151 protein-coding genes, 1 tRNA gene and 2 pseudogenes (1 of these 154 cut by a window edge) are annotated in these 173,175 nt (G+C 41.7%); 70 read left to right on the top strand and 84 right to left on the bottom strand.

Annotation, left to right across the window (positions count from 1 at the left end; translation table 11 throughout):
- Positions 1-591: 591 nt before the first annotated feature.
- A complete protein-coding gene (locus NH153_RS06875) occupies positions 592-1,449 on the bottom strand; it encodes a tetratricopeptide repeat protein (protein ID WP_063702274.1) in 858 nt (285 codons plus the stop codon).
- Between the two features lie 83 nt (positions 1,450-1,532).
- On the opposite strand from NH153_RS06875, the gene NH153_RS06870 reads away from it, so the two are divergent.
- Positions 1,533-2,846: a M20 metallopeptidase family protein gene (locus NH153_RS06870; RefSeq protein WP_063702272.1), complete on the top strand. Its 1,314-nt coding sequence runs from the start codon at positions 1,533-1,535 to the stop codon at positions 2,844-2,846.
- 1 nt (position 2,847) lies between these two features.
- Here the strand turns inward: NH153_RS06870 and NH153_RS06865 are convergent, their stop codons facing one another.
- The 4 genes from NH153_RS06865 to pomA all read right to left on the bottom strand — a co-directional run bounded on the left by NH153_RS06865 (position 2,848) and on the right by pomA (position 7,125).
- On the bottom strand, positions 2,848-4,758 hold the full coding sequence (locus NH153_RS06865; RefSeq protein WP_063702270.1) for a DNA topoisomerase III: 1,911 nt from the start codon (positions 4,756-4,758) through the stop codon (positions 2,848-2,850).
- A 66-nt stretch (positions 4,759-4,824) separates the two neighbouring features.
- Entirely contained in the window at positions 4,825-5,301 is a 477-nt protein-coding gene (locus tag NH153_RS06860) for a hypothetical protein (protein ID WP_063702268.1), read from the bottom strand.
- Positions 5,302-5,430: 129 nt separating this feature from the next.
- Positions 5,431-6,354: a flagellar motor protein MotB gene (locus NH153_RS06855; protein ID WP_063702266.1), complete on the bottom strand. Its 924-nt coding sequence runs from the start codon at positions 6,352-6,354 to the stop codon at positions 5,431-5,433.
- A 3-nt stretch (positions 6,355-6,357) separates the two neighbouring features.
- Complete coding sequence (gene pomA, locus NH153_RS06850; protein ID WP_063702264.1) at positions 6,358-7,125, bottom strand: flagellar motor protein PomA; 768 nt, start codon at positions 7,123-7,125, stop codon at positions 6,358-6,360.
- A gap of 272 nt (positions 7,126-7,397) precedes the next feature.
- On the opposite strand from pomA, the gene xseB reads away from it, so the two are divergent.
- From xseB to dxs, 3 genes are all read left to right on the top strand, one after another.
- Entirely contained in the window at positions 7,398-7,640 is a 243-nt protein-coding gene (xseB, locus tag NH153_RS06845) for an exodeoxyribonuclease VII small subunit (protein WP_054552565.1), read from the top strand.
- A 4-nt stretch (positions 7,641-7,644) separates the two neighbouring features.
- Entirely contained in the window at positions 7,645-8,532 is an 888-nt protein-coding gene (gene ispA / locus NH153_RS06840) for a (2E,6E)-farnesyl diphosphate synthase (RefSeq protein WP_063702262.1), read from the top strand.
- Positions 8,533-8,621: 89 nt separating this feature from the next.
- Positions 8,622-10,484 (top strand): 1-deoxy-D-xylulose-5-phosphate synthase, encoded by a 1,863-nt coding sequence (dxs, locus tag NH153_RS06835; RefSeq protein ID WP_063702260.1) that lies wholly within the window; start codon positions 8,622-8,624, stop codon positions 10,482-10,484.
- 60 nt (positions 10,485-10,544) lie between these two features.
- On the opposite strand, the gene NH153_RS06830 is transcribed toward dxs, so the two are convergent.
- The 10 genes from NH153_RS06830 to glyA all read right to left on the bottom strand — a co-directional run bounded on the left by NH153_RS06830 (position 10,545) and on the right by glyA (position 20,934).
- On the bottom strand, positions 10,545-13,631 hold the full coding sequence (locus NH153_RS06830; protein WP_063702258.1) for a ligand-binding sensor domain-containing diguanylate cyclase: 3,087 nt from the start codon (positions 13,629-13,631) through the stop codon (positions 10,545-10,547).
- Between the two features lie 33 nt (positions 13,632-13,664).
- Positions 13,665-14,150: a phosphatidylglycerophosphatase A family protein gene (locus tag NH153_RS06825; protein WP_063702255.1), complete on the bottom strand. Its 486-nt coding sequence runs from the start codon at positions 14,148-14,150 to the stop codon at positions 13,665-13,667.
- On the bottom strand, positions 14,147-15,121 hold the full coding sequence (gene thiL / locus NH153_RS06820) for a thiamine-phosphate kinase (RefSeq protein WP_063702253.1): 975 nt from the start codon (positions 15,119-15,121) through the stop codon (positions 14,147-14,149). Before thiL ends, NH153_RS06825 begins: the two co-directional genes overlap by 4 nt.
- A gap of 44 nt (positions 15,122-15,165) precedes the next feature.
- Positions 15,166-15,576 (bottom strand): transcription antitermination factor NusB, encoded by a 411-nt coding sequence (gene nusB / locus NH153_RS06815; protein ID WP_063702251.1) that lies wholly within the window; start codon positions 15,574-15,576, stop codon positions 15,166-15,168.
- Positions 15,577-15,591: 15 nt separating this feature from the next.
- Positions 15,592-16,056: a 6,7-dimethyl-8-ribityllumazine synthase gene (gene ribH, locus NH153_RS06810; protein ID WP_036966328.1), complete on the bottom strand. Its 465-nt coding sequence runs from the start codon at positions 16,054-16,056 to the stop codon at positions 15,592-15,594.
- Positions 16,057-16,161: 105 nt separating this feature from the next.
- Entirely contained in the window at positions 16,162-17,277 is a 1,116-nt protein-coding gene (ribBA, locus tag NH153_RS06805) for a bifunctional 3,4-dihydroxy-2-butanone-4-phosphate synthase/GTP cyclohydrolase II (protein ID WP_063702249.1), read from the bottom strand.
- Positions 17,278-17,319: 42 nt separating this feature from the next.
- The gene (locus tag NH153_RS06800) at positions 17,320-17,973 is read right to left on the bottom strand and encodes a riboflavin synthase (RefSeq protein WP_063702246.1); all 654 of its coding nucleotides are present in this window, start codon (positions 17,971-17,973) and stop codon (positions 17,320-17,322) included.
- Positions 17,974-17,977: 4 nt separating this feature from the next.
- Positions 17,978-19,117, bottom strand: coding sequence for a bifunctional diaminohydroxyphosphoribosylaminopyrimidine deaminase/5-amino-6-(5-phosphoribosylamino)uracil reductase RibD (gene ribD, locus NH153_RS06795; RefSeq protein ID WP_063702244.1), 1,140 nt, complete (start codon positions 19,115-19,117; stop codon positions 17,978-17,980).
- A gap of 2 nt (positions 19,118-19,119) precedes the next feature.
- On the bottom strand, positions 19,120-19,569 hold the full coding sequence (gene nrdR / locus NH153_RS06790) for a transcriptional regulator NrdR (RefSeq protein ID WP_054552576.1): 450 nt from the start codon (positions 19,567-19,569) through the stop codon (positions 19,120-19,122).
- A gap of 108 nt (positions 19,570-19,677) precedes the next feature.
- Positions 19,678-20,934: a serine hydroxymethyltransferase gene (glyA, locus tag NH153_RS06785; RefSeq protein ID WP_063702242.1), complete on the bottom strand. Its 1,257-nt coding sequence runs from the start codon at positions 20,932-20,934 to the stop codon at positions 19,678-19,680.
- Between the two features lie 292 nt (positions 20,935-21,226).
- On the opposite strand from glyA, the gene NH153_RS06780 reads away from it, so the two are divergent.
- Positions 21,227-21,595, top strand: a complete 369-nt coding sequence (locus tag NH153_RS06780) for a hypothetical protein (RefSeq protein ID WP_063702240.1) — start codon at positions 21,227-21,229, stop codon at positions 21,593-21,595.
- A gap of 56 nt (positions 21,596-21,651) precedes the next feature.
- Here NH153_RS06780 and thrC read toward each other — a convergent pair whose 3' ends face one another.
- The 4 genes from thrC to NH153_RS06760 all read right to left on the bottom strand — a co-directional run bounded on the left by thrC (position 21,652) and on the right by NH153_RS06760 (position 26,909).
- Positions 21,652-22,935, bottom strand: coding sequence for a threonine synthase (gene thrC / locus NH153_RS06775; RefSeq protein WP_063702238.1), 1,284 nt, complete (start codon positions 22,933-22,935; stop codon positions 21,652-21,654).
- An 18-nt stretch (positions 22,936-22,953) separates the two neighbouring features.
- Positions 22,954-23,880: a homoserine kinase gene (gene thrB, locus NH153_RS06770; protein ID WP_063702236.1), complete on the bottom strand. Its 927-nt coding sequence runs from the start codon at positions 23,878-23,880 to the stop codon at positions 22,954-22,956.
- 9 nt (positions 23,881-23,889) lie between these two features.
- Positions 23,890-26,307: a bifunctional aspartate kinase/homoserine dehydrogenase I gene (thrA, locus tag NH153_RS06765; RefSeq protein ID WP_063702234.1), complete on the bottom strand. Its 2,418-nt coding sequence runs from the start codon at positions 26,305-26,307 to the stop codon at positions 23,890-23,892.
- A gap of 227 nt (positions 26,308-26,534) precedes the next feature.
- The gene (locus NH153_RS06760; protein ID WP_063702232.1) at positions 26,535-26,909 is read right to left on the bottom strand and encodes a response regulator; all 375 of its coding nucleotides are present in this window, start codon (positions 26,907-26,909) and stop codon (positions 26,535-26,537) included.
- Between the two features lie 236 nt (positions 26,910-27,145).
- On the opposite strand from NH153_RS06760, the gene NH153_RS06755 reads away from it, so the two are divergent.
- Positions 27,146-28,909: a sensor histidine kinase gene (locus NH153_RS06755; protein ID WP_063702230.1), complete on the top strand. Its 1,764-nt coding sequence runs from the start codon at positions 27,146-27,148 to the stop codon at positions 28,907-28,909.
- Between the two features lie 90 nt (positions 28,910-28,999).
- Positions 29,000-29,908 carry a recombination-associated protein RdgC gene (gene rdgC, locus NH153_RS06750; protein WP_063702228.1) on the top strand — a complete coding sequence of 303 codons (909 nt, stop codon included), beginning with the start codon at positions 29,000-29,002 and terminating at the stop codon, positions 29,906-29,908.
- Between the two features lie 57 nt (positions 29,909-29,965).
- Here the strand turns inward: rdgC and NH153_RS06745 are convergent, their stop codons facing one another.
- The gene (locus NH153_RS06745) at positions 29,966-30,808 is read right to left on the bottom strand and encodes an HDOD domain-containing protein (protein WP_063702226.1); all 843 of its coding nucleotides are present in this window, start codon (positions 30,806-30,808) and stop codon (positions 29,966-29,968) included.
- Positions 30,809-31,079: 271 nt separating this feature from the next.
- Between NH153_RS06745 and NH153_RS06740 the strand changes: the two genes are divergently transcribed.
- Complete coding sequence (locus NH153_RS06740; protein ID WP_063702224.1) at positions 31,080-32,780, top strand: DUF8614 domain-containing protein; 1,701 nt, start codon at positions 31,080-31,082, stop codon at positions 32,778-32,780.
- A 72-nt stretch (positions 32,781-32,852) separates the two neighbouring features.
- Here NH153_RS06740 and NH153_RS06735 read toward each other — a convergent pair whose 3' ends face one another.
- Entirely contained in the window at positions 32,853-33,602 is a 750-nt protein-coding gene (locus NH153_RS06735) for a substrate-binding periplasmic protein (protein WP_063702222.1), read from the bottom strand.
- A gap of 63 nt (positions 33,603-33,665) precedes the next feature.
- Entirely contained in the window at positions 33,666-34,070 is a 405-nt protein-coding gene (locus tag NH153_RS06730) for an HIT domain-containing protein (protein WP_063702220.1), read from the bottom strand.
- A gap of 112 nt (positions 34,071-34,182) precedes the next feature.
- Here NH153_RS06730 and NH153_RS06725 point away from each other — a divergent pair, with 112 nt between their 5' ends.
- On the top strand, positions 34,183-36,408 hold the full coding sequence (locus NH153_RS06725; protein WP_063702218.1) for a S9 family peptidase: 2,226 nt from the start codon (positions 34,183-34,185) through the stop codon (positions 36,406-36,408).
- Between the two features lie 149 nt (positions 36,409-36,557).
- Complete coding sequence (locus NH153_RS06720; protein WP_063702216.1) at positions 36,558-38,195, top strand: methyl-accepting chemotaxis protein; 1,638 nt, start codon at positions 36,558-36,560, stop codon at positions 38,193-38,195.
- A gap of 63 nt (positions 38,196-38,258) precedes the next feature.
- Here NH153_RS06720 and NH153_RS06715 read toward each other — a convergent pair whose 3' ends face one another.
- The 4 genes from NH153_RS06715 to NH153_RS06700 form a co-directional block, all read right to left on the bottom strand.
- Positions 38,259-39,782 carry a M17 family metallopeptidase gene (locus NH153_RS06715; protein ID WP_063702214.1) on the bottom strand — a complete coding sequence of 508 codons (1,524 nt, stop codon included), beginning with the start codon at positions 39,780-39,782 and terminating at the stop codon, positions 38,259-38,261.
- 103 nt (positions 39,783-39,885) lie between these two features.
- Positions 39,886-41,568 (bottom strand): carbon starvation CstA family protein, encoded by a 1,683-nt coding sequence (locus NH153_RS06710; protein ID WP_063702212.1) that lies wholly within the window; start codon positions 41,566-41,568, stop codon positions 39,886-39,888.
- Between the two features lie 106 nt (positions 41,569-41,674).
- Entirely contained in the window at positions 41,675-42,727 is a 1,053-nt protein-coding gene (dinB, locus tag NH153_RS06705; RefSeq protein WP_063702209.1) for a DNA polymerase IV, read from the bottom strand.
- Between the two features lie 61 nt (positions 42,728-42,788).
- Positions 42,789-42,995, bottom strand: a complete 207-nt coding sequence (locus NH153_RS06700; protein WP_054552594.1) for a hypothetical protein — start codon at positions 42,993-42,995, stop codon at positions 42,789-42,791.
- A gap of 153 nt (positions 42,996-43,148) precedes the next feature.
- Here NH153_RS06700 and NH153_RS06695 point away from each other — a divergent pair, with 153 nt between their 5' ends.
- From NH153_RS06695 to NH153_RS06685, 3 genes are all read left to right on the top strand, one after another.
- Positions 43,149-43,577 carry an acyl-CoA thioesterase gene (locus tag NH153_RS06695; RefSeq protein ID WP_054552595.1) on the top strand — a complete coding sequence of 143 codons (429 nt, stop codon included), beginning with the start codon at positions 43,149-43,151 and terminating at the stop codon, positions 43,575-43,577.
- Between the two features lie 12 nt (positions 43,578-43,589).
- A complete protein-coding gene (locus tag NH153_RS06690; RefSeq protein ID WP_063702208.1) occupies positions 43,590-44,642 on the top strand; it encodes an aldo/keto reductase in 1,053 nt (350 codons plus the stop codon).
- A gap of 136 nt (positions 44,643-44,778) precedes the next feature.
- Positions 44,779-45,705 (top strand): hypothetical protein, encoded by a 927-nt coding sequence (locus NH153_RS06685; protein WP_082874007.1) that lies wholly within the window; start codon positions 44,779-44,781, stop codon positions 45,703-45,705.
- On the opposite strand, the gene NH153_RS06680 is transcribed toward NH153_RS06685, so the two are convergent.
- Entirely contained in the window at positions 45,656-46,267 is a 612-nt protein-coding gene (locus NH153_RS06680; RefSeq protein ID WP_063702205.1) for a fumarylacetoacetate hydrolase family protein, read from the bottom strand. The genes NH153_RS06685 and NH153_RS06680 overlap by 50 nt on opposite strands.
- Positions 46,268-46,569: 302 nt before the next feature.
- Between NH153_RS06680 and NH153_RS06675 the strand changes: the two genes are divergently transcribed.
- From NH153_RS06675 to NH153_RS06660, 4 genes are all read left to right on the top strand, one after another.
- Positions 46,570-49,518 carry a TonB-dependent receptor gene (locus NH153_RS06675; RefSeq protein ID WP_063702203.1) on the top strand — a complete coding sequence of 983 codons (2,949 nt, stop codon included), beginning with the start codon at positions 46,570-46,572 and terminating at the stop codon, positions 49,516-49,518.
- A 90-nt stretch (positions 49,519-49,608) separates the two neighbouring features.
- Complete coding sequence (locus NH153_RS06670) at positions 49,609-51,150, top strand: tryptophan halogenase family protein (protein WP_063702289.1); 1,542 nt, start codon at positions 49,609-49,611, stop codon at positions 51,148-51,150.
- Between the two features lie 20 nt (positions 51,151-51,170).
- Positions 51,171-51,896, top strand: coding sequence for a SapC family protein (locus tag NH153_RS06665; RefSeq protein ID WP_063702201.1), 726 nt, complete (start codon positions 51,171-51,173; stop codon positions 51,894-51,896).
- Positions 51,881-52,906 carry a cupin-like domain-containing protein gene (locus NH153_RS06660; protein WP_063702199.1) on the top strand — a complete coding sequence of 342 codons (1,026 nt, stop codon included), beginning with the start codon at positions 51,881-51,883 and terminating at the stop codon, positions 52,904-52,906. Before NH153_RS06665 ends, NH153_RS06660 begins: the two co-directional genes overlap by 16 nt.
- Positions 52,907-53,000: 94 nt before the next feature.
- Here NH153_RS06660 and NH153_RS06655 read toward each other — a convergent pair whose 3' ends face one another.
- The 3 genes from NH153_RS06655 to NH153_RS06645 form a co-directional block, all read right to left on the bottom strand.
- Positions 53,001-54,038, bottom strand: a complete 1,038-nt coding sequence (locus tag NH153_RS06655) for a glycoside hydrolase family 16 protein (RefSeq protein WP_063702197.1) — start codon at positions 54,036-54,038, stop codon at positions 53,001-53,003.
- Positions 54,029-56,491: a glycoside hydrolase family 3 protein gene (locus NH153_RS06650; protein ID WP_370626073.1), complete on the bottom strand. Its 2,463-nt coding sequence runs from the start codon at positions 56,489-56,491 to the stop codon at positions 54,029-54,031. Before NH153_RS06650 ends, NH153_RS06655 begins: the two co-directional genes overlap by 10 nt.
- Positions 56,492-56,553: 62 nt before the next feature.
- A complete protein-coding gene (locus tag NH153_RS06645; protein WP_063702193.1) occupies positions 56,554-57,813 on the bottom strand; it encodes a sugar MFS transporter in 1,260 nt (419 codons plus the stop codon).
- Positions 57,814-58,045: 232 nt separating this feature from the next.
- Between NH153_RS06645 and NH153_RS06640 the strand changes: the two genes are divergently transcribed.
- From NH153_RS06640 to NH153_RS06630, 3 genes are read left to right on the top strand one after another with little or no spacing between them, the layout of a single operon-like run.
- Complete coding sequence (locus tag NH153_RS06640; protein ID WP_063702191.1) at positions 58,046-59,374, top strand: GH1 family beta-glucosidase; 1,329 nt, start codon at positions 58,046-58,048, stop codon at positions 59,372-59,374.
- 24 nt (positions 59,375-59,398) lie between these two features.
- The gene (locus NH153_RS06635) at positions 59,399-60,730 is read left to right on the top strand and encodes a glycoside-pentoside-hexuronide (GPH):cation symporter (protein WP_063702188.1); all 1,332 of its coding nucleotides are present in this window, start codon (positions 59,399-59,401) and stop codon (positions 60,728-60,730) included.
- Between the two features lie 21 nt (positions 60,731-60,751).
- Complete coding sequence (locus NH153_RS06630) at positions 60,752-61,750, top strand: LacI family DNA-binding transcriptional regulator (RefSeq protein WP_063702186.1); 999 nt, start codon at positions 60,752-60,754, stop codon at positions 61,748-61,750.
- Here NH153_RS06630 and NH153_RS06625 read toward each other — a convergent pair.
- Genes NH153_RS06625 through NH153_RS06605 form a run of 5 tightly spaced genes read right to left on the bottom strand, consistent with a single transcriptional unit; the run spans position 61,737 to position 67,279 of the window.
- Positions 61,737-63,704, bottom strand: coding sequence for a response regulator (locus tag NH153_RS06625; protein WP_063702184.1), 1,968 nt, complete (start codon positions 63,702-63,704; stop codon positions 61,737-61,739). The two genes, NH153_RS06630 and NH153_RS06625, sit on opposite strands and share 14 nt — an antisense overlap.
- A gap of 50 nt (positions 63,705-63,754) precedes the next feature.
- A complete protein-coding gene (locus NH153_RS06620; RefSeq protein WP_062566100.1) occupies positions 63,755-64,216 on the bottom strand; it encodes a response regulator in 462 nt (153 codons plus the stop codon).
- Positions 64,216-65,694 (bottom strand): sensor histidine kinase, encoded by a 1,479-nt coding sequence (locus tag NH153_RS06615; RefSeq protein WP_063702182.1) that lies wholly within the window; start codon positions 65,692-65,694, stop codon positions 64,216-64,218. The genes NH153_RS06620 and NH153_RS06615 overlap by 1 nt, the downstream gene beginning before the upstream one ends.
- Positions 65,695-65,716: 22 nt before the next feature.
- Positions 65,717-65,926: a hypothetical protein gene (locus NH153_RS06610; RefSeq protein WP_063702180.1), complete on the bottom strand. Its 210-nt coding sequence runs from the start codon at positions 65,924-65,926 to the stop codon at positions 65,717-65,719.
- Between the two features lie 12 nt (positions 65,927-65,938).
- Positions 65,939-67,279, bottom strand: coding sequence for a sigma-54-dependent transcriptional regulator (locus NH153_RS06605; protein WP_063702178.1), 1,341 nt, complete (start codon positions 67,277-67,279; stop codon positions 65,939-65,941).
- Positions 67,280-67,495: 216 nt separating this feature from the next.
- On the opposite strand from NH153_RS06605, the gene NH153_RS06600 reads away from it, so the two are divergent.
- Positions 67,496-68,008, top strand: coding sequence for an NUDIX hydrolase (locus NH153_RS06600; RefSeq protein ID WP_063702176.1), 513 nt, complete (start codon positions 67,496-67,498; stop codon positions 68,006-68,008).
- Between the two features lie 81 nt (positions 68,009-68,089).
- Positions 68,090-68,623 carry a cytochrome b gene (locus NH153_RS06595; RefSeq protein ID WP_063702174.1) on the top strand — a complete coding sequence of 178 codons (534 nt, stop codon included), beginning with the start codon at positions 68,090-68,092 and terminating at the stop codon, positions 68,621-68,623.
- Between the two features lie 7 nt (positions 68,624-68,630).
- Here NH153_RS06595 and NH153_RS06590 read toward each other — a convergent pair whose 3' ends face one another.
- Genes NH153_RS06590 through NH153_RS06580 form a run of 3 tightly spaced genes read right to left on the bottom strand, consistent with a single transcriptional unit; the run spans position 68,631 to position 70,775 of the window.
- Entirely contained in the window at positions 68,631-69,125 is a 495-nt protein-coding gene (locus NH153_RS06590; protein ID WP_063702172.1) for a YgjV family protein, read from the bottom strand.
- Between the two features lie 49 nt (positions 69,126-69,174).
- A complete protein-coding gene (locus NH153_RS06585; RefSeq protein WP_063702170.1) occupies positions 69,175-69,741 on the bottom strand; it encodes a Crp/Fnr family transcriptional regulator in 567 nt (188 codons plus the stop codon).
- Complete coding sequence (locus NH153_RS06580; RefSeq protein ID WP_063702167.1) at positions 69,738-70,775, bottom strand: NAD(P)H-dependent flavin oxidoreductase; 1,038 nt, start codon at positions 70,773-70,775, stop codon at positions 69,738-69,740. The genes NH153_RS06585 and NH153_RS06580 overlap by 4 nt, the downstream gene beginning before the upstream one ends.
- A 166-nt stretch (positions 70,776-70,941) precedes the next feature.
- Here NH153_RS06580 and NH153_RS06575 point away from each other — a divergent pair, with 166 nt between their 5' ends.
- Positions 70,942-72,318, top strand: a complete 1,377-nt coding sequence (locus NH153_RS06575) for an NAD-dependent succinate-semialdehyde dehydrogenase (RefSeq protein ID WP_063702165.1) — start codon at positions 70,942-70,944, stop codon at positions 72,316-72,318.
- A 198-nt stretch (positions 72,319-72,516) separates the two neighbouring features.
- Here NH153_RS06575 and NH153_RS06570 read toward each other — a convergent pair whose 3' ends face one another.
- The 3 genes from NH153_RS06570 to NH153_RS06560 form a co-directional block, all read right to left on the bottom strand.
- Complete coding sequence (locus NH153_RS06570) at positions 72,517-73,599, bottom strand: endonuclease/exonuclease/phosphatase family protein (RefSeq protein ID WP_063702287.1); 1,083 nt, start codon at positions 73,597-73,599, stop codon at positions 72,517-72,519.
- A gap of 17 nt (positions 73,600-73,616) precedes the next feature.
- On the bottom strand, positions 73,617-73,937 hold the full coding sequence (locus tag NH153_RS06565; protein ID WP_063702163.1) for a hypothetical protein: 321 nt from the start codon (positions 73,935-73,937) through the stop codon (positions 73,617-73,619).
- A 100-nt stretch (positions 73,938-74,037) separates the two neighbouring features.
- Positions 74,038-74,469 (bottom strand): hypothetical protein, encoded by a 432-nt coding sequence (locus NH153_RS06560; RefSeq protein ID WP_063702161.1) that lies wholly within the window; start codon positions 74,467-74,469, stop codon positions 74,038-74,040.
- A gap of 251 nt (positions 74,470-74,720) precedes the next feature.
- Here NH153_RS06560 and rhlP point away from each other — a divergent pair, with 251 nt between their 5' ends.
- The 3 genes from rhlP to NH153_RS06545 all read left to right on the top strand — a co-directional run bounded on the left by rhlP (position 74,721) and on the right by NH153_RS06545 (position 78,960).
- Positions 74,721-75,533, top strand: a complete 813-nt coding sequence (gene rhlP / locus NH153_RS06555; RefSeq protein WP_063702159.1) for a rhombotarget lipoprotein — start codon at positions 74,721-74,723, stop codon at positions 75,531-75,533.
- An 88-nt stretch (positions 75,534-75,621) separates the two neighbouring features.
- Entirely contained in the window at positions 75,622-77,679 is a 2,058-nt protein-coding gene (locus NH153_RS06550; RefSeq protein WP_063702155.1) for a TonB-dependent receptor, read from the top strand.
- Between the two features lie 66 nt (positions 77,680-77,745).
- Positions 77,746-78,960 (top strand): MFS transporter, encoded by a 1,215-nt coding sequence (locus NH153_RS06545; RefSeq protein WP_082874006.1) that lies wholly within the window; start codon positions 77,746-77,748, stop codon positions 78,958-78,960.
- Between the two features lie 14 nt (positions 78,961-78,974).
- Here the strand turns inward: NH153_RS06545 and NH153_RS06540 are convergent, their stop codons facing one another.
- The 5 genes from NH153_RS06540 to NH153_RS06520 form a co-directional block, all read right to left on the bottom strand.
- Positions 78,975-79,385, bottom strand: coding sequence for a GFA family protein (locus NH153_RS06540; RefSeq protein WP_063702152.1), 411 nt, complete (start codon positions 79,383-79,385; stop codon positions 78,975-78,977).
- A 1-nt stretch (position 79,386) separates the two neighbouring features.
- Positions 79,387-80,400 carry a fatty acid desaturase gene (locus tag NH153_RS06535; RefSeq protein WP_063702151.1) on the bottom strand — a complete coding sequence of 338 codons (1,014 nt, stop codon included), beginning with the start codon at positions 80,398-80,400 and terminating at the stop codon, positions 79,387-79,389.
- A 46-nt stretch (positions 80,401-80,446) separates the two neighbouring features.
- Complete coding sequence (locus NH153_RS06530; RefSeq protein ID WP_063702150.1) at positions 80,447-82,618, bottom strand: putative bifunctional diguanylate cyclase/phosphodiesterase; 2,172 nt, start codon at positions 82,616-82,618, stop codon at positions 80,447-80,449.
- 786 nt (positions 82,619-83,404) lie between these two features.
- Positions 83,405-83,489 (bottom strand) — tRNA-Leu (locus NH153_RS06525).
- A gap of 177 nt (positions 83,490-83,666) precedes the next feature.
- Positions 83,667-85,319 (bottom strand): acyl-CoA dehydrogenase family protein, encoded by a 1,653-nt coding sequence (locus tag NH153_RS06520; RefSeq protein ID WP_063702148.1) that lies wholly within the window; start codon positions 85,317-85,319, stop codon positions 83,667-83,669.
- Between the two features lie 140 nt (positions 85,320-85,459).
- Here NH153_RS06520 and NH153_RS06515 point away from each other — a divergent pair, with 140 nt between their 5' ends.
- Positions 85,460-85,960 (top strand): RDD family protein, encoded by a 501-nt coding sequence (locus tag NH153_RS06515; RefSeq protein WP_063702146.1) that lies wholly within the window; start codon positions 85,460-85,462, stop codon positions 85,958-85,960.
- Positions 85,961-86,035: 75 nt separating this feature from the next.
- Here the strand turns inward: NH153_RS06515 and lptG are convergent, their stop codons facing one another.
- A complete protein-coding gene (gene lptG, locus NH153_RS06510; protein ID WP_063702145.1) occupies positions 86,036-87,103 on the bottom strand; it encodes an LPS export ABC transporter permease LptG in 1,068 nt (355 codons plus the stop codon).
- Positions 87,100-88,212 carry an LPS export ABC transporter permease LptF gene (gene lptF, locus NH153_RS06505; protein WP_063702144.1) on the bottom strand — a complete coding sequence of 371 codons (1,113 nt, stop codon included), beginning with the start codon at positions 88,210-88,212 and terminating at the stop codon, positions 87,100-87,102. The genes lptG and lptF overlap by 4 nt, the downstream gene beginning before the upstream one ends.
- Before the next feature lie 322 nt (positions 88,213-88,534).
- Here lptF and pepA point away from each other — a divergent pair, with 322 nt between their 5' ends.
- From pepA to NH153_RS06490, 3 genes are all read left to right on the top strand, one after another.
- Positions 88,535-90,049 (top strand): leucyl aminopeptidase, encoded by a 1,515-nt coding sequence (gene pepA / locus NH153_RS06500; protein ID WP_063702143.1) that lies wholly within the window; start codon positions 88,535-88,537, stop codon positions 90,047-90,049.
- Positions 90,050-90,175: 126 nt separating this feature from the next.
- On the top strand, positions 90,176-90,622 hold the full coding sequence (locus NH153_RS06495) for a DNA polymerase III subunit chi (protein ID WP_063702141.1): 447 nt from the start codon (positions 90,176-90,178) through the stop codon (positions 90,620-90,622).
- 23 nt (positions 90,623-90,645) lie between these two features.
- Positions 90,646-93,501: a valine--tRNA ligase gene (locus NH153_RS06490; RefSeq protein ID WP_063702138.1), complete on the top strand. Its 2,856-nt coding sequence runs from the start codon at positions 90,646-90,648 to the stop codon at positions 93,499-93,501.
- A 166-nt stretch (positions 93,502-93,667) separates the two neighbouring features.
- Here NH153_RS06490 and NH153_RS06485 read toward each other — a convergent pair whose 3' ends face one another.
- Entirely contained in the window at positions 93,668-94,945 is a 1,278-nt protein-coding gene (locus NH153_RS06485) for an outer membrane protein transport protein (protein ID WP_063702136.1), read from the bottom strand.
- Positions 94,946-95,281: 336 nt separating this feature from the next.
- On the opposite strand from NH153_RS06485, the gene NH153_RS06480 reads away from it, so the two are divergent.
- Complete coding sequence (locus NH153_RS06480) at positions 95,282-95,605, top strand: hypothetical protein (protein WP_063702134.1); 324 nt, start codon at positions 95,282-95,284, stop codon at positions 95,603-95,605.
- Here NH153_RS06480 and NH153_RS06475 read toward each other — a convergent pair.
- The 10 genes from NH153_RS06475 to NH153_RS06430 all read right to left on the bottom strand — a co-directional run bounded on the left by NH153_RS06475 (position 95,565) and on the right by NH153_RS06430 (position 106,039).
- Positions 95,565-96,782 (bottom strand): cyclic di-GMP phosphodiesterase, encoded by a 1,218-nt coding sequence (locus tag NH153_RS06475; RefSeq protein ID WP_063702132.1) that lies wholly within the window; start codon positions 96,780-96,782, stop codon positions 95,565-95,567. The two genes, NH153_RS06480 and NH153_RS06475, sit on opposite strands and share 41 nt — an antisense overlap.
- A 270-nt stretch (positions 96,783-97,052) precedes the next feature.
- Positions 97,053-97,388, bottom strand: a complete 336-nt coding sequence (gene rraB, locus NH153_RS06470; protein ID WP_054552644.1) for a ribonuclease E inhibitor RraB — start codon at positions 97,386-97,388, stop codon at positions 97,053-97,055.
- On the bottom strand, positions 97,388-98,074 hold the full coding sequence (locus tag NH153_RS06465) for a 1-acylglycerol-3-phosphate O-acyltransferase (protein WP_082422959.1): 687 nt from the start codon (positions 98,072-98,074) through the stop codon (positions 97,388-97,390). Before NH153_RS06465 ends, rraB begins: the two co-directional genes overlap by 1 nt.
- Before the next feature lie 166 nt (positions 98,075-98,240).
- Positions 98,241-100,538, bottom strand: coding sequence for a DNA topoisomerase IV subunit A (parC, locus tag NH153_RS06460; RefSeq protein ID WP_063702130.1), 2,298 nt, complete (start codon positions 100,536-100,538; stop codon positions 98,241-98,243).
- Between the two features lie 10 nt (positions 100,539-100,548).
- On the bottom strand, positions 100,549-101,649 hold the full coding sequence (locus NH153_RS06455; RefSeq protein ID WP_063702128.1) for a PQQ-dependent sugar dehydrogenase: 1,101 nt from the start codon (positions 101,647-101,649) through the stop codon (positions 100,549-100,551).
- 52 nt (positions 101,650-101,701) lie between these two features.
- Positions 101,702-103,591, bottom strand: coding sequence for a DNA topoisomerase IV subunit B (gene parE / locus NH153_RS06450; protein WP_063702126.1), 1,890 nt, complete (start codon positions 103,589-103,591; stop codon positions 101,702-101,704).
- A gap of 33 nt (positions 103,592-103,624) precedes the next feature.
- A complete protein-coding gene (locus NH153_RS06445; protein ID WP_063702124.1) occupies positions 103,625-104,185 on the bottom strand; it encodes a YqiA/YcfP family alpha/beta fold hydrolase in 561 nt (186 codons plus the stop codon).
- Positions 104,170-104,952, bottom strand: a complete 783-nt coding sequence (locus NH153_RS06440; RefSeq protein ID WP_063702122.1) for a metallophosphoesterase — start codon at positions 104,950-104,952, stop codon at positions 104,170-104,172. Before NH153_RS06440 ends, NH153_RS06445 begins: the two co-directional genes overlap by 16 nt.
- Entirely contained in the window at positions 104,939-105,397 is a 459-nt protein-coding gene (locus NH153_RS06435; protein ID WP_063702119.1) for a DUF1249 domain-containing protein, read from the bottom strand. Before NH153_RS06435 ends, NH153_RS06440 begins: the two co-directional genes overlap by 14 nt.
- A gap of 9 nt (positions 105,398-105,406) precedes the next feature.
- Positions 105,407-106,039 (bottom strand): NUDIX domain-containing protein, encoded by a 633-nt coding sequence (locus NH153_RS06430; protein WP_063702117.1) that lies wholly within the window; start codon positions 106,037-106,039, stop codon positions 105,407-105,409.
- A gap of 150 nt (positions 106,040-106,189) precedes the next feature.
- On the opposite strand from NH153_RS06430, the gene tolC reads away from it, so the two are divergent.
- The 3 genes from tolC to NH153_RS06415 all read left to right on the top strand — a co-directional run bounded on the left by tolC (position 106,190) and on the right by NH153_RS06415 (position 109,199).
- Entirely contained in the window at positions 106,190-107,530 is a 1,341-nt protein-coding gene (gene tolC, locus NH153_RS06425; RefSeq protein ID WP_063702115.1) for an outer membrane channel protein TolC, read from the top strand.
- 107 nt (positions 107,531-107,637) lie between these two features.
- Positions 107,638-108,564: an LpxL/LpxP family Kdo(2)-lipid IV(A) lauroyl/palmitoleoyl acyltransferase gene (gene lpxL, locus NH153_RS06420; protein WP_063702113.1), complete on the top strand. Its 927-nt coding sequence runs from the start codon at positions 107,638-107,640 to the stop codon at positions 108,562-108,564.
- Positions 108,565-108,623: 59 nt separating this feature from the next.
- Complete coding sequence (locus NH153_RS06415; RefSeq protein ID WP_063702111.1) at positions 108,624-109,199, top strand: TcpQ domain-containing protein; 576 nt, start codon at positions 108,624-108,626, stop codon at positions 109,197-109,199.
- A 7-nt stretch (positions 109,200-109,206) separates the two neighbouring features.
- Here NH153_RS06415 and glnE read toward each other — a convergent pair whose 3' ends face one another.
- Complete coding sequence (gene glnE / locus NH153_RS06410) at positions 109,207-111,993, bottom strand: bifunctional [glutamate--ammonia ligase]-adenylyl-L-tyrosine phosphorylase/[glutamate--ammonia-ligase] adenylyltransferase (RefSeq protein WP_063702108.1); 2,787 nt, start codon at positions 111,991-111,993, stop codon at positions 109,207-109,209.
- 72 nt (positions 111,994-112,065) lie between these two features.
- On the opposite strand from glnE, the gene NH153_RS06405 reads away from it, so the two are divergent.
- The 6 genes from NH153_RS06405 to ruvX all read left to right on the top strand — a co-directional run bounded on the left by NH153_RS06405 (position 112,066) and on the right by ruvX (position 116,327).
- Positions 112,066-112,959 (top strand): DUF350 domain-containing protein, encoded by an 894-nt coding sequence (locus NH153_RS06405; protein WP_063702105.1) that lies wholly within the window; start codon positions 112,066-112,068, stop codon positions 112,957-112,959.
- A 28-nt stretch (positions 112,960-112,987) separates the two neighbouring features.
- Positions 112,988-113,449 (top strand): hypothetical protein, encoded by a 462-nt coding sequence (locus tag NH153_RS06400; protein WP_063702102.1) that lies wholly within the window; start codon positions 112,988-112,990, stop codon positions 113,447-113,449.
- A gap of 69 nt (positions 113,450-113,518) precedes the next feature.
- Positions 113,519-114,253 (top strand): 16S rRNA (uracil(1498)-N(3))-methyltransferase, encoded by a 735-nt coding sequence (rsmE, locus tag NH153_RS06395; protein WP_063702100.1) that lies wholly within the window; start codon positions 113,519-113,521, stop codon positions 114,251-114,253.
- A gap of 68 nt (positions 114,254-114,321) precedes the next feature.
- On the top strand, positions 114,322-115,275 hold the full coding sequence (gene gshB, locus NH153_RS06390; RefSeq protein WP_063702098.1) for a glutathione synthase: 954 nt from the start codon (positions 114,322-114,324) through the stop codon (positions 115,273-115,275).
- Between the two features lie 24 nt (positions 115,276-115,299).
- Positions 115,300-115,857, top strand: coding sequence for a YqgE/AlgH family protein (locus NH153_RS06385; protein ID WP_063702096.1), 558 nt, complete (start codon positions 115,300-115,302; stop codon positions 115,855-115,857).
- 20 nt (positions 115,858-115,877) lie between these two features.
- Positions 115,878-116,327, top strand: a complete 450-nt coding sequence (gene ruvX, locus NH153_RS06380) for a Holliday junction resolvase RuvX (RefSeq protein ID WP_063702093.1) — start codon at positions 115,878-115,880, stop codon at positions 116,325-116,327.
- Here the strand turns inward: ruvX and NH153_RS06375 are convergent.
- The 3 genes from NH153_RS06375 to NH153_RS06365 are packed head-to-tail and all read right to left on the bottom strand — an operon-like array spanning position 116,324 to position 119,385.
- Positions 116,324-117,196, bottom strand: coding sequence for a hypothetical protein (locus tag NH153_RS06375; RefSeq protein ID WP_240494356.1), 873 nt, complete (start codon positions 117,194-117,196; stop codon positions 116,324-116,326). The genes ruvX and NH153_RS06375 overlap by 4 nt on opposite strands.
- On the bottom strand, positions 117,197-118,330 hold the full coding sequence (locus NH153_RS06370; RefSeq protein ID WP_063702090.1) for a PilT/PilU family type 4a pilus ATPase: 1,134 nt from the start codon (positions 118,328-118,330) through the stop codon (positions 117,197-117,199).
- Positions 118,331-118,344: 14 nt separating this feature from the next.
- Positions 118,345-119,385 (bottom strand): type IV pilus twitching motility protein PilT, encoded by a 1,041-nt coding sequence (locus tag NH153_RS06365; protein WP_063702088.1) that lies wholly within the window; start codon positions 119,383-119,385, stop codon positions 118,345-118,347.
- Positions 119,386-119,387: 2 nt separating this feature from the next.
- On the opposite strand from NH153_RS06365, the gene NH153_RS06360 reads away from it, so the two are divergent.
- The 9 genes from NH153_RS06360 to NH153_RS06320 all read left to right on the top strand — a co-directional run bounded on the left by NH153_RS06360 (position 119,388) and on the right by NH153_RS06320 (position 127,647).
- Entirely contained in the window at positions 119,388-120,101 is a 714-nt protein-coding gene (locus NH153_RS06360; protein ID WP_063702086.1) for a YggS family pyridoxal phosphate-dependent enzyme, read from the top strand.
- 17 nt (positions 120,102-120,118) lie between these two features.
- Entirely contained in the window at positions 120,119-120,940 is an 822-nt protein-coding gene (gene proC, locus NH153_RS06355; protein ID WP_063702084.1) for a pyrroline-5-carboxylate reductase, read from the top strand.
- 23 nt (positions 120,941-120,963) lie between these two features.
- The gene (locus tag NH153_RS06350) at positions 120,964-121,497 is read left to right on the top strand and encodes a YggT family protein (protein WP_063702082.1); all 534 of its coding nucleotides are present in this window, start codon (positions 120,964-120,966) and stop codon (positions 121,495-121,497) included.
- Positions 121,498-121,555: 58 nt separating this feature from the next.
- The gene (locus NH153_RS06345) at positions 121,556-121,996 is read left to right on the top strand and encodes a DUF4426 domain-containing protein (RefSeq protein WP_063702078.1); all 441 of its coding nucleotides are present in this window, start codon (positions 121,556-121,558) and stop codon (positions 121,994-121,996) included.
- 7 nt (positions 121,997-122,003) lie between these two features.
- The gene (locus NH153_RS06340; protein ID WP_063702076.1) at positions 122,004-122,603 is read left to right on the top strand and encodes an XTP/dITP diphosphatase; all 600 of its coding nucleotides are present in this window, start codon (positions 122,004-122,006) and stop codon (positions 122,601-122,603) included.
- Positions 122,600-123,733, top strand: coding sequence for a radical SAM family heme chaperone HemW (hemW, locus tag NH153_RS06335; RefSeq protein ID WP_063702074.1), 1,134 nt, complete (start codon positions 122,600-122,602; stop codon positions 123,731-123,733). The genes NH153_RS06340 and hemW overlap by 4 nt, the downstream gene beginning before the upstream one ends.
- Before the next feature lie 34 nt (positions 123,734-123,767).
- The gene (locus tag NH153_RS06330) at positions 123,768-125,603 is read left to right on the top strand and encodes a DUF885 domain-containing protein (RefSeq protein ID WP_063702072.1); all 1,836 of its coding nucleotides are present in this window, start codon (positions 123,768-123,770) and stop codon (positions 125,601-125,603) included.
- A 99-nt stretch (positions 125,604-125,702) separates the two neighbouring features.
- Positions 125,703-126,386, top strand: a complete 684-nt coding sequence (locus tag NH153_RS06325) for a hypothetical protein (RefSeq protein WP_063702070.1) — start codon at positions 125,703-125,705, stop codon at positions 126,384-126,386.
- 4 nt (positions 126,387-126,390) lie between these two features.
- On the top strand, positions 126,391-127,647 hold the full coding sequence (locus tag NH153_RS06320) for a lipopolysaccharide biosynthesis protein (RefSeq protein WP_063702068.1): 1,257 nt from the start codon (positions 126,391-126,393) through the stop codon (positions 127,645-127,647).
- Here NH153_RS06320 and NH153_RS06315 read toward each other — a convergent pair.
- Complete coding sequence (locus NH153_RS06315; RefSeq protein ID WP_063702066.1) at positions 127,636-128,352, bottom strand: SIMPL domain-containing protein; 717 nt, start codon at positions 128,350-128,352, stop codon at positions 127,636-127,638. The genes NH153_RS06320 and NH153_RS06315 overlap by 12 nt on opposite strands.
- Positions 128,353-128,521: 169 nt before the next feature.
- Here NH153_RS06315 and NH153_RS06310 point away from each other — a divergent pair, with 169 nt between their 5' ends.
- Both NH153_RS06310 and NH153_RS06305 read left to right on the top strand, forming a co-directional pair.
- A complete protein-coding gene (locus NH153_RS06310) occupies positions 128,522-131,191 on the top strand; it encodes a bifunctional acetate--CoA ligase family protein/GNAT family N-acetyltransferase (protein WP_058586644.1) in 2,670 nt (889 codons plus the stop codon).
- A gap of 15 nt (positions 131,192-131,206) precedes the next feature.
- Positions 131,207-132,154 (top strand): ion transporter, encoded by a 948-nt coding sequence (locus tag NH153_RS06305; protein ID WP_063702064.1) that lies wholly within the window; start codon positions 131,207-131,209, stop codon positions 132,152-132,154.
- Positions 132,155-132,176: 22 nt separating this feature from the next.
- On the opposite strand, the gene NH153_RS06300 is transcribed toward NH153_RS06305, so the two are convergent.
- Genes NH153_RS06300 through NH153_RS06290 form a run of 3 tightly spaced genes read right to left on the bottom strand, consistent with a single transcriptional unit; the run spans position 132,177 to position 137,326 of the window.
- The gene (locus NH153_RS06300; RefSeq protein ID WP_063702062.1) at positions 132,177-136,682 is read right to left on the bottom strand and encodes an EAL domain-containing protein; all 4,506 of its coding nucleotides are present in this window, start codon (positions 136,680-136,682) and stop codon (positions 132,177-132,179) included.
- Between the two features lie 15 nt (positions 136,683-136,697).
- Entirely contained in the window at positions 136,698-137,123 is a 426-nt protein-coding gene (locus NH153_RS06295; protein WP_063702060.1) for a GNAT family N-acetyltransferase, read from the bottom strand.
- 2 nt (positions 137,124-137,125) lie between these two features.
- Entirely contained in the window at positions 137,126-137,326 is a 201-nt protein-coding gene (locus tag NH153_RS06290; RefSeq protein ID WP_054562754.1) for a DUF3283 family protein, read from the bottom strand.
- 149 nt (positions 137,327-137,475) lie between these two features.
- On the opposite strand from NH153_RS06290, the gene NH153_RS06285 reads away from it, so the two are divergent.
- Positions 137,476-138,180, top strand: coding sequence for a transporter substrate-binding domain-containing protein (locus tag NH153_RS06285; RefSeq protein WP_063702058.1), 705 nt, complete (start codon positions 137,476-137,478; stop codon positions 138,178-138,180).
- Here NH153_RS06285 and NH153_RS06280 read toward each other — a convergent pair.
- From NH153_RS06280 to zntR, 4 genes are all read right to left on the bottom strand, one after another.
- Positions 138,177-138,422 (bottom strand): DUF1289 domain-containing protein, encoded by a 246-nt coding sequence (locus tag NH153_RS06280; protein ID WP_063702055.1) that lies wholly within the window; start codon positions 138,420-138,422, stop codon positions 138,177-138,179. The two genes, NH153_RS06285 and NH153_RS06280, sit on opposite strands and share 4 nt — an antisense overlap.
- A gap of 99 nt (positions 138,423-138,521) precedes the next feature.
- Positions 138,522-139,652, bottom strand: a complete 1,131-nt coding sequence (locus tag NH153_RS06275) for a 1-acyl-sn-glycerol-3-phosphate acyltransferase (RefSeq protein WP_063702052.1) — start codon at positions 139,650-139,652, stop codon at positions 138,522-138,524.
- 154 nt (positions 139,653-139,806) lie between these two features.
- Positions 139,807-141,087, bottom strand: coding sequence for an SO_0444 family Cu/Zn efflux transporter (locus tag NH153_RS06270; RefSeq protein WP_063702050.1), 1,281 nt, complete (start codon positions 141,085-141,087; stop codon positions 139,807-139,809).
- Complete coding sequence (gene zntR, locus NH153_RS06265; protein WP_082874003.1) at positions 141,071-141,484, bottom strand: Zn(2+)-responsive transcriptional regulator; 414 nt, start codon at positions 141,482-141,484, stop codon at positions 141,071-141,073. Before zntR ends, NH153_RS06270 begins: the two co-directional genes overlap by 17 nt.
- Before the next feature lie 94 nt (positions 141,485-141,578).
- Here zntR and NH153_RS06260 point away from each other — a divergent pair, with 94 nt between their 5' ends.
- Both NH153_RS06260 and NH153_RS06255 read left to right on the top strand, forming a co-directional pair.
- Entirely contained in the window at positions 141,579-142,523 is a 945-nt protein-coding gene (locus NH153_RS06260; protein WP_063702048.1) for a D-2-hydroxyacid dehydrogenase, read from the top strand.
- 163 nt (positions 142,524-142,686) lie between these two features.
- Positions 142,687-143,067, top strand: a complete 381-nt coding sequence (locus NH153_RS06255; protein WP_063702046.1) for a DUF3192 domain-containing protein — start codon at positions 142,687-142,689, stop codon at positions 143,065-143,067.
- A gap of 33 nt (positions 143,068-143,100) precedes the next feature.
- Here NH153_RS06255 and NH153_RS06250 read toward each other — a convergent pair whose 3' ends face one another.
- From NH153_RS06250 to NH153_RS06240, 3 genes and pseudogenes are all read right to left on the bottom strand, one after another.
- On the bottom strand, positions 143,101-144,024 hold the full coding sequence (locus NH153_RS06250) for a diguanylate cyclase (RefSeq protein ID WP_063702044.1): 924 nt from the start codon (positions 144,022-144,024) through the stop codon (positions 143,101-143,103).
- A complete protein-coding gene (locus NH153_RS06245) occupies positions 143,993-147,421 on the bottom strand; it encodes a response regulator (protein ID WP_063702042.1) in 3,429 nt (1,142 codons plus the stop codon). Before NH153_RS06245 ends, NH153_RS06250 begins: the two co-directional genes overlap by 32 nt.
- Positions 147,422-147,483: 62 nt before the next feature.
- Positions 147,484-147,741: pseudogene (locus tag NH153_RS06240) on the bottom strand (PhoH family protein); the annotation flags it as partial.
- Between the two features lie 85 nt (positions 147,742-147,826).
- Here NH153_RS06240 and NH153_RS06235 point away from each other — a divergent pair.
- The 7 genes from NH153_RS06235 to NH153_RS21930 all read left to right on the top strand — a co-directional run bounded on the left by NH153_RS06235 (position 147,827) and on the right by NH153_RS21930 (position 155,870).
- Positions 147,827-149,317, top strand: a complete 1,491-nt coding sequence (locus NH153_RS06235) for a tyrosine-type recombinase/integrase (protein WP_063702038.1) — start codon at positions 147,827-147,829, stop codon at positions 149,315-149,317.
- Positions 149,301-152,072: a hypothetical protein gene (locus NH153_RS06230; protein ID WP_062566146.1), complete on the top strand. Its 2,772-nt coding sequence runs from the start codon at positions 149,301-149,303 to the stop codon at positions 152,070-152,072. Before NH153_RS06235 ends, NH153_RS06230 begins: the two co-directional genes overlap by 17 nt.
- Complete coding sequence (locus NH153_RS06225) at positions 152,069-154,153, top strand: site-specific integrase (protein WP_045979590.1); 2,085 nt, start codon at positions 152,069-152,071, stop codon at positions 154,151-154,153. The genes NH153_RS06230 and NH153_RS06225 overlap by 4 nt, the downstream gene beginning before the upstream one ends.
- Positions 154,150-154,614: a hypothetical protein gene (locus NH153_RS06220; RefSeq protein ID WP_016708220.1), complete on the top strand. Its 465-nt coding sequence runs from the start codon at positions 154,150-154,152 to the stop codon at positions 154,612-154,614. Before NH153_RS06225 ends, NH153_RS06220 begins: the two co-directional genes overlap by 4 nt.
- Before the next feature lie 222 nt (positions 154,615-154,836).
- Positions 154,837-155,214 carry a MerR family transcriptional regulator gene (locus NH153_RS06215; RefSeq protein WP_063702036.1) on the top strand — a complete coding sequence of 126 codons (378 nt, stop codon included), beginning with the start codon at positions 154,837-154,839 and terminating at the stop codon, positions 155,212-155,214.
- Positions 155,215-155,274: 60 nt separating this feature from the next.
- Positions 155,275-155,664: an organomercurial transporter MerC gene (gene merC, locus NH153_RS06210; protein ID WP_016708222.1), complete on the top strand. Its 390-nt coding sequence runs from the start codon at positions 155,275-155,277 to the stop codon at positions 155,662-155,664.
- Complete coding sequence (locus NH153_RS21930; RefSeq protein WP_062566147.1) at positions 155,652-155,870, top strand: GDCCVxC domain-containing (seleno)protein; 219 nt, start codon at positions 155,652-155,654, stop codon at positions 155,868-155,870. The genes merC and NH153_RS21930 overlap by 13 nt, the downstream gene beginning before the upstream one ends.
- A gap of 1 nt (position 155,871) precedes the next feature.
- On the opposite strand, the pseudogene NH153_RS06200 reads toward NH153_RS21930, so the two are convergent.
- The 7 genes and pseudogenes from NH153_RS06200 to cadR form a co-directional block, all read right to left on the bottom strand.
- Positions 155,872-156,433, bottom strand: a pseudogene (locus NH153_RS06200) (manganese efflux pump MntP).
- Between the two features lie 51 nt (positions 156,434-156,484).
- Positions 156,485-157,216: a Qat anti-phage system TatD family nuclease QatD gene (gene qatD, locus NH153_RS06195; protein WP_062566148.1), complete on the bottom strand. Its 732-nt coding sequence runs from the start codon at positions 157,214-157,216 to the stop codon at positions 156,485-156,487.
- Entirely contained in the window at positions 157,213-158,547 is a 1,335-nt protein-coding gene (gene qatC, locus NH153_RS06190; RefSeq protein WP_063702034.1) for a Qat anti-phage system QueC-like protein QatC, read from the bottom strand. Before qatC ends, qatD begins: the two co-directional genes overlap by 4 nt.
- The gene (locus NH153_RS06185; RefSeq protein WP_016708226.1) at positions 158,540-159,427 is read right to left on the bottom strand and encodes a Qat anti-phage system associated protein QatB; all 888 of its coding nucleotides are present in this window, start codon (positions 159,425-159,427) and stop codon (positions 158,540-158,542) included. Before NH153_RS06185 ends, qatC begins: the two co-directional genes overlap by 8 nt.
- Before the next feature lies 1 nt (position 159,428).
- Complete coding sequence (locus tag NH153_RS06180) at positions 159,429-161,189, bottom strand: KAP family P-loop NTPase fold protein (RefSeq protein ID WP_082079326.1); 1,761 nt, start codon at positions 161,187-161,189, stop codon at positions 159,429-159,431.
- A gap of 11 nt (positions 161,190-161,200) precedes the next feature.
- Positions 161,201-161,776, bottom strand: a complete 576-nt coding sequence (locus NH153_RS06175) for a recombinase family protein (RefSeq protein ID WP_062566150.1) — start codon at positions 161,774-161,776, stop codon at positions 161,201-161,203.
- A 131-nt stretch (positions 161,777-161,907) separates the two neighbouring features.
- Positions 161,908-162,297, bottom strand: coding sequence for a Cd(II)/Pb(II)-responsive transcriptional regulator (gene cadR, locus NH153_RS06170; protein ID WP_016708229.1), 390 nt, complete (start codon positions 162,295-162,297; stop codon positions 161,908-161,910).
- Positions 162,298-162,379: 82 nt separating this feature from the next.
- Here cadR and NH153_RS06165 point away from each other — a divergent pair, with 82 nt between their 5' ends.
- The 7 genes from NH153_RS06165 to NH153_RS06135 all read left to right on the top strand — a co-directional run bounded on the left by NH153_RS06165 (position 162,380) and on the right by NH153_RS06135 (position 170,554).
- Positions 162,380-163,033 (top strand): cation efflux transmembrane domain-containing protein, encoded by a 654-nt coding sequence (locus NH153_RS06165; protein WP_016708230.1) that lies wholly within the window; start codon positions 162,380-162,382, stop codon positions 163,031-163,033.
- Positions 163,034-163,045: 12 nt separating this feature from the next.
- Positions 163,046-163,774, top strand: coding sequence for a transglutaminase-like domain-containing protein (locus tag NH153_RS06160; RefSeq protein ID WP_016708231.1), 729 nt, complete (start codon positions 163,046-163,048; stop codon positions 163,772-163,774).
- Positions 163,767-164,666 (top strand): cation diffusion facilitator family transporter, encoded by a 900-nt coding sequence (locus NH153_RS06155; protein ID WP_016708232.1) that lies wholly within the window; start codon positions 163,767-163,769, stop codon positions 164,664-164,666. Before NH153_RS06160 ends, NH153_RS06155 begins: the two co-directional genes overlap by 8 nt.
- Positions 164,667-164,711: 45 nt before the next feature.
- A complete protein-coding gene (locus NH153_RS06150; protein WP_016708233.1) occupies positions 164,712-165,074 on the top strand; it encodes a hypothetical protein in 363 nt (120 codons plus the stop codon).
- Positions 165,075-165,143: 69 nt separating this feature from the next.
- Positions 165,144-166,472, top strand: coding sequence for a TolC family protein (locus NH153_RS06145; protein ID WP_029216105.1), 1,329 nt, complete (start codon positions 165,144-165,146; stop codon positions 166,470-166,472).
- A gap of 2 nt (positions 166,473-166,474) precedes the next feature.
- Positions 166,475-167,389 (top strand): efflux RND transporter periplasmic adaptor subunit, encoded by a 915-nt coding sequence (locus tag NH153_RS06140; protein WP_016708235.1) that lies wholly within the window; start codon positions 166,475-166,477, stop codon positions 167,387-167,389.
- A 54-nt stretch (positions 167,390-167,443) separates the two neighbouring features.
- The gene (locus NH153_RS06135) at positions 167,444-170,554 is read left to right on the top strand and encodes an efflux RND transporter permease subunit (RefSeq protein ID WP_016708236.1); all 3,111 of its coding nucleotides are present in this window, start codon (positions 167,444-167,446) and stop codon (positions 170,552-170,554) included.
- Between the two features lie 91 nt (positions 170,555-170,645).
- Here the strand turns inward: NH153_RS06135 and NH153_RS21565 are convergent, their stop codons facing one another.
- Both NH153_RS21565 and NH153_RS22045 read right to left on the bottom strand, forming a co-directional pair.
- The gene (locus tag NH153_RS21565; RefSeq protein ID WP_229677580.1) at positions 170,646-170,786 is read right to left on the bottom strand and encodes a cupredoxin domain-containing protein; all 141 of its coding nucleotides are present in this window, start codon (positions 170,784-170,786) and stop codon (positions 170,646-170,648) included.
- A 56-nt stretch (positions 170,787-170,842) separates the two neighbouring features.
- Positions 170,843-170,962: a hypothetical protein gene (locus NH153_RS22045; RefSeq protein ID WP_353683143.1), complete on the bottom strand. Its 120-nt coding sequence runs from the start codon at positions 170,960-170,962 to the stop codon at positions 170,843-170,845.
- Positions 170,963-171,660: 698 nt separating this feature from the next.
- Between NH153_RS22045 and NH153_RS06130 the strand changes: the two genes are divergently transcribed.
- Together NH153_RS06130 and NH153_RS06125 are read left to right on the top strand one after the other, a co-directional pair.
- On the top strand, positions 171,661-172,182 hold the full coding sequence (locus NH153_RS06130; RefSeq protein WP_008109672.1) for a DUF305 domain-containing protein: 522 nt from the start codon (positions 171,661-171,663) through the stop codon (positions 172,180-172,182).
- Position 172,183: 1 nt separating this feature from the next.
- The gene (locus NH153_RS06125) at positions 172,184-172,915 is read left to right on the top strand and encodes a MauE/DoxX family redox-associated membrane protein (RefSeq protein WP_016708238.1); all 732 of its coding nucleotides are present in this window, start codon (positions 172,184-172,186) and stop codon (positions 172,913-172,915) included.
- 216 nt (positions 172,916-173,131) lie between these two features.
- Here NH153_RS06125 and NH153_RS06120 read toward each other — a convergent pair whose 3' ends face one another.
- Positions 173,132-173,175: the 3' portion of a hypothetical protein gene (locus NH153_RS06120; protein WP_062566151.1), read on the bottom strand. Its footprint extends 307 nt past the window's final position; the window shows 44 of its 351 coding nt (coding positions 308-351); its start codon lies off the right edge, out of view — the gene reads right to left on this strand; the stop codon is at positions 173,132-173,134.

The following is a 173,175-nucleotide window of genomic DNA, read 5'->3' as shown; positions in this document are numbered from 1 at the left end:
TGCTCAATGAATTCTGAATTTTGATATCTTTCGATATCGAATTGACTGTGCTGAAACAAGTAAACTTGTTTCCGTTGGTCACTCAGTTCAATTGAGACTCTAAATTTGTTTGCGTCCCTACCGAAGTAGTTCTGCTGTTAGAACTCAATCTGTACGAGTGCCCACACAGATGATTGCTTTATATTGTTAAAGAACGTTGCGACGTTGTCGCTAGGGATGCGTATAATACATCCTTAAATTTTCGAGTCAACACTTAATTTTAAACTTTCTTTTTAGACCGTTTTAAACCGAAGTTTTACTTAACTCTCTGTCACCTTGTTCAGCGCTTTTCATTGCTGCCCGCCGTGTCAGTGGATGCGCATTATAGGGATGCGAAGAATTAACGCAAGCACTTTTTGTAGAAAACTACTAAAAACTTACCTTTCGCGCAAAAAACAAGCTAAAGGCAGTAAAAAACACAGTTTACTGTACAAAATACAGCCAACTTTTCTCGAGAGGATCTTAAGTATTATCGAAATTAGGTAATACGCAAGTTTTTAAATAAAAAAAGCGCCACAATTTTTAATGGCGCTTTTATCAATCAATAATGGATTAGTACAAGATACTATATAACTTACGGCGATACTTAGATGCCAAGGCATCGCCATCAGGTAAAGAAGCGATAATTTCTAGATAGCTTGGTTTTGCATCTGCGTAATTAAGATCTTTTTTAAGTACATTAAATAACATCTCTAAAGCTTCTTCTTTACGACCCGCACTATTAAGTGCATTACTTAGTTCTACTTTTATCTCTAAATCATTTGGGTATTTTTCAGCTTTCGTTTGTAGTGCTTTTATTTCAGGTGAATCTGTTGCAGCTAATGCTTGTTCACACTTTGCTTGAATATTTGTGAAATACGCATCTCGTTCATTTTCTGCAACTGAAGCTAACAATGCTTGCGCATCTTCTAATTTATGTATTTGAATACAGATATCAGCTAATACTAATTTTACACGCGTATGGCTTGGATCTAACTCGTAAGCCTGCTTTGCGTAATTAAAGGCATTATTTAAATCTTGATTAATTAACGCTTGTTTAGCTTGCTCTAATAATAACTCGTGCTGTGCTGGTAAATGTTTTGCAAGCGCATCACGAATTTGCTGTTCTGTTTGAGCACCCGGTAACATATCGACAGGTGCAGAATCTTTTAACATCACAAGTGTTGGTAATGCTTGTAAACCAATTTGTTGAGCAAGTTGCCCAGCAAGAGCTTGCTCAATATCACAATCTAATGTTGCTACCAATAAATGCTCACCATATTCATGTGCGATTTTTTCTAAAATAGCAGCTTGCTGATGACACTCAGGATTTTGCGCAGAGTAAAAAGTAAGTAACACTAATTTTTCAGCGGATGTTTCACCCAAAGCTTGCTGCAAATTTTGCGGGGTAAGATTTATCATATTATTCATTTGATTGATTGCACTATATAAGTATTTAGGTTTTTATATAGTGGCAAACATAACAATTACAAGTCCCACAGGTCGAGGTCATTATGAAATTATCTGCTATTTCTGCAGCTTTATTACTTCTTAGTCCATTCGCACAAGCAACAACACTAGATTTAAACCTTCAACAAACTATGCCTGAGATTGAAAAGCTCTATTTAGACTTGCATCAATCTCCTGAACTGTCGTACCACGAAAAACAAACAGGCCAAAAGATAGCAAAGCAATTAAAACAACTAGGCTTTACTGTTACAGATAATGTAGGGGGTTACGGCGTTGTTGGGATTTATGAAAATGGTGATGGCCCTACAATTATGATCCGCACTGATACTGACGGATTACCAATTGTTGAACAAACCGGTAAGCCTTACGCTTCTAAAGTAACCGTCACTAATGATACGGGTGCAACTGTTGGCGTAATGCATGGTTGTGGTCATGATATTCACATGAGTTCATTTATTGGCACAGCACAACAGTTAATGACCCACAAAGATCAGTGGCAAGGTACACTAATGATGGTCGCACAACCCGCAGAGGAAGTAGGCGGTGGTGCAAAAGCAATGCTTAAAGAAGGGCTCTTTACTAAGTACCCTACCCCAGACCATGTTATTGGGTTACATGTAAGTGCGAGTGTTCCAGCTGGTAAAGTCAGTATGAAAACTGAATATACGATGGCAAGTGTTGACTCTGTTGATATTACTGTAAAGGGTAAAGGCGGTCACGGTGCCTATCCTCATACAACAATAGACCCTGTTGTGATTGCTTCGCGCATTGTATTAGCACTACAAACAATTACGAGCCGTGAATTGTCACCATTAGAACCGTCTGTTATTACTGTTGGCTCAATTCATGGTGGCTCTAAACACAATGTCATTTCAGATGAAGTAAAACTACAACTGACACTGCGCAGTTATAACCCTGAAGTTCGTTTACAACAAATCGCGGCGATTAAACGAATTTCTAAAGGCATAGCATTAAGTGCTGGCCTTGATGAAAGCTTAGCGCCTGAAGTCTATGTACATGAAGACGAATCAATTCCTTCAACTTATAATAATCCAGCTCAAACCAACCTAGTGCGTTCAGCAATTGCTAACGCTATTGGTGAAGAGAATGTACTTGAAACTGAAGCTGTCATGGCAGGTGAAGACTTTGGTCTTTATGGTCGTACAGAGCAGCACGTACCAATTACTTTGTTTTGGTTAGGTGGTGTTGAACCGAGTCAATATGATGCAGCAATGCAATCTGGCGCAACATTACCTTCATTACACTCAAGTAAGTTTGCGCCTGATTACAAGAAGGCGCTTCCTACTGGCATTACAGCGATGAGTAACGCCGCGGTTGCCCTATTCAACAAAAAGTAGTTTAGGCTGACTTGGCTCTAGGCTTAGCTTTTCTTTTAAAACGTCGCTTTTGCGGCGTTTTTGGTAATTGGGCGAATACTTGACTGTCGCACTGCTTTGCTTGCTCAACTAAAGCATGCAGCTCTGCTAGTAATGGCGTTAAAAACTGCTGATAACTCATATGTTGCTCAGCTATATTCCCTAACGACGCTTCCCACTTAGCTGTTAAGTCAGGGCTAGCAAGCTGCTCTGGTAATGTACTTATGAGAGCTTTACCTGTTGCGGTAGCTAGAATGTTTTTACCCTGACGCTCTAAAAAGCGGCGTTTGAATAAAAGTTCAAGAATACCTGCCCGTGTAGCCTCAGTGCCTAAGCCATCAGTTTCTTTGAGGATCTTTTTAATTTCAGGGTCTTTCACATAGCGGCTGATACCTGTCATAGCACTTAATAAGGTAGCATCAGTAAAGTGTGCTGGCGGTGTTGTCATTTTATCTACCACTTCACCTTGATTACAATGCAGCTGCTGACCTTTTTCAAGTGGCGGTAAGGTCTGCTCATCTTTTAATTCGGTTTTGCCCATTAATGCTTTGAAGCCTAAGCTAACATCTTGCTTAGCCGCTGCTTTAAAAAGCCCACCCGCAATTTCGACCGTTACTTTGGTTTCGTTAAATAGATAGTCTGGATAAAACTGAATTAAATAATGACGGCAGATCAACCGATAGATTTTTTGTTCATCACTATTTAATGAGGCTGAGCGAAGTTGTTTTTCGGTAGGAACAATGGCGTGGTGAGCTGCAACCTTACTATCATTAAAACATTTACTCCGCTTACTCATATCGGCTTGCTTGCAAGCTTCACTTGCTTGCCCTTCATTATTCGCAATAGCAGCAATAATTTTAGCTGCATCTTTATGATGCTCTTTTGGTAAATAGCGATTATCTGAACGAGGATACGTAATTAACTTATGACGTTCATATAAACTTTGACAGGTATCGAGCACCTTTTGCGCTGGCATTGAAAATGCTTTTGCCGCATCAATTTGTAAAGCGGATAAATTATAAGGTAGCGGGGCTTGTTGCTTTTTTTGCTTTTGCTCAAGCTCAGCTACTTTAGCTGGCTGATTAGTTATTCGTGATACAACATTTTCAGCAAGCCCTCTATGCAATACTCTACCCTCTTCATCTTGATAAGGTTCGCAAGCTTTACTTGGTTGCCACTTAGCAGAAAATGTTTGCTGCTGCTCTGTTTCAAGGTGTGCTAAAACTTCGTAAAAAGGTTTTGCTACAAAATTAGCGATTTCATTATCACGATTAACGACTAAACCTAAGATAGGCGTTTGTACACGCCCAACAGATAACACATTACCAAATCCAGCTTTTTGCCCAGCAAGCGTATAAGCGCGAGTTAAATTCATGCCAAATAACCAATCGGCACGTGAGCGAGCTAAGGCTGATACGCTCAAGGGAATAAAATCGCGATTCGACTTTAAGTTATTCAGTGCTTTTTTCACCGCACTTAAGTTTAAGTCGCTGATTAATAGTCGTTGAATTTGCTGTTTCTTAGCTTGGCTTAATTTGACCTGTTCAATTACCTCATCAACCAATAACTGGCCTTCGCGATCAGGGTCGCCAGCATGAACAATTATGTTTGCCTGCTTAATTAGCTTTTTTAATACAGTAAGTTGTTTGCGTGTTTTTGCTTTAGGTTTTAATTGCCATTGTTCTGGCACGATAGGTAAGTGCTCAAATCGCCACTTTTTAAAACTTGCATCGTAATCATCTGGCTCTGCTTGTTCAAGCAAATGACCAATACACCAAGAAACACAATCACCATTAGCAAGCTCTATATAACCATCCTGTTTTTTTTGTGGTTTAGGCAATGCATCTGCAATGGCTCGCGCCAAGGACGGTTTTTCGGCAATGTAAAGTTTCATAACGCAACACTAAATACTGTTTTTATAAACAGTAGTCTAGCACAAGAATTTTAACTAAGGAATGACTTACGTCTGCGGGCTACGTCGAGTAAAAAGGTAAATGAGGGGTAGATAGCAGACGACCACAGTCCCAATATTGATTAGCGGTAGCAGGGTCTTATACATGTAAGTGCTGTATGACAAATCCCACAGATGGCGGTCAACTAAACGAAACAATTGCAAAATGGGCGCCATTATAACAACAAGTTGCCCCAAAGCACTTTGCCATAAGTAAACTTTATCTTTAATACCTAAGTAAGCAATGACAGCCATCCAAGCAATATCATTAAAAGCCCAAACGACATAGCGCCAGATATAAATGTCATCAAATGCTTTTAAAGCAGAATAAATAAGAGTCCCGTATAGGAAGAAAGCGGCTGTGATAACAGCAAAGTAAAATGCAGGCCAGTCTTTACGAAGATAAAAAATAATAATAGCTGGGCTCAAAATGAACACCCAGCTATTGCTCAAAATAACTCTAATTTGTTCAAACCAATCAGGCACAATAAAGCGTCTTAATCAGTTTTATCATCATCACCGCCATCACCATTGCCTGGCATGTAGCTATATTTATCAACTTTTTTCATTTTTATACTCCATTACATGTGTTAATGAAGTTTCACTTTAATTGATTTACGGCCTTACATCAATAGGGTCAGATTCGTGTGCTTTGCCTTGCATGATAGAGATTTCAACACGGCGATTTCGTTTACGATCTTCATCGGTCACATTCGGTACAAGGGGCCTTGTTTCAGCATGCCCTACCACGACCATTCGTGACTTATCAAAGCCTGGTGCTTTTTCCATTTCACTGGCGACTGCCACTGCGCGTTTTGATGATAAATCCCAGTTATTCGTATAAAGCTCATTCGATACTTGGAAATCATCAGTATGCCCTGACACGGTAATTTCGCCCGGCACATCTTTTAACAGCGTGGCGATATCTCGAATAATCGGTTTAAATTTTGGCTGTAAAAACGCACTGCCAGACGGGAATGAACCATTTTCTCGAATGCGAATAATAATTTGTTGGCCTAATGACTCAAGCTCAATTGCCCCATCCATTATTTGCTGTTCTAGCTGCTGGGCAATTTTCTTCACAAGTTCATTTGTTTGTTCTTGATCAGCCGCAGAAATTGACTGTTCCAAGGCTTGTTGCTGAGCCGTACTTTGTGACTCACCACCACGCTTGTTACCGCGTTGCTCTTGACGACCACCGGCAGAGCTTTCGTCGCCGGCCTGAAACTCAAGCATTTGCTGCGTCATTTCTACGGTTTGTTGTTGAATCGTTTCAATTGGAGTGGGTTCAGGCTTACCAGGCGTGAACTCCATGGCAATGACTGAGGTTCCTTTAGGAATATCTTTTACTTCTATTTTATTTTGTACACCGAAAGCAAACTTCATAGAGCCGGCAATTTGCTTGAACTTCAGTACATCCATTTCAGAGAAGGCAAGTAAGAGTACAAAGAAACACATTAATAGTGACATTAAATCTGCGAAAGTTCCCATCCAAGCAGGTAAGCCTGGTGGTGGGCATTTGCACTCTTGATCAGACATCCCCTACTCCTCGGTATCAACTTTACGTTTTGATTCAGCCAAGTAGTTTTTCAAGATACCTTCAATCACTTTCGGGTTTTGGCCATCTTGAATACCCAGTACTGCATCAAGAATTAAGCGTTGGTTAAGCGCTTCCTCATCTTTACGCAGCTCTAGTTTTACCTGAATAGGAATAGCAACAACGTTTGCTAAGAAAGCACCATAAAGTGTTGTTAAAAGAGCAACCGCCATTGCAGGACCGATTGCTTTAGGGTCATCCATGTTTGACAACATAGCAACCAGACCGATCAGTGTACCGATCATCCCCATCGCTGGAGCGATATCGGCGAGGGACTTAAATAAGCCTGCACCAATTTCATGGCGAGTAGCAGTAAGGGAAATATCTTTTTGCAGTGTAGCTCGTACCACATCAGCATCATGACCATCCACTAACATATCAACCCCTTTACGCATAAAGCCGTTAGGGATTTCGGCTTCTTCTAATGCTAAGAAACCACCTTTACGTGCTGAGTCAGCTAATTCTACTGCTTTTTCGATTAATTCTTCTGGCGATTCAATTTTGAACATAAAGGCTTTCGCAGCGACCTTACCAATGCCCAAAAATTGCCCCATAGTGAAATTCGATAATACGATAAAAATCGAACCACCAAATACAATGACCACCGAAGGCGTGTTGTAAAACATTGCAACTTGGCCGTCACTACTTAACACCATCGACATAGCAATTAAGCCTATGGCACCAAGAATACCTATTATGGTTGCTAAATCCACATACCCCTCCAGAGGAACAATTACACGACACCCATAGGCATCAAATTTTTATTATTAACTGCTTATCGGCAAGCAATTGAAATACTTAAATCATTAAATGAATTAATTTTATTTTAATGTAAGATTTTTAAGCTACAAGTTTAAGCTGTATCTAAAACCGTAAAAATAGCATATTGAAAATGGATTATGCGTAAAAAAACACATCATTCTTTGACCTAGTTTAGCATTCCCCCTAAAATTGGCCTCACTTTCTAACAGCTATCGAGGCCACAATGGCAACAAAGAAACCAGAAAACTTAAGCTTTGAAGAAGCACTGGATGAATTATCTCAAATTGTTGCACAAATGGAGCAAGGTGAACTGTCGCTAGAGCAGTCACTAAAACAGTTTGAACGCGGCATTGCGCTGGCGAATGCTTCATCTGGTAAGTTACAACAAGCCGAACAAAAGGTTGCCATTTTAATGGGCAACGATAGCCAAGCGCCTCTTAGCAATTTTGATTCAAACCTGGACTAATTAAGTGCAATTAAAAGAACAACTACAACGCGCTCGAGAAGACGTTGAAGCACATTTAAATCGCTATTTCGAACGACCACTTAATACCGAAAAAACCATCAAAGAAGCCACGCATTATGGTGTTTTAAATGGTGGTAAGCGCTTACGTCCCTACCTTGTTTATGCAACTGGCCGAATGATGGGCGCAGACAAAGCCGATCTTGATATTCTTGCCGCTGCTATTGAGTGTATTCATAGCTACTCATTAGTCCATGATGACCTACCTGCCATGGATGATGATGACTTAAGACGTGGCCGTCCTACCTGTCATATTGTTTACGGGGAAGCGCAAGCCATACTTGCCGGAGATGCATTACAAACACTGGCATTTGATTTAATCGCCAACCATCAATTTGCAGTTTCAGCTACGCAACAAGTAAAAATGATAGCCTCGTTAAGCAAAGCCTCAGGTATTGAGGGTATGGTAGGTGGACAAGCACTGGATATCGAAGCGACCGATAAACAAATTACTGTTGAACAGCTGGAGCGCATTCACCAGCTAAAAACAGGCGCATTACTTAATTGTGCAATTACACTTGGTGCGTTGTGTGCTAAAAATTGCGATGAACATACCCTCGCGCAATTAAACCTATTTGGCCAAGCAATAGGACTGGCTTTTCAGGTACAAGACGATATCCTTGATGTAGAAGCTGATACTGAAACATTGGGTAAACCACAAGGTTCAGATATTGCAGCTAATAAAGCAACTTACCCTGCTTTATTAGGTATGGCTGGCGCAAAGCAAAAAGCACAAGATTTACTGGCTCAAGCTCATCAAGCTCTTGAGGCAATTGATTACGACACCAGCGAACTGGCGAGCCTTGCTAGCTATATCGTTGAACGTAATTATTAATGCCTACAAAAGAAAGACAAAATAACTAAAAAATCAGAGCAGCAATGGGCTATAATGCACTCTGGTTAGCGAAGGATGTATAAAAAATCATGACACTTGATAGTAGCAAGTATCCATTATTAAGTTTGGTTGACGAACCAGCACAACTGCGTGATTTAGCGCAAGACAAGTTACCTGCGTTTAGTAAAGAGTTACGCGAATACCTACTTAACTCGGTTTCGCAAAGTAGTGGTCATTTAGCATCAGGTTTAGGCACTGTTGAACTAACAGTTGCGCTGCATTATGTTTATAACACTCCTGAAGATCGTTTAGTATGGGATGTGGGTCATCAAGCATACCCGCACAAAATCTTAACGGGTCGCCGTGACCAAATGCATACTATCCGTCAAAAAGACGGTTTGCACCCTTTCCCATTCCGTGAAGAAAGCCCTTACGACACTTTCAGTGTTGGCCATTCGAGCACCTCAATTTCAGCAGCCTTAGGCATGGCCATTGCCGCTGAAAAAGAAGGTAAAGATCGTAAAACTGTAGCGGTTATTGGCGATGGTGCGATTACGGCGGGTATGGCATTTGAAGCAATGAATCACATGGGTGATGTAAACCCTAACGTGTTAATTATCTTAAACGATAATGAAATGTCGATTTCAGAAAACGTAGGTGCACTAAATAATCACTTTGCTCGTATTTTATCTGGTAGTTTCTACACCAATATTCGTGAAGGCAGTAAAAAGCTGCTTTCAGGTTTACCGCCAGTGAAAGAACTTGCTAGCCGCATGGAAGAACACTTAAAAGGTATGGTCATTCCAGGCACGTTCTTTGAAGAATTAGGCCTAAACTACATCGGCCCAATTGATGGTCATGATGTAAATATGTTGGTTGATACCTTACGTAATATGCGTAACCTTAAAGGCCCGCAGTTACTGCATATTAAAACGCAAAAAGGTAAAGGTTATAAGCCTGCTGAAGCGGATCCAATTGGTTACCATGGTGTACCAAAATTTGATCCGAGCATGTCAAAATTACCAAAATCAAAACCAGGCGCTGCCACATTCTCAAATGTGTTTGGTGACTGGTTATGTGATATGGCAGCACAAGACGACAAGCTAATGGCAATTACCCCAGCGATGCGTGAAGGCTCAGGCATGGTACGTTTTTCAAAAGAGTATCCAGCTCAATACTTTGATGTGGCGATTGCAGAGCAACATGCTGTAACGCTTGCTGCTGGCTTTGCATGTGAAGGTTTGAAGCCTGTTGTTGCTATTTATTCAAGCTTTTTACAACGTGCGTACGATCAACTTATCCACGATGTAGCATTACAAAACTTACCTGTTTTATTTGCTATTGACCGTGCTGGTATTGTTGGTGCAGATGGTGAAACTCACCAAGGTGCTTATGACTTAAGCTTTATGCGCTGTATTCCTAATATGGTTATCATGGCACCAAGCGACACGAACGAGTGCCGTCAAATGCTTTATACTGGTTACCAATGCAATCAACCTGTCGCTGTTCGTTACCCGCGTGGTAGTGCAGGCACGTGTGAGGTTGAATCAACCATGAGTGCGATTGAAATTGGTAAAGCGCGTAGTATCAAACAAGGTAGCAAAGTGGCCATCTTGTCGTTCGGTACGCTTTTAGAGAACGCCAAAGTAGCTGCAGAAGCGCTTAACGCAACAGTCATTGATATGCGCTTTATCAAACCGCTTGATACTGATGCTATTAGTGAGTTACTTAATAACCATGATGTGATTGTTACCTTAGAAGACAACGCCATTGCTGGCGGTGCAGGTTCTGCTGTGAATGAATACTTAGCTGCAATTAAAGCAAATGTGACTATCTTGAACTTAGGTATTCCAGATGAATTCATTAAGCATGGTACGCAAGATGAAATGCATGCCGAAATGGGCCTAGATGCAAATGGTATCTTAACTCGCATCAAAGAGTTCATGGCTTAAGCCAAACACCATTCACAAAAAAGGAGCCTTAAGGCTCCTTTTTTAATACCAATAGAAACGCTAGCGCATCCAAATTTTAATATCGGCTAAGCCATTAGCTTGTAGTGCACTAAGTTGCTGATCAACATTGTTGCTTTGCTCGAACTCAAACGCATCTAATTGCTCATCAAAGGTAATATTTGCAACGCCATCGCCACCGCGCTTTTTAACTTGGTGCAGTGCGATATCGGCAAGGTTAACTGAGGTTTCCCAACCAATAACTTGGCCACCCAATAAAGGTAATGGGTAGAAAGACCAGCCAATCGACGCAGTAATGGTGGTCGATTCTCCATTCGGTAATCTAAATAGGTTTGCTGCAATTGCTTCACATAAATCGGCCACATAATTGTCTATCGCTGTGCGTTTGAAGTCACGTAGTAAGAGTAAAAACTCATCGCCACTCCAGCGTGCAACATAGTCAGAACCTTGAGTACGACTATTCAATAAAGTCGCCATTTGTTGTAAACAGCTATCGCCAGCAAGGGGGCCATACGCATCATTAATGCGACTGAAGTTATCAAAGTTAATTATCAATAGAACGAGCGACTTACCCTGCGCTTGCAATGACTGCGAGTTACGCTGGAAGTGTTCGATATCTTTAGGGAGCTGATCAAATAAGAAGCGGCGACTACGTAACCCTGTAAGCTCATCTGAGTGACTAACTAACTTAAGCTGTGAATTCACTTGGTTAAGCTTATCGTTGGCTTCTCGAAGCTCTACGGTTCGTTCTGTTACTAAGCTTTCAAGCGCTAATTGCTTACGTTTCTCTTGCGCTCTAAATACCCAAAATACAAGGTAGAACAGTAAAATAAAGCTACTGGTGATCAAGAGTCTAAAATAAATAGTCTCATCAAAACGGCGCGGCACTACAAAGCTGTACTCAGTACGACGTGCTTTTTGCCAATCTTCACCACGGCGCTTTGCTTCAAGTTGGAATAAAAACGACCCTGGCGGTAAGTTGGTATAAATTGCCTCACGACGAGTATTGGCATAACGCCAATCACTGTCTAAGCCACTTAAGCGATAGCGGAACTCGATACTTGAAGGGGCATAATAATCAATCGCGGTGTATTTTAACGTTACATCGCGTTCATCAATTTGCAGCTGTGGTTTATCACCTAAGGTTGCGGTACTTAAATGACGAAGCGGCGTGATCAAGCTTTCAATACGTGGCTTAAGTGCTTGAACACCAAAAAGCTCAACGCTCTTAGGTATTTCTACCACACCTTGTAAGCTTGGGTACCAAATAGAGTTACCCGTGTCTGCTACAGCATCGTGGCCAAGGCCGGCACAACATTGACTGGCTTTACCATCTAGTTGGCGGTCAAACGATGAAATCACTTGTTCTACTTTTAAGCTCTCGATATCTGTACCAAACTGCTCTACCGGCATGCGGTATACGCCTTTCATGGTGCTGACCCAGATACGTTTTAATTGCTTATCGTAAACCAGACTAAAAATAGAGCCATAAGGTAGACCATCGGTCGCATCTAACTGACGCCATTGGCCTTTGGTACTGCGATAAAATAAACCATCGTTAAGTGAGCCAATTAATATACCCACCCCTTCAATATTCAAAATACTGGTGACGTAGGCACTTTCTAAGCTAGTTTGGTCGCCAATTTTTTCAATACCGCGGTCGGTAAAGTAATACGCCCCTTTACTGGTGCCAATTAAGCCAAAGTTTTGCTCATCCAGAACATAGGTAATAAATTTACTACTTAAGAAGGCATTGTATGCAAAAGGTGTTAAACCACCATAACTTAAGCGGTACATTCCGCGGCCTGTACCTAGCCAAAAACCGCCTTTGCTAGAACGGCTAATTGCGAATACTGGGTTATCGCGCAGTGCTCGCCCCGGCACCGTATACAAGTTTTGGTTTTCGTAATAAAACACACCGCGGCCTGTTGCGATGTACAAACGATCACCATCAAATTGTAAGTCGTGTACCGCAGCTCGACCAAATTGATTACTCGGAATTTGATTTACAAAATTCTTGTTGTAATCGAAGTAGCCGACACCGCTGCGGTTAGCTACCCATAATTTGCCATCAGGTGCTTGGCTAATCGCCATCACCGCTTCGGTCATATTTGAGATAGCTGAGTGACGCTCAATACGCCCCTCGTGAGCAAGCCATAAGCCTTCACTGAAGCTTGCCAGCCAAATGTTATTTTGATTGTCACGGAAAATATCGGCAAACCAAATGCTTTGATCGAGCTGGCTTGGCTCAACCCATTGCCAATCCCCTGAGTTATCACGAAATAACAGTCGGCCGTAAGTCGAAATCCAGAGCGCCCCATCAGAGTCACTCATAAATTTATAAACGGCAGAGTTACTCGCATTGGGCAGTGGGAATGGACGCAGCTCGTCATCTAAATCAAGAAAGTAGGCACCCAGCTCTGAGGCAAGGTATAAGTTACCTTCAAGCCACGCCATATCATGAATAATGGTTTGTGCTAAACGCTCAGGTAATGAAACCTTGGCAGTAAGCTCTAATCGTAATTTAGCAAAGTCAGATGAAGTATTGGTTAAACGCAATAAATGGCGCTCATTGACCAGCCAAATGCCTTCTGGCGATAATGCCATTTGACTCACCGAACCAACAATTTGCGTAATAGCGGTGGCATTGGAGACCGGTACAATTAACGCGGAGTTTTGATTGAGTGTGACTTGATTTCGAGCAACATAATAAAGGCCATTGGCTGCAATCCAAATGCTGCCTTTGGAATCTTCGAGAATATCGCGAACCGGGCCTTTTACATTAAAGGTCTGCGACATCATGGTCTTAGGGTCCAGTGTTACCAAGCCATTTTTGGTACCAACCCAAAGTAACCCTGTGCTATCGACTAATAGTTTATTAATACCATTACTTGGCAGGAAGTCGCTGTTTTGCGTATTGAAGTTAGTGAACGTGTTACCATCAAAGCGGCTTAGACCAAACTGGGTACCCAGCCACATATAGCCTTGCTCATCTTGGGCAATACTTTTTAAGGATTGTGATGGCAAGCCATTTTGGATGTTCCACTGTTTGACCACATACTCTGTGATAGATGCAAACGCAGGCATGCTGCAAAACACCAACAAACAGACAACTAGAAATCGCATCATATACTTGCCACCAAGTAACACTTAACTCATCGTTTAAAAAGGTAAATAACCAGCTTTAAACAAGGCTTGAACACAAATTAATGAAAAAACACCTGCTAAAATATCATCAGCCATGATGCCCAAGCCACCGTGTAAACGTCTATCTAAAATTCGGATAGGACCTGGTTTAGCGATATCAAAAAAGCGGAACAATAAAAAACCCACCAACAGTGACTGCCAACTCAATGCAGCACCAATCATGGTGATATAATAACCAGCAACTTCATCCCAAACAATGGCTGGATGATCATGTACCCCTAAGTCATCTGCTGTTTTACCACATGCCCAAATACCAAACACGCTGATCACGATTGCAAACACAATCTGTAACCACAGCGGAAAGTACATCGTGGTGAAAATAAATGGCAAAGCAGCAAAAGTACCAAATGTGCCTGGCGCTTTAGGGGCAAGGCCTAAGCCAAAACCCAAACCAAAAAATTGGTGTGGGCGTTTTAAATTGAATAAACGGTTACTGCTCAAACCGGCTCCTTCGCGAAGTGCTGAAAGCCCTTTCCTTGATAGTTAAACTTTTCACCATCAAGTAATAGCTCAATCTCACCTTCGCCACTTTTAATTTGCCCAACACAACTTGCTTCAACACCATATTGGCGTAATTTCATATCAACCATGCTTTTATTGCTTTCAGGCACAGTAAACAGCAACTCGTAATCGTCACCGTAATTTAAGATATAATCAAACTGCTCGGCACGTGGAATCGACGAATTTAATGCATCAGAAACAGGCACTTTATCGACATTGATCACCGCACTAACTTGCGATAGCGCTAAAATATGGCCTAAATCTGCCAACAAGCCATCAGAAATATCGATAGCCGCAGAGGCCGCGCCTCGCAAAACCTGACCTGCTGCTACACGAGGCGTCGGATAATCAAAGCGATTATTTAAATAGCTTAAATGTTCAGGGGCAATATCAAGGCCTTGTTTACGGGCTTCAATAGCTACACCAGCATCACCTAATGGGCCTGTTACATAAATCCAATCGCCAACTTTAGCACCGCTACGGCGTAGTGCTTTGCCTTCAGGCACAATACCTTTAGCGCAGATTGTAATAGTTAAAGGGCCTTGGGTGGTATCACCACCAATGATTTGCACATTGAAGTACTCTGCAATTTCATGCATACCTTCAGTGAACTCTTCAAGCCACTCTATATTTACCTCAGGCAAGGTTAAGCCAACCGAAATCCACGTAGGTTCAGCGCCCATTGCCGCAAGATCACTTAAATTAACAGCTAACGCCCGATGCCCAAGGGCACGCGCAGAGATGTCATCAAAAAAGTGTACGCCCGCAACTAAGGTGTCTGTTGTTACCGCCAATTGACAGTTTTCAGGCACAGTTACTAAGGCACAATCGTCACCAATACCTAGGTTCACATCACGGCGAATAATGCCACGACCCTTAAAGTAACGATTGATTAGTTCAAATTCCTTCATACACAAAAAAGCCGGCCCAAGCCGGCTCTCCTTTACGGGGCTACTTACTTACGCAGCTCTTTAACTGCTTTATCAAGTACACCGTTGACAAACTTATGGCTGTCTTCAGCACCAAACATCTTCGCAAGCTCAATGCCTTCATTGATTGCCACTTTGTAAGGTACGTCTTCACGGAATTTCAGCTCATAGGCAGACAGACGTAAAATTGCTTTTTCGACCATGTCTAACTCATCTGCTGGGCGTGCTAAATGTGGCGCAACGATTTCATCTAATTGCTTACAGTTAACAACAACACCGCGTGCTAGGTCTTTGAAATATTCGACGTCGATCTTAGTCACATCATTTTCAATTAACATTTGCTGTTCAATATCAGCAATTGGGTTACCGCTTAACTGCCAAGAGTATACGGCTTGAAGTGCTAAGATACGTGCTTTACGTCTTGCTGCTGGTTTCACAGAGATTCCTTAAACTTAAATTTTGTCTAACACATTAACCATTTCAAGCGCGCCTAAAGCAGCTTCGCCGCCTTTATTACCCATTTTGGTACCTGCGCGCTCAATTGCTTGCTCAATGCTTTCAGTGGTTAATACGCCAAATGCAACCGGGATATCATACTCAAGAGATACTTGCGCAAGACCTTTGTTTGATTCGCCAGCGACTAAATCAAAGTGTGGTGTACCACCTCTGATCACTACGCCTAAAGCGATGATTGCATCGTGTTCTTTCTTTGCTGCAACGCGTTTCGCTGCTAAAGGTAATTCAACGGCACCTGGTACGTAAACAACAGTAATGTCGTCATCAGATACGCCACCTGTGCGCTTAAGCTCATCAACAGCACCTGCTAATAGGCTGCTACCAATAAAGTCATTAAAGCGAGAAATGACAATGGCAAATTTTTTGCCCGGTGCGTATTTGTTACCTTCAATAATTTTCATTTAATAACCCTAAAAAATAAGTTTAAGCGGTTGCGATTGCGCAAAAATTACGGCGCATAATACCACAAAAATATAAAAGTAGCCTAGAAAATCTGTTTTCCCTAATTAAGAGCGCGGCTCAACGTAGTCAACCACTTCTAAGTGGAAACCAGATAATGCATGGTACTTCTTAGGACGGCTCATTAAGCGCATCTTTTCAATACCTAAATCAGCCAAAATCTGAGACCCCACGCCCACTGTACGCGATGTACCTTGGAACTTTCGATGACTGACATTTTCGCCCGCATCTTCAGCAGCAAACGCTTTAACGGTTGCTTCTAAGTCTTCAGTTGATTCTTGTTTACCTAAAATAACCAGCACGCCGTTGTGCTCAGCGATATAAGCCATTGCATCTGATAAGCCCCAGCTACGATCAGCACTTCTATCTGATAATAGAATGTCGTTAAAGGTGCTTTGTAAGTGAACACGTACTAGCGTAGGTTCATCTTTCGATACTTCACCTTTTTGTAAAACATAGTGAAGCTGACCATCAATAGTGTCTTTGTAGGTCACTAAATCAAACTCACCGTGATCTGTTGGCAGTTTACATTTAGCAACGCGCTCAATGGTGGTTTCGTTTAGGTTTCGGTATTCGATTAAATCTGCAATAGTGCCAATCTTTAAGTCATGCTCTTTAGCAAATACTTCAAGATCTGGGCGACGAGCCATGGTGCCATCTGCATTTAAGATTTCAACAATTACAGATGAAGGCTCAAGACCTGCTAAACGCGCTAAATCACAACCTGCTTCGGTATGACCAGCACGTGTTAACACGCCACCTGGCTGCGCCATGATAGGAAAAATATGCCCTGGTTGTACAATATCGCTCGGCACGGCACCTTTAGCAATTGCCGCTTGCACTGTACGAGCACGGTCAGCTGCTGAAATACCCGTTGTTACGCCTTTCGCTGCTTCAATCGACATGGTGAAGTTAGTTGAAAAAGCAGCCCCGTTATTTTTCACCATTAACGGCAAATCTAACTGCTGACAACGCTCTTGTGTCATTGTTAAACAAATTAAACCACGACCATGTGTTGCCATAAAATTGATAGCATCAGCACTAATGTGCTCTGCTGCGATAATTAAATCGCCTTCATTTTCTCGGTCTTCATCGTCCATTAAAATAACCATTTTACCGGCTTTAATGTCATCGATAATTTCTTGCGCGCTGTGTAAATTCATAATGTGCCCATGAGAGTATGATTAATAGTGACGTATCTGTACTTATTTAATAAAGCCAGCTTGTGCGAGCAAGCTCATTGATATGTCTGAACGGGAAGGTTGTTCGGCCCCTTTTATTAGGCGCTCTAAATAGCGAGCAATCTGGTCAACTTCTAAGTTCACCTGAGTCCCCACCTGAAATTCTGCAATCGTAGTTTGCTCAGCAGTATGCGGAACAATCGTCAACTTAAAGCGATTTTGCTCGACCTCGTTGACCGTTAAGCTAATGCCATCAATACACACCGAACCTTTGTACGGAATATATTTCATTAAATCGCTATCTGTACTTAGCCAGTACTCTGTTGCACGAGCATTAGGGCTGATACTTTCAACGGTCGCAATACCATCAACATGGCCTGACACTAAGTGTCCACCTAAACGAGAAATAGGTTGCATGGCTTTTTCAAGATTAACTGTTTGCCCTTTTTTGTAATGAGCAAACCCAGTTAAGCTGATGGTTTCGTTTGATAAGTCAGCACTAAAACCATCGCTATGTTTAGCGACAACCGTTAAACACACACCGTTGGTGGCAATACTGTCACCGAGCTTGACGTCTTTCATATCCAAATTAGCGCTTTGAATACGAATAGCTAGATCACCTTGCTTTTGTGTTAGTTCAACAATTTTACCTGTTGCTTCAATAATTCCAGTAAACATAGTGCTACTCTTTATTTTCAATGTCTGTGGCTTGCTTTGCTTTTACCGCTGTTAGGCGGATGTCGTCACCAATCATCACTGTATCAGTAAAGGTCAGTTCAGTGATATCACTCATCATGGTGACTTCTGCAAAGTTTAGTAAGCTTTTGCCCATATCACCTATTAACTTAGGGGCAATATAAACAAAGTATTCGTCAATTAAATCTTGCTCAGCAAACACGCCAGCCAGGGTCGCACCTGCTTCGAGCCAAACGTGATTAAATTGTAGTTCAGCAAGACGCTTTAAAAGTGCCGATAAATCAACTTTATTATTAACTGCTGGCACTACTTCGTGTTTAACAAAGTGAGGCCACTTAGTTTGATTATCAAGCGACGTGGTAAAAATTATCACCGGGCTCTCGATGCTGAATAACGCAAGCTCAGGCGTTAACCTATTTTGTGAGTCAATAATGATTCGGGTTGGTTGGCGTAAAGGCAACGAGGTCGGCATGCTAAATGGCAACTCATCAACACGGACATTAAGTTTGGCATTATCGCTAATAACGGTGTCTGCACCGGTTAAGATAGCACAGCTTTGCGCACGAAATGCTTGCACGTCTTGGCGCGCTTTAGGACCTGTTATCCATTTACTTTGGCCATTATTGAGTGCGGTTTTACCATCTAAACTGCACGCCATTTTACAGGTTACATATGGCAACCCTGTTTCCATTCGCTTTAAAAAGCCTTTGTTTAAATCCCGCGCTTGTTGCTCAAGTAAACCAGATGCCACCTCAATGCCAGCATCGGCTAAAATCTGTAGGCCACGACCACTCACAGCAGGGTTTGGGTCAACCATAGCAGCAATCACCTTGCTAACACCCGCAGCTTTTAAACCTTCGGCACAAGGCGGAGTTCGCCCATAATGACTACAAGGCTCTAAAGTGACATAGGCAGTAGCACCTTTCGCTTTGTCGCCAGCCACGGCTAATGCATTGACTTCAGCATGGCCCTGCCCTGCGATTTGATGAAAGCCTTCACCGACTATTTCGCCATTTTTAACCAGTACACAGCCAACATTAGGATTTGGCGTCGTAGTAAAACGGCCGTGTTTAGCAAGCTCAATGGCACGCGCCATATAAGCAGTATCAAGCTCTGTAAATGACATGATTAATCACCTAAACGAGCGATTTCTTCACCAAACTCGCGAATATCTTCAAATGAACGATAAACCGAAGCAAAGCGTACGTAGGCCACTTTGTCGAGTTTCTTCAGAGATTCCATGATGCACTCACCAATCAAATGGCTAGAGATTTCACGTTCACCCGTGGCACGAAGTTGAGATTTAATGATGTTAACGACTTCGTCGACCTGCTCAGTGCTGACTGGGCGTTTCTCTAAAGCGCGATGCAAGCCATTCAGTAACTTGTCTTCATTGAATGGTTCACGGCTACCGTCTTGCTTGATGACTCTTGGCATAACAAGTTCAGCGCCTTCAAAGGTGGTAAAGCGCTCATGGCATTCGTTACATTCACGTCGACGTCTCACTTGATGACCACCGCCAACAAGTCGAGAATCAATTACTTTGGTATCTTTTGCTGTGCAAAAAGGGCAATGCATAGGGTTCAACTTCCGTTTATAAAAAACAAAAAAAGGCCGCTTTATAAGCGGCCTTTATAATAGCAAAAAACAACGCTATTGTTATCTTAATTACGGTTTAACCAGTAATTAAGCGTAAACTGGTAATTTTTTACAGATAGCTTTAACTTTCTCTTTTACTTCTGCTTGTACAGACTCATCGTTGATGTTGTCTAGTACGTCACAGATCCAGCCAGCAAGCTCTTTTGACTCAGCTTCTTTGAAACCACGGCGAGTAATAGCCGGAGAACCAATACGAAGACCAGACGTTACGAACGGTGAACGAGGGTCGTTTGGTACTGAGTTTTTGTTAACTGTGATGTTTGCGTTACCTAGTGCAGCGTCAGCATCTTTACCTGTGATATCTTTATCGATTAGGTCAAGAAGGAATAAGTGGTTGTCTGTTTTACCAGAAACAACTTTGTAGCCACGCTCTTGTAGTACTTCAACCATCGCTTGTGCGTTCTTAACTACTTGTGCTTGGTACGCTTTGAATTCTGGTTGTAATGCTTCTTTGAAAGCAACCGCTTTAGCAGCGATGATGTGGCATAAAGGACCACCTTGACCGCCAGGGAATACAGCACTGTTTAGCTTTTTGTAGATCTCTTCATCACCACATGCAGAAACGATTAGACCGCCACGAGGACCCGCTAATGTTTTGTGAGTTGTTGTTGTAACAACGTGTGCGTGAGGGATTGGGCTTGGGTATACACCAGCCGCGATAAGACCAGCAACGTGAGCCATATCTACGAATAAGTATGCACCTACTTTATCAGCGATTTCACGGAATTTAGCCCAGTCAACAACGCCTGAATATGCTGAGAAACCAGCGATGATCATTTTTGGCTTGTGCTCTAATGCAAGTGCTTCAACTTGAGCGTAATCAATTTCGCCTGTTTCTTCATTTAGGCCGTATTGAATTGCATTGTACGTTTTACCAGAAAAGTTAACGTGTGAACCGTGAGTTAAGTGACCACCATGAGCTAAGCTCATACCTAGTACTGTATCATGTGGCTGAAGAAGTGCTTGGAAAACAGCTGCGTTTGCTTGTGAACCCGCATGTGGTTGAACGTTAGCGTAGTCAGTGCCGAATAACTCGTTTGCACGGTCAATAGCTAGTTGCTCAACAACGTCAACATGCTCACAACCGCCATAGTAACGTTTGCCTGGGTAACCTTCAGCGTATTTGTTGGTAAGCTGAGAACCCTGCGCTTCAAGTACGCGTGGGCTACAGTAGTTTTCAGACGCGATCAGTTCGATGTGCTCTTCTTGACGAGCCGTCTCTTTAGTGATGGCTGCAAATAACTCTGGATCGAAATCCGAAATATTCATGCTACGTTCTAACATGGGGTCTCCTAAGGCAACGTGTATGGTGTTTTTTTGAAGGCTGTATTGTACGCTTAAAACGCACTTTTGCCTATCTTGTAAAGATGAACATATTTAAACAGGGATTGAATTTATTTCACAGTGTTTTAATAATGATATTTTTTTATTGATACATAATAAAAATTTATGAATTTAAAATATTTCATAGCTTTTTAAAATGTTATTTCAACAAAAAATAGCCCTGTTACATTGCGTTTTTATAGGGGCAAACTAAGCTTATAGGACTGGTCAATATCAAGGATGGTATAAGTTCATGTTAGCTAAACCAATATACGAATTAGTCCCCTACGGATACTTTTTTCTCGGCATCAGTTGTATCACATTAGCCAATGATTATGTGCCTACATTAATCGGTGTCATCTTATTTTTATTAGGTGCTAACATTTGGCGGATGCGTTCTGAAGCCAGAAGAACCGATCATTCAAGCCAGCGAGTTAAACAAAAAAAACTTCGCTATTACTATGAATTTAAACCTTTTATTATTTTTATTTCGGCATTCACTTTGATGCAATGGACACAAAATGAACTCGTCTCTGTGATCAGCATTTTGCTGTGTATTGCGGCTGGGGTCATTCTAAGTATGCGGGTTTTAAACCGTCATAGTCATTCGTTACTTCATTAAAGGCTTCACTTAAAGACTGCATTAAAAAGAGCGGCTTAGCCGCTCTTTACTTGCTGTTATGCTAATTTATTTAACAGCTCAGTGCGAAGCAATTGATAATCAAACTTAATATCTTCTGCTAAACACTGTTTTGCTAATGCATCTGCCAGTGGTTTCGGCATAGGCAATTCGATGTCTAAAATTTGCTCTACGCTGTCTTTGAATTTAGCTGGGTGTGCAGTCGCTAAAAAGATACCTGCACTGCCATCAGCTAGATTTTCTTTCAAGCCCTGATAAGCAATTGCAGTATGAGGCTCTGCGATGTAACCGGTTTGATGAATTTTTTTCATCACCTCTTTTGTTTCTTCTTCACCTACACAGCTTGAATAAAAGTCATCATAGCTAAACCATTCGTTATCTAGCATAAATTGCACTCGTGGCCAGTTATTCGGTTTACTTACATCCATAGCGTTGGATAACGACTCAAGCGTGTCATTTGGCGCCCACTCTTTGCTTTGTAAGAAACGTGGCACTGTGTCGTTTTGGTTAGTGGTAGCGCTTAATTTCGCTACTGGCATACCAAGCACAGCACCAATCATTGCAGCGCACACATTACCAAAGTTACCACTAGGTACTGAGATATGCGCTTTACTGCGCTGCTCTTTTGGTAATTGAGCAATCGCTTCAAAGTAATAGCATACCTGTGCAACTAAGCGACTGATATTGATTGAGTTTGCTGAGTTTAGACCAAGCTTTTGTTTAACTTCGTCGTCTAAAAAGGCTTGCTTTACCATGCTTTGGCAATCATCAAAGCTGCCATCAACCGCATAGCAGTGAATGTTATTACCTAAAGTAGTGAATAGCTTTTGTTGCGCTAATGAAATTTTACCTTTCGGGTATAAGATCACGACATCGATATTAGGCTTATTATAAAAAGCATGGGCAACCGCCGCCCCTGTATCGCCTGATGTAGCCGTTAAAATCGTGACTTTTTCGCCCAGATTAAATTGCGCAAGACACTCAGCCATAAAACGGCCGCCAAAGTCTTTAAACGCAAGCGTTGGGCCATGAAATAATTCAAGGCAATAAATGTCTTTTTCTACTTCAACTAATTTCACATCAAAGTTAAAGGCATTTTGCACCATCTGTGCAACGGTATCGGCAGGAAGCTCGTCACCAATAAGGTGCGATAAAATCTTGCTGCTACGGCTAACAAAGTCTAAATCAAGTAACGCATCAATATCTTGAATTGGCGTAAGACTATTAGGGAAGAATACACCTTGATTACGCCCTAAACCCGTTTTTACCGCTTCAACAAACGACACCTGTTGTGTTTCATCTTTTAAATTATGTAATTGCATGTTTATTCCTTAAATTCTTTAAAGCTGTCGTGTGCCAAGCTGATCTAGTTGACAGATGTGGCAGAAGCCCTGCTCATTGATGTAATTATCATTCAGCCACGCTGCACACTTTTGTGCAGCTTCAAGGCTCTTACACACGGTAAATAATGTTGGCCCAGCCCCCGAAATGCTGACTATCTCTGCGCCAAACTCAGGTAAAGCACTTTTAGCTTCTGCAAAGCCTTGAATAAGCGGTGCACGATGTGGCTCGGCTATTTCATCACTCATAATGGAGAGCGCTGCATCAAAGCGACCTGTTAGTAATAAACTACTAAACGCAGAAAGTCGCTGTGCAAACTCAACACTGTCATGCATTGATAATTGCTTTGGCAGTACTGAGCGCGCTTTTGCGGTATTCAGTGAAAAACCTGGAAAAGCCGCTACGTAATACCATTGATTATCAACGGGTAACGAAATTGACTTGTTCGGAATAAGTTCACCAGTTAATTGCAAGCCACCCAAGTAACATGGTGTGATGTTATCGTAATGACGGCCGCCACTAACAATAGCTTCAAAATCAGCCATCAACTCGATAAGTTGCTCTTGAGATAAATTCGTTTCAGCGAACTTATCAAGGGCTGCAAACGCAGCCACCACAGAACACGCGCTTGAACCTAAACCAGAACCAATTGGTAGGTTCTTTTTCAGCTCAAGTTTTACCGCTGGCATAGTCGGCGCAACGTGTTCTTTAAAATGAATTAAACATTGATAAGCCAAGTTTTCTTCAGCATTAGCAGGCAGTTTATGGGCATAGTCGCCAGAGCAAACAAAAGTATCTTGCTCAGCGGCACTCACCTCAACAACATCACCTAATAAGGTGCCATCGATAGGTGCTAGCGCAGCACCTAAAGCATCAAAGCCGACAGCAAAATTCCCGATTGAAGCGGGTGCATATACACGGATCATGACCAGCTCCTAACGCGTTAACGTTTTTAAAATGTCGGCAAATACGCCTGCAGCCGTTACTTCAGCACCTGCGCCATAACCACGGATCACAAACGGACGAGGTTGATAATATTGACTTAAGATGGCCAGTGCATTTTCACCGTCACGGATATCGTAAAGAGCATGGCTACTATCTACAGCTTCAATGCCTACTTTACATTGACCGTTTTCAATAGTGCCCACATAACGAAGTACTTTACCTTCACTTGCAGCGCTTTGAATGCGGTCGTTAAACTGTGCATCAAGTGATGGTAGTTTTGCCATAAAATCTGCTACAGAATCACCTTCTGCAAACCCTTTTGGTAAAACAGATTCAACTTCGATATCGCTTAGTTCTAACTCAAGACCCGATTCACGAGCAATGATCAGTAGTTTTCGAGCCACATCAGTACCTGATAAATCATCACGCGGATCTGGCTCAGTAAAACCACTTTCTTTCGCTTTTAACGTTGCTTCGCTAAGTGATAAACCATCTTGTAGCGCACCAAACATATACGATAATGAACCAGACAAGATACCGCTGAACTTAATAAGTTCATCACCGGCACCAAATAGCGATTTCAGATTATCAAGAACCGGTAAGCCGGCACCTACGTTTGTTTCGTATAAAAATTTACGATTATTCTTTTGTGTCGCTGCAACTAAATCTTGATAGTAAGCATACGAGCTAGTATTGGCTTTTTTATTTGCAGCAACGACATGGAAACCTGCATTCAAGAAATCAACATATTGCGCAGCAAGTTTATCGGCTGAGCTACAATCTACGATCACTGGATTGATTAAGTGATTTTGTTTAACAAATTGCTCAACCAGATTTAAATCAAATGCCTGCTCTGACTCGGCTAGTTTGTCTTGCCAGCCATCAAAAGCAATGCCTTCGCTATCTAGATAAAGCTGTCTTGAGTTAGCTACACCGTATAAGTTCAGTTTAATGTTACGTTTTTCAAGCCATGCTTGTTGACGCTTTAACTGCTGGATAAGTTCTTGGCCGACTAAGCCACAGCCAAGTAAAAACACATCGATTGAAGGAATGTGAGTAAAGAAGTTCTCATGGCACACTTTCACCGCGTCGTTGCATAACTCACCGTCGATAACCGCTGAAATGGCGCTTTCTGTTGAATCCTGTGCAATAGCAACAATGTTAACTTGGGCTTGTGCTAATGAGGCAAAGAACTTAGCAGCTAAGCCTTTGTGCGCACGCATGTTATCACCCACTAAAGTGACAATAGCAAGGTTACGTTGTACTTGAACTGGTTCGATTAAACCGGCTTGTGATTCCAATTCAAAAGCAACTTGAAGCGCTTCAAGCGCGAGCGTTAAATCACTTTCGTGAACACAAAAACTGATACTAAACTCACACGAAGATTGAGTGATTAGCACAATTGAAACATTGTCGTGTGCCAGCGCATTAAATACTTTTGACGCCATGCCCACTTTGCCTTTCATACCTGGACCAGACACCGTCAACATAGCCAGGTTTTGTAAGCTTGATAGCGCTTTAACAGGTTCGTTCGATACACTGTCGTTGCTGATCACAGAACCTTCAGCACGTGGGTTATGAGTATTTTTGATCTCACACGGCACGCCTGCTTTAGCACAAGGTAAAATCGTTTTCGGGTGCAATACTTTTGCACCAAAGTAAGAAAGCTCCATTGCTTCTTTATAGGATAATGAATCAACTTTAGAGGCTTTTTTGATATAGCGCGGATCCGCATTGTAAACGCCATCTACATCAGTCCAGATCTGACATACGTCGGCTTCTAAACACGCTGCAGCAATCGCAGCTGAGTAATCTGAACCATTACGACCAAGTGTTGTTAGCTCACCTTGCTCATTGGCAGCAGTGAAACCCGGCATAATATAAATAGTACTTGGTGCTGCTTTTAAGGCTTCTTGAAAACGTAGCTTACTAGCATTCAAGTCTGCTTCAGCATCAATGTAGCCACCCACTGATGCAATACAGTCTGTTGCTTCTAAATAACGAGCATTACTTTCTTTAAGCATGCACTCCATTAAAGCAACACTAACGCGTTCACCAAAGCTGATAACATAAGCACGCACTTGGTCTGGACAACACTTTAAAAGTGCAACACCATCTAGTTTATTCTTAAGTTCACTAAGATTAGGCCAACTTGCTACCTGACCAAAATCAGCTTCGACAGCAGCTTTTAATTGCTCACAACGTGCAACCAAAGCTTGCCATTGCTCACTAAACTCTTGCCCCTGCTCTGCAGCACTTGCTAATGCAACTAATGAATCTGTCATACCACCTGGTGCAGACAGTACTAACAACATTTCATCGCGTAATTCTTCTTTAACTAACTGAGCTACCTGTTGCAAACATGCGTAGTCGGCCAAGGATGACCCACCAAATTTTAATACTCGCATTATTTATGTTTCCTCATTCCATAAACGAAAAAGGCCTGTGTTCTAGTGAACACAGGCCTATAAATTTGTTGCACCGACCTATGCCACTATCCCGTAAGGATGATGGTTGTAATAATAATGGTCGTTGCGTGATTAAATGTTTTCATAGACTGTAGACTGCCTTAATTATAGCCAGCCTGTCAACCCTTAAAGAAAAGATAAATTATGCGTTTGCGTTATATAAAAGATTAATGAATACCAAATTTATGCAAAGTTGCTTTAAGACGCACAAGATCTATCGGTTTATCAATGAAGTCAATAGCACCCAATTTTACTACTCTTTGTTTCATTTCGACCTGAATATCAGCCGAAATCACTATTACAAAGCACTCTATTTTCTCTGCTTTAATCGTTTCGAGCACTGCAACGCCATCAATTTCAGGCATGGTTAAATCTAAGCACAGTAGATCAAAATTTTGCTCACGAAGTAGCGCAAGAGCTTCTCGGCCATTGGTAGCTTGCTGAATATCTGCATCCAAGCAATCACCTAAACAGCGTACTACCTGCTTACGGGCAATATTTGAATCATCACAGACTAGTACTGAAAAATTAGGATTATTCATGAAATAAAAATCTTCGCTGTAGCAAATACAACATTAAAAAAGGCTAAATTAAAGATGAAATAAATTTATAACACACTTTTTCAAGCGCAGTAAGGTTAAGTTTTTTCAAAAAATACTAACAATTTATAAATGTTCCAGTAAAAAAGGATATATTTATTTCTTTTTAACCATTTATTAGCTAACTTTAGAACTAGCTGAATGTATTACAATTGTCACCAAGGAGCTATGGATATTCCATGCTACAAAAAAGCCTGTCAAAAGAATTATTAACAAATGTACTCTCAGTCTACTTTTTACTTACTTTTGTAGTGACCTGTGGACAAGTTATTGCTGAGTACGTTAATACCAAAGATTACATTCGTGACGAGTTAACGACTTTACAAAAAACATTTAGCCGTAGTTTAACCCGCGCTATTTGGGAGTTGAACGATAAACAAACCATTACGACAGCTGAAGGCCTATTAGCGATCCCTATGATTGAAGGCATTATTGTACGTGATGACAGTGGCGAAGTGCTTTCACAACTAGGCCGTTCGCTAGATATCCATGAGCTTTACAGTCAGCAGTTAGTGCAAGAAGAAGCGATTATCGAAGATACGCCGTCAGGTTTATTCGGTTATACATTCCCACTCATTTTTGAATTCTCTGGTAAAACAACCCAAGTAGGTGACGTAACCTTATTCTCAAGTCGTGAAGTGGTATTTAGCCGCATCATGATTTCTATCTACTTTTTAATTGGTAATGCGATGATCAAAACCACCTTTTTGATCATTCTTTTCTTACTGGCATTTAGAAAACGCTTAACCGAGCCATTGGCAGAATTTACAGAACAAATTGAAGATCTTGAATTAAACGACTTAGAAGGTCGCCATATTCAGATCCATACCGTTGAGCACAACGAGCTTAAAGTAATGGAAGAGTCTTTCAACCGGCTAATCGATAAGGTGGTACTTTACCGTGAAGAGCTCGAACATACACAAAAAGAATTATTGATAAGCAATGAAAAGCTCGACCAACATAACTTACAGTTAGAACAAGAAGTGGCGCGCAAAACATCAAACTTAAGCCAAGCAATGATGGACTTGCAGCAGCAAAAATATGAGCTTGAAAAACAAAAGCTAACACTGACTGAAGAAATCGATTTACGTAAGCAAACTGAACAAGAGCTCATCACCAAACAAACTGAGTTACAACGCTACCTTGATGAACTAAATATGGCGCAAGAACGTTTAGTTGGCTCAGAAAAAATGGCAGCTTTAGGCGGTTTAGTAGCGGGTATTACGCATGATGTGAATACACCTATCGGGATTGGTGTTACTGCGACGTCATTCTTACAAGAACGCTTGGACCAAATTGAAGCGGCTTACAAGGATAAAACCCTGTCGCCAAAAGCGCTTGAAGAGTTTATTAATGACGCCAAGCAAAGTACTAGCCTACTTACTAGTAACCTAGATAGAGCTTCTGAGCTGGTTGCAAGCTTTAAGCAAATTGCAGTCGACCAAGCCAGTGAAGCGGTAAGAACGATTAACTTTAAAGAGTACTTAGGTGAAGTGATCCGCTCACTCCATCCAAAACTAAAGAAAACGTCGCATCATATTAATTTAGATTGCCCTGACGATTTAACACTTAACCTGCCTGCGGGGGCGATTAGTCAGATTTTCACAAACTTGATTATGAACTCTCTTATTCATGGTTTCGAAGGGATTGAAAGTGGCATCATCGATATCGTTATCAAAGAAGAAGATGACGAAGTCGTTATCGACTTTAAAGACAATGGTAATGGCGTATCAAAAGACCAGCTAGAAAAGCTATTTGACCCATTCTTTACAACCAAGCGCGACCAAGGCGGCAGTGGCTTGGGCACGCATATTACTTTTAACCTCGTTAAACAGACGCTTAGTGGCGATATTGAGGTATCAAGCGAAGTCGGTAAAGGCTTGCACTACCATATTAGTTTTCCGAAAAACATGCCAAAACCACTTTCAATGTTTAACTCATAAGCAATTAGCACTGATGCCGAAATGATTCATTTCGGCATCAGTTTTTTATTGTTATGATTGGGCAAATTTATTGAAAGGATTAGCCTAATTATGTGGTTTAGTAACCTTATCTGTTACCGTTTTAAACAAGACGTTTCATACGCTCAAGAAGACTTCGACAAAGCCCTAGAACAAGACCTGTTCCGCTCATGTACAGGCCAAGAGCTTTCAACTTTCGGTTGGACAAAAGCCTTTGGTAAGCACGGTCAAACTCTGTCTCATTTCTCTCAAGACAGCATTTTAGTATGCGCTAAGCGTGAAGAAAAAGTGCTGCCAGCTGCCGTTATCAACGAATTGGTTGCAGAGAAGGTTGAACAAATCGAAGCCGAAGAAAACCGCCCAGTAAAGAAAAAAGAAAAAGACGAACTAAAAGAAAATATTCTGCACACTTTACTGCCTCAAGCATTTAAAAAATCGAGCCTGCAGTTTGCATTTATTGATCAAAAGAATGGCTGGGTTGTGGTTAACAGCGCAAGCTTTAATAAAGCAGAAGAGCTTTTAGCCCTACTTCGTAAATCACTTGGTACGCTTCCTGTCGTACCTGCATTTGCGAACTATGATTTAGACGTATTTTTAACTGACTGGTTAACTAATTTCAGTACCCCTGAAGGCTTCTCTATCGGTAACGATGCAGAGCTTGAGGAAGCCGATGACAGTGGCGCTCAGGTTAAATTAAAAGGCCATGACTTATCGTGTGACGAAGTAAAATCACACTTAGAAAATGGTAAGCGCGTAACTAAGCTGGCTCTTGATTGGCAAGAACGCGTTAAGTTCATGCTACAAAACGATGGTTCAATTAAGCGTTTAAGCTACTCAGAAACATTAAAAGAAGAAAACGCCGACATTCCAAAAGAAGATATGGCGGTCAAACTTGATGCTGACTTCATCTTAGCGTCAGAAGAAATTAAACAATTACTAGAAGAGCTAACCCAAGGTTTAGGCGACGCAGAAGATTTATAAAATTAATCTGAGAGTTAGTTAATTTAAAGCGCGACTAAGTCGCGCTTTTTGCTGTAGTTAGTCAGTAAAAATTGCTTTTACTTCGTTAAGCATATCGTTATATTCATCGTCACTGAACATATCAAGTGATTCAATCACGCCTTTATCCATATAGGTTTGTAATGCCGCTGACTTATCAGAAACCTGTAAGATGCCTTCTAAAATCGCACCAATACGAATGAAATCGACATAACAAATATGCTCTGGTCGATAGTTTGGATTTGCCCAACTTTCAGCAACTTCTACAAACTCATCAGTAAATCCCCAAGCACGCATAATTGCGCCACCCACTTTACCGCCCAGCTTTTGGATAGCATGAGCAAGGAAACTAGGGTTTGCAAACACTTCAGGGTGCTTCTCAGCTTCAGTTAAAATTGGCAGCACGCCAATGTTATAAACTAATGCAGCCAAAGTAATTGTGTCACGATTCAATGATGTATGCTTGTTTCGGCGTAAAAAGAAGTCCATCAAGGTAATTGAATGGCACGCTACTTTAAGGGTTTTCTGCCATGCCTTGTCCATATAGCCTTTAATCAGCTCATTATGTGATACAAACAGCTGCTCCATTGCCATTGCCGTCGCAATGTTCTTGATTTGACGCAGGCCAATTCGTGTTACAGCTTGGTGTAGGTTTGTGACTTTAACTGAGCGCCCCATAAATGCACTATTCGCGACTTTGATCATCCGTGCCGACAATGCAGGGTCATGCGAAATGACATCTGCCATATCCATCAAGTTTACCTCGGGGTTATCCGCGGCTTGCCTCACCTTCACTGCAACTTCTGGTAAGGTAGGTAACACTAACGTGTCATTATTTATTCTGTCGACCAATATGGTCAGTAATGCATTCTCTGTTGACATATGTGTGCCATCCTCTTGGGTTAGTTTGTCAAAATAAATACAAACTAATGACTGACATTATTAGATTAGTTATAGTTTTAGTATTGTCTAACTTAGCGCTAAAGTTAAGAAATTCACAGAAATTATCTATTTTTATATTTTTTAACTCCCTAACTCATAAATAAATATTGCTTCTAGCGCTGTAAACTTGCCATATATATGTCAGGTTTGCTTTAATGCATAGACTTTTTGTTTTCTAAGCAATGACTCTCACTTTTTAACGGGCAAAAAAATGACATTAAATAAAATTAGCCAAGCACTTATCTTATCAGGTGCTGTTTTTCTTGGTGCATGTTCTGACGAGCAAGCAACCACTTCTCAAACTAAGCCTGCTGCAGAGCAAACAAAGCAAAGTACTGAACAAAACAACCCACAACTTATCAATGCAGAGAAAAGCCGTTTAGACATTTACACAGACTTCACGCTTACTTCTGATCTTAGTCACTTAAGTGACAACCAAAAACAAATGGTTGGTAAGTTGATCGAAGCCTCAAAAATTATGGATGAGCTATTCTGGCGCCAAGCATTTGGTGAGAATAAAGACGCATTTTTAGCAAAAATTAATGATGAAAAAGTTCAGAAGTTTGCAGATATCAACTATGGCCCTTGGGATCGCTTAAACGGCGACCAAGTATTCTTATCAGGTTATGAAGAAAAGCCACTAGGCGCTGAGTTTTACCCAAGCGATATCACAAAAGAAGAGTTAAACAATGCAATCGTTGATGACAAAACCGGTCTTTACTCGGTGATCAAACGCGATGAAAAAGGTCTTCTTTATAGCGTAGCTTACTCGGTTGAGTACGCACAAGAACTAGAAAAAGCAGCTAACTTATTACGCGAAGCAAGCACTCTTGCTGATGATAAAGAGTTCGCTAACTACCTAAGCATGCGCGCAGACGCATTGGTAAGTGATGACTTCCAACCTTCTGATTTTGCTTGGATGGATATGAAAAATAACCCAATTGATGTGGTTATTGGTCCTATCGAAACCTATGAAGATCAATTATTTGGTTACCGCGCAGCGTATGAAGCCTATGTACTAATCAAAGACTTAGCTTGGAGCGAGCGTTTAGCCAAGTTTGCCGCTTTCTTACCAGAGCTACAAAAAGGTTTACCTGTAGATGAAAAGTATAAGCAGGAAGTCCCAGGCTCTGATGCTGACCTAAATGCTTATGATGTTGTTTATTACGCAGGTCACTCAAATGCAGGTAGTAAAACTATTGCTATCAACCTGCCAAATGATGAGCAAGTACAGCTAGAAAAAGGCACACGTCGTTTACAGCTTAAAAATGCAATGCGTGCTAAGTTCGATAAAATCTTAGTGCCAATTTCAGAGCAGCTAATTGTTCCTGAGCAACGCAAGCACATCACCTTTGACGCGTTCTTCGCAAACACAATGTTCCACGAAGTAGCGCACGGTTTAGGTATTAAAAACACCATTACTGGTAAAGGAACTGTTCGCCAATCATTGCAAGAGCATGCTAGTGCCCTTGAAGAAGGTAAAGCGGATATCTTAGGTCTATACATGGTTGAGCAATTACTTAAGAAAGGCGAGATCACTGACGGTACATTAGAAGATTACTACATTACCTTTATGGCTGGTATCTTCCGCTCAGTGCGTTTTGGTGCATCAAGTGCACACGGTAAAGCGAATATGATCCGCTTTAACTTCTTTGCTGAAGAAGGTGCCTTCTCAAAAAATGCTGACGGCTTATACAGCGTTAACATGGAGAAGATGAGCCAAGCAATGGAAAAACTATCACGCTTAATCTTAACGATTCAAGGTGACGGTGATTACCAAAAAGTTGATCAGCTAATCGCAACCCATGGCGATATCAAAGCTGAACTAGCTAAAGACTTAGAAAAGCTAAGCCAAGCTAACATCCCTGTTGATGTTACTTTCAAACAAGGTAAAGAAGTATTAGGTCTTTAAGCCCTATTCTCCTTTAATAAAAAACGCTGCAATTGCAGCGTTTTTTATTGCCTGAAATCGAGTAAAACACGACTAGTGTGCAACGAAGTTCAAACCATATTTGGAGTTTAGTTCTACAATATCCCCGTTGATCAGCATTTTTTGAAACTCGGCATTAAAAGCATCAATAAATTCATCGAGTTCGCGTTGTTTACTAAAGCCATAGTAGCCCTGATTAATCGTGACAGGTGGCGATAACATAATCACTTTATCTGCTATGTCTAAACTGTCGATCACTGGCTTTGCTGCCCGAGGATGGGTGAGAATTAAGTCAACTCGGTTATACATCAGCTGTAAAAAACTAGCCCGCACATTGCCCACTTCAGATAGCGATAAACTTGTTTCATTACGTTTAAATTCAGGGCCATAGTTCCAGCCTCGAATGGTACCAATAATATCTTTTCGTAAACTGGCAAAATTACCAACCCAGGTCACATCATTGTTCTTCTTGGTATAAAAAACGATCGGGTCTTCGTAAAAGGGCAAGTCACTAAATTGCATATACTGCTGACGCATAGGGGATTTGTAAGGACCGATAATGGCATCAGCGTGACCTTGCTCTACCATTTTTAGTGCACGTTTTAGTGGCATGATATCAATAACCAACTCATGCCCTAAACGTCTGCAAATTTCGTGTGCGATATCGGCACCTAAGCCGACCACTGTTCCCTGCTGATCTTGTTCTAAAATGGCAGGAAAGTGACTACCAACAAAGTAATAGCTTTTTGCTAAACAAGAAAAAGAGCTCAGAATAAGCAACACGGCAAACACTGTGTGTTTCATTTATTCTGTACCCCTTCGTGCATCATCCATTTAGCTTAGTCCAATCTTGGTAGAACAAACAGTTTAAAAGTGCGCTTTTAATACCGCAATTTGTTCGTCTGTATAAGGCACTGCTGGTAATTTACCCCAGATTGGTGTTGGCCAAGCCGCATCAGTTGTGAAGCGCGCAATATGATGAACATGTAATTGCGGTACCATATTCCCTAGTGCTGCTACATTAAGTTTGTCTGGGTTGAATACCTGTTGTAATAGTTTACTCAGTTTGCCCGACTCTTGTAATAAGGTAATTTGTAGCTCTTCAGAAAGGTCGATAATCTCTTTAACACCAGCGACTCTTGGCACTAAAATAAACCATGGGTATTGGCTATCATTCATCAGTAATACTTTACACAGTGGCCAATCCGCAAGCTCAATGCAGTCGCGTTGTAGTTCTGGGGCCAGAGAAAACGGCGTATCAGTATTTTTCATCAATAAATCCTTTGATATTGGGTAAACATCCCCTACTTTATAGCATTTTGTTGCAGTTGCCTAAGCTTACCATTACCATCGTGGCAGTTTTTATTCGAGCGAAGGTACTCCTGTGCTAAAAAAAATTAAATCTCTCTCACTTGCTTTGCCGATGGTGGCAACAGCATTCAGTGTGACCGCTGAACCGCTTACTCTTGAGCGTATTTTTGACGATCCAAGCTTAGCAGGCAAAGCGCCTGTGCAACTTAAATTCTCTCCAGATGGCAGTCGTGTCACTTACCTGCAAGGTAAAACCGATGATTACAATCGCTACGACTTATGGGAATACAACTTAAAAGATAACAAAAACCGCTTATTAGTTGACTCTGCTGCACTATTCTCTGGTCCAGAGAACTTATCTGACGAAGAAAAAGCACGCCGTGAGCGCCAGCGTATTTTTGGTAAAGGGATTTTAGAATATAAATGGTCAAAAGACGGTAAAGCGCTTTTATTTCCACTTAATGGCGACCTTTACTATTATGAGCTTGCTTCAGCTAAAAGCCGTAAATTAACCGACACAGAAGCATTTGAAACCGATGCACGTTTCTCACCTAAAGGCCATTATGTGTCGTTTATTCGTGAGCAAAACCTATATGCACTTAACTTAAAAACGGGTCAAGAAATCCAATTAAGTAAAGATGGTGGCGGCGTTATTAAAAACGGCATGGCCGAGTTTGTTGCGCAAGAAGAAATGGGCCGTATGACTGGCTACTGGTGGTCTGGTGATGAATCTAAAATCGCTTATACCCGTGTTGATGAAAGCCCAGTAAAAGAAGCTATCCGTAATGAAATTTACGCGGATGAAGTAAAGCTTTTTAACCAACGCTACCCGTTTACAGGTACCGACAACGTTAAAATTCAGTTAGGTGTTGTAAGCATCAACAATCAAAAAACTGACTGGGTTGATTTAGGCGACGATCAAGATATCTATATCGCTCGTGCTAACTGGTTAAAAGATAACAAAACACTTTCTTATCAGTGGCAAGACCGCTCGCAACATAACTTAGAGTTACGTTTTTATAATAGCGACACTAAAAAACAAACCGTTGCCCTAACAGAAAGCAGTGATACTTGGATTAACCTGCACTTTGATTTGCAGTTCTTAAACGATAAAAAACATTTCGTTTGGGCATCTGAGCGCGACGGTTTTAAACATCTTTATTTATACCGCACAAACGGCGAAATGATCCGTCAAATCACCCAAGGTGAATGGGTTGTTGATAGCTTAAAAGGTATCGATGAGAAAAAAGGCATCGTTTATTTTGCAGGTCGTAAAGATACAGCACTTGAAAGCCACCTTTACAGCGTACCGCTATTCAAGAAAGGCGAAATTAAACGCGTAACTGAACTAGGCGCTTACCATAATGTGGTGATTGCTAAAGATAACAAAACCTTTATCGATAACAGCTCATCAGTTAATAAGCCAGGCTCAGCAGCATTACGTAAAATTAATGGCGAATTTATCACTTGGCTTGAAGAAAACAAGTTAGATAAGTCACACCCATTAACGCCTTACCTTGCTGATTTGATCACACCTGAATACGGCACGTTGACGGCTGAAGACGGGCAAATCATGCATTACCGTTTATTCAAGCCAACTAATTACCAAGACGGTAAAAAGCACCCGGTTATTGTTAACGTGTATGGCGGCCCTCATGCTCAGCGCGTAACAAACAGCTGGCGTAGTAAAAACTTATACTTCCAGTACATGGCACAACAAGGCTATGTTATTTTCCAACTTGATAACCGTGGTTCATACAACCGTGGTAAAAAGTTTGAAGACGTGATTTATAAGCACTTAGGTGTTGCTGAAGTGGCAGACCAAATTAAAGGGGTCGAGTTCTTACGTACCCTTGATTACGTTGACCCTGAGCGTATTGGTATTTATGGCCACAGCTACGGTGGTTACATGGCGCTTATGACCATGTTTAAAGCGGGCGACTACTTCAAAGCCGGTGTTTCTGGTGCGCCAGTCACTGATTGGGAACTTTACGACACTCACTACACTGAACGTTATGTAGGTCACCCTGCAACTAACGCGAAAGGTTACGAAGCAAGTGCAGTTTTCCCGTATGCTGAAGGCTTAAAAGGCCCACTGATGATTTACCACGGTATGGCTGATGATAACGTATTATTCACTCACGCCACTAAGTTATTCAAACAACTGCAAGATCAAGAAAAACAGTTCGAAATGATGACTTACCCGGGTTCAAAACACAGTTTACGTGGCAAGAGCGTACAAACGCACTTACACCAAACTATCACAAGTTTCTTCAACCGACACTTTAACGTTGAATAATCACGTTCAATTTCGATAACTTAGACTAAAGGCTGATTGTTAAATCAGCCTTTTTTTTGTCTCAATGTATTCTACTATTTAACTAGATTTTCGACCTATTTTGGCTACGCTTAATACATTGCTCCTATGAGCATGACGAAGGAACACACATGAATTACTTACGCCGTTTTACAATTTTTCAGCGCCTCGCCATGTTAGTGAGTGTGGTCGTGATAGGGCTGATATTTTTGAGCGTCTCGAGTTTAACGCAGCAATACAGCTCGCTAAAACATGAGCAATACATAAAAACCCAAAACCTTGTTGAGTCTGCTTACTCTATTATTGAGCATAACTATGAATTGTTTGAGCAAGGTAAGCTAAGTGAGCAACAGGCCAAACAAGCAGCCCTCGAAACAATTTCTGCACTACGTTATGACAACAACAATTACTTTTGGATCAACGATTATCAACCCGTGATGGTCATGCACCCGTTTAAGCCCGAATTAAATGGTAAATCGCTAGCGAGCAGTAAAGATCCAGATGGCGTGTTGTTATTTGTCGATATGGTCAATATTGTCAAAAAACAAGGTAAAGGCTTTATTCCCTACAAGTGGCCAAAACCTGGTAAAGACAAGCCGGTTGATAAAATTGCCTACGTAAAAGGTTTTGACAAGTGGCAATGGATTGTAGGCTCTGGTGTCTACATCGATACCATTGAAGAAGCATTCTCTTCGCTTCGTACCCATGTCATTATCACCGCTGTGGTGCTCATTGCCCTACTGGTTGCACTTAGCTACCTAATTGCCAATAGTATTCTACGCCCGACCCAACTTGCCGCAAACATGATGAAAGACATCTCACAAGGCGAAGGGGATTTAACCCAAAAGCTTGATGAAAATGGCAACGATGAAGTGTCTCGTTTGTCGCGCTATTTTAATTTGTACACCGCAAAAATGCGTGAGTCACTGAAGCATGTTGCCCACAATGCCGAGCAAGTAAATCAGTTTGCTCATAGCGTAGATGATGCCAGTAAAACCAATCACTCTTTTATTGAATTACAAAACGATAGCTCAACTCAAGTAGCAACCGCGATGGAACAAATGACTCATCAAATTCACGATGTTAGTCAAAATGCTGACCAAGCTGAACATGCCGCCAATGAAGCGGCGCAAAATGCCGAAGCAGGCAAGCAGGTTCTTAACAAGACCATTACCGCCATTGAGACCCTGTCGCATAATATTGAACAAGTGAGTAAGGTAACGGCGGATCTTGCTGCAGAGAGTAACAACATAGGCTCGGTATTAGATGTTATTCGCAGTATTGCTGAGCAAACCAACCTACTGGCACTCAATGCTGCTATTGAAGCGGCTCGTGCTGGTGAGCAAGGCCGAGGCTTTGCTGTGGTAGCTGACGAAGTACGTACATTAGCAAGTCGTACAGGTAAAAGTACCGACGAAATTCAAGCCATGATCAGTAAACTACAAACCGGTGCACAAGCTGCTGTTGATGCTGTATCAGCAAGCCAACAGTTATCAACCGAAACAGTTTCACAGGCAGGTGAAGCAAATAGTTCGCTGAGTGAGATTGAGCGACTTGTCACTATTATCAAAGATATGAACAGCCAAATCGCCCGCGCTACCGAGCAACAAACTAGCGCCGCAGATGAGGTTAATTTACGGATTAATGAGCTTTCGCAATCAACTGAGCAATCACTGTCGAATACCGAAGGACTTTCGAACGCCAGTGAAAACTTAAAACAAAGCTCGCAAGCGTTAAGTGATGTCGTTAACCGCTTCAAGCTCGACTAACACCACAAAAAAGCCCCGCACTGCTGTGCGGGGCTTTTCAAACTTAAAACTTATAACTTTAGCTTATAAACAATAACGAGCGAATAAGCTGCTTACTGTTGCTGCGGTAGGCTTACCATGTTGCCAATCACCACCTTCTACACCGCTACCTGCGATATCCATATGAACATACGGTAATGGCTTTTCAGATTCAGTGCCATGCTTATCTAAGCCACCAACAATCGCTAAGAATGCCATTGGGAACTGGTGACCACGTGCAGTTACAGCTGATGGTGCATTGTTGCTTGAAAGTACGTCATCTGCCAGTGTACGTGGTTTTACGAAATCGTAATCTTCACGGCGGCTACGAGATACTTCTGCGCCATCTGCCCATAAATCACCTAAATCAGCAATTTGGCGTGAAACATTCGCTGCACGAGCTGGACCATTTTCAACATACGCACTGTAAGGACCCATCGCACGTGCTGCGTGGCCTGTTAGCGTAGCAACAGTGAATAGCTCTGGGTTCACTTCGTTTAAAGCGCGATCTTTCATTTCACTTAGTAAGTCACCCATTGCTAAACGACCTTCAGCATCGGTGTTACCGATACGAACACGTACACCTTCACGGCAAGTGATGATTTCATCAGGAACAAAACAATCAGAACCAATTGAGTTACGAACCACGGCTAAATAGGCAATTACTTTTACGCCTTTTGGTGCAAAGTCAGCCACTGATTTCATAAAGCCAGCAACCGAAGCCGCACCGCCTTTATCGCGGCTCATGCCTGCCATAAAGCCACCCACTTTAAGGTCTGCACCACCGGTATCGTAAACTAAACCTTTACCAACAAACATTAAGGTACGCTCAACGTCGCCTTCAGGCACGTATTCTAGTTTTACAACACGTGGGTGATGACGTTCAACAGCGTAAGATGCGCGCGCTACAGTGCTCATCATTGGGTAATCTTTATCGATAGTGTTGATATCTGAAATCACTTCAACAGATACCTTGCTACCCGCAAATAACTCAACGCAGTAATCAGCAAAACGTGGTGGTGCCATACGCTCAGGTTCTGTACCACATAAATCACGTGCAGCGTATTGACCCGCAGCAATAGCATTAAGCGCTTTGCTCATTGCCTCGTCTGCGCCAACTAGGCTAATTTGGCTAATTGGTTCAATCGCTTGACCATGGTACTCACGAGCCTCAAGTGGTTGCCAAAGTGCTTGGCAAGCACCTAAATAAGCCACTTCGAGGGCGTGCTTGTAACGGCTATCTTGATTTACATTAGCAAGTAAAATTGCAGGCTGAGTGCTACCCGATGCTTTCGCTTCTAGTACACCTTGCTTTGCCGCATCAAAGTAACGACGTACATCATCATAATCACGGTTCAGAGGGCCTGTAGGCGCCAAAATAACGCGTTTAGAGTCAATTACAAGTAATGTCACTTGTTTACCAATACGTGCGTCTACGGCTTGTTGAGCGCTAATAGCTTGGCTTAAGCTTGCGTCTGCTAAAGAAGAAAAATCATCACCGATAATAATCAATGCATCGTGATTTGCATCCGCTAATTGCGGGGCTGCAACTGCATGAGGGTATGCCATAAAAAAGGTCCTGCTGTTAGAAACATAGGACCTTATTATCATTGATTTAAAGCGCTATTGCCAGCCAAGTAAGATAGCTTACGATAAGGCTGGCAAGCTAAGTTTACTGCTCTGTAATGTCTGCTGAGTCTTTACGATGCTTAACAATCACAGACCAAGCTTCAAGCATAACCAGTACGCTCACCACCAGTACTAACAAATCAAGTGTCACCAGTAACCAGTTACCTTGTTGATAGTACTCGCCAAGTTTAATAACCCCAGCAAAGAACGCCATTATCAATACAAAACTCATTGGGATCAGTGTGTATTTTGCAGGACGATTCGCCTTAATTAGCATCACTGAAATAACCAACAAGGTTAAACTTGCAAGGATTTGGTTAGTCGAGCCGAATAACGGCCAAATGATCATACCGCCGCTACCATCAGCGCCACCAGCACCAAAAGCAAGCAGTAAACAGCAAAGTACAGCAACTAACGTCGCAACCACACCGTTTCGAATAATGCTGATATTATAAATATCGCCCCATTCTTGGATGATATAACGCTGCAGACGAACGCCAGAGTCCATCGTAGTCCCCGCAAACAGCACCACCATTACGGCAAGTAATGTTGAGGCGACTTCTTGCGAAATACCCCAGCCGTTTTCAATTAGATTAGCGCCACCATTAATAAAGGCACTCACACTACCGGCACCTAAGTGGCTGTAAATTTCATGCCATTCTTCTGGAGATACCGCAAGCGCAACACCACTTACTGCAACCAATGTAATAAGCGCAAGCATACCTTCGCCTACCGCACCTAAGTAACCAACAAAGCGACCATCGGTTTCTTTGTTAAGCTGCTTAGAACTGGTACCTGAAGACACAATACCGTGGAAACCCGATACCGCACCACAAGCTATAGTCACGAATAACAATGGAATAATACTTGGTGTATCTACCGCCGTTTGGGTATTAAACGCAGGCGCTGTGATATCTGGCATTGAAATAAATACCGCACCATAAAGTAGTACTAATCCCACTAATAACTGCATACCGTTGATGAAGTCACGTGGCTGTAACAGCATCCATACCGGCAATAATGAAGCAATGGCAGCATAAATAAATAAGATGATGATCCAGTTCGCATTCGCACTCAATCCGAACATTTCATCAGGTAATGCGATTGGCATGCTACTACCTAGGTAAATTGTGTAGTAAAGAATGGCAACACCAATTAAACACAGTGGAATTAACGACACTTTACGGCGTAACAATTGACCGATGACTAAAGCCACCACAATCGCTGACCAAGCAGGGAATACCGCGTTAGGTTGAGATACAAATGATTTAGCAATGACCACACCAAATACCGCATTCACCATCAGCAGTACTAAGAACACCACAATCATAAATAACGCACGGGTGCGTTTACCAATTACGCTTTCAGATAAAGCGCCCATTGATTTGCCTTTGTTACGCGCACTGGCCCATAGAGCCCCCATGTCGTGAACACCAGCAAAAAAGATAGTACCAAATACCACCCAAAGTACCGCAGGCACCCAGCCCCAATAAACGGCAATGGCAGGGCCAACAATTGGCGCGGCACCTGCAACAGAAGTGAAATGGTGACCCCATAACACAACTTTGTTAGTTGGCACATAATCCACACCATCCTCAAGTTCATGAGCAGGTGTGACAAAATTATCATCCATTTTAAATATTTTTTCGGCGATGAATTTCGAATAAAAGAACCATCCGAACAACATACCGACTATTCCGAGCAGCACGATTACGACCGATTGCATAGTCATCTCTCTTATTAAGTTATAATGTTGTCTAAGGTGTTGAACTAGGCAGGCCTAGCACCCCAACTAGACACTAACAAACTTTCAAGCACCAAGGTGTTAACCTTTAGTCTAATATACTCAGCTGAAAATGCTCGTGAGCCTGACTCTTTATTCCGACACCTATCCCTAGCAGGCGTACTGGCTGGTTGTTACCTCGCTCATAGGCTTTGCTCATTAACTCAGCAAAAATGCGTTCGTCTAATTGATGGTGGCTTTGATCGGCACTGGTCACAACAAAATTGGCAAACTTGACCTTCACCGATAATTTATTGATGCGGTTGTTTAATTGTTGTCTATCAAGACGACGAGTTAATTCATCCATCAAGCGGGGTAACTGGCTTAAACACTCGTCTAAATTATTTTTGTTGTATTCATAGGTGTGCTCAACACTGAGCGACTTTCGCACTCGCTCTGTTGACACTTTGCCAACGTATTCGCCTGCACACTTTTGATATAAAGACACGCCAAAATTACCAATGTGCTGCTGCATCCAATTAACCCCTTTCGCACGCACATCAGCCCCCGTGTAAAGCCCTTTAAGTTGCAGCTTTTCTAATGTCACCTTGCCTACGCCAGGAATTTTGCCAAGCGGTAAACTCGCCAAAAAGTCATCAACTTGATCGGGCAATACCACAAACTGACCATTAGGCTTATTTTCATCGCTGGCTATTTTGGCAATAAACTTAATTGGCGCAACGCCCGCTGAGGCTGTTAGTCCGGTGGTGTCATAGATTTCTTGGCGGATTTGCTCTGCCATCAGAGTTGCACTGCCTTTGCATGCGGTACTGTCGGTTACATCAAGGTAGGCTTCATCTAACGATAACGGCTCAATAAGGTCAGTGTACTTTGCAAAAATGGCGCGAATTTGCGTGGAGATTTCTTTGTAAACCTGCATGCGTCCGGGCACGATAACCAGATCGGGGCACAGTTGTTTGGCGTGATAGTTCGACATCGCCGAGCGCACACCATATTTACGGGCAATATAATTAGCTGTTGATAGCACCCCGCGACGACTATTACCACCTATAGCCAGTGGCACATTGGCAAGCGCGGGGTTATCACGCATCTCAACGGCTGCATAAAAGCAGTCCATATCGATGTGAATGAATTTTTTCATCAGGAATACAACAACTGTTTATATATACAGTTATTATATTTAAACTTCCTGAGAGTGCAAGCTAAGAGGTTTGGCTTGTTTGTTGGTTTGGTTTTTTGCGACTGATAAGCCGTGCGCCAAATAACCAAAACGCGGCTTCGAATAACAAGCCCACGACAATTAAAGCGATAAATCCTGACATTGTGCCCATGCTATAACAGAGCAAAGCTAGAGCGAGTAAGATGAAAAGTGCAATCCACTTTATCACCCTCAAGGTTAGTTGCTGCATAATTAAGGTCCTTTAATGTGTGTTCATTTTGCTCACACTTTACGTAAGCGTGAACTTATAAATCTAGCACAATCTACTGAGCTTTCTAATTTCCTTGAGCTAAAAGCAGCATATTGCTAACCTAAGTTTTCTCACAATCAACGAAGATTTACTATGCAATCGTTTATAGAACAACACCCTATCAGAACAAAAATTAATGTTGCATGGGGTGAAATGGATGCCCTGCAGCACGTCAATAATGTGGTGTATTTTCGCTACTTTGAAACAGCCCGTATCGATTTTTTTACTCAACTAGGTTTTCTTAAAGATTTACAAGTAACAGGTGTGGGTCCGGTGATCAGCGAAAACAATGCTCGCTATAAACGCCCGGTGACATTTCCTGATACGGTGCATGTTGGTGTAAAGATTAGTGACATTGAACACGATCGTTTTATGATGCATTACACTGTATTTAGTGAAAGCCAAGACGCAGTAACAACCATTGGCTCATCACAAGTGGTTATGTTTAATTTTAAAACGGGTAAAAAAGCGCAGTTAAATGATGAGTTATTAACTGCACTTAAAGCCCATTCTAGCGATTAACAAGGATCTATTATGCTTTATAGCCCACTTGGTCGAAGTGGTATTGATGTATCTCGTGTTTGCTTAGGTAGCATGACATGGGGTATGCAAAACAACCAAGCCGATGCCGATGAACAAATCGCCTATGCATTAGATAAAGGCGTTAACTTTATTGATACTGCCGAAATGTATGCCGTACCACCTTCTCCAGACACCTACGGTAAGACAGAAGAGATCATCGGTAATTGGTTAGCGCGTAATAAAGACAAACGCGATGATCTTGTCATTGCCACTAAAATTGCGGGTAACGGCTTACCTTGGGTACGCGATGCAGGCGATATTACTCGCCAAGCAGTGGTTGAAGCCGTTGATGCATCTCTTAAACGCTTGCAAACTGAGGTTATCGATTTATACCAATTACATTGGCCTAACCGTACATCACCGCACTTTGGTAAACAGTGGCCAGGTAAAGTGTGCTTCTCAGAGGCTGACACTGATCAAAATATCGCGGGTATGTTAGATATTCTTGAAGGGCTGAATGACTGTATCAAGGCTGGTAAAATTAAGCACTGTGGTTTATCAGACGATACACCTTGGGGCATCAGCCAGTACTTACGCTTAAGTGAGCAGCATAACCTTCCGCGCATGGTATCGATTCAAAACGAATTTAGTTTATTGCACGCCAAAGATTGGCCGTATTTGATTGAACAATGTATTCATGAAGATATTGCTTACCTACCTTGGTCACCCCTAGGTGGCGGCATGCTAAGTGGTAAGTACTTAAATGGTGCTCGCCCTGAAGGTAGTCGTTGGACGCTAGTGCAACGTAATGGCCTATTTAGAGACACAGCACAATCACGCGCTGCGATTGCTGAATATGTTGAAATTGCTAACGCCTTTAATTTAACACCTTCACAACTTGCATTGGCTTGGTGTGATCAAGTGGATGGCGTAAGCTCAACGATTATAGGTGCAACATCAATGGCGCAGTTAAAAGAAAATATCGATGCTTTCTCGGTGCAATTAAGCGATGAAGCTAACGATAAAATCGCTGACGTATTTACCCGCTATCCTATGCCTTTCTAGGTAATATTCGAAAATATGAGTGAGTCTACCCTCTGTAGGCTCACTAGCACTAATTTATCATTTTTCTGTTTCACCTACAGGTTTATCCATACTTTAGTGTATAGTTACTCATAGCATTTAACTTTGTAGGGTGTTAATGAGTAGAGTCGTAAAACAAGTATTATGCGTGGTTGCAGGGTCGTTGTTTGCCACCATTACTCATGCCTCTGAGCAGCTCTCAATTACTTGGCTTGAAAATGATGGTAAGCCCTTCTTTATCGAGAAAAGTAACGCTTATCCCCATGGTGGGCTATGCAATGAAATTACCGATATGTTGATTGAAGCCTTACCCAACATTAACCACAACAAAGTGATGTTGCCGCAAAAACGTGGCAGTAAATATCTCGATGACGGACAAATGGCGTGCTATGCCTGCATGATCCATCGTGATAAAAAAACCAACCGCGCTACTTACTCAATCCCAACCACAGTGTACCCACCCTTTAGCGTATTAAGTACCGAAGAGAAAGCACTGAAAATTAAGCAAAAACACGGTAACCCAGTATCACTTATCTCTTTGCTCACTGATGCCAATTTTATTTATGGTCAAAATGATGCGCGTAAATTTGGCAATAAGCTTGATGCTATAGCGAAAAATACCAAGCTTTACGAAAGTGCAGCATTAAGTGGTAATGGCAGTAGTCCAAATTTTGCTTTGCTCTCGCAGTTAGAGCATGGCTACATTGATTACACCATTGATTACCCCTACGTTGCTGATTATTACAATCAACAAAACCAACAGAATATTCAAAAGCTCACCATTGTTAATCCGGCTCAGAATGTGGTATTTGGCGCCATTGGTTGCTCAACGAACGCGCCTAATAACTATGCCGAAAAAGTGCTTGCAGAAATTAATGAGGCGCTGAAGAACAAAGTACTGCCAAGTGAGAGATACCAGCAAAGCCAACGAACTTGGCTCGAACAAAGCTTTCCTGAGTTTTCAACTTATTACCAGCGCTACATTTTAGACCCGCTTAAAGAGCCTGCCACTGATGAGATAGCAACGCCTGTTGATCATCCATAAGAGTTACAGCAAAGCTTGAATTAGCGACAACCTTCCCTACCCCTTCAGGCGTGCCAGTCATAATGATATCGCCATCTTCTAGATCCATAAATTCACTGATTTCGGCTAAGATTTGCTCAGCATTATGCAGCATTAACTTCGTATCGCCAAATTGGGTCTCTTTACCATCAATCTTCAAACTAAATTGATAATGGTAACTGTCATTCACCGTGACAAACTCAGTAAAAAGCGCAGAACCATTAAATGCTTTTGCGCGCTCCCAAGGTAGGCCTTTTTCTTTAAGCGTGCTTTGTAGGCCTCGTTTGGTTAAATCAAGCCCTAGCCCAACCGCAGCCAGTTGTTTGTTTTTAACTAAAAAGCAGAGCTCAGTTTCGAAGTGGAGTGCCTCACCTAAATGCTCACTTTTAAGAGACTCTGTGATTGCGCTATTTGGTTTTGCAAACAGCACCATATTTGTTGGTGTTTCATTGTTAAGCTCCGCAATATGCGCAGTATAATTACGACCAACGCAAATGATTTTGCTTGGGGTGAATACACCTTCATTCCATTTCACTGATTGCACAAAAACACCTCTTGTTTTAACAAATGTAAAAGACTCTAATTTTCTAATTTTAGCTGAAAGGCGTTGCCTTTGTACCTAAAAAACAGAAACTTTTTGATAAAATATTTCCCATAATAACATAAACATAGATATTACCTCTGATCTTAAACCGTTATTTGTGTTGACGATTGTTTTACTTTCTAATAACTTAATGTAAGCGGTTACATTTATAAAATCGGGTTCGGCGATTTTTTTTGAAAGAAAATGTAAGCGCTTACAAAAATAGACAACAACATAAAATAAAACCAAATCTGGAGATTTGCATGAACCACACACTTTTCAAGAAAAAGCAGCTTGCTATTAGCCTGTCTATGGCAATGGGTCTAAGCGCGCTAGTTCCTCACTCAGCTGTCGCCGAAGAACAGCCCGACAAAGCAAGTGATATTGAAGTAATACAAGTATCAGGTATCCGCGGAAGCCTAGTAAAATCAATGGATATCAAACGTCAATCTGCAGGTGTTGTTGATGCAATTACCTCTGAAGACATTGGTAAATTCCCTGATACCAACCTAGCAGAATCTTTACAACGTATTACCGGTGTGTCTATTGACCGTAGTAATGGTGAAGGTAGCAAAATTACGGTTCGTGGTTTTGGTCCTGAATTTAACTTAGTAACCCTTAACAATCGTCAAATGCCAACAACTGGCGGTCGTTCATTTGATTTTGGCGACATCGCAACAGAAAGTGTAAGCGGTGTTGAAGTATATAAAACAGCGCGTTCTGATATCCCTAGCGGGGGTATTGGTGCAACAGTTAATATCACCACAGCTAAACCTCTTTCTAACCCTGGTTTACACGCTTCGATTGGTGCAAAAGCAGTTCACGACACATCAAACGAAACAGGTGATGATGTAACACCTGAGCTATCAGGTATCTACAGCAACACATTCAACGATGACAAATTCGGTATTTTAATTTCAGGCTCAGTTCAAGAGCGTGACAACCGCGAACAATCAATGGCGGTTGATAACTGGATCCCAAATGTTGATATTTCATCGTCTCCTGATTTAGCACTGACAGATAACAACCAACGCGGTGATGGCGCAACCTGGTACCCGCAAAATGCTGGTTATGCGTTTTCAGACAATTCACGTAAACGTACCAATGGTCAACTTGTGCTGCAATACGCACCGAATGACCGCATTACTGCAACCGTTGATTACACTTACTCAAAGCTAGAGTTTGAAAAAGATGGCCGTAGCTTTGGTGTGTGGTTCAACAATGGTGGTAATGTTAGCGCAGCAACGATTAATGAAAACGGTACTTACACGCAAGTAACTGAAATTGGTGGTGACTACTCAACAAACTTAAACCGCGGTGCAACAACTAACGAAAATAAATCACTTGGTTTAAACATTGATTGGCAAGTAACAGACAATTTAAACATCGAGTTTGATGCGCACAATTCATCAGCTGAAAGTGCCGGTGTGGGTATCGGCCATGATGCGTTTATGATTATTGGTAACACGTCATGTTCATGGTGTGAAAACCCAACAGTGAATATCGACGAAAAAATGGCTGACTTCAGCAAAGGCGAAATTCCACTTATCGATATGACATTAACCAATGGCCAAGCAGAAATTTTACCGAGCGACATGGGGACCCTTTTCGCCGGTGTAAACAAAGACACTAACACCAACGACCTTGACCAATACCAGTTAAAAGGTACGTGGTATAACGAAAACAGCGGCGCCCTATCGAGCATTAACTTTGGTGTATCACATACTAAAATTGATTTCCGTACGACGACAGCCTACTCAGGTCAGCTTGCTGCTGGTTGGTGGTTAATGTCAGCTGATTGGTACGATGACAGCATGTTCACTCGTGTAGACAGCTCAGGTTTACTTGATGGCTTCTCTGGTGGTGGTAGCGATAAGCTATTAAATTACTACTACGATGCTGATTTCGATGACATTGTCGCGATTGCCGAAAGCATTGACTGTGATCACCCTGATGGCGGCGTTGGCGCATGTAGCTGGCCTGCTGATGTAAACGGCATGGTACAAGCGGGTCCAATCGATGACGATCATCGTGTAAGCGAAGAAACAACTGCGGTGTACGCACAAGCTAACTTCGAAACAGAATTTAACGGTATGCCAGTGAACATCACTGCGGGTTTACGTTACGAATCAACAGATGTTACAGCAAACAGCTTAGAGCGCCCTGCTGTTGCGATGGAATGGGTTAACGGTAACGAATGGTCTTACATTTACGCTGATGAGCGTTCATTCTCAAACGGTGAAGGTAGCAGCAAAGAGTTTTTACCTAGCATCGATATGAACATCGAAGTAGTTGAAGACGTTATTGCACGCTTCTCTTACAGCCGTAGCCTTGCTCGTCCTCCTGTTGGCGCGCTTCGCTCAACAACGTCATTCTTAGGTAACCCGAAAGTGGGTCAACGTAAAGTGGCTGTGGGTAACCCGAACTTAAAACCTTATACTTCAGATAATATCGATCTATCACTTGAATACTACTACGGTGAAGGCAGCTATGTGTCTGCGGGTTACTATCGTAAGCAAGTTGATAACTTCCTTGTAAATATCACAACCGAAGAAACGATTGATGGTATTACAGACCCATTCATTGGTGATCGTGCAGAGCAAGCGCGTGAAGATTTAGCAGCAGCAGGTGAGCAACCATCTGACCAAGCAATCCACGATAAGATCAACGAAAACCAAGGCACTGAAGAAGGCACACCTATCGTTGGTAACGATACAGATCCACTGGCAAGCTTCTTCGTATCGCGTGATAACAACGTTGAAACAGCAAACCTATGGGGCTGGGAACTAGCAGCGCAACATATGTTTGGTGATTCTGGCTTTGGTATTGCCGCTAACGCGACTTTCGTATTTGGTGATGTTGAAGCAGACCGAGATGCTATTGGCTATCAATTTGCCCTACCGGGTTTAAGTGATTCAGCTAACTTCTCTGCGATTTATGATTTAAACGGTTTATCTGCTCGTATTTCTTATAACTGGCGTGATGAGTTCTTAACAGGCTTTGACCAACATGCTTCACCAATCTTTACTGAGTCTTATGGCCAGTGGGATATTAACGTGAACTATTCAGTTAACGAGAACCTAACGGTGTTTGTTGAAGGTCTAAACCTGACAGATGAAACGCAACGTACTTACGTTCGTTACTCTGAGCAGCTGTTACGTGCAAACCAATATGGTGCGCGCTACAACATCGGCTTCCGCTACTCGTTCTAGCATTTTGTTGTCAAAAAAGCCGCTCAACAGCGGCTTTTTTTTTCGTATTTATGCTAGTTTGTCTACATAGCATTTGAGATGGCCTTAAACATGCAACAGAATGAAGTAAAAAAAGTCGTCATTTTAGGTGGTGGTTCTGCAGGTTGGTTATCCGCAGGTTTAATTGCTGCCCAGCCCCATTTAACTCACAACGCACAGATCACCCTGATTGAGTCGCCCGATATTGCCACCATTGGTGTTGGTGAAGGCACTTGGCCAACCATGCGACAAACCTTAAAAACCATCGGCATTAGCGAAAGTGAATTTATTCAACGTTGTGATGCGTCTTTTAAACAAGGTTCACGCTTTGATGGCTGGTGCGACGATGAAGGCGACGCACATTATTACCACCCGTTCAGCTTACCGGTGGCGTATCAGCAATTAAATATTGCACCTTACTGGTTTGCCAACAAAGATGCTGTGAGTTTCAGCCACGCGGTGGCAAGCCAAACCTACTTATGCGATCACCATAAAGCACCGAAAAACCACTTGCATAGCGCCTATCAAGGTGAAGCAAACTATGGCTATCATTTAGATGCCGGTAAGTTTGCCATGCTGCTACAACAGCACTGCACGACCAAACTAAACGTTGAGCATATCGTCAGTCATGTTGAATGTATCAATAGTGATGAAGATGGCTATATTAGTTCATTGCAAACCCGCGATCATGGCACTATTGCAGGTGATTTATTTATTGATTGCTCTGGCACCCACGCAAAGCTGTTACATCAACATTACGGGATAGAGCTAATTGAGCAACACGATGTGTTATTTAACGATCGAGCCGTTGCCGTACAGGTGCCCTATTTAAACCCGCAGCAAGAGATCCTTTCTTATACCAAAGCCACTGCGCAAGATGCCGGTTGGATTTGGGATATCGGCTTACAAAGCCGCCGTGGTCTAGGTATGGTGTACTCAAGTCGTTTTGCCAGTAGCGAAGATGCGAAACAGGCGCTTAGCCAGTACATTGCAAAAACCCAGCCTGGTACCGCGCAAAATGAACTGACATTTCGTGAAATCAGTTTTACGCCCGGCTATAGACGCCGTTTTTGGTATAAAAACTGTTTAGCTATTGGTATGTCTGCAGGCTTTATTGAACCACTTGAAGCCTCAGCGTTAGTCATGGTGGAGCTTGGCCTGAATAACTTACTTGCTAATTTCCCAACACATCGTGCTGCAATGCCGACACTGGCAAAGCGGTTTGATGAGCAGTGCCATTATCGCTGGCAACGTATCATTGAATTTTTAAAGCTGCATTATGTGTTGTCAAAGCGCACTAGCCCCTATTGGCAAGCCCATAAAGAGGCAAACTCAGTCCCTCTGCAACTTCAAGAAAACTTAGCACTTTGGCAATATCAAAGTCCGTGGTTAAACGACTTTGACCGCGCTCAAGAGGTCTTCTCTGCAGCCAGTTACCAGTATGTACTTTATGGAATGAAGCAATTGCCACAATTTCCTGTACTTGCAATGCCAACGGCTATTATTGAGCATTTTAGTGCTAACCAACAACAAGCCAAACGCGGATTACAACAACTACCCACTAACCGCGAGCTGTTAAATCATATTCAGCAATTTGGTATACAACCTATTTAATCTCAGTATTAGGAGGCCCAATGGCCAATCATGTCTTACTTGATAACATCAGCCATAAAGACCTAAAAGTGATCACCACACGCGGTGCTAACTGGGGCGACAATATTAGCTGCGCTACCGTATTTCCAAGTGAGTTTGCTAAAGTTCAAGCAAATCAACCAATCGTATTTCGTAAGCACCCGCAAACAGGTCAATTCGAAGCCCTCGCTTTATTTGGTTTCGAAAATGGCGAAAACTTGCTGCTAAACGAGCAAGGCGAATTGCAACTGAGTTACTTACCGCTAAGTATGCAGCGCCAGCCATTTTTAATTGGCCAACAAACCCAGTATAACAATGGTATTCCTGAGCAATCTCTGGTGGTACATATTGATTTAGACAGCCCACGCATAAGCACACGTGATGGCGAAGCCATTTTCCTTGAACATGGTGGAAATAGCGAATACTTAAATCATATTGCTCAAGTACTTAACGCGTTACATCAAGAACACCAAACAATTAATCAGTTTTTTGAGCGTTTGCTTAGTGTTAATTTACTCGAAGCTTTCAGTATTGAATATGCAGATAAAAATGGCGAAAAAGTCACAGTGAGCGGCTTTTATACCATTAACCAACAGGTACTCAATGGCTTGACCGCTGAACAACTTAAGCAGTTACAACAGCAAGGCGACCTACAAGCCGTTTATATGGTGCTGGCATCAATGGAGCACATTCCTCATTTGCTCAATAAAAAATGGGCTCAGCAGTAATGTTTGCGGCTGCGCCAATAAAAGAATGCCAGGCTTCAAGCATTGCTGATCTAAAAGCATTTTTAGCTGAGCTAACTGAGCCACTTGTCATCAGAGATCTCTGCGCTAATTGGCCCCAAGTCATTGCCGCTAAACAAGGTTCTAAAAACGCCTTAGACTATCTTTTAGGGCTTTCTAATACCGCCCCAGTACGCAGTTTTAGCAGCCAAGCAATTCATCAGGGGCGCTATTTTTATAACGCTGATTTCTCGGGGCTTAATTTTTCACAGCACGCCGATAACCTACTTTCTGTGCTGCAAAAATTAGCACTAACACTCACACAAACCGACAGTGATTCACTGTATATGGGCTCTACTGCTGTGGAGTATTGCGCTCCGAGCTTTAGTGTTGAAAACCCATTAACAGTGACCGATTATAACTGCCTAACCAGCCTCTGGGTGGGAAATCATAGTCAGATTGCGGCTCACTATGACAACGCCGATAACCTAGCTTGTGTTGCTGCGGGTGAGCGTACGTTTACACTATTGCCAACTGATCAGGTCAATAACCTTTACGTTGGTCCACTCGAATTTACACCCGCTGGGCAAGCGATTAGCTTGGTTGATTTTAATAACCCCGATTTCAGCCGCTTTCCACGCTTTAAAGAGGCTATAGCAAAGACGCAATCGGCAACTCTTGGCCCTGGCGATGCTATTTATATTCCAGCGCTTTGGTGGCATCAGGTTAGCGCAACCAGTCCGTTTAATGTGTTGGTGAACTATTGGTGGCGACAAGCCCCAGAGTATTTAGCAAACCCATTTGATGCCATGCTGCACAGTATGCTGGCAATTAAAGACTTGCCAAACGAGCATAAACAGAAATGGCAGCAACTATTTAATCATTATGTGTTTGCTGATGATGTGGATTTAGCAAGCCACGTTGCTGAGCCTGCGCAAGGGATATTAGCGGATATCGACGAACTAACAGCCAGAAGAATAAGACAGCTATTACTACAAAAGCTCAACCGATAGAATGAACCAAAAGCCAGCGGATGCAACGAGTTCGGCGAAGCATCTGCAGGCTCTTGGTTCATAATTCACTTATAGCAATCCGCTTAATTAAGTACTATTGCGGATTGGTCTTACCCTTTATTTGTACTGCTGATGGCTGCTTTGTTGCACAGCCGATACCTGTTTCACTATTTTTACTACATTGAAAAACACGTACGTAATCCACCAGCATTTGCTTAGGGTAACCGGCAAAATCAACGCCTTTATCATTCACATTTGCTGGCCAGTTTCCGCCTACTGCAAAGTTAAGCAGTAAATGAAAACGCTGATCAAACGGAGCAAAGCCGGTATTTTCTATAAACGAGCCGTCTTGTTGTTGTGATGTTGAATACCACTGGTCGTGGCGAAATGTCGCATAGTGAACATCATCAACATACCAACGAATTTCATCTTGCTGCCATTCAAGGGCATAAACATGAAAGTTATCAGCCGGGTTATTAGCTTCGCTGAAACGGTACGGCGTACCGCTGTAAACATTTTTGGGTGCAGGACCACCGTAATGCAAGGTGCCGTGTACGCGCGTTTCAAGGCTGCCAGCTGGCGCTGTTTTGTCATCAGTGAGAGTCATTAGATTAACTGCTTCCATGATGTCTATTTCGCCTGATGATGCCCAGCGACCATAACGCCAATCAGTCGGTAACATCCAAATTGCTGGCCACGCGCCTTGCCCTGCTGGCAATTTAGCGCGAATTTCAAACCGGCCGTATCGCCAATCAGCTAAGTTTTTAGTGCGTAAACGTGCAGAAGTGAACGGCTGAGTCGCTTGTTTTTCTCGCTCAGCATCGCTACTCACTTCATCGCTATTATGCAATGGCCCAGTGTATTGCTCTTGGCGAGCAACAATATGCAATAGGCCATCTTTAACAAAACTGTTTTCGCTACGCGCGGTATAACATTGCAGTTCATCATTACCGCCACCTCGACAATTTACTTCGTGTTGCCACTTAGTTAGGTCGAGATCATTTTGCGAAAATTCGTCTTGCCAAACTAACTGCCAGCCTTCTCCTAGGCTGGCTTTGACAGGCGCTGGGGTTTGCTGACAGGCACTAAGCGCACCTGTTAGCAAAATAACAGCATACGATTTTACTGACATGAGACTGTTGCGTCCTCGGTGTGCGCGCTCGTTACTGATAGTTTAGCAATTGATACTTGCCATGCACCTTCAGTGGCTAATTGCCAAGGCGAGAATACTTGCCCAAGCTGCACACCTTGCTCTGCAAAGCAGCTCAAATCTACGGTTAGCGTTTGCCAATCATTTGCTGCTTTAACCTGTTTGCTAATATCAAATTGGCCATCACAATTTTCACCACATTGCATACCCAGCATTAGCGGCGCATCAGCAGCTTGATCTACCTTAATTTGCATTTGCAGTTGACCCGCTTTTTCAACGTATGAACGTAAATCCGATGGGAACGCCGCCATTAAACGAACCGCAGCCGCTTCTTTACCATTAAAGCTGATTGCGCGCGCATCTTCTTGTACGTCTTTATCAAAGGTTTTTACGCTAACAGCGTTAAGTGCTGCACGGCTACTGGTCATGGCTTGTAGCTCAGAACCACTTTGTAGTTGCAGTGACCACGGTGCTTTTACGGCACGTTCAAATAATACTAAGTCTTCTAATTTAGCCGCGACTTGTGATTTTTCGCTAAGGTTATCCGCCAAGGTGTTTTTATCTTGGTAAGTTAAACCAAAGCCATAAGGTAATAGTGGCGCGTAATCTTTGTCACCACGGTTTTGGTTACCTACCGGGTTATTTGGCCATGAGAACGATAACTTACCTTTAAAGTCATGATTGATAGAACCATCTTGCTTTTTAAAGATAACATCGCTGATTGCATCACCTTCACTACCTGGTAACCAAGTTGCGACAAACGCATCACTGGCATTCAGCTCTGCATTCACCCACATTGGGCGGCCACTAATAAATAGCGACACCACAGGAATGCCGGCATCTTTTAGCTTTTTAAGCAGGGCTAAGTCAGTTTTATTACCGCGTTGGTATTCAAGGTTATCTAAATCACCATTACCTTCCGCATAAGGTTGCTCACCAAACACCACAATCGCGACATCTGGCTTAGATTCAAATTCGCCATTCACATTGTATTGAACCTGACCACCTGCTTGCTCAACTGTATTTTTGATGCCATCAAAAATTGAAGAACCACCCGGGAAGTCACTATTTTCGTTACCTGTACCCTGCCATGTGATTGTCCAGCCACCTGACTGCATACCGATGTTATCAGCGCCTTGACCGGCAACTAATACGTTTGAATTTGCTGATAGCGGTAACAACTGTTGTTTATTTTTAAGTAGTACCAGTGATTCACGGACTGCTTGTTTTGCAACTGCGCGATGTTCTGCACTACCAATGATCTCTGTTTTACCTGAAAGCGGACGCTTAGCAGGGCTTGGCTTATCAAACAAACCTGCGCGCATTTTTACACGTAAGATACGCGTTACCGCATCATCGATGCGGCTTTGTGCAATTTCGCCACTTTTAACTTGCTTAATAAGGTTTTCGTAAAGTGGTTTCCATGCATCTGTCGGTACCATGTACACATCAAGACCGGCATTTGCTGCTTGCGCACAGTTGCCATTAGTACAACCCGGAATTTGACCGTGGCCGTTCCAGTCACCAACAACAAAACCATCAAAGCCCATTTTGCCTTTAAGTACATCGGTAAGTAGGTATTTGCTGCCGTGAATTTTTTCACCGTTCCAGCTGTTGAATGACGCCATTACGGTCTGAGCACCCGCACCTAACCCACCAACATAACCTTGCGCATGAATATCAAATAATTCTTGCTCAGATGCCGTGTTATTACCTTGGTCATCACCGCCTTCAGTACCGCCATCACCTAAAAAGTGTTTAACCGTACTTATCACGCGCTTATCAGATAAAAAGTCTTCATCAACCGCACCTTGCAACCCTTTAACAATGGCTGCCGAGTATGCTTTCACAATTTCAGGGTCTTCAGAATAGCCTTCATAAGTACGACCCCAACGGTCGTCACGAACAACTGCGACTGTTGGTGCGAACACCCAGTCGATGCCGGTTACCATCACTTCTTGCGCGGTAGCAGCTGCAATTTTTTCGATTAACTCTGGGTTGTTTGTTGCACCTAAACCAATGTTATGTGGAAATAATGTCGCACCAATAACATTATTGTGACCATGCACAGCATCGGTACCCCACATTGTCGGAATTGAGCTGCCATCAAGCGAGTCATCAATTGAGGCTTGATACATTTTCTCAGCAAGCTCAATCCAATCTGCGGCACTGGCATGTTTATCATTATTTGGGAATGCACCACCACCATTGAGGTAAGAACCAAAGCCATATTTACGCATATCTTCAACGGTAATATCGCGAATTTCTGGCTGGATCATTTGCGCAATCTTTTGCTCAAGGGTCATATTTGCCAGCATGTTTGCAATTTTTGCTTCCATTTCTGGGTTTGCAGCAATACCCGTTTCAATGTTTGGCCAAATTTCTTGCTCAGCGTTCACGTTGGTCACCTTATCTTGCCCAGTACAACCTAGCATGCTGACGCTTGCCATCATTAACGAACAGAGAGTGAATGTTTTTTTCAATTTCATTTTTGCACCTATGAAGTCTGAGTCGATACTTTTGAGCCAACCAGCGCAAAGTAAGTAATATATAAATAACAGGCGATAGGTAAGAATAACGCCATTTGTACGCCAACAGAATCGGCTAACACACCTTGTAGTAATGGGATAATTGCCCCACCTACAATCGCTAAACATAAAATGCCAGAGCCTTTTGAGGTGTATTTACCAAGGCCGTGTAAAGCAAGGCTGAAAATGGTTGGGAACATAATCGAGTTACATAAACCCACAAGTAAAATTGCCCACATAGCAAGGCTACCCTCACCTGTCATTGCAATCACAACCAGCAGTACTGCCAATAAGGCATGGCACGCCAGTACCTTACCTGCATTAAATTTTTGCATTACAGCAGCACCAATAAAGCGGCCAACCATAGCACCTGCAAAGTAGTAACTAATGTAATGAGCCGCTTCTTTTTCGGCGAGACCCGCAATGTTATCTAGGGTCAAAAAGCCGACTAAAAAGCTACCTATTGCCACTTCTGCACCCACATACACAAAAATACCAACAGCACCTAAAATAAGGTGGCGATAGCGCCAAACACTGCCTATATCAACAAAGTCTTCTAAATCTTGATGTGCGGCTTCGCTATCACTTTCTTTACCTAGTTTTGGCAGTTTTAAAAACGCAAAGATAACCGCAAGTACCAACAAGCTTAACGACAACATTAAATAAGGCAGTTTCACTTGTTCTGCTGTAGCTTGGCTAATTTCAGATAGAATTAACCAGCCACCAAAAATTGGCGCAACTGTCGTGCCTAACGAGTTAAACGCTTGTGTCATGGTCAAACGCGAAGACGCCGTTTTTTGCGGACCAAGTACACTTACATAAGGATTGGCTGATACTTGCAAAATCGTAATACCCGAGGCAAGTACAAACAAGGCGAGTAAAAATAATTCATATACATGGGCAACTGCAGCGGGGTAAAACAGTGCACACCCAACGGCTGCAACCACTAAGCCAACCACAATACCAAATTGGTAGCCAATACGACTGACCAACTTACCTGCGGGGATCGACATCACAAAATACGCACCAAAGAAGCAAAATTGAATGAGCATAGCCTGCGTATAGTTAAGTGAAAACATACCTTTTAAATAAGGGATTAAAATGTCATTCAGACAGGTGATGAATCCCCACATAAAAAATAATGTGGTCAATGATGCCAGCGCAAAGTGCTGCTTAGGCATATCTGCTTGGCTTGCAGCAGCCGACACAGGGGTTGAAACATGAGCCATAATTTTTCTTCTCTAGTTAATTATATTTATCAGTTTGTTACAGCAACGTTTGGTACTTAATCACTAACAACAAATAGCGAAATATGTTGCAACATTAAATGTAAGCGCTTACATTTATAACATATAAATCATATTTAGCAATTTATTTGCAGAAAAATTGTAAGCGCTTACAGTCGAGTCTAAGCTCTAATTAGCCAAGCCTTACACTTAACCCGAAGGACGAGTATCAACTGTGTATAAATCAATTTCACTGTTACCAGATTCATCTTTACTCAAGCCCGAGTTCACGTTCGGTGTGGCAACAGCCTCATTCCAGATTGAAGGGGCACGCGATAAGCGCCTCGATTGTATCTGGGATACATTTTGCGAAAAGCCTGGCGCTATTGCAGACCAAAGCCATGGCGATGTAGCTTGTGACCATGTTGCACGTTGGCAGCAAGATGTCGAGATGATTGCAGATTTGGCTGTCGATGCTTACCGCTTATCAATTTCGTGGCCGAGGGTCATGTTGCAAGATGGCTCGGTTAACGAGCAAGGTATGGCGTTTTATGCCCAGCTATTATCGGCGTTAAAAGCACGTAACATTAAGACCTATGTCACCTTATATCACTGGGATTTACCTCAATACCTTGAAGATAATGGCGGTTGGTTAAACCGCGATACGGCCTATAAATTCAAAGAATATACCGAACTTGTTACTCAACATTTAGGCCATTTGGTTGATTCATTCGCCACCTTGAACGAACCATTTTGTAGTGCTTACTTAGGTTATGAAGTGGGTGTACATGCACCTGGCATAAAATCACAACAAGCTGGCCGACAAGCAGCGCACCACTTACTACTCGCCCACGGCCTTGCTATGCAAGTATTACGTAAAAACTGCCCAGACACAGAAGCGGGTATCGTATTAAACTTCAGCCCAACGTATCCTTTAACAGCCGATGATAAAAAAGCCGCAGAACTTGCCGATCAATATCATAATCAATGGTATATCAAAGCGGTTTTAGAGGGGGCTTACCCTTCTTTACTGGATGATTTAGCAGATGAAGTTAAACCAACTATTATTGCTGGCGATATGGCGATTATTAGTCAAGCCGTCGACTTTATTGGCGTTAACTATTATACCCGCATACACTACAAAAATACTGCTGATGGCTGGTTTGAAGAAGCAAGCCTTACGGATGTTCGTGTTACCGATATGGGCTGGGAAGTTTACCCACAAGGTTTAACAGAGCTTTTAGTATCACTTCATCAGCAATATGATTTACCAAAAATGTATATTACTGAAAATGGCGCAGCCATGGCCGACACGCTAGAAAATGGTGAAGTGAACGACATAGAACGCGTAGATTATTATCACACTCACCTAAATGCAGTATGTGATGCAATTCGTCAAGGTGTTGATATTCAAGGCTACTTTGCGTGGAGCTTAATGGACAACTTTGAATGGGCGTATGGCTACGAAAAGCGCTTTGGGTTAGTTTATATTGATTATCAAAGCCAACAACGCATTTTAAAAGAAAGCGCAAAACAATATCGCGCGCTGCTCAAACAGCGATAAAAATAACAACAATCGAGAACACACATGCTGACAAAAAGAGAAAAAATAGCCTACGGATTAGGCGACACAGCAAGTAATATCATCTTTCAAACGGTGATGTTATTTTTAACTTTTTTCTATACTGATATCTTTGGTATTTCACCCGCGATTGTTGGCACCTTGTTTTTGGTGGTGAGAGTCGTTGATGCAATTACCGACCCATTAATGGGAGCCTTAACCGATTCAACCCGCACTAAGTGGGGAAGCTATCGTCCCTACTTACTCTGGCTTGCTTTACCATTTGGGGTGATCAGCATGATCACCTTCACCACGCCAGACCTACCTGAATCAGGCAAAGTCATTTACGCGTTTGTCACTTACACTTTGCTAATGCTGGTTTACACCGCGATCAATATTCCTTACTCAGCCTTAGGTGGGGTATTAAGTGGCGACCCGAAAGAGCGAGTATCCATTCAATCTTATCGCTTTGTGTTTGGTATGCTGGGCGGCTTAATTGTCAGTGCCTGTACTTTGCCTTTGGTAAACTGGCTTGGCAAAGGTGATAACGCTACGGGCTACCAACTCACTATGGCCCTGATGAGCGGCTTAGGTGTGATCTTATTTCTAATTTGTTTTCGCTTTACCAAAGAGCGCGTAGCTGCTCATAACAGCTCATCGTTGAGCTGGAAAACCCGCATGAATACGCTATGGCAAAATGGCCCATTTAAAGTATTGTGCTTTGCCGCATTTATGCTGTTAACCAGTATGGTACTACGCACCACCCTTGCCATTTACTATGTAAAATATGTGCTTGGTGAAGCTGAGCTGGTCACCTACTTTGTTACCATCGGCATGATAGGTAATATTTTGGGCTGCGCCTGTGCAAACCCACTCAGCAAACGTGTTGATAAGAAAACCGCCTATATTCGTTTGCAATATATTTCTGCGGCAATTAGTTGCGTGGCATTTTGGTTGCCGGGCGAACAGCTGATACTTGCCTTTGCGGTGTACTTTTTATGGTGTTTCTTCACGCAAATGGCAACCCCGTTACTGTGGGCAAAAATGGCCGACACCATAGATTACGGGCAGTGGAAAACCGGTGAAAGGCTAACAGGCCTAGTCTACGCAAGCGTGGTCTTTTTCATTAAGCTTGGTCTTGCCCTTGGCGGTGCCATTGCAGGTTGGTTACTGGCATTTTATGGCTATGAAGCCAATACCGAACTCAGTGAACACACGCTTTCGGGTATCTTAATTTCATTTACCCTTTATCCAGCAATAGGTAGTATGCTTGTCGCATTTATCATGAAAAGGTATATTCTTGATAATCAAACGGTTGAGCAGATCAGTGCCGATTTATCGTTAAAGCAGCATCCATAACTTTGTTTAAAAAGGAATAACATGGCCACCATTTACGAGGTGTCGAAACTTGCAGGGGTTTCTCTTGCAACCGTTTCACGAGTAATGAACAACAATGCAAATGTCAGCGATGCAACGCGTAAAAAAGTCACTGCCGCAATGGATGAGCTTGGCTATCGACCTAACTCTATTGCCCAGTCATTGGCATCAAATTGCTCGAACAGTGTTGGCCTACTGGTCTCTGAATTACAAGGTCCGTTTTACGGGCCTATGATGAGCGGCATTGAAAATACCTTTCGTAATCAAGGCAAACATCTGATTATTGCTGCAGGTCACAGTGATGAAGAACGCGAAAAACAAGGGATTGAATTTTTAATTAGCCGTAACTGCGATGGCCTTATTTTGCATGTTGAAGCAGTAAGCGACGACTACCTTATTAAGCTCAGTAAAGGTCGCACGCCGTTTGTTTTGATCAACCGCTATATCAGCGAACTCAGTGACCGCTGTATTTTGCTTAACAACATCAACGGTGGCTATTTAGCGGCGAAACATGTGTTAGAGCAAGGTCATAAAAATATTGCCTACATCAGCGGGCCGCTATGGAAGCAAGATGCCAAAGACCGCCTAGAAGGTCATAAGCAAGCACTGGCTGAGTTTAATCTTGAGTTTGATGAAAACCTCTTATTCCAAGGTGATTTCATGGAAGCGAGCGGTTATGAAGGGTTAAAGGCGCTGCATCAACAAACGCATCCATTCACGGCGCTTATCTGTGCCAATGATGAAATGGCAGTGGGTGCCATGGCAAGCGCGCGTGATTTAGGGCTAACTTTACCTAAGCAATTGTCGATTATGGGTTACGATAACGTGTTTTTCACCCGTCACGTTTACCCACAATTGAGCACTGTTAATTATCCAATAAATGAAATGGGCCGCATGGCAGCAGATTGGGTGTTAAGCCATGTTTATCAAAAACAAACACCACCGCTACAAACGCTATTTGAACCTGAACTTGTTATTAGGCATTCAATTAGCCGCCAATAAGCTCAGATAACAAACCAAGATTAATCGGCTTTAACAGCACTTGCTCAATCTCAAGTTGCTTGATTTTTTCTGGTTCTGGCTCGGCGCCACTAACAATGACTAACTTTAAGTCGGGGTGGCGCTGTTTTATCTGCTGGGCTAAATCAAGCCCTCCACCATCAGGCAAATGCATATCCAGTAATACTTTAGCAAAATTTTGATCGTCACTCAGCGTCGCAAGACATACAGCACAACTTGGCGCTATAACAGTTTCAACACCTAAGCTTTCAAGCAATAACTGAGTGATTTGCGCCGCATCACTGTCGTCTTCGACCAGTAAATAACGTGTACTTTGTAATGTCATTTCAGGGCTGTCGTCTTGCTCAACCACAGGTGCAGTATTGCCTTCGCAAATATAATGATTGAGCACTTGGTAAAGCAGCCCAGAATCAACCGGCTTGGCAATCATATCGTTAAAGCCAAGCGCGCTTAACTCAGTTTTCACCCCTTTCATGGTGGCAGCTGTAAGCGCGATGATTGGTCCTTGATAACCCATTTTACGAAGCTCAATAGTGGCTTCTTTGCCGCCCATAACCGGCATATGCAAATCAATAAATACAATATCAAAAGGCTTACCCGCTTGCTCTGCATTAGCTACTTTTTCAATTGCTTGTTTACCGTGCTCGGCATAATCCACTTCTGCGCCAGTGCTGGTGATCATATGGCCAACGAGATTACGTAAATCTTTTAGGTCGTCGACCACCAACACTCGCCCAGTGGTTTTTAACGTTGCTAGTTTTTGCTGGCAATCGGGGTTTGAATCAAAGCGCAGCACTTGGCGTTCAATATCTCGAATATTGCCAGGGTAAATCGAAAGGGTAAATTCAGAGCCCACGCCTTGCGTTGATTCAAGTTCAATAGAACCTTGCATACGACTAAGTAACTCTGAACAAATAGCAAGCCCCAACCCTGCTCCACCGACATCTCGTGATTCTACATCAGCAATTTGTTCAAATGGTTTAAAGATCAGTGCTTGTTTTTCAGCTGGGATACCAAGGCCTGTGTCTTTAATACTAAAAAACAGCATTTCTCGTTCATTAACCCAAGCAGTCCAAGCTCGCACTGTGATCTCGCCTTGGTTGGTAAACTTGATTGCGTTGTTGATGATGTTAATGAGGATTTGGCGTAACCGTGTAGCGTCTGTGTTTATAACTAAAGGCAAGGCTTGCTGTGACTCAAATTTAAGCGATAAACCTTTATCAAGCGCAGAAACGCGCATTAAGGTATAAACGTCAGCCATTAGGCTATCTAAGTTAACATCACTGCAATTGAGCTCCAGTTTATCGGCAGCAATCTTTGATAGGTCGAGCACATCATTAAGCAAACTCAGTAAATGTTTACCATTTCGGTAAATCACACCCAACTCATTTTGAGCATGCTGATTTTTATCACTTTGCATGAGTAACTCTGTGTAACCCAAGATAGAAGACAGAGGTGTGCGTAACTCATGACTCAAATGGGCCAAAAAGCGGTCTTTAGAGCGGTTTTCAGCTTCTGCTTTTAAACGCTCAACACGCTCATCTTCAACATCTCGGCGAGCTAAAGCGTAGCGTATAGCACGGGCAAAGCGGCTAGAGTTCATCTCGCTTTTAACCAGATAATCAACCGCACCGGCATCGAGCGCTGCAGAATCGAGAGCTTCATCTGATTGCCCGGTTAGCATGATAATCGGGCCGCGAAAGCCATTTGCCACAGCCCGTTTTAATACTTCGAGGCCATCTGATGCGCCTAAGCGATAATCTAACAAACAAATATCATGTTTGTTTTCGCTAAGCTCACTAATGGCCTCTTCAGGGCAACTTAACCACTCAACATCGAATGTATGGGAACCTAATTGGTCTAGGTAGTCGCAAGTAAGAATATAATCGTCTTCGTCGTCTTCTACTAAGAGTAATCGGGTTACCTTGTCTAACATTCTTATTCCTTATTCCAATTTGCTTAATTAAGTATTTATGCGAATTGGACTTAATCGTTCTGTGATGTTGGCAGCTCTACAAACTCTACCCAGTATTTCCCTAGTGTTTGCATTAACTCAACTAAACCTTCAAAAGTAACCGGTTTAGTGATGTATGATGCAGCGCCCAAGTCGTAGCCTTTAACCATATCTTCTTCTTGTTTTGATGTGGTTAAAATCACAACCGGTATGCCCTTCAAGTTAGGGTTGGCTTTGATGGCTTGTAAAGCTTCTCGACCATCCATACGCGGCATATTTAAATCGAGTAAAATCAAGCCCGGACGAGGCGAGTTTTCTTTTTCACTAAATTTGCCTTTACGCTCAAGGTATTCAAGCAGTTCTACACCGTCTTCAACAAAAAACAGCTCGTTCAATACACGGCTTTCGGCCAATGCGTCTTGGGTTAATAAACGATCATCTTCGTCGTCATCAGCCATTAAAATGGTAATTGGTTTAACTTTATTAAGTGGCATTACGCCTCTCCTTGTAATGTGAAAAGCGATGCTTCCACGGGTAATTTAATAGTGAAACTTGCACCCTCACCAACGCGACTGCTTGCGGTTATTTCTCCGCCGTGACGCTCAACAATACGGCGACAAACCGATAAACCTATGCCTGTGCCTTTATATTGAGAACGACCATGCAATCGCTGAAACGGAACAAATATTTTTTCGAGATACTCTTCAGAAAAGCCGATGCCGTTATCTGAAATTGTAATAACTTCCCACTCCACATCGCTATTGTGAGTTTCGCTAAATTCTGACGTTCGTTGGTATGCAATATCAATCACAGGCGCAACATTCTCACGTCTAAACTTCACCGCATTAGAAAGAATATTTAAGAACAATTGCAGCATTTGGCTTGGATCGGCTTGAATGTGCGGTAAAGTATCAAGGTTAACTGTGGTTTCAGATTCTTTTATCGCAATTTCAAGATCATCAAGAACTTCTGCAACAACTTCATTTAAATCAGTATCAGTAAAATCTTTACCCCGGGTGGTTACGCGAGAGAACTCAAGCAGGTCATTGATTAAATTAGACATACGCTGCGCCGCATTTTTCATCCGGCTAATATAGTCGATACCTTTTTCACCGAGTTCATCTTTAAACATCTTTTCAAGGCGGTCACTGAAAGCTTGGATCTTACGCAGTGGCTCTTGTAAATCATGACTTGCAACAAAAGCAAAGTCTTCAAGCTCTCTGTTAGAGCGGCTTAGTTCGTCAGAATAGATGGTTAGCTCTTGCGTGCGCTCTGCGACTTTTGCCGCCAAGTTCTCGTTTTGTTGTTCAAGCTCTGCCCTGTACTTAGTTTGGTTGCGTAGGTTAATACGAGTTAACACAAACATACCAATAATCAATAAGGTACTGGTCACAGCGGTTATCAAAAATGTGAGCTTTGCTTCGTTTTTAATTTGCGACAGCTTCGCAAACTGCTCGATTTTAAAGTTAAGCTCACGCATTTGAATTTCATCAACCGCTACACGAATGTCTTTATATAATTCGCGGCCTTGGTCTGTTAGCAACAGTTGGCGTGCTTTAAGATCTTTATTTGCAAGGGCCAGATCGGTGGTTTTAGTCATCACCGCCACTTTGTCGTTTACTAGATAAATTAACCGCGCAATGCGGTCTGCCTGACCGGGTATTTCTGAATGCAAACTTTTCACAAGCATGATTTGCGCTTGCATCGACGCAATCGCATCATTGTAAGGGAGTAAATAGTCTTTACGATCGGTTAATAGATAACCACGCTGACCAGACTCAGCTTGCACCACAGATAAGTGCAAACGCTCAATCGCAGTGTTGAGTGAGTTGGTATTATCAAGGCTACTTTGTGTTTCAGTGAGTGAGCGAATGCTATTAAGGGCTAAAAACGCATTAGCCACCACAATACAAAGCACCACGGCAATAAAGCCAGCCCAACTGACTGCTATTTTTCCTTTTTGTTTTTGCATTTACTTCTCAATCTATGAGTGCTTAATCAGCTGCGTGAGCGTCGCTTATTTCCTGTAAGTGCTCACTACACTGCTGACAATTAGCAATAATTTTATTCAATGCCTCAAGTGCTTTTTGTTTTGGCATATCATTTTCTAATACGAGCTTAACTAACTCAGCATTCATCGAAATACGGTTTAGTGGCGCACGTGCATCATGCACCATTTTTCGTAAAGACTCGTTATTATTCATAGTTATCCTTTGTTATTTGTATTCGCCAATGCCTCCATAAGCATTTAAACGGTTATAAAGTGTTTTAGTACTGATCCCCAGCATTTGTGCTGCAATCGTCTTATTACCTTGTACTTTGTCTAAGGTCGCGTGGATCAATTCTTTTTCAACTTCTTCAATAGTTTGCCCAGCAACAACTTGGTTTGCTTGACTCTCTTTATTCACTTTAGAAAATGGCGACTCTAATGAATCAGGTAATGTAATAACGGAGCCTTTCGGGTCACTCATAATAAAAGCACGGTGAATAGCGTGACGAAGCTCACGTACGTTACCCGGCCAATCATGGGCCTCAAGCTCTTTGATTTGCGCCGCTTGCCATTTAAAGTCAGTGCCGTTTTCTTCATTAAGCTGCTCTAAAAAGGCATTGGCAAGCAGTGGAATATCTTCTTTGCGCTCACGAAGCGGTGGAATATCAATGGGGAATACCGCTAAACGAAAGTAAATGTCTTCACGTATAACATTGTTTTGCGCAAGGTCGGTCAAGGTGCGATTTGTTGCAGAAATAACACGGCAATTCACTGCTTGCTCTTTGGTGCCACCCACTCGAGTTACTTTTTTGCTTTCAAGCACACGCAGTAAATTTGGCTGCATATCAATTGGCATTTCGGTCACTTCATCTAAAAATAAAGTACCACCCGCAGCTTGCTCAAACACCCCCTCTTTACGAGCAATCGCGCCTGTAAATGCGCCCTTTTCATGGCCAAAAAGCTCGCTACCAATCAGCTCTTTTGAAAATGCACCACAGTTGGTTGCTACTAACGGACCATCACAGTCAGTCGCATTATGAATCGCCTGCGCCACCACTTCTTTACCTGCACCACTTTCACCCATCAACATCACATTAGCAGAAGTGGCAGCGACGCGTTCAATCATAGTGTAAAGCTTTTGCATCACTTCAGATTCACCTATTAGAGTGCCGAAGTGGCGCTTTATTGCTGGCGTTGCTTTTTTCTTAGGGGCTGCTTTTTTAGGGTTAAGTACACGCTCAATGTCTTCACGTTGCAGTGGCTTAACTAGATGGCCGACATTTGGCTCACACATTTCAGCCAGCTTACCTTTTACTGAAGGGTGACCTGAAATTAACGTAACACGAGGCGATTGACCGATTGCTTTTAAGTGCTCAAGTAAATGAAGGCCGCTGCCATCTGGCAACATAAAATCTAAAAAGACATGATCAAACGTATTGTTTTCAAACCATTGCTCCGCTTCAGCAAGGTTCGCTGCAGTATTTATATTGTGCCCGAGGAACTCAACAATGTGACAAACTACATCACTAAATTCACTGTCATCATCAACCAAAAGTACGTTTAACATATTCATTCCCTAAGCTTTTTTAATCATTTTACGCACAGTTATATTGAAATGAAAACTATATGCGCTAGATACCTAAATAGTTCTTAATTCCAGTTATATTACCTTATTAGTTTCAATTTGGGGTAAGCATAATGAATTAAATGCGAAAAAAAAGTTATTATGGCACGTTCAATATTAAGCTAAGCTGTACTTGCATTAATTTAAAGTTGTAATCCTATGAAGTTATTAAGAAAAGTAGTTCACCCAAGTTTAAGTAATGACTATGGCACGGTGTTTATTCGTAACACTGCCCGCGCCATTGTTTTAAAAGGTGAACAAATACTACTTTTATACACCGCCCGTTATGATGACTACAGCCTACCTGGTGGTGGCGTTGATGAAGGCGAAAGCATTGAGCAAGGGCTTCTACGAGAGTTACATGAAGAAACAGGCGCACAACAAATTCAAATAAAGCAGCCACTAGGATTATACGAAGAAGTTAGGCCTTGGTATAAAGACGACTTTGATTGTGTTCATATCAAATCCTATTGCTACTTCTGTGAAATTAGTGATGAATTTGCAGACCCAAAAATGGAGCACTACGAAGTGCAAAATGGTATGCACCCTAAGTGGGTGAATATTTTTGATGCCATTGCACATAACGAAACCACCATGGCAATGAGTGAGAAACAGGGCCTATCGATTCAGCGCGAAACGTTTTTATTAAAGCTGATTGCTGACACTCTTTAAGTTACTTTACATTACTTTACGCAACCCTCAGCCATTGTGGCAGTCTATACTTATAATTAAAGCCAATTATAAGAGTAAACCATGAGTAAAGTAGCTGCCCTTTCAAAACCAACCATCCTGTTACATTGGACCGTTGCCATTTTGTTTATCGGCGTATTTGCGATGGGCATTTATGTTGCTGATTTTGCCGAGCCCCCCGCTAAATTTACCTATATGGGTTGGCATAAATCAATGGGCTTAGTGGTATTGGTTTTTGCCATTGCAAGACTCATTTGGCGTATTAAAGAAGGCGCATTACCTGCAACATCTGCAATGCCTAAATGGCAAACAGCAGTTGCTCACCTCACTCATGGCTTATTGTTACTTGCGACCCTAGCTATGCCGCTTTCTGGCTTTATCATGAGCTATGCGGGCGGTCGTGCAATTAGCTTCTTTGAGTTTGAGCTATTGAGCGCACCAGAGAAAACACCTTGGCTTGCTGATGCAGGCAGCTTTGTACACCACAGTTCAGTGCTTATTATCGTGGTGATTTTAGCCTTACACATTGCTGCTGCACTTAAACACCAGTTTGTTGATAAAGATGGCATGTTGAGCCGCATGCTAGGTAAGTCTTAAATCAAATTTAAGCGGGCTTAGGATGAGCATAAAAGCGCCATAAGCCCACTAAATTACTTATTAAAAACACCGTTTCCATTACCACTGCTAGTGGTGAAAAAACCAAAATGTTATGGACTATCCAACCAATCGTGCCAACAATCATCAGTATGCGTAAGGTAAAATCTTTGCCTTGGAATGAAGCATAAGTTTGCAGTAACGTTGCCGACAGCGCGATAAAGCTAATCCAGCTTTGCCAAGTAAGTAGTACTGCGCTAATACTCAAAAGCATAAAAGCTATCATCACCCAGGTTTTGCGGGCAAAAATACAATAGCCATAACGTAGTGCTGCAATCAGCATTAAACATGCAGCGCTGAAGTTATCGAGCAGCATAAAGTGCACAGATGTCAGTAAAACCGAGCTAAACAAACAAGCTAAAATTGCCTGCCTTTGTTTAAACTGAAATGAAGCCAAATCGAGTAATGTGGCAATGGCAACTAGGCTCTGAGATAAAATAAACATAACAACTCCTGAAAAATCAGCAGTGTAATGTTCACTATTTTGCTACGCCTTAACTTAAGTTAAGACGCCGTCTAATTCGCGATAAAGAAATCGCAGAAATCCCTAAATACATAGCAACCTCGGTTAAACTCAGTTGTTCAAGCCAATGCGGTTTTTGTTCCAGTAAATATTGATAACGCTGCTCAGGGGTATTGAGTAATAAAAACGCTTCTTTTGCTTCTTTAAACAATAATTGCTGACTAACTAACTGATGTTTAATTGCTTGCCAGTCAGCACTATCAAGTAAAACCAAAGGCACCTTAATAAGCTCAGCATCACGTATCACTTTGAGCTGGTAAAGCGCTGGGGTTTTGGTTAACCAGTTACCATATAGCAGTGCAAATTCATCTTGAAAGTAGAACTCTTTACACTTTTGCGCACCTTGCGATGATGCATGTAATGCCCCAAGCACCCCAGATATAATTAAGTAACCTGCATCTTGTTCGTCGCCTTGCTGCAATAAAACATCACCTTTAGCGTAACGCTTTATAGCGCATTGCCCAGCAAGCTTGTTACGAAATTCACAGGCTAGTTGATGGTAACTATCACCGAGCGGAAGTAACTGGGTATCTATCAAGATTGCCAACCTTGCATTAGTAATTCCGTCATTTGCTTGGCGTTTATACCTTCTCGAACCACAAAGCGCTCACCACACCAAAGCGGTGAAAAACCACTGTCACCTTTAGCCTCTGCTTTTGCACGTAATGCCGTCATCGCAATCGACGCATACGGAAAAGGCGGCGCTTGCTCTGGCATCGCGCCTAACTCTTGCATCACTCTGTTGCGTATTCCTCGTGCCGGGCGGCCAGAAAACAATGTCGTCAATTCGGTTGAGTTTGGTGCTACTGTTTTTAATACTTCACGATGCAAAGCACTTGTTGTCGCTTCTTCACAAAGTAAGTAAGCGCTCCCTACCTGCACTGCTGCTACACCTAATGCTTGATAGTGTGCTACATCTTCTGCTGTACAAATTCCACCAGCTGCAATAACGGGAATATCAAGCTTTACACACTCTCGCACCAATTGCGCTGTGGTTGGTTGCAGCGATAAATCCATCGATAAAAAATGACCGCGGTGGCCGCCTGCTTCAATCCCTTGTGCGATAACCGCATCGGCACCATTTGCTTGTAACCAACGCGCTTCATCTAACGTTGTGGCTGATGAAAGAACGACCCCGCCCCATGCTTTTATTTGAGAAACAATCTCTTTACTTGGCAGACCAAAGTGAAAGCTCACAACAGCAGGCTTATAAGGGGCGATAATATCGATCACTTGCTGATTAATTGGCTGGCGTGAGGCGTTACGGGTAAATTGTGAGACATCGACAGCAAACTCATCAAAATAAGATGTAAGCACATTATGCCAAGCAGTTTGCTGAGCCAGTGAATAGTCAGGTGTTTGATGGCAAAAGAAATTAAGATTGAACGGCTTATCCGTCTGCTGACTAATGTAATCAAGCTCTGAGACAAGCTGCTCAGCCGAGAGCATAGCGCAAGGTAACGAGCCAAGCCCCCCAGCTTCACACACAGCCACTGTCAGCTTGGCATTTTGCACACCCGCCATCGGTGCTTGAATAATCGCAAGTTCGGTATTTAACACTGAGTTTGTCATTACGTATTCCTTGTAAGTTTTGCAGCCTGTTGCAGTTTTTACAGAAAAAAGAGTGCCTAGTTAAGATTAAATAAAAATAAAAGGCATTTAAATCATATAGATAAAATATCGAAAATTAGGTATTAGCCTTGCAAACCTTTTCCTACAATTTTGTGAGGAGATAATGATGACTGATACTGTTACTACAATCAATCCAGCCAATGAGCAAACCTTAAATACGTATAATTTATTGTCATTGCAACAAGCACAGAGTGAAGTTGACCAATGTCATCAAGCTTTTTTAAAGTGGCGCACCACATCCCATAAACAGCGCGCTAAATTACTCAATCAACTTGCACAAGTGATTGAGTCTAATCAACAAGAATTAGCCCAATTGATGACCGATGAAATGGGCAAGTTATATCAACAAGGCCTACAAGAAGTTGAGCTTTGCGCTGCAATTTGTCGCTATACCGCTGAGCAAGGGCCCAAAGTGCTTGCTGATGAAAGCCGTGATATGCAAGACGGGCACGCAATTATTAGCTATCAACCAATCGGTGTCATTTTAGGTATCCAACCTTGGAACTTCCCGCTTTATCAAGTTATTCGCTATGCTTGCGCGAATATCATGGCGGGTAATACCACGGTGCTAAAACATGCTGGTAATGTATTTGGCATGGCCGAAAAAATTGAGCAGTTATTTACTCAAGCAGGTTTTGATGACTATTGCTTTAAAAACTTACTGATTGACGGCAAAACCGCAAGCAAGCTTATTGAGCACTCAGCTATTCGTGGCGTGACATTTACTGGTAGCGACGAAACAGGCAAAAAAGTGGCTGAGCTTGCGGGTAAACAGGTTAAGAAAACGGTACTCGAACTTGGCAGTAACGATGCCTATGTTGTACTCGATGATGCTAACTTAAATACGGCGATTACCGCATGTACGCAAGGGCGCTTGATCAATAACGGGCAAACCTGTGTTGCAGCAAAACGCTTTATTGTGGTTGATGCCTTATACGATGACTTTAAAGCCTTAATTAAAGAGCAATTTGAACAGGTTGTTCTTGGTGATCCGAATGATGAAAAAACCACGCTCGGCCCAATGGCCCGTAAAGATCTACGCGATAAGCTTCATCAGCAAGTGACTGAATCAGTAAATGCAGGTGCGTGCATAATTACCGGCGGTAAAGTTGCCGAACACACAGGCTTTTATTACACCCCGACTCTACTTGAAAATATAAAACCGGGCATGCCCGCTTACGATGATGAATTATTTGGCCCTGTAGCATCGCTTATTCGAGCAAAAGATAACGCTGAAGCAATGCAAATTGCTAATGATTCACGCTATGGTCTTGGTGGCGGTATTTTCTCAAAAGATGAACAAGCAGCCATTGAACTTGCAAAACACCATTTTGATACCGGTATGGTGAATATCAATGGCTATGGCCTTGCGCAGCCGAACTTACCATTTGGTGGTGTAAAAGACAGTGGCTATGGCCGTGAACACGGCGGCTTTGGACTACGAGAATTTGTTAATATCAAAACTATTATGGTCAACGACTAACCACAAAAAGGGCTCATTAGAGCCCTCTTTAATACTAAAACGTATCACTTTTCATACCAATCCGCTTAATTAAGTAGTCTATTTTGAGGCAATAAAACCTCGTTGATAACAAGGCAAAAATTTCGTTATTTAGTTGTTCTAAATGAGAAATTTTTAACGCAGTTAGCGACAGGTTTTATCCCACAAAATGATTAAGTATTATTGCGGGTTGGTATCAAACATTGGCACTTGCTGTTTGGAGGCTGATGGCATTTTTAACTCATCCACGGCTTTTTCTTTATCAATCTGCTCTTGTTGTTTTTGATTGTCAGAGTCGGGGTGATAAACAAGCTCAGTAAGCAGTGCAAAGTGATCAGAACCATACTTTGCCAAACGCTCAATACGCTTAACACTAAACTCATTACTATGAAAAAGGTGATCAAGCGGCCAGCGCATAAAGAAATAGCTGGCATGAAAGGTATTAAAAAAGCCGCGACCTTTACGTGGGTCTAACAAACCGCTAATACGCATAAACAAGCGGGTACTCCGCGACCATGCAACATCATTTAGATCACCGGCAACAATACAAGGTCGCAGTCTGTTTTTAAGTGCTTTCGCTAAAATTATCAGCTCAGTATCACGGGGTCGAGAGCTGTCTTCTTCTGTGGGGCTCGGAGGAGCAGGATGAATAAAGTGCCCTTGTACTTCTACGCCATCTGCATCTTCGAACAAAATATGGATTGAGGGGATATCGCTTTCTATAAGCTCACAAACTTGCTGTTGTTTGATTTTAAACTTGCTGTACAAGTGCATGCCATAACGATTATCTTTTGGGAAGTACACTCGATATGGGTATTCTTGCTCTAAACTGCTCAGTTTATTTTGCCAAGTTTGATCAGACTCTAACGTAATGAGTAAATCAGGTTGGTGCGTTTTAACTAAACCAATGAGTTGGTCATATTCAGTGTTCGACATCAGTACATTTGCCGACATAATACGAATACTGTGCTTATCGGATTTATTACTTGAGGCAACTTCTTTATTAGCGAGCCTTGTGTAAGGGTAAATCCAGCCGACTTGTAAAAGCAACACGACGATACTCGCCAGAGCACAACCAATATAAAGCGCGGAGCCCGTACGACTGATTAAATAGCTTGCAGCAATTAAACTCGCACAAGCAAGGTAAACCACTTGCAAGCGTACAAAGTCACAACTGCGAATTAAATAATGTTGGGAATATGAAAATGGCAAGATTGAGACCACAAGCAGCATGGCCAATAGTGAACTCAATCCATAAGTCATGAACGATTCAAGCAAAACTAGCGGCTCAGAATAGAAATAATTTCTCGGGTATCTTCCACTAAACGCACGACAGTATCGTCGACTTGAATTGAAATTAGACCATCTCTGTCTCGTGATTTAATCACTTTACCGCGGCGGTAAATATCACGGTCAAGAATATCGCCTTTACGTAATTTCTTTTGCCAACCAGGTGGTAAATCACCACCATTATCAAGTTTCTTTTCAAGGCCAGGTGGCAGACTTTTATCTTTGTCCTTATCCTTGTCTTTATCTTTTGCAAGTGCGCCAGCCGTCACTAGGCTTAAACCAATCACTGCAACTGTTAACAATGCTTTCATGCGAGTGCTCCTTTTATTAGTCCAAATTAAGCGTAGCAAGTTTTTCTGAATTGGGTATGAAACAAGCTAAAAAAAAGCCGCTAAGCGGCTTTTGACAGGATTAACGATGGCGAGTAACGATTGATAAAATCTCTCGCGTATCGTGTACTAGATGAATAAGACGGTCATCGATTTCGATGGCAATAATGCCATTTCGGTCGCGACGTTTAATCACTCGACCATGGCGATATATATCTCGGTCAAGAATATCACCATGGTGATAACGCTTATACCAACCTGGTGGTAAGCCACCACCATGCCCTACTTTTTTGTATAAACCGGGTGGTAAATCACGGTAGCTGTAATGGTCATATCGGTCATGACGATCATGTCTGTCATGATGATGATGCTTGTGATGTTTTTTATGTTTATGCTTTTTGCGTTCGTGTTTTTGTTCGTATCTATCATGGTCACGATCATGTTTCGCGTTTGCTTCCATAGGTATCAAACTCAAACCTAAAACGGCAACTGAGATAGTAATTAATTTATTCATAATAGAGACCCTCAACGTTTGCTCTTGATAAAAAGCCTAACGTTTTAGCCTGAATCATAGATGAAGGGTTACAATTTAAAAACGCAACTGTTTACATATCAACACATTAGAAAGCCAATCTTTACATTTCTTTAAACTTCTTTGGCACTATTTACGAAAAATCGAGTCTGAGTTACAGTTCCAGTTGCAGTGTTAGCCTTTATATTTGCAACATAAACAAACGCTTCTTCACTACATAATAAGGATAATTTATGAATGTACTAAAATGGTGTTTGATAATTAGTATTACTGCACTAACAGGTTGTAGTGCCATGATGAGCCAATATGGCAATCAAAAAACGCAATCAAGTTCATTGGTTGAGTACCTTTACCCAGACCAACAAGACAGAGCTGCACACCAAGCAACGATTCCAACCTTGAACTTACCTGCCACAGTAGGGATTGCCTTTATCCCTAACAAGTACAATGATGGCTTGCATCATGGGGATGAAGTCGCACTGCTTAATAAAGTTAAAAAGCAGTTTATGCAATATGACTACATAGACCGTATTGAAGTGATCCCAAGCACTTACTTAAAAGGTAGTGAAGGATTTACCGCATTAGAGCAAGTTTCTCGTTTATATGATGTGGATATTATGGCGCTTGTTTCGTACGACCAAGTGTCGCAAAGCTTAGAAAATAACGCTGCGTTTTTATATCTAACGATTGTTGGTTTATATGTGATTCCGGGCAATGAAAACTCAGTACAAACCTTTGTAGATACCGCCGTATTTGACGTAAAAAGCCGAAAAATGCTGTTTCGCGCGCCAGGTATTCATAAAGCAGAGCAACGCAGCACAGCGATTGGCATCGATGAAGTCGCTAAAGAGCAGTCACTAGCAAGCTTTAATGGTGCCGTTGATGACATGATCACAAATCTCGATGCTGAATTGGCGCAATTTAAAACCCGCGTAAAAGAAGAAAAAGTGGCTAATGTCACGCACAGAAATGGTACTGGCGGCAGTAGCTTATTCTGGTTAGTGGCAGTACTGGCAGGTTTTGCCGTACATCGCCGTAATGCATAACAGACAAAGTTATTAATCGCGAAAGCTTTTACCCATCCTAAAAAGCAGATACCCTTTGGTTTTTGTTGTACCTAACCAAAGGGTTTTCATGAAGTTGTCGATACTCTCAGTGCTTGTGAGCACCTCATTATTTAACCATCAAGCTTTCGCTAATAATGAGCTAGAACATATTACAACGACCGCCTCGCGCAGCGAAGTGTTGGCAGATCCACTCCCTGTTGTCGTCAGCAGTATTTCACAAAAGCAACTGGCTCTTATCGCTCCAACTCACATTGAACAAGCCCTAAGGCAAGTGGCCGGTGCCAATCTTCAACATGGTAACGGACAAGAGTATTTACCCGCTTTACGTTCACCTGTACTTTCTGGCGCAGGTGCCTGTGGCGGCTTACTCACTGCCGAAGACGGTATTCCACTTCGCGCAGCCGGTTTTTGCAACATCAATGAGTTATTCGAAGCCCACACTGAAATGGCTGAACGCATCGAAGTACTGAAAGGTCCGGGCTCTGCACTTTATGGTTCAAACGCAGTGCATGGTGTGATCAACGTAATCACCCCAGATACAACCTACGACCATAACCAACTTGGTTTTGATTACGGCTCGTTTGGCTACACCCGCTACAAACTAGGTACGGGGCGTGACTTTGGCCAACAAGGTTTAGGCATTAATGCTACGATCACCCGAGATACGGGTTATCGTGATGATGAAAGTGTTGATCAAGAAAAGCTATCACTGCGTCACCGTTTTGATGGCAAAAAACTAAACGTAAGTACAGGCCTGACTTACACCCATTTAGATCAACAAACGGCTGGTTTTATTGAAGGCTTTGAAAGCTATAAAGATGAGCAAATAGCTCAGTCTAATTTTGACCCAGATGCATTTCGTAAAGCCCGATCTTTGCGTGTTTGGTCAAAGCTAAATTGGACACAAGATGAGGCTAACAGCTTTACCTTAACGCCTTATATCCGCGACCAAGACATGACCTTCTTTAAGCATTTTTTACCGGGTACTCCCCTTGAAGAAAATGCTCAGCAAGGTGTTGGCCTTCAATCAAGCTGGCAGCATAAGTTGACCGGTTCTAGCCTGTTAACTGTTGGCTTTGATGGTGAGCTTACAGATGCTGACTTTTTACAATATCAAGATAGCCCAACTGAAGGCTCAGCGTTTTTAGTCGCCACCGTGCCTCAAGGTAAACATTACGACTATCAAGTAACTAGCACTCTATTAGCACCAATTGTTAACCTTGATTGGCAACTTGATGAGTTACTCATCAGCCTAGGTGGCCGATACGAGCGTATGCGATATGACTACGACAACCATATGTTGGCTGGTCGTACAAAAGACGATGGTACTCCATGCGCAATGGGTGGGTGTCGCTATTCTCGACCAGAAAGCGGCGTAAATCGCTTTACTCACTTTTCGCCAAAGCTTGGTTTAAGCTATCAATTTGCAGATAACCAGTTTATCTATGCCAATGCTTCAGAAGGTTATCGAGCACCGCAAGCGGCAGAGCTTTATCAGTTACAACGCGAACAAAATGTCGCAGATCTAAAATCTGAAACTGCTAAAAACCTAGAGCTTGGTTTAAAAGGTCAACAAGCACAGCTGCATTATGTAGTTAGCATTTATGCAATGAATAAAAAGAACGTAATTTTCCGCGACAGTGATTTTTATTACGTCAATGATGGCCAAACCCAGCATCGTGGTATTGAGCTTGAGTTAGCCTATGCCATAACGCCTAGCCTATCGATGCAGTTAGCCGCGAGCCACGCCAAGCATACATACAGTTATGACCAATTACTTAGCGGAGTTAATATCAATGGTAATCTCATTGATACTGCACCACGTAACATCGCTAACTTACAGCTACTATGGCAAGCAAACGACATAACGCGTGTTGGCCTTGAGTTACATACCACCAGCAGCTACTTTACTGATCCTGAAAACCAGCATAGTTACGAAGGCCATTCATTAGTAAATTTAAGAGCGGCGTGGCAGCTAACAGACAACCTAACGGTGACTGCGCGAATAAACAATTTAACCGACGAGCGTTATGCAGAGCGCGCTGACTACACTACATTTAGTGGCGACCGCTACTTTCCGGGTAGACCGCGCAATGCCATGTTATCAGCAAGTTATCAGTTTTAAATAACCGCATTTTTTGGTGAGCTATCTCATAGTTCACCCACACTGTTTAGTGTTTTGGTATGATAAATGTACCTCTTGCTATTACTCCTAAACAGCGTGACATCTTCTCAAAATCTAATTCGTAACCTTCTTTTAGTGCTGGGCATTTTTCTTATTGCAGCCAGTTTACGTGCCCCTATCACTGGTATTGCACCGGTGCTTGAACAGATCATTGAACAATTTAAGTTAAATGCATCACAAGCTGGCATGTTGACGACATTACCTTTAATCGCGTTTGCTATTGCCTCGCCTATGGCAGCAAGCCTTGCTAAAAAGTGCGGCCTTGAAGTATCACTGTTCATTGCCCTGGTACTCATAGGCATAGGGGTTGTCTCTCGAGTTATTGATTCTGCCACCGTGCTATTTATTGGCACCGCTGTAATTGGTGTCGGTATCGCGATTGGTAATGTGTTATTACCAAGCTTAATAAAACGTGACTTTCCACACAAAGTAGCAGTAATGACGTCTAGTTATGTTTTAGCAATGGGCATTTTTGGTGGCAGCTATTCAGCACTCATCATTCCACTAGCTGAGTATAAAGACCTTGGTTGGCAATTGGCGCTTGCCAGTTATGCCTTATTGGTTGTGCTGGCTATTGTGGTGTGGTTACCACAACTTAAGCAACATACCATGCCAAAACAGGCATCCGTTTCAAACAGTACACAAAGCAAAATTTGGCACTCTGCACTTGCTTGGCAAATCACCTTATTACTTGGCTTTAACTCCTTTTTCACTTATATCATGCTAGGTTGGCTACCCAGCATTTTAATAGAAGGCGGCCATAGTGCGCAGCATGCGGGTGCTTTGCAAGGCGCCTTTCAAGTAGCCTCTGCGCTGCCAGGTATTGTGCTTATTCCACTACTTGCCAAATTAAAAGATCAACGCATCTTAACCCTAAGCTTGGCATTACTTGGCGCGCTTTGTTCTGTTGGATTATTAGTTGCGCCTAGCTTTGCGATGCTTTGGTCAGTCACCTTAGGTTTTTGCTCAGGTGCCTGTTTTATCTTGGGCTTATCATTTGTAAGCCTGCGCACTCATGACTCAATGCAAGCCGCTGCGTTATCGGGTATGGCACAATGTATCGGGTATTTATTGGCTGCAACAGGCCCTATTATTGCGGGCGCCTTACATAGTTATTTTAATAACTGGGCGGGAGCACTTTGGCTGTGTATTGCATCAAGCCTATTGTGTGCTTTATTTGGTTACTTAAGTGGCCGAAATATCACTATCGGCCAACAATAAATATGAAACCGCAGCTATTTAGGGGCGGTTTCAAAGGCGCTCATATTACTAAGGTTATCGAGCCAAGGTTTATGTGAGCGATACCAAATATGCGCTTTTGGAATAAGCTTATCAGCTTGCTCTATAGCGCCAATACGTAAGCCATAAATACGTTCACCTGCACCTACAGAAGTCGCGTATAAGGCTGTACCACAGTTACCACAAAACCCTTGCGCACGCTGATTACCACTCTCGGCAATTTTTATATATTCTTTTGGCTCAGCACCTGTAAAAGTAACCCCATCTGGCACAGACACAACAACGGTACGAAAAGGCGCACCCGAGATAATTTGGCAGTCAGTGCAGTGACAGTTAATCACTTTATTTTCATCAACTTCTGCGTGGTAAGTGACTTCACCACAATGGCAACGGCCGGTAACCTTCATATTAAACTCCTTGTTGAGATGGCTGCTCTTTTACAGGGTAATGATTAGCCTGTTTTAAGCTTTGTAAATCATTAAAACGTACTCCATGCTGGGCCATAATAAGGCGTATTTTTTTGCTAATCAATTGCCTAATGTAAAAGGGCTGGTTCGGCACAAAATGATGGATTGTATGGGTTCGGCCAAAATCAAAACAAAATAACTGAAACGGTAAAAACCAACGGCTGGTGATCACATGCGTTTGCTCAAGCAAGTTATTTACACCGCCATAATAATGCATTGAAGATGTCACTAAGTTAAGAGACGTTGAGCGAATGATATTAGGCACAATAAGTACCACCATTAAAAACTCAGCTCCCGCCAGTAACTCAGCTCCCCACGGCGGCAATGTAAATGGCTGTACAAACTGCACTGCGTAATAAGCAATTACCCCATAAAGAATCGCAAAATACGCGGTTGCAAACGGAAAGCCTGCATTAAACACCCGTAAAAACTTAAAGCCGCTAATTTCTTTACTAAATCGCTTGGTATTGATTAATAAACCTAGCAGACCATCAGTAATGACCAAGCCCCTCAAAAATGGCGATTTAATGCCATTGCCCACTAAACGCTCTTCTAAATCTTGTGAGGTGCCGGATACTTTATGGTGATGTAAGTGAATCTTTCTGCGATACCAAGGATTCACCGTATTCGGCCGCATAAGCCACACGGTTAACATCATAAAGTTATGTATAAAAGGGTGATTACTAAAATACTGCTTATGGATAAGGTCATGCTCAAGCTCATGCGATACCGAGGTAATAAAGGCAGCCAGAATGATACACAGCCAAGAGGGAATAACCGCTAAGTAATAAAGTGTTGCAACACCGATTAGTGAGCACAACGACACCAGCAGAATAATCATCGCAAGTGTATTTTGCTGGTTGAGTATAGGGAAACGCGCTCTAAGCGATTGCTCTTCGGCCTTAATGGCTGTAACAATCGCCTTTATGTTTTGCTTTGCGGTTAATTCTGACATCACAAGCTTTGCTAACTGTTTGATGTCAAAATCATACAGTAATTACCTACTGCTCTCGAGAAAATTGCGTTAAAAATGGAATTACATCATTTGCTGGCAATGGTTTAGAAAAGTAATAGCCTTGTATATAGTCACAACCGGCTTCGCTTAGCACAGCCAATTGCTCGCGCTCTTCAACTCCTTCAGCAACGACTTTAATACCTAATACACGACTCATTTGAATAATCGATTTAACCAGCGCTTCGTCGCCTAAATCAACATGTACTTCATCAATAAATGACTTATCAAGTTTAAGTACATCAACCGGAAAACGACGCAAGTAGCTAAGAGACGAATAACCCGTACCAAAATCATCTAGCGAAATTAAACACCCAGCTTGCTTCAACTGCTTTAACACATCGAGATGATTCGTATTTTCTGGCGCTAAAACACTCTCAGTTAATTCAAATGAAATTTGTGATGGTTTAACCCCTTGCCCTTTAATAATCTCAAGCCATGCATTACGTTCAGGGTTAAACTCAGTAAATTCAAACAAAGAACGGTTCACATTAAAAACAAAGTTTTCATAACCTTGTGCTTCTAACGCCTTTATTTGCTGGCAGGTTTTAATCAATACAAGTTCACCGAGGGGAATAATTACCCGCGACTCTTCTGCTAACGGAATAAACTCAGCAGGTGATACCCATTGCCCTTGGTTATTCCAACGCACTAAACTTTCGAATTTAGCGACCGTGTTATTTTCAATATCAATAATAGGTTGAAAATACACTTCTATGTCGTTGTTCTTTACGGCTTGTGTAAGCTGCTCAACCAGTAAGTTGTGCTTTTTAACCTTGTTATCCATCTCTTTGCAGAAAAACAGATATTCATCGCCTGTCTGTTTTGCATTCAAGGTAGCAAGCTCAGCTTGGCGAACTAAACGACGAGCAATTTTTTCGATTTTTTCTTGTGAAGTCGCCGTTCCAGCTTGCTCAAATTGACTAATGCCCAGCGTAACTGAAACCTGCTGACTAATGCCGCCAATAGAAACAGGCTCAACAAGTAACGCGGTAATTTGTTTGCAAACATGCTCTAGTTCACTGACATGCTGATAAGTTTGTAAGATAGCAAAACTATCACCATCGATACGTGAAAAAGCCGATTCTTTAAAGCTACCGTCGAGGCGTTCTGCAAGCTCACACAAAACCTTATCACCAAAGGTTAAGCCATAAACGGTGTTGATATCTTGAAACTTATCAACATCAAAGTAGATCACGGCTAAGTTAGTATTCTCATCATCTTGATAAGACAAAGATGATAGCAACTGGCATAAGTACTCTTTGAAGTAAAAACGATTGGTCAAACCGGTGAGTTGATCGTGGTTTGCATGAAAATAAATTTTCTGCTCAGCTTCTTTTTTCTCGGTGATATCCAAAATAAACGCCACATAGCAATCTTCACCATTATTTTGCATTTTGGTTATCGATAAAAACTGCGTGTACAACTTACCTTGTTTGGTTTTATTAGTGATCTCACCAGACCACTTACCCTCAGTATTAATTTGGTGCCACATTGCTTTATAAAAATGCGGGTCATACTTGTTTGAGCTTAAAATTTTTGGATTTTGCCCTAAGACTTCATCCAATGAATAACCCGTCATTTTAGTAAATGCGGTATTCGCGTAGGTAATATGTACGTTGTGGTCGCAAATAAAAATCGCTTCGTGACTTTGCTCAATCAGTTGGTTTGAGAAATCTAATTTAGCTATAAAGCGATCTTTTTCGATTTCACGCTGGATAAGACCAGTAAATAACGAGAAAAAAGACTCAATTTGCATCGCATCATTTATTTCATGCTGAAATAGCGCGACAAGAATGGTATCGGTTTTACCCGATATACTTTGTAAAGGCACACCCACATAAGCTTCGATACCCATATCAACGAGCATCTGATCATCTGGGAATAACTGCTGAACACCCGAGCTGAAACTAGAGATACTGCCACAGCTGACATCGTTACAAGGCGTACAGCGGATATCGTAGCTGATGTTTTCAACAATTTCGTCATGCGCACACAAAGCTATAGTCGTTGCATACAAAGTTGACTCATCGACTTGAGCTAAAAAAACATGAGAAGCACCAAGCACTTCTGATAAAGACAGGCATATTGCATTATAAAAGTTCTCACTTTTAAGATTTGAAATACTTTCAACAATACGCTTTAAGTCGTATGTACCCACGCTATGCTACCCTACCGATATTGTGCACTAAGTGATTGACTTCACTTATAGTTCAGACCGCAAATTGTATTATAAGATGTATTCAAACACCATCGTACTCTAGTCTTAAATGATTAATTTTCAACCAAATAAGCACACATTTTTCGTGGTTATTTGTAGGCTAAGCATAGTTTGAACTTGACCGCTTATAAATAGAACAAAAGTTGCTTTAATAAAGGCTGAATTGGTACTTAGATTTGAGTTATAGGCTCTGGGTGCTAGGTGCTAGGTGCTAGGTGCTAGGTGCTAGGCGCTAGGCAAAATGTACCCGTAGGAATGGCTTTAGCCATGAATTATGTTTTTCAGCATTGCTGGTTTGGTGTTATTTGGGTAGGTATTGCTGGTTCGGTTTTCTTGGTTCGGCAGTAAACTGCCTCCTACAATGCTTTTACGAATTGAATTGCTGAGGATGGTTTCAAAAAACAATAACCGCACCGATCGGCTAAAAACTGACAGCTGATAGCTTTTTCAGGCATAAAAAAACCCCAGCAAATCTGCTGGGGTCATAAAAGTGGTACCAGTAGGCGGACTTTTACTTATTTCAGTGCCACGCCCCGCGTGGCGCTCAAGTCCGCTAACTACTTTTTTCAGGCATAAAAAAACCCTAACCAATTGGCTAGGGTTCAAAAGTGGTACCAGTAGGCGGACTTTTACTTGCTTCAGTGCCACGCCTCGCGTGGCGCTCAAGTCCGCAAACAACTTTTTCAGGCATAAAAAAACCCTAACCAATTGGCTAGGGTTCAAAAGTGGTACCAGTAGGCGGACTTGAACCGCCACGCCCGAAGGCAACGGATTTTGAATCCGTCATGTCTACCAATTCCATCATACTGGCTTCATTTTTCTTTAACCTTCTAAACACGAGAAGATAAAGAAAAACCACTTTAGAGCAAGAAGCTTTTTTAACTGCTTTTGTCTCTATGCCAAGCATTATACAAAGAATGGGTAAGGCGGCAAGCGTTTTGTGCGGCCCCACTGCTCAACCGCACAATAATTAAACAAGTTGTTAACTTTAGAGTTTTGGCATCATTCGCGAAACAATCGCCTGACAATCGATATCATGACTCAGGCAGCCGTACTGACTAAACCCTGCACCACTTAAACGACTTTTTACAAACGCATCGGCAATAAGTGGCTCGCCAAATTGTAATAGTGTTGCTGCTTGCCAAAGCTGTGCCAGCCTTTCAATTATGCGCCGAGCATGCATTTCAAGGTTTGCAGTATCTGTGAGCATCTCTTTTAGTTCATCGAGTTTTATCGCAAAATCAGGATGCAAACTGCGCGCTTTTTCAAGTTCATTGATAAGCACCTCAAGTGATTCAGGTTCACGGCTAAACACGCGTAGAAGGTCGAGGCATTGCACATTACCAGAGCCTTCCCAAATAGAGTTTACCGGCGCTTCTTTATACAGTCGGCTGGTAATGTTGTCTTGTACATAACCCACACCACCAATACATTCCATAGCCTCATAAGTATGCTGCACTGCACGCTTACAGATCCAATATTTACCGATTGCTGTGGCGCTACGTATTAATGCCACTTCATTGCTATCATCTTGGTTATCAAGGGCGTTGGCAATACGCATTGAAATGGCTAGTGCAGCCTCTGCTTCGATAGCTAAATCTGCCAATACATTGAGCATGAGTGGCTGTTGATGTAAGTTTTTACCAAACACACTACGCCCAGCGGTATGCCAAATTGCCTCTTTTACTGCTTGTAACATCAGCGAGCTTGAACCCAACATGCAGTCATAACGAGTTAGAGCAACCATTTGAATAATAGTGGCAATGCCTCGCCCCGGCTCGCCGAGTAACCAGCCATGCGCGCCTCTAAATTCAATTTCAGAACTCGCATTTGATTGATTACCTAATTTACTTTTTAAGCGCTGAATATACATGGCATTTTTCTCGCCAGTTTCGAGCCAGCGCGGCACTAAAAAGCAAGATAATTGCTTTTCATCGGTATTAGCGAGGACTAAAAATGCGTCGCTCATAGGTGCTGAGCAAAACCATTTATGCCCAGTTAAAGCATATAATTGCCCTGCCCCCCTCTCATTGACGGCATCGGCTTTGGTGGTATTAGCACGAACATCGGAGCCGCCTTGTTTTTCGGTCATCGCCATACCTATGGTGACACCTTTTTTCTCGGTCCAAGGCTTATTATCTGAATCGTAATGATTTGCCAGTATTTTAGGTAGCCACATAGCCGCTACATTTTCTTGACTCGCAATGGCAGGCACACTGGCAAAGGTCATGGTTAATGGGCAGCCGGAGCCCGGATCAGCATGATTGTGCAGCACCGCCATTACCGCTCTTACAACATGGCTACCGGCTTTTTGTTGCTGCCAAGGCAATGCGCAGTGCCCTTGCTCTATCGCATGCTGCATTAGCTGATGGTAACTTGGGTGATAATCAACTTGGTCTATGCGTTCGCCAAATCGGCTGTGAGTGGTTAATTCGGGTAAGTGTTTGTTTGCTAAGAACCCAGCTTGCAGTAATACACCTCCCACTTGCTCCCCAAACGCCGTTAAATGCGCAGTTCCCCATTGCCCAGCAAAACGATTTTGCCAATATTGAAGTACCGTGTCGGTCTCATAGGCATTGTAGTTTTCAAGTGGTTTGGGTTGATTAAATACCTGATGAGTTTCGCTTTGAGAAACGGCCATAACTGTGTGCTCATTTTTATTATTTTCTCAACTATAGCAGGTCAGACCTGTTTGTCGACTTACTAAACAACCGCTAACTATTTCTTGTTTGCTCAGGACTTTGCTAAACTACTGCGCAATTTAATTGGATGAGATTGTTTATGTCAGCTGAGTTTCCACGTGCCGGTTTTTGGCGCCGCTTTGCCTCTTTAATTTACGATACCTTGGTTATCATTGCTTTTGCGATGCTGACAACCGTACTCTATTTATTAGCTGTTCAAGGGCTAATTTCTTTAGAGTTACTAAGCATTGGTGACGCTGAAGATGTATCTGCTTTCATTCAAAATTCACCATTATTGTATGGCATCCGTAGTGCGCTATTGGTGATAGTGAGTATTAGTTTCTTTAGCTATTTTTGGGCTAAGAGCGGCCAAACAATTGGTATGCGGGCATGGCGTTTAAAGGTGCAAACCCTCGATGGTCAATTAATTAGCTGGCAACAAGGTGCACTTAGAGCCATTACTGCGCTATTAGGTTTAGGTAATTTAGTGGTGTTGGTCGATTTTAAAAATAAGCGCGCATTGCAAGATTACATCGCAAAAACTGAAGTGATCACCCTCACCAAAGAAGAAAATAAACGTATTTATCGCTCACTTGATTAAGTGATTAAGCAACACATCAGGCACAAAAAAAGCGTGGCTACAAACCACGCTTTTTTTGTGCATTTTACACAAGTACTACACTCGTTTATTTAAGAGATAAGTTGCAAAACCAACAAACAACAGGCTTGGTAACACGGCACCAACCACTGCTGGAATTTGATAAACCATCACCACAGGACCGAAAATCTCATTGGTTAAGTGGAAAGTAATACCGGTTATTACACCCATTATAATACGTGCCCCCATCGTCACGGTGCGAAGCGGGCCGAATATAAACGATAAAGCAACAAGCAACATCACAGCCACAGACACCGGTTGCATTATTTTGCGCCAAAGCGCTAATTCATAGGTGCTAGTATCTTGCTCATTCTGTTTTAAGTAACTTAAATATGACCAAAGCCCAGTAAACGACAGTGCTTCCGGCTTAACCGACACCACCCCGAGTTTCTCGGCGGTCAGTTGCGAGTCGTAAAACTCTTCTTTTTGCTGCTCTGTACTAATTTGCTCTGGCGTGATCATTACTTTGTTTACATCACGCAACAACCAACCATCTTTACGGTTTACGGCTTCTTTTGCTTTCGTAATTTGAGTAAGTTGCAACGATTTATCAAAGTGATACATGTGAACACCGCGTAAAGTGCCCTGCTGGTCGACATCTTCAATATTAATGAAATTACTGCCATCTTTAGCCCACACACCGCGCTTGGCATTAAAAATATCCCCACCATTAATTGCTTGGTTACGGATCTCTTTTGCCTTGAGCTGTGCTTCTGGGGCGCCCCATTCACCAAGCGCCATCATACAAATCGCCATAAACATCGCGGTTTTCATTACTGATGCAATAATTTGTAAACGTGACATACCCGCCGCTTGCATGACTACCAGCTCACTGTTTGATGCCAATGCACCTAAGCCTGTTAAGCCACCAATCAAGGCTGCCATTGGGAAGAAGATAACTAAATCACCCGGCATGCTATATAGAGTGTAAATAAGCGCAGTAGCAATATCATAACTACCACGGCCAACCGATTTTAACTGCTCAATAAACTTAATTAGGGTACTAATACCTACCAGTACCATTAAAGCAAAACCGGTGGTTTGAATTATGCTGCGACCTAAATACCAGTCGAGTGTTTTCATCATGCGTTTAACTCCCGCTTAGTCACAACTGCTTTTAACCATGCGCCGAGCGGACGACCTTTAATAATCAAGAATCCACCAATAAATAAAGCTGACAAATGGATCCACCATAAACCAATTGAAGGAGGTATTTTGCCATCTTCAACTGCAAATTTAGCGGCATTGAGTAATATGAAATACCCTAAATACAAGCTGATTGCAGGCACTAATTTAGCAAATTTACCTTGGCGTGGATTCACCACACTCAAAGGTACTGCTAGTAAAGTTAACAATGGAATTGACAGCGGAATAGCAAGACGCCATTGCCACTGTGCAATGGCTTCAGAGGTTTTCATTTTGAATAAATCAAGCGTTGGAATGGCTTCTAACTTACGGCGCTGGTGTTCAATTTCTTGATCTTGAATTTGCACACTGTAACCATCGAATTCTGTTAAGTTTAACGCAGCAGACTCGCCATCTGTTTCGTAGCGCTTACCATCGTTAAGAACAAGTTGCTGTTCACCGCTTTCTTGCTCAATCACCACACCACGTTCTGCATACACCAAACGTGCTAAGTCACCTTTTTCACGATCGGGTAGCTGAGCAACAAATACCTTGTGTAACTCTTTGCCGCCATTTTCAATATTGTGAATAAAGACCACAGCTTTTTCGTTACCGGTTTGTTGGAAACGCCCGGCACGTAATGCCGATAAGCCAGCATCAGCTTTGGCTTGCTCTTTTAATTGATATTCTTGTTCACTGGCCCATGGCGCGATGTAAAGTGTCAGCGTCCCAGCTAAAACAGCCATCGCAGTGCTTGAGATAAGTGTTACCCGAACCACATACCATTCACTGACACCGCAAGCTCTGAATACGGTCATTTCGCTGTCGGCATAGATGCGACTGTACGCCAGAATAATCCCTAAGAAGATACTCAAAGGTAAGATAAGGGAAGCCAGCTGAGGAAGTTTTAGTGCAATCATCGAGAGCACAAGTTTAGCAGGAAGACCCCCTTCAGAGGCGTCTCCTAAAATAACAACAAACTTTTGAGACACAAAAATAGTCATCAAAGTTAAAAATACGGCGACCTGCGACTTGAGAACTTCAGTGGTCAAATAACGAAAAATTAGCAATGCTCGCCCCTGTTAAACATCGAGTTTCACTGGAATAGTAAGGAATTTTGAGTAAACTAGTTATTTTACTCACTTTATTATATGCCATCACAGTTAAATATCATACCTAGCAAGAACATATAATCTTGCATAAATGGTGCAGATGGCGTCTATTATGTGATATTGATAGTCACATTAAGATAAAGTTCAAAAACACATAAATAGAGTCATAGTTTATGTACTAAGATTAGTGCTATTAAACTAAAAAATGTAAGAAAGGACTCGTAAAAGAATTTCTTACCCTTATTAACTAAGGTTATATGACTCAATATCAGGAGTAACAATGGAATTTAGCGTAAAAAGTGGTAGTCCAGAAAAGCAACGTAGCGCATGTATTGTAGTAGGCGTTTATGAGCCACGTCGTTTATCCCCCATTGGTGAACAATTAGATAAGATCAGTGACGGTTATATTTCTAACTTGCTACGCCGCGGTGACCTTGAAGGTAAACCAGGCCAAGTATTGCTATTGCATCATGTGCCTAATGTGCTGAGCGAGCGTGTACTACTAGTAGGTTGTGGTAAAGAGCGTGAGCTTGATGACAAACAATATAAACAAATCATCTCAAAAACGATTAACACGCTAAACGAAACCGGTTCGATGGAAGCGGTATGCTTTTTAACTGAGCAGCACGTTAAAAGCCGCGACACCTATTGGAAAGTGCGTCAAGCAGTTGAAACAACACAAGATTGCTTGTACACCTTCAACCAACTGAAAAGCAAAAAGAGCGACCCTCGCCGTCCACTACGTAAAATTGTTTTCAACGTACCTACGCGCCGCGAGTTAACCATTGGCGAAAGCGCAATTGAGCATGGCTTAGCAATCGCTGCGGGTAGCAAATTATGTAAAGACGTTGCCAACATGCCGCCAAATATCTGTAACCCGGCATATTTAGGTGAACAAGCACAAGAGCTTGCTGAAAACTTTGAGAACGTTAGCGTTGAGATTATTGGCGAAGAAAAAATGGCTGAGCTGGGCATGAATTCATACCTAGCAGTTGGCCGTGGTAGCGCGAATGAATCGGTTATGTCGGTGATCAACTATCAAGGTGGCGACAAAGACCAAGCGCCAATCGTGTTAGTGGGTAAAGGCTTAACCTTTGACTCAGGTGGTATTTCAATTAAGCCTGGCGAAGCCATGGATGAAATGAAATACGACATGGGTGGTGCAGCGGGTGTTATTGGTACGATGCGCGCTTTAGTGCAAATGCAATTACCGATTAACGTTGTCGGTGTTTTAGCGGGTTGTGAGAACATGCCTGGCTCAAACGCTTATCGCCCTGGCGATATTTTAACCACTATGTCGGGTCAAACAGTTGAAGTGTTAAATACCGATGCTGAAGGCCGTTTAGTACTGTGTGACGCACTCACTTATGTTGAGCGCTTTGAACCAGATACTGTTGTCGACGTAGCAACACTGACTGGCGCATGTATTATCGCGCTGGGTTCACATGCCACTGGTTTACTTTCAAACCACAACCCGCTTGCCCATGACCTACTAAAAGCGTCTGAGCAAAGTGGCGACCGTGCTTGGCAACTACCACTGTGGGATGACTATCAAGAGCAACTTGAAAGCCCATTCGCAGATTTCACCAACTTAGGTGGCCGTGCTGCAGGTACGATTACAGCGGCATGCTTCTTATCTAAATTCACCAAAAAATATAACTGGGCGCATTTAGATATCGCAGGTACAGCATGGCGCAGCGGCGGTAAAAACAAAGGTGCAACGGGTCGTCCGGTCCCTATGTTGACTCAGTATTTACTGAACCGCGCGGGTGTAAGCGAAGCAAGTCACGATTAAGCCTTATTGCAAGCTTAAAACTAACCCTAAATAAGGCGCCAAATGGCGCCTTATTAATTGAAGCAAGTCTCGTTCTATGTCAAAATCCCTGCTTTGATCTGTGTATCTGTGGGGACGTTTGTCACAATGAGCATGAACGCACAATTTTACGTTCTAAAACAAGATGATAATGCCCACCAATCGGCTGGAGCAGTTTTCGATCTGGCAGCTAAAATTGCTGCGGATCAGTATCGTCTAGGTCATCGCGTATTTATTTACGCCGATAACACCGACACGGCCCACACAATCGACGACATCATTTGGTCATTTGAACCAGATAGTTTTGTACCTCACAACTTACAAGGTGAAGGCCCTAAAGGTGGCGCACCGGTTGAAATTGGTATGACTCCGCCTGTCGGCAACAGAAAAATATTAATCAACTTAGCTGAACAACTTCCGGATTTTATCCGCCGTTTTCAGCAGGTTTATGATTTCGTACCCGTTGAGCCAAATGCTAAGCAAGCCGCCCGTGAGCGGTTTAAAAAGCTTCGCCAACTGGGCGCCCATATTGCAACGCAAGAAATTGACATTTAAGCATTTATTTAAGGTTCTGTGTAATGGATAAAACCTATAATCCGCAAGATATTGAACAGTCTTTATACCAAGGCTGGGAAGAAAATGGCTACTTTAAACCGTCTGGTCAAGGTGACGCATACTCAATTATGATCCCGCCACCAAACGTCACGGGTAGCTTACACATGGGCCACGCGTTCCAAGATACCATTATGGATACGCTAACGCGTTTAAAGCGTATGCAAGGCAACAACACATTATGGCAAGTAGGTACTGACCACGCGGGTATCGCAACACAAATGCTTGTTGAGCGTAAGCTTGCTGCTGAAGAAGGTAAAACACGTCACGACCTTGGCCGTGAAGCATTTATCGAAAAAATCTGGGAGTGGAAAAACCACTCTGGCGGCACGATCACTAAACAATTACGTCGTTTAGGTGCTTCTGTGGATTGGGACCGTGAGCGTTTCACTATGGACGAAGGTCTTTCTGAAGCGGTTAAAGAAGTATTCGTACGTCTTCACAAAGAAGATTTAATTTACCGTGGTAAGCGTCTAGTTAACTGGGACCCTAAACTTCACACGGCTATTTCTGATCTTGAAGTTGAAAACAAAGACAAACAAGGTCACATGTGGAACTTGCGTTACCCACTTGCTGATGGCGTAAAAACACAAGACGGCAAAGACTATATCGTTGTTGCCACAACACGTCCTGAAACAATGCTAGGTGATACAGGTGTTGCGGTTAACCCTGATGATGAGCGTTACCAAGACCTGATCGGTAAAGACATTTTACTGCCTATCGTAAACCGTCGTATTCCAATTGTTGCCGACGAGCATGCAGACATGGAAAAAGGCACAGGTTGTGTGAAAATCACGCCTGCCCACGACTTTAACGATAACGAAGTAGGTAAACGTCACCAGCTTCCTATGATCAACATCTTCAACAAAGATGCTGCGGTATTAAGCGAAGGCGAAAGCTACACATTCGACGGTAAAGAGCTTGAATTAGATGCGCCAATCCCTGAGCGCCTACACGGCCTTGACCGCTTTGATGCACGTAAAGCGATTGTGAGCGAATTTGAAGAACTTGGCCTATTAGAAAAAATTGAAGATCACAGCTTAACAGTCCCTTACGGTGACCGTTCTGGCGTAGTGATTGAGCCTCTTCTTACTGATCAGTGGTACGTTCGCGTAGCACCGCTTGCAGAGCCTGCAAAAGAAGCAGTTAAGAATGGCGACATTAAGTTCGTACCTCAACAATACGAGAACATGTACTTCTCGTGGATGAACGACGTACAAGACTGGTGTATTTCACGTCAACTTTGGTGGGGTCACCGCATCCCTGCTTGGTACGACAACGAAGGTAACGTATACGTTGGTCGTGACGAAGCTGAAGTACGCCGCGATAACAACCTTGCTGATGATGTTGCACTTAAGCAAGACGAAGACGTTTTAGATACGTGGTTCTCATCTGCGCTTTGGACTTTCTCAACGCAAGGCTGGCCTGCAAACACAGACGATTTAAAAACCTTCCACCCGTCTGACGTATTGGTAACAGGTTTCGACATCATCTTCTTCTGGGTTGCTCGTATGATCATGATGACCATGCACTTCATCAAAGATGAAGACGGCAAGCCACAAGTACCATTTAAAACCGTTTATGTCACTGGCCTTATCCGTGATGAAAACGGCGATAAGATGTCTAAATCGAAAGGTAACGTACTTGATCCTATCGACATGATTGACGGTATCGACCTTGAAAGCCTAGTTGAAAAGCGCACTGGTAACATGATGCAGCCACAACTAGCGAAGAAGATTGAGAAGAACACCCGTAAAACATTCGAAAACGGGATTGAAGCACACGGTACAGACGCACTGCGTTTCACCCTTGCAGCAATGGCTTCTACGGGTCGTGATATCAACTGGGATATGAACCGCCTTGAAGGCTACCGTAACTTCTGTAACAAACTATGGAACGCAAGCCGTTACGTATTAATGAACACAGAAGAGCAAGATTGTGGCTTTGCTACAGATGCTGAAAAACAGTACTCACTCGCTGATCGTTGGATTTTAGGCCAATTTGAAGCAACGGTTAAAACCTATACTGAGCATCTAGAAAACTACCGTTTTGACCTAGCAGCAAACACCATTTATGAGTTCACTTGGAACCAATTCTGTGACTGGTACCTAGAACTGACTAAACCAGTATTGTTTAAAGGTAACGAAGCACAGCAACGTGGTACTCGTCACACCTTAATCACGGTATTAGAAAGCCTACTTCGCTTAATGCACCCGTTAATGCCATACATCACAGAAACGATTTGGCAACGTGTTGCGCCACTTGCAGGTATCGAAACTGCGGGCACTAGCATCATGGTTCAAGGTTTCCCTGTATACAATGAAGCTAATGTTGATAGCCAAGCGATGGACGACCTAGAATGGGTTAAACAATTCATTCTTGCTATTCGTAACATTCGTGGTGAAATGGATATCAGCCCAAGCAAACCATTATCTGTATTGCTTGCTAATGCGTCTGACGAAGACAAACGCCGCTTAACGGATAACGAAGCATTCTTAGCGTCGCTTGCTAAGCTTGAAGAGTTCACCCTTCTTGATAATAAAGACGATGCACCAGCGTGTGCAACATCGTATGTTGGTAACCTTGAGATCATGATCCCAATGGCTGGCCTAATCGATGTTGAAGCTGAATTAGCTCGTATCGCGAAGCAGCTTGAGAAAGCAGAAAAAGGCTTAGCACAGGTTCAAAACAAGTTAGCTAACGAGAAGTTCGTAAATAACGCACCAGAAGCTGTACTTGCTAAAGAGCATGCTAAACTGGCTGAATTTACCGATGCGAAAGACAAACTGTTAGCGCAAAAAGCGAAAATCGAAAGTCTATAACAGCATATATAGCGCTATAAGTTTTATAGCGCTTACAAAAAAGCCGCACTATAACATTGTTATAGTGCGGCTTTTTAATGCTCTGTAACAGCGACTTTACGTCGCGTCACAATTATACCAACCCGCAATAATACTTAATCATTTTGAGGGATTAAACGAATTGGTATTAAAATTTGTAGTTGTACTGAGCACCAACTAGAACTGCGTGACCTTTTGATTCAAATTCCCATGAAACATCTTGGCCTAAAGAAGCAGCTAGACTGTCTTTTTCAGAGAAGTTTTGTGTTTTACCACGAAGGATGCTTACACCTAAGTCAACATTTGAGTTTTCGCTGAATGCGTAGTTACCACCAAACGAGAACCAGAAACGATCTGTATCAGGGATAGAGATTGAAAGGTGCGATTGGTCTGCTGGCGACTCATCGTATGCAATACCTGCACGAAGTAAAAGTGCATCGCTGTACTGGTAGTCAGTACCGATAGAGTAACGCATTGAATCAGAGAAGTTCTCTTCTTTAGAGAATACAGGAGATTCAACACCTGGTACGTAGGCTTCTAATTTTTGGAAGCTGTCCCAACCAGTCCATAAGATGCTGTAGTGTACGCCTAGCTTCTTATCGATTTGGTGTGAACCAGAGAATTCTGCAATGGCTGGTAAGGTTAATTTTAACTCACCTGGTACTTTAGTACCCGCTAGACCGCCAAAAGCAGCTGGAAGTTGGTTTGAATACTCGCCTTCAAAGTCGATATCTGTTTCGCTGCGGTAGTTAAAACCAAAACGGTTGTTTTCGTCTAACTGATACATTGCACCAATGTTCCAACCAAAGCCGTAATCGTCACCTTCAAGGTGAGCAATTTGCGTGTTAGCTGGTAAACCTAGAGGGTTTGCACCTGCATTACGAACAACTTTCGCATCAGCATAAACATAGTTTAAGCCAAGACCTAGGCTGAACTGTTCGTTGATTTTGTATGACGCGCTTGCATTCATGTTAACTGTTACGATTTCAGTTTCACCCGCGATAGAGCCTGCCGCATAGTCATCTTTAAACTCAGTTGAAAGACCAAAGTTTGAAAAAGCACCAAAGCCTAAAGACACTTTGTCGTTTAAAGGCATAGTGAAGTAACCTGCAGGAATAAATGCAGATGGCGCAATGCTATCGTCATCGATAGAGCTTTCATCTAAGCTGTATGCAGCACTTTCACCTTTTAAGCTTACATCTGGAATGACAGCAATACCTGCTACTGAGATTTGCTTGTCTTTGAATAAAGACATAAGTGCAGGGTTACGAGCAACAACAGACGCGTCATCAGCAACGGCTGCTTCACCAGCGTATGCACGACCTAAACCTGATACGTTTTGCTCTGCTAATTGGAAAGCTGCAGCAAAGCTGTCAGCAGAAACAACAGCAAGTGATGCTGCAATTAGTGTTTTAGTGAACTTCATAAATCTGTGTCCTCTTGCAAACTTGTGCGAAAACTAATCCAACAATGAGGGCAACCTATTAGTTAAGCATAAAAGATTAGCGCTGTATGTTGGTATTAGATGTTTTATTCTAATGATTACAAACTTTCGAACATTACCTTAATTAAGATCAAAAAACTGTAATTTTTCGTTAGAAATAGGTAAAAAACCCGCATTTTAACAACAAGATAACAACTTATTAAAACTCATCAGATCTCTGATTACAAAAACAACAAACAGTAGTAATTATCATTTGCATTGACATCTATTTCTTGTCCCTTTAGACTAAAAATAAAGGTTTTTCTGTTGAGTGTGAGTATGGGAATCGCATTGATTATTGCGGCACTGATGTTATGCGGTGTGAGTGTTCATTATTTTTGTAAAGCAAACTACTGTGCCTGTACTAAAGCGGGTGATTGCGATAATCCAGTGAATCATTATTGGTTAGGCGCTATGCTAAGTGCGGTGTTGTCGCTGTTATTATGTTGCGTGGCGTTGCATGTCGAAAAAGGCACGTTATTGTGGTTGGTATTAATGACGAGTTGCTTTAGTGGTGCATTTATATCAGCAAAGCGCAACGCCAAAAAACGCTGCATTAAGTCTAAACAAGCAGATGCTCTTTTAACAAACGAGCCAAATTGAGTTGATAATCTAGAGGCTTAATACTGGCAATAATTTTTAGCTCTTTTTCTGCGCTTAAATCGACGTCTTTGGCAGTAATATGATGCTTATGCTTGGCATTATAGAAGATCTTTATTTTCGGCTTGATTGGGTTTTCATGGTTACCTTCCATCACTAATGCCAAACGCTCATTGTTTAATTTCACAATAGTTCCAACCGGGTGCACACCTAGGCACTTAATAAAGCGTTGCACCAATTCAGAATCGAACATGTGTTTATTAGCGAGCAAATAACGCAGCGCTGAGATTGGCTCTTCACCCATTTGATGGGGTCTATCTGCCGTCATGGCATCATACACATCAACGATTGCCATAATACGTGCTGCACGGCTCAACTTTTCAGCCGCAATACCACGTGGGTAGCCTGTACCATCTAAACGCTCATGGTGATTCACAATCATATCGAGCATTAACGGCGTAATGCCCTTTTCACCTTTCACTAAGCCCAAACTCTGCGCCACATGCTTTTTAACAACTTGCATTTCGTTGTCGTTTAAAGCGCTTGGTTTAGACAATACACCTTGTGGCATTTTCGCCTGGCCAATATCGTGCATCAAGGCACCCATTGCCAGTTCTTTAATTGTTTTTTCGTTGTAACCTAAGTACTTAGCAAACACACTCACCAAAATAGCGGTGTTAATCATATGACGCCAATTGTAGATATGCTTATCTTTGAGGCGAGTTAAAATAGTTAATGCGTTATGGTTACGAAATACCGAGCCCACTATATCAACAGCGATATCATCGAGCACCGACATATTTATCTTTAAACCTGATGTAATGTCTGAATAGAAGCCTTGTAGTTTTCGGCTATGCTGTTCGTAATGCACACTGGCTTTTAAAAACTCTTGTTGAACCGTGACCCCTTGCGGCTCTTCATTAGCTGCAGGCTTTTGTTCAACTTTCGGTTTAGCTGGTTCGGGTTTTGGCTGGTATTTTTTAGGGAGTGCAACATCGCTTTGAGTAAAGTCGATGAGTAGCTCTTCAACCCCTTCAGAGATCAGGCGCTGAATAATCGTTTTATCACGCACTAAACCACGTGTTTTGATCTTAATACTATTTACATGCTCATGTTGCTTACTGACACTGTCAACAAACATCCCTGGTACAAGTTCGGCAATGGGTAAGGTAATAAGCATATGTGAGCTTAGCGCATAAAAACATCGAGTTTTTTATTATCGCTAATTGATTACAAATGTCTATAGATTGGGTAGCGAATACGAAATAGGTATGAGCTATGGAGTTAGAAAGGGGAAAGTTAGAAAGGGGAAAGTTAGAAAGGGGAAAGTTAGAAAGGGGAAAGTTAGAAAGAGTAAAGTTAGAAAGTAGCAACTCGCTAACTTTATCCCTGAAAGCTGACGGCTGATAGCTGACGGCTGATAGCTGATAGCTGACAGCTCTCTAGCTATTTATTCCTGAAAGTAAGTGCCCCAGCCGTCGTATTCAACATCTGTTTGCTGAGCAAGTGCTTCTAGCTTGTCTACATCTTCCATAATGGCTTCTACGTCAAGTTCACACTCAACAACCACGTCAAAACTCCACACTTTCTCGCCGTCTTCAAGCTCAAGTTCAGCAGGTTCTTCAACATCGTAACCTAGTTTAAAAGCGGCTAAAGCTGCTTGCTCTAGCTTTTCAAAATTTTCGCTAACAAAGTGGTGTTCCACTTCATAAAGTACTTCAGGATCTGAGCCATCTTCAAGTAATGAAGTAACGATGTCTTCAGTAATTTCGCGCCAATTTTCCATTATTTGTTTCTCACTTGAGCATCTAATTCAGTTATTTTAGCAGCCATAATCTGATGAACATGTGAAGCATGGTCACGAGCAGATACGTCTTTATCAAGATAAATCGGCGCTAACATTTCGAGGTAAATTGTACCATTATCCCAGCGATTTAGCTTAATAGTTTTGTGTGTTGTACTCATACAAACTGGCACGACTGGCACATCTGCACTCATTGCAGTGTGAAAAGCACCTGTTTTGAAGGGTAATAAACCACGGCCATAGCTTCGCGTGCCCTCAGGAAACATCCAAACCGATAGACCTTTTTGTTTTATTTTCTCAGCCGATTTAGAAATTGTGCCAGCCGCTTTTGAGCGGTTAGCACGGTCAATTAAGATATTTCCCGATAACCAATATAGTTGACCAAAAAATGGGATCCATTTAAGGCTTTTTTTACCTAGGCTTACACAGTTTTCTGGAACCATGGCAGGCAAAGTGAATAAGTCATAGTTATTTTGATGATTTGCTACATAGACAGCAGGGCCAATATTTTTAGGAGTCTCGTGATATTTAAGCTCAAGTTTTACACCTAAAATTTTAGCTACCTTGCAAAACCAACCAGAAATAATATGCACGTTATTAGTATGAAATGGCTTCACAATGCATAAAAGCAGCCCAAAAACACAGCTTAAAACAATAAATAACGCCATGAAAATTATGCGAAAAATAGCTAACAAACGAATTCTCCTCGTACTAATCAGCGCGCATTATAACGTGAAAAATGCTATTGCAATAGCTTTAAGCGCACATGTGTACGCTTAAATGTATTTGTGAGTTTTGCTAATAAAAAGGCCTGCAATTGCAGGCCTCTGGTTTTTACTCTGTTACTTCGCTTGGCGACTCATCACTATCATCAGTCTGAATCACTTCAACAACAGCTTCATCAACTCGCTGCAGACCACGTGGTAACTTATTACCTCGTCTACCGCGTTCACCATGATAATGCTCAAGATCAGACGGTTTGAGTGTCAGTTTTCGTTTCCCTGCATGCAGAGTTACGCTACTGCCCTCAGGCACCACAGCCAGTACTTTTACAAACTCTTCACGGGCTTGCACTTTCGCACTTGGGATAGAAATAATCTTATTGCCTTTACCTTTACTTAGCTTAGGTAAGTCGCGCAGTGGGAATAGCAACATTCGGCCTTCGTTAGAGATTGCCATACAGTAGTCAGTTGCTACATCAGTCACTCTAATTGGCGCGAGTAACTCACCCCCTTTAGGAACACTGACCAGCGCTTTACCGTTTTTGTTCTTACTCACCAGATCTTTAAAGTCGCTTATAAAGCCATAACCTGCATCTGAAGCCATTAACAACACTTGGTTGTCTTCTGCCATCACGACATGCTCAAAGTTAGCACCAGCGCTTAAGTTAAAGCGCCCTGTCATTGGTTCGCCTTGACTACGTGCTGAAGGTAAACTGTGGGCATCAGTAGCAAAAGCGCGACCACTTGAGTCTAAGAACACCGCAGGCTGATTACTCTTACCTCGCGCAGAGGCTTTATAACTGTCGCCTGACTTATAACTTAGCCCTTCAACATCTAAATCATGACCTTTACCGACACGTGCCCAGCCTTTTTCAGATAACACAACGGTCACTGACTCAGAAGGAATAAGATCTTTTTCGCTTAGTGCTTTTGCTTCTAAACGTTCAACAACAGGTGAGCGACGATCATCACCGTACATTTCAGCCGCTTCTTGGATTTCTTTTTTCATCAACGTCGACATACGACGCTCAGAACCCAAAATTTGCTCTAACTTATCACGTTCTAGAGCAAGCTCATCTTGCTCACCTTTAATCTTGAATTCTTCAAGTTTTGCTAAATGACGTAGTTTTAATTCTAAAATCGCTTCGGCTTGAATATCGGTAATACCAAAGCGCTCCATTAATACAGGCTTCGGTTTATCTTCAGTACGAATAATTTCAATGACTTCGTCAATATTTAAGAAAGCAGTTAATAAACCTTCTAAAATATGCAAGCGTGCTAACACTTTATCTAAGCGGTATTGTAAACGACGGCGAACTGTTTCACGGCGGAACGTTAACCACTCAGTTAAGATACTACGTAAGTCTTTAACTTGCGGACGACCATCGAGGCCAAGCATGTTTAAGTTTACGCGGTAGTTCTTTTCTAAGTCTGTCGTTGCAAATAGGTGCGCCATTAATGGCTCAGCCTTAATACGGTTAGAACGCGGAACAATTACGATACGAGTTGGGTTTTCGTGATCTGATTCGTCACGTAAATCAGCAACCATTGGCAGCTTTTTAGCATTCATTTGCGCAGCAATTTGCTCAAGTACTTTTGCACCTGAACACTGATGAGGCAGCGCTGTGATCACTATGTCACCTTGCTCTTCAGTGTAAATTGCACGCATCTTGATAGAGCCACGTCCGGTCTGATAAATCTTACGAATATCGTCTTTGGGTGTGATGATCTCAGCTTCTGTTGGGTAGTCAGGCGCATGCACTAACTCAAGCAACTCTTCGATTTCAGCTTTTGGTTTATCAAGAAGTAAGCAACAGGCACTGGCAACTTCACGCACATTATGCGGCGGAATATCGGTCGCCATACCTACCGCAATACCGGTCACACCATTGAGTAAGATATGTGGTAAACGCGCAGGTAACACCATTGGCTCATCGAGTGTGCCATCAAAGTTTGAGGTCCAGTCAACTGTGCCTTGGCCAAGCTCTTTTAATAAAACTTCAGAGAACTTAGATAAACGCGCTTCGGTATAACGCATCGCAGCAAATGACTTAGGATCATCCGCAGCACCCCAGTTACCTTGACCGTCCACCAGCGGGTAGCGGTAAGAAAACGGCTGCGCCATTAACACCATTGCTTCGTAACAGGCACTATCACCATGAGGGTGGTATTTACCCAGTACATCACCCACGGTACGCGCTGATTTTTTATATTTTGCTTGCGCCGATAACCCCAGTTCGCTCATTGCATAAATGATACGACGCTGTACAGGTTTTAGACCGTCACCTACATGAGGTAAGGCGCGATCCATGATGACGTACATTGAGTAGTTTAAGTAGGCGTCTTCGGTAAAACGCCCCATTGTTTGTTGTTCTATGCCTTGCATCAGCAAGGTATCTGTATCACTCATTAACGCTTACCTATTTTTTCTTAGCACTAACACGATAGATCACGTTAGCAAAGTCGTCTGAGATCAATAAGCTGCCATCTGCAAGCTCTGCAAATGCAACTGGGCGACCAAATGTTTCTTCGTTTTGCATGAAACCAGTGATGAATGGGGTGTATTTAGTAATACGACCTTGATCAACATTCGCTAGCATTACTTTATAACCTGACTTTTTACTACGGTTCCAAGAGCCATGCTCGGCAACAAATAATTGCTCTTTATACTTAGCAGGGAACTGCTTGCCGTTATAGAAATGGATACCCAGTGGTGCAACATGGGCACCTAATGCAAGGGCTGGCGATTTATAGTCAGCAATGCTTTTGCCTGCGCCAAATTCAGGATCTAAAATCGCACCGGCGTGAACATAAGGGAAACCATAATGCGCGCCCTCTTCGCCTTCACCAACACGGTTAATTTCGCAAGGAGGGATGTCATCACCCATCATGTCACGGCCGTTATCACTGAACCAAAATGCATTTGTTGTAGGATGATAGTCAAAACCAACTGAGTTACGTACACCTTTGGCGATCGTTTTAATTTCTTTGGTATCAACATTTAAAGAAAAGATACGACCGTATTTGTCGTCTTCAGCGCAAATGTTACATGGCACACCCACTGGCACAATTAATTCACCTGTTGGTGCAAAGCTAATGAACTTCCAGCCGTGATGACGATCTGTTGGGAACTTATCGTATACCACTTCGAATTTAGGATCTTTTAGATTTTTATCAATGTCTTTAAAACGAATAATACGTGACACTTCAGCCACATATAAATCACCATCTTTAACAGCCAAACCAGATGGCATTTCAAGACCTGTGGCAATCACAATCTTTTTATCTGCTACACCATCACTGTTGTGATCAATTAATGCATACACGTTTCCTGCTTTACGTGAACCTGCGTAAACAATGCCTTTTTTTGATACCGCAATTTGGCGTGCATTTTCGACATCATCAGCGAATAAGCTGATAGAAAAGCCATCAGCAACAGTTAACTTATCAAGAATATCTTTTGCCATTACAGGCGCTGATAACAAGCTCAGCGATAGTAAGGAGGTCAGTAATTTTTTCATTTTTGTCTTGCCCTTTAATTCGTTGCTAGCAATTAGGTTACTACACCCTTTATTAAACTTCTGCGCGGTTACCGTGATCTTCTAACCATTGGCGACGGTCTGATGAACGCTTTTTCGCAAGAAGCATGTCCATCATCTCCATGGTTTGCTCTTCTTCATCCAAAGTAAGCTGTACTAAACGACGCGTATTAGGGTCCATGGTCGTTTCGCGCAGTTGTAATGGGTTCATTTCACCTAACCCTTTGAAGCGTTGCACGTTCACTTTGCCGCGTTTTTTCTCTGCTTCAATGCGCGCTAAAATACCGTTCTTTTCATCTTCATCAAGGGCGTAATACACCTCTTTTCCGATGTCGATACGAAATAGCGGTGGCATCGCCACATAGACGTGACCTTCTTTTACAAGCGCAGGGAAATGGCGAACAAACAGTGCACATAACAAGGTAGCAATGTGTAATCCATCCGAGTCAGCATCGGCCAAAATACAAATCTTGTTGTAGCGTAGACCAGATAAATCACTCGAGTCTGGGTCAATACCTAGAGCCACTGAAATATCATGCACCTCTTGCGATGCTAAAATCTGCCCTGACTCAACTTCCCACGTATTTAAAATCTTACCGCGCAGCGGCATGATTGCTTGGAATTCACGGTCGCGTGCTTGTTTTGCTGAACCACCCGCAGAGTCACCCTCTACTAAAAACAGTTCAGTGCGGTCATTATCTTGAGCGCTACAATCAGTTAATTTACCAGGTAACGCAGGGCCTGAGGTAATGCGCTTACGGACAACTTTTTTGGCAGCACGTAAGCGGCGCTGTGCATTTGAGATACATAGCTCAGCTAATAATTCAGCAGTCTCAGTGTGCTCGTTTAACCATAAGCTAAATGAGTCTTTCACCACACCAGATACAAACGCCGCGCAAGAACGAGATGATAATTTCTCTTTTGTTTGACCTGCAAACTGCGGATCTTGCATTTTTACCGACAACACATAGCTACAGCGCTCCCAAATATCATCAGGTGTTAGCTTTACACCACGCGGTAGTAGGTTTCTGAATTCACAGAATTCACGCATTGCTTCAAGTAAACCTTGGCGTAAACCATTAACGTGTGTACCACCTTGTGCAGTAGGGATTAAGTTTACATAGCTTTCTGCAATGGACTCACCGCCTTCAGGCAACCACACTACAGCCCAGTCAGCGCCCTCTGTTGAGCTTGAAAACTCACCAATAAATGGTTCTTTTGGTAGTATTTCAAAACCTTTAACCGCTTCTGTTAAATAGTCTTTTAAGCCAGTTTCGTAATACCATTCTTGGCTTTCTTTGGTTTGCTTGTTAGTAAACTTGATACGTAAGCCTGGGCATAATACCGCTTTGGCTTTTAATAAATGATTAAGCTTAGTAATCGAAAAATTAGCTGAGTCGAAATAGCTGGCATCAGGCCAAAAGCGCACGGTTGTACCTGTGTTACGTTTGCCCACAGAGCCAATGACGTTTAAGTCTTCAACCTTATCGCCGTTCTCAAAGGCCATGCGAAATTGCTGTGCATCACGGCGCACAGTAACTTCAACACGAGTCGATAGCGCATTTACAACCGAAATACCTACCCCGTGTAAGCCACCCGAGAATTGATAGTTTTTATTTGAGAATTTACCACCGGCGTGCAGCTTGGTAAAAATAAGTTCCACACCCGGAATACCTTCTTCAGGGTGAATATCAATCGGCATACCACGGCCGTCATCGATAACTTCAAGGGAATTATCTTCATGAAGAATGACATCTATTTTTGTTGCATGACCTGCCATTGCTTCATCGACACTGTTATCGATAACCTCTTGACCTAAGTGGTTAGGACGAACCGTGTCGGTGTACATACCTGGGCGGCGTTTTACGGGTTCTAACCCGTTTAAGACTTCAATTGCTTCGGCGTTATAATTTTGCTGACTCATAGTTTTTATATCTTTTATGCGCTTAGCTATGTTTTACGTGATTTTAAGAAAATCTACAATACTTGCAAAGGTTTGTTCGAAGCCGATAAAACTATGATCGCCTCCAAATTCAACGTGTTGCTTACACTGAGAATAATAGTTAACCGCCTGTTGAAAAGGCAGTACTTCATCGCCCGTTTGCTGTAACAAATAAAGCAATGAAGGAGTGTCTAATTGCGGCAAATATAAACTGCGCAATGCATCCATGTGACGATTATCAAGTTCGTAATGACTATCTTGATACGGGTTATAATTTGGCCCTAAATAGTTATCGAGTAACTCAAATGGCCGAACTGCAGGGTTTATTACCACCGCAGGTATCGAATAACGTTGCGACAAATAAGTCGCATAAAAACCGCCTAATGAACTTCCTAGTAATACAGTATCATCATTTAGCAGTTGTTCTAATTGTAAAATTGCATGTAATGGTTCATGAGTTAATCTTGGCACCTGATAATCGACATCAAATTGCGCCATGTGCTCACCAAAACGAACTGCTTTGTAAGATTGCTCAGAGCTATTAAAGCCATGAATATAAATTACTCGTTTAGCCATACTACATCCGTGCTTAACAGTAAGTTTTGTTGCTCATCAATTATTAAGTCGATGATTCGAAATGCGGGGCCTAAATCCTCTTGCTGCCACGCCATCGTGTGTTTGCTAAATTGGATTGAGCTGGCTGGTGTCGCATACACACTAAGGTCACGGTAGGTTTGCCTGTACTCATGATGCACATGACCGTGGAATACGCCAAGGCAATGCTCTGTATTGACGCACATATTTAAAAACTGCGGGCCATTTTCTAGCATATGTTTATCTAAATAGGCTTGAATAGGTAGCGGATTATGATGACAAAACACCACGCTAGGTACCTGCCCTACCGTTTGGCTTAATTCATCTAAATGCGTGTGTGTTACCCAACCTGCTGGCGTCGGGCCTTTTGAGTTTGCCAACAGCAACTGCCCACCTAAAAAGGTAATGCGTTTATTGTTTAAAATTTGCGGGCTTGTAAGCTTTTCATATTCGGCAAGTTCATCATGATTGCCTGGCAGCCAAAACACCGGACAACTGAGCGCTGAGTTATCAATTAATTTAGCAAAAAGCTGGTAAGACTCAGTGCTGTGATCTTGTGTTAAATCACCACCAAACACCACACAATCCACATTTAGCTTAGCAATAGCTTGTAAGCAACGCGCAAAATACGCTGCCGTATTCACGCTAAAGTATTCACCCGTTGTGTCTTTTGATAAATGGCAGTCTGTGATGTGGGCAACTTTCAATGCTGTTTTATCAAAATGGTAGGCGTAACTAAACCAAGCCATTATTTACATCCCAATTTAAAACTGCACGGCCGTTTTCAACACAGGCCACCAGCCAGTCATATAAAAAGGCGTTAAGCTGATATTTTTCATCTTTTTGATGCATATTCGGATTGGGGTAAGCATAGGAAGGCTTGATGCGCTGATGAAAATCATGATGCACAATTTCAGCGACTTTCGCATCATGATACATGCGCACAGTTAAATACAATGGCTTAACCGAAGGTAAATTACCCGTCTCTTGGCTGATAGAAATATCTGTGGTGTATTTTGCTGTATCGTCAACTTTAACCGTAAAAGTACTGTGACCTAATTGCACTTTACGCTCCTGACCGACGCGGCGTTCATGAGGTAAGAGCTTAAGCGCACGCACGTAATTATGCTCACACAAAGTTAAGTACTTAGGTAAGCTTTGAATATAACGCTGCTGGGCACTGACGTACGACAAAATAATCCCCTATGAGTTTTTCCAATCAGACAGTATACGTTGCTTATTCAGTGCTAACCACTGTAATGAGATAACTGTCGCTGCATTGTCTATTTCACCCTGTTCTAAGCGCAGCATAGCTTCATCGTATGACATTACATGGGTTTTGATATCTTCATCTTCATTATCCAAGCCAAAAATACCGCCTTGATACCCTGCTAAGTCAGTACGTGCTAAATATAAATACAAACGCTCAGTGGTGCCGCCGGGGCTTGAAAGATATGACATCATAAATTCCAGCTCATCAAGCTCAATACCCGCTTCTTCAAATGCTTCGCGCTTAGCAACCTCTTCGTAATCAGTGCTGCCATCTGCCATACCAGCAATACACTCAAGTAACCAAGGTGACTGCTTTGATGCGAGCGCCCCGATTCTAATTTGTTCGATTAACAAAACTTGGTCAGTCGCAGGGTCATAAGGAAGTACAGCAACAGCATGGCCGCGCTCTAAAATTTCGCGTTTAACTTCAACCGATTTACCACCTGCAAACAACGCATGATGAAAGCGATAGGTGTTAATTTTAAAGAAACCATCATAAACACGCTCAATTGGCTTTAACTCTATGTCATCATGGCTAAATTGTGAGATTGCTGATATTTTCATTCACTATTTCCTTCACGTTTTAAGTAAATGTTACGGCCAATTATATTCTGTTACACTTGGACATGCAGATTTACGTAATTTTTTTTTGGTTATTCATTAAAAAAGAGTACCATGGTCACAGTACAAAATTGTCTAAGGACTGAACGAACAATGAAAAAAACACTACTCGCTGCGCTGATTGGGTTTTCAAGCGCACTGACTGCAACAGCAAGTTACGCTGAAGACTTACTACAAGTTTACGAGATTGCGACAGCAAACGATCCTACCGTACTTAAAGCAAAAGCCCAAGCAGATGCGCAAGCCTTTGAGAGCGATCGCGCGTTAAGTGCACTATTACCACAAATTGGTTTAAGCCTTGGTTACCAATCAACCAAATCAGATCTTTATGACGGTACTGATGCAACGGGTTATACCGGTTATGACTATGACCCTGATGAATTCAGCCGTGGTATTAGCTTAAATCAAACACTGTTTGATTTAGGTGCATGGAATTCACTGGGTATCGCAGATAAACAAGCATTACAAGCAAATGCACAATATGATTATGCTCGCCAAGACCTAATTGTTCGTGTTGCTGATGGTTACTTCAACGTACTCAGTGCAATCGATAACCTTGAGTTTGTTCAAGCTGAAAAACGCGCTATCGAGCGTCAATTACAACAAACTAAAGAGCGTTATGCGGTAGGTTTAACTGCAATCACTGACGTACATGAAGCGCAAGCGCAGTACGATAACTCAGTAGCACAAGAAATCGTTGCTAAGAACAGCGTTGAAACAGCCCGTGAGCAACTTCGTGAAATCACAGGCAAATACCACGCAAAACTAGACATGTTGAATACAGATACGTTTTCAACGGTTGCACCTAACAAACAGTCAACTGACTACATTGAAATTGCAAAAGACAACAACTTAAACCTGCAAGTTTCAAAAGTAACGGTTGATATTGCTAAAGATCAAATCGACTTAGCAAAAGCTGGCCACTATCCGAAGTTAACGTTAAGCGCTTCATACGGTGACAGCCTTACTGATCTAAACAGCAACTCACATCAGCCACGTGAAGACAGTGCGAGTATTGGTGTTAACTTCAGCCTACCTATCTACTCAGGTGGCGCGACTACAGCAGCGACTGATCAAGCTCGCGCATACTATGTTGCGGCAAGTGAAGATTTAGAAGCAAGCTTACGTGCAGTAACTCGCTCAGTGATCACATCGTATAACCAAGTGGTATCTGACATCGCGACTTATAAAGCGCTGCAACAAGCTGTTGTTTCTGCTGAAAGTGCACTTAAAGCAACTGAAGCTGGCTTTGAAGTTGGTACACGTACTATCGTAGACGTATTGATCAGCACGCAAAACCTTTACAATGCAAAAAGTAACTTAGCAAACGTTCGCTACCGCTATGTTGTTTCAACATTACGCTTGAAACAAGCTGCTGGTACGCTTACTAGCGAAGACCTTGTTGCAATTAACCAAGGTTTAAAAGAAATCTAAGTATTTCTTCTATATAGTCCTTACTCGAAAGCCAGCCTCGTGCTGGCTTTTTTGTATTTTTAAGGACATACAGTTAAACTAGCTTTTTTATTTTTAGAGATTTTTTTGTGGTTAGTTCATCTCCTTTTAAAGCGTCTTTTTTAGGCCCTCGTTACTGGTTAACTTGGATTGGCGTGTTCTTTTTATACCTTATCTCTTGGTTACCACATAAATTACAACTTGCACTTGGAAAACTGCTGGGCCGTTTAGTCCATCGCTTTATGAAGCGCCGCCGTCATATTGCAGAGGTCAACATTCGCTTATGTTTTCCTGATATGCCTGAACATGAACAACGCGAATTAGTCCGCAAAAACATGGAAAATACCGGTATTGCAATGATGGAAACCGGCATGGCTTGGTGGTGGCCAAATTGGCGTATCAATAAAGTATTTGGTTCAGTTAAAGGCTTGGAGCACTTTGAAAAAGCTCAGCAATCAGGTAAAGGCGTGCTGTTACTTGTGCCACACTTTTTACACTTAGAAATGGCGAGCCGTATTATGGGTGTAAAACACCAAGGCATTGGCTTTTATCGTCCTCATAATAACCCTTTGATGGAATATTTCACGACTAACGGTCGCCTTCGTTCAAACGAATATTTAATTGGCAAAAAAGATGTCAAAGGCTTATTGCAAGCACTTAAAAATAAAAAGGTTTGTTACTACCTGCCAGATCAAGATTACGGCCGTAACCGCTGTGAGTTTGCCCCTTTTTATGCGGTAAAAGAAGCAGCCACAACAACGGGAACGCTGTTATTTTCAAGTAGCCGTAACTGTGAAACGGTAAGCTTAACAAGTCGTCGTGATAAGGATGGTCGCTACCACCTAGAAGTATTACCTGCTCTTGAAAACTTCCCAAGTGGCGATGACCTTGCAGACGTTACTCACGTAAATCAGCGCATGGAACAAGCCATCGATTTAGCACCTGAGCAATATATGTGGCTTCACCGCCGCTTTAAAACTCGCCCTGACAAGAACGCACCTTCTTATTACAAGTAGAGTGACATTTTGCTGTTTATATGGTTTTATTAAGCTAATTAACAACAAGAGTATTAGAAATGTGGTTTTGGGTTAAGCATTTATCATTAGCTTTTATTTTGATTGCTGCTGCTATTTACTTTTTATTTGGTAGTGGTCCTGTATTGGACATGAAAGATACCAAAAATGCTGCAGCACAAGGTTTATCGCGCTTTTATGCAGCGCTACGTAACCAAGTGAATGACAAAAATAATGAGCGCGATAAATACGTTCTAAAATTGCCTACGCCTGAAACCAGCTTAGATGTCGCGCTTTTTGAACGCGAAAAAGTCGTCGAGCCTTCATCACCAAACTGGACTGGTGACATACAACCTCGCCGCTTTGAAAATGGCAATACTTTAAAAGATGTACTGTCTGACTATGCCCGTCACGAAGACATCGTGTTGTACTGGTATTTAAGCAAAGACTATGTTGTAAAAGATCATTTTCGCGTTGATAGTAACTTTGTTTCAACACTTTACCAAGTTGGTCGCGCCATCAACGATGATTTCGAAAATGAGGTTTACACCTATTTTTGCTTTAAGCAAAGAGCAGCGGTTATCACCGAGCTGCCCTCTGCTTATGTGCGCGAAAACTGCCGTCGCTTAAAAAGCTAGCTAATATCTAAAACACCTCTTGCCACGCCAGACTTACTAAGTCGATGTGCTGAGTTAACTCAGCACGTGGCGCACAACGTCCCTGCTGATTCAAACTCATTACGTGATAACGTGAACGATAGGCAATATACGCAGCCACTAACTCTTGCTGCATTTGCACAGTAATACAGCCTAAACGGGCAGCATCAGCTAAAATGCGCACATTATCAGACCATGTCGTTAGCTCAGGGTACTGCACTGCATTGTTCAACACCAAATATTGAGTGATAAATTCAATATCTGTGATACCACCTCTATCTTGTTTTAAATCAAACAGCTCATCATCACCTTTAGCAAGGTGTGCACGCATTTTTTCTCGCATTTCAACGACATCGGTTTTCAACTTTTCGTTATCGCGAGCTTGGCATAAAACGTCTTTGCGAATTTGAGCAAAGCGCTCACTCAACGAGTCTTGTCCGTAAATCATGCGCGAGCGAACCAAGGCTTGATGCTCCCAGGTCCATGCTTGAGTTTGCTGATAGTGGTAGTAACTTTCTAAATTAATAGCCAATAAGCCCGACGCCCCTTCAGGACGCAAGCGAGTATCAAGCTCATACAAAATACCTGACGCAGTACGGGTATTGAATAAGTGCATTAAACGCTGCGCAAGCTTTAAATAAAACTGCCTAGAATCAATCGACTTATCACCATCGGTATAACTACTGCCATCGTGGTTATGCACAAATACCAGATCAAGATCTGAATCATAACCTACTTCAAAGCCACCCGTTTTCCCGTAAGCAATAACCGCAAAGCCCTTTTCTTGCTCTGTCGTATTGGCAGGTTGACCAAAGCGCTCAACACACGCATGCCATGCAATATTGACCGCTTGCTCTACAATAGCCTCAGCAAGTGCAGTGAGGTGATCGCTTACCTTCATCACACTCAACACACCGGTTGCATCGGCTGCGGCAATGCGTAACTGATGCGTTTGTTTAAACTGACGAAGTGCTTCCATTTGCAGCTCTAAATCGCCATGTTCGATACGCAAGAAATACTGCCTGATTTCATCTTTGTAAGCGGATAAAGGTGTCGGTTTATAGAGCACCTGCGGATCAATCAGCTCATCAAGTAAAATTGGGTAACGAGAGATATGCTCGCCTATCCATTTACTATGACAACAAAGTGCAACCAGTTGATTTAAGGCCCCAGGATTTTCGTATAACAGCTCTAGGTAGGCGGTACGTGAAATGATTTTATTCAACACTTGGCAAATCATCGTAAAGGCATCACTGCTCGCTTTCGTCACGGTTAACTGTTTAAGTAAAAGTGGCATTAATTTATCGAGGATATCACGACCGCGGCTGCCAATTTTCGCTTTTGTTAGACGCGCTTTAAAGTCTTCAAGCGCCACTTGCCAATCAAGGTTAGGTTCACACATCAGGCTCACATCAGTCATTTCCCAAGCGCTAATGTACTCACTTTCACACGGATCCGCCGTTTCACTTTCAAAGCCAATCACTTGCTCGAATTCACCATGCACTTGCGCCATGGTCTGCTCAATACTTGTTAAACACTGTTTAAAGTCATCTTTGTTAAGCAAATAACATAAGCGTTGTTGGTTTAACTCATCATCAGGTAGGGTTTGCGTTTGTTTATCTGCAAAAATTTGTAAGTATTGCTCTATTTTACGAAGGTCTAAATAGTTCTGTGTTAATAAATCGGCCTCTTTACTCGACATCACTTGATTATTAACCAGCTCTTTTAAAGCAATTAGCAGTGACTGAGTTTGCAAGTTAGCTTCACGGCCGCCTCGAACCATTTGTAGCGCTTGCACCACAAACTCTACTTCTCGAATGCCACCTGCCCCTAATTTAATATTGTTTGTGAGGCGTTTTCGGCGTACCTCTTGGGCGATCATTTGCTTCATCTTACGTAGCGATTCAATCACCGAAAAATCAATATAACGTCGGTAAACAAACGGGCGTAGCAATTCATAAAACTCCTTCCAGTAAGGGTTTTCAGTGCCAATTAAGCGCCCTTTGAGCATCGCATAACGTTCCCATTCACGCCCTTGCTCTTGGTAATAATCTTCCATTGCATGAAAACTCATTACCAAGGGTCCGCTTTCACCAAACGGGCGCAAACGCATATCAACGCGAAATACTTGGCCATTCACTGTGGTTTGGTTAAGCGCCATTATGAGCTTTTGCGCCACTTTGGTATAAAACACTTGGGCTTCAACTGAGCGACGACCGCCTTGCGTTGCAACATCGCGAGGATAAGAAAAAATTAAATCAATGTCTGATGAGTAATTGAGCTCTCCCCCACCAAGTTTACCCATCCCTAGCACTAACATGGCAATTGCATTGCCTTCATTATCAAGTGGCATACCACTGACTTTTGCGACCTGCGCAAACGCCCACTGGTTTGCACTATCAATGAGCTGGCTTGCAAGGGCAGAGATATAAGCAATGCTATCGGCAATTGGGTTTGCACAACACAAGTCAAGGTAAGCCACTTTCAACCAATACTTTTCTCGATACAAGCGCAACTTTGCCATTGCGGCACTATCGTCCAGCTCGTTAATCTCAGTACTGTTTAGAGGCAGTTCAACAGTCCGATTAGCAAGTTCATTGTCATCAAGTAGCCAGTCTTTTAAGTCAGGTTGAGATTGTAAGCAATTCCACGCAAAGTCACTTAAAGACAACAAGTTAATAATTTTATGTTGTTCAGCTTGCCCCTCATACAAGCTCGCAAAGCGGGTTTGCCCTAATTGATAAAGGGACTCGGGAAGCGCGTGTAAATTACTCATTAAATACTCTCTTTTAACTTGCCAATAACCGTACTAGAATGATTATCAAAGAATTATTTAGCAGGGACCTGCATGTCATATTTATCATTATCTAACACTAGTTTAGTCGCGATTGCTATTAGTTTCGCTGTAATTTGCGTCACCATAGTGCTGCTACGTATTCTAACGCAAATTAAAGCAAAACAAGCGCTTAAAGAAGAGCTTGCGCAACATGATAATTTTGCCATGGGGATCAGCTTTGCTAGCGAAATCCTGGTGGTCATTACCACCATCGCCTATATTTTTGATGAAATCAGCTTAAGCGCCGCACAGTCTAATCCACTCAAAGTTCTTTTACTCATTGTACTTTTGTTTACCTTTATCAAGGTCGGTCACTTAATTCACCGTAAATGGATTTTGCATCGCTTTAACGAAGAAGCAGCCATACTCAAGCAAAATGTGTGTGCCGCTTTGGTCGATTCAGGTATGTTAATCGCGAACTGCATAATATCTTTAGGTCTTTATAACTGGTGTCATACCCAAGGCTACAGTAGCTTACTTATCGCCACAGTGAGCTTCTTTGTACTGCAAGGAATGTTTGCTCTTGATAGTAAAATTCGTGAGTATCGTTTTGCAAAAGCCAACCAAGGCGCATCACTGCAAAGTAATTTTAATCTCGAAAATACTTCTATTGGGATTCGCTATGCAGGTAAGTCTATTGGCCTAGCACTTGCGGGCTACGCTGGTCTTGCCAGTGCATCATTTATTAGTGGTAAGATGGTAGAAAATTTATTCACTCTCGTATCTCATTGCGGGGCGATGTGGGTATTGTTGTATGTTTTGAGCTACATTATTAAATATATCTCGCTACCTAATATAGACACATCCTTAGAAGTAGATCACCAAGATAACATTGGTATAGCTTGTATTGAGTTTGCCGTTTTCGGTGCAATAGGCTATTTACTAATAAGTATGTTTTCAATTTGATACGGAAGTATTTGAATCGTGAGGCATTATGCCCTTTAAAGTTAATAATTATTTATTAGTTGATATAGATGATGAGTTTAGCCGCGCATTTGCTCAGCACTACTTTACAAATGCCGAAAATTCGACTCTAGTAGTGGCTGGCGCTAATAGCCGCCACATGGTTAAACTCATGTTCGATCAACTCGTTAAAGATTATTGCTATTGCGATTTTAGTAACGAAATTAGCGTTTCAGAGCTCGCCAGTTATCTACACGAACATCATGATATTCAAGGTGTGCTGATCAATCAGACCGACTATCAACTGGCGAATGATGCACAAAAGTTTATTTATAATTCGCTGCATAAAATACGTTACTTAGTGCAACAAGATGGGCATAGCTTTAGTTTTATTCCCTGCCCTGATCCTGCTCATATTAATCACCTTTCGTGTCAATCTGAGATTGCTGAAACCACCGCTCATGCTTTAACTGCTAAAGACGAATTTAAATAACAAATAAATAATTGCACCTAAGCCGCTGTATACTTACCATATTGCTAAAATTATTGAAAAGTGACAGCCATGCGAGTTCCTCATATTTACCAACCTTCAGCGATTTCTTTAAACACCCCGATAGCACTTGATGATGATGCCGCAGGTCATGTGGGCCGTGTGTTGCGTATGCAAGTCGGTGATAAAGTTTCCATTTTTAATGGTGAAGGAGGTGAATACCTCAGTGAAATTATTGAAGTAAGCAAAAAAAATGTGCTGGTTGAGCCACAAGAGTTTATTGATCATGATGTGGAATCACCGTTAAAAATTCACTTAGGACAAGGTATATCACGCGGCGATAAAATGGATTTTACAATTCAGAAGTCAGTCGAGCTTGGTATCACTGAAATCACACCTATTTTTAGTCAGCGCTGTGGTGTCAAACTAAGCGGTGATCGATTACAGAAAAAACACCAACAATGGCAAAAAATTGCGATTGCAGCTGCAGAGCAATCAGGCCGTAACTTTGTGCCTGTTGTGCACCCGCCTATCGATATAAAAGAGTGGCTAGAGCAAGCAAGTGATGCGATTAAGCTTACTCTGCATCCACGTGCTGAGCACAGCATTAAAACGATTCAAGTACCCAGCGAAGGCGTGCGCTTTTTAGTTGGTCCTGAAGGTGGCTTTACCGATGAAGAAATTGACATTGCTAAACAGCAACACTTTGTTGATATTCGCTTAGGACCACGTGTTCTGCGAACAGAAACAGCCGCTCTAACAGTATTAAGTGCATTGCAATTGCAGTTTGGCGATTTAGCGAATTGAAAACCGTAAAAACACCCATATATCAAAGTAACAAAACACAGTATGGCATACGACTCTAAGGCAAAAACATGGCAATTAAGTTAGGCATAATCTCTGATCCAATTAGTGGCTTTAATATTAAAAAAGACACTGGTTTTGCAATGATGATGGAAGCACAAAAACGCGGCTACGAAATTTACTACATGGAAATGGATGACCTGTCTCTGCGTCAAGGTCAAAGCTATGCAACAGCTGCCAAAGCCCGTGTATTTGATGATGTAAATCACTGGTATGAATTAGAAGAAAAAGCCACCATTGCTTTAGCTGATTTAGACGTTATTTTAATGCGTAAAGATCCGCCTTTCGATACTGAGTATATCTACGCAACCTACATTTTAGAGCGAGCTGAGCAAGCAGGCACACTGGTAATCAATAAGCCACAGAGCTTACGTGATGCGAACGAAAAACTATTCACCGCTTGGTTTAGTGAACATACACCCGATACTTTGGTAACGCGCAGCCAAGCAGACATTCGTGCATTTTTAGCTGAGCATAAAGATATTATCTTAAAGCCGCTTGATGGTATGGGTGGAGCATCAATTTTCCGCATTAAAGAAGACGACGCAAATATCGGTGTGATCTGCGAAACATTAACCGAGCATGGTAGCCGCTTTGCGATGGCACAAAATTATATTCCTGAAATCAAACAAGGCGATAAACGCGTACTTGTGGTTGATGGTGAAGTAATGCCATATTGCCTAGCGCGTATCCCACAAAATGGCGAAACACGCGGTAACTTAGCAGCAGGTGGTCGTGGTGAAGCACGCCCAATTAGCGATTCAGACCGTAAAATTGCAGAGGCTGTTGCACCAACCCTTAAAGAAAAAGGCCTGATTTTTGTTGGCCTAGATATCATTGGTGACCGCTTAACTGAAATCAATGTGACTGCACCAACCTGCGTAAAAGAAATTGAAGCGGCATACGACATTTCAATCACTGGCCACTTATTTGATGCCATTGAAAGAAAACTGAGCCATACTTAATTTAAACAGTAAAAGGGGCGACCTATGCAGTCATTAGAGAATCATTTCTTAATCGCAATGCCGAGCATGCAAGACCCTTTTTTTAAACGTGCAGTCACTTATATTTGTGAGCACAATCAAGATGGTGCGATGGGCTTGGTGATCAACCAGCCTATCAACATCACTGTGGGCGAGCTACTCGATAAAATCGAAATTGATAACGACAAAAGCAAGCAAGCCGCGGGCTTTGCTGTGTATGCCGGCGGACCTGTAAAAACCGATCGTGGGTTTGTATTGCATTCGCCTAAGCCAGGTTATGCGTCAAGCCAAAAACTCAGCAGTGACATCATGATCACGACCTCAAAAGATGTGTTAGCAAGCCTAACCACTAATGAGGCGCCAGATCAGTTTATTATCACACTGGGCTATGCAGGTTGGGATCAAGGTCAATTAGAGCAAGAACTGTTAGAGAATTCGTGGTTAATTATTAAAGCAGACCCTGAGATCATCTTTAACACTCCCGTTGAAAAACGCTGGGAAAAAGCAGTCTCTATGCTGGGCTTTGATGTTAGCCAATTAAGCTCTGAAGCAGGCCACGCCTAACTTTATATATTTTTAAGACTATGACAAAACGTACTTTTAAGCCGCTCGGTGAACGCACCGTTATGGGCTTTGACTTTGGCACCAAAAGCATTGGTATTGCCATTGGTCAAGAACTCACAGGAACGGCTTCAAGCTTACACGCAGTGAAAGCGAAAGATGGTATTCCTGATTGGCAGCTGATTAAAAAGCAAGTTGACGAGTGGCAACCAGATTTAATGGTGGTTGGCTTACCGCTCAATATGGATGGCACCAATCAAGAAGTCACTTTCAAAGCCAAAAAATTCGCTAATCGCTTACACAATCACTTTGGTATCCCGGTTGAAACACAAGATGAGCGTTTGACGACTGCTGATGCCAAAGCTCGTTTATTCGAACAAGGTGGTTATCGAAACCTTGGCAAAGGTAACGTTGATAACATGTCTGCAGTAATCATTTTAGAAAGTTTCTTTGAGCAGTTTTATGGTGACTAACGGGCTTTGTTAATCACAGTATTGCTGTTTAAATCTGGAATAAAGCCTGCCTCTCGGTAGGCTTTTTCAATTGCGCCTGTTTTACGTAGTTGCGAAAGCCCCTTTTGAATTGCAGCAAAAGCCGCTTTGCCATCGGGGTGACTCTTCGAAATAATAAAATGACGGCTATCATTGAGCTGGAGTACAAGGTTTGGCACTGCAACCAGTTCAATATTTTCTAAACTATAACGGTTATTGAGACTCGGCATCAGGGGCATCATCATAAAATCAACCCACTGCATCGATACAGTGCGGACTTGCCCAAGCCACTCATCTTCTCTGAGCAGCTCTTTTAGTGGCAGAGCCGATAACGTTTGCCAATCAGTTTGCCAGCGTGGCGTTGATACCGCAGTTAATTGTTTAAAGTCAGCAAGCTGTTTTACTTTAAGCACTTTTTTATTGTTCGGCGAAGTAAATATGCCCGCAAAATACTCACCATTTCTAATGACTGGATCTGAGATATACACTGACTCTGCAAGCTGCTTTGCATCAACAGACCAAACACTATCGAAGCTTAATAGTAATTGGCCATCCTCTAACAACTTGGTATTACGGTAATTAACATTCCCTTTGTGGTAGCGAAATGGCTTAGTAAAACCACCTAAACTCAACGCTTGTTGAGCGATGATCATATCAACGACGTCGCGGCGAATGTAAGCACCACTAAAGTCTTTAACTTCAATGGGCTTACGACCATTCAAAAAGCGACTGTAATCGTCATAAACATCATCGCGAATAAAAATAACCACGCTTTTATTGTCATTACCGTATACGTGAAACGTACTCAATAATAAAAATAACCAGCCGATTAAATTTACTCGCAGCAGCATTTATATATCACTCTTACCATCAAGGCCATCGATAGTCACACCTTGTAAGAAACCAGCACCACTTTGTTCATTGTTTTGCAGCTTAATCATTAGGCGTAAGTCATTTGGCGAGTCAGCATGGTGCAGCGCATCAGCGTAGTTAATACGACGCTGTTTATAAAGCTCAAATAACGCTTGGTCAAAGGTCTGCATGCCCATTTCTTTCGATTTAGCCATGGTTTCTTTGATAGAGCCGATATCGCCACGCTTGATGAGCTCTGCCACCATCGGTGAATTTAGTAGAATTTCGATAGCAGCGACACGCCCTTCCCCATCAGCAGTTGGCACCAACTGCTGCGCAACAATGGCGCGAAGGTTCAGTGCAAGGTCGTACTTTAACTTATCGTGCTTTTCTTTAGGTACTAAGTGCATGATACGGTCAATAGCTTGGTTGGCATTATTTGCATGCAGTGTTGCCACACACAAGTGACCGGTTTCAGCAAAGCTAAGTGCGTATTCCATGGTCTCTTGTGAACGGATCTCACCAATTAAGATCACATCAGGTGCTTGACGCAGTGAACTTTTCAGGGCTGATTCAAAGCTTTCTGTATCTAAACCAACCTCGCGTTGAGTGATGATACTTTTACGATGTTCGTGGACAAACTCGATAGGATCTTCAATGGTAAGAATATGACCACGTTGATTGCGATTACGATAACCCAAAAGCGCTGCTAATGACGTAGATTTACCTGTGCCTGTACCACCCACAAACAGCACTAAACCACGTTTTGCCATGATCACATCGGTTAATGTTGATGGCAAACCAAGTTCATTCACATCAGGAATTTGCGTAACGATACGGCGAATAACCATACCCGCTCTATCACGTTGCCAAAAGGCTGAAACACGGAAACGGCCTTCATCGGTTGCAATCGCAAAGTTACATTCTTTAGTGTCATGAAACTCTTTGCGCTGTTTATCGTTCATTGCAGACTCAACTAAAGCGAGTGAATCTTCATCAGAGAGTTTTTCATCACTTAAAGGCAACAGTTCGCCGTTTACTTTTGCACTGACAGGAAGCTGGCTAGAAACAAACAAGTCAGAGCCTTTTTTGTCGATCATGACTTGTAAAAAATGATTTAAAGGTAAAGACATTTTAAATAGCTCCGTTAACCACCAAACTGGGTTTTATCTTGCGCTTTAGCTCGTGCATCATTGGTTGTAATAATGCCGTAGTTAACTAAGTTTGCTAAGCATTGATCCATGGTCTGCATACCATGCGATGCACCGGTTTGAATTGATGAATACATTTGTGCAATTTTATCTTCACGGATCAGATTTCGGATAGCCGGCACACCAATCATAATTTCGTGTGCTGCAACTCGCCCACCGCCCACTTTTTTAAGTAAGGTTTGCGAGATTACAGCGCGTAATGATTCAGATAACATTGAACGTACCATGTCTTTTTCTTCACCTGGGAAAACGTCAATAATACGGTCAATGGTTTTTGGTGCTGATGTGGTATGCAAGGTACCAAACACTAAGTGACCTGTTTCTGCTGCAGTCATCGCAAGACGGATTGTTTCAAGGTCACGAAGCTCACCTACTAAGATAACATCAGGGTCTTCACGAAGAGCGCTTCGAAGTGCATTGGAGAAGCTGTGCGTGTCACGATGAACTTCACGTTGGTTAATAAGGCTGAGCTTATTATCGTGCACGAATTCGATTGGATCTTCGATAGTTAAAATATGGTGATGTTTGGTTTGATTAATATAATCAACCATCGCCGCTAAGGTGGTTGATTTACCCGAACCCGTAGGGCCTGTAACCAACACTAAACCACGTGGGTTGTCGGCAATGGTTTTAAAAATATCTGGGGCACCTAAATCATCCAGTGTTAATACATCGCTTGGGATAGTACGAAACACCGCAGCCGGGCCACGGTTTGAGTTAAATGCATTAACACGGAAACGCGCAAGGTTTGGTACTTCAAATGAAAAATCCACTTCAAGATTTTGTTCGTAGTCCTTACGCTGATTATCGTTCATAATATCGTATACCAGACTATTTACATCTTTTTGTTCTAATGCTGGAATATTAATACGACGCACATCACCATCAACACGTATCATAGGTGATACGCCCGATGACAAGTGTAAATCCGAGGCTTTGTGTTGCACACTAAAGGCCAATAATTCGGTAATATCCATTTATGACTCCACAACCAACTGATAATTATATGGTTACAATAGCAGAACGACTTACATCCGCCTACGCAAGAATTGCTCAAGCTGCAAAAAATAATCATCGCGATGAGCAATCAATCAGCCTATTGGCTGTTTCAAAAACAAAACCTGCAGACGATGTGATTGCCGCCTATACGCATGGTCAACGCCAGTTTGGCGAATCATACGTTCAAGAAGCAGTCACAAAGGTCACAGCATTGGCTGATTACACAGACATTATTTGGCACTTTATTGGCCCTATTCAATCAAATAAAAGTGCACAAGTAGCCACACATTTCGATTGGGTACAAAGTGTTGACCGCACTAAAATTGCAAAACGTCTTAATGAGCAACGACCAGCCGACAAAGCCCCGCTCAATGTATTAATTCAAGTTAATATTAGTTTAGAAGAGGCGAAGTCAGGCTGCCACCCAGACGAGCTAATGGCATTGGCCGAATTCGTCAATCAATGCCCTAATTTGTGCCTGCGTGGTGTGATGGCGATTCCTGCCAAAACCGACGATGCCCAGCTACAATTACAATATTTTGAGCAATTAAGCGCTTGCTTTGATAAACTAAAGGCCCAATATCCCCAAGTAGACACCTTGTCGATGGGTATGAGTAACGATGTTGAAGCGGCGATTGCAGCAGGTTCAACCATGGTACGCATTGGCACGGATATATTTGGCCAACGAAATTAAAAGGTGATAACAGACATATGTCAGACAAAAAAATCGCATTTATAGGCACGGGTAACATGAGCTACGCCATCATTGGCGGCATGGTAAAGAACGGTTTTGCAGCTAAAAACATCATTGCAACCAATCGCAACCAAGACAAATTAGCTAAGGTTGCTGCTGATTTCGGGGTGCAAACTACCGCGGATAACAACGCGGCACTTCGCGATGCAGATGTGATTGTCTTATCTGTTAAACCACAAATGATGGGCGAGCTTTGTCAATCATTCCAAGATTCTGGCGTTGATTTTAGCAACAAACTATTTATTTCAGTGGCTGCCGGTCTTACCGTTAAACGATTACGTGAAATGCTAGGCCAAGATGTAAAAATGGTACGTTGCATGCCAAATACCCCTTCACTACTCGGTCGCGGTGTTTCTGGCCTTTATGGCGCGGGTGAAACCGCTGAAGAACACGAGTTTGTGCAACAAGTTTTTGAGTGTACAGGCATTGTTGTGTGGGTTGAGCAAGAGTCACAAATCAACGATATCATTGCTGTAACAGGCTCATCACCTGCTTACTTCTTCTTATTTATGGAAGCTATTGAAGAAAAAGCCAAAGCACTTGGTTTTAGCGATGAAGATGCACGCCGTTTAGTACAACAAACCGCACTGGGTGCAGCCGAAATGGCGCTGTCGCAACAAGACATCAGTATTTCTCAGCTACGTGCAAACGTAACCTCTAAAGGGGGTACAACTCACGAAGCGGTAGAACATCTGAAATCACAAGGTTTAGTCGGTACTGTTGCAGATGCAATGGATGCCTGTATTGCTCGCGCTGAAGCGATGGAAAAAGAACTTTAAGCTTACTTTTTGAAGGTAAAACTATGCAAGCCATGCACTTTTTAGTTGGGATTATTTTTGATCTCTTTTTAATGGTGGTCCTTTTACGCTTTTGGTTACAAGCGGCAAAAGCTGACTTTTACAATCCTATGAGCCAGTTTGTGGTGAAAGCCACTTCGTTCGCAGTGAACCCTCTACGTAAAATCATCCCTGGAGTGGGTGGCTTTGATATTGCTTCATTAGTGCTTGCTTATTTAGTTGCTGTAGCAAAACTCAGTGTTATTTTTCTGATGTTTTATAATGCTTGGGCGCCGGGTCCAGTATTCATTCAAGCATTTATGACAGTGATCAAAGAAGGTTTAAACTTATTATTTTGGGTATTAATTATTCGTGCTTTACTTAGTTGGGTAAGCCAAGGCTACAACCCAATTGAAGCTGTATTCCACCAGCTAACTGAGCCAATGTTACGCCCAATTCGTAAGGTTATTCCGCCACTCGGTGGTCTGGACTTATCAATCTTAGTGTTGATTATTGGTCTACAGTTTTTACAAATTCTATTAATGGATTTTATTGGCTAAGCGTTTAACGTGAAGCAGTAAGGGGCCGAAAGGCCTCTTTTGTTAAGTGAGATATACCATGAAGCAATTTATTTATTTTTCTTTGATTTTATTAAGTTTATTTACAAGCTATGCCAAAGCAGATGAACAAGCAGGCGCTCAGTACAAGGTACTTGGTCCTTGGGAAGTTCACTACATTGCATTTCCATCGACCTTCATTCAGCCAAATATCGCCAAAAACTACGACTTAGACCGTAGCCCTAATAAAGGGATTATCAATATTTCGGTATTAAAAAATAGCGACAAATCAGCACAAACAGCTAGCTTAACAGGCACAGCTCGTAACCTGCTTGGCAATAAAAAACAGCTTACATTTAAAGAAGTTGTTGAAGGTGATGCAATTTATTACCTTGCACAAATCGATTACAGCAACGAAGAAATTTACCGTTTTGATATCGAAATTAATCAAAATGGCCAAGTACAGACGCTGAAATTTCAGCAAAAATTTTACGTAGATTAATAGACCTATGAACAACACCTTGGTTTTAGCCACGGGTAATCCTGGCAAAGTAAAAGAGCTGGCAAGTATGCTCAGCCCACTTAATATTAACGTGGTTCCACAAAGTGATTTTCAAGTACCTGACGTACCAGAAACAGGCACCACATTTGTTGAAAACGCCATTATTAAAGCGCGTCATGCGGCAAAGATCACAGGTTTACCTGCGATTGCCGATGACTCAGGTCTGGAAGTCGACGGCCTAAATGGTGCGCCGGGTGTGTACTCTGCACGCTTTGCCGGAGCGGATGCGAGTGATCAAGATAATATCGACAAGCTATTAAAAGAGCTTGCTGATAACCCAGTTCGCAGTGCGCGTTTTTGGTGTGTGTTAGTACTAATGCGCCACGCCGACGACCCGACACCACTTATTTGTAGTGCCAGTTGGGAAGGCGAAATCACCCATAGCCAAGATGGTCAGGGTGGTTTTGGTTATGATCCGGTGTTTTATGTGCCGTCTGAGCAATGTACTAGCGCTCAGTTAACTAAAGAGCAAAAAAATGCCCTTAGCCATCGCGGCCAAGCTTTAAAACAACTACTTGCGCAATTGCAGCAAAAAGGCGGCCTGTGAGTTTACCGCCTTTGAGTTTATATGTGCACGTGCCTTGGTGCGTGCAAAAGTGCCCATACTGTGACTTTAATAGTCATGGCCAAAAAGGCACGATCCCCGAAAAAGAATACGTTCAGCATCTTATTGATGATCTCAAGGCCGATTTACACTTAGTACAAGGGCGTAAAATCCACAGCATCTTTATTGGTGGCGGTACCCCGAGCTTATTAACCGGGGACGCTTATACTCGCCTACTTGGCGAAGTCGACAGATTAATTGGCTTAAGCGATGACTGTGAAATTACCCTAGAGGCAAACCCAGGCACCGTCGAAACTGGTCGCTTTAAAGAATATGTTGCCGCTGGCATTAATCGTATTTCGATTGGTGTGCAAAGCATGCAAAACGACAAGCTAAAAGCCCTTGGCCGCATTCATGGTGCTGATGAAGCAAGCTACGCTGCTAAGCAAGCGCATCAAGCGGGACTAAACAGTTTTAACCTTGATTTAATGCATGGCTTACCCGGACAATCTCTTGAAGATGCCTTGGGTGACCTTGAAAAAATCATTGCCCTTAATCCTCCCCATATCTCTTGGTATCAGCTAACGATTGAGCCAAATACGCAATTTGCTTCAAAGCCACCGACCTTACCTCATGATGACATCCTTTGGGATATTCAAGAACAAGGTCAAGCTTTACTAGCCGCAGCAGGTTATGAGCAATACGAGATTTCAGGCTACGCCAAGCCCGGCTACCAATGCCGTCATAACTTGAATTATTGGCGATTTGGCGATTATCTCGGTATCGGCTGTGGTGCTCATGGTAAAATTACTGATGAAAATAAAGTCATCACCCGCACCGTGAAAGTTAAGCACCCGCGGGGTTATATGGACCTTGCCAAACCTTATTTATACGAACAATGGCAAGTAACCGAAGACGATTTAGCCTTTGAATTCTTTATGAATCGCTTTCGCTTAGTCGAACCTTGTCCGAAAGCAGATTTACCTTTGCTTACAAGTTTGTCACTGCAAAGTCAGGAACAAGCCTTGACCGAAGCAATTACAAAAGGCTTACTAATTGATGACAAAGATAACTGGCAGGTAAGCCAAAAAGGCCATCGTTTTTTGAATGACCTGCTAGAATTATTCGTTTAATAATTATATTTCTAACAACAACAAAGGAATTAAAATGCGTAAATTGACCTTCATCGCTGCGGCGGTAAGCGTTGCATTACTTGGTGGCTGCCAACAAATGCAAGAGCAACCAACGCCTGCGCCAAGCGTACAAAGCCAACCTGTTCAAAGTGAAATCGATAAAGCAAATGCTTTCTTCGAAGATACTTTTAACCGTGACGTAATGAAAAGCCCTGTCTACCAAACATACATGGGTATCAAAAAAGATTACGATAAATGGGATGATGGTAGCGAAGAGCGCGTTTTAGCTGACTTTGAACAAACTAAAGCTGACTTAGTTGCATTGAATGCAATTAATCGTGATTTATTAGATGACGCAACAAAAGTAAGCTACGACCTTAAAAAACAAGACTTAGAAAACGAAATTGCTGATTTCAAATGGCGTCATTACAACTACCCTGTGAACCAAATGTTTGGGGTTCACTCGATGATCCCTGCGTTTTTAATCAACCAACATCAGATTGCTGATGTATCTGATGCAAAAGCGTATATCTCGCGTTTAAATGGTGTACCAGCGGTCATTGATCAATTAATCACTGATTTAGAAGTACGTGCAGATGAAGGTATCATCGCGCCTAAGTTTGTATTCCCACACGTGATTGATTCAAGCAAAAACATCTTACGCGGCGCACCGTTTAATGATGGTGAAGATTCAACATTACTTGCTGACTTTAAACGTAAAGTTAACGCTCTAGAGATTGCAGATAACGAAAAATCAGCACTTATCAGCGATGCTGAAAAAGCCCTAAAAGCGGCTCTTAAACCTTCTTACACTAAGCTAATTAACTTTTTAGCTCAGTTAGAAAAACGCGCAGATGACCGTGACGGTGCTTGGAAATTCCCTGACGGTGAAGCGTTCTATAACAATGCGCTAGCACGTACCACAACAACTGATTTAACAGCGAAAGAAATTCACTCTATCGGGTTAGCTGAAGTTGCGCGTATTCACGACGAAATGCGTGCAATCAAAGACAAAGTTGGCTTTAAAGGTGACCTTAAAGCATTCATGCAATTCATGAAAACTGATAAGCAGTTCTACTACCCGAATACCGCTGAAGGTAAACAACGTTACCTTGATGAAGCTACGGCTCTTATCGATAACATGAAATCTCGCCTAGATGAGTTATTCATTGTTAAGCCCAAAGCTGACCTTAAAGTTAAAGCTGTAGAAGCATTCCGCGAAAAAGCTGCAGGTAAAGCGTTCTACCAACAACCTGCACCAGATGGTTCTCGCCCAGGTATTTATTACGCAAACCTATACGATATGGAAGCAATGCCAACATACCAAATGGAAGCACTTGCATACCACGAAGGTATTCCAGGTCACCACATGCAAATTGCTATCGCGCAAGAACTTGAAGGTGTGCCTAAGTTCCGTAAGTTTGGTGGCTACACCGCGTATGTTGAAGGCTGGGGTTTATACTCTGAGCTAGTACCAAAAGAAATGGGCTTATACGAAGACCCTTATTCAGATTTTGGTCGTCTTTCAATGGAGTTATGGCGTGCATGTCGCTTAGTTGTAGATACCGGTATCCACGCTATGAAGTGGACGCGTCAACAGGGTATCGACTACTACGTAAATAACACACCTAACGCAACCTCTGATGGCGTTAAAATGGTTGAGCGTCACATTGTAATGCCTTCACAAGCGACGGCATACAAAGTAGGTATGTTGAAAATTTTAGAGCTTCGTGAAGCGGCTAAAGAAAAACTAGGTGATAAATTCGATATTCGTGAATTCCACGACGTCGTACTTAAAAATGGTGCTGTACCATTAAACGTACTTGAGAAGTTTGTTGACCAATGGGTTGCTAAGAAACAAGCAGCTTAAACAATAAAGACTTGAAAAAGGCCGCTCAGCGGCCTTTTTTATTTATTTAAACAAGTAGTTGAGCTATAAATGTATAAATAATAAAAAACGAGTATTTTCATGCAAAGCGCTATAGAGCAATTGAACAGCCGACTTCAGCATCACCAATTAAAAGAACTCATTGCCGATTACCAAAGTGTTTCGGGGGTTTTGCAAGCGGCACAATTACAACACATCTATCAATTAGCGTGCAGTAGTGAAGTTAAATACTTGTTTTTACAAAATGTTGCAGCGCATTTACTCGAAGCCAGCCCGCTGCCAAGTGAAGCGGTTGCCTTGATTGATGATATCGATAAACTAAGCTTTTTTACTCCGGGGCTTAAGTTTCAAAATGCCTTTTGTATTACCGACAACCAAGGTAACACCCTACTACATCATTTATTTACGCAGTGCCAAGCAGATAAACTTCCCTTTAATTACTTGCGTTCGTTAATGTTATTTGAAAGCAACGAAAGCTTAGGCGTTGCGTTAAAAACATTAAATAAGCAGCATCTCTCTCCAATTGGTTGTTTTATAGCACTAAACAGCACGACTCAAATGCTAGCCAAACATGAATTCTCTGCGTTATTAGCCATGATGGAAGTCGACCAAAGCCACAGCCCTAGTGCAGTCAGCGCCTTGGTAAATACCCTTAAGCAATTCTATGGTACCAATCAACCAACGAGTGCCGACAGCAAAGTGCTGCTTTGCGCGGCCTATTTGCAAGTGCCAACGGCACAGTTATTAAACGCGCTTAATCAATAACCCGATGAATAAGGATGTTGTTAAAGCGTTTTTATCGCTCAGTAGTTTTACCGCTCTTAATCATGGTAGCCGTATTGTGCTCACCTTGTGTCTTGCAAGGTTATTAAGTAGTGATGAATTTGGTACTTTTGCGGCGTTACTCGCACTTTGTGAAATTCTTTTGTTACCTGCGAGTATGGGCTTTGCATCGTCTTTAATGCGTATTAGCTATCCGCTCTACAAGGCTCAGCAACATGAGTTATTACGGGGCTTAAAACACGTATATTTAGCTGCATCGTGTTTATTCGGGGTGATTTTTGTCGCTGCGGTGGTGATTAGCTTTCAGGCTATTTCACCGCATCAAAGTGCCAAAGAGCATGTAGTTTATTTACTGTTACTGGTGCCGATTGGCGCTATTATGCAAAGCCAATCGGCTTTTTTAGTGGCGTTAAATAAACCTAAAATAGGCCTAATAACACAGCAATGTATCTTTGAATTATTAACCGCAGGGTTTTGTTTCTTAGTTTATTTGATACGTGGGGACTTATCGTTAGTCGAGATTTGTATCTTGTTGTTTTGTAGTATCTTGTGTGTAGTCAGCTATCAATATTGGCTAATCAAAAAAATGATCGTCGCAGGGACTGCCCGCTACCAAACTAAGCAATGGTGTAAAGACTCCTTGATCATGCTCGCCAGTGGCGCAGGCACCGTATTAGTAGCAAAACTCGATGTATTATTGGTGCATCACTGGTTTGGTGCACAAGGCGTGAGTATCTTCTTTCCTGCGGTAGTGATCGCCGGCTTACTGACGATTTTAGGCAATGCGGCCAACCAATATTTAAAACCCATTTTAATGGCTAACGAAAATACCGAACAGCAACTGAGCGAGTTAATGAAAGTAGTGTGGCGCTTTAACTTTGCCGCTATATTGCTACTCGCCTTGCTCGCAAAACCACTACTCAGCCTCTATGGCGAAAGCCAATTACAAGAAGGGTTTTGGACTTTAATGCTGCTGTTACTCGGGCAATTGTTACTACCAGCGAGAATTTTAGCGAGTAGCATGATCAAATTAAAAGGCAACCCACTCATCAACTTGTACGTATTACTAGGCGCAACCAGTGTCACCGTATTGATGGCTATAATTTTAAAAGATCAGTTTGGCTTAATGGGCGTGGCTGTTGCGTTTAGTGGTGGCTTTATGCTTGGTGCGCTATGCCGCATGGTGATTGTGTGTACACGCATGCGGCTGCCTTTATCTGTGGTATTGGGTTTAGTCAGATAAATAATATTCGACACTGGTAACAACACGTACTTTTTTCAGCTGAGGTGTATTTGAGTCTCTATCAGAAATTGAAAACTGGCCTTGGTGGGCGGTTTTAATTTTACCCAGCTTAGACTGTGAATCTTTAGCAAATTTCATTGCTACTTCACGGGCTTTTTCGGTTGCCTCTTGAATCATATTTGGCTTGATTTCATTTAAGCCATTAAACAAATACTGAATACGCGTTTCGTAGTTATCTTGCACTATCGCGATACCTTGCTTGGCTAATTGGCTTACTTCGCCTAACGCATGCTGCACTTTTTCAATATCATTTGAATAAACAATCACATTGCTGCGAGCAATATAACGGAACTGCTGATTCTCGCCGCCATATTCACGGGCTTGTTTATCAATAATTGACTGACTACCAAGACTAATTTCTTCGTCGCTAAAGCCATGCAGCTTTAAAAAGGCAACGACTGCATCACTTTTCTCTTCAACCCGCCCCACTAATTTTTCAAGGTTGTTATCGGCATCAGAAAACTGCAGTGGCCAAATAACGGTGTCGGCTGGCACTTCCATTTCGGCTAACCCTTTAACATGAACAGTGCGCTCCATGCCTTTCACATCAAGGGCTGCACTTTTCAAAATAAAACCTAATCCAAGCAAACCAACCGCCAATGCACACGCTGCAATAACGATATTAAATGGTTGCGCTTTATTCATGCTTTTCTCCTTGATGTAGGTCACTGTTTTTGACTCGAAAAGTAGTTATAAACAGGTTATCTTATGAGTATAACTTTTAATACTTTAGAAGCGTGTCGGTTCTAGTTTGGGTGTATTAAACTTAACAGACCCTGAAGTTTTAACAAACAGCGCAAGCGAAGGAAACAGCATGAGCGTTAAACGTATTAGCCAATTTTTTAACCCTAAATCAGTCGCGGTCATTGGCGCCTCAAATTCCCCTAACCGAGCGGGCTTTGTGGTTATGCGCAACCTTTTACAAGGGGGCTTTAAAGGCCCAATCATGCCTGTTAGCTTAAATCACAGCGCTGTACACGGCGTATTAGCCTACCCGAGCATTGCTGCACTACCTAAAGTGCCTGATCTTGCGGTTATTTGTACTAATAAAAACACCTTAATCAACATCATTAATGAGCTTGGAGAGCTTGGCTGTAAACATGCAGTGGTGATTGCTGCGGGTTTAAACGCCGACCAAAAGCACGCACTGAAAGAAGCAGCTGCTGAGGCTAATGTCTCTTTACTTGGGCCTAATTGCTTGGGCTTGCTGATTCCTCACATTGGCTTAAATGCTAGTTTTTCGCACACAGTTGCAAGCCCAGGAAAGCTCGCTTTTGTGTCGCAATCGGCCGCGGTTTGCTCAACGATTCTTGATTGGGCGAAGAACAAAGAGATTGGCTTTTCATATTTTGTGTCTGTAGGTGATTGCCTTGATATCGACTTTGATGAGTTACTCGACTTTTTAGGCCGCGATGCAAAAACCAAGGCTATTTTGTTGTATATCGATAATATAGAAGATATTCGCAGCTTTATTTCTGCAGCGCGAGCCGCTGCGTTTAGTAAACCCGTAATTGCTATTAAAACCGGTAAAACCAGTGCCGGAGCCCTTGCTGCAGAAATACACACTGGTGGCAAACAAAGCTCAGATGCGGTCTATGATGCGCTATTCCAACGAGCGGGTATGTTAAGAGTAAACGACTTACGAGAGCTTTTTGCTGCTACACAAACGCTAGCAATGCACCCCAAACTACTTAAAGTCGAGCAACTGACTATTTTAACCAATGGCGGCGGCCCAGGTGTCATGGCTGTGGATACGCTCTTGCAAAGCTCAGGAAAGTTGGCAGAGCTTAGCGACGAGACCAGAGCTGCGCTTAATAAAGTGATTCCGCAATCCGAAATGACCTCGAATCCGGTGGATATTTTTGGTGACTCAGCGCCAAGACGCTATCAACAAGCGTTAGAAATCTTGCTGCAAGCCAAAGAAGTTAAAAACCTGCTGATCATTCACACCCCTTCTGCGCTTGCACCGAGTGAAGATTATGCAGAGATCATTGTTGAAACCTTAGAGAAAATCCCGAAGATGGCACGCCCTTATGTTATGACGAACTTTATGGGAGAAGATGCCGCGTATGCTGCGCGTAAGGTCTGCGCTAATAATGCCATTCCGACCTACCGTACACCTGAAGGTGCGGTTGGTGCGTTTATGCACTTGGTAAGTTATCGTCGTAACCAAAAACATTTAACGCAAACGCCAGAATCGAACACCGATGATGCAAAGATAAATAAAGACGCAGCACGCACTGTAGTGAATGAGTTTTTAGCCGAAGAGCAAAGCTATCTATCAACCCATGAAGCAAGCCAAATTCTCACTCATTATGGTATTGATTGTATTCAAACTGAGGTTGCTTACACACCAACAGAAGCCAAAGAGCAAGCCATTGAACTGGGTTTTCCGGTAGCGTTGAAACTTATTAGCCCAAGTATTCCTTCAAAATCAGAAGTCGGTGGTGTGGTCCTTAATTTAAATGATGCGCAAGAAGTTGAACAAACAGCCTTTGCTATGCTGCTACGAATCAAAAACACCTACCCTGATGCCCATATAGAAGGTTTTTCACTGCAAAAGATGGCGCCACGAGCGGGTGCTAATGAGCTACGTATCGCTATAAAAACAGAACCTAACTTTGGCCCGGTGATCTTACTGGGTGAAGCAGGCACCGGACTTGAATTCGCTCAAGCAGCAGTGGCATTACCACCACTAAATATGAACTTGGCAAAATACCTGATTGCTGCGGCGCACGATAAAGGCGTACTTAAAGACCGCGTACTACCAGAAAAAGTCGATAAATACCGTTTATGTGCCCTACTCACCCGTATCTCGCAGCTGGTTATCGACCAACCTGATATCACTAGTGTTGAGTTAAATCCTATTTTAGCCAGTAACGGGCAGTTTTTGGTACTTGATGCAACCATTGGCCTTAGCCGTTATAAAGCAAAAGCGAACCGTAAGCGCTTGTGTATTCGCCCCTACCCGATTGAATTGGTTAAAGAAGTAACCCTTAAAAACAATACCCAAGCACAGCTAAGACCTATCAAACCGGAAGATGAGCAAGCACACTTAGAGTTTGATCAATCATTGAGTAAAGAAGACAGATATAAGCGCTTCTTCGGTGAATTACCGCAATTCAACCATGATCAGCTCGCGAAAATGACGCAAATTGATTATGACCGAGAAATGGCGTTTATTGTCAGCCAAGAGCAAAATGGTTCAGCCTGTACATTAGGGGTATCTCGTGTATTGATGGATCCAGACAAGCTCGATGCGGAATTTGCAATTGTGGTGCGCTCTGATTGCCAAGGTTTAGGGCTTGGCACAATATTAATGAACGCGGCAATTGAGCATTGTAAAAACCAAGGCGTTAAACAAATTGCAGGTATCACCTTGCCAGAAAACACCGGCATGATTGAACTGGCACGAAAACTCGGGTTTAAGATCACCCGCGACTTTGAAGAGGGCAGCATTAACATGGTGCTAAAACTTAACTAAAACTGGATCACTATTTTGCATCGTTTAAGAAATTACACTGCACGAGTTTTTGAAGGTAACGGTAAATATCGACGTATAGGACGCGCACTCGACGTATTTTTGATGTCGCTGATCATGGTCAATGTGGTGGCAATTGTGCTGGAGTCGGTTGGCCCTTTAGCAAAACAATATCATCACGAATTTTTAATGATTGAGCTGATTTCTGTCGGTATCTTCACCTTAGAATATGTGCTCAGACTTTGGTCTTGTGTAGATAAAAGCGTGCATAAAGAAAGCCCATTAACAAACTCAAAAATTCGCATTAGATATTTCTTTTCGCCGTTGGCGCTGATTGATCTGATCGCGATTTTACCCACCATTCTGATGGTCTTTGTGAGTGTTGATTTACGCTTCTTACGAGTGCTTAGGTTAATGCGTATCTTTAAACTGACCCGCTATTCAAGGGCGATGCAGCTATTATTAAATTCATTTAAAGAAGAAAGCAGCTCACTGCTTGCGGCATTTTTTATTATGGCTGTGGTCTTGATCATTGCCTCATGCGGTATTTATTTAATTGAACACGATGTGCAGCCCGATAAATTTGGCTCTATTCCTGCTGCGATGTGGTGGGCCATGGTGACATTAACAACCGTTGGTTATGGTGATGTCGTACCTGTGACTCCCCTTGGTCGCTTATTTGGTGGTGCCATCACACTAGTGAGTATGGGCATGGTGGCTATTCCAACCGGTTTGTTGGCCTCAAGCTTTTCTGAGCAGTTACGTAAACGCAGACAAGTGTTTACCGATGCAGTCCACGAAGCCGTTGAAGATGGGCATTTATCGCCGGTTGAAGAAGAACACTTAGAAAACTTACGTTACAAACTGGGTTTAAGTCAGCAAGAGGCGAATAAAGCGATTCATAACGAACTTAAAAACCGCAATCGGAACTTATATTGCCGCCACTGCGGAAAACGCCAAGATTAACGAAAAGGGTAAAGCTTTGGCTTTACCCTAAAAATTCCTCATCCCATTGAGTATCTAAAAGCGCTTTTACTTCATCACCTGCCACTGGTTTGCTAAACAGATAACCTTGGAAATATTCACAGCCTAAAGTGCGTAAGAATTGCAATTGCGTGTGGTTTTCAACCCCTTCGGCTACACACTCTTTCCCTAAGCTTTTAGCCAAGGTAAGTGTTGAGTTGATAATCGCTTCATCACCTTTATCAACCCCGATGTCGTTGACAAAACTCTTGTCTATTTTCAGCACATCAACCGGAAAACGTTTCAAGTAGGTCAGTGACGCATAGCCTGTACCAAAGTCATCCATATAAATACGACAGCCTAGGGCTTTGAGTTTTTCCATACTCTGCTGCGCTTTATCTGAATCATGCATCATTACTGATTCGGTGATCTCAAACACTAATGCGCTTGCAGGCACTTTAATTGCACTTATTGATTGATGTATTTTCTCAACTAGATTCTCGCTTTCAAAATCGAGGGCAGAGAGATTTATAGAAACATATAAATCAGGATGCGTGATACGCCACTGGCGCAGCTCAATCAATGCTCTTGAAAGGGTTTGCAACATAATTTTGGTAATTAGCCCTGAGCTCTCTGCAGCATTTGCAAAGCCTTCTGGTTTATATTCATCATTACTAGGCCAACGTAGTAACACTTCAAGTCCTGCGACTTTACCTGTTTGTGCACTCACGATTGGCTGATAAAAATTACAAAACTCGTGCTCTTGATAGGCTTTGCTTAGCTGAGATTCAAGATGCAAAGTACGCTGCACTTGCAAGTTCATTTCTTGCTTATAAAATTGATAACAACTCTCGACATGACTTTTCGCGTGATACAGTGCCACATTAGAGGCTTTCAGCAATGCTTTGGTATCCTTTGCATCATCTGGGTAAACAGCAACACCAACGCTAAGGTTCACTTTTACAGCTTGCTGGCTCAGTTCAATATGGGTATCGACACAATCCATTACTTTTGCACATAACAGCAGTAGCTCATCAAGCTGCTTAAAATCTTCAGCAAGGATCACAAACTCGTCACCATCGAAACGAGCCACGCTATCTTGTGGGCGCAATACGAGCTTTAAACGCTTAGCAACACGCTTAATTAATTCATCTGATTCCTCACGTCCGAGCGAATCATTAAAGTGCTTAAAGCGCTTAATATTAACGTTTAATAAGGCGACTTTTGTTTGATGGTAATCAGCTTGTTCAATGGCATGAATAACCCGATCATTGAATAAGGTTTTATTTGGTAGCCCCGTCAAAGCGTCGTAATTCGCCAGTAAATGCAGCTCGCTTTCAGCCAGCTTTTGCGCGCTAATATCGGTAACAATAATAACGTAACTATCAAGCTGGCGATTACTGCCCGCCACCGCGCTAATTTTTATTAATACTTGGCGTTTCTCACCGCTGGCAACTTCAACCACATCTTCGGCAGAGAAATGCTCGCCCGATTTCAACGTTTGCATAATACGCAGATAATGAATACGGGTAGAGATAGGCATACCAAGTGTGAGCGAGCGGCTAGAGCGAGGCTCTGCAGGGAAACCAAAGGCATCTTGGAATGACTTATTGGTAGCACGAATACGCAGGTTTTTATCTAAGATAAACACCCAGTCACGGGTTTGTTCAAATGCCGCACCAAACAAGCGGGCATTTTCTTCAAATACCAGTTCGCGAGTCATATTCGTGTAAGTGCCAGCAACTTTTTCAGGGGCGCTGTCTTGCCACTCAACCACTTTGCCAAAGTCTTTATACCAACGCCAATTGCCATCAGCATGACGTAATCTGTAAGTGCAATTGAAATAGCCTTTTTGCGTTGATAAAAATTCTAACCACTCTAAACGGAAAGTTTGTTTATCATGTGGGTGAATCTTGGCTAAATAATCATCTAAATTAACGCTGTCAGTTTCATAGCCTAACTCATTTTTAAGACGCGGCTGATAAATAATCGGGCTTTGCGATGACCAATCCCAAACCCCAGAATGACTGCCTTCAAGAGCAAGCTTCAATCGCGCTTCACTCTCTTTACTTTCTTTATGGGCAGCTAGCAGTATTTGTTGCATACGGTTACGTCTAAACACCCAAGCAGCAACAAACAGTGCAACCAAAATCACATATAAAACAATAAAGTGTGGTGCGCGCCAAGGGGGGTATTTCACTTCGATATTTAAAATAGCGGGCGGCGTTAAATCGCCGGTTAGTGGATCTTTTGCCCATACCTTAAGGTGGTATTTTCCTGCACTGAGTTTTGGGAACAGCACCCGGTTGTTATTGCGGGTATAGGTTTTTTGACCATCACCCAGTTGGTATTCATAAATGATACGTTCTTGATAGTTAAATGCCATCGCCGAAAAGGCAACTTCGAGACCTATATCATCATGCTCAAGGACAACACTGTCGATTGGCTGTTTTAGCTCAGCGGGTAAATCACGAGACATTAAATCAAGGTTGGTAATATTTACGTGATCAATTAAAGCTTGCTGATAGTGGTTATCCATAGGGTAAAAATAGGTAAAGCCTTTTAGCGTACCATAGACAATTTGCCCCGACTCAAGCTTAGTAAATGCCCCACTATTAAACTCTGTTGAGAATAACCCTTCTGAGCCAGTAAATTGCTGAAAATGTAAATTATCTGGGTTCAGTCGCCAAAGTCCTTTGTGGCTACTCATCCAGATCATGCCTGCTTCATCAAGCACCATGTCGTATAACAAAGTACCTAACTTATTCTTCTCAAGGTCGATGGTATAAATATGTTCGTAGGTGCTGGCGTCTAAGCCGATTAATCCAAAGTTTGAAAGCGATAACCACAACACATTGTTGTTATCTATGATGTAAGACATCACATTCACAGCAACATTTTCATGCTGTTCAGGCACTTTGTAAATCGTCGAAAGCTCGTAAGTTTTGGGATCAACTTGATAAAGAATACCCGCATTATAAAATAATGGCGCATCAGGCTTTGAAGATAACGCTGGTAAAAACCCGTAGGCTAAAAACGGCTCAAATTCATCAAATTTACCGCCTAATCGGGTTACTTTTTGGCTATCAATATTATAAACAAACATGCCGTAATCAGGATGAACATAGTAAAGATCGCCCGATGGCATCAACAATATGCCGTGCACCCAATCGTTAATTAAAACCTGATTATCTGGATTTGCCGCTTTGACAGGCGTGGCCTGCCCGGTTTTCGGATCAAAACTTAAAATACCGCGATTAGTATGCAGCCATAACTTATCTTTGTAGGGCATAACTTGATAAACACTAAACTCAGTGGTTATTAAGTCAACCTGATAATCTTTCAAAAACACTTCACTTTCGTAGGTTTCTAAATCAACCGCTGTTAAGCCATTATGGGTGGCAAGCCAAAGACGATTTTGAAACTCAGTAATACTCCAAATTGAGTGATGAGATAGCCCATCGCCTTTTAATGAATTGGCGGTCACATTAATAAAATTGTAATTGTCGTATGACTGATAAAACGCCCCATCATTTTTAGTTGCCAGCCACATTCCACCAGAGCGGTCTTTCACAATATCAATAATGCTGGTGTCAGCTAGTGTGTAACCACTTTCTTTTAAGCGCATATTCTTAGCTAACTCACCTGTTTCAAGGTTATATTCAAATAACCCTTTATCAGTGCCAAGCGTAATCGAGTTAGCCTCTGGAATAATCTTCCAAATATTTAATTCACTGATGAGTGTTTTATTTTTAAAGGCGATGTCTGGGGTATCAAACATTGCTTTTAAATTGCTAATATCAACCTGATAAAGGCCTCTAACAGCACCCACTAGCAATGTTTGTTCATTGATAATAGCGAATGATTTGACATAATTTTGATAAATATGAGTTGGCTCATTTTGCAGATGATCAAGCTTACGGACTTTTCCTGATGCCAGCTCATAGACATAAGCACCATTACTGGTACCCATAAAAATATAACCTTGGTACGCGAAAAGCTCACGAATAACACTGCTTTTTACACGTTCAGGTATTTCAAAAATAGAGGTGATTTTTTTCGTTTCTAAGTCTAGTTTGGCAAAATCCCAGCCACGCCCTAGCCATAGTGTTTTGTCATCAACAGCCACCATACTAAACACCGACTCAATAAAAATTTGCTCTTCAGTGGTTGGTTTAGCAATAAATTGCTGATAAGTATCGGAAGTGGGATCGTAACGGAATAAACCCGCTTGTAGCGAAGCTATCCAAATATAGCCTTGTGGATCTTGGTAAATACGGTCAATGATGGCATCTTCAAGCTCACCATTAGGGCCTTTAATATGGACCACCTGATAACCATCGTAGCGATTGAGGCCACCTTCAGTCGATAACCACAAGTAGCCACTGTTATCGATAAGCATGGTGTTTACATAACTTTGCGATAAGCCTTCACTGGTTGATAAACGTTTTACCTGCGAGATTGCGGGATGGCTAAACAAGCCACAGGTCAAAATAAAAAATAACGTTATACTGGAGAAGAACTTAGTCATTGACGTTCCAAATTGCTAACTTGGCACTGTGTCACGCGTAAAGTGCATCGCAACTACGTTTCGATGCGCATATACCTCAAACAACGATTGCAAAGAATTGGGTAATGTTAATGCATAGTTAAACCCATTTTGTAGATAAAAATCAATCAGATTTTGGTACACGAAGGTAAAAACCGTCCCTTTTTGTGATGCAGTTAGGGTAGCAAGTAATTGTGAAGCAATTTTTTGACCCCGCCACATTTCATCCACATAAAGGGTTGATAAAAATAACAGCCCAGCTTGGTTTTGAACTCGGCAAGCGGCAATTATTTCTGTCTCTTTGTAGGCAACCCATACTTGGTCAGCTTTGGTCGCTCGACCGCGTGTCTTGTGTTTATCATAAAATTTATTTACTAACGGCGTTTTAATTGGCTCAAGTAAACAAAATCTAAACGCAGTCATGGTTAGCTCATTAGCGAAAGGTAATGCTCAAACTGCTGCTTTAAGAACGCTTGCTCAGATATTGGACGACTATTTATTGCAGTATAAACACCTTCACGGGTGTTTTTACCACGCTTTATTTGGTAAGCCCAAAAAGACGCTTCGTAATCCAGTTGAATTTGATATTTTTGCTCTCGTGGCAATTTACATAGATTGAAACTCATACTTTCTCAGCAATAAAATTTTAATTTAGCAAGTATAACAAAATTAACAGGCTTTAATCCCTTTTATTAGTTTAAAAGCCCGCGTATAAACTTGATTTTGGAAACACATATCAGTAAATTAACGAGCAATTTATGTACGCAAGGAACGCATGTTGTCAAAATATCTGAGTCACAGATTCGCCTTATTTTTGCTGTTTTTTTGCTTCTCAAGTAGTGCCAGCACCAATTTACTGATCTTTAATCGCCCTGCCGATACACCACAAGCTCGCTATGTTATTGATTTAATGAAAATGGCATACAAAGAAATTGGCTATGAAATCCATATAATCGATTTTAATCATCAAAATGCACTGGTTGCCGCAAACCAAGGAGTGCTTGATGGACAGCTAGGCCGTATTGCTGATGTTAAAGATGATTATCCTAATTTATTGAAGGTGGACTACCCACTTTTTGATTTTAATTTAGTGCTACTGAAAAATTGCCGACAATGTCAATATGAAGAACTTAAATCGTTAGCAATTCAGTCAAGCTACCCGGCGGCTCAGAGTTATATCGATAACCACCCATTTGAAGGCGATGTGATCAAGGTTAGAAATGTCACTGCGCAGCTTAACTTACTGACGCAAAAACGTGTTGAAGGGACCATCTTGTTAGACTTTTTATTGTCGACTAAGCACCCTGGCTTTGACCAAACAGCCTTCCATAAACAAGTTTTAATGCCGATGAAGAGCTTTCATTTTGTTCATAAGCGTCATGCGGCAATAATACCGCAACTGACCAAAGTACTTAAAAAGCTTGATGAAAACGGCACGGTGCAATTTTTAAAATCGAAATACAACCTCAGTAAATTTTAAAAATCAAAGCCACCTTGCTCAGGGTTTGTGTGTTGTTGCTCTGCCTGCTGTTTTTTCTGAAGGTAACGTTTATAACGCTGTTGGCATAAGCTAATGACTTTACGTTTTTCTGCATTGGTAAACTTATTCCAATAAAAACGCTCGTCACGACTACGGTAGCAACCTTTACAATAGCCCCGGTTATTAACTTGGCATATCCCTTTGCAAGGGCTTGGAATTTCAAATATTTCAATTTGTTGCATCACAAATGCCGGTTAATAAGTAATAGTAAAAGTATAGCCTGAAAATTAACCATAAAAAAAGCCACTTTAAAAAGTGGCTTCTTAAACTATCTGTTTCGCTTACTCAGATTCGCTTGTGGCAAGTTCTGCTTTACGATGAAAAGGCTTAGCATACATAGCTAATACCAAAGGTTTTAACTCCTCTGGCACTTTCGCGATGCGCTCGTTAAAAGCTGCTGCATCTTTTTCATCAATCACAGCTTGCGTACAACCACCCGCTATATAGTTACCTGGGTGTAAGAAAAACGAATCAACAATTTGCTGATCAATGGTTTTTGCCAGCTCTTCAGGCGATTCACAGCCAGACTCAATTGGCTCACCAAACGCTAAATGTACATGCCCTTTTGCTGTACTAAAACCTTCAACAATACTAGCAATGTCTTCACCCTGCTGTTTCACATACTGACCATGTTGCTGTTTGTGATAAAGCTCTTTCGCTTTAGCAATCGCGCAAGGCTCGTATTGATAAGAAATAGACACTGGTACAATTTTTAACTCGCGAACGTACTCAGCAAATTCTTTCTTCTGCTTGCGACCTTGTAACTGCAACATTTTAAGTAAGGCTGGATCTGTTTGGTCAAAACCGTCTTTTGCTCGGCCTTCTTTTTGCGCTATCCAAATTGAGTGGCCTTCAGCAAGTGAGTCATAGATATAAGCAGACAGCTGCGACAACGCTTTTAACATCTCTTTCGGAGCTTTCGCTGAGCGCTTTACAATAAAGCTTTTGTTTAAACGCATTAACTCAGTGATATAAGGAATTTGCAGTAAGTTATCACCAATTGCGATGCGAACTGTCGGCATGTTGTGCTTGAACAAGCCCCAATTCACCAACGCAGGATCAAGCACGATATCGCGGTGATTAGAGATAAATAAGTAAGCTTGTTTTGGGTCTAGTTTATCGATGCCCGAAAACGTTACTTCTGAAGTCGTACGGGTGATTAGTTTATTTAAATAATCAGCCACTTCATGCTGAACTTGCTCAACCGATGCGGTGTTGCCCCACTTTTTACGCAGCTGACTGCGCACTAATGGGCGAGTAATAAATGGGAAGTTCGATAAAAAGCGCGGTAGGTTATACTTAGCGATTACATCTACAAAGGCATTATCAGCAATCAAACGCGCTACTGAATCAGCTACTTCATCATCATTGTAAGGTCTTATGTCGGCGTATTTATCCACACTTTCACTCATTAAAAACTACTTAAGTTAAAAAACGGCACGCAGAGCGTGCCGTTAAAAATAATTGGCGGATTATAACTCAGGCAATTTTAAATGCGAACCGAGACGCGGTAGTTAACCAAGTTAAATGCCAGTAAATTTAAAAAAATTATTTTACAACAAACAATTACGCAATGCTCTTACCAGTTTGAGACGACTTTTTTAATACCATTTTTAGCAGTAATCTAAGGATTAAAATTGCCAATACAATACCTGCTATCAGGCTTAACCAATGTGGTAGAACTTCATGCTCTTCACCCATCATCGGCGCCACCACAAAACCATATTGCGCCACTAAATAATCGGTTAAAAAGCCAAATGCCAGCGCCGTACCAATCACCCCAATTAGGTAGGCAAATACCGCACGCTTGCCAAGCTCTTTTCCAACCACACCAAGCGTTGCAATGTTGGTTGCCGGCCCTGCCAACATAAACACCAGCACCGCCCCTGGAGACACACCACTGAGTAATAAGCCTGCCGCAATAGGTGTCGATGCAGTCGCACAGATATACATAGGAATACTGATTAAAATAACCACCAGCATCGCAAAAATACCATTACCCCACTGGCTTAAAAAAGATTCTGGAACATAAGTTTGTACCAGAGCAGCAAAGAATAAACCGATCATTAACCAAATCATGGTGTCTTCAAGCAGCTTGTTACAACTAAAGCTCACTGCACGTTTCAGTTTGCTAAAACGACTTTCAACGGCTTTAGTTGACTGCTCACTGCTACAACAGCTTTTCTGCGAAGGTGCTGCTTTTTCAGTTGCGCAACTGTGTTGTGGCTCCTGAATTGGTTGCGATCCCTTGCTACTACAACAACTTGTTGTTTTAACAGGCTCAAGCTCTTGAGGTGTTTGCTTACTACAACAACTTTGTGCGGGCTTAGCAGTTGCCTCTTTACTGCAACAGCTCGTTGTGGTCTTATGCTCAGGTTGTTTACTACTACAACAAGAGTCTTTTTTAGTAGTTTCTTGATCTGATTGTGTACTTTGCGGTTGATGAAGTTCACTGTCTTTGCCCACTAAGACACCGGCCACAATGGCACTGCACACGGCGGCAATAGGACGTATCACCGCCATAAATGGGCCAAGCAACACATAAGATACCGAAACCGAATCGACCCCAGTTTCAGGGGTTGAAACTAAAAATGCCGTGGTGGCACTTTTTGACGCCCCCGCCCTTCTTAAACCAATAGCCGCAGGGATCACACCACATGAACACAAGGGCATTGGAGCACCAATAAAGGCTGCTTTAACTGTGGTCCATAACCCTTCTTTGCCTAAATGCCGATTAAGAAAGTTAGCAGGCAAATACACATTGAGAAGACCCGCTATGAATAAGCCCAGCATTAACCAAGGCGCTGAGAGTAAAAATAGATGCCAAAAATTATTGAGTAAGTCCATCGATATCCTCCAGCGTCGTTAGTATTGAACAGTTTTCAGCAGGCTCTTCGCCGCCACAACATTTATCTGCTAATAATGAAAGTGAGTCATAAAAGCGAGTAAGCTCTGCAATTCGTTGTGCAACGAGATCGCGTTTTTGTAACGTCATTTCTTTAACTTCATGACAAGAATGCTGATCTTTATGAAACTTGATTTGCAATAGCTCTTTGATCTCAGCCAGACTAAAGCCAACATTCTTTGCTCTGAGAATAAACGCCATTTGTTTATAGTCATTCTCAGAATAAAAACGATATCCCACGTCTGAGCGCGAACTTGGCGTTAACAAACCATGCTTTTCGTAGTACCTTAGCGTATCTGTTGAGACACCCAACTGGCGTGCAAACTCACCTATTTTCATCACCGTCTCCATTGTGAAGCGTTTAATTATTATGCTCACTATAAACCTTGGAGTACACCCCAAGGTCAAGCAATAAATTAAAAAAGGAAAGCACATGAATATTACTGTCCTTGATGCAGCAACATTAGCCAACACGTCGTTAGATGCCCTAGCGCAATTAGGTAAATTAACCTGTTACGACTTAACCGCCCAAGAACAGGTTGTTGAGCGCTGCCAAGATGCCGATGTCGTTGTTAGTAATAAAGTGGTGATTGATCAACACGCCATGAGCAAATTACCTAATTTAAAATTAATATGTGTTGCAGCGACAGGGACTAACAACATTGATTTAGGTGCAGCAAAAGAGCATGGCATCGCAGTGACCAATGTCGCAGGTTATTCAACACCGAGTGTAGTGCAGCATACCTTTACCCTCATCACTAATTTACTGGGTAATACTCACAGATTCATTAATGATTGCCAGCAAGGCTTATGGCAACAAAGCCCCATGTTTTGCCGTTTAGATTACAGCTTTAATGAAATTGCCGGCAAAACACTGGCTATTGTTGGTTATGGCTCGCTGGGTAAAGCCGTTGCCGATGTAGCGCGTGCCTTTGGTGCCAATGTCATCATCAGTGAACGAAAAGGCCAAACGCCTCGTGAAGGTCGTGTTAGTTTCAATGATGCCCTGACCACTGCTGATATTATTAGTGTTCACTGCCCGCTTACTGATGAAACACGCAACCAAATCGCTGCGGCAGAATTAAGCATGATGAAACCGTCAGCTATCATCATTAATACTGCTCGTGGTGGGATCATCAATGAGGCCGATTTAGCTGATGCATTAGCTAATAATGTCATTGCCGGAGCCGGTGTTGATGTACTCAGTAAAGAACCCGCAGAGCAAGAAAACCCGCTGGCACAATACAAAGGTGCAAACTTATTACTTACCCCACACATTGCATGGGCCAGCCAAGAATCTATCGTGCGCTTAGTTAACGAAATTGCGTTAAATATCCAAGCATTTAATCAAGGCGAAATGCGTAACAGGTTGGTCTAAATCGCAATTTATTAGTCAATAGAGCTAAGTAGTTAGTAATTTATAACTTAGCCTTTTGACTAAAAACAACATAAACAATTGATTTAGTTATGATTTAAAAGTTTGGCAAGCAGTTTGCTATTAAGTGAATAACTAAAAAACAATTTCTTCGGGATAAAAGAACATGAAAAAAGCACTTCTAATTGCCGCGCTAACTGCACCATTTTTAACTGGTTGTGTCATTGCTGTTTCTGACGGTGAAGCCGATACACATTGGGCGGGAAGCTCATCTAGCTGGCAGCAACAACATAAAAATAATCGTGAAGTGATTTCTAACCTTGCATTAGATACCAGCTACCAAACGGTATTAAACAAACTAAATACACCTAACTTTACCGAGTTATTAAAGCAAGGTGATGATGTGTATCAAGTATTATTCTATGCAACGCATAGCATTCACTCTGATGGCAAGATGACTAAAGACGAGTGTACGCCACTTGTATTTAAAAATGATAAGTTAATTGGCGTGGGTGATACGATTTATAAATCACTTAGCAATGGCTAATAAGAAATTTAAAATGGGTGAGTAGGCAATCGCCTACTCATGTTCATTTACTGCGATCATTCTCGATACTATCTGATCTCGCCCTGCATCCTTAGCCTGATAAAGACCTAAATCAGCCTCCTCTAGTAAGGTTTGCTCAGCATAAACCTGACCATTTTCAGTGGTCGCAATACCAATACTAATTGTGACATGGTCAGCATTTAGCGACGCTTTGTGTGGAATGTTTAACTCATTCACGGCATTGCGCAATTTATTTGCAAACGAGATAGCCTCTTTCACTGAAGTATTGGGTAACACTGCCGCAAACTCTTCACCACCATAACGCGCAACAAAGTCACTGCCTCGTTCACACGCCCCAACTAAGGCATGAGCAATTTGTTTTAAGCAATCATCACCAGCTCGGTGACCATAGCAATCGTTGTAACGTTTAAAGTGATCAACATCCATCAGTAACACCGATAACGGGGTTTGATCCCGACGGCAACGACGCCACTCTCGTGCTAAATTTTCATCCAGATAACGTCGATTTGGGATCTCGGTTAGGCCATCAATTGAGGCGAGCATTTCGAGTAAGTCATTTTTTTGTTTGATCAGCAGCTGGTTACGCACTCTGGCACGCACGATAGCTGCACTAAATGGTTTAGTGATGTAATCCATCGCGCCTAATTCAAGGCCTTTAGCTTCATCATCGTGACTGGTATTGGCAGAAATAAATATTACGGGCAGCATACTGGTGGCCGCGCTTTCTTTTAACTTAGTAAGCACTTCGTAGCCGTCAATGCCTGGCATCACAATATCCAAGATCAACAAATCAACAGTCTGCGTTTTTAAAAACGTCAGAGCTTTTTCGCCACTCTCAACACAAAAAACATCATAGTCTTGCTGCAATGTTTTCTCTAATACCAAGCGGTTTAACGGATCGTCATCAACAATCAGTACCTTGGCTCTTTTCAACATCAGTAGATCCTTGTTCGATGATAAATGCGATGACCTGTTTTATTTGCCATTGCAACTCATCATTTAATTGTTCGGGCAGTTCGCCATCTACCTTAAGCCTAGCTTCACATTGCTGAGCGCACGCTGACAATCGCTTAAAACCGAGATTTCCGGCTGACCCTTTTACATTATGAACCACACGGACCAACTCATCGGTAGTTTTTAATGTACAGATTTGTAATAACTGCTCTGCTGCCATAGTCGCAAACTTTGATAACATAGTTAATACTAACTTAGTATTGTTTGCAAACTGAGACAGTATAAAAGCTTGATCAAAAAAGACTTCTTTTGTGTTATCAAGTTCACTCATTGCTAAAAACAACTTACTAGCAACAATCGGTTTAGTTAGGTGTTTATTCATCCCCGCCGCGATTGAATGCTCAATATCCTCACTTTCACTGTGTGCAGTGAGTGCGTAAATCGGCATTTGCTCTTTGGTGAATGACTGACGAATAATACGCGTTGCTTGGCAACCATCCATCTCTGGCATCTGAATATCCATAAAAATGAGATCGGGCCTTAAGCTATTTGCCAGCTCAATGCCTTTTTCACCATTTTTTGCACACACAACGGTGACATCAATTTGCTCTAGAATACTTTTAATAATGCTTAAATTAAGCGGGTTATCATCCACAGCGAGTACTAAAAGCCCTGATAAGTCAGTACTTGAAGGCAGTGAAACCAGCTCTTTTTTCACAGGCTCTGCGGCTTTATCAAGCTGTAAGCAAAAGCAAAATTCACTGCCTTTGCCTTTTTCGCTTTCAAGTTTAATTTCGCCTCCCATTAACGCAACTTCGTACTTAACAATCGCTAAGCCTAGACCCACCCCCTGATGAGAGCGCGTTAATGATTCATCACCTTGAGTAAATGCATCAAATAAGCGGCTTTGATCTGCCTTGCTAATACCAATGCCCGTGTCTTTAACAGTAAAACAAATGAGTTGCTGCTCAGCTGACTCTTCTACCAACATTAAGTTTAATATTACTGTGCCTTGCTCGGTGAATTTGGCTGCGTTTGTCAGTAAATTAGCTAATACCTGCTGCAAGCAAATCTGATCACCCATCAAGTTATCGCTAATGCTTTTATCGCATTCAACTTTAAATTCGATATCTTTATTTGCACATAAAGGAGCGGTAATCCCCTCACAGTAATCGATTAAGTCAGGCACACTAAAAGGGGCTTTATTAATTTGCACTTGCGAGCTTTCAGCGCGGGCAAAATCGAGCATACGATTCAGTAAAGTAAGTAAGCTATTGGCCGCTGATTTTGCCTGTTCGGCATGGTTGCGCTGCGGCTGTGTTAAACCTTGTAAAGCGATAACATCAATTAAGCCTAATACAGCATTAAGTGGTGTGCGTATTTCATGACTGAGGTTAGCAATAAAGCGGCTTTTAGCTAATGTTGCCCGCTCAGCATCATCTTTTGCTTTTACTAAATCCGTCACATCCTGTACATGAACAACATAGTAATCAGGTGTTTGCTCAGCATTCCAAACTAATGACACACTAATTTGTAGCCAGCGCTGCTGCTCTTGTTGTTCAAGACTAAAGTGATAAACTTTTTTCTTCTCATGCAATAGCTCTGTCAGGATATTTTTTAACGTCTGATAAGACTGTTCAGCAAATAAGTCTATTAATTTAAGATCATTGGCGTTTTCAATTGCAAAGATTTTACGTGCCGCTTTGTTTGCTTGCAGCACCTGATCGTCAAGCGATACCAACAGCACCCCATTTGCAGCATATTCCATGGCACTGCGTAATTTTGCTTCGGAGCTTTGTAATGCATTCAGCGCATTATGCTGCTCGGTAATATCACGACCAATCGCCATGGTGCCAAGAAACTGCTGATGCTCGTTATAAAATGGCACGATGCTAAATAGATAACTGTTATCTTCTGTGGTCAATCTTTTTTGATAAGCTTGGCGGTCTTTGAGTACTTGTTTTTCAAGCTCATTTAACTCGCCGTTATCATCACTAATATCACATAACTGCTGGCCTACAAGCTTCTCTTGTGGCAAACCAATATAGCGCTCATACGCCTTATTACAGCCTAAAAACGAGCCATCAATATTCTTAAAATAAATGAGATCCGGTACGTTATTAAGCATGGTATTTAATAACGCTAAGTGACGCTCTTTCGCATCGATACTACGGCGTAATTGTTTTGACTTTACCTGTACTTGCGAATCAAGCGCTTTATTTGCCTCTTGTAAAGATTGGACGAGCTCTTCATTACGGCTAAACACCTTTTTCACACGGCTGAACCAAGGCTGCCAATCAACTGGAATACGATAATGAACTAACGCTTGTTTGCCTTCATCATGCTGCTCAAGATAATTCATTAAGTGCGTCATTGGTTTTACAAAAATACGCTGACTCAACCAAAAAACAGCGCTGAACATCATCACTAAAAACACACTCAAAAATGCGAATTCTAAAAAAATGTCGTAGCCTACAGGTTCACTCAGGGCTTGCTTTGATTCATAGAAACGAGTGTAAATAGGTAAGTTTGTTGCTTCTTGCACTAAATGACTGTGGTTATTTTTGCGCATATCTACAGCGACATTAGGCCAATGTTCGCTAGCACTGACGGCAGTGTTAAGTTGTGTCTTTGAGCTGGCTATAACTTGGTTATCTTGGTTGATAAAAATATACTCACCATAGTTAGGCGATATTTTTTTTAACCAACTAGAAATTGCTTCAAGGTCATAAATCAACACGATGTAATCACGACTATTGGCTGCTCGTTGCTTACCAATTGCAAAGTAGGCATGGCCATTAATAGTCAACACGGGGCTCGAAGCAAGCTTGTTGCTATTCACTAATAGAGGCCGAAACTTGTTATCTAGCACACTGGTCAAAAATTCACTTTTTGCTGTGTTACGGCGCTTAATATAAACAAAGCCTTGCTCATTAACATAAGCAACCGCTTCTAAAGATTGAATAAGTGACAGCGTGGTATTAAAAGACGGGCCAAGGGCAATTACTCGTCGCCATTGATTAATTGCATAAGCGGTTGAGGCAAACTTACCTTGCCCGACTATCTCGCCCACTCCATCACCAACGGTTTGATAGTAATAATGATCAAACTGGTTCACATTACGTGCCCAACTAGGATCAAAATCATAAGAAAGTGGCTGCTCGTAGAGTTTAAACATGGTGTCAATGAGGCCATCTGCGGCACTCATCGCATGGCTAAGTTGAGCTGAGATATTATTAAAACCGTTTTGCCTGCTTTCTATCGCCCGCTCAAGTTTTAAATTATATAAGTGTAAACACAAAAAAAACGCCACCAGCAGCGGCACAATTAGTGCCACTGCTAAAGAGCGATAGTAATGCTTTAACGGTAAAAAATTCACTGGCTTATAAGTACCTTACCTCGGTAACAGCTAGGTTAACGAGGCATAGGTATACTGGCAAGTTATAAATTTTCTTCAGCAAAGCTGGCTAAACGACTACGTACTACACCGTTTAAGTTAACAGTGGCACTACCCTCAAAATCTTTAAAACGCTCAACAATATAGGTTAAGCCTGAGGTCACAGGCGTGAGGTAGTTACTATCAATTTGCGCTAGGTTACCTGAGCAAATGAGTTTAGTGCCTTCACCGCAGCGAGTAATAATGGTCTTCAGCTGTGATGCGGTTAAGTTTTGACTCTCATCCAAAATCACCCCCGAATTGATATAATACTATCATACCCTTAATAAACTTGAACAAAAAAGTTTTTACACACATACTCTAGCTAAGAATCAAAGGTGAACGAAAATGATACTTCGAAATACAACAAAAACTAAAATAATTAAAGCATCAGTCAACTTTGGAAAAGGAATGTCTTTTCACCTCGATAAATCAGGGCAACCTATTAAGACTGAAAAAGGCATCAGAACTCACTCATATAGGCACGATAAAATAGAACCTAATTTTCCAGTGCTATATCACCCGACTCGCTTCACCGAATGCCAAGAAATGAACTTATTTTTAATGCACCGCTTTGAAGGTCATTTCAGTCTCAAAAAGAATCAAATAGACAATGAGGCTTTTAGTGACGCTTATCATGCCAGCCAACCGGGAAAGCCATTAGATGTTAAGTCTGTTTGCAGTATAGCTAAGCACTTAAAAGCTTTCTTAGATTGGTTGGATAAAGATGATGCATCCTATTTTGAAGTAATAACTGCACCACTTTCAAAACAATCTGTAGATGATGATATTTCTAGGTTACCTGTGTGGAGATATCACAAACATTTATGTGAAAGAGTCGAAACCAAAGATAAGTCTAAACGCATAAGCTTTAACAGCGCTCAAGAACGAATTAGAGCTGTTAAAGCATTCTATAGATGGAGCCATAAGCGCGGGGCTATAGATAGCCTCCCCTTCTCACTTGAATACAAACAGGTACGTATTAAATCGAAAGCTAAATCAAGTGTAAGTTCATTGTTTCAATTACCTACTAGCAACACACGTTCTGGAGGCTTATGGAAGTGGGTTAGTAATTTGAGCATTCCAAATACATTGAAACAAAAGGAAGACTCACCCGAAAAAGATCTACAACCATATTCTCCAAAAGAACTTAAACAGTTGCTGGAGACGGATACGGCTCAAAAAGAGACTTATAAGCTTTATTTGCAATGTGCTTTGCTAGGTGGACTTCGTTCTTTTGAGATTTCAGCCATCGACCAGAAAGACCTTTTTGATCCTGATGAAAAAGAAAACGAGAAACGTATTCCAAAATTGAACATTGTACGAAAAGGACATAAGCCAGTGAGATTAACAATAGCGCGAGTTCTAATGAAGCTTTTGTACAATCACACTTTGACAATTCAAAATATGAAGCGACGTACCAAACATGAGACTAATCATGGTATGGACAATAGTGAACATCCGCTTCCTTTGTTTATGAATAGTTCAGGATCGCGGATAAGCGAAGATACACCGGGGAATACTATTTCCATAGTTAGAAAAGAACAAAGGAAGCAGGGATTAGAAATACTATTACGCACATTCCATGACTTACGCGCTACCTTTGCTACTTATGTCGCTAAATACCTAATTGACAAAGGTGAATCGGAGAGTTCCATCAGACAGACACTAATGACCTTGATGAGTCACGAAAGTTTTAAAACAACCAAACGTTACATCGACTTTGCCAAAAGTGTAGCAGTGGATGCATACGGAGCAATGTCAGAGTGGGTGAAAGATATCTACGGTGATGTTGACGAATTACTGATGCGTGAGGCTGAAGATGCAGCAGCAAGTTAAAACGCGGAAGTCCAATCGTATTCCTGCTAGATTTAAACCTCATTCAATTGTTCTAGCCAAACAGTTAGACGTTTTATTTAACAGGGCATATGACAAAGAAAACAATATTAGCGCAGATGACGACACTGCTATTTCAATGAGTCGCTTGCGGAATGCTTGTGTCAGTTTACAACACACTCTTCCTCTAGCCCTTAATAAGGTTAGTACAGATACTGCGACATCAATTCAAACTTCGGGATTAAATGCTCTATCAGACTTTGAAATTTGGCAAGAACTGGAATACTTTTGCATTAATGAAATAAATGATGTCAAGCTACCTAGTTATGCTACTCGTATAGAAGAAGCCTTAGAAAACTTAGCTAAGTTTCATTTTTATGATAACGCTATCAACGCTCCTTTTAGGCTAGTAAATGGGGCTACTTCAATCGACATAACTAAATTATTCGAACTTGAATTCCATCAAGTAAAAGAGATTCGTAAATTACTAAATAAATATCTGGACTATCTCGTCCTTCCAGAATTAAGCCTCAAAGATTCTTCTATTGGGGACAATATCCTCAAAACTGCGACAGCTATTATAAATCTTTGTCTACATGATACTTTTAAGAATACTGAACGCGTCAAACTGCCATTATTGGCAACATTACAGGATAGGGAATTCGTTTCATCATTTATATGCAATCACAACTTCCGTACTTTTTTAAAATTTATACTACCCGATGTGTGGGGTAAAGCTAGAGTCAATCAATTTAAAACTGAAGCCGAAGTAATAGGGTATGCACAAAGCATATCATCCAAATTTGGCAATGAAGTTGATGCTTTTTTGAAAAATCAGATAGCAAGCGCTTCGGAAGCTAATACAACAAGAGTTAGATCCTCAACTTTATCATTTCCAAGGTGGTTGAATAGTGCTGGTAGCGTAGCATCACCAATAATTAAGCTGCTTAGTGAGCGTGGAATTCAAGGGTTTGCAGAAAATGGCCTTCAGGGATTTAAATACCTTTATAAGCATTACCAAGAAGAAACTCAAAATAACCAGCAGTTTTTACTGCTACTAAACGCTGCATTGGACCTTTACCACTTTGTTACGGGTGAAAAAATCGCAAAGGAAAGTTTATTACCCTACTCATTGGGCTATTACCTTAAAGAAAGTGACACTACCGAATGGCAGAAGCATGAGTGGGTATATGACAATGCCTATAAATTTTATCAAAACCTAGTCGAATACCATAAAGTTTTTACAAAGCGAATTGATGGCGAGAGCATAGGTATCGTCACTCTCAAAGGTTACATAGGTAGTATGGCTAGAGCATTGAAAGAAAATGCATCATCATTAACAGATGAACAAATGAAGCTTATTGCCAGTCATGGGGTTCATGCTTTTGTTGAAAATAACTGTGAGATACTAAAGGCTATAAGAGAGGCAATTCAACTAAAATCAAAACAAGGCGATTTGTCGGTTTTTGTTGGTAATCAATATCAGAGCGCTATCGACAAATTACTATCGTTTTATGGTCTAGATACTATTAAAAGCTTTCCGGTCAACACCGAATTAACTGCACAACATCAAGAGCAACTATCTCAGAATCAAGATAAACTCTACTCATATAGAGAAGTAGTAGAATTAGCATATTACATAGAAAAAGGGCTTTCTGAGACCTTACTCACAATTAAAGACAAAGTTACACTTTATGCAGCAAAAGTCATATTGAAAACTGGTTGGAATTCAACTCCTACGCTAGAGCTTGATACTGACGACTTATTTTTCTTTAACACGCCATTACATTCAAGTAAAACTCCTGCTCTTCGTTTATTTAAACGCCGAGCTAATTATCAAACTCAATGGCATAAATTTGAAATTAAAGCCGAAGATCTAGAAAAAGAAGGCGTCTTATACGGCGACGTTGTCGAACCAGTAATATTTGATATTAAGGCTGCGACTAGACTTACGTCTATTTACCGCCCTTCTATTGAGAACCTATCAAAAAGAATTTTTGTTTTTCCCAAAGTAAATAGTATTGGAGAAGTAAAGATTCAATTATTAACAGCATCACGTTTCAAGACCACTATAGATAGGATATTGACTGAGCTTGGGTGTGATATCGTATTTAATTCGCAAAAGATCAGAAAATCAGGGCTTAACTACATTTACCGAAAAGTTGCCAAAGAATTTAAGTGGTATCAAAAAGCTGGCAAGCACTCTTATGAAACGTTCTTGCGTCATTATTTAATGCAAGATAACAAAGATGTTGCAATGACAATCAACAGAGCGACAAAAACAATGGCAGACTATTTTGTTCGCGATGTTACCGACAAAGTAATCATTTTGCAGACTCCACCAGAAGACGGTAAAAAAGTCCCGAATGGCACATGCATTAACTCAAAAGATAAATCCGCAGTAGTGGCATTCGAATCTCAAAACAGGAAATTATTAGACCAGCGAGATACAAACGAGCATGCATGTGCCGACTTTAACGCATGCTTGTGGTGTCCGTTCTATCGCTGTGTTGCTGACGCATTGCATGTTTGGAAACTTTTGTCATACCGGGATTTTGTTGTTGCTGATATGGAAAACTCAGCCGCAACATTTGACTCTGTAACAGAGCAACTGGAAAACATAGAGCAGTTGAAAAATAGAGTTAACGAAATATTAACTGATATTGCCAAGCTTAATGCTCAAGCTGTGATTGATGGAAAAGAATTATTGAGAACAGAGGGTATTCATCCTCATTGGAAAAACACAGGTTTGCTATGACCAAAGAGATAACTAAAACAAAACTACTTGATATCGCTGTTGTAAAAACACATACAGGTCAAATCACTATAAAACCTTTGGTTCAGGTGTTAGAAGATTTTAAAGTTGATGATACTAGCGCTTTTAATTCGATTGCTTTGTGGGAAAACAGAGCATTGAATATTGCTAAACATGGCACTATTCACTTTGGCGATGACACTTGGATAAGCTATGAAGAAACGCAAAGAAATGTGAATTTTAAAGGTGTTGATGAATTAGCATATCAAATTCGAATTTATTCACTAATTAAACTCACACATGGTGATGTTGTAGGCGGTAAACCTCTAAAAATCTCTACACTTCAAAATGATGTAACGTATCTAAATTTAATTGCAGCCTTCTTAAGACAAAGAGGTTATCACTCATTTCATGAGTTGGAGTTCAAATCTGACTTAGTTATTAGGAATCTCATAAAAGACTATTTATATGAAGTCGGGAAAATAGCTATTTACAGACAATCACACTCATTTACTAAACTATTTGACGTGCAACGAAGCTTTCGTCTTTTTGGCCCTAAGGTGTGTAGTGTTTTTATTAATGTGCTTAACCAACTAAACGAGTTACACCATCCGAGACCAGTCACTTATTCGCACCCTGTCATTCCTACTAAAGTAATGAAAAAAATTCTGAAGTTTGCAGAAAAAATAGTTGAAAACTCTAAGGATAAGATAGAACGATGGCTAGAATTAAATGCACGCTTAATAGATAGTTTACATGAAGGCTCCATTGAACCACCGCCCAAAATGAATACAGGTGAGCTAATAGCAAAACATGTAAGAAACTTACCCAATGAAGAGGAATTCATTCAATTATCCGAAGAATTAGAAGATTTAAAATTAGCCACATACATTAATATCTTGGCCTATACAGGTATGAGATATAACGAAGTACTTACATGCAAGGTTGGCTGTGCCAATTACAAAGATGATATTTATTACATTACGGCAATTATGACCAAAACCGACAACAGTAAGGTTGAGATGGAATGGTTTTCAAACGCTGAAGTACATGAGTGTGTTGGTATTTACGAAAAATATGTGATCGGTATGCAAGAAAGGGCAAAAGCTGTACTTTCTTCATGCAGAGCCAATATAACAAGTAGTCAAGCACACAATTTGAAAGAAGGGTTAGAAAGAAACCGTCTTTTCGGGGTTTCACATAGTAGCTGTAGTGTTAGTTTTAGCGATGCTGGGCGATTCACAAAATTTGAGGTTAAAAACAGTGAAAACATTGAGCTTTTTGACTTAACTCTAGACGATGATGATATAGCAGAGCTTGAACGCCTTGAATCTAACTACAAAGAAGTTAGAGGAGAGAATAGAGGTGTCCCATACGAAGAAGGCGATACGTTTAGATTAACCGCTCACATGTTTCGACATACGTTGGCCTACTTTGTCATTGCCAATAAATTAGGTGAGCTTGATGATATTAGATATCAATTTAAACATTTAACTAGCCTAATGACGTTTGTTTATACTCGAAGAGCATTTTTGGCCTCAACAACTTTAATTAAAACTACTGAAGAGTTTAATGAGATTTTAATTGACCGTGTTGCAGAAGAGTTAATAGATGAAGCCGAGTCACAATCACTTAAAGGTGGTGCTGGTGAGCAAATTAATAAAACATCTAAAGATCTGATAATAGGTATTACTGATAGTCAAAGTAAAGATTCGACTGTGATTAAGCAGATCCATTTCAGTTCAATTGAAGAACTGAAAAAATTTCTCGTCAAAAATATTAAAAACATACGTGGCTTACCTACGGGGTACTGCACTGCGGGAGAAGCTTGCAAGATAAAAGGAGCAGGAATCCCTAGTGGCTGTGTGTATTGTGGTAGTAAAATCATTACCAAACGCCACAAGGTCAATTGGCAAATAATAAAAAAAGAAGCAACGCAGAAACTAGAGGCATATGCGGCATTAACCAAAGAAGAGCAAGAAGATTACGAGCTATTTGCTATTCACTGGAAAAATAATATAGCAGCAGCTGACTATGTATTAGATGAAGGCAAAGCGCATACAAACCAAGGAGAACAAGCATGAGTAGCGCATACGATGATATAAAACGTGCTTTTGAAGAGATGAAATCTGATGGCAGCAAGATAACCAAAAATGCAGTAGCAACGAGAGCTAAAAGAAATATTGCAAATCTATCTAAAGAAGAAGAAAAATGGGTAAAGTTACGAGAAAATATTGAAAAAGCTCAATTAACTTGGGAAGAAAAAAATAAAGATAATTTAATAAAACAACTCAGAACAAAGGTAGCCGAACTAAAAAGCAAGCTTGCTAAAGAAAAGCAAAAAAACGAGATTGACCCTAAGGAAATCGATAAGGATTTTGAAAAGCTACTGGTGCGATTACAAGAAATGTACGCTGAAATAGATAAGCTCAAACTGATTAATGCTGATTTAAAAAATCAACTTCAGCACTCAGGGCAACATACAGAAATAAGAGTGGATACGTCTACTGGTGAAATTATTGAATTAGTTTCAACGAAACAATAGATTAGATGTAGTAGCTCATATCTCATCTTACAGTTTTGTTGATTAGGTTTAGACTTCACCTGACAGGCAGCAAGAGCGAACAAGAGACGGTCAGAGTGATCTGGATATGTGAACTTAATTCTACAAAGCGGACGCTTAGCGACCCCGTTCATGCAATAAAATTGAGTTTAGGCAATCCGCATTAATTGTATAATGATGTCTCTGCTTCTAAAGAGTATGTTTATGAGAACCATTGGAAAACTGGCAAAAGATTTAGATATCAATGTTGAAACGATCCGCTTTTATGAGCGCCAAGGTTTAATAGAGCAGCCTCCAAAACCCGAATCAGGTTATCGAAAGTATAACGAGACACACGCTAATCAACTCAAATTTATTCTGAAAGCTAAAGCATTAGGGTTTACGCTGAAAGAAATTGAATCACTGATGTCACTAAGTAGCAGTTGCGCTGATATAGAATCGATGGGATTGCAAAAACTTAATCTCATCCGTAATAAAATTGCTGATTTACAGCGGTTAGAGAAAGTAATTCAAGATATGACAGATTCTTGCAAGGCCAATCAAGACCCTCAATCCTGCCCGGTAATAAATTCACTTAAATAGCTATTGACCCCGTACTTATGTACGGAGTTTATACTACCTTAAAAATTGAGGTAGATAGTTATGATCAATAAAATTCTAGATAAAGTAGGTTCTGGTGGCGTTTGGCTAGCCGCCCTTAGTTGCACAGCATGTTTTCCTGCGCTCGGCTCATTGGCATCTGCGCTTGGGTTAGGTTTTCTTTCACATTTTGAAGGGATAGCGGTGAACACCTTATTGCCATTATTTGCTTCACTAGCGTTGTTAGTTAATTTCTATAATTGGTATCAACATCGAGAGTCATTAAGAGGCATTTTAAGTGTCATTGGCCCAATTGCAGTATTGCTGACCCTTTATCCTTTATGGCAATACGACTGGAGCACTTACTTATTTTACTTTGGGATCATTTGGATGGTCGTAATGTCTATTTTAGATATTGTTAAGCCCATTAAGGAACCAGTATGCAAGGTATAGAATTAAAATCTAAGATAACTTGCCCTGAATGTGGATTTAGCAAAGTTGAAACCATGCCTACAAACGCTTGCCAATGGTATTACGAATGCGAAAGCTGTAAAGCACTACTTAAACCGTTCAAAGGTGATTGTTGCGTTTACTGCTCTTATGGAACAGTTAAGTGTCCTCCTATTCAAGAAGGCAATGCATGTTGCTCAGGTAAGTAGCCTAGTATTCGGTGGTTCTGTGCCAACCAAGTAATATCTTAAATGCGATTGCGATTAACACTAAACCACCAAATAGTTCAGCTTTAGACTCCAGCCATACGCCACTTCTTTCGCCGATATTCACACCAATCTAGCTAAAGGCAAACGTCGTGACGCCTATTATCAAGCAAGCTACGGCTATGTCTACCTCAAGCAATGTGATTGCATAACCTGCCGCCATTGCATCAATACTGGCGGCAATAGCAAGAACAAATAGCACACGATGAGTAACATTAGCAATATCTTCTTCAATTCCTTCAGATTGGGACTCATAAATCATTTTTGCCACCGATAAATAATAGCAAAATAAAAGCTATCCAAGGTGCATAATCTTCAATCCAAGATGATCATCCTTTACCGCTGTAATAGCCTAAAAGAGGTATAAAGCCTTGGAAAAATCCAAAATAAGCAACGGCTTTAATAAAGAGTTTTTCAGCATTTGCTACTTTTTTAGAACCTAAGCCTATGGATACTGCAAACACGTCCATACTGAGTGCTATAGCTAATACAAATACTTCAAACAAATCGATTAAACCTGAATAAAATTGTTATAAGATTACGTGACGTATAATTAGTTACTTGACTGATGTTAAACACCTAAGGTTTGCTGACAGTTGCTCAATTATCGAAGCCTTATTTTTACACCAAATTTCAGCCAGATATTCAGTAACAGTGCCAACACTTGAAGGAAACAGAATATTCCCCGCCACTTTGGCGAAAGGGCCATCAGTTTCGAGTAAAATCCTATCTTGAGGTATCCACGATATTACTTTTTTAGCTCTGGCTGAAGTAAGCATGGCTGGCCCAATAGAAAAGAAACAGCCTAGCTCGACGGCTTCTAGAACTTGCTTCTTAGTACCTAAAAACCAATGAAGAATAGAAGTACCAGCATCGGGGTATAACTTAAGTTGTTCAAGTACTTCACCTGTCGCATTAAGACTATGGATAGTTAATATTTTGTTATCAAAGCCTTCACATTTTTTCAAAATATGCGTAAAAACCTCTAATTGATCATCAAAGTAATCAGCATAACCTTTTGAGCCATCCAGCCCAATTTCTCCAATATATCTAGTTCTATCAACTAGCTTATCGAATAGAGGTAGTTCATTTTTCCTTAAATGAGCAAGTTGAGGGTGCAGACCCAAAGCCGTTTTACAGTGTTTTATGTCACTTGTTAACTGGACAGTACCTTCAAAAGCTGACGGCACCGTAGTTACTGATAGCACGTAATAATTACTGCTTTTTATGTCGTTCAATACCTCTTGATAATCTGGATATAAATCAACATGGCAATGAAGATCCATCATGATGATTTATCCGCTTGGAGAAATAATTCAACCTCTGCCAATCCTCGCTTAATAGTTGATTCTAATTTTTCTCGTATATCTTTTTCTTGTGGTATTGGTCCTGACTTTCGAAGCCAAGAACGATAGTTATCTGATTGTTTCAATCTAATAATGGCAGTTTGAACCGCTTGGAGATCATCGCGAGTATCTTTTTCTTTAATAAGACCTCTCAACCGCTTTGTCTTGTATGGCGCATCTTGTGTAAAACCAGCATGAAAAACTGACGCTCTTCGAATAAGGCAAGGTACACAATGCCCACACTGTTTATGCTCTCTGTGCCAATGACTACAAGAAACACTCAGAGGAACTGCTTTTCTAATTGCGTCTTGATCAACACATTCCGCTAACATTTCACCTTTAGTTTTGAATTGATAGGGGTTTACAAATTTGACATGAAACCCAGTGTCTCTAAGCAAAGATTCAAGCCTGCTTAGAAAATTAGGATGAGTAGTTCTAGTACTATGGCTACCAATCCGTCTTCTGGTAAGCGGTGGATTTATAGAAATATAGCCATTCTCAGGGACGACAATAGTTTCAATACTGCTATCGCAATTAGCATTTCTTAAGGCTGATATACCAAGTACCGCCATAGCTAGGAAGTTGAAGCTTCTTCCCCTCATGCTAATGTCAGTTTTACCTTCTAACTGCTTGATAATATGAGGAGACATTGAATAGGACAATTCGCCGAATGGCGGGGACAATAATTGCTTAATATCTTCCTGTTTTGCGCCATCACCACGATAAGCGTGACTAACCAAAAGCGGTTTTAAGGCTGACTCTCCGTTTAAAATGTCAATTGCACCAACTGCGCTATCAAGACCTCCTGAAAAAAGGCAGACTGAGTTGAGTCCAATTAATGATTTTGCTTTTGCTTTCGCTTGCTCACTTGTTTTAGGAGTCGGCATCGGCATAGTTGTTTTTTCAAAAGTAAACTGCCATTGATCGCCCGTTAGAAAGTTGAGCAAAGAACTTAGTTCAGGCTCAACAGTATTCCACATATCCTCATCGGTAACAGGAACATGCAAGTGCATTTTTCTAGCCCATGCATTTTCTGCATTATCCCTCAATTCAAATGTATCAGCGGCGGTAACGGCGGTTGCAATTGTTATCAGATCTATTGCATCAGCATCTACATGCAATCCTAAATCACGAACTGTTTGTAGTAGTTGTTTTGACACTAAGCTGTGCTTAGTGATGTCATTTTGATGCGTGTGAAACATTTGGACAGGATGACAGTCTTCAGAAAAATCAGGCAAGTTAGCTGGGTCATGGTTAAAATAAAAATTAGTCATCAAAACTCTCCCATTCATCCACTGTCATTGCAATTGCATCAGCTTGAATTTTAGTAATATTTTCCTTGCTAATAGTACTAGGGTTGCCATTAGTTACTTTGTCTAACTGCTCTTGTGTGATCACTTTTATTAATTCCCTTAATTCTACTTCCATTTGATGATGCTTACTTGCAGGCTCAACATGAAACCAAGCTCTGCCCATGCCTTCAACCACATCCTGAAAAATAAGATCTGTTAAATAACAGCCTATGGCTTCTTGAATAACTTCGTCAGTAAAACTGTTTGGGTCAAATTCTTCTGTATCGGGTAATGCTTCCTCTAGTGCGTAATCCAACGCAACTCTTACAGCATCCGAATCGGCATTATCAGGTGCCAAATGACTAGCAATTTTGTCAATTGCTTGGTCAGTCGATAACCCAGTTAGATCACCTAATGATAAGCTTTGATTATTAACCGTTACGGTGTCGCCACGCATGACACCAAGCAATCCAGAACCAGCCGTTATACCGCTTGCTAGTCTCCGGCTTGTGCTTTTACCTCCGCCAGAGCCTTTTCTAGAGTAACTTTTTAATGAACGCCTTAGATCTGAGGTTGAGCCACCTGTTTGTGCATATTTACCAAATGCTCTTCTGGCGCTGGCAAACCTATTTGGAGGTGGCGTTGCTGTTGGCGAACCACCGATTTCTTGTTGAACCTTGTCATTGTCAATATCGTTGGTATGGTCATTCTGATCATCAGATTGATTGTTATCAGAACCAGTTTGATCATCCCCATCAGTACCTGATGCAGGCTCTATTGTGACGGGATCTCCTTGCTCTGCCCAAGATGGAATTAGCGGACTCTTGTTATTCGGTCCTGTAGACGATGCGGACGTACCCATATTACTTAATTCCCTCTAGTTCTTTTAAGATTGGATTGAGCCACCTTTGACGAGGCAAGCTTTTTAAGAATGTAAGAAGACTTAAGCAACATTTATCATCCTGCTTGGCAAGTAACACGGCTCCATAGATGCCTGTTGGTTTTTCGGTCCAATCACCAATCAACTTAAAGTTTTCAATCAAACCATCCATGACTGACATGTACTCTTCCTTCGGAGTTGTGGTAATCGCAGTAGAGTTAACGCCACTGACCCTTACCTTTTGCTTCATTAATTCTTCTACAAGTTTTTGAGCAGCTCCCGACATTACCGCATTAACAGCACCCATTGGAATGCTTTCTCGGCTAAGGTATGCCGCTGGGGTCAAATCCATCTCAGTAAACATTGGAGGTAATTTTGACCATTTATCAATAAAAGCTAGGTCGAGTTTCCACTCTTCAGGTAACTTTATTTCATCAAATTCAACTTCTGAATTTTCGAGATCCGCTAAAACTTTTGGATATCCGTTTTCCTTATCAATTAATTCATAAAGCTTGTTAGTAGCCTGAGTGCCTAAGCACCTCTCAAAAATTACCAGCTTAGTGATAGTTTTCTCGTCAAGCTGCATTCCTCGACGGTGAGCCGTTTTCTTTCTCATCTTAACTTGATTGAGTAATCGCTTAACTATGCGAGGGTTACCGTTAATGTTTGTGGATTCAGCTAATAGTGGAGCTAACTGTTCAGCAACTACAAATTTGCTTCTGAGTCCTGAATGCTTTTCGATATCGTGATCCTGAAGAAGCTCATCAACGGTAATTTGTGGTTGTTTCCAAGAAAGCCTTAATGATTCTTCAAGGGCACATCTTATCGCTTCTAACTGAGCATCTGTCACTCCGTGGTCTTGAGCGGTGAGCATCATTAAATATGCCCTTATCTCAAGAACACCGGGCCTTGGTACATGCACAGGAATTTGAATAAGCTTGTCTAAATAATCAGTTTGATGTCGTTGAGATGCACCTTTGTGATATTCAGGTACTGCCAAACGGATCATGTCTTCATCGGCGGCAATGACAAATGCGGTATTTGGTAAAAATAGAAATAATCTGATCGCCTCAAGTGTTGAAATGGCATTAAATGGAGAGCAGCGATCTAAATTATCGACATAGACAATAAGTGGCTTATCAAACTCCTTTAACAGATCAGAATATGCTTTTCGGAATTCTTTAATTTCTTTAGGAGGTGAGAATGATTTCTTATCTTTGATCAAACCTTTGTTTTTCTTCGCAACATCCTTAGCGCCATCGACAGCACCTTTTACATCATCAACATCAAGTTCACCATCGTCACCACCACTGAATAGTCCCATGATCTTCTGTATACCACCCATAGTCGGTATACCAGCTAATGCTGCACCACCATCCATTAGCAGTCCCATCAGTCTGATCTTATCTATTCGTCCAGCAAACTCTATTGCTTTTGCACTTAGATTTTTATCGTCTGCTGCTTTTTTTACTAAAGTAGATGCAATTGTTTCTAATAGCGCTGCTTTAGCGTCATCGTATCCTTGGAAAGTCCATGCATCGAAATGCACTTGTATATATTCTTGTTCATCAGTTTCCAAAGATGCTTTGGTAAGTTCAAGAATCGTGGATTTTCCAGCGCCCCAATCACCAAAGACACCTATACTAATAGGCATTAATTCCTTTTCAGTGATAAGATCTTTAATCGACTCAGCCGTTTCATTAAAGTTTAAGAAGTCAATTTTTGACTCTTTATCAGACCACATAACATCTCCTTTTATTTATTATTTTTTTGTTCCATTCTTTCAATAGTTCGATGAACCGTCGGGCGGCTAACAGAATATTTCTTCGCTAATGCAGAGATCGATTCACCATTTAATTTATCTTTATATAATTCTTTCGCTTGTTTGTCTGATAAAGCAGGCAACCTACCCATATGTTTGCCTTTAGCCTTCGCTTCTTCGCGACCTTCTGCGGTTCTGGCTTTTATAAGATCCCGCTCAAGTTGAGCGAATACTCCACATAGGTTGATCATGGCGGTGGCAAACGGATTATCATTTTTAGTATTGAGAGAGCCGTCGATAATATTTAAACAAGCCCCCTTTTTGTGGATACTTTCAATAGCCTCAAGAATAGACTTTAATGATCGGCCTAGCCGATCAAGGCGAGTAACAATTACCTCATCACCCTCCCTGATAAAATCGATGAGTTCCTTTAGCTTTTCTTCATTTCTAATGGAAGCACCTGACTGTTTTCCTTGAAATATTTTTTCACAGCCATGAGCGTCCAACTTGGACAGTTGAATATTTAAATCTTGCTCTTTAGTTGAGACTCTTGCAAAACCAACTTTCATATGTACGAAACCTGTAACTTTCGTACATCTTAACAATCAAGTGAACGAAAGTACATTAAATAAATTTCGTACATGAACGTAATAAAATATAGTTATTCGTACACAACACGGATAGAAAATGAATGACAATTCTAACTATCAAGTGACTTAATTATTCCACACGCTTCAATGGTGTTTTCAGTTGTACACAAACTTGCCATTTGTTGAAGCTCAGCTTTTAGTGCTTTGAGTTCTCTCATTCGATTGTTAACTAAGGCCAATTGTTGAGCAATGAGCTTATTAACACTTGCACAGCTTTCTTCTGGCTTATTTTTCAGTTCCATAAGGCGTTTAACATCTGTTAGAGGGATATCCAAACTTCGGCAATGCTTTATAAACTCTAATTCTTTTAAAGCCCGTTCACCGTATAACCTGTAATTCCCTTCAGTACGTTCAGGAGTTGAAAGCAACCCTTCTTTCTCGTAATACCGAATTGTTTGTATCGAACACCCTGTCGTTTTTGAAAGTTCACCTATCTTCATAAAACTTTAGTCCTAAATCTTGACTCTATAGTCACTATAGACTTTATAGTTAAGTTATCAAGCAAATAACTAAGGCCGTGCAATGAGTGGTTGTGGTTGCGAAGTCGAACTAAAAGATGCGAAACAAAAACATGTGCTGTATTGGTTGCTAGGTATTAATGCGGTTATGTTCTGCGTTGAGATTACTGTGGGCCTATATGCAAACTCAACGGCTTTGATAGCAGATTCAATGGATATGCTGGCTGACGCAATTGTCTATGGTATTGCTCTATATGCCGTGAGCCGATCTTTAAAGCATAAAGCCAATGCAGCCCTTATCAGCGGTTACTTTCAGCTGACACTCGGAATACTGGTAATCTTTGACATAGTAAGAAGACTCGGAGAAGGTGAGCCTCACTCTTGGTTCATGATCGGCTTTGGTTTTGTAGCATTAATAGCAAACGTCATTTGTTTAGTTTTAATCAGAATGCAAAGCAATGGTGAAGTCCATATGCGTGCAAGCTGGATATTTTCAGCCAACGATGTGATCGCAAACTTGGGGGTCATTGCTGCTGGTGTTTTAGTGATGCTACTTGATTCTCGCTGGCCTGACATTGTGATTGGTAGTGTGATTGCAACCCTAATTTTAAGAGGGGCTTACCTGATTATTACTGATGCGAAGAAAGAGCTGAGCAACGCAGAGTTAACAAGCGAAAACAATAGCTGTAGTGGAAGTAAATCAAAATCATGTTCTTAAAGGAGATGGATAATGAGTGCTAATTATTTAGAGAAAACACAAATATTAGACTTAGATGATCACAGCATCCAATCTCTAATAGCAGATCGGAATTGGAATACAATGGATGAATACAACACAATAGGAGCAGCTTACACCTTTGTTAAAGATGAGATTCAGTTTGGTTACAACCGCAGCGATGATATATCTGCGAGTGAAGTTTTAGCGGATGGCTATGGACAGTGCAATACCAAGGGAAACTTGTTAATGGCTCTATTCCGAGCGCTTGGTATTCAGTGCCGATTTCATGGTTTCACGATTGACCAACAGCTTCAGAAAGGCGCTATTCCTTCTTATGTATTTTGGCTTGCCCCAAAATCCATTATCCATAGCTGGGTAGAAGTGCTCTATGAAGGTAAGTGGATCAATTTAGAAGGCTTCATTCTCGACGAAGCTTACCTAAGTTCAATTCAATCCAAATTCAGTCAAGCTAAAGATAATTTTTGTGGTTATGGAATAGCTACTACCTGCATAAGTAACCCAGAGACGAACTGGGTTGGTAAAGATACTTATATTCAAAAAGAAGGCATACACGACGACTTTGGCTTTTATGACTCACCCGATGAATTCTATGCTGAGCAGGGAACCAATCTAACGGGTATTAAACGTTGGGCGTACCAAAACTTTATCCGTCATATCATTAATTGGAATGTACAAAGGCTTAGAAGAAAAAATGTAACCGCCGAGGCTCAACATGCATAACCACTCTCACGGTCATGATCACCCTCACAATGATGAGGACGCTTCGAGACGCATTGGCTGGGCTTTTTTTCTAAACCTCACGTTTACCATCATCGAATTTATCGGAGGTTGGTTAACCAATAGTACGGCAATCATGGCAGATGCTATCCATGATTTAGGAGATAGCATCTCCATAGGCACCGCATGGGGATTAAATAAGCTCAGTAACAAGCCTGCCTCTAGCCAGTTTTCATATGGTTACAAGCGCTTTTCATTGCTTGGCGCATTGATTAACGGTTTGGTATTAACTGTTGGTTCTGTTTTTATACTAATTGAGGCCATACCAAGATTAGCTAACCCCGAAATGCCTCAAGTCGAAGGAATGCTTTTATTAGCTATTTTTGGCATGGTGGTAAACGGTTACGCTGCCTATAAGCTAAGTCATGGAAAGACCTTAAATGAACGAGTTTTAAACTGGCACTTGCTTGAAGACGTTTTAGGTTGGATAGCTATATTTATTGTATCAATCGTATTGATGTTTGTTGAATGGCCCATACTCGATCCTATTTTATCAATTGGGTTTACCCTTTTTATTTTATTTAATGTTGTAAGAACACTGAAAACGACACTTATGCTCTTCTTGCAAGCGACACCAGATATTGATCTTATTGAAAATATTAAATCGAAAATAGTTTCTAAAGCCATTGTGGGTGAAGTACATCACTTACACATCTGGTCACTTGATGGTGAACACAACGTTTTAACCGCCCATATTGTTTTAAACACTGAAATATCTAACGAAGAGCTGAAATCGTACAAGCTAGAGTTGCGACAGGAGCTTAAAGAGTTTGATTTTGCTCATACAACAATTGAAATAGAGTTCATAGACGAGCAATGTCGTGACGCAAGCTAAACGATAGTGTTAACATTGGCATAACTAAGAGATAGTTGAAACGAAATGAATATTAAACAATTCCCTGCATACATCATGATAGTGCTGATATTACTTCAGTCATTTTCTGCTGTGGCAAAAGTTGCTGATGTTCATATTGTTGATTCCGAGCATATAAAAACCGAGCATGTTCATGCTTTAGATGACCACATTTCTTCTGAAAAATTAATACAATCATCAGCAGATAATGACCAACACAACCCCGCTGATTGTCATCATTGCGGACACTGCAATGGCTCGCATGTACAGTTTGCTACGCATGTTTACATCAGTAGAGACATTGATTTCAAATCAAGTCAGGTATTTGATTATTTAAAAGTAGTCATTGAAGCTCCCCCTTCCAGATTACTTCGACCTCCCAAAAGTTAGTCCTTTTATTTAATTGGCGCGTTAGGCGGTGAAGCCAACGCTCGTTTCATAAAATAAACAGGACAAAATATGAATATGTCTTATTTTAAGGCCCCCGTACTTGCTTGGAAGAAAGTAAAACGGTTGCTTCTGTTGTCGTTTTTAGTGACAACTAATAATGTATTTGCAAATGACTTAACTGTTGATTCAGTTTCATTGTCAGAGGCAATACAACGAACACTTGCAAACAACCCACAGCTAACAGCTTTTAAATACAAACAAAAGCGTTTAGACGGCGAGTTAGCTACCGCAGGGTTAAAACCTGAATATAACGTCAGCGCTGAATTGGAAAACTTTGCAGGTACAGGTGATGTATCTGGATTCAGCGACGCTGAACTTACCTTATCAATATCTTCCGTGGTGGAATTGGGAGATAAGGTAAATAGCAGAAAGCTTTATGTTAATGCCCAACAGCAAGCAATAGCTGTTGAAAAAAGAATACAAACACTCGATATTTTGGGTGAAGTAGCAGCTCGCTATATCGATGTTTTGACGTTACAGCAAATCATGCTCGTCAATGAAAATGCAGAAAAGCTAGCACGAGAAACCTATCAAACTGTCTCCAAAAAAGTTCGTGTTGGTTCGGCACCGTCATCAGAGCAAAAACGAGCTGATGCAGCTTTAGCAACAGCTCGACTAAAGACGCTAACCATTTCCAAGCAGTTAGAGGCCAGTGTTCGTAAGTTAGCTATTATGTGGGGAGAACAATCACCGCAATTCTCTCGTGTATCAGGCGATTTATTTGCACTTCCCAAAACAATATCACTCGAATACATCATGGCTCAACTTTCTCAAAGTCCTCATATATTAGCTTATGCAGAGCAATCGAGAATTCAGCAAGCTCAATTACAATCAATCAACGCACAAAGCCACGCTAATATAACGTGGAGCGCAGGTGTGAAAAGACTTGAAGGTAGCAATGAGACTGCGTTGGTTGCAGGAATTAGCGTCCCTCTGTTTACGAGTGATAGAAATAGAGGCAGCTATCAATCTCAAAAAGCAAAACTCGATGAAGTTGAGCAGCAACGGAAAGCCAGTGAGCGAGCAATTTACAGCCAATTAGCGACATTTTATGCGGCTCAGGAAGAGGCTCGCCTTACGGTTGAAACCTTACAAACCAGTATTATTCCGCCTCAAGAAAGTGCTTTGTCATTAGTGCAAAAAGCCTATTCGGACGGGCGCTTTAGTTATTTAGAGCTAGTTTCAGTTCAAAAAGAGCTTATTGAGATGCAATATGCGCTTATTTTTGCCGCAAGTGAGGTTCACAAACAAAGCGCCTCCATTGAGTCCTTATCAGGCATTCCATTAATTTCTTCCGGCAATACAGAAAGCCAACTTTCAAGCTTTATTGAGAATTAATCATGAAAAAGAAAAATATATTAAATTCACCAATCAGCCTTTTCAAATTAATGCTTGTTGCTGTAATTGGTTTCACCTCCATCACGACCTCAGCCAGTGAAGAACACAAAGATGAAATAGTCTCTATGTCTGTTGAGATGGCTAAACAAAACAGCATTGAAACAGTAGCAGCAACTAGCGGTGTTATTCATAACGAAGAAGTTGTATATGGAAAAATCGTTGCCGATCCTGCCTCACTTGCGCACGTTAACGCTAGATTCGATGGTGTTATTAAGGAAGTAAAAGTCAATCTCGGCGAAGAGGTCAAAAAAGGTGAAACGTTGGTAGTGATTGAATCCAATGAGAGCTTAAATCAATATTCGATAAAAGCACCAATGTCTGGGCGTATAGTCGCTAGGCAAGCCAATATTGGCGAGCTTACAAATGGTGAAAACTTGCTGACAATAGCCAATTTTGACGTGGTTTGGGCACAACTATCAGTGTTTCCTACTCAGCTAAGTAAGGTTAACGCTAACCAGCAGGTGCTAATTCATAGCACTGAATTTAATCAAAGTGCGCAAATTAGCTATTTAACACCATCACTAAACGACAAGCCATACTCATTGGCATTTGTAAAATTGGATAACAAAACCAACAAGTGGCCGCTTGGCACTGTAATTAAAGGTGCGGTTACGACCAGTCAACACTCTGCTCCAGTTGTTGTGCCAAAAGGAGCCATTCAAGAGTTTGAAGGCAAAGATGTTGTTTTTATTAAAGAAGGCAATGAATACCACCCTAGCGCCGTAAAAACTGGCGCTTCAGACGCTATCAATATTGCTATCATCGACGGTTTGAACGTCGGCGAAAGTGTGGTTGTAAAGAACAGTTATCTGCTAGTTGCTGATCTAAAAAAATCGGAGGCTGGACATGAACACTAATCTCCGACCTTTTTGTCCTCTACATATTGGCTTCAGTATTATCGAGGTGAAAATATGATCGCTTGGATACTAGAATTATCTATCCGTAGACGTGGTACTATGTTGCTTATGGCCTTGTTTATCATCGCTTTAGGAATATGGAACTATCAGAAGCTACCTATTGACGCTGTGCCAGATATAACCAATGTACAGGTACAAATAAACACGCAGGCTCAAGGTTATTCACCTTTGGAAACAGAGCAACGGATTACGTTTATCGTCGAAACGGGCTTGGCAGGTTTACCTAAGCTGGATTATACCCGTTCACTTTCTCGATATGGCCTGTCGCAAGTGACTGTTGTGTTTGAAGAAGGCACAGATTTGTATTTTGCCAGAAACCTAATCAATGAGCGACTTAGCGCAATTAAGGAGCAACTACCGTTTGGCATTGAACCAGAAATGGGACCAATTGCTACGGGCCTCGGTGAAATATACATGTACAGTATAACTGCCGACGAAAGTGCAAAGCAGAATAATGGCTTACCCTATGATGCGATGGCGTTAAGGGAGATCCATGACTGGGTAGTGAAACCACAACTTGCATTGGTTAAAGGGATTACGGAAATCAATGCAATTGGTGGCTATAAAAAGCAATACCATATCAATCCCGATCCGTTAAGGATGTTGCACTTCGGTATTACCAGTGAAGCACTATCAAATGCAATAATGCGAAATAATGCAAATCAAGGGGCTGGATTCATCGAAAGAAGCGGACAGCAAATTCTTGTTCGTTCACAAGCTCAGTTGCAATCTATTCAAGACATCCAAAACGTCATTATAAAAAGCGACGACGGCACACTTGTAAAAGTTAAAGATGTAGCCGAAGTTGCGATAGGAAAAGAGCTAAGGACAGGAGCTGCATCACTGGAAGGCAAGGAAAGTGTGATTGGCACCGCAATGATGCTGGTAGGAGAAAATTCACGCTCGGTGGCATTGGCTGTTGGTGACAAGCTTAGTGAAATCCAAAACAGTTTACCTCAAGGCGTGTCCATAGTTCCCTTATATGACAGGACAACTCTGGTTGATAAAGCAATTAGCACCGTACAGAAAAATCTTATTGAAGGTGCATTACTGGTTATCTTCGTATTGTTCCTATTACTGGGTAACATACGCGCCGCTTTGATTACCGCCGCAGTAATTCCTTTGGCAATGTTGGCAACAATCACGGGCATGGTTCAAAGCAAAGTCTCTGCGAATTTAATGAGTCTGGGAGCCTTAGATTTTGGATTGATTGTCGATGGCGCGGTAATAATCGTTGAGAACTGCATTAGGCGGTTAGCAGAAAGCCAAAAACGAAATAGTTCTGTCATTTCCCTGAAAGAACGCCTAGACATTGTTTATTCTGCTACCAATGAGGTTATACGACCTAGTGTTTTTGGCGTATTGATCATAACGATTGTCTATTTACCTTTGTTTACCTTATCGGGTGTCGAGGGCAAAATGTTTCATCCGATGGCCGCAACGGTGATAATCGCTCTATTGTCTGCAATGGTATTTACCTTCACGCTAGTCCCCGCTGCGGTTGCTTTATTCTTGAAAGGCAAAATCAGCGAAAAAGAAAGTCCAGTAATTGTCGGCGCTAAGTCAGTTTATAGTCCTGTTTTGAAGTGGGCTTTAAAACTACGTTGGCTAGTTGTTTGCGGCGCTGCTTTACTTGTGACATTTAGCATATTACTTGGTAGTAAATTAGGATCTGAATTTGTTCCTCAACTTAATGAAGGTGACATTGCACTGCACGCGATGCGTATTCCGGGCACGGGTATTGACCAAGCTGTAGAAATGCAGAAGGTACTTGAACAACAAATTATGAAATATGATGAAGTTGTTACGGTGTTTTCAAAAACGGGCACAGCAGAAGTTGCGACAGACGCGATGCCGCCAAATGTGACTGATACTTTTCTGATATTAAAGCCGAGAGAGCAATGGCCCGACCCTAATTTAACGAAAGAGGATTTTGTTGAAAGGCTGGAAAAAGATCTCAGCTCTATTCCCGGCAATAATTATGAGTTTACTCAACCAATTCAGATGCGATTTAACGAATTAATTAGCGGAGTAAGAGCTGATTTAGGGATTAAGCTCTACGGTGATGATCTATCCCAACTTGTCATTTCTGCACAAGAAGTTTTGGCTACACTCAATACAATTTCAGGTGTTGCTGATGCGCGGCTCGAACAAGTTGATGACGTGCCTATCTTTACCGTTAACCCCAAGCCTGAAGCATTAGCGCTATACGGGTTGGATGCAAGCGACTTACAGTCTTGGTTAAAAACAGTCGTGTCAGGTGAAGGCGCAGGGTTAATATTCGAAGGTGATCGTCGATTTGAAATTGTAGTTAGATATCCTGAGCTGTTGAGAGCCAACCTTGATCAGCTAGGTAATTTGCCAATCGCGACAGAAAGTGGTGAGTTTGTACCTGTAAGCGAAGTTGCAGAGTTAAATTATACGACAGTTCCAAGTCAAATAAGCCGAGAAAATGGTAAGCGACGAATTGTAATTACAGCAAATGTTAGAAACCGAGATCTAGGCTCATTCGTACAAGAGGCACAGCAAAAAATTCAACAAAATGTTGAATTGCCTGCTGGTTATTGGCTTGAGTACGGCGGAACATTTGAGCAACTTGAGAGTGCAACGCAAAGATTATCCATCGTAGTACCTGCCACATTGTTTGTAATTTTGACACTGCTTGTCATAGCATTTAGTTCAATAAAAGATGCCCTGATCATATTTAGTGGTGTGCCTTTAGCACTTACAGGCGGCGTATTGGCTTTGTGGTTAAGAGACATGCCTCTTTCAATTTCTGCTGCTGTTGGATTTATCGCTCTTTCAGGGATAGCTGTATTAAATGGACTGGTGATGCTGTCATTCATTAAACAGCGATTACTTGAAACAGGAGAGCTAATAAACTCAATTATCGAAGGTGCAACTATCAGGCTTCGCCCTGTATTAATGACCGCTTTGGTTGCTAGCTTAGGTTTCATTCCTATGGCATTAAACGTCGGAACTGGGGCTGAAGTTCAGAGGCCATTAGCAACGGTGGTAATTGGAGGGATTATTTCCTCTACTTTACTTACTTTAGTTGTTTTGCCTGTTCTATATAGAATTGTTTACAGTAAATACAAATCTTAACTTTAATTTAGAGGCTTCTCGTAATGTTTTCGAGAAGCCTTTTGTTAAGTTACTTTTGCTCGTTCAGGTGTGTAAAAAGACCTATTTAAAACTAAATTACTTTTAAGACGCCGCGATACATTTGTATCTGACAATGAAACTCATGCTCTCCCTGTGACAAGTTTAATAAGGTAATTTGAGTAATTTCATTTAACTTAAGCTGTTCGCTTATATCCAATGAAGGAATAAGCATTATTTCAGCGCAGGGGGATTGCTCTTTATGACCGTTATGAACGCACGTCATTATTGCTAATTGCGCAGATTATGAATGAAACTGGTAAACGGATTATCATTTTTTGTACTGACAGAACCATTAATAATCTTTGAACAATCGCCCCGTTTGTGAGTACTTTCAATGTCCTCAAGAATAGACTTTAATGATCGGCCTAGCCGATCAAGGCGAGTAACTATTACCTCATCACCCTACCTGATGAAATCGATTAGCTTCTTTAACTTTTTTCATTTCTAACCGAAGTACCAGACACATTGCCTTATAATATTTTTTTACAACCATAATAGCCCAACTGAACAGTTGAGCATTCAAATCTTGTTCTCTAGTAGATACTCTTGCAAAACCACTTTCATGTGTAGGAAACTTTTAGCTTTCGGACATGAACGAGATAAAAGATCAATATTCGTTCATTTAAAAAGTGAAATAAATGACAACTCTAACTATCAAGATTAATTCTTCCACATGCTTTAACTGTGTCTTCACTTGTACACGAGCTTACATTTGTTGAAGCTCAGCTTGTAGTACTTTGAGTTCCCACATTAGATTGTTAACTAAAGCCAATTCCGCCTGTGTCTATCACAAGTTCAAAACTCAAACTCTAAATATAAGCTGATTTGATCTCCTTCAAAGAAGATTTTTTGCCCATAAACTCTTACACCGAAATGTGTAGATTAGTACTGATTCACAATAATTGCGCTGAAATTGAGTCAATCGTATTACAAATACTCTTATTGATACTGGCTCATTACTTGCATTTTTTCGAGAACATGACCACATGTAGAGAATAATAGGCTAACAGTGGGAAATATTTACACTATCAATGTAAGGATTACTTATGAAATACTCAAGATTTGCTGCAATGATCATCACCTCAACCATTGCTATGTTTGTCATGATGTATCTCAACACTTACGCAGTATCACATATATGGTTTAGTGAAACGCGTATCTATATGGCGTTGTATATGGGAGCAGGTATGGCAATGATCATGCTGGCCTTTATGCTTGGCATGTACAGTAACAAGAAGCTCAACATGGCTATTTTTCTATTGGCGACAATACTGTTCGCCATATGTCTTTATCTTGTTCGCTCTCAAAGCACAATTTCTGACACTGCCTACATGAAAGCGATGATTCCTCATCACTCCATTGCTATTCTTACTAGTGAGCATTCAACTTTGGAGGATGTACGCGTGCGTGAATTGGCAAATGGTATTATTAAAGCCCAACGAAAAGAAATAAAAGAAATGGAATGGCTGATTAAGGATATTTCTGAAAATGGAAAGGTCAGCTCACAAGCTCAGGCTGAGCAACGACCGCTCCCAAAGTTTGAAGGCACACTGAACAAAGGAGACTAAGATGACTAAGACAGCTACCCTGTACAGAATGGTCACTGACGAACATATCTGCCCCTATGGTTTAAGGTCGAAAGATTTGCTGGAGAGGCAAGGGTATGATGTAGAAGATCATAAGCTCACGTCAAGACAACAAGCTGATGACTTCAAAGATAAGCATGATGTCAAAACTACGCCACAAACCTTTATTGAAGGAAAGCGTGTCGGAGGATACGATGACTTAAGAGAGTATTTTGGTAAAGATGAAGCAGGTCAAACTGGCACAACCTACACGCCAGTTGTAGCCATTTTCTCGATAGCTGCACTTCTTGCTGTCGCATCTCAACATTTTGCTTCCGGCTCATTTATCTCCATCAGAACACTGATGCTATTTATAGCTTTTTCAATGACGCTCTTAGCGGTGCAAAAACTGAAAGACCTATACAGTTTCACAAATTCGTTTATTACTTATGATTTACTAGCGATGAGATGGATAAGATATGGTTATATTTATCCCTTCATTGAAGCATATGCAGGTATTGGTATGGTTGCCCAACTACAGCCTCTCGCAGTGGCACCATTTTCATTGTTTATCGGCACAGTTGGAGCAATTTCAGTTTTCAAAGCCGTTTACATTGACAAACGCCAGTTAAAGTGTGCCTGTGTAGGCGGCGATAGTAGTGTGCCACTTGGATTTGTATCGCTATCTGAAAACTTATTTATGATCGCGGGAGCATTGATTATGCTGCTGATGTAAAGGTATAGCTCTATTCGGCGGCTCCTTAACTGTTAAGATTAGACCTAGGATGCCAGCCCACACCTTTCTAATCCATATGTAACATTTTTTCTGTCGTACTGGCATCAAGATAACCAGAACTGAGCAAACAATCTCAAAGGTTGTACAAAATAACACTAAAGCTTTTTCATTAAGTTTTATTGTTATGCTCTTGTGGTGGCTTTCGCCACCACTTTATTAGTTTTCAAGTTCCACCATATCTTTCGCTGCAATGTCACCAG

The sequence above is a fragment of the Pseudoalteromonas gelatinilytica genome, assembly GCF_001641615.1.
In the GTDB taxonomy this organism is placed as follows: Bacteria; Pseudomonadota; Gammaproteobacteria; order Enterobacterales; family Alteromonadaceae; genus Pseudoalteromonas; species Pseudoalteromonas gelatinilytica.
The sequence above is the reverse complement of the archived record's forward strand: the minus strand, read 5'-3'. Positions and strand labels throughout refer to the sequence as shown.

Excerpts from the sequence above, each read along its gene's own strand:
- NH153_RS06875 (WP_063702274.1), bottom strand. The coding sequence starts at position 1,449 with ATGAATAATATGATAAATCTTACCCCGCAAAATTTGCAGCAAGCTTTG.
- NH153_RS06870 (WP_063702272.1), top strand. The coding sequence starts at position 1,533 with ATGAAATTATCTGCTATTTCTGCAGCTTTATTACTTCTTAGTCCATTC.
- NH153_RS06865 (WP_063702270.1), bottom strand. The coding sequence starts at position 4,758 with ATGAAACTTTACATTGCCGAAAAACCGTCCTTGGCGCGAGCCATTGCA.
- NH153_RS06855 (WP_063702266.1), bottom strand. The coding sequence starts at position 6,354 with ATGTCTGATCAAGAGTGCAAATGCCCACCACCAGGCTTACCTGCTTGG.
- xseB (WP_054552565.1), top strand. The coding sequence starts at position 7,398 with ATGGCAACAAAGAAACCAGAAAACTTAAGCTTTGAAGAAGCACTGGAT.
- dxs (WP_063702260.1), top strand. The coding sequence starts at position 8,622 with ATGACACTTGATAGTAGCAAGTATCCATTATTAAGTTTGGTTGACGAA.
- NH153_RS06830 (WP_063702258.1), bottom strand. The coding sequence starts at position 13,631 with ATGATGCGATTTCTAGTTGTCTGTTTGTTGGTGTTTTGCAGCATGCCT.
- thiL (WP_063702253.1), bottom strand. The coding sequence starts at position 15,121 with ATGAAGGAATTTGAACTAATCAATCGTTACTTTAAGGGTCGTGGCATT.
- ribH (WP_036966328.1), bottom strand. The coding sequence starts at position 16,056 with ATGAAAATTATTGAAGGTAACAAATACGCACCGGGCAAAAAATTTGCC.
- ribBA (WP_063702249.1), bottom strand. The coding sequence starts at position 17,277 with ATGAATTTACACAGCGCGCAAGAAATTATCGATGACATTAAAGCCGGT.
- NH153_RS06800 (WP_063702246.1), bottom strand. The coding sequence starts at position 17,973 with ATGTTTACTGGAATTATTGAAGCAACAGGTAAAATTGTTGAACTAACA.
- ribD (WP_063702244.1), bottom strand. The coding sequence starts at position 19,117 with ATGTCATTTACAGAGCTTGATACTGCTTATATGGCGCGTGCCATTGAG.
- nrdR (WP_054552576.1), bottom strand. The coding sequence starts at position 19,569 with ATGCATTGCCCTTTTTGCACAGCAAAAGATACCAAAGTAATTGATTCT.
- glyA (WP_063702242.1), bottom strand. The coding sequence starts at position 20,934 with ATGTTAGAACGTAGCATGAATATTTCGGATTTCGATCCAGAGTTATTT.
- NH153_RS06780 (WP_063702240.1), top strand. The coding sequence starts at position 21,227 with ATGTTAGCTAAACCAATATACGAATTAGTCCCCTACGGATACTTTTTT.
- thrC (WP_063702238.1), bottom strand. The coding sequence starts at position 22,935 with ATGCAATTACATAATTTAAAAGATGAAACACAACAGGTGTCGTTTGTT.
- thrB (WP_063702236.1), bottom strand. The coding sequence starts at position 23,880 with ATGATCCGTGTATATGCACCCGCTTCAATCGGGAATTTTGCTGTCGGC.
- thrA (WP_063702234.1), bottom strand. The coding sequence starts at position 26,307 with ATGCGAGTATTAAAATTTGGTGGGTCATCCTTGGCCGACTACGCATGT.
- NH153_RS06760 (WP_063702232.1), bottom strand. The coding sequence starts at position 26,909 with ATGAATAATCCTAATTTTTCAGTACTAGTCTGTGATGATTCAAATATT.
- NH153_RS06755 (WP_063702230.1), top strand. The coding sequence starts at position 27,146 with ATGCTACAAAAAAGCCTGTCAAAAGAATTATTAACAAATGTACTCTCA.
- rdgC (WP_063702228.1), top strand. The coding sequence starts at position 29,000 with ATGTGGTTTAGTAACCTTATCTGTTACCGTTTTAAACAAGACGTTTCA.
- NH153_RS06745 (WP_063702226.1), bottom strand. The coding sequence starts at position 30,808 with ATGTCAACAGAGAATGCATTACTGACCATATTGGTCGACAGAATAAAT.
- NH153_RS06740 (WP_063702224.1), top strand. The coding sequence starts at position 31,080 with ATGACATTAAATAAAATTAGCCAAGCACTTATCTTATCAGGTGCTGTT.
- NH153_RS06735 (WP_063702222.1), bottom strand. The coding sequence starts at position 33,602 with ATGAAACACACAGTGTTTGCCGTGTTGCTTATTCTGAGCTCTTTTTCT.
- NH153_RS06730 (WP_063702220.1), bottom strand. The coding sequence starts at position 34,070 with ATGAAAAATACTGATACGCCGTTTTCTCTGGCCCCAGAACTACAACGC.
- NH153_RS06720 (WP_063702216.1), top strand. The coding sequence starts at position 36,558 with ATGAATTACTTACGCCGTTTTACAATTTTTCAGCGCCTCGCCATGTTA.
- NH153_RS06715 (WP_063702214.1), bottom strand. The coding sequence starts at position 39,782 with ATGGCATACCCTCATGCAGTTGCAGCCCCGCAATTAGCGGATGCAAAT.
- NH153_RS06710 (WP_063702212.1), bottom strand. The coding sequence starts at position 41,568 with ATGCAATCGGTCGTAATCGTGCTGCTCGGAATAGTCGGTATGTTGTTC.
- dinB (WP_063702209.1), bottom strand. The coding sequence starts at position 42,727 with ATGAAAAAATTCATTCACATCGATATGGACTGCTTTTATGCAGCCGTT.
- NH153_RS06700 (WP_054552594.1), bottom strand. The coding sequence starts at position 42,995 with ATGCAGCAACTAACCTTGAGGGTGATAAAGTGGATTGCACTTTTCATC.
- NH153_RS06695 (WP_054552595.1), top strand. The coding sequence starts at position 43,149 with ATGCAATCGTTTATAGAACAACACCCTATCAGAACAAAAATTAATGTT.
- NH153_RS06690 (WP_063702208.1), top strand. The coding sequence starts at position 43,590 with ATGCTTTATAGCCCACTTGGTCGAAGTGGTATTGATGTATCTCGTGTT.
- NH153_RS06685 (WP_082874007.1), top strand. The coding sequence starts at position 44,779 with ATGAGTAGAGTCGTAAAACAAGTATTATGCGTGGTTGCAGGGTCGTTG.
- NH153_RS06675 (WP_063702203.1), top strand. The coding sequence starts at position 46,570 with ATGAACCACACACTTTTCAAGAAAAAGCAGCTTGCTATTAGCCTGTCT.
- NH153_RS06670 (WP_063702289.1), top strand. The coding sequence starts at position 49,609 with ATGCAACAGAATGAAGTAAAAAAAGTCGTCATTTTAGGTGGTGGTTCT.
- NH153_RS06665 (WP_063702201.1), top strand. The coding sequence starts at position 51,171 with ATGGCCAATCATGTCTTACTTGATAACATCAGCCATAAAGACCTAAAA.
- NH153_RS06660 (WP_063702199.1), top strand. The coding sequence starts at position 51,881 with ATGGGCTCAGCAGTAATGTTTGCGGCTGCGCCAATAAAAGAATGCCAG.
- NH153_RS06655 (WP_063702197.1), bottom strand. The coding sequence starts at position 54,038 with ATGTCAGTAAAATCGTATGCTGTTATTTTGCTAACAGGTGCGCTTAGT.
- NH153_RS06650 (WP_370626073.1), bottom strand. The coding sequence starts at position 56,491 with ATGCTAGGTTGTACTGGGCAAGATAAGGTGACCAACGTGAACGCTGAG.
- NH153_RS06645 (WP_063702193.1), bottom strand. The coding sequence starts at position 57,813 with ATGGCTCATGTTTCAACCCCTGTGTCGGCTGCTGCAAGCCAAGCAGAT.
- NH153_RS06635 (WP_063702188.1), top strand. The coding sequence starts at position 59,399 with ATGCTGACAAAAAGAGAAAAAATAGCCTACGGATTAGGCGACACAGCA.
- NH153_RS06630 (WP_063702186.1), top strand. The coding sequence starts at position 60,752 with ATGGCCACCATTTACGAGGTGTCGAAACTTGCAGGGGTTTCTCTTGCA.
- NH153_RS06625 (WP_063702184.1), bottom strand. The coding sequence starts at position 63,704 with ATGTTAGACAAGGTAACCCGATTACTCTTAGTAGAAGACGACGAAGAC.
- NH153_RS06620 (WP_062566100.1), bottom strand. The coding sequence starts at position 64,216 with ATGCCACTTAATAAAGTTAAACCAATTACCATTTTAATGGCTGATGAC.
- NH153_RS06615 (WP_063702182.1), bottom strand. The coding sequence starts at position 65,694 with ATGCAAAAACAAAAAGGAAAAATAGCAGTCAGTTGGGCTGGCTTTATT.
- NH153_RS06610 (WP_063702180.1), bottom strand. The coding sequence starts at position 65,926 with ATGAATAATAACGAGTCTTTACGAAAAATGGTGCATGATGCACGTGCG.
- NH153_RS06605 (WP_063702178.1), bottom strand. The coding sequence starts at position 67,279 with ATGTTAAACGTACTTTTGGTTGATGATGACAGTGAATTTAGTGATGTA.
- NH153_RS06600 (WP_063702176.1), top strand. The coding sequence starts at position 67,496 with ATGAAGTTATTAAGAAAAGTAGTTCACCCAAGTTTAAGTAATGACTAT.
- NH153_RS06595 (WP_063702174.1), top strand. The coding sequence starts at position 68,090 with ATGAGTAAAGTAGCTGCCCTTTCAAAACCAACCATCCTGTTACATTGG.
- NH153_RS06590 (WP_063702172.1), bottom strand. The coding sequence starts at position 69,125 with ATGTTTATTTTATCTCAGAGCCTAGTTGCCATTGCCACATTACTCGAT.
- NH153_RS06580 (WP_063702167.1), bottom strand. The coding sequence starts at position 70,775 with ATGACAAACTCAGTGTTAAATACCGAACTTGCGATTATTCAAGCACCG.
- NH153_RS06575 (WP_063702165.1), top strand. The coding sequence starts at position 70,942 with ATGACTGATACTGTTACTACAATCAATCCAGCCAATGAGCAAACCTTA.
- NH153_RS06570 (WP_063702287.1), bottom strand. The coding sequence starts at position 73,599 with ATGACTTATGGATTGAGTTCACTATTGGCCATGCTGCTTGTGGTCTCA.
- NH153_RS06565 (WP_063702163.1), bottom strand. The coding sequence starts at position 73,937 with ATGAAAGCATTGTTAACAGTTGCAGTGATTGGTTTAAGCCTAGTGACG.
- NH153_RS06560 (WP_063702161.1), bottom strand. The coding sequence starts at position 74,469 with ATGAATAAATTAATTACTATCTCAGTTGCCGTTTTAGGTTTGAGTTTG.
- rhlP (WP_063702159.1), top strand. The coding sequence starts at position 74,721 with ATGAATGTACTAAAATGGTGTTTGATAATTAGTATTACTGCACTAACA.
- NH153_RS06550 (WP_063702155.1), top strand. The coding sequence starts at position 75,622 with ATGAAGTTGTCGATACTCTCAGTGCTTGTGAGCACCTCATTATTTAAC.
- NH153_RS06545 (WP_082874006.1), top strand. The coding sequence starts at position 77,746 with ATGTACCTCTTGCTATTACTCCTAAACAGCGTGACATCTTCTCAAAAT.
- NH153_RS06540 (WP_063702152.1), bottom strand. The coding sequence starts at position 79,385 with ATGAAGGTTACCGGCCGTTGCCATTGTGGTGAAGTCACTTACCACGCA.
- NH153_RS06535 (WP_063702151.1), bottom strand. The coding sequence starts at position 80,400 with ATGTCAGAATTAACCGCAAAGCAAAACATAAAGGCGATTGTTACAGCC.
- NH153_RS06520 (WP_063702148.1), bottom strand. The coding sequence starts at position 85,319 with ATGGCCGTTTCTCAAAGCGAAACTCATCAGGTATTTAATCAACCCAAA.
- NH153_RS06515 (WP_063702146.1), top strand. The coding sequence starts at position 85,460 with ATGTCAGCTGAGTTTCCACGTGCCGGTTTTTGGCGCCGCTTTGCCTCT.
- lptG (WP_063702145.1), bottom strand. The coding sequence starts at position 87,103 with ATGATGAAAACACTCGACTGGTATTTAGGTCGCAGCATAATTCAAACC.
- pepA (WP_063702143.1), top strand. The coding sequence starts at position 88,535 with ATGGAATTTAGCGTAAAAAGTGGTAGTCCAGAAAAGCAACGTAGCGCA.
- NH153_RS06495 (WP_063702141.1), top strand. The coding sequence starts at position 90,176 with ATGAGCATGAACGCACAATTTTACGTTCTAAAACAAGATGATAATGCC.
- NH153_RS06490 (WP_063702138.1), top strand. The coding sequence starts at position 90,646 with ATGGATAAAACCTATAATCCGCAAGATATTGAACAGTCTTTATACCAA.
- NH153_RS06485 (WP_063702136.1), bottom strand. The coding sequence starts at position 94,945 with ATGAAGTTCACTAAAACACTAATTGCAGCATCACTTGCTGTTGTTTCT.
- NH153_RS06480 (WP_063702134.1), top strand. The coding sequence starts at position 95,282 with ATGGGAATCGCATTGATTATTGCGGCACTGATGTTATGCGGTGTGAGT.
- NH153_RS06475 (WP_063702132.1), bottom strand. The coding sequence starts at position 96,782 with ATGCTTATTACCTTACCCATTGCCGAACTTGTACCAGGGATGTTTGTT.
- rraB (WP_054552644.1), bottom strand. The coding sequence starts at position 97,388 with ATGGAAAATTGGCGCGAAATTACTGAAGACATCGTTACTTCATTACTT.
- NH153_RS06465 (WP_082422959.1), bottom strand. The coding sequence starts at position 98,074 with ATGGCGTTATTTATTGTTTTAAGCTGTGTTTTTGGGCTGCTTTTATGC.
- parC (WP_063702130.1), bottom strand. The coding sequence starts at position 100,538 with ATGAGTGATACAGATACCTTGCTGATGCAAGGCATAGAACAACAAACA.
- NH153_RS06455 (WP_063702128.1), bottom strand. The coding sequence starts at position 101,649 with ATGAAAAAATTACTGACCTCCTTACTATCGCTGAGCTTGTTATCAGCG.
- parE (WP_063702126.1), bottom strand. The coding sequence starts at position 103,591 with ATGAGTCAGCAAAATTATAACGCCGAAGCAATTGAAGTCTTAAACGGG.
- NH153_RS06445 (WP_063702124.1), bottom strand. The coding sequence starts at position 104,185 with ATGGCTAAACGAGTAATTTATATTCATGGCTTTAATAGCTCTGAGCAA.
- NH153_RS06440 (WP_063702122.1), bottom strand. The coding sequence starts at position 104,952 with ATGGCTTGGTTTAGTTACGCCTACCATTTTGATAAAACAGCATTGAAA.
- NH153_RS06430 (WP_063702117.1), bottom strand. The coding sequence starts at position 106,039 with ATGAAAATATCAGCAATCTCACAATTTAGCCATGATGACATAGAGTTA.
- tolC (WP_063702115.1), top strand. The coding sequence starts at position 106,190 with ATGAAAAAAACACTACTCGCTGCGCTGATTGGGTTTTCAAGCGCACTG.
- NH153_RS06415 (WP_063702111.1), top strand. The coding sequence starts at position 108,624 with ATGTGGTTTTGGGTTAAGCATTTATCATTAGCTTTTATTTTGATTGCT.
- glnE (WP_063702108.1), bottom strand. The coding sequence starts at position 111,993 with ATGAGTAATTTACACGCGCTTCCCGAGTCCCTTTATCAATTAGGGCAA.
- NH153_RS06405 (WP_063702105.1), top strand. The coding sequence starts at position 112,066 with ATGTCATATTTATCATTATCTAACACTAGTTTAGTCGCGATTGCTATT.
- NH153_RS06400 (WP_063702102.1), top strand. The coding sequence starts at position 112,988 with ATGCCCTTTAAAGTTAATAATTATTTATTAGTTGATATAGATGATGAG.
- rsmE (WP_063702100.1), top strand. The coding sequence starts at position 113,519 with ATGCGAGTTCCTCATATTTACCAACCTTCAGCGATTTCTTTAAACACC.
- gshB (WP_063702098.1), top strand. The coding sequence starts at position 114,322 with ATGGCAATTAAGTTAGGCATAATCTCTGATCCAATTAGTGGCTTTAAT.
- NH153_RS06385 (WP_063702096.1), top strand. The coding sequence starts at position 115,300 with ATGCAGTCATTAGAGAATCATTTCTTAATCGCAATGCCGAGCATGCAA.
- ruvX (WP_063702093.1), top strand. The coding sequence starts at position 115,878 with ATGACAAAACGTACTTTTAAGCCGCTCGGTGAACGCACCGTTATGGGC.
- NH153_RS06375 (WP_240494356.1), bottom strand. The coding sequence starts at position 117,196 with ATGCTGCTGCGAGTAAATTTAATCGGCTGGTTATTTTTATTATTGAGT.
- NH153_RS06370 (WP_063702090.1), bottom strand. The coding sequence starts at position 118,330 with ATGTCTTTACCTTTAAATCATTTTTTACAAGTCATGATCGACAAAAAA.
- NH153_RS06365 (WP_063702088.1), bottom strand. The coding sequence starts at position 119,385 with ATGGATATTACCGAATTATTGGCCTTTAGTGTGCAACACAAAGCCTCG.
- NH153_RS06360 (WP_063702086.1), top strand. The coding sequence starts at position 119,388 with ATGACTCCACAACCAACTGATAATTATATGGTTACAATAGCAGAACGA.
- proC (WP_063702084.1), top strand. The coding sequence starts at position 120,119 with ATGTCAGACAAAAAAATCGCATTTATAGGCACGGGTAACATGAGCTAC.
- NH153_RS06350 (WP_063702082.1), top strand. The coding sequence starts at position 120,964 with ATGCAAGCCATGCACTTTTTAGTTGGGATTATTTTTGATCTCTTTTTA.
- NH153_RS06345 (WP_063702078.1), top strand. The coding sequence starts at position 121,556 with ATGAAGCAATTTATTTATTTTTCTTTGATTTTATTAAGTTTATTTACA.
- NH153_RS06340 (WP_063702076.1), top strand. The coding sequence starts at position 122,004 with ATGAACAACACCTTGGTTTTAGCCACGGGTAATCCTGGCAAAGTAAAA.
- NH153_RS06330 (WP_063702072.1), top strand. The coding sequence starts at position 123,768 with ATGCGTAAATTGACCTTCATCGCTGCGGCGGTAAGCGTTGCATTACTT.
- NH153_RS06325 (WP_063702070.1), top strand. The coding sequence starts at position 125,703 with ATGCAAAGCGCTATAGAGCAATTGAACAGCCGACTTCAGCATCACCAA.
- NH153_RS06320 (WP_063702068.1), top strand. The coding sequence starts at position 126,391 with ATGAATAAGGATGTTGTTAAAGCGTTTTTATCGCTCAGTAGTTTTACC.
- NH153_RS06315 (WP_063702066.1), bottom strand. The coding sequence starts at position 128,352 with ATGAATAAAGCGCAACCATTTAATATCGTTATTGCAGCGTGTGCATTG.
- NH153_RS06310 (WP_058586644.1), top strand. The coding sequence starts at position 128,522 with ATGAGCGTTAAACGTATTAGCCAATTTTTTAACCCTAAATCAGTCGCG.
- NH153_RS06300 (WP_063702062.1), bottom strand. The coding sequence starts at position 136,682 with ATGACTAAGTTCTTCTCCAGTATAACGTTATTTTTTATTTTGACCTGT.
- NH153_RS06295 (WP_063702060.1), bottom strand. The coding sequence starts at position 137,123 with ATGACTGCGTTTAGATTTTGTTTACTTGAGCCAATTAAAACGCCGTTA.
- NH153_RS06290 (WP_054562754.1), bottom strand. The coding sequence starts at position 137,326 with ATGAGTTTCAATCTATGTAAATTGCCACGAGAGCAAAAATATCAAATT.
- NH153_RS06285 (WP_063702058.1), top strand. The coding sequence starts at position 137,476 with ATGTTGTCAAAATATCTGAGTCACAGATTCGCCTTATTTTTGCTGTTT.
- NH153_RS06280 (WP_063702055.1), bottom strand. The coding sequence starts at position 138,422 with ATGCAACAAATTGAAATATTTGAAATTCCAAGCCCTTGCAAAGGGATA.
- NH153_RS06275 (WP_063702052.1), bottom strand. The coding sequence starts at position 139,652 with ATGAGTGAAAGTGTGGATAAATACGCCGACATAAGACCTTACAATGAT.
- NH153_RS06270 (WP_063702050.1), bottom strand. The coding sequence starts at position 141,087 with ATGGACTTACTCAATAATTTTTGGCATCTATTTTTACTCTCAGCGCCT.
- zntR (WP_082874003.1), bottom strand. The coding sequence starts at position 141,484 with ATGAAAATAGGTGAGTTTGCACGCCAGTTGGGTGTCTCAACAGATACG.
- NH153_RS06260 (WP_063702048.1), top strand. The coding sequence starts at position 141,579 with ATGAATATTACTGTCCTTGATGCAGCAACATTAGCCAACACGTCGTTA.
- NH153_RS06255 (WP_063702046.1), top strand. The coding sequence starts at position 142,687 with ATGAAAAAAGCACTTCTAATTGCCGCGCTAACTGCACCATTTTTAACT.
- NH153_RS06250 (WP_063702044.1), bottom strand. The coding sequence starts at position 144,024 with ATGTTGAAAAGAGCCAAGGTACTGATTGTTGATGACGATCCGTTAAAC.
- NH153_RS06235 (WP_063702038.1), top strand. The coding sequence starts at position 147,827 with ATGATACTTCGAAATACAACAAAAACTAAAATAATTAAAGCATCAGTC.
- NH153_RS06230 (WP_062566146.1), top strand. The coding sequence starts at position 149,301 with ATGCAGCAGCAAGTTAAAACGCGGAAGTCCAATCGTATTCCTGCTAGA.
- NH153_RS06225 (WP_045979590.1), top strand. The coding sequence starts at position 152,069 with ATGACCAAAGAGATAACTAAAACAAAACTACTTGATATCGCTGTTGTA.
- NH153_RS06220 (WP_016708220.1), top strand. The coding sequence starts at position 154,150 with ATGAGTAGCGCATACGATGATATAAAACGTGCTTTTGAAGAGATGAAA.
- NH153_RS06215 (WP_063702036.1), top strand. The coding sequence starts at position 154,837 with ATGAGAACCATTGGAAAACTGGCAAAAGATTTAGATATCAATGTTGAA.
- merC (WP_016708222.1), top strand. The coding sequence starts at position 155,275 with ATGATCAATAAAATTCTAGATAAAGTAGGTTCTGGTGGCGTTTGGCTA.
- NH153_RS21930 (WP_062566147.1), top strand. The coding sequence starts at position 155,652 with ATGCAAGGTATAGAATTAAAATCTAAGATAACTTGCCCTGAATGTGGA.
- qatD (WP_062566148.1), bottom strand. The coding sequence starts at position 157,216 with ATGATGGATCTTCATTGCCATGTTGATTTATATCCAGATTATCAAGAG.
- qatC (WP_063702034.1), bottom strand. The coding sequence starts at position 158,547 with ATGACTAATTTTTATTTTAACCATGACCCAGCTAACTTGCCTGATTTT.
- NH153_RS06185 (WP_016708226.1), bottom strand. The coding sequence starts at position 159,427 with ATGGGTACGTCCGCATCGTCTACAGGACCGAATAACAAGAGTCCGCTA.
- NH153_RS06180 (WP_082079326.1), bottom strand. The coding sequence starts at position 161,189 with ATGTGGTCTGATAAAGAGTCAAAAATTGACTTCTTAAACTTTAATGAA.
- NH153_RS06175 (WP_062566150.1), bottom strand. The coding sequence starts at position 161,776 with ATGAAAGTTGGTTTTGCAAGAGTCTCAACTAAAGAGCAAGATTTAAAT.
- cadR (WP_016708229.1), bottom strand. The coding sequence starts at position 162,297 with ATGAAGATAGGTGAACTTTCAAAAACGACAGGGTGTTCGATACAAACA.
- NH153_RS06165 (WP_016708230.1), top strand. The coding sequence starts at position 162,380 with ATGAGTGGTTGTGGTTGCGAAGTCGAACTAAAAGATGCGAAACAAAAA.
- NH153_RS06160 (WP_016708231.1), top strand. The coding sequence starts at position 163,046 with ATGAGTGCTAATTATTTAGAGAAAACACAAATATTAGACTTAGATGAT.
- NH153_RS06155 (WP_016708232.1), top strand. The coding sequence starts at position 163,767 with ATGCATAACCACTCTCACGGTCATGATCACCCTCACAATGATGAGGAC.
- NH153_RS06150 (WP_016708233.1), top strand. The coding sequence starts at position 164,712 with ATGAATATTAAACAATTCCCTGCATACATCATGATAGTGCTGATATTA.
- NH153_RS06145 (WP_029216105.1), top strand. The coding sequence starts at position 165,144 with ATGAATATGTCTTATTTTAAGGCCCCCGTACTTGCTTGGAAGAAAGTA.
- NH153_RS06140 (WP_016708235.1), top strand. The coding sequence starts at position 166,475 with ATGAAAAAGAAAAATATATTAAATTCACCAATCAGCCTTTTCAAATTA.
- NH153_RS06135 (WP_016708236.1), top strand. The coding sequence starts at position 167,444 with ATGATCGCTTGGATACTAGAATTATCTATCCGTAGACGTGGTACTATG.
- NH153_RS21565 (WP_229677580.1), bottom strand. The coding sequence starts at position 170,786 with ATGCTTATTCCTTCATTGGATATAAGCGAACAGCTTAAGTTAAATGAA.
- NH153_RS06130 (WP_008109672.1), top strand. The coding sequence starts at position 171,661 with ATGAAATACTCAAGATTTGCTGCAATGATCATCACCTCAACCATTGCT.
- NH153_RS06125 (WP_016708238.1), top strand. The coding sequence starts at position 172,184 with ATGACTAAGACAGCTACCCTGTACAGAATGGTCACTGACGAACATATC.